Source organism: Lutibacter sp. HS1-25 (assembly GCF_004121075.1).
GTDB lineage: Bacteria > Bacteroidota > Bacteroidia > Flavobacteriales > Flavobacteriaceae > Lutibacter.
In genome coordinates this window covers 57,672-288,357 of sequence record NZ_RHLN01000001.1, presented here as the reverse complement: position 1 = coordinate 288,357, position 230,686 = coordinate 57,672, and the positions used below count along the sequence as shown (strand labels likewise).

The 230,686-nt window shown below is 30.8% G+C and carries 193 protein-coding genes, 4 tRNA genes and 1 pseudogene (1 of these 198 running past the window's edge); 67 read left to right on the top strand and 131 right to left on the bottom strand.

The window, feature by feature from the left end; genetic code table 11:
- Positions 1-13, top strand: partial view of a response regulator gene (locus tag EC396_RS01225; RefSeq protein WP_129364870.1) — the 3' end only. 392 nt of this gene lie to the left of the window's left edge; 13 of the gene's 405 nt are visible here — the last part of the coding sequence; the start codon falls outside the window, past its left edge; it ends in the stop codon at positions 11-13.
- Positions 14-179: 166 nt separating this feature from the next.
- Here the strand turns inward: EC396_RS01225 and EC396_RS01220 are convergent, their stop codons facing one another.
- The 7 genes from EC396_RS01220 to EC396_RS01190 all read right to left on the bottom strand — a co-directional run bounded on the left by EC396_RS01220 (position 180) and on the right by EC396_RS01190 (position 6,658).
- Positions 180-557, bottom strand: coding sequence for a Na(+)-translocating NADH-quinone reductase subunit F (locus tag EC396_RS01220; RefSeq protein ID WP_129364869.1), 378 nt, complete (start codon positions 555-557; stop codon positions 180-182).
- A gap of 71 nt (positions 558-628) precedes the next feature.
- Positions 629-1,939 carry an NADH:ubiquinone reductase (Na(+)-transporting) subunit F gene (gene nqrF, locus EC396_RS01215; protein WP_129364921.1) on the bottom strand — a complete coding sequence of 437 codons (1,311 nt, stop codon included), beginning with the start codon at positions 1,937-1,939 and terminating at the stop codon, positions 629-631.
- Positions 1,940-1,941: 2 nt separating this feature from the next.
- The gene (nqrE, locus tag EC396_RS01210; protein WP_129364868.1) at positions 1,942-2,700 is read right to left on the bottom strand and encodes an NADH:ubiquinone reductase (Na(+)-transporting) subunit E; all 759 of its coding nucleotides are present in this window, start codon (positions 2,698-2,700) and stop codon (positions 1,942-1,944) included.
- Positions 2,701-2,703: 3 nt separating this feature from the next.
- Positions 2,704-3,351, bottom strand: coding sequence for an NADH:ubiquinone reductase (Na(+)-transporting) subunit D (locus tag EC396_RS01205; RefSeq protein WP_129364867.1), 648 nt, complete (start codon positions 3,349-3,351; stop codon positions 2,704-2,706).
- Positions 3,352-3,354: 3 nt separating this feature from the next.
- A complete protein-coding gene (locus EC396_RS01200; RefSeq protein ID WP_129364866.1) occupies positions 3,355-4,101 on the bottom strand; it encodes a Na(+)-translocating NADH-quinone reductase subunit C in 747 nt (248 codons plus the stop codon).
- Between the two features lie 3 nt (positions 4,102-4,104).
- Entirely contained in the window at positions 4,105-5,304 is a 1,200-nt protein-coding gene (locus tag EC396_RS01195) for an NADH:ubiquinone reductase (Na(+)-transporting) subunit B (RefSeq protein ID WP_129364865.1), read from the bottom strand.
- 4 nt (positions 5,305-5,308) lie between these two features.
- Positions 5,309-6,658, bottom strand: coding sequence for a Na(+)-translocating NADH-quinone reductase subunit A (locus EC396_RS01190; protein ID WP_129364864.1), 1,350 nt, complete (start codon positions 6,656-6,658; stop codon positions 5,309-5,311).
- A 206-nt stretch (positions 6,659-6,864) separates the two neighbouring features.
- Between EC396_RS01190 and EC396_RS01185 the strand changes: the two genes are divergently transcribed.
- The 3 genes from EC396_RS01185 to EC396_RS01175 are packed head-to-tail and all read left to right on the top strand — an operon-like array spanning position 6,865 to position 9,704.
- Positions 6,865-8,109, top strand: coding sequence for a DUF5103 domain-containing protein (locus EC396_RS01185; RefSeq protein ID WP_164975176.1), 1,245 nt, complete (start codon positions 6,865-6,867; stop codon positions 8,107-8,109).
- A 54-nt stretch (positions 8,110-8,163) separates the two neighbouring features.
- Positions 8,164-8,550 carry a Co2+/Mg2+ efflux protein ApaG gene (gene apaG / locus EC396_RS01180; RefSeq protein ID WP_129364862.1) on the top strand — a complete coding sequence of 129 codons (387 nt, stop codon included), beginning with the start codon at positions 8,164-8,166 and terminating at the stop codon, positions 8,548-8,550.
- 2 nt (positions 8,551-8,552) lie between these two features.
- Positions 8,553-9,704: a DUF3667 domain-containing protein gene (locus EC396_RS01175; protein WP_129364861.1), complete on the top strand. Its 1,152-nt coding sequence runs from the start codon at positions 8,553-8,555 to the stop codon at positions 9,702-9,704.
- Here EC396_RS01175 and EC396_RS01170 read toward each other — a convergent pair.
- Positions 9,641-10,399 (bottom strand): NRDE family protein, encoded by a 759-nt coding sequence (locus tag EC396_RS01170; RefSeq protein WP_129364860.1) that lies wholly within the window; start codon positions 10,397-10,399, stop codon positions 9,641-9,643. The genes EC396_RS01175 and EC396_RS01170 overlap by 64 nt on opposite strands.
- 107 nt (positions 10,400-10,506) lie before the next feature.
- On the opposite strand from EC396_RS01170, the gene pruA reads away from it, so the two are divergent.
- Positions 10,507-12,228: an L-glutamate gamma-semialdehyde dehydrogenase gene (pruA, locus tag EC396_RS01165; protein ID WP_129364859.1), complete on the top strand. Its 1,722-nt coding sequence runs from the start codon at positions 10,507-10,509 to the stop codon at positions 12,226-12,228.
- 58 nt (positions 12,229-12,286) lie between these two features.
- On the opposite strand, the gene EC396_RS01160 is transcribed toward pruA, so the two are convergent.
- Positions 12,287-12,466: a hypothetical protein gene (locus tag EC396_RS01160; RefSeq protein ID WP_129364858.1), complete on the bottom strand. Its 180-nt coding sequence runs from the start codon at positions 12,464-12,466 to the stop codon at positions 12,287-12,289.
- 63 nt (positions 12,467-12,529) lie between these two features.
- On the bottom strand, positions 12,530-13,156 hold the full coding sequence (gene rsmG, locus EC396_RS01155) for a 16S rRNA (guanine(527)-N(7))-methyltransferase RsmG (protein WP_129364857.1): 627 nt from the start codon (positions 13,154-13,156) through the stop codon (positions 12,530-12,532).
- A gap of 148 nt (positions 13,157-13,304) precedes the next feature.
- Between rsmG and EC396_RS01150 the strand changes: the two genes are divergently transcribed.
- Positions 13,305-14,402, top strand: coding sequence for an acyl-CoA desaturase (locus EC396_RS01150; RefSeq protein WP_129364856.1), 1,098 nt, complete (start codon positions 13,305-13,307; stop codon positions 14,400-14,402).
- Positions 14,403-14,412: 10 nt separating this feature from the next.
- Positions 14,413-15,600 (top strand): pyridoxal phosphate-dependent aminotransferase, encoded by a 1,188-nt coding sequence (locus tag EC396_RS01145; protein ID WP_205757892.1) that lies wholly within the window; start codon positions 14,413-14,415, stop codon positions 15,598-15,600.
- Between the two features lie 74 nt (positions 15,601-15,674).
- Here EC396_RS01145 and EC396_RS01140 read toward each other — a convergent pair whose 3' ends face one another.
- Positions 15,675-16,400: a DUF2490 domain-containing protein gene (locus tag EC396_RS01140; RefSeq protein ID WP_129364855.1), complete on the bottom strand. Its 726-nt coding sequence runs from the start codon at positions 16,398-16,400 to the stop codon at positions 15,675-15,677.
- Positions 16,401-16,620: 220 nt separating this feature from the next.
- On the opposite strand from EC396_RS01140, the gene EC396_RS01135 reads away from it, so the two are divergent.
- The 3 genes from EC396_RS01135 to EC396_RS01125 all read left to right on the top strand — a co-directional run bounded on the left by EC396_RS01135 (position 16,621) and on the right by EC396_RS01125 (position 20,276).
- Complete coding sequence (locus tag EC396_RS01135; RefSeq protein WP_240665608.1) at positions 16,621-18,666, top strand: thioredoxin domain-containing protein; 2,046 nt, start codon at positions 16,621-16,623, stop codon at positions 18,664-18,666.
- 79 nt (positions 18,667-18,745) lie between these two features.
- Entirely contained in the window at positions 18,746-19,240 is a 495-nt protein-coding gene (locus tag EC396_RS01130) for a mechanosensitive ion channel domain-containing protein (RefSeq protein WP_129364853.1), read from the top strand.
- A 208-nt stretch (positions 19,241-19,448) separates the two neighbouring features.
- Positions 19,449-20,276, top strand: a complete 828-nt coding sequence (locus tag EC396_RS01125; protein ID WP_129364852.1) for a mechanosensitive ion channel family protein — start codon at positions 19,449-19,451, stop codon at positions 20,274-20,276.
- Here EC396_RS01125 and tsaB read toward each other — a convergent pair whose 3' ends face one another.
- The 10 genes from tsaB to cyoE form a co-directional block, all read right to left on the bottom strand.
- The gene (gene tsaB, locus EC396_RS01120; RefSeq protein ID WP_129364851.1) at positions 20,277-20,948 is read right to left on the bottom strand and encodes a tRNA (adenosine(37)-N6)-threonylcarbamoyltransferase complex dimerization subunit type 1 TsaB; all 672 of its coding nucleotides are present in this window, start codon (positions 20,946-20,948) and stop codon (positions 20,277-20,279) included.
- Positions 20,949-21,051: 103 nt separating this feature from the next.
- Positions 21,052-22,422: a TolC family protein gene (locus tag EC396_RS01115; protein WP_129364850.1), complete on the bottom strand. Its 1,371-nt coding sequence runs from the start codon at positions 22,420-22,422 to the stop codon at positions 21,052-21,054.
- Between the two features lie 149 nt (positions 22,423-22,571).
- Complete coding sequence (locus EC396_RS01110; protein ID WP_129364849.1) at positions 22,572-22,787, bottom strand: hypothetical protein; 216 nt, start codon at positions 22,785-22,787, stop codon at positions 22,572-22,574.
- 1 nt (position 22,788) lies between these two features.
- Entirely contained in the window at positions 22,789-23,304 is a 516-nt protein-coding gene (locus EC396_RS01105) for a DUF420 domain-containing protein (protein WP_129364848.1), read from the bottom strand.
- Positions 23,304-23,930, bottom strand: coding sequence for an SCO family protein (locus EC396_RS01100; RefSeq protein ID WP_370276385.1), 627 nt, complete (start codon positions 23,928-23,930; stop codon positions 23,304-23,306). Before EC396_RS01100 ends, EC396_RS01105 begins: the two co-directional genes overlap by 1 nt.
- 5 nt (positions 23,931-23,935) lie before the next feature.
- Positions 23,936-24,580: a hypothetical protein gene (locus EC396_RS01095; RefSeq protein ID WP_129364846.1), complete on the bottom strand. Its 645-nt coding sequence runs from the start codon at positions 24,578-24,580 to the stop codon at positions 23,936-23,938.
- Positions 24,581-24,645: 65 nt separating this feature from the next.
- A complete protein-coding gene (locus tag EC396_RS01090; RefSeq protein WP_129364845.1) occupies positions 24,646-25,002 on the bottom strand; it encodes a cytochrome C oxidase subunit IV family protein in 357 nt (118 codons plus the stop codon).
- 19 nt (positions 25,003-25,021) lie between these two features.
- Positions 25,022-26,002 carry a cytochrome c oxidase subunit 3 gene (locus EC396_RS01085; protein ID WP_129364844.1) on the bottom strand — a complete coding sequence of 327 codons (981 nt, stop codon included), beginning with the start codon at positions 26,000-26,002 and terminating at the stop codon, positions 25,022-25,024.
- A 57-nt stretch (positions 26,003-26,059) separates the two neighbouring features.
- The gene (locus EC396_RS01080) at positions 26,060-26,641 is read right to left on the bottom strand and encodes a cytochrome c oxidase subunit 3 (protein WP_205757891.1); all 582 of its coding nucleotides are present in this window, start codon (positions 26,639-26,641) and stop codon (positions 26,060-26,062) included.
- Between the two features lie 6 nt (positions 26,642-26,647).
- Positions 26,648-27,520 carry a heme o synthase gene (gene cyoE / locus EC396_RS01075; protein WP_240665607.1) on the bottom strand — a complete coding sequence of 291 codons (873 nt, stop codon included), beginning with the start codon at positions 27,518-27,520 and terminating at the stop codon, positions 26,648-26,650.
- Positions 27,521-27,730: 210 nt separating this feature from the next.
- Here cyoE and EC396_RS01070 point away from each other — a divergent pair.
- From EC396_RS01070 to EC396_RS01060, 3 genes are all read left to right on the top strand, one after another.
- Positions 27,731-27,802: transfer RNA gene (locus EC396_RS01070), tRNA-Gly, on the top strand.
- A gap of 21 nt (positions 27,803-27,823) precedes the next feature.
- Positions 27,824-27,909 (top strand) — tRNA-Leu (locus EC396_RS01065).
- Positions 27,910-28,060: 151 nt separating this feature from the next.
- The gene (locus EC396_RS01060) at positions 28,061-29,632 is read left to right on the top strand and encodes a murein L,D-transpeptidase (protein WP_129364841.1); all 1,572 of its coding nucleotides are present in this window, start codon (positions 28,061-28,063) and stop codon (positions 29,630-29,632) included.
- 1 nt (position 29,633) lies between these two features.
- On the opposite strand, the gene EC396_RS01055 is transcribed toward EC396_RS01060, so the two are convergent.
- The 6 genes from EC396_RS01055 to EC396_RS01030 all read right to left on the bottom strand — a co-directional run bounded on the left by EC396_RS01055 (position 29,634) and on the right by EC396_RS01030 (position 42,045).
- Positions 29,634-30,308 (bottom strand): murein L,D-transpeptidase catalytic domain family protein, encoded by a 675-nt coding sequence (locus EC396_RS01055; protein ID WP_129364840.1) that lies wholly within the window; start codon positions 30,306-30,308, stop codon positions 29,634-29,636.
- Positions 30,309-30,761: 453 nt separating this feature from the next.
- Positions 30,762-31,865, bottom strand: a complete 1,104-nt coding sequence (locus tag EC396_RS01050; protein ID WP_129364839.1) for an SGNH/GDSL hydrolase family protein — start codon at positions 31,863-31,865, stop codon at positions 30,762-30,764.
- Between the two features lie 2 nt (positions 31,866-31,867).
- On the bottom strand, positions 31,868-34,066 hold the full coding sequence (locus EC396_RS01045; protein WP_129364838.1) for a beta-glucosidase: 2,199 nt from the start codon (positions 34,064-34,066) through the stop codon (positions 31,868-31,870).
- A gap of 3 nt (positions 34,067-34,069) precedes the next feature.
- Positions 34,070-37,366, bottom strand: a complete 3,297-nt coding sequence (locus EC396_RS01040; RefSeq protein ID WP_129364837.1) for a VCBS repeat-containing protein — start codon at positions 37,364-37,366, stop codon at positions 34,070-34,072.
- A gap of 107 nt (positions 37,367-37,473) precedes the next feature.
- Entirely contained in the window at positions 37,474-39,018 is a 1,545-nt protein-coding gene (locus EC396_RS01035) for a RagB/SusD family nutrient uptake outer membrane protein (RefSeq protein WP_129364836.1), read from the bottom strand.
- Between the two features lie 21 nt (positions 39,019-39,039).
- Positions 39,040-42,045, bottom strand: a complete 3,006-nt coding sequence (locus EC396_RS01030; RefSeq protein WP_129364835.1) for a SusC/RagA family TonB-linked outer membrane protein — start codon at positions 42,043-42,045, stop codon at positions 39,040-39,042.
- A 175-nt stretch (positions 42,046-42,220) separates the two neighbouring features.
- On the opposite strand from EC396_RS01030, the gene EC396_RS01025 reads away from it, so the two are divergent.
- Positions 42,221-43,093 carry an AraC family transcriptional regulator gene (locus EC396_RS01025; RefSeq protein ID WP_129364834.1) on the top strand — a complete coding sequence of 291 codons (873 nt, stop codon included), beginning with the start codon at positions 42,221-42,223 and terminating at the stop codon, positions 43,091-43,093.
- A 70-nt stretch (positions 43,094-43,163) separates the two neighbouring features.
- Here the strand turns inward: EC396_RS01025 and EC396_RS01020 are convergent, their stop codons facing one another.
- Entirely contained in the window at positions 43,164-45,602 is a 2,439-nt protein-coding gene (locus EC396_RS01020; protein WP_129364833.1) for a GH36-type glycosyl hydrolase domain-containing protein, read from the bottom strand.
- A gap of 307 nt (positions 45,603-45,909) precedes the next feature.
- Here EC396_RS01020 and EC396_RS01015 point away from each other — a divergent pair, with 307 nt between their 5' ends.
- The 3 genes and pseudogenes from EC396_RS01015 (at position 45,910) to EC396_RS01005 (ending at position 50,234) form a co-directional block, all read left to right on the top strand.
- A complete protein-coding gene (locus EC396_RS01015; RefSeq protein ID WP_129364832.1) occupies positions 45,910-46,779 on the top strand; it encodes a prolyl oligopeptidase family serine peptidase in 870 nt (289 codons plus the stop codon).
- 14 nt (positions 46,780-46,793) lie between these two features.
- On the top strand, positions 46,794-49,052 hold the full coding sequence (locus tag EC396_RS01010; protein WP_129364831.1) for a glycoside hydrolase family 3 N-terminal domain-containing protein: 2,259 nt from the start codon (positions 46,794-46,796) through the stop codon (positions 49,050-49,052).
- A pseudogene (locus tag EC396_RS01005) lies at positions 49,049-50,234 on the top strand (GntP family permease). Before EC396_RS01010 ends, EC396_RS01005 begins: the two are co-directional and overlap by 4 nt.
- Before the next feature lie 67 nt (positions 50,235-50,301).
- Here the strand turns inward: EC396_RS01005 and EC396_RS01000 are convergent.
- Positions 50,302-51,720, bottom strand: coding sequence for a carbohydrate porin (locus EC396_RS01000; protein WP_240665606.1), 1,419 nt, complete (start codon positions 51,718-51,720; stop codon positions 50,302-50,304).
- Between the two features lie 190 nt (positions 51,721-51,910).
- On the opposite strand from EC396_RS01000, the gene EC396_RS00995 reads away from it, so the two are divergent.
- The gene (locus tag EC396_RS00995; RefSeq protein ID WP_129364829.1) at positions 51,911-52,624 is read left to right on the top strand and encodes a hypothetical protein; all 714 of its coding nucleotides are present in this window, start codon (positions 51,911-51,913) and stop codon (positions 52,622-52,624) included.
- Between the two features lie 196 nt (positions 52,625-52,820).
- Positions 52,821-53,507 (top strand): aquaporin Z, encoded by a 687-nt coding sequence (gene aqpZ, locus EC396_RS00990; protein WP_129364828.1) that lies wholly within the window; start codon positions 52,821-52,823, stop codon positions 53,505-53,507.
- A gap of 212 nt (positions 53,508-53,719) precedes the next feature.
- On the opposite strand, the gene EC396_RS00985 is transcribed toward aqpZ, so the two are convergent.
- The 12 genes from EC396_RS00985 to queG all read right to left on the bottom strand — a co-directional run bounded on the left by EC396_RS00985 (position 53,720) and on the right by queG (position 71,807).
- Positions 53,720-54,700 (bottom strand): aldose epimerase family protein, encoded by a 981-nt coding sequence (locus EC396_RS00985; protein ID WP_129364827.1) that lies wholly within the window; start codon positions 54,698-54,700, stop codon positions 53,720-53,722.
- 103 nt (positions 54,701-54,803) lie between these two features.
- Positions 54,804-56,861, bottom strand: coding sequence for a gliding motility protein RemB (locus EC396_RS00980; RefSeq protein ID WP_129364826.1), 2,058 nt, complete (start codon positions 56,859-56,861; stop codon positions 54,804-54,806).
- Between the two features lie 9 nt (positions 56,862-56,870).
- Positions 56,871-57,446, bottom strand: coding sequence for an acyltransferase (locus EC396_RS00975; protein ID WP_129364825.1), 576 nt, complete (start codon positions 57,444-57,446; stop codon positions 56,871-56,873).
- Position 57,447: 1 nt separating this feature from the next.
- On the bottom strand, positions 57,448-58,191 hold the full coding sequence (deoC, locus tag EC396_RS00970; RefSeq protein WP_129364824.1) for a deoxyribose-phosphate aldolase: 744 nt from the start codon (positions 58,189-58,191) through the stop codon (positions 57,448-57,450).
- Between the two features lie 105 nt (positions 58,192-58,296).
- On the bottom strand, positions 58,297-59,031 hold the full coding sequence (locus EC396_RS00965) for an energy transducer TonB (RefSeq protein ID WP_129364823.1): 735 nt from the start codon (positions 59,029-59,031) through the stop codon (positions 58,297-58,299).
- 219 nt (positions 59,032-59,250) lie between these two features.
- Positions 59,251-59,967, bottom strand: coding sequence for an energy transducer TonB (locus EC396_RS00960; RefSeq protein WP_129364822.1), 717 nt, complete (start codon positions 59,965-59,967; stop codon positions 59,251-59,253).
- Positions 59,968-60,035: 68 nt separating this feature from the next.
- The gene (locus tag EC396_RS00955) at positions 60,036-60,398 is read right to left on the bottom strand and encodes a VanZ family protein (RefSeq protein WP_129364821.1); all 363 of its coding nucleotides are present in this window, start codon (positions 60,396-60,398) and stop codon (positions 60,036-60,038) included.
- Positions 60,388-60,768, bottom strand: coding sequence for a glycine cleavage system protein GcvH (gene gcvH, locus EC396_RS00950; RefSeq protein ID WP_129364820.1), 381 nt, complete (start codon positions 60,766-60,768; stop codon positions 60,388-60,390). The genes EC396_RS00955 and gcvH overlap by 11 nt, the downstream gene beginning before the upstream one ends.
- 29 nt (positions 60,769-60,797) lie before the next feature.
- Complete coding sequence (gene sprA, locus EC396_RS00945; protein ID WP_240665605.1) at positions 60,798-67,856, bottom strand: cell surface protein SprA; 7,059 nt, start codon at positions 67,854-67,856, stop codon at positions 60,798-60,800.
- 4 nt (positions 67,857-67,860) lie between these two features.
- A complete protein-coding gene (ruvA, locus tag EC396_RS00940; protein ID WP_129364819.1) occupies positions 67,861-68,442 on the bottom strand; it encodes a Holliday junction branch migration protein RuvA in 582 nt (193 codons plus the stop codon).
- Positions 68,443-68,445: 3 nt separating this feature from the next.
- Complete coding sequence (locus EC396_RS00935) at positions 68,446-70,758, bottom strand: NADP-dependent malic enzyme (RefSeq protein WP_129364818.1); 2,313 nt, start codon at positions 70,756-70,758, stop codon at positions 68,446-68,448.
- A gap of 119 nt (positions 70,759-70,877) precedes the next feature.
- Positions 70,878-71,807, bottom strand: a complete 930-nt coding sequence (gene queG / locus EC396_RS00930) for a tRNA epoxyqueuosine(34) reductase QueG (RefSeq protein ID WP_129364817.1) — start codon at positions 71,805-71,807, stop codon at positions 70,878-70,880.
- 167 nt (positions 71,808-71,974) lie between these two features.
- Here queG and EC396_RS00925 point away from each other — a divergent pair, with 167 nt between their 5' ends.
- Positions 71,975-73,219: a hypothetical protein gene (locus tag EC396_RS00925; protein WP_129364816.1), complete on the top strand. Its 1,245-nt coding sequence runs from the start codon at positions 71,975-71,977 to the stop codon at positions 73,217-73,219.
- Between the two features lie 78 nt (positions 73,220-73,297).
- On the opposite strand, the gene EC396_RS00920 is transcribed toward EC396_RS00925, so the two are convergent.
- The 5 genes from EC396_RS00920 to EC396_RS00900 all read right to left on the bottom strand — a co-directional run bounded on the left by EC396_RS00920 (position 73,298) and on the right by EC396_RS00900 (position 78,630).
- Positions 73,298-73,795, bottom strand: a complete 498-nt coding sequence (locus tag EC396_RS00920) for a DUF4440 domain-containing protein (RefSeq protein WP_129364815.1) — start codon at positions 73,793-73,795, stop codon at positions 73,298-73,300.
- Between the two features lie 291 nt (positions 73,796-74,086).
- Complete coding sequence (locus tag EC396_RS00915; RefSeq protein WP_129364814.1) at positions 74,087-76,216, bottom strand: Tex family protein; 2,130 nt, start codon at positions 76,214-76,216, stop codon at positions 74,087-74,089.
- A 108-nt stretch (positions 76,217-76,324) separates the two neighbouring features.
- Entirely contained in the window at positions 76,325-77,386 is a 1,062-nt protein-coding gene (locus tag EC396_RS00910; protein WP_129364813.1) for a hypothetical protein, read from the bottom strand.
- 13 nt (positions 77,387-77,399) lie between these two features.
- On the bottom strand, positions 77,400-78,080 hold the full coding sequence (locus tag EC396_RS00905) for a hypothetical protein (RefSeq protein WP_129364812.1): 681 nt from the start codon (positions 78,078-78,080) through the stop codon (positions 77,400-77,402).
- Positions 78,064-78,630, bottom strand: coding sequence for an RNA polymerase sigma factor (locus EC396_RS00900; RefSeq protein WP_370276379.1), 567 nt, complete (start codon positions 78,628-78,630; stop codon positions 78,064-78,066). The genes EC396_RS00905 and EC396_RS00900 overlap by 17 nt, the downstream gene beginning before the upstream one ends.
- A gap of 220 nt (positions 78,631-78,850) precedes the next feature.
- On the opposite strand from EC396_RS00900, the gene EC396_RS00895 reads away from it, so the two are divergent.
- Positions 78,851-80,875, top strand: coding sequence for a sensor histidine kinase (locus EC396_RS00895; RefSeq protein ID WP_129364811.1), 2,025 nt, complete (start codon positions 78,851-78,853; stop codon positions 80,873-80,875).
- 4 nt (positions 80,876-80,879) lie between these two features.
- Positions 80,880-81,542, top strand: coding sequence for a response regulator (locus tag EC396_RS00890; RefSeq protein ID WP_129364810.1), 663 nt, complete (start codon positions 80,880-80,882; stop codon positions 81,540-81,542).
- A 153-nt stretch (positions 81,543-81,695) separates the two neighbouring features.
- Here EC396_RS00890 and EC396_RS00885 read toward each other — a convergent pair whose 3' ends face one another.
- Both EC396_RS00885 and EC396_RS00880 read right to left on the bottom strand, forming a co-directional pair.
- On the bottom strand, positions 81,696-82,118 hold the full coding sequence (locus EC396_RS00885) for a hypothetical protein (protein WP_129364809.1): 423 nt from the start codon (positions 82,116-82,118) through the stop codon (positions 81,696-81,698).
- 98 nt (positions 82,119-82,216) lie between these two features.
- Positions 82,217-82,630 carry a hypothetical protein gene (locus tag EC396_RS00880; protein WP_129364808.1) on the bottom strand — a complete coding sequence of 138 codons (414 nt, stop codon included), beginning with the start codon at positions 82,628-82,630 and terminating at the stop codon, positions 82,217-82,219.
- Between the two features lie 808 nt (positions 82,631-83,438).
- Here EC396_RS00880 and EC396_RS00875 point away from each other — a divergent pair.
- The gene (locus EC396_RS00875) at positions 83,439-83,897 is read left to right on the top strand and encodes a universal stress protein (protein WP_129364807.1); all 459 of its coding nucleotides are present in this window, start codon (positions 83,439-83,441) and stop codon (positions 83,895-83,897) included.
- A 34-nt stretch (positions 83,898-83,931) separates the two neighbouring features.
- A tRNA-Arg gene (locus EC396_RS00870) sits at positions 83,932-84,003 on the top strand.
- Positions 84,004-84,123: 120 nt separating this feature from the next.
- On the opposite strand, the gene EC396_RS00865 is transcribed toward EC396_RS00870, so the two are convergent.
- The 17 genes from EC396_RS00865 to EC396_RS00785 form a co-directional block, all read right to left on the bottom strand.
- Positions 84,124-85,449 (bottom strand): RelA/SpoT domain-containing protein, encoded by a 1,326-nt coding sequence (locus tag EC396_RS00865; protein ID WP_129364806.1) that lies wholly within the window; start codon positions 85,447-85,449, stop codon positions 84,124-84,126.
- A gap of 30 nt (positions 85,450-85,479) precedes the next feature.
- Entirely contained in the window at positions 85,480-85,854 is a 375-nt protein-coding gene (locus tag EC396_RS00860; protein WP_129364805.1) for a site-specific DNA-methyltransferase, read from the bottom strand.
- Between the two features lie 240 nt (positions 85,855-86,094).
- The gene (locus EC396_RS00855; RefSeq protein WP_129364804.1) at positions 86,095-86,508 is read right to left on the bottom strand and encodes an SHOCT domain-containing protein; all 414 of its coding nucleotides are present in this window, start codon (positions 86,506-86,508) and stop codon (positions 86,095-86,097) included.
- A 35-nt stretch (positions 86,509-86,543) separates the two neighbouring features.
- Positions 86,544-86,735: a hypothetical protein gene (locus tag EC396_RS00850; RefSeq protein ID WP_129364803.1), complete on the bottom strand. Its 192-nt coding sequence runs from the start codon at positions 86,733-86,735 to the stop codon at positions 86,544-86,546.
- A 236-nt stretch (positions 86,736-86,971) separates the two neighbouring features.
- Positions 86,972-88,189 (bottom strand): SHOCT domain-containing protein, encoded by a 1,218-nt coding sequence (locus tag EC396_RS00845; RefSeq protein ID WP_129364802.1) that lies wholly within the window; start codon positions 88,187-88,189, stop codon positions 86,972-86,974.
- Between the two features lie 74 nt (positions 88,190-88,263).
- Entirely contained in the window at positions 88,264-89,316 is a 1,053-nt protein-coding gene (locus EC396_RS00840; protein WP_129364917.1) for an SHOCT domain-containing protein, read from the bottom strand.
- Between the two features lie 81 nt (positions 89,317-89,397).
- Complete coding sequence (locus EC396_RS00835) at positions 89,398-89,736, bottom strand: hypothetical protein (protein WP_129364801.1); 339 nt, start codon at positions 89,734-89,736, stop codon at positions 89,398-89,400.
- A 215-nt stretch (positions 89,737-89,951) separates the two neighbouring features.
- Positions 89,952-90,206, bottom strand: a complete 255-nt coding sequence (locus tag EC396_RS00830) for a hypothetical protein (protein WP_129364800.1) — start codon at positions 90,204-90,206, stop codon at positions 89,952-89,954.
- Positions 90,207-90,219: 13 nt separating this feature from the next.
- Entirely contained in the window at positions 90,220-90,792 is a 573-nt protein-coding gene (locus EC396_RS00825; RefSeq protein ID WP_129364799.1) for a hypothetical protein, read from the bottom strand.
- Between the two features lie 199 nt (positions 90,793-90,991).
- Positions 90,992-93,163 carry a DUF3987 domain-containing protein gene (locus tag EC396_RS00820; protein ID WP_164975175.1) on the bottom strand — a complete coding sequence of 724 codons (2,172 nt, stop codon included), beginning with the start codon at positions 93,161-93,163 and terminating at the stop codon, positions 90,992-90,994.
- A 52-nt stretch (positions 93,164-93,215) separates the two neighbouring features.
- The gene (locus EC396_RS00815; RefSeq protein WP_129364797.1) at positions 93,216-93,488 is read right to left on the bottom strand and encodes a helix-turn-helix domain-containing protein; all 273 of its coding nucleotides are present in this window, start codon (positions 93,486-93,488) and stop codon (positions 93,216-93,218) included.
- A gap of 153 nt (positions 93,489-93,641) precedes the next feature.
- A complete protein-coding gene (locus EC396_RS00810) occupies positions 93,642-94,676 on the bottom strand; it encodes a hypothetical protein (protein WP_129364796.1) in 1,035 nt (344 codons plus the stop codon).
- A gap of 73 nt (positions 94,677-94,749) precedes the next feature.
- Positions 94,750-96,063: a tyrosine-type recombinase/integrase gene (locus EC396_RS00805; RefSeq protein WP_129364795.1), complete on the bottom strand. Its 1,314-nt coding sequence runs from the start codon at positions 96,061-96,063 to the stop codon at positions 94,750-94,752.
- Positions 96,064-96,324: 261 nt separating this feature from the next.
- Positions 96,325-96,726 carry a potassium channel family protein gene (locus tag EC396_RS00800; protein WP_129364794.1) on the bottom strand — a complete coding sequence of 134 codons (402 nt, stop codon included), beginning with the start codon at positions 96,724-96,726 and terminating at the stop codon, positions 96,325-96,327.
- 96 nt (positions 96,727-96,822) lie between these two features.
- Positions 96,823-98,268, bottom strand: coding sequence for a cardiolipin synthase (gene cls, locus EC396_RS00795; RefSeq protein ID WP_129364793.1), 1,446 nt, complete (start codon positions 98,266-98,268; stop codon positions 96,823-96,825).
- A gap of 19 nt (positions 98,269-98,287) precedes the next feature.
- Positions 98,288-99,367: a PCMD domain-containing protein gene (locus tag EC396_RS00790; protein WP_129364792.1), complete on the bottom strand. Its 1,080-nt coding sequence runs from the start codon at positions 99,365-99,367 to the stop codon at positions 98,288-98,290.
- 3 nt (positions 99,368-99,370) lie between these two features.
- Entirely contained in the window at positions 99,371-100,135 is a 765-nt protein-coding gene (locus EC396_RS00785) for an outer membrane beta-barrel protein (protein ID WP_129364791.1), read from the bottom strand.
- Between the two features lie 383 nt (positions 100,136-100,518).
- Between EC396_RS00785 and EC396_RS00780 the strand changes: the two genes are divergently transcribed.
- The 8 genes from EC396_RS00780 (at position 100,519) to EC396_RS00745 (ending at position 106,934) form a co-directional block, all read left to right on the top strand.
- Entirely contained in the window at positions 100,519-101,055 is a 537-nt protein-coding gene (locus EC396_RS00780) for an RNA polymerase sigma factor (RefSeq protein ID WP_240665604.1), read from the top strand.
- Positions 101,055-101,585 (top strand): hypothetical protein, encoded by a 531-nt coding sequence (locus EC396_RS00775; protein WP_129364790.1) that lies wholly within the window; start codon positions 101,055-101,057, stop codon positions 101,583-101,585. The genes EC396_RS00780 and EC396_RS00775 overlap by 1 nt, the downstream gene beginning before the upstream one ends.
- Entirely contained in the window at positions 101,569-102,663 is a 1,095-nt protein-coding gene (locus EC396_RS00770; RefSeq protein WP_129364789.1) for a hypothetical protein, read from the top strand. The genes EC396_RS00775 and EC396_RS00770 overlap by 17 nt, the downstream gene beginning before the upstream one ends.
- 22 nt (positions 102,664-102,685) lie before the next feature.
- A complete protein-coding gene (locus EC396_RS00765; protein WP_129364788.1) occupies positions 102,686-103,330 on the top strand; it encodes a hypothetical protein in 645 nt (214 codons plus the stop codon).
- A gap of 11 nt (positions 103,331-103,341) precedes the next feature.
- Positions 103,342-103,521, top strand: coding sequence for a hypothetical protein (locus tag EC396_RS00760; protein ID WP_129364787.1), 180 nt, complete (start codon positions 103,342-103,344; stop codon positions 103,519-103,521).
- Between the two features lie 4 nt (positions 103,522-103,525).
- Entirely contained in the window at positions 103,526-104,245 is a 720-nt protein-coding gene (locus tag EC396_RS00755; protein WP_129364786.1) for a GIN domain-containing protein, read from the top strand.
- Positions 104,246-104,345: 100 nt separating this feature from the next.
- Positions 104,346-106,208 carry an ABC-F family ATP-binding cassette domain-containing protein gene (locus EC396_RS00750; RefSeq protein WP_129364785.1) on the top strand — a complete coding sequence of 621 codons (1,863 nt, stop codon included), beginning with the start codon at positions 104,346-104,348 and terminating at the stop codon, positions 106,206-106,208.
- A gap of 54 nt (positions 106,209-106,262) precedes the next feature.
- The gene (locus tag EC396_RS00745) at positions 106,263-106,934 is read left to right on the top strand and encodes a DUF1080 domain-containing protein (RefSeq protein ID WP_129364784.1); all 672 of its coding nucleotides are present in this window, start codon (positions 106,263-106,265) and stop codon (positions 106,932-106,934) included.
- 28 nt (positions 106,935-106,962) lie between these two features.
- Here EC396_RS00745 and EC396_RS00740 read toward each other — a convergent pair whose 3' ends face one another.
- Positions 106,963-108,012, bottom strand: a complete 1,050-nt coding sequence (locus EC396_RS00740) for an endonuclease/exonuclease/phosphatase family protein (protein ID WP_205757890.1) — start codon at positions 108,010-108,012, stop codon at positions 106,963-106,965.
- 203 nt (positions 108,013-108,215) lie between these two features.
- On the opposite strand from EC396_RS00740, the gene EC396_RS00735 reads away from it, so the two are divergent.
- The 4 genes from EC396_RS00735 to EC396_RS00720 all read left to right on the top strand — a co-directional run bounded on the left by EC396_RS00735 (position 108,216) and on the right by EC396_RS00720 (position 116,484).
- Entirely contained in the window at positions 108,216-111,137 is a 2,922-nt protein-coding gene (locus EC396_RS00735; protein ID WP_164975174.1) for a lamin tail domain-containing protein, read from the top strand.
- 23 nt (positions 111,138-111,160) lie between these two features.
- Positions 111,161-113,908 (top strand): carboxypeptidase regulatory-like domain-containing protein, encoded by a 2,748-nt coding sequence (locus EC396_RS00730; RefSeq protein ID WP_129364781.1) that lies wholly within the window; start codon positions 111,161-111,163, stop codon positions 113,906-113,908.
- 10 nt (positions 113,909-113,918) lie between these two features.
- Entirely contained in the window at positions 113,919-115,970 is a 2,052-nt protein-coding gene (locus tag EC396_RS00725; RefSeq protein ID WP_164975173.1) for a DUF5689 domain-containing protein, read from the top strand.
- Between the two features lie 187 nt (positions 115,971-116,157).
- Positions 116,158-116,484, top strand: coding sequence for a hypothetical protein (locus EC396_RS00720; RefSeq protein WP_129364779.1), 327 nt, complete (start codon positions 116,158-116,160; stop codon positions 116,482-116,484).
- A gap of 41 nt (positions 116,485-116,525) precedes the next feature.
- On the opposite strand, the gene EC396_RS00715 is transcribed toward EC396_RS00720, so the two are convergent.
- Complete coding sequence (locus EC396_RS00715; RefSeq protein WP_129364778.1) at positions 116,526-117,515, bottom strand: endonuclease/exonuclease/phosphatase family protein; 990 nt, start codon at positions 117,513-117,515, stop codon at positions 116,526-116,528.
- 94 nt (positions 117,516-117,609) lie between these two features.
- Here EC396_RS00715 and hflX point away from each other — a divergent pair, with 94 nt between their 5' ends.
- From hflX to EC396_RS00680, 7 genes are all read left to right on the top strand, one after another.
- A complete protein-coding gene (gene hflX, locus EC396_RS00710) occupies positions 117,610-118,821 on the top strand; it encodes a GTPase HflX (protein WP_129364777.1) in 1,212 nt (403 codons plus the stop codon).
- A gap of 232 nt (positions 118,822-119,053) precedes the next feature.
- Positions 119,054-120,418, top strand: coding sequence for a C4-dicarboxylate transporter DcuC (gene dcuC / locus EC396_RS00705; RefSeq protein WP_129364776.1), 1,365 nt, complete (start codon positions 119,054-119,056; stop codon positions 120,416-120,418).
- 6 nt (positions 120,419-120,424) lie between these two features.
- Complete coding sequence (gene iadA, locus EC396_RS00700) at positions 120,425-121,579, top strand: beta-aspartyl-peptidase (RefSeq protein ID WP_129364775.1); 1,155 nt, start codon at positions 120,425-120,427, stop codon at positions 121,577-121,579.
- Positions 121,580-121,599: 20 nt separating this feature from the next.
- Entirely contained in the window at positions 121,600-122,967 is a 1,368-nt protein-coding gene (locus EC396_RS00695; RefSeq protein WP_129364774.1) for a porin, read from the top strand.
- Positions 122,968-122,969: 2 nt separating this feature from the next.
- Complete coding sequence (locus tag EC396_RS00690; RefSeq protein WP_129364773.1) at positions 122,970-124,505, top strand: M14 family zinc carboxypeptidase; 1,536 nt, start codon at positions 122,970-122,972, stop codon at positions 124,503-124,505.
- Between the two features lie 5 nt (positions 124,506-124,510).
- Complete coding sequence (locus tag EC396_RS00685) at positions 124,511-125,797, top strand: hypothetical protein (RefSeq protein ID WP_129364772.1); 1,287 nt, start codon at positions 124,511-124,513, stop codon at positions 125,795-125,797.
- A gap of 11 nt (positions 125,798-125,808) precedes the next feature.
- The gene (locus EC396_RS00680; RefSeq protein WP_164975172.1) at positions 125,809-126,573 is read left to right on the top strand and encodes a lamin tail domain-containing protein; all 765 of its coding nucleotides are present in this window, start codon (positions 125,809-125,811) and stop codon (positions 126,571-126,573) included.
- Between the two features lie 44 nt (positions 126,574-126,617).
- Here the strand turns inward: EC396_RS00680 and EC396_RS00675 are convergent, their stop codons facing one another.
- From EC396_RS00675 to EC396_RS00610, 14 genes are all read right to left on the bottom strand, one after another.
- On the bottom strand, positions 126,618-127,724 hold the full coding sequence (locus tag EC396_RS00675; RefSeq protein ID WP_129364770.1) for a CNNM domain-containing protein: 1,107 nt from the start codon (positions 127,722-127,724) through the stop codon (positions 126,618-126,620).
- Positions 127,725-127,903: 179 nt separating this feature from the next.
- Positions 127,904-128,617, bottom strand: coding sequence for a LytTR family DNA-binding domain-containing protein (locus EC396_RS00670; protein ID WP_129364769.1), 714 nt, complete (start codon positions 128,615-128,617; stop codon positions 127,904-127,906).
- Positions 128,614-129,726, bottom strand: a complete 1,113-nt coding sequence (locus EC396_RS00665) for a sensor histidine kinase (protein WP_129364768.1) — start codon at positions 129,724-129,726, stop codon at positions 128,614-128,616. The genes EC396_RS00670 and EC396_RS00665 overlap by 4 nt, the downstream gene beginning before the upstream one ends.
- Before the next feature lie 92 nt (positions 129,727-129,818).
- Entirely contained in the window at positions 129,819-131,279 is a 1,461-nt protein-coding gene (locus EC396_RS00660) for a CotH kinase family protein (protein WP_129364767.1), read from the bottom strand.
- 140 nt (positions 131,280-131,419) lie between these two features.
- A complete protein-coding gene (locus tag EC396_RS00655) occupies positions 131,420-132,124 on the bottom strand; it encodes a DUF2490 domain-containing protein (RefSeq protein WP_129364766.1) in 705 nt (234 codons plus the stop codon).
- Positions 132,125-132,135: 11 nt separating this feature from the next.
- Positions 132,136-132,732, bottom strand: a complete 597-nt coding sequence (locus tag EC396_RS00650) for a DUF4956 domain-containing protein (protein WP_129364765.1) — start codon at positions 132,730-132,732, stop codon at positions 132,136-132,138.
- Between the two features lie 12 nt (positions 132,733-132,744).
- Positions 132,745-133,494, bottom strand: coding sequence for a polyphosphate polymerase domain-containing protein (locus EC396_RS00645; RefSeq protein WP_129364764.1), 750 nt, complete (start codon positions 133,492-133,494; stop codon positions 132,745-132,747).
- Between the two features lie 161 nt (positions 133,495-133,655).
- Positions 133,656-134,066, bottom strand: a complete 411-nt coding sequence (locus EC396_RS00640; RefSeq protein ID WP_129364763.1) for a hypothetical protein — start codon at positions 134,064-134,066, stop codon at positions 133,656-133,658.
- Positions 134,067-134,282: 216 nt separating this feature from the next.
- Positions 134,283-134,795 (bottom strand): hypothetical protein, encoded by a 513-nt coding sequence (locus EC396_RS00635; protein ID WP_129364762.1) that lies wholly within the window; start codon positions 134,793-134,795, stop codon positions 134,283-134,285.
- Positions 134,796-134,808: 13 nt separating this feature from the next.
- Positions 134,809-135,702 (bottom strand): DUF3078 domain-containing protein, encoded by an 894-nt coding sequence (locus EC396_RS00630; protein WP_129364761.1) that lies wholly within the window; start codon positions 135,700-135,702, stop codon positions 134,809-134,811.
- A gap of 162 nt (positions 135,703-135,864) precedes the next feature.
- The gene (locus tag EC396_RS00625) at positions 135,865-136,734 is read right to left on the bottom strand and encodes a DUF3078 domain-containing protein (RefSeq protein WP_129364760.1); all 870 of its coding nucleotides are present in this window, start codon (positions 136,732-136,734) and stop codon (positions 135,865-135,867) included.
- Positions 136,735-136,808: 74 nt separating this feature from the next.
- Positions 136,809-137,318: a DUF2480 family protein gene (locus EC396_RS00620; protein ID WP_129364759.1), complete on the bottom strand. Its 510-nt coding sequence runs from the start codon at positions 137,316-137,318 to the stop codon at positions 136,809-136,811.
- Entirely contained in the window at positions 137,319-137,639 is a 321-nt protein-coding gene (locus EC396_RS00615) for an SUF system Fe-S cluster assembly protein (protein WP_129364758.1), read from the bottom strand.
- A 51-nt stretch (positions 137,640-137,690) separates the two neighbouring features.
- Positions 137,691-138,113, bottom strand: a complete 423-nt coding sequence (locus EC396_RS00610) for a SufE family protein (RefSeq protein ID WP_129364757.1) — start codon at positions 138,111-138,113, stop codon at positions 137,691-137,693.
- Between the two features lie 98 nt (positions 138,114-138,211).
- Between EC396_RS00610 and EC396_RS00605 the strand changes: the two genes are divergently transcribed.
- Together EC396_RS00605 and EC396_RS00600 are read left to right on the top strand one after the other, a co-directional pair.
- On the top strand, positions 138,212-139,138 hold the full coding sequence (locus tag EC396_RS00605; protein WP_129364756.1) for a PfkB family carbohydrate kinase: 927 nt from the start codon (positions 138,212-138,214) through the stop codon (positions 139,136-139,138).
- Positions 139,139-139,202: 64 nt separating this feature from the next.
- On the top strand, positions 139,203-141,104 hold the full coding sequence (locus tag EC396_RS00600) for an amidophosphoribosyltransferase (RefSeq protein ID WP_129364755.1): 1,902 nt from the start codon (positions 139,203-139,205) through the stop codon (positions 141,102-141,104).
- Positions 141,105-141,190: 86 nt separating this feature from the next.
- Here the strand turns inward: EC396_RS00600 and EC396_RS00595 are convergent, their stop codons facing one another.
- Complete coding sequence (locus EC396_RS00595) at positions 141,191-143,479, bottom strand: transglycosylase domain-containing protein (RefSeq protein ID WP_164975171.1); 2,289 nt, start codon at positions 143,477-143,479, stop codon at positions 141,191-141,193.
- A gap of 208 nt (positions 143,480-143,687) precedes the next feature.
- Between EC396_RS00595 and mtgA the strand changes: the two genes are divergently transcribed.
- Positions 143,688-144,380 carry a monofunctional biosynthetic peptidoglycan transglycosylase gene (gene mtgA / locus EC396_RS00590; protein WP_129364753.1) on the top strand — a complete coding sequence of 231 codons (693 nt, stop codon included), beginning with the start codon at positions 143,688-143,690 and terminating at the stop codon, positions 144,378-144,380.
- A gap of 68 nt (positions 144,381-144,448) precedes the next feature.
- On the opposite strand, the gene EC396_RS00585 is transcribed toward mtgA, so the two are convergent.
- Both EC396_RS00585 and fbp read right to left on the bottom strand, forming a co-directional pair.
- Positions 144,449-145,057, bottom strand: a complete 609-nt coding sequence (locus EC396_RS00585) for a superoxide dismutase (RefSeq protein ID WP_129364752.1) — start codon at positions 145,055-145,057, stop codon at positions 144,449-144,451.
- 242 nt (positions 145,058-145,299) lie between these two features.
- Positions 145,300-146,322 carry a class 1 fructose-bisphosphatase gene (gene fbp, locus EC396_RS00580; RefSeq protein WP_129364751.1) on the bottom strand — a complete coding sequence of 341 codons (1,023 nt, stop codon included), beginning with the start codon at positions 146,320-146,322 and terminating at the stop codon, positions 145,300-145,302.
- Between the two features lie 125 nt (positions 146,323-146,447).
- Here fbp and EC396_RS00575 point away from each other — a divergent pair, with 125 nt between their 5' ends.
- From EC396_RS00575 to EC396_RS00565, 3 genes are read left to right on the top strand one after another with little or no spacing between them, the layout of a single operon-like run.
- Positions 146,448-146,924: a GNAT family N-acetyltransferase gene (locus EC396_RS00575; protein WP_129364750.1), complete on the top strand. Its 477-nt coding sequence runs from the start codon at positions 146,448-146,450 to the stop codon at positions 146,922-146,924.
- Positions 146,921-148,168, top strand: coding sequence for an aspartate kinase (locus EC396_RS00570; RefSeq protein ID WP_129364749.1), 1,248 nt, complete (start codon positions 146,921-146,923; stop codon positions 148,166-148,168). The genes EC396_RS00575 and EC396_RS00570 overlap by 4 nt, the downstream gene beginning before the upstream one ends.
- A gap of 37 nt (positions 148,169-148,205) precedes the next feature.
- Complete coding sequence (locus tag EC396_RS00565; protein WP_129364748.1) at positions 148,206-150,032, top strand: lysophospholipid acyltransferase family protein; 1,827 nt, start codon at positions 148,206-148,208, stop codon at positions 150,030-150,032.
- A 29-nt stretch (positions 150,033-150,061) separates the two neighbouring features.
- Here EC396_RS00565 and EC396_RS00560 read toward each other — a convergent pair whose 3' ends face one another.
- Both EC396_RS00560 and panB read right to left on the bottom strand, forming a co-directional pair.
- Entirely contained in the window at positions 150,062-151,003 is a 942-nt protein-coding gene (locus EC396_RS00560) for a 2-hydroxyacid dehydrogenase (protein ID WP_129364747.1), read from the bottom strand.
- A 62-nt stretch (positions 151,004-151,065) separates the two neighbouring features.
- Positions 151,066-151,884, bottom strand: a complete 819-nt coding sequence (panB, locus tag EC396_RS00555; RefSeq protein ID WP_129364746.1) for a 3-methyl-2-oxobutanoate hydroxymethyltransferase — start codon at positions 151,882-151,884, stop codon at positions 151,066-151,068.
- Between the two features lie 168 nt (positions 151,885-152,052).
- Here panB and EC396_RS00550 point away from each other — a divergent pair, with 168 nt between their 5' ends.
- From EC396_RS00550 to EC396_RS00530, 5 genes are all read left to right on the top strand, one after another.
- Complete coding sequence (locus EC396_RS00550; protein WP_129364745.1) at positions 152,053-152,844, top strand: sensor histidine kinase KdpD; 792 nt, start codon at positions 152,053-152,055, stop codon at positions 152,842-152,844.
- Positions 152,845-152,957: 113 nt separating this feature from the next.
- Positions 152,958-156,998, top strand: a complete 4,041-nt coding sequence (locus tag EC396_RS00545; RefSeq protein WP_129364744.1) for a PAS domain S-box protein — start codon at positions 152,958-152,960, stop codon at positions 156,996-156,998.
- A gap of 34 nt (positions 156,999-157,032) precedes the next feature.
- On the top strand, positions 157,033-157,602 hold the full coding sequence (locus tag EC396_RS00540) for a sigma-70 family RNA polymerase sigma factor (protein WP_129364743.1): 570 nt from the start codon (positions 157,033-157,035) through the stop codon (positions 157,600-157,602).
- Positions 157,603-157,613: 11 nt separating this feature from the next.
- Positions 157,614-157,862, top strand: a complete 249-nt coding sequence (locus EC396_RS00535; protein WP_129364742.1) for a hypothetical protein — start codon at positions 157,614-157,616, stop codon at positions 157,860-157,862.
- Positions 157,863-157,878: 16 nt separating this feature from the next.
- Positions 157,879-158,520, top strand: a complete 642-nt coding sequence (locus tag EC396_RS00530; protein WP_129364741.1) for an O-methyltransferase — start codon at positions 157,879-157,881, stop codon at positions 158,518-158,520.
- Between the two features lie 126 nt (positions 158,521-158,646).
- Here EC396_RS00530 and EC396_RS00525 read toward each other — a convergent pair whose 3' ends face one another.
- The 16 genes from EC396_RS00525 to EC396_RS00450 form a co-directional block, all read right to left on the bottom strand.
- The gene (locus tag EC396_RS00525) at positions 158,647-159,399 is read right to left on the bottom strand and encodes a tetratricopeptide repeat protein (protein ID WP_129364740.1); all 753 of its coding nucleotides are present in this window, start codon (positions 159,397-159,399) and stop codon (positions 158,647-158,649) included.
- A gap of 1 nt (position 159,400) precedes the next feature.
- Positions 159,401-161,170 (bottom strand): BatD family protein, encoded by a 1,770-nt coding sequence (locus tag EC396_RS00520; RefSeq protein ID WP_129364739.1) that lies wholly within the window; start codon positions 161,168-161,170, stop codon positions 159,401-159,403.
- An 8-nt stretch (positions 161,171-161,178) separates the two neighbouring features.
- Positions 161,179-161,985 (bottom strand): tetratricopeptide repeat protein, encoded by an 807-nt coding sequence (locus EC396_RS00515; RefSeq protein WP_129364738.1) that lies wholly within the window; start codon positions 161,983-161,985, stop codon positions 161,179-161,181.
- The gene (locus EC396_RS00510; protein ID WP_205757889.1) at positions 161,972-163,009 is read right to left on the bottom strand and encodes a VWA domain-containing protein; all 1,038 of its coding nucleotides are present in this window, start codon (positions 163,007-163,009) and stop codon (positions 161,972-161,974) included. The genes EC396_RS00515 and EC396_RS00510 overlap by 14 nt, the downstream gene beginning before the upstream one ends.
- Before the next feature lie 75 nt (positions 163,010-163,084).
- The gene (locus EC396_RS00505; protein ID WP_129364737.1) at positions 163,085-164,092 is read right to left on the bottom strand and encodes a VWA domain-containing protein; all 1,008 of its coding nucleotides are present in this window, start codon (positions 164,090-164,092) and stop codon (positions 163,085-163,087) included.
- The gene (locus EC396_RS00500; protein WP_129364736.1) at positions 164,079-165,008 is read right to left on the bottom strand and encodes a hypothetical protein; all 930 of its coding nucleotides are present in this window, start codon (positions 165,006-165,008) and stop codon (positions 164,079-164,081) included. The genes EC396_RS00505 and EC396_RS00500 overlap by 14 nt, the downstream gene beginning before the upstream one ends.
- Positions 165,009-165,040: 32 nt before the next feature.
- A complete protein-coding gene (locus tag EC396_RS00495) occupies positions 165,041-165,913 on the bottom strand; it encodes a DUF58 domain-containing protein (protein WP_129364735.1) in 873 nt (290 codons plus the stop codon).
- A gap of 106 nt (positions 165,914-166,019) precedes the next feature.
- Positions 166,020-167,024, bottom strand: coding sequence for a MoxR family ATPase (locus EC396_RS00490; protein ID WP_129364734.1), 1,005 nt, complete (start codon positions 167,022-167,024; stop codon positions 166,020-166,022).
- Between the two features lie 115 nt (positions 167,025-167,139).
- Positions 167,140-167,886 (bottom strand): UDP-2,3-diacylglucosamine diphosphatase, encoded by a 747-nt coding sequence (locus tag EC396_RS00485; RefSeq protein ID WP_205757888.1) that lies wholly within the window; start codon positions 167,884-167,886, stop codon positions 167,140-167,142.
- A gap of 7 nt (positions 167,887-167,893) precedes the next feature.
- Positions 167,894-169,522: a S41 family peptidase gene (locus EC396_RS00480; RefSeq protein WP_129364732.1), complete on the bottom strand. Its 1,629-nt coding sequence runs from the start codon at positions 169,520-169,522 to the stop codon at positions 167,894-167,896.
- Entirely contained in the window at positions 169,519-169,944 is a 426-nt protein-coding gene (locus EC396_RS00475) for a dCMP deaminase family protein (protein ID WP_129364914.1), read from the bottom strand. Before EC396_RS00475 ends, EC396_RS00480 begins: the two co-directional genes overlap by 4 nt.
- Positions 169,945-169,999: 55 nt before the next feature.
- On the bottom strand, positions 170,000-170,584 hold the full coding sequence (locus EC396_RS00470; protein ID WP_129364731.1) for a HupE/UreJ family protein: 585 nt from the start codon (positions 170,582-170,584) through the stop codon (positions 170,000-170,002).
- Between the two features lie 51 nt (positions 170,585-170,635).
- A complete protein-coding gene (locus EC396_RS00465; protein ID WP_129364913.1) occupies positions 170,636-172,126 on the bottom strand; it encodes an aminotransferase class V-fold PLP-dependent enzyme in 1,491 nt (496 codons plus the stop codon).
- 117 nt (positions 172,127-172,243) lie between these two features.
- Complete coding sequence (locus EC396_RS00460; RefSeq protein WP_129364730.1) at positions 172,244-173,257, bottom strand: TlpA disulfide reductase family protein; 1,014 nt, start codon at positions 173,255-173,257, stop codon at positions 172,244-172,246.
- A gap of 5 nt (positions 173,258-173,262) precedes the next feature.
- Entirely contained in the window at positions 173,263-175,230 is a 1,968-nt protein-coding gene (locus tag EC396_RS00455) for a cytochrome c biogenesis protein CcdA (RefSeq protein ID WP_129364729.1), read from the bottom strand.
- A 298-nt stretch (positions 175,231-175,528) separates the two neighbouring features.
- Positions 175,529-175,610, bottom strand: a tRNA-Leu gene (locus EC396_RS00450).
- Positions 175,611-175,761: 151 nt separating this feature from the next.
- Here EC396_RS00450 and EC396_RS00445 point away from each other — a divergent pair.
- The 3 genes from EC396_RS00445 (at position 175,762) to pth (ending at position 178,068) form a co-directional block, all read left to right on the top strand.
- Complete coding sequence (locus EC396_RS00445; protein WP_129364728.1) at positions 175,762-176,703, top strand: ribose-phosphate pyrophosphokinase; 942 nt, start codon at positions 175,762-175,764, stop codon at positions 176,701-176,703.
- Positions 176,704-176,726: 23 nt separating this feature from the next.
- Positions 176,727-177,344 (top strand): 50S ribosomal protein L25/general stress protein Ctc, encoded by a 618-nt coding sequence (locus EC396_RS00440; protein ID WP_129364727.1) that lies wholly within the window; start codon positions 176,727-176,729, stop codon positions 177,342-177,344.
- 157 nt (positions 177,345-177,501) lie between these two features.
- The gene (gene pth, locus EC396_RS00435; RefSeq protein ID WP_129364912.1) at positions 177,502-178,068 is read left to right on the top strand and encodes an aminoacyl-tRNA hydrolase; all 567 of its coding nucleotides are present in this window, start codon (positions 177,502-177,504) and stop codon (positions 178,066-178,068) included.
- Positions 178,069-178,152: 84 nt separating this feature from the next.
- Here the strand turns inward: pth and EC396_RS00430 are convergent, their stop codons facing one another.
- From EC396_RS00430 to EC396_RS00375, 12 genes are all read right to left on the bottom strand, one after another.
- Positions 178,153-178,611, bottom strand: coding sequence for a 6-carboxytetrahydropterin synthase (locus EC396_RS00430; protein WP_129364726.1), 459 nt, complete (start codon positions 178,609-178,611; stop codon positions 178,153-178,155).
- Positions 178,612-178,620: 9 nt separating this feature from the next.
- Positions 178,621-178,800 (bottom strand): hypothetical protein, encoded by a 180-nt coding sequence (locus EC396_RS00425; protein WP_129364725.1) that lies wholly within the window; start codon positions 178,798-178,800, stop codon positions 178,621-178,623.
- Positions 178,801-178,803: 3 nt separating this feature from the next.
- Positions 178,804-179,559 (bottom strand): enoyl-CoA hydratase/isomerase family protein, encoded by a 756-nt coding sequence (locus EC396_RS00420; RefSeq protein WP_129364724.1) that lies wholly within the window; start codon positions 179,557-179,559, stop codon positions 178,804-178,806.
- 12 nt (positions 179,560-179,571) lie between these two features.
- Entirely contained in the window at positions 179,572-180,906 is a 1,335-nt protein-coding gene (locus EC396_RS00415) for an MATE family efflux transporter (protein WP_129364723.1), read from the bottom strand.
- A 33-nt stretch (positions 180,907-180,939) separates the two neighbouring features.
- Positions 180,940-181,791 carry a S9 family peptidase gene (locus EC396_RS00410; protein ID WP_129364722.1) on the bottom strand — a complete coding sequence of 284 codons (852 nt, stop codon included), beginning with the start codon at positions 181,789-181,791 and terminating at the stop codon, positions 180,940-180,942.
- Between the two features lie 9 nt (positions 181,792-181,800).
- Positions 181,801-184,542, bottom strand: coding sequence for a PD-(D/E)XK nuclease family protein (locus EC396_RS00405; RefSeq protein ID WP_129364721.1), 2,742 nt, complete (start codon positions 184,540-184,542; stop codon positions 181,801-181,803).
- Between the two features lie 121 nt (positions 184,543-184,663).
- Entirely contained in the window at positions 184,664-185,983 is a 1,320-nt protein-coding gene (locus EC396_RS00400) for an OmpA family protein (RefSeq protein WP_164975170.1), read from the bottom strand.
- A gap of 118 nt (positions 185,984-186,101) precedes the next feature.
- Positions 186,102-187,466 carry an OmpA family protein gene (locus EC396_RS00395; RefSeq protein WP_129364719.1) on the bottom strand — a complete coding sequence of 455 codons (1,365 nt, stop codon included), beginning with the start codon at positions 187,464-187,466 and terminating at the stop codon, positions 186,102-186,104.
- Positions 187,467-187,572: 106 nt separating this feature from the next.
- Entirely contained in the window at positions 187,573-188,775 is a 1,203-nt protein-coding gene (gene kbl / locus EC396_RS00390; RefSeq protein WP_129364718.1) for a glycine C-acetyltransferase, read from the bottom strand.
- A 19-nt stretch (positions 188,776-188,794) separates the two neighbouring features.
- Positions 188,795-191,950 carry an exodeoxyribonuclease V subunit beta gene (locus EC396_RS00385; RefSeq protein WP_129364717.1) on the bottom strand — a complete coding sequence of 1,052 codons (3,156 nt, stop codon included), beginning with the start codon at positions 191,948-191,950 and terminating at the stop codon, positions 188,795-188,797.
- A 52-nt stretch (positions 191,951-192,002) separates the two neighbouring features.
- Complete coding sequence (locus EC396_RS00380; protein WP_129364716.1) at positions 192,003-192,653, bottom strand: hypothetical protein; 651 nt, start codon at positions 192,651-192,653, stop codon at positions 192,003-192,005.
- A gap of 62 nt (positions 192,654-192,715) precedes the next feature.
- Entirely contained in the window at positions 192,716-193,153 is a 438-nt protein-coding gene (locus EC396_RS00375) for a TerB family tellurite resistance protein (protein ID WP_129364715.1), read from the bottom strand.
- Between the two features lie 162 nt (positions 193,154-193,315).
- Here EC396_RS00375 and mfd point away from each other — a divergent pair, with 162 nt between their 5' ends.
- Both mfd and EC396_RS00365 read left to right on the top strand, forming a co-directional pair.
- Positions 193,316-196,636: a transcription-repair coupling factor gene (gene mfd / locus EC396_RS00370; protein WP_240665611.1), complete on the top strand. Its 3,321-nt coding sequence runs from the start codon at positions 193,316-193,318 to the stop codon at positions 196,634-196,636.
- A complete protein-coding gene (locus EC396_RS00365; RefSeq protein WP_129364713.1) occupies positions 196,637-197,500 on the top strand; it encodes a DMT family transporter in 864 nt (287 codons plus the stop codon).
- 322 nt (positions 197,501-197,822) lie between these two features.
- Here the strand turns inward: EC396_RS00365 and EC396_RS00360 are convergent, their stop codons facing one another.
- Both EC396_RS00360 and dprA read right to left on the bottom strand, forming a co-directional pair.
- A complete protein-coding gene (locus EC396_RS00360; RefSeq protein ID WP_129364712.1) occupies positions 197,823-198,419 on the bottom strand; it encodes an HAD-IA family hydrolase in 597 nt (198 codons plus the stop codon).
- Positions 198,420-198,484: 65 nt separating this feature from the next.
- A complete protein-coding gene (dprA, locus tag EC396_RS00355; protein ID WP_129364711.1) occupies positions 198,485-199,588 on the bottom strand; it encodes a DNA-processing protein DprA in 1,104 nt (367 codons plus the stop codon).
- Between the two features lie 94 nt (positions 199,589-199,682).
- On the opposite strand from dprA, the gene EC396_RS00350 reads away from it, so the two are divergent.
- Positions 199,683-200,615, top strand: coding sequence for an SPOR domain-containing protein (locus EC396_RS00350; RefSeq protein WP_129364710.1), 933 nt, complete (start codon positions 199,683-199,685; stop codon positions 200,613-200,615).
- A gap of 183 nt (positions 200,616-200,798) precedes the next feature.
- On the opposite strand, the gene EC396_RS00345 is transcribed toward EC396_RS00350, so the two are convergent.
- The 3 genes from EC396_RS00345 to EC396_RS00335 form a co-directional block, all read right to left on the bottom strand.
- The gene (locus EC396_RS00345; RefSeq protein ID WP_129364709.1) at positions 200,799-202,070 is read right to left on the bottom strand and encodes a serine hydrolase; all 1,272 of its coding nucleotides are present in this window, start codon (positions 202,068-202,070) and stop codon (positions 200,799-200,801) included.
- A gap of 61 nt (positions 202,071-202,131) precedes the next feature.
- Positions 202,132-202,383, bottom strand: coding sequence for a hypothetical protein (locus tag EC396_RS00340; protein ID WP_129364708.1), 252 nt, complete (start codon positions 202,381-202,383; stop codon positions 202,132-202,134).
- A 114-nt stretch (positions 202,384-202,497) separates the two neighbouring features.
- Complete coding sequence (locus EC396_RS00335; RefSeq protein WP_129364707.1) at positions 202,498-205,128, bottom strand: LuxR C-terminal-related transcriptional regulator; 2,631 nt, start codon at positions 205,126-205,128, stop codon at positions 202,498-202,500.
- A gap of 217 nt (positions 205,129-205,345) precedes the next feature.
- Between EC396_RS00335 and EC396_RS00330 the strand changes: the two genes are divergently transcribed.
- The gene (locus EC396_RS00330; RefSeq protein WP_129364706.1) at positions 205,346-205,855 is read left to right on the top strand and encodes an acyl-CoA thioesterase; all 510 of its coding nucleotides are present in this window, start codon (positions 205,346-205,348) and stop codon (positions 205,853-205,855) included.
- Here the strand turns inward: EC396_RS00330 and EC396_RS00325 are convergent, their stop codons facing one another.
- The 8 genes from EC396_RS00325 to EC396_RS00290 all read right to left on the bottom strand — a co-directional run bounded on the left by EC396_RS00325 (position 205,856) and on the right by EC396_RS00290 (position 212,222).
- Complete coding sequence (locus EC396_RS00325) at positions 205,856-207,070, bottom strand: murein hydrolase activator EnvC (RefSeq protein WP_240665602.1); 1,215 nt, start codon at positions 207,068-207,070, stop codon at positions 205,856-205,858.
- 5 nt (positions 207,071-207,075) lie between these two features.
- Positions 207,076-207,852 carry a DUF4292 domain-containing protein gene (locus EC396_RS00320; RefSeq protein ID WP_129364704.1) on the bottom strand — a complete coding sequence of 259 codons (777 nt, stop codon included), beginning with the start codon at positions 207,850-207,852 and terminating at the stop codon, positions 207,076-207,078.
- 7 nt (positions 207,853-207,859) lie between these two features.
- Positions 207,860-208,846, bottom strand: a complete 987-nt coding sequence (locus EC396_RS00315) for a hypothetical protein (RefSeq protein ID WP_129364703.1) — start codon at positions 208,844-208,846, stop codon at positions 207,860-207,862.
- Positions 208,847-209,026: 180 nt separating this feature from the next.
- Positions 209,027-209,476, bottom strand: coding sequence for a nucleoside deaminase (locus EC396_RS00310; protein WP_129364702.1), 450 nt, complete (start codon positions 209,474-209,476; stop codon positions 209,027-209,029).
- 92 nt (positions 209,477-209,568) lie between these two features.
- A complete protein-coding gene (locus EC396_RS00305) occupies positions 209,569-210,414 on the bottom strand; it encodes a hypothetical protein (protein WP_129364701.1) in 846 nt (281 codons plus the stop codon).
- A gap of 104 nt (positions 210,415-210,518) precedes the next feature.
- Positions 210,519-211,076 (bottom strand): hypothetical protein, encoded by a 558-nt coding sequence (locus tag EC396_RS00300; protein ID WP_129364700.1) that lies wholly within the window; start codon positions 211,074-211,076, stop codon positions 210,519-210,521.
- Positions 211,077-211,170: 94 nt separating this feature from the next.
- On the bottom strand, positions 211,171-211,623 hold the full coding sequence (locus EC396_RS00295) for a hypothetical protein (protein ID WP_129364699.1): 453 nt from the start codon (positions 211,621-211,623) through the stop codon (positions 211,171-211,173).
- A gap of 38 nt (positions 211,624-211,661) precedes the next feature.
- Positions 211,662-212,222 carry an RNA polymerase sigma factor gene (locus tag EC396_RS00290; protein WP_129364698.1) on the bottom strand — a complete coding sequence of 187 codons (561 nt, stop codon included), beginning with the start codon at positions 212,220-212,222 and terminating at the stop codon, positions 211,662-211,664.
- A 154-nt stretch (positions 212,223-212,376) separates the two neighbouring features.
- On the opposite strand from EC396_RS00290, the gene dxs reads away from it, so the two are divergent.
- A complete protein-coding gene (gene dxs, locus EC396_RS00285; protein ID WP_129364697.1) occupies positions 212,377-214,152 on the top strand; it encodes a 1-deoxy-D-xylulose-5-phosphate synthase in 1,776 nt (591 codons plus the stop codon).
- A 40-nt stretch (positions 214,153-214,192) separates the two neighbouring features.
- Here dxs and EC396_RS00280 read toward each other — a convergent pair whose 3' ends face one another.
- From EC396_RS00280 to EC396_RS00270, 3 genes are read right to left on the bottom strand one after another with little or no spacing between them, the layout of a single operon-like run.
- Entirely contained in the window at positions 214,193-215,359 is a 1,167-nt protein-coding gene (locus EC396_RS00280) for an alpha/beta hydrolase-fold protein (RefSeq protein WP_129364696.1), read from the bottom strand.
- Positions 215,360-215,411: 52 nt separating this feature from the next.
- Complete coding sequence (locus EC396_RS00275) at positions 215,412-219,560, bottom strand: proprotein convertase P-domain-containing protein (protein WP_129364695.1); 4,149 nt, start codon at positions 219,558-219,560, stop codon at positions 215,412-215,414.
- 23 nt (positions 219,561-219,583) lie between these two features.
- Positions 219,584-220,915 carry a deoxyguanosinetriphosphate triphosphohydrolase gene (locus EC396_RS00270; RefSeq protein ID WP_129364911.1) on the bottom strand — a complete coding sequence of 444 codons (1,332 nt, stop codon included), beginning with the start codon at positions 220,913-220,915 and terminating at the stop codon, positions 219,584-219,586.
- A gap of 196 nt (positions 220,916-221,111) precedes the next feature.
- Here EC396_RS00270 and EC396_RS00265 point away from each other — a divergent pair, with 196 nt between their 5' ends.
- The 3 genes from EC396_RS00265 (at position 221,112) to EC396_RS00255 (ending at position 225,695) form a co-directional block, all read left to right on the top strand.
- Complete coding sequence (locus tag EC396_RS00265; protein WP_129364694.1) at positions 221,112-221,495, top strand: carboxypeptidase-like regulatory domain-containing protein; 384 nt, start codon at positions 221,112-221,114, stop codon at positions 221,493-221,495.
- 133 nt (positions 221,496-221,628) lie between these two features.
- Positions 221,629-224,457, top strand: coding sequence for a TonB-dependent receptor (locus EC396_RS00260; protein WP_129364693.1), 2,829 nt, complete (start codon positions 221,629-221,631; stop codon positions 224,455-224,457).
- Between the two features lie 38 nt (positions 224,458-224,495).
- Positions 224,496-225,695 carry a multidrug transporter gene (locus EC396_RS00255; protein WP_129364692.1) on the top strand — a complete coding sequence of 400 codons (1,200 nt, stop codon included), beginning with the start codon at positions 224,496-224,498 and terminating at the stop codon, positions 225,693-225,695.
- Between the two features lie 71 nt (positions 225,696-225,766).
- On the opposite strand, the gene EC396_RS00250 is transcribed toward EC396_RS00255, so the two are convergent.
- Positions 225,767-226,114 (bottom strand): membrane-binding protein, encoded by a 348-nt coding sequence (locus EC396_RS00250; RefSeq protein ID WP_129364691.1) that lies wholly within the window; start codon positions 226,112-226,114, stop codon positions 225,767-225,769.
- A 472-nt stretch (positions 226,115-226,586) separates the two neighbouring features.
- Here EC396_RS00250 and EC396_RS00245 point away from each other — a divergent pair, with 472 nt between their 5' ends.
- Together EC396_RS00245 and EC396_RS00240 are read left to right on the top strand one after the other, a co-directional pair.
- On the top strand, positions 226,587-227,777 hold the full coding sequence (locus tag EC396_RS00245) for a porin (RefSeq protein WP_129364690.1): 1,191 nt from the start codon (positions 226,587-226,589) through the stop codon (positions 227,775-227,777).
- Between the two features lie 151 nt (positions 227,778-227,928).
- Positions 227,929-230,493 carry a TonB-dependent receptor domain-containing protein gene (locus tag EC396_RS00240; protein ID WP_129364689.1) on the top strand — a complete coding sequence of 855 codons (2,565 nt, stop codon included), beginning with the start codon at positions 227,929-227,931 and terminating at the stop codon, positions 230,491-230,493.
- Positions 230,494-230,686 lie beyond the last annotated feature (193 nt).

Genomic DNA, 230,686 nt, shown 5'->3' with positions numbered 1-230,686 from the left:
AAAACAGCTTTAAATATAAACCTAATTACTTTTTTAGCTTAAATATTTATTTCCAAACTACCTTCAACAGCATACAAATTATTCGTAAAAAACATCAGTTTACAGCGTTTTTAAGTTGAGACAATTAACACACTTATTATAAACTTTTTACTCCAAATAAGGCTATCTGATTTAATATTTTAATTGTTCTCAATATCTAAGTATTCTAAACCTTCATATTGCAGCAAATAAGCTTCATTTAAATTTGGAGGTTGTGTTTTGTCTGCAACATTACCCAAACCTACACCAGCAAAAACAACTTTGGCTTGTTGATTACGTGCATGATGTTTGAATGTTTCCATCCAAATTACATCAAAAGTTATTGGAAAATCTGATATACTACCAACTTTTACAATTACAAAATAACGTTGGTTATTTTTATCTATACAAACAAATTGCGGATTTCTTTTTAATTGACTATTAACTGCTAAAAATTCATAGCCTTTAGCTTCTAAATCTTTACCAACAATGTTCATTGCTAAATTATGTAGTTCTTGTTTTGTAAGTGGTCTACTCATTTTAAAAAAGGGTATAAAAAAATCCGATACAAATATATCGGATTTTTATTAATTTATTTTCAAACAATGGACTATCCACCAAAGTCATCAAAACGAATGTTCTCATCGGCTAAACCAAAGTCTTCACCCATTTTTTGAACAGCTTTGTTCATTAAAGGAGGTCCACAGAAATACAATTCTAAATCTTCAGGAGACTCATGTTTAGATAAATATTCATCAATTACAGCTTGATGTACAAAACCTGTAAATCCATCTCCATTTGTATCGTTAGCATCTTTCTTATTCACCCAATTATCTTCAGGTGCAGGTTCAGATAACACCAAGTAAAATTTAAAGTTAGGGAAATCTTTTTCTAAATCGTAGAAATGTTTCAAGTAGAACAATTCGCGTTTAGAACGACCACCATACCAATAAGTTACTTTTCTACCCGTTTTTAAGGTTTTGAAAAGGTGATATAAGTGAGAACGCATTGGCGCCATACCAGCTCCACCACCAACATATAACATTTCTGCATCAGAATCATTGATAAAAAATTCTCCATAAGGACCAGAAATAGTTACTTTGTCACCTTTTTTACGAGAGAAAATATATGAAGAAGCAACACCAGGGTTTACACTCATCCAACCATTTTTAGCTCTATCCCAAGGTGGAGTAGCAATACGTACGTTTAACATAATTTCTCTTCCTTCAGCAGGGTAAGAAGCCATAGAATAAGCACGTTCAACCAATTCGGTATTTTTCATTTTTAAATCCCATAAACCGAATTTATCCCATTCCATTTGGAATTTATCAGGAGTTTCATGTTCTTCAGGATGTGCAGTAATGTCAATATCTTTAAAATCAATTTCGCAAGCTGGAATTTCAATTTGAATATATCCACCAGCTTTGTAGCCCATATCTTCAGGAATTTCAACTACAAATTCTTTAATAAAAGATGCAACGTTGTAATTACGTACAACTGTAGCTTCCCATTTTTTAATACCAAATACTTCTTCAGGAATGGTAATATCCATATCCTGTTTTACTTTTACCTGACAAGCCAAACGAGCTCCATGCTTTAATTCTTGACGTGTAAAGTGAGGTGTTTCTGTTGGTAAAGCTTCACCTCCACCAGAGTTTACATGACATTCACATTGAATACAAGTTCCACCACCACCACAAGCAGAAGGTAAAAATATTTTAGCATTTCCTAAAGTTGACAATAAAGAACCTCCAGAAGCTACTTCAATTTCACGTTCACCATTGATTCTGATTTTTACAGGACCAGAAGGTGATAATTTTTGTTTTACTACCAATAATAATGCAACCAACAATAGTGTTATCACTAAAAATGCGATTACAGTTGCTACAATAGTACCTAGGGTATTTGCTGCTAATATCATCATTATTCTTTAATTTCGTTTTCGTTAGTAGCTAATTCTTCAGCAGGTGCAATTACCTCCTCTTCTACTTTTACTTCTTCAAAAGTAGTATTTTCTTGTTCTGTAATACTTACAACTTGTTCTGTAGCTGCTTCTTCTTCACCACCACCAGTTAACATACCACCAAAACTCATAAATCCAATAGCCATTAAACCTGTAATAATAAAGGTAATTCCTAAACCTCTTAAAGGAGCAGGCACATTTGAATATCTAATTTTCTCACGAATAGCTGCAATAGCTAAAATAGCTAAAAACCATCCTATACCAGAGCTTACGCCATAGTTAAATGCCAAGCCAACAGTTGGAATTTCACGAGATTGCATAAATAAAGACCCTCCTAAAATTGCACAGTTTACGGCAATTAGTGGTAAAAATATACCCAATGAGTTATATAAAGAAGGTGAAAATTTTTCAACAATTATTTCTACCAATTGCACCATAGTTGCAATGGTAGCAATAAACATAATAAATGATAAAAAACTTAAATCGTATTGCGCATATTCTGGTCCTAACCAAACTAACGCACCGTCTTTTAAAATATAAGTATCTAATAACCAGTTTAAAGGAACTGTAATTGCCATTACAAATATAACAGCAGCACCTAAACCAACAGCGGTTGATACTTTTTTAGATACAGCAAGGTACGAACACATTCCAAGGAATGTTGCAAAGACCATGTTATCTATAAATATTGCTTTAAAAAATAATTCTAAATGCTCCATAGTTTAGTTATCTTCAATTAATGATGTGTTTCTTGAGCGTTGCACCCAAATTATAATTCCTAAAGTAATTAATGCCATTGGAGCCAACAACATAAAACCGTTGTTTTCATAACCAAATGCATAAACACCTGTTTTTTCGATTGGATCACCTAAAACCTTAAATCCTAGTAATGAACCAGAACCTAACAATTCTCTAAAAAATCCTACAATGATTAAAATTACAGCATAACCTAATGCATTTCCAATACCATCTAAGAAGGATCTCCAAGGTCCGTTAGCCAAAGCAAAAGCTTCAAAACGTCCCATAATAATACAGTTAGTAATAATTAATCCAACAAATACAGAAAGCGTTTTACTAAGCTCATAAGCATAAGCTTTTAAAACCTGGTCAACTATAATTACCAAAGCTGCAACAACAATAAGTTGTACGATAATTCTAATTTTTGAAGGAATAATATTTCTCATTAATGATATTACTACGTTTCCTGCACTTAATACAAATAACACTGCAATACCCATTACAATTGAAGCCTTTAAATCGGCAGTAATTGCCAAAGCAGAACAGATACCCAATACCTGAATGGTAATAGGGTTATTATCTGATAAAGGGTCTGTAATTAATTTAGTATCTTTTTTTGATAAAAGTCCCATAAATTATTGCTTTAAAGTTTTAAAATAAGGTAAATACAATTGCAAATCTTTTTTAAGCATTGCAGCCAAACCATTACCAGTAATAGTAGCTCCAGCAATTGCGTCTACCGCAAAATCATCTTTTCTCAAGTTTTTTGGATCAGCATTGCCTTTGGCAACATCAACACCTTTAAACTCATCTCCATCCATAATATGCTCACCTGCAAAATCGTCCATAAAAAAACGTTCTTTTATGTTTGATCCTAAACCTGGTGTTTCACCTGCGTGGTCAAAATACACACCTTGAATAACCAATTGGTTATCTAAAGCTACATAACCCCAAATGGCATCCCATAGACCTTTACCTCTTACAGGCACAATGTAAAATTCTTTGTTATCTTTTTCACCAATAAACAAAGGTAATCTTCTTTTATAACTAGGGTTTTTTGCTTTTTCAGCTTCAACTTTGATATCTATTAAATAAGCATTGCTATCTTCAACAAAATCAGCTCCTGTAATTACCAATTGTTTTACAATGTATTTAGAAAAATCACTTTCTACATTTGCTTTTGAAACAAATTCAACGCTGGTTTCGTCGTTATTATTAACACCCATTGCGTATAAAATATTCTGTTGCTTTTCAATACGTTTATTTTCGGCTATTTTTTCTTTTAAAGAAGAAGCCACAAATGCTAATAATGCACCAACAATAAGTACCATTGCTGTTGCAAAAGCCACTGTATATCCGTTACTTTCAGTATTTCTTGCCATTTGTTATACTGTTTTTGGTTTTAAACGTTTCAACCTTCTTTTTACATTTCCTTGAACCACATAATGGTCAATAGTAGGTGCAAAAACGTTCATTAATAAAATTGCTAACATTACGCCTTCTGGATACGCTGGATTGAATACACGAATCATAATTGAAATAAATCCAATTAAGAAACCATAAATCCATTTACCTTTATTAGTTTGTGAAGCTGTTACTGGATCTGTTGCCATAAATACAACTCCAAATGCAAAACCTCCAATTAATAAATGATGCCAAAAAACAGTATTCATTAAAGTATAAAAACCACTACTTGGTGTTATCCATCCAAAATTAACTACACTGTTAAATATTAGTCCCATTGTTAATGCCCCAAGTACTCCTGAAAGCATAATTCTCCAACTTCCAATTTTTGAAAAGATTAAAAACAATCCTGCCAATAAAATTAAGAAAGTAGAAGTTTCACCAACTGATCCAGGAATAAATCCCCAGAACATATCAGATACTGAATAAACCAACTCTTTTCCTTGTGCTAAGGCTCCTAAAATAGTTTCACCTGAAATAGCATCAAGATTGGCTCCTGCAGCAATTTCGTTAGCTCTTTCAACAGCTCCTTCAACCCAAACTTTATCTCCACTCATCCAAGTTGGATATGCAAAGAATAAAAATGCTCTAATTGTTAAAGCTGGATTTAGAATATTCATTCCTGTTCCACCAAAAACTTCTTTTCCAATAACTACTCCAAAAATAACAGCTACTGAAAGCATCCATAATGGAATATCAACAGGAACAATTAAAGGAACTAACATACCTGTTACCAAATAACCTTCCTCTACTTCGTGACCTTTAATAATTGCAAAAATAAATTCAACTCCCAATCCAACAACATAAGACACTATAACTAAAGGAATAATTTTCATTGCTCCTAAAGAAAATGCTGCCCAAGATAAAAAAGGCACATCTTCTACAAGTGCTTGATAATGTTGAAAACCTGTATTAAATATTCCAAAGATTAAACAAGGAATCAATGCCAATACAACGGTATTCATTGTTCTTTTTAAATCATCAGCTGCTCTAACGTGACCACCCGAGTGTGTAGTTTCATTAGGTGTAAATAAAAAAGTATGAAAAGCGCTAAAAGCAGGTAACCACTTTTTACCTTTTCCTTTTTCTTTTATATTATGTAATTTTTCTTTTAAACCCATAATCTTATCCTATTTCTTTTAACATTAAATCCAAACCTTTTCTAATAATTTCTTGATGTGGTTGTTTAGAAACACACACAAATTCAGTCAAGGCAAAATCTTCTGGCGCAACTTCGTACATTCCTAATTGTTCCATTTCGTCCAAATCTTTATACATACATGCTTTTAAAATTTGCATTGGATAAATATCTAACGGAAATACCTCTTCATAATTACCAGTTACCACAAAGGCTCTGTGCTCACCATTGGTATTTGTATTTAAATCGAATTTTTTATTTGGAAACAACCATGAAAAAGTCAAGGCTCTTGAAGTAGATATTTTATTAAAAACTGGCATTGTCCAACCAAATAATTCATAATCATCACCCTCAGGGATAACTGTAATCATATTGTCGTAATAACCTAAAGCGCTTTTTAACGTTTTAATTTTACCAGTTAAAACATTTCCACTTATAATTCTGTTGTTATCTCCTTTTAATTTACCTTCAACTATTGAAGAAATTGTTGAACCAATTTTAGTTGTATAATATTTTGGTGCTTCAACTGACGAACCTGCTAAAGCAACAATACGCTCTGCATTAAATTTACCAGTTAATAACAACTCACCAATAATTACCAAATCTTGTGGATTAACAGTCCAAACCACTTCACCTTTATTAACAGGATCTATTTTAGCAATTTGAGTACCAACATTACCAACAGGATGCGGACCTGAAACTTTGTGTAAAGTAATATCATTTAACCCTGAAAATGGAGAATTTGCACTTTTACCAATTGAAACATGCAATTGACCGCTTGTTAATTTACTTAAAGCTGTAACAGCTGCCTGCAACTCCTTTTGTTTACCAGCCAACACATAATCATAATCTGCGGCTAATGGAGCACTTGCATACGCTGAAACAAAAATAGCTTTTGGTGTTTTTGCAGGATCTGCAATTACATCATACGGTCTTTGTTTGATAAATGGCCAACAACCAGCAGTTAATAAATGGCTTTTAATCTCATTAGCATTTAATGCTTTTGGATCTTTTACACCAAAATCTACAAATTGTTGTTCATTATCTGCTTCAATTTTAAGAGCGATAATTTTTCTTTTCTCACCACGAATTATATCAACCAACTCACCACTTACTGGCGATGGAAATTTCATGTCTTCATTGGCTTTATTGTAAAAAACTGTTTCACCAGCCTTTAATTTAGCACCAACTTTAACCGATAATTTTGGGACAATACTGTGGAAATCTTCAGGTTTTAGAGTACAGATACTCGAAGACTTAGCTTTCTCGGTAACCTTCTCAGCCTCACCTACAAGCTTTATGTCTAAACCTTTTTTAATTTGAATGTCTTGTGACATATATTTTAGTTTATTTTTTAGTCCATAAAAACGAAGCAAAAATAACAAATTTCAAATTTAGTTTGATAGTTTTTGTCATTTTTTTACTAAAACGAAATAATTCAATAAATTTTAGATTACTTTAGTAGCTATCCTTACTAAAATATACGATTTTTGTTTTGGTATAATTTTTGAAAAGCACATACAATTATTTATTTTTAACTATTTTGAAATATTTATTTACCCTCATACTTTTTTTATTTGTTAGTCAATTTGGCTATTCGCAGTCTAATTTTGAAGATGCCGAAAACATTAAATCGGTTATTTTTAAAGCAAATACCACCAATTCATATGTACCAATTTTAAGACAAGGTGAAGAATTGATTCTTATTTTTGATGATTTAAATGCTGATGAAAGCAACTTTTATTATAAAATTGAACATTGCAATGCAAATTGGTCTCCTTCAAATTTATCAACTATTGAATATATCAATGGTTTTGCCGAAGAAAAAATAAGAACTTTTCAAAATTCATTCAACACTTATTTGCCTTACACAAATTATCAGGTAACACTTCCAAATAGAGATACCAAATTTAAAATTTCAGGCAATTACACAGTTTCAATTTTAAATGACAACGGTCAGGTGGTGTTAAAACGCCGTTTTATTATTTACGAAACCAATACAACAGTTGCAGTTACAATGCGTCAAAGTAGAGATATTGCAAACATAGACAAGCAACAAACTGTTCAATTTACCATTAACAACAATAGTTTAACCATTAACAATCCTAGCGAAGAAATAATGCCCGTTTTACTTCAAAATAACAATTGGCAAACGGCAATAAGTGGTTTAAAACCTCAATTTATTAGAGGCAATCAATTGCTTTATTTGTACGACAAAGAAACTACTTATTGGGGTGGAAATGAATTTTGGGGATTTGACACAAAAGACCTTAGATCTGGCACCAAAGACATTGGAAGAATTGAACTTGGCTCTGATATTTACCATACTTATTTATATACAAATGAAGAACAAATTGGAAAACCGTATACTTTAAACCCCGATATTAACGGCAATTTTGTTATTAGAACTTTAAACGGCGAATACAACAATGTTGAAGCAGATTATAGCTGGGTACACTTTTCTCTCGACTGTCTTGAAGATCTTAGAGGTAAAGAAATTTTTGTAAGCGGAAACTACAACAATTGGGCTTTAAACGATTTAAATAAAATGCAATACAACCAAGATACCAATTTGTATGAAGCGACTATTTTAATGAAACAAGGTTTTTACAATTATCAATTTGCCACCAAAGATTTACAAGGCAATATCAGTTTTCACGATATTGATGGCTCTCACTACCAAACTGAGAACGACTATACCATTATTGTGTATTACAAACCGTTTGGAGCAAGATACACAAGGGCAGTTGGAGTTGGCATGTTGGCATCTAAAATCTCTTCAAACTAAAATTAATTTACAAAAATTTAGTATCTTTGAAATTGAACAAAGAATTTAGTTGTTATGGTACAGCAAGTAACCAATGGAATTAAAATATCCGTATCCTCTAATTTCGAAGGCACTACTTATCGAAATCACAGGCTATATTATGCCTTTAGTTACCAAGTTACTATTGAAAATCAAAGCAATGAAACTGTTCAGTTGCTAGAACGTTTCTGGAAAATATACGATTCACTAAATAAAACCGAAATTGTTGAAGGTTCTGGTGTTATCGGCAAAAAACCCATCTTAAATCCTTCTGAAAAGTACACTTACCAGTCTAACTGCTTTTTATCGTCGCCAATTGGTGCTATGAACGGCCATTATAATATGGTAACCCTGGCAACCACAAAATCGTTCAAAGTTTATATTCCTACTTTTCAATTGATGGTTACAAATATGAGCAATTAGCCATGAAATTCGGTCTTCATCTTTTCAAGCATAAAAAAATAAAAATTGAAAATGAAGCCTGTTTAAATTGTGGACAACCATTTTGTGGTCATGAAAAATTTTGTTCGTATTGCGGTCAAAAAAATTGCTCCAAAAAATTATATTTTAGCATATTTATCAACAATCTTTTTTCAGGATTTTTATCTTACGACTCAAGGTTTTGGGCCACTTTTATACCCTTATTATCTAAACCTGGTAAAGTTTCAAAAGATTATATTGAAGGCAAAAGGGCGCGGTTTGTAAATCCGTTTCAACTGTATTTAAATGTGTCTATTATTTTCTTTCTGGTATTGGGAATTTCAAACAAAATAGATTCAAACAATTCTCTTTTAGGTGAAATAATGAATGAAAAAAAATTGGATTCAATTGCACAAGCAAATCAACAACCTATAGATTCAATTATTGCAAAAGCAAAAAAAGAAGCATTGCATAAATATCCAAAAGATTCTATAAATGAAAATATTGTTACAAATTTTGACAACATTGTTCAACTTGTAAAAAAAGATACTACCCATAAATATGTTTACAATATCAAAACAGATACCACCACAAAAGTTAACTTTTTTGGAAAAATAAATGATTTTCAAAATTACCATACCCAAAATCCAACATTAACAGCAAAACAAGCATTGGATAGTTTGGGTTACAAAAATACTTTTTGGAATCAATTTTATTACCAACAAACAATAAACGCATTAAAAAATTGGGAAAAATCTAAATCTGACGGAGGCAAAGCATATATAAACAAAGTTTTTTCATATATCTCAATTTCACTATTTGTGTTTTTGCCAATTTTTACATTTTTTTTAATGCTACTATATATACTACAAAACTTTACATATATGGAACATTTGGTTTTTGTTTTTAATACACAAACCGTGTTTTTTCTAATACTATTGATTTTTTATTTACTAGATTTTGCTTTTAATATGCAAAATACCGCTTGGGTATTTATCCTGCTATTTTTGTTTTATTTATACAAAGCATTGCGTAATTTTTACAAACAAAGCCGAATTAAAACAATGGTAAAATTTATAATTATGACTAACTTTTACCTGCTTTTGGCAGTTGTAGGTTTTGTAATAGTAGCTGCAATTTCGTTTGTTTCAAGTTGATTAACCAGTGCTACTTTACTTAAATTCACTATATCTTCATACAACATTTCAATGGTATTGTTTTCTTTTTTTACTGAAGTAATACTTACTGTTTCAACATAAGATCGCTTCATAAAAACAGCTTGTTCTTTATCTCCTATTTCTGAATGATGAAACGCTAAAATACCTTCAGAAGAAAATTTATTTTCAGCAAGCCATTGTTGAAACCATTGTTGTCTAATTGTCTTCATTTCATCTGAATACAAAGTTGAAGAAGACCAAATTTTAGGTTCATTTTTTAGCTTTGAAAAATGCTTTTCATTTTCATCCCAAACCAATTGGTACAAGTTTAAACCCTCATTCCAATCTACAATTACCATTGTAAAAGGTTCAACCTTGTTTAAATCTAATTTTTCAACATGTTTTAGCAGGTTTTCAGTTTTCATTATTTCTTTAACAAGCACTCCCCTACTTTTTAAATAATTCTCTTTTTTAACATGTTTTTTAAAAGCACCATTTAACAAACAAACCAATCTGTTTTTCGAACTAGTTCCAATCCAAGTTCCACCTGCAATTTTATCCTTCGGAAAAATCATTTCAACACCATCTTCAACATATTTTTTAGGTTGAATTGTCTCACGTTCTTTTTGTTCATCTCTATTAGAAGTCAAAATAAAGTTGTTATTAGGTAATGGAAGGAAAGTAACGGTACACATGTTATCGAAATTGGTTTATTGAGTATTAGTTTGAAGCTAAAAAAATAAAACGCTTTTTGTAATTTTGCATTACAAATTTATATTAAAAACCTTAAAAAATAAACACTATGGCTTCAGGATTTTACAAAGTACCAAAAGCAGTAAACGAACCTATTAATTCATACGCTCCAGGCACTCCACAACGTAGCGCTTTATTAGAAACTTATAAAAAAATGTACAACCAAAAAGTTGACATTCCTTTTTATATAGGTGGAAAAGAATTTAGAACAGGAAATACGGTTGATATTCATCCGCCACACGACCATCAACATTGTGTTGGACAATACCATACTGCCGAAAAAGAACATATAGAATTGGCAATAAAAAAAGCTGCTGAAGCACGTGTAAAATGGGCTGCAACAAGCTGGGAACACCGAGCTGCAATTTTTTTAAAAGCTGCCGATTTATTATCGGGACCTTTCCGTTATAAAATGAATGCTGCAACAATGATTGCACAATCTAAAAACGTTTACCAAGCCGAAATTGATTCGGCCTGTGAATTGATTGATTTTTTACGTTTCAACGTAGCATTTATGACAGAGATTTACACCAACCAACCACAATCTGCACCAGGTATTTGGAACCGTATGGAATATCGTCCGCTTGAAGGATTTATATATGCCATTACACCTTTTAACTTTACTGCTATTGCCGGAAATTTACCTTCAGCACCCGCTTTAATGGGTAATGTGGTAATTTGGAAACCTGCCAGTTCACAAGTATACTCAGCACAAGTAATTATGGAATTGTTTAAAGCTGCTGGTTTGCCTGATGGTGTTATCAATATGGTTACTGGAAATTCGGCTATGATTACTGATGTTTTACTAGATAGCAAAGATTTTTCTGGAGTTCACTTTACAGGGTCAACACCTGTATTTAATAGTTTTTGGGAAACCATTGGTAAAAATGTAGGTAAATACAAATCGTATCCAAGAATTGTTGGAGAAACAGGAGGAAAAGATTTTATTTGGGCACATTCATCGGCAAATCCACAAGAAGTTGCAACAGCCATTTCAAGAGGCGCTTTTGAATATCAAGGTCAAAAATGTTCTGCTGCTTCACGTGCTTATTTACCAAAAAGTTTGTGGCCTGCTATTAAGACTTCCGTTTTAAAAGATATGGCTTCATTTAAAATGGGAACACCTGAAGATCCTACAAATTTTATAAATGCTGTAATTGACAATAGAGCTTTCAAAAAATTATCAAGTTATATTGAAGAAGCAAAAACTGATGCCGATGCTGAAATTATTGCAGGTGGAAATTACGATGATAGCATTGGTTATTTTATAGAGCCAACAATTATTGTAACTACAAACCCACATTACAAAACTATGTGTACAGAATTGTTTGGTCCTATTATCACCATTTATGTTTATGAAGATGAAAAATGGGAAGAAATACTAGACGTTGTAGACAATACCAGCGAATTTGCACTAACAGGTGCCATTTTTAGTGGAGATCGCTATGTAATAGACATTGCAACTAACAAATTAGAAAATGCAGCTGGAAACTTTTACATTAACGACAAACCAACAGGAGCTGTTGTTGGACAACAACCTTTTGGAGGTGCCAGAGGATCTGGAACAAATGACAAAGCAGGATCTGTTTGGAATTTATTGCGTTGGGTAAGCAACCGTACCATTAAAGAAACTTTTGTAACTCCAACCGATTATAGATATCCGTTTTTACAAGAAAGTACTTTAGAAACTGTTGAAAAAGAAGTTGAAAATGCCGTAGAAAAATTAAAAGAATTTGGTAAAGATTTACAAAGTAAATTTAAAAAACACTAATGTTATTTTTATAAAAAAAGCGCCAAAAGGCGCTTTTTTTATGCTGTAGATTTTAATATTAAGCTCCTTCAAATTTATCAGCACCATCAATTAATCCAACCAACTCTTGTGGTTTATGGATAATAGTTGGCATATGAAGCGGACAAATATAAAATTCACTTTCTTGGTAATAAAATTTTGTTACTGGGATTTCTGCTGATGATTTTTTACACACCAAACATTCTTTTACGTCACTCATAATAATATGTTTTAAATTAAAAGACTAATTTACCTTTTTATATTAGATTAAAAATATGCTATATTATCTTTTTTTTAAAGGAATATGCACTACTTTTTTGGTTTCAAAAAACGCATCTTTAAAATAATCAGTTAAATTATATAAAGTTGCATTAGGAAAACTTGCCAATTCTTCAGTCAAATCCCCTCCTTTTAAATACAAAATACCATTTTTTAAATCGTGTTGTTGCTTTTTAGCAATTTTACCTCTGGTCCATTTTACAAAATCTTCCATTTTAGTAACTGCACGACTCACAATAAAATCAAATTCTTCTTTTACAATTTCAGCACGCTTAACTTCAGCTTTAACATTTTTAAGCTCAAGCGCCGTAACAACTTCATTAACCACTTTTATTTTTTTTCCAATAGAATCAACCAAATAAAAATGCGTTTCAGGAAATAATATTGCCAACGGAATTCCAGGAAAACCTCCACCTGTTCCAATATCCAAAACTTTTGATCCCGGTTTAAACTGCTGAACTTTTGCAATTCCTAAAGAATGAAGCACATGACGCGTATATAAATCGTCAATATCTTTTCTAGAAATTACATTTATTTGCGCATTCCAAAAGGCATATAATTCACCTAATTTTGAAAATTGTTCAATTTGAATTTCCGTTAAATCAGGAAAATGTTTTAAGATAATATCCATAGTTTTAAACTTCTAAGCGCAAAAATAATCTTTAAAAAATTAAATTAACAACTTTTTAAAAAATGTTATATTTATCTTAAATATATCGCCACATCATAAAATTGACTTAATTTTGACCTGTGATTTATTTAAATAGATCATTTTCAGTATGACAAACAACACAATAAGCTTTTCGAAAACCGATAAAGCGAAATTTTTTAGAACTCTAAACAAAAGAGTAAATACTTATTTTAAAGAAAATAAGATCAAGCGAACTGGTAATTGGAAATTATACAGTAAGGCCATTATTATGTTTAGCATTTTCTTAATTCCTGTAATTTTAATTTTAACCGTTTCAATGTCACAATGGATGTTACTTTTATTGGCGGTAATAAGCGGAGTTGGTATGGCTGGCGTTGGAATGAATGTGATGCACGACAGCAATCATGATTCTTTTTCGAGCAAAAAATGGGTAAATAAATTAATGGGAAGCAGTATTTATATTTTAGCAGGAAACGTATATAACTGGAAAGTTCAGCACAATGTTTTACACCATACTTTTACCAATATACAAGGTTATGATGAAGATATTGATGCAGGTAGAATTATCCGTTTTTCAAAACATTCAAAATGGTTACCAATTCACCACTTTCAAAAATACTATTCTATATTTTTATATGGATTGTTAACCATAAACTGGGCAATAACTACCGATTTTAAACAATCATATAGGTACTTAAAACGCAAATTATCATATGGCGAATTTCCAAATCCAGCAACACAATGGACAACTTTAGTAATTACTAAAATTGCTTATTATTTACTTTGGATTGTTTTGCCAATTTTGGTTTTAGACATTGCCTGGTGGAAAGTATTGATTGGCTTTTTTGTGATGCATTATACAGCTGGTATGATTTTAAGTGTCGTTTTTCAACTAGCACACGTAGTACCAAAAACAGCTATGCCTTTGCCTGATAAAGAAGGAAATTTAGAGCATACTTGGGCCATACATCAATTGTATACAACATCTAATTTTGCACCTACAAATAAATTTGTTTCGTATTATACAGGTGGTTTAAATCACCAGGTTGAGCATCATATTTTTCCTCATATTTCTCATATTCACTATGGAAAAATAGCAAAAATAGTGAAAGAAACTGCCAAAGAATTTGAATTGCCTTACAACGAATATAAGACAATGACAAAAGCAATTATTGAACATTTTAACCAATTAAAAACGCTTGGTTATAAGCCAGCACATATCTAATTAATTATTCATGAAAAATCAACTATCAAACAGGATTAATAATTTGCCAGAATCTGCAACTTTAGCTATGGCTGCTAAAGCAAGAGAATTAAAAGCGCAAGGTATAGACATTATTAGTTTAAGTTTAGGTGAACCAGATTTTAACACACCTGACTTTATTAAAGAGGCTGCAATACAAGCCATTAACGACAATTACAACTCATACAGTCCTGTAGATGGTTTCTTGGACGTAAAAGAAGCTGTTTGTAGAAAATTTAAACGTGATAACGGTTTAGATTACAAACCTAGCCAAGTTGTTGTTTCAACAGGTGCAAAACAATCTATTGCAAACGTGGCAATGGTTTTATTAAACCCTGGAGACGAAGTTTTATTACCAGCTCCATATTGGGTAAGTTACGCGGCTATTTCAGTATTAGGTGAAGCTACACCTATTGAAATTCCATCTTCAATTGATACAGATTTTAAAATTACACCTGAGCAATTAGAAGCGGCCATTACACCTAAAACAAAAATGATTTTCTTTAACTCACCAAACAATCCAAGTGGTGTTATTTATAGCGAAGCTGAATACAGAGCTTTGGCTAAAGTTTTAGAAAAATACCCAAATATCTACATTCTTTCTGATGAAATTTATGAGCATATTTGTTATGGTGAAAAAATATTTAGTTTTGCAGCTATAGAAAGCATGTACGACAGAACAATTACTGTAAACGGTTTGGCAAAAGCATATGCTATGACAGGTTGGAGAATTGGTTATATTGGTGCTCCTGAATGGATTGCAAAAGCTTGTAATAAATTACAAGGTCAAATAACATCTGGTACAAACTGTATTGCTCAAAGAGCTACAATTACAGCTTTAGATGCACCTATTTCTAAAATTCAATATATGGTAGATGAATTCCACAAACGTAGAGATATGATGTTGGAATTACTAGGTAAGATAGACGGATTTAAATTAAATAAACCAGGTGGTGCTTTTTATCTTTTCCCAGATGTTTCTGCATTTTTTGGAAGAGAAATCAAAGGTTATAAAATTGAAAACTCTGCAGATTTCTCATTGTTTTTATTAGGAGAAGCAGCTATTGCAACTGTAAGCGGAGAATCATTTGGAGCTCCAGATTGTATTAGAATTTCATATGCTACTTCTGAAGCACAATTGCGTGAAGCTGTTGCCAGAATTGAAAAAGCATTGAGCTAATAAAAATCTTATCATAGTTATATATAAAAAAGCCGAAACAAATTGTTTCGGCTTTTTTATATATGTAATCAATGTTATTTATAAAATTTCTTTTTAGTAAAATCAAAATTATAATTAAAAACAAGGTCAAATACGTGATCTCCCCAATAAATAGTATTACCTGCATTGTAATAGTCGTGTCTATATCCTAAATACAATTTCGAATTGTCTAATAACGGATATCCTATTGAAGCAACAAAATTACTTTGGTCAAAATTAGGATCACTAATCCCCTTACTAAAACGAATTCTAATTTCTTCAGATAATCTTCCTAATAAATATTTGTCGTTTTTAAATTTCAAAATATTAAAATCAAAATTCATTCGATATCTAAACCTATTTGCGTAAGACTCTTCACTGTTTAATTTAGTTTTATAACGCTCTTCAAACATAAAACGTTGATTCATTTTTACTTTTCCTAAATCAGAAGACAAAGTTACATGTTGCCAAATTCTATTTTCATAATCTAAAGATGAAGGATAAATTCCAACTGAACTATAATTTGAATAATTGTAACCTACACCAGCACTAATTTTATTGCTGAATTTATAATTTATAAAAGGCATTACTAAAAAAATCCTTGTATATTTCATTCTTTCAACAAATCGCCATTGAACAACACTTACTGCCGAAACCTTTTCTGAAAATTTAAAACTATTAATTGCAGTATACCACGAACCTCCTTCGTTATTTTGAACCTCTTGAGCTTGCATGCTAAAAAGCATTGCCACACATAGCAAACTCAACATATATTTTTTCATTTTAAATTATTTAAAAAATTGTATAACAAATTTAATTAAGCCATTTGTTTTAAATGAATATTAATTTTGAAAATTAAAAAAACGTTTTAGTAAACTTTTTAAAAATCAAGCAGGTATTTTATTTTACTATCTTTAGCAAAAAAAGATAGTAATGCGTCAACTAATTATAATCTTTTTGCTGCTTTTTTTTATAAGTTGCAAAAATAAATCTGATCAAAAAATGACAACACATAAATATACCAACAGCTTAATTAATGAAACAAGTCCGTATTTATTACAACATGCACACAACCCAGTAGATTGGCATGCTTGGAATAATGAAACTTTAGAACTTGCCAAAATAGAAAACAAACTTTTGCTGATTTCAGTGGGTTATTCGTCCTGTCATTGGTGTCATGTAATGGAACACGAAAGTTTTGAAAATGATTCGGTAGCTGCAATTATGAATAAATATTTTATAAATATTAAAGTTGACCGTGAAGAACGCCCAGATGTTGACCAAATTTATATGAATGCGGTACAATTAATGACAGGCAGTGGTGGCTGGCCTTTAAACTGTATTGCTTTACCCGACGGAAGACCTGTTTGGGGTGGTACTTATTTTCCAAAACAAAACTGGATGAATGCCTTACAACAATTAGGCACTATGTACCAGGAAAAACCTGAAGAAATGATTGCTTATGCTGAAAAACTAACTGCTGGTATTCAAAGTTCAGATTTGGTTACTTTAAATAGCGATGAAATCAACTTTACCGTAGCGCACTTAGATTCGGCAATTGCAAATTGGAAACAAATGATGGATTTTGATTTGGGTGGAAGAAATGGTGCTCCTAAATTTCCTATGCCAAGTAATTATCAGTTTTTGTTGAGATATGGCTATCAGGCAAATGATAATGAAATTAAAAACTTTGTAGACACAACGCTTACAAAAATGGCGTACGGTGGTATTTACGATCAAATTGGCGGTGGATTTTCACGTTATTCGGTTGATAAAAAATGGCATGTTCCTCATTTTGAAAAAATGCTATACGACAACGGACAGTTGGTAAGTTTATATGCCGAAGCTTATCAAGCAACTAAAAAAGAATTATATAAAGAAACCGTTTATCATACGCTCGAATTTATTGAGCGAGAATTAACTTCACCTGAAGGTGCTTTTTATTCATCATTAGATGCCGACAGTAACAATAAAGAAGGAAAACTTGAAGAAGGTGCTTTTTATGTTTGGAATTCGTTAGAATTACAAGCGCTTTTAAAAGAAGATTACAAACTGTTTTCAGATTATTACAATATCAACAATTATGGCTATTGGGAACACAATAATTATGTGCTTATTAGAAATTATGAAGATGAAGAAGTTGCCAATAAAAATGCAATAACTGTAACTGAACTTCAAACAAAAGTAGCTAAATGGCAAAATTTACTTTTAAAAGAACGTGCTAAAAGAGAAAGACCTCGCTTGGATGATAAATCGCTAACATCTTGGAATGCCTTAATGTTAAAAGGTTATGTTGATGCATACTCTGTTTTTAACGATCCTCACTTTTTAGATGTTGCATTAAAAAATGCCACTTTTATTTTAACCAAACAAATACAAGAAAACGGCAATTTAAATCACAGTTATAAAAACGGGAAAAGCACAATTAACGGTTATTTAGAAGATTATGCAACTGTAATTGATGCCTATATTGCATTGTACGAGGCTACTTTGAACGATAAATGGTTATTTACTGCAAAACAATTAACAGATTATGCTTTTGACCACTTTTTTGACAAAGATTTACATATGTTTTATTTTACTTCAAATGAAGATACCAATTTAATAACTCGTAAAATGGAAATTGAAGACAATGTGATTCCTGCATCAAATTCTATCATGGCAAAAAACCTGTTTAAATTAAGTCATTACTATTCTAACAATTATTATTTAACAGTAAGTAAGCAAATGTTACACAATGTAAATGACAGAACCAGTCAATATGGTTCGGGTTATTCAAACTGGTTAGAATTGATGTGTGATTTCTCAGGAAATTATTATGAAATTGCTGTTTCAGGAAAAAATTCACTAAAAAAATTGGTTGAAATAAATCAATATTACATTCCTAATAAATTAATCGCAGGAAGTATTTCTGAAAGTAAAATTCCTTTAATGGAAGGCCGTTTTAACGAAACAGATACTTATATTTATATTTGTGTTGATGGTGCTTGTAAACTTCCGGAGACCAATGTTCAAAAAGCCATTAACCAGTTAAAAGTTGCTTTTTAATTTTTAATCTCAAAGCCATTTCTTCTAGTTTTAAATATTTTACAAAGCAAAAGAATTACCGGTAACTAACACATACAAAATGACTGTAACAGAAATTAAAATACTTGAAACTGCAATAGCAATTGTAATATTTTTTTTAGCAAGAATTGTAATCATAAAATTAATTGACAGAACTGTAGACAAGAGTTTATTACAAAAAACTCGGGGAAAAATAATTAAGAAAGTTCTCAAAATACTATTGGCAACAATCACTATCATATTTATTTTAACCGTTTGGGGCGTAAATCAATCTGAATTATTTATGTTTATGGCTTCTGTGCTAACAGTTATAGGAATTGCATTATTTGCACAGTGGTCTCATTTATCAAATATTACATCAGGAATAATCATCTTTTTTAATCATTCAGTAAAATTAGATGATACCATTTTTATTATTGATAAAGATTTTGAGATTGAAGGAAGAATAAGTGATATTGGACTTTTTTTTGTTAAATTAAAAACAAAACAAGGTGAAGAAGTGTCTTTACCAAATAATATCTTTTTACAAAAAATGATAAAAAAGAAAATAGATTGACATTGTTAACTTTTGCAAATAAAAACAATAGGGTTTCTAACCTACAATAGACTACAAAAATCTTTGGAAATCGCTTAATTCTTTTTAATTTGCGCCACTATTACAGGAATGTATGAAAGTTTTACTACAAAAAAACTAAACTGTTTTATATCAATAAATTCCTAAAATCATAAAAAGAGTATTAACATTAATCATAAAATAAAAAACTATGGAAACCCAAGAGTACACAGAAACAATATTAAATTTTATCAAGGAGTATAAAATTATGGATTACGCATTTAAAGTTGTTGCGGCAATTCTTATCTTGATAATCGGATTGTGGTTGTCAAAAAAAATTGTAAAAATCACACAAAAATTAATGAATGCCAGAGGTATTGATATTACACTTCAAAAGTTTTTAGGTGATTTAATAGGCTGGGCGCTAAAAATTCTTGTTTTTATTACTGCAATTTCTCAGGTTGGCGTTGAAACCACTTCATTTATTGCTATTTTAGGAGCTGCAGGTTTGGCTGTTGGTTTGGCTTTACAAGGTTCGTTAGCTAATTTTGCTGGTGGTGCATTAATTATGATTTTTAAACCTTTTAAAGTAGGTGATTTAATTGAAGCTCAAGGTGAAATTGGTACTGTAAAAGAAATTCAAATTTTTGTAACAAAAATAATTTCTCCAGGTAACAAATTGTTAATTATACCTAATGGAACTTTATCTAACGGTAATATTAAAAATTATACAGAACTTGGATTGTTACGTGTAGATTTAACTTTTGGTGTTAGTTATGATGCTGATATTAAAAAAACAAAAGAAGTTTTAATGAAGGTTTTAACTGATAACGAAAAAGTATTAAAAGATCCAGCGCCAAGTGTAAACGTTTCTGAATTGGCAGATAGTTCAGTTAATTTTGCTGTTCGTCCGTGGGCTACACCTGCAGATTATTGGGATGTTTATTTTAGTACCGTAGAAGCTACTAAATACGCTTTAGATGCTGCTGGTATTGAAATTCCTTATCCACACCAAGTTGAAATTCAAAAGAAAGGATAATTACTTTGTTGATTTTGTAACAACAAAATCTTTTAAATAAAAAGGTTCAAAATAAGCGACATCTTCGATGTCGTTTTTTTTGTACTTCATATAAGATAAAATCCCCATTTCTTTTGCTGAAGGAAATTTATTATCTACAAAAACTGCATTTGTATTTGTTATTAGCTCTTTACATTTTTCGGCACCATCGCCTAAAAAATAAACTTTGTTTTTTTCTAAATAAGTTTCAAAAGAATTTTCAGTAATTATTTCTGCGCTTACATCTCTGCATTTTTCATGTTTTTCATTAAAAACACTGCTATAAACTTCCATTCTTCTGGCATCTAATAAAGGCACAATAAAACCTTCAGAAATTGAAATAGACTGAGCTAAAGATTGTAAAGTATTTATTGAAATTAATGGAATATTTAAAGCAAAGCACAATCCTTTTGCTGCAGAAACACCAATTCTTAAACCTGTATAAGAACCTGGACCTTTACTTACTGCTACTGCATTTAAATTTGACATTTCAATACCAGCTTCTAAAACAACTTCTTTTATAAACTGATGTAATTTTTCGGCATGAGAATAAGCGCCATCATTCAACTCTTTAAGAGCAATAATTTCACCATTTTTAGCAATACTTACAGAGCAGTTTTTAGTTGCTGTTTCTATATTTAATATATATTCCACTTTCTTCAATTTAAAAAAACAAAGATACTTAATTTGAAATCTATAAAACAAAACATCCAACGCAAAAGGTTGGATGTTTGTATTGTTATTTTATAAATTTATATTACATCACAATTGGAATGCCGTAATAATATTCTAATAATTTAGTTCTAAAAATAAAATTGTATTTGGCATTTACCATACTCGATTGTGCATTTACCAAACTATTTCTCACCTGATCAAAATCAAAAGTTGTCATTACACCCGAGTTGTATGATACTTGTGCGTTTCTAAACAATTCTTCTTGTGCAACTAGTGATGATTGTGAAGATACATATTGGTCTAAAGCTGCTTTTGCATCGGCATAAGCTTTTTCAATACTTTCTCTTAATTTAACTTCTTGATCTAACAAGTTTAATTCTGATTTCTTTTGATTGATAATAGCTCTTGACACATTAGATTGTGTTTGAAATCTATTAAAAATAGGAACACTTAGCCTAAACCCTAAAAAATAACCCATATTGTCTTTTAACTGCTGACCAAAGCCATTGTCTACCCAAGTAATATTTGTTGGATCATCTGGATCAACTATAGGTCTTTCATCCGGAAAACCTTTATTGTGTTGGTAAGAAGTTCCAAGTCCTGCTCCAAATGTAAGTGTTGGTATGTATGCTCCTTTTGCAATTTCAACCGCTAATTCTGAACTTTCAACTGCTATTTCAGCACTTTTAATCTCTGGTAATGTACTCAAAGCTTTTTCGTAAATAGCATCGGTATCGTTGTAAATTAATGAAGCTGAACTTATATTTAAACTTACATCTTCAATATCAAATCCTTTATGAGAAATTTGCAATAATTGCGCTAAACTTAAAAGTGAAAGATCTAAGGTATTTTGTGCAGCTGTTAACCTTTGATTATTGGTAGCTAATGTTGCCTGAGCTTCTAATAAAATAGCTTTAGCTTTTGACCCAGATTCTACCAAACCTCTTGCTTTTTCAACCTGATTTTCGCTAATTACAATTTGATCTTTAGCAATTATCAAGCTTTCTTTATTTAACAATACCTCCAAATAAGAGTTAACAATAAATAACATAATCATATTTTTGTTCTCCTCTAAATTGTATCCTGCAGCTTCTAAATCTTTCTTGGCTTGCAATAAACTATTTCTATTTCTATTTCCGTTGTATAAATTAACACCCGAGTTTAATCCAAAACTATTGCTTCTTGAACTACGGGATATTCTAATACCTTCCTGACCTATATACGAACCAAAATTCCAGTCTTGAGAAGCAGAACCATTTAAATTAGGGTAAAAATTTCCTCTTGCAACAAGAATATTTTCTTCAGCCAATTCATTGTTAAGTTCTTGCTGTTTAATTGAAATATTATTATCTAATGCATATTGTACACATTCTTGTAATGACCACTTTTTATCTTGAGCATTTGTGATGGTAAACAATACCAACGCCAAAATAGTAACAATTTTTGTTCTCATGTATAGAGTTTGAGTTTGATTAGTTATTTCATTAAATAATCAGTCATTTGTGCTTTTAACAACACAGAAATTTACGTTTAAGTTTAACTGATGTGTTATATGACGAATAAATTTATTATTTGTTACACATTTAACCTCTTATAGAAACGTTAAATTTTGTTTTTCTTTCTGTTTCTTATAATAAAATACAATAATGTACCTACCAACAGATAGGGAAACACCATTAAATATAAAATACCAGAATTTAATCCCTCTGCTTCAGATACATTACCTCCACTTTCAACAACAGCCTTACACATGGCACATTGCGCATTTGAAAATTGCGTAGCAAGTAAAAACAACAGGATTAAAACTAATTTTTTCATTTTAATAATAAGGTGAAATCATTAAATAAACTACAACTCCAGAAATAGTTACATACAACCAAAGCGGAAATGTAATTTTTGCTATTTTTTTATGAAGCTCAAAATTGTTTGTTATGGCCCTAACAAAAGTGATTAATACAAACGGAATTACTACAATTGACAGTATAATATGCGAAATTAATACCGCAAAATAAACTGTTTTTATAGTGCCTTCACCTTCAAATTTTGTTGAAGTTGAAGTCATATGATACGCAACGTACAACACTAAAAACACCGTTGAAAACACAATGGCTGTTTTCATTAATTTTTCGTGTAATTGCACTTTTTTATTTTTAATAGCCCAAACTGCAACCAATAATAAAACAGCCGTTAAACCATTGATAGTTGCATAAATTGGCGGTAAAAAAACAGGCAATGTTACATCTATTTTAACACCAAATAAAATGGCGACAACCAATGGTATTGCAACAGACAATACTACAATCCATTTATTATATTTTTTAGCGTTTTGTTCCATTATTCTTTTAATAAAATTGCAATATCTTCTTTGGCCATTTGCACTGTTTTTGGATCTAAACCATCATAAAAAGCGATAGGATTTCCATATGCATCCAAACGTGAGCGAATATTTCCTTCTTTGTCTATTAAAGCAAACATGCCTGAATGTTCAAAACCACCAGCAGCATCGCTGTTTTCACCTGCAAAAAGTGTAAAACCAGTATTTGCCAACTCATAAATTTTTTCTTGATCACCTGTTAAAAAATTCCAGTTTTTTAAAGTTGCTCCGTGATCTTTAGCATAGGCTTTTAAAATATCAGGCGTATCGTGTTTTGGATTGATACTGAATGACGCGATTCCAAAATCCAAATTCCCGTAAAACTCATCTTGAATCTTCACCATATTTTCATTCATTTTTGGACAAATGGTTGGACAAGTTGTAAAAAAGAATTCGACCACCCAAACTTTACCTTCGTAAAACGAATTTGAAATCAATTCACCATTTTGATTGGTAAATTCAAAATTTGGCACCTCGGCTATTTTAACCAAAGTTGGTGTTTTAAATTTACCCACAATTTTTGGAACTGCATAAATTCCAAAAATCAAAATAATAAAGGCAACTCCTATGTATGAATATTTTTTCATAATTGTTAAATTTCTCTTTTTCTTCTTGCTTCTTTTTCTGCAGATTTTTTCAACTGGTAATAAATAATAGAAATATCGTCTATCATTTTATTTTTTAAAACCGCTACTGATTTCATATTGTAACCGTATAATTTACCATTTACCGAGTCTTCATCATCTTTTCTACCTCTTAAACGCAGCTCTTCATCAATAATAAAAGCGTTTTCAGAATATAAGTTGTTACTCAATTTAAAAGGTGTTTTAAAACTGTTAAAAAGGGTTTGTGTTTGTTGATTATCTAAATATACAAAATGCCAGTTACTAATATCTGTATAAGCTGAAAGTTCTTCAATTACAGCACTATATTGGCTTTTTGATGCTTCAGGAATAATTGCAACCACTTGAAAAAATGGTTTTAAATAAAACCGCTTGTAAATGGTTTGATTTAAGTTAAACAAACTTCCTTTAGCAGTATTTAAATCACTTCCTAAAAAACAAACTATTGAAAGGTGATTGTTAAACGAAATTTCTTCATTAGTAAAATTACCTACATTGATAACTTCTTCAGTTAAAATAGGCAAATTAGCATATTTATAAATTCCTTTTGAAAGAAATATATAAAACACCAACGGTAAAATAAATAAGCTTCCTAATACCCAAATTTTTTTCATAATGCAAAGTTAAAACAAAAAAGGTGGTTAAAAAACCACCTTCATTATTTAAAATATTTTAATTTTTAGTAATTCCATTTTACCAACGGACCTAAAACATCATTTACATAACTAGCCTCTATCAACAATAAAGTTGCTAAGTAAATAATTAAGAAAACGGCAGTCCAAACAACTGATCTTCTTAAGCTTTTGGTTTCATCGGCCATATGCATAAAAAACCAAGTAATATAATATGCTTTAACCAATGTTAAAACAAGGAAAATAATATTTAAGATACTTGTACCAGCAATTTTAGTATAAAAAAGTGCTTCTGGTTTTACAATACCCAAAACAACTTCAACAATTGTTATTATTGAAAGTATCCCAAATACTTTCCAAATTAATTTTTTGTGCGATTTATGTTCTTGTGCGTGTGCTCCCATTTTAAAATCTTTTTATGAATTAAACTAAGTAGAAGAATGTGAATACAAATACCCAAACTAAATCTACAAAGTGCCAGTAAAGTCCAACTTTCTCAACCATTTCGTAACTACCTCTACGGTCATAAGTTCCAATAATTACATTGAAAAATATGATGATGTTTAACACGATTCCTGATAAAACGTGAAAACCGTGAAAACCTGTTATAAAGAAAAAGAAATCAGCAAATAAAGGCATTCCATATTCATTTACCTGTAAATTTGCCCCCATAACAACTGTTCTTGCTTCTTTTAAGTAAGACATTGCCTGATCACGAGGTACAATGGTTTTTTCTTTGGTTTCTAAATTTACCTTTTCAGTTCTAATACTCAACTCTGGATGCGCTTCAAAACCTTCAATTACATCATTTACAGTAAATGGTGGAATTGCACTTTCGCTCATAAACCACATACCTTTATCACGCGTTAACTGGGTTCTTTCTGAATGATTTGCTTTTGCAAAACTTTCTAAAGCAACTTGTTTACCATCTTTATTAACAAACTGAATGATTTTACCATCATTTAATTCAACAGCTCCATAAGTACCATTGATAAAATTTTTCCATTCCCAAGCTTGAGAACCAATAAATATGATACCTCCAATAATTGTTAAAAGCATGTAAAAAGTAACTTTCTTTTTATCTAATGCTTTACCTGCATCAACAGCTAACACCATTGTGACAGATGAAAATATTAAAACAAAGGTCATAAATGCCACATAATACATTGGAGCAGGTACTCCGTGTAAAAATGGGAAATGGGTAAAAACTTCTTCGGCAATTGGCCAAGAGTCGTTAAATTTAAAACGCATAAAACCATATGCACCCAAGAAACCTGAAAAGGTAAGTGCGTCTGATAAAATGAAGAACCACATCATCATTTTACCATAACTAGCGCCTAAGGGATTGTTGTCTCCTCCACCCCAAGTTTGGGCATTGGTTTTAGTAGCAATATTTGCTTCCATAAAGTTCGATTTTTGATTTTTTTAGTTATAGTTGAGCCAAAAATACATTATTTTTTATTATCTAACCAAATAGAAGAAGAAAAACAAGTAAATCCACAGAATATCAACAAAATGCCAAAAGATTGCACCCAACTCCAAACCTAAAGAATCTGACTCTGAATATTTATTATTTAAATGATTGTATAGTACTACAACCAACACAATAAGTCCTGCAAAAATATGCACTAAATGGGCTAAAGTAATCCCATAGATAAACGAAGATTTTACAGTACTTTCAGCGCCTGCAAACACAAAACCCTCATTAAATAATTCTGAAAATCCTTCAAACTGAAAAAAGACAAAACACAAACCAAACAATAGTGTTGACACTAAGTTTAAAGTGGTTAATTTTCTATTTCCTTTTTTTATAAAATGTTTTGCAAGCAAAAAAGTTATACTACTTAAAATAATAACAACTGTACTTCCGTAAAATGCCATTGGCAAATCAAATGACACCCAATCGTTTCTTTTTCTACTAACAACATACGCACTTGTTAAACCAGCAAACATCATTGTCATACTTATCATTGAAACCCACAACATAGGTTTTGCCGATTTTCTTTTTGCAATTTTATACTCTTCTTCTAGGGGTTTTTTCATGATATTTTAATGTAAAAATTTATCAATAACGTATATTATCTGAATAAGGGTTATATACAATACACTTGAAAGCATTAATTGTCGTGCTTCTTTATTTGTTTGAAATTTATACAATTTTACTGCATAATACAACATAACACTTCCTAATGCAACTAAAATAATTGCAGTTATTGGGTAAATATAGAAATTTCCCGTTAATTTAAATACAGGAATTATAGAAACAATAATTAAACAACAGGTATAAATAATAATTTGAACAACCGCTCTTTTATTTTTTTGCCCCATAGGCATTAGGTTAAAACCTGCTTTTTTATATTCATCAAACTGCAACCAAGCAATGGCCCAAAAATGAGGAAATTGCCAAAAAAACTGAATTAAAAACAATGTACCTGGTTCTATACCAAAATCGTTGGTAGCTGCTACCCAACCAAGCATAAAAGGAATTGCACCCGGAATTGCACCCACAAAAACAGACAAAGGTGTTATTGCTTTTAATGGTGTATAAACACTTGTGTATAAAAAAATGGAGATTGCGCCAAATAAAGCACTTTTTGGATTGATACTATATAAAATTGCCAAACCCAAAATTGTAAATGAAATGGCAATAACCAACGCCATTGAAACATGCATTCTACCTGTAGGCAAAGGTCTGTTCATAGTTCGTTTCATTAAAGCATCGGTATCTTTTTCAATAATTTGATTGAAAGCATTTGAAGCGCCTACCATTAAATAACCTCCTATAGCCAACATAACTAAAACAACGTAATTGACTTGATCTACAGCCAATAAATAACCTGCTAATGAAGAAAACACAACACTTAAAGATAAACCAACCTTTGTTAATTGTTTAAAGTCATCAAATACTATTGAAAAATTCATTTTTTTGGGAACAAAATTTGAAGATGTACTCATTAATTTATATTGAATTGTTGCAAAGATATTTTAATATTAGACATTTACAACCTAAAAATAAGGAGATTAAAAAATAATTTAAAATTATTTTAAAAAAAGTCTTTGCCATTAATATAATTATATTAAATTTGCACTCGCATTTGAGACATAGTGCAACGTTCATTAAAAAATACGACTGCGAAAGTAGCTCAGGGGTAGAGCATCACCTTGCCAAGGTGAGGGTCGCGGGTTCAAATCCCGTCTTTCGCTCTACAATATAAAAATACCAATGCAGGAGTGGTGGAATTGGTAGACACGCTGGACTTAAAATCCAGTGGGCAGTAATGCTCGTGCGGGTTCAAGTCCCGCCTTCTGTACAAAGACAATCCGTAACAAACTTTTAATTAAGTAGTTACGGATTTCTTTTTTTAACAACATTTCTTTTTTAAATCAACTAAAATTAAAACCTTAATACTTCTTTAAATTTTTTTAAAGCATTATCTTTATTTTCAAAATTGCAAAGTCATCATGAAAATATTTATCAGGCTTTTAATTATACTCGTTTTTGTTGCTTGTGAAAAAAAACAAGCACCAAAAGTTGTGGTTGTTCCAAAACCCATTATCACCAAAGAAGGTCGCATTATACCTATAGACTCCTCTAAAATTGCGAGCTTTAAAGATTCGAGTATGATTGCTTTTTACCAAGCTATAAAAAATAAAACTTTTTGGCTAGCAAATACAGATCGTAAAAAATTGATTTCATTATTAAAAAATGCGGATGATGAAGGTCTTTTTTTGAAGGATTTTGACATTAAACACATACAATCTTCAGAAGAAAACATCCAACAATTAGCAGACTCATTGCTTATAAATTACGATATTTTACTAACCGAAAACCTAAATCGCTATATAAAAAGAGCAAGTAAAGGTTATTTAAATCCTGACAGTCTTTATACAAATTGGGATTTGAATCCTAATAACATTAATTTTAAAAAACTGTTATTAAATTTTCAAAAAAAAGACTCATTTAACTATGCTGTAAAAGCAGTTTTACCAAATCATATTGTATATAAAAAACTAAAAGAAGCCCTTCAAATTATAAATAAATTGCCAAAATACGATTTAAACAAAATTGAAATTGAACAAAAACTTGTATTAAATGATACCAATGAAGTTTTAATCGACATAAAAAAACATTTGATTTTTTGGAAAGATTTACACTCGCTAGATACAATTACACCAATTTACAATGAAGAAACTGAACTTGCTGTTAAAAAATTTCAAATGCGTCACGGACTCGCCACCGATGGTGTAATTGGCATTGGAACGGTTCAAGCATTGAACTTTACCAAAGAAGAAAGAAAAAAAGAAATCATCATAAATATGGAACGCTGGAGATGGTTTCCTAGAAATTTTGAAGCAGAATACCTTATAATCAATATTCCTGATTATACTTTACATGTTGTAAAAAATGCTGATACCATTAAAACAAATAAAGTAATTACAGGCAAAGCAGCCCGAAAAACACCCGTATTATCTTCAAAATTGAGTTATCTTGTATTTAACCCAACTTGGACAATTCCGCCAACAATTTTAAAAAACGATGTTATACCTGCTGCCCGTAGAGACATTTCTTACTTTAAAAACAAAAATATTACAGTTTACAACGCAAGTAATCAAATTGTAAATGCCAATAACTGGAGTGCCGAAAAAGCAAAAAGTTACCGCTACGTTCAAAGTCCGGGAAAATCAAATGCACTTGGCTTGGTTAAATTTATGTTTCCAAATAGGTTTTCGGTGTATTTGCATGATACCAATAGCCGAGGTTACTTTGACAAAGATATTAGAGCCCTAAGCTCTGGATGTATAAGGGTTCAATATCCTTTTGAATTGGCTGAGTATCTTTTAGATGATGCTGAAAAATGGAATTTAGATGCAATTAATAAAGTAGTTGACAACTATAAAACAGTAAATGTTTCCTTTAAAAAAGACATCTACATTCATGTTTTATATTGGACAGCATGGAGTGAAAATGGTGTTTTACAATTTAGAGACGATTTATACAATTACGATTTGGAGCTCTATAAAAACTTATATTAAACTAAGCAGGACAATAGGCAAACAAGCAAGACTTGTCTTTAATAATATCTATAACTTCCTTTTTAAGCTCCTGAGGCAATGCAAAACACCCCAAACTTCTACCCAATCTACCATTTTGATTGATAAACGTTTTTGAAACATAATCGGCTCCATGAACCACAATAGCCCTGTCTCGCGCATTTGAATTTACACCTTTATCCAATCCATCTAATCTCAAGGAATAACCATGTTTTCCAAAATAAGTTTCTCCGGTAACATAAAACCCTAAACTACTTTTATAAGACTCTGGTGTGTTTGAAAATTTTCCAGCAAATTCTTCTCCCGAATTTCTGCCATGTGCTACCAACGATTGAAATAAAATACAGTTGTTTTTTAAATCTATTACCCATAACCTATTTTGGTTAGAAGACAAAGTATAATCTACAAGCGTTAAAATTTCCTTTTTAATAACCCCACTTTCTTTTAACTCAAAATAACCTTTTAAAGCCTTGGTAAAAGTTTCTTTTTTAGGCAAATTAAAATTATTGGTTATTAAATTATTATAGATATTTTCAACGTTAACTTCAATGGTATTGCTAGCTGAAAACACCATGTTTTTCGATTTTTCAGAAATAGGGAGATCTATAGAGGTGGTATAAAAACCGATTAAAAGCAGTGAAATTATTTTATAAAACATTGTAAATCAAAGGGGTTAAAAATAAACTTTGGCAAATTAGAAATTATTTATCATTAAACCAACAACGTAGTAACTCTTTTTAAAACATTTAACATTTTTAATTGTTGAATTCATTTTAACGACTCAAATGAACAAGATTTACGATTGCTTTGAAGATTTTAAAAATAAAAAACCCACCTCAAAAAAATGAAGTGGGGAATTATTGCTATGAAAAAGAAAGATTAATTAAAAACCAAGTTGGGGTTGTGTTTTAATTAACTTTTCAAATTTATCGATGTTTCACCTGTTTTTTACTGACATTTATCATTTTTAGTAAAAAAAATTGATTTTTTTTAAACAGGCCAATATTTTCAAGAAAACAGTTTCCTCAATTTATTAAGAGTATCTCAATCTAAAAATAATCATCTCCTGAAAACTACAAAAAAACAGATAATGAATTAAAACACCAAACTTTTATATTTTTTCAAAAAATGAAATCAATTTCTCAGCTATTTGTTGATGCTCTTCAACACTTGGATGCCCCAAACAACCTGCATTGTAATTGTTATCAAATTCAAATAACAAAATTGATTTATCGTTGTTTTCTTTAAAATATTTTTGAACTTCTTTTAAACAAGGTACCAATATTCTATTTCCTTCTTCACCAGACATTGGACTGCTTAAAAGTACTATTTGCGTAGTTGGATAATGACTGTATACTTTTTTTACAAATTCTATATAATTAGCTATATATTTTTCTTTATTAAAAGGCAAACGTGGCTTAACACCATCACCTTCAGACAGGTCGTTGGTTCCCAAACAAATACTCACAATATCTGGTATTTGTTTAAAACTATATTTTATTGAATCATTTGTATTTAAATATAAATTTTCGTAAACCTGAAGCATGATAGGTTCTTCAATATTTTCATCATTCCAATTTCTATAAATTCCAATTCCAGATACGGAACTCAACATAAAACTAACATTTAAAGCTCTTGAAACTCTTGGTCCGTAAGCATTATAAACATTTTGATGATCAAAATACAAGCCAGTTTCACAAGGCGTAATACTTCCGTCTGAAGCTGCTCCACACGTAATTGAATTGCCAATAAACTCAATATATTTAGCTGATGTTAATTTATAAGGCAATACTTTTTCAGCCTTTAAACCCCTAAACAAAACTGTTCCATTTGAAGCTTCCGACTCTTTAAAAATTTTAAGCTTATGCTCTTTATTCGTTTTAGGAACATCAATCAAATAAGGTTTTATCGAATCACTTTCAATTTTAATTCTTCCCAAATACTGCCCATCTAATTCAAACGATACATAGTTATAAGGTGACAATTCTCCTTTTAAAAAAACCTCACAATAATTACCAGAAAAATTACTTACAACATAAGCTCCAGGTGAAATTAAAGCTACAGTACTATCATTTAAAACATCTGTTCTTCCTTGATAATAAAACAAATTACTTCCAGCTTTTGTAGTGCTTAAAACCACCTCTTGTTTGTTATTACAACCTATAAAACAAATTAAGGACAGTACACACAAAAATCCAACAGTTTTAATGTTCATTTTTATTGGATTGAAATTTTAATTTCTTTTGAAATATTATTTGAGGCATTACCAACATAAATAACGTAACCCCCTTTTTCTAAATTCCAATCTGAAATAGTTTCATCATAAAAAGCCAAATCATTTACATTAATTGAAATTTCCACAGTTTCAGACTCGCCTTTTTTAACCATTATCTTTTTAAAACCTTTCAACTCTTTTAACGCTCTTTCAACTTTTGATTTTGATTTTCCAACATATATTTGTACAACTTCTAAACCATCAAAATTACCTGTATTTGAAACTGTTGCTGAAACTACAATCTCTTCATCTTTTGAATACGTTTTTTTGGCTGTACCAATGTTTGAAATTTCAAAATTAGTATACGACAAGCCTTCACCAAAAGCGAATAAAGGTTTTATTTTTTTTGTTTCGTGCCAACGGTAACCAACTAAAATACCTTCTTTATAATATTGTGTAATACTATCGCCAGGATATGACATTTCTCCAAAAGAATGTGCAGCATTGTCTGTTAATTTTTTAGGAAATGAAAAAGGTAATTTCCCTGAAGGATTTACATCTCCGCTAATTACATCGGCCATTGCATTTCCGGCTTCACTTCCTAAATACCAAGTTTGCATTACCGCACTTACATTGTCAACCCAAGGCATTTCAACGGCATTGCCACTCACTAAAATTACACCTGTATTTGCGTTCACTTTTAATATCTCATCAATCAATTCGTCTTGTCCAAAAGGTAAGCCAAACGATTGTCTGTCGCCACCTTCACAATCTTGAAGATGGTTTTTATTTAAACCTCCAAAAAACAATACTACATCTGCTTTTGAAGCTACTTCAATAGCTTCTTTTTTAAGATTTTCTAAATCATCCGTAGGTTCAACAACTCTATCGTATTGTGATGGACCAGAAGCATATCCTTTTGCATGAATAATTGTAGCATTTTTATATCTATTTTTCAATCCTTCCAAAGGTGAAATTTCATTTTTTGCTTTTAATTCCGAAGAACCTCCACCAACTGTTAATGATTTTGTAGCATTTTCACCAATAATAGCAATTGTAATTTCTTTGTTTGGATTTATTGGGAAAAACGAATTTTTGTTTTTCAACAAAACAATTCCTTCTCCTGCAATTTTTCGAGCAACATCTAAATGTTCCTGATTGTTGATACGACCAAAAGAACTGTTATTGCTCATATTTGTGCGATACATTAAACGTAAAATTCTACGAACTTTATCATCTACAACAGCTTCTTCAATAGTTCCTTCTTTCAACATTTTTAAAAATGGATTTGCCAAATAATAAAAATCGTATGCATTTTGGGTTGAAGTAGTTAAACCATCAGTACCTGTTCCCATTTCCATATCTAAACCATAAAGCGCAGCTTCTTTTGTGTTGTGTGTTGAACCCCAATCTGAAATAACAACACCGTCAAATGCCCAATCTTCTTTTAAAATTTTGTTCATCAACATTTCATTGTGCGTTGTATGCTGCCCTCTAAACTGATTGTAAGCACCCATAATTGACCAAACATGACCTTGTTGAACAGCTGCTTTAAAAGCTGGTAAATAAATTTCATACAAAGCACGTTCACTCACCTCAACACTGATATGATCTCTCCATAATTCCTGATTGTTTAACGCGTAGTGTTTTACACAAGCCGCAACACCATTTTGCTGCACACCTTTAATATATGGAACCACCATTGTTGAAGCTAAAAAAGGATCTTCGCCCATATACTCAAAATTTCTACCATTTAAAGGTGTACGGTAAATATTTACACCCGGACCTAACAACACATCTTTTTCTCTGTATTTGGCTTCCTCTCCAACACTAATTCCATATGCTTTGGCTATACTAGGATTAAACGTAGCAGCCAAACAAGTTAATGCCGGAAATGCAGTAATATAATCATTTGTCCAACCGGCGTAACCCCAATCATCCCAGTTAATTTCACCACGAACTCCGTGAGGACCATCAGACATCCAAACTTCAGGAATACCCAATCTTCCAACTCCTGGAGTTGAAAATTTAGACTGTGCGTGGCACATTGCAACTTTTTCTTCCAAAGTTAATAGCGATAAAACACTGTCAATTTTAGCATTTATTTGAATTTCTGAAAATTGTTGCGCTTGAATATTATTCTTAAAAAAGAATAAAACACAACAAACAACCACTAAGCATATCTTTTTACTATTTTTCATATATTACTTTTTATTTACTTTTATAAATTGAAGATAATCATTATTTTTTGCTGAAATTATGTACTCATTATTTTGAATATTGATTTTAGCCATATCCTTTACATCTCCTGAAACATAAAACCCGCTTTTTGTTGGTGGTATTGGATTGAAAGTTCCATTGCCATTTCCTTGTAAATAATACCCAAAACCTGCATCGTTTCTAGGTGTTTCAATTTCAGATTCGTATAAATTACCAGCAATAACAAAATCTAAATTGCCATCATTATTATAATCTTCAACCAAAATTTGATTGACACTAGACAATTGTGCTTGTACTGGTAATTGATGAATTTCAAATTTTTCACCTTTATTTTCAAGATAAATACTTGCAAAAGATTTTACTTGATAATGTAATGAATTTTCCAATTTTTCTTCAGTATAAACATCAACCAAAGTTGCTTCAGAAAAAGTTTCATAATTTTTAAACTTCTGTTTAATGGTTGGTATTTGCTGCGACGAACATGAGCGTCCACGAACAGGATATTGCTTACCATCATTGTAATAACTTAACACAATATCATCGTGATTGTTATTGTCAAAATCGTTGACATAAATATCAAATGTTTCATTTTCGGTAGCTTTGTATTTATAATTTAAACCGTTATTACCAACAATATAATCTAAATCACCATCATTATCAAAATCGCCTTGCTGTATACTCCACCACCAACCTGTAGTATTTGCTGTTAAGCCTAAATCTTCCGATATTTCTTTAAAACCTGTTTTTAAATTTTTAAATACTTTAATTGGCATCCATTCTCCAACAACAATTACATCTAACCAATCATCATTATCAATATCCGTTATTACAGCACTTGTTGCCATCCCTAAATTTAAAAATTCGTTTGCCATTTGCTGGGTTGCATCTTCAAATTTAACTTCGTTTTTGTTGCTTTTATTTAACAACAAATACGTATTAGCAGGCAAAGGATAACGCCCAGGTATTTGACGACCCAATACTAATAAATCTTGTTTTCCATCTTTATCAAAATCGGCAGTATACACTTTTGAACCACTCGTTTTCATCACAGGCAATCCATTTTTTGATTTCGAAAATTCCCCTTTTCCGTTGTTTATGTACAACCTATCTTGTAACATATTAGACTCTGGAGCAAATTCGTAACCACCACTTACAACATAAATATCGTTGTCTCCATCTGCATCTGCATCAAAAATTAAACATCCAACATCTTCACTTAGCTTATCAAGTTCAAAAGCTGAAACCGTTTGCAATTCAAAACCGTTTGCAGTTTGAAAATACAAACTAGAAGTATTTCCAAAAGAACCACCCACAAAAAAATCGTCTAAACCATCGTTATTTAAATCTCCAACGGCCAAAGCTGGTCCAAAAGCAGACATTTTATGAGGTAATAAAACTTGATTAAAAAAATCGTCGTACTCATTTTCTATGTGTTTGTGTTTTGGTAACAATTCATTTTCAACAGTTGCAAACAAAGCCGGTTCTTCTTTTACAGTTTTTGTATAAACAATGGCATCATTTTGTTTTAAAACCAAATGTTTATTTACATCAACATTGTTTAAAATCTGCACAGTTCCGTTTGTCCAAACAACTTTTATTTCATCTATTTTTTCAAATTTATTTAAGCCAAAATGTAATTTTGGTGCTACTGACGATTGAAAACCACGAGTTAAAGTTAATTCTTGCATTTGAGTAACCGCTCCTGTTTTTACATAAACCCTGTTTCCCAATCCAAATTTATTTGCTGTATTTCCTTCAAACTGAATGCTGATATAATTGTTGATTTCTGAACTTTTATTTTCATAAACAGAAGCAACCTCATCAACATTATTGGTAATAATTTCCAAATCTCCATCATTGTCTAAATCGGCATACGAAACACCGTTAGAAAAACCTTCGTGTTCAATTCCCCAAATTTTATTTACTTTTTCAAAATTGAGATTTCCATTGTTTTTAAACATAAAATTGTCAATTTTTTCTGAAGGAATTTTCAAACTTTTTTCTAAATCAGACAAATTCGTAGTATCGTTTTTTGAATAAGTATTGAAAAAATCACGATTGTTAACTTCTCTTCTAATTCCGTTGGTAATAAACAAATCCTTATTTCCATCGTTGTCAAAATCGGCAAAAACTGGTCCCCAACTCCAATCTGTTGAAGAAGTTCCTGTTAGCCTTGAAATATTTGAAAATTGCGGCACACCATTTAATTGAATACCTGTATTTAACTGCATACAATTGTGCATATATTGGTAATGAAAACCAGACAATACCGTTTCCCAAAATAATTTTGGGTTCATACTTGCCATATTTGCCTTTTGGCGACGGTTGTTATTGGCATCCATATCTGCCTGAAAAATATCTAAATTTTCGTCGTTGTTAAAATCGGCTATATCCAATCCCATTCCGTAAAAAGCAGTTTGCGAAGTAGCTTCTTTTATAACTTCTTTAAAAGTACCATCACCATTATTCAAATAAAAATAATCGGGAATGCTATAATCGCTAGACACATAAATATCTTGCCAACCATCATTGTTAATATCTCCAACAGTTACTCCGTAAGAAAAACCATAAGACTTAACACCTGCTACTTCAGATACATCTGTAAAAGTATCGCCATCATTTCTATATAATTTATCGCATTCAGCATCTGTTACTGTTTGCATTTTATTTTTATAGCTAAAAGGCGAAGTATTTACATTTGCCTTTGGATAATTTGCAACATACAAGTCTAAATCGCCATCATTATCATAATCAAAAAAAGTTCCTTGTGTTGAATTTGCACTATCAGCTACACCATATTGTTGCGCCATTTCGGTAAAAGTACCATTACCATTATTTATAAAAAGTTGATTTTCAGTAGGCTGAAACATTCCTGAAACAGCACAATAAATATCTAAAAAACCATCTCCATTAACATCGGCCATTGTAGTACCTGTGTACCAACGACCATCACCACCAACACCTGCTTTTTCAGTAACATCTTCAAATTGAAGATTGCCTTTATTAAGATATAATTTATTTTGAGCTTGGTTTCCTGTAAAAAAGATATCAACCAAACCATCGTTATTAATATCACCTGTTGAAACACCTCCACCAGAATATATTGATGAGTAATTAAAATAGTTTAATGAATCGTTTTCAATAATTGTATTGCTGAATTGAATTCCTGTTGAAGCAGCTTCCAATTTTTTAAAAATAGGACCTTCAGCTTGTTGTGTTTTCTTAGTACAACTTATTAAAGCAATTAAGAAAAAAAGAAAGATTATGTTTTTGTAAGACATAATTAGTGTGTTTTTTGTTGAAATAAGATACAAAGCTATTAATTTAAACAAAAAGCAACGTGCGAAAACACGTTGCTTTTTACTTTATTTATTCCATTTTATAAATATTAATAACCTGGATTTTGATCAGCTTGTGATAAAGCTGCATTTAAATCTAACTCAGTAATAGGAATTGGAAATAAGTTGTTTTTTGAAGTATATCCTGTTCCTGAAAGTTCAGAAGCAGCTTTACCCCAACGAACCAAATCCCAGAAACGTTGACCTTCGTGTGCAAATTCTAAAAATTTATCTTTCATTAAAGCGTCAAATACAGCTGTTCCAGTTAAAGAAGGATCTAAATCTGCTAAGCCAGCTCTTTTTCTTACTTTATTTAATTCGATAATAGCTTTATCATCTGCTCCTGTTTTATTGTAAGCCTCAGCAGCTAAGAATAGTACTTCAGCATATCTAAGTAATCTCCAGTTAACAGAGTAGTTCAATTCTTTTACACCACTTGGACTAGTATCAGAAGCTCTTGTAGCATATTTAATTCTAATAGCACCATCATAACCATAAATAGCTATTGGGTTTCCATCATCATCTTTACTTTTAACAGAACCACCTGCATCAATCAACTCTTGTTCAGTCATTATTGTAGCAGTTCTACGTGCATTTACACCAGAAGCTTCAAAAGCTGCAATAGATTTTGCTGATGGATAATTGAATCCCCAACCATTTAACAAACCAACTGGCTCAATATCAAACTCACCACGAGGCCCCATTAACTGTATGTGTAAATTACTTTCCATTCTTCCTCCCCAGGCAACATTACCCCAGTCGTATCCATTTGTAGAGATGTATCCAATTTCAAATAAAGATTCTTTTCCAAATTCACCTTCAACAGACCAAACATCAGCGCTTGTAGCTGCTAAATCGTAATCTGGATTAGAGATTACTGGCTCTAAATAAGTAAGTGCTTGTGGGTATTTTTCTTGAAAAACCAATACTTTTCCCATTAAAGCTTGAGCAGCACCTTTAGAAACTCTAAAGTTTTGAGCCAATCCCGCTTTAGTTGGAAGCCCTGCAATTGCATCAGTTAAATCTGCTTCAACTTGCGCATATACATCAGCTCTTGAACTTTTTGGAATAGCGAAAGCTTGAGAACTTAACTCTGTTGGGTTTACCAAACGTAAAGGTACATCTCCCCACATAGTAGTTAATTCAAAATAACACCAAGCTCTCATAAATTTTGCTTCAGCCAAAACAAATTCTTTGTTTGACAGTTCGCTTTTTTCTACGTTTTCAATAATTGTATTGGCTAGTGCAATTGTACGGTAATGTAAATTCCACACACTTGTTACAGCAGGATTAGATACCGACAAATTGGTATAATCGCTAATTTCAACTAATGGCACTTGGTCTGTAGCAGATCCACCACCACAATTAACATCATCACCTGGTAGCATTTTTACAAAATAAGCACTTGACCAGTCTTTAGCATAGTTGTACTGCATTAAATCATACAAACCAATTAAGGCTTGTTCCGCATTTTCTTCATTGTTGAAGAAGGTTGCGGCATCTAAAACTCCTACTGGTGGAATTTCAACAAAATCTTTACTACACGAAACACTTATTAAAAGTATAACTATAGTACTATAAATTAATTTTTTCATATTTATATAAATGTTTTTTTATTAAAAATCTACTGACAATCCAAACATAACTTCTCTAGGAATTGGATAAAAACCTCTATCTACACCAACACTATTATCTGAAAAACTACCTGCTTCAGGATCTAATCCAGAGAATTTAGTAAATGTAAAATAGTTGTCCATAGAAATATACAATCTCAATTTTTTCAAATGTGCTTTTTCTAATATATCATTATCAAAAGTATATCCTAATTGTAATTGTTTTACTCTCATATAAGCACCATCTTCAACAACTAAATCTGATTGATATGCATCAATTGCATGAGCTGCTCCAGGCATAGAAGCGTTGTCTCCTACTTGAGTCCATCTATCAGTATACCAATTTACTGGTTTATTTGTTAAAGGACGAGAAGGTTGATGGTATGCTGCAATAATTTCATTTCCAGCAACACCTTGTAACATTACATTAAAGTCGAAATTTTTATACCCTAAGGCAATATTACCACCGTAAATTAAATCTGGTTGTGGTGATCCAATCATCGTTTTATCGTTCGCAGTAATACCAGGGTTTCCATCTGTTTCAACATAAATAGGGGCTCCTGTTGCAGGATCTATTCCAGCTGTTTTGTATCCATAAAAATACCATACTGGATATCCTTCTTCAAATCTTGTAATACCATCACCGTTTGAAGGTGAGCCAGCACCAATTAATGGAGCAGGTACAATAACTTCAGTAACTTCATTTTTCAAAGTTGAAATATTGAAATTAATGTCGTAAGAAAAATCGCCACTTGTTGTGTCTCCCCAACCAATTTCAAATTCAAGTCCTGTATTTTTAATTGTTCCACCATTAATTGCTCCAACAGTTTGTCCTAATGAAGGTGGTGCAATAATATTACCATTTGGAATAATCAAATCGCGTGTAGTTTTATTATACCAATCTGCTCCAAAATTTAATCTACCATTTAAAGCTCTTAAATCAACACCAATATTGGTTTGCTCAGAACGTTCCCATGTTAAACTAGGGTTTGCTAAATCTCCTGGAGTAACTCCGGTAATACCTTGGTAAACAACTGGAGTAGACCCATCAACTGTTCTAAACACCTGAATATCACCATTTCCTGCTAAGTTTGCATCCGAACCATTTTGCCCCCAACTTGCACGTAATTTTAAATAATCAACTGCGCCATCATAATTCCAAAAATCTTCTTTTGAAATTACCCAACCAGCTGAAACAGCAGGGAAAGTTCCTCCTTTATTAGATTTAGGGAAAACACTTGAAGAATCGTATCTTAAAGAACCTTCTAAAAGATATTTTCCAGCATAATCATAAGAAATTCTACCAAAAACAGAATTCATATTTTTTTGATAAATACTTCCTCCAATTCTATCATTATCTCTATTTGTAAAATCAAAGTATGCAAACTCTTCTGATTCTTGAGCTACTTCACTTCCTTGTAAAGAATAGTAAGGATTTTTAATTTTTTCAGCTGAATAACCTAACAATGCAGTAACATTATGTTCTCCTATTTGTTTTGTGTAATCAACAAAGTTTTCCCATAACCATCTTGAGTTTCTACTAAGATTGTCTCTTAATGTTACTTGAGAATTTTGCTCTTCAGAAGTTACAAAATAAATAGGTGTCCATCTAGCATCAAATGTATTAGATCTTTCATAACCTAATCTAGATGTAAAATGTAATCCTTCGTATAATTTTAATTTAGCATATACTGAAATTAATATTTTATCAGTATCAATTCCACCTCTATATAAATAATTAGATGAAGCTACTGGATTTATTACCTCTCCATTTGAATAAGTTGGGTAACCATATACGTTACCGTTGCTGTCTGTCATAGCAGTGCCATTTGCAACACCCTCAACTGCTCTTGGAGGCAAAGCTCCTGTGTAAATAACCGGAGTTAATGGATCTATTAACAACATACTATTAATAGGACTTCTAAATGAATCGTCTTCTGAAATTGGAGAATTTCCAATATTAGTATACGTTACATTTGTACCTACTTCTAACCATTCTTTTACATCACTTTTTAAGTTTAAACGTGTTGTATATCTTTTATAATTATTATCATTTCCAACAGTACCATCTTGGTTTAAATAAGAACCTGATAAATAATAAGACATTTTTTCAGTTGCGCCAGAGAAACTGATATCATATCTTTGAACAAATGCATTGTTAAAAGTTTCATCAATCCAATCTGTATCAATTCCATTGTCTACAACTGTAGCTTCACCAGCTTCATTCATGTATTTAACAAATTGACCTGCATTCATTAATTCCATTTTGGTATTAACCGATTGAGAACCTAAGCTAGTACTAAAACTAACTACTTGCTCACCGATTTTACCTTGTTTTGTAGTAATAATTACAACACCATTTGCACCTTCAGTACCATAAATAGCAGAAGAAGCAGCATCTTTTAAAACTTCAATATTGGCAATATCGCTTGGTGCAATGTTATCCATTGAATTTACTTTCATTCCATCTACAATATATAAAGGATCTGAATTTCCATTAGAACCAGCACCTCTAATTCTTACTTTTGCACCAGAACCTGGAGAACCAGAAGAAGAAACAACTGTTACACCTGAAACTCTACCTTGTAGTACCTGTTCAACGCGTGGACTAGATGAATTTTCAATTTCTTTGGAATCTAAACTTCCAATTGCACCTGTTACTAAACTTTTCTTTTTAACCCCGTATCCAACAACAACTACTTGTTCTAAAACGTCAGATTCTTCAATAAGCACTACATCAACAACTGATTTACCAGCAACACTGACCTCTTTTGAGCCATAACCCACAAAGGTCACTTGTAATACAGCATTTGCTGCTACATTCTCTAATGTGTACTGCCCATCAAAATTGGTTGTTGTACCATTAGTTGTGCCTTTCACAATAATACTTGCACCTGGCATAGGACCATTAGCATCTGACACTGTACCTGAAACTCTCTGGGCCTGTGCGCAAACACCGAACAGCAGAAGTCCAAGAATAAAGATGTTTTTTAAAATTTGAATTTTCATAAATTATTTGGTTTAATTATTTATTTGTTTTGTATCTAGTTTTCTTGAAAAAACTCCAATACATCAAGTAAAATTAGTTTAAGTGTTAAAGAATTGTTAATAGGATTTTGTCAAATTTTTATATATTTACGACAATATTGAACAATAATTCATCAATTTTGTATATAAAAAAATTATGATAAACAATGCGCACCGAGAAATCACAAGATTAATACCTGAAGATAGCTTTTTGGTTGAAGAACGGGTTAAAGACGATTTTGATTTTCCAATCCACTTTCACCCAGAATATGAACTTAATTTTATTTACAGAGGAAAAGGGGTGCGTCGCATTATTGGTGACCATACTAGTGAGATTGAAGAATTGGAATTGGTTTTAGTAGGTCCAAATGTGGTTCACGGTTGGGAATTACACAATTGTAAATGCAAAGAGATTTTTGAAATTACCGTTCATATTCACGATGATTTATTGAACGAAAAAACTTTATCTAGAAGAATCTTTAAACCTATTAAAGATATGTTTAACCGTGCAAAACACGGCATCCTTTTTTCAAAGGAAACTACCATACAAATGATGCCTAGATTGATGGCGCTACCTAGAATAACGGGTATTAAATATTATTTAGAGTTTATTTCAATTTTAGATGATTTGGCTAAATCTGAAAATCAAAGAATGCTTTCAAATTCGAGTGTTGAAAAAACTGACTTTCAAAATAGTGATCAAATAAAAAAAGTATACGACTATATTCAAGCCAATTTCAAAAGAACAATTACTTTAAATGAAATCTCCGAATTGGTAAATATGAGTCCTGTTTCATTCAACAGATTTATAAAAAAACGAACTGGAAAAACATTTGTAACCTATATCAATCATACCCGAATTAGTTTTGCTTCGCGTTGGTTATTAGAAACCGACTTAAGTATTGGTGAAATTAGTTTTATGTGCGGTTTTAATAATATTGCAAATTTTAACAGGCTTTTTAAAAAGGAAAAAAAATGTACGCCAAAAGAATTTAGACATGAATTTGTAGGCACAAAAAGAATTTTATAAAACTAAAAAAATCCTGAAGATAGCCGCTTCAGGATTTTTTACTTAAATCAAAAAAACAAAACAAAATTAATTATTTTCCCATTACCACTTTTACAGTGTGGGTTTTTCCTTTTTCTAAAATTGGTATTACAGTTCCATTCACTATTTCACCATTTACAATAAGTTGTTTTACGCCTTTACTAATATGATCTGGATTTAAAACTTCAATACTATATGTAGCTCCTCTAAATTCTCTGGTCATTTTAAAGCCATCCCATTTTGATGGAATACAAGGATTTATTGAAAGCCCATCATAATCTGGTTTTACTCCTAAAATATATTGCGTAATAGCGTAAAAATTCCAAGAAGCTGTACCTGATAACCAAGAGTTTTTAGCTTCACCAGGTTTAAAAGCTTCTTTACCTGCAATCATTTGGCAATACACATATGGCTCTACTTTGTGTAATTCAGAAATCTCTTCTAAAAAGCTTGGTGCAATCTTCGTATAATAATCATAAGCTGCATCTCCACGACCAATCATTGTTTCACCAATCATAATCCAAGGATTGTTGTGACAAAAAATACCACCATTTTCCTTATAACCTGCTGGATATGTTGAAATTTCACCGTATTCTATATAGTATTTTGTAAAAGCAGGGCTGTTTAACACAATTCCATATTCACAATCTAAATGCTCTTTTACTGAATTCAAAGATTTTTCAACCAAGCCTTCTTCTTTTCCAATTTCGGCCATAGTACACCAACCTTGAGATTCAATAAAAATTTTCCCTTCTTCATTTTCATTAGATCCTATTTTTTTACCATAATAATCATAAGCTCTTAAATACCAATCTCCATCCCAACCATGACTTTTTACAGCCTCAATCATATTATTTACATGAACTTCTGCTTCAGCAGCTTCTTCATTTTTACCAATTCTATTGCATAATTTCACATATTCTTTTCCATAAACTACAAAAAGACCAGCAATCATTAAAGACTCTGCAGTATCGCCTTTTTTATTTCCTGTAGTTTGAAAAGACTCATTTGGATCGTTTGAAAAACAGTTTAAATTTAAACAGTCATTCCAGTCTGCACGTCCAATTAATGGTAATTTATGTGGCCCTAAATTGTTTACCACATGATAAAACGACGCTTTTAAATGGTCGAAATGAGGTTTTGCTCTAGAAGCATCATTGTCAAAAGGAACCATTTCGTCTAATAACGAAAAATCACCTGTTTCTTTAATATATTCTGAAGTTGATAAAATTAACCAAAGTGGATCATCGTTAAAATCACCGCCAATGGCAGCGTTTCCTTTTTTGGTTAAAGGTTGATATTGATGGTAACACGATCCATCTTCAAACTGCGTTGAAGCAATGTCAAAAATACGTTCACGTGCTCTTTCAGGAATTTGATGTACAAAACCAATTAAATCTTGATTTGAATCACGGAATCCCATGCCACGACCAATTCCAGACTCAAAAAATGAAGCAGAACGAGACATATTAAAAGTAACCATACATTGGTATTGGTTCCATATATTTACCATTCTATCTAGTTTTTCTTCACCAGATTGTATATTTATTTTACCCAGTAAATTATCCCAATAAGCTTTTAAATCGTTATAAGCTGCATCTACTTTTTCAACAGTATCAAACTTGGCAATCATAGCCTTTGCAGGCTTTTTATTAATTACAGATTTGCTTTCCCATTTATTATCAGCATCAACTTCAACATAACCCAGCATATAAATAAATTCTTTTGATTCGCCTGGTTGCAACTCGACTTCAATATAATGCGAAGCTATTGGAGACCATCCGTGCGCTTCAGTATTTTTTGGTTTTCCTGCATTTACAACATCTGGGTTGTCAAAACCATTGTACAAACCTAAAAACGATTCTCTATCTGTATCAAAACCTTGAATAGGCTGATTTACCGAATAAAATGAATAATGATTTCTTCGCTCTTTGAACTCTGTTTTATGATAAATAACCGAGTCTTGAATTTCAACTTCACCTGTATTAAAGTTACGTTGAAAGTTGGTCATATCATCTTCGGCATTCCAAAGTGCAAACTCAATAAAAGAAAATAATTTTAACTTTTTTACTTCAGAAGAAGTATTTTTCAAACTCACTTTTTGAATTTCACCCCAAAATCCTAGTGGAATAAATTGTAATATTTGAGCCTGAACACCATTTTTAGCACTTTTAAACTTGGTATAGCTCATACCATGACGGCATTCATAACTATCCAAATCTGTTTTCATTGGTTTCCATCCTGGAGACCAAACAGTATCGCCATCTTTAATATAAAAGTATTTTCCACCATCATCAACAGGTACATTATTGTATCTGTAACGCGTTAATCTTCTAAATTTAGCATCTTTATAAAAAGTATATCCTCCACCAGTATTTGAAGTTAATGAGAAAAAATCTTCATTCCCCAAATAATTAATCCAAGGATAAGGTGTTTTAGGGTTTGTTATTACATACTCCCTATTTGCATCGTCAAAATGTCCGTATTTCATTTATTATAAGTTAATCTCTCTCAAATTTTAAAAAGCAATAGTTTGCTTTTTTTTTAAAAGAATCGTTGATTTTTTATTTAACTACTTTGTTTGTATATCTATGGTAACTTGTGTTCTATTTTACAAATCAAAATTAACCAAGACAATAAATAAAAGTTGATACTATTTTGTCTTTTGCGCATTGTTTTTTATAAAAAAATTCAATTTAAACTGTTCTAATGGTTGATAAAATTGTTCTTCAAATTGTAATTTTAGTATTAAAAATTATAAAACCTAAACTATATTTTTACCAAAAGCAAAGCTACAAATGTCTACACATTTTTTAAAAATAACACTAATAACATTCTTATTTATAACAAGTTGCAGTTTTAAAAATAAAAAACACAACAGTAATATTTTTAAAAATAAAATAGATCATCTATTGGTGAAAAATAGTTATAATTCAAAAAATGGTTTAAAATTACCATACAGATTATTCAGTCCAAAAAATGCAAATCAAACATATTTACCTTTGGTAATTTTCTTGCATGGTAGAGGTGACAGAGGAACAGATAATGGAGCTCGCATTTATCATGAAGCAGGATTTATTACAAACCAAAATTCGCTTTTAAGTTCAAAAATGCAAACTTCTTTTCCCTGTTATATTTTAATTCCGCAGTGTTCTGATAAAACTGAAAATGAAGAATGGGCTAAATGGATTGGCAATACACCTAAAACTCCTTTTAACGGACTCACTAAAAATGGTTCTTATCAAATGAACCCCATTCCCTCTGAATCTGGAGCTGCAACTTTAGAATTAATTGAAAAAATTTCGGATAGTTTACTTATAGATAAAAACAGAATTTATTTAATTGGTGTTTCAATGGGCGGATTTGGCACCTGGGAATTTACATCCCGAAAACCACATTTATTTGCTGCTGCAATTCCAATGGCTGGTTATTCAGACCCATCTCAAATTGAAAACATCAAACACATTCCCTTTTGGATATTTCACGGAAATAAAGATGAATGGAATCCCGTTGAAGGCTCTAGAACAATGTATAAACTATTAAAAGAACAAAATGCCGACGTAAATTACACCGAATATAAAGGAATAAATCATGGCGAAACTTTTGTGAAAGCATTTAACGAACCCGATTTAATTCCTTGGCTATTTTCAAAAACTAAAACTAACTAAACTATCAATTAAAAATGAAAAAATTACTACTCATACTTTTTACTTTTCTGGTGATTAGCTGTACTAAAAATGAAAGTTCTTCAATAAATAATAATGATTTAGAAGAAAAAATTGAAAACCTTGTTTCAAAAATGACCTTAGAAGAAAAAATTGGTCAAACTAATTTAAGAGGAACTTCAAGTAGGGTAAAAGGACCGCTGCCAGAAGCATTAAAAGAAGGTGTTAGAAAAGGCGAAATTGGAGCCTTTTTAAATGTTATGAATACCGATTATGTAGACGAATTACAAAAAATTGCTATTGAAGAAAGCCCGAACGGAATTCCGTTGATTTTTGGAAGAGATGTTATTCACGGATTTAAAACAATTTTTCCTATTCCTCTTGGACTAGCTGCTTCTTGGGATGTCGAAACTGCTAAAACCTCCTCTGAAATTGCAGCTTTTGAAGCTTCTTCAGTAGGAATCCGTTGGACATTTGCACCTATGTTAGATATTGCTCGCGATAGTCGTTGGGGACGTATTGCTGAATCTCCTGGTGAAGACCCTTATTTAGCATCGGTTCTTGGAAAAGCCTATGTTGAAGGTTTTCAAGGAGACTTAAAAAACCCAACAACTATGGCTGCTTGCGCAAAACATTTTATTGGATATGGTGCTGCTATTGGTGGAAGAGATTACAATACTGTAGACATGTCTGAACAACTACTTAGAAACATTTATTTACCACCTTTTAAAGCTGCAATAGATGCAAATGCTGCAACAGTAATGACTGCTTTTAATGAAGTGAATGGAATCCCCGCAACTGGAAATGAATTTGTTTTGAAAACAATTTTAAGAGATCAGTTAAAATTTAATGGTTTTGTGGTAAGCGACTGGAATTCAGCAACAGAAATGATCACGCACGGATTTGCCAAAGATGAAAAACACGTAGCCGAATTAGCTGCAAATGCTGGTATGGATATGGAAATGACAAGCCAAGCATACGAACATCATTTAAAACAATTACTTAAAGAAGGTAAAGTAACCGAACAACAATTAAATGAATTTGTAAAAAACATTCTTCGCATTAAATTTAAAATGGATTTGTTTGAAAATCCCTACAGAGATAAAAATCATACAGGTAATTTTTATGCCGAAACACACTTAACAGCCGCTAAAAAAGCAGCTATTAAAAGTAGTGTACTTTTAAAAAACAAAAACAGTATTTTACCATTACAAAAAAACACTACAATTGCTGTAATTGGTCCGTTGGCAAATGCTAAAAGAGAACAATTAGGCACATGGTGTTTTGATGCAGAAAAAGAGCATACCGTTACTCCTATTGATGCTTTTAACCAATACCAAGTCAATTATAAATTTTCAGAGGGTTTAACCTATAGCAGAGATCAATCAACCAAAGGTTTTAATGAAGCCATTAATACTGCCAAATCATCGGATGTTATAGTGTTTTTTGGTGGTGAAGAAGCTATTTTATCGGGCGAAGCACATAGCAGAGCTCATATAAATTTACCTGGCGCTCAAGAACAACTACTAAAAGAATTGGCCAAAACAGGCAAACCAATTATTTTAATAATAATGGCAGGTAGAGCAATTACAATTACCAATATAATTGATGATATTGATGCTGTTTTAATGGCTTGGCATCCTGGAACTATGGGTGGACCGGCTATTTATGAAATGCTGTTTGGTATTAGTGAACCTTCAGGAAGACTACCAATTTCTTGGCCAAAAACGGCTGGGCAATTACCCTATTTTTACAATCATAAAAATACCGGAAGACCTGCAGATAGTACAAATTTTGTACATCTTAACGACATTCCTATTGAAGCTTGGCAAAGTTCTTTAGGAAATACTTCGCATTATTTAGATGCAGGTTTCACACCTCATTTTCCATTTGGTTATGGCTTAGGTTACACCTCATTTAAATATGAAGATATTCAGATTTCAAAAGACACCATAAATAGTAGTGAGCAACTAACTATAACTGCAAAAATTACAAATACAGGTAAAAATGAAGGTCATGAAACAGTACAATTATACATACAAGATATTTTTGGAAGCATTACCAGACCCGTTAAAGAATTAAAAGGTTTTGAACATATTCAATTAAAAAGTGGTGAGCAAAAAAAAGTCACTTTTACCGTAAATGCTAACGATTTAAAATTTGTAAATCATAAACTGATAAACGATTTTGAAGAAGGAGATTTTAATGTTTGGATTGGCTCAAATTCAGCAAGTGGCTTAAAAACTTCATTTTATCTAAAAAAAATTAGAATATGATTGATTTAACATTACTTTCTGCAGTATTTATTGGTGTTATCGTATTACTTTTTTTAATTCTAAAACTTAAAATACAAGCTTTTATAGCTTTCCTAATTGCAAGTATTATTGTTGGTATTGTTTCAGGAATGGATCCTTTAACCATTATTACTACTATGCAGCAAGGAATGGGTAACACTTTAGGTTTTGTTGCAATGGTAGTTGGTTTGGGAGCATTTTTTGGGGCAATTTTAGAACATTCGGGCGGAGCTGAAGCTTTGGCTAATTATTTACTTCAAAAATTTGGAGAAAAAAATGCAACTTGGGCATTGGTAATTACAGGTTTTTTTATTGCAATTCCTGTTTTTTTTGATGTTGCCTTTATAATTTTAGTACCACTCATTTATTCTCTTCAACGAAAAACAAAAAAATCTTTATTATTGTACGGGATACCACTATTAGCTGGTTTGGCGATAACCCATGCTTTTATTCCGCCAACGCCTGGACCCGTTGCTGTAGCCGATATTTTAAAAGCCGATTTAGGTTGGGTTATTTTATTAGGGTTTGTAGTTGGTATTCCAACAGCCATTGTTTCAGGTCCTTTATTTGCAAATTTTATTTCTAAAAAGATTTTTGTTGCAGCACCTAAAATTTTAGAAGGCGAAATAAAAACAGCTAATTATCCAGGTGTGGGCTTGGTATTTATTAGGAATTAAAAGAGGATTTAGCAAAGCATCTTTACTTACTATTTCAACCAAATCTATGGAACCTGCAGGTATCATAATTTTGTTAACAGGTGCTGGAGGTGTTTTTAAACAAATATTGGTAAATACAGGAACTGGTGAAATGGTCGCCAATTATTTTGCTAATGAAGGAGTTAGTGTTTTATTATTTGCTTTTTTAGCGGCTGTAATTATTAGAATCTTACAAGGTTCAGCCACTGTAGCAATGATTACAGCCGCAGGAATTACAGCTCCTTTATTGGGTGTAGATATCTCTGAGTTTAACAAAGCATTGTTAGTATTGGCAATTGCCTCTGGCGCATCTATTATGTCTCACGTAAACGATAGTGGCTTTTGGTTGGTAAGTAAATATTTAGGCTTAACTGAAAAACAAACATTTAAAAGCTGGACTGCCATGACAACGTTACTTTCAATTGTTAGTTTTGCAGTAGTTTTTTTACTTTCAATATTTAATTTATAAAAATTGCTCTTAAAATGAGTTCATTTTAAGAGCAATCCAATACCTCTTTTTTTAGATTTAAAACCTTTTAATTCCATACCCACCATTCTGCTTTTACACCAAAGTAGGATCCCCATCTTTTACTACCTGCAAACTGTAGGTAAGGTGAATAAAGTGTTTTCATGGCAAAGTCGTTGTAACGCGCAACTGAAGCCACAAATCTAATATGTGGTCTTGCCCAAATATCTTTTTTTCCGGTAGGAACATATACGGGTGCTACACTAAATTTAAGCATTGTTGCAAAAGGGTTTTCGCCATCCTTTCGTTGCGAATAATGTATTTCAGTCAACAAGTGAAAAAAGTCTGAGATATAAAACTCTTCTCTTGCTCCTACTGTAAAATCAACTTTTTTATTATAAACCTCTTTCCCAAAGTATGTTTCACTCATACCGTTGGTATCTGCACCTCCTTTGCTGGTGGTAAAAATTAGATAAGGGTTTAACGTATGCTTTTCTGATAAATTTAAAACGGAATGATTTACAATTGCCAAAGAATAAGCACCTCTAAAATTAAGTGCCAATGTATCGGCAGCTCCAAATGTGAGCCAGGTTCTAGACATTCCTCCATCTCCACCGTTTGCAATACCTGTTCCATATCTAATTGAAAAATCGTTAAAAGATCCTGCTTTCATTTTTTTAAAATTTATATGATGTCTGGCTCCAATAACAAAACCGTGATCAGATGGAAAATTAACAATCGTTTCAATAGAATCTATTTCAACTTCACTTTGACCGTTAGGCATACGATGGTATTCTCCTAAAATGGTTAATTTATTTTCTTCATTTAAATCAACATCCTGTTCAATATTTATAACATTTCTTTGTCTAAGTGCTGCGCTAGGTGTACCTGATTTGATATTTAAATAAAAATAAGGAGGAACAGTTGAAGTTGTATCTGTTGAAGCTATAAAAAGTGAACTAAATCTGGTTTTTTTGTATTCAATTCCAAAACCTTGCCCCGAATGATCGTTAAAATAAAAATGATCAGCAATATGCAAATCGGTTCCTCTATACAATCTAGCACCTACCCAAATATTTAAATCTTTGCCGCCAATATTACGTGCTTGCACAAACATTTCGGGTAAAGACATTGCCAAACCACCTGTACTAGAAGTTGAACTATTGGCAAAAGTTGTTAAACTGTTTGAATAAAACGACATTCTAACCTGTGCATGGATAACGGTTTCATCACCTTCTTTTGGGGTAAAATGAAACGATGGTGCAATTTCTAAATAATCTTGTTCTTCTAATCTACCACCAATACTACCCATATTGTTTAAATTTAAACGACGTCCAATAGACCTGTCATCATCAAAAGACCAATCAACGCCAACTCTTCCGTATGTACCTATAGAAATGTTTTTATTTGAAACGGCATCGTATGATATTTGGGCATTTATATTACTTACAAAAAAAACAATACAAAATAAAAATACCTGTTTTATCAAAAAAAGTTGGTTTAAAAAGTAAATTTTCATAGCTCTAGCGTAGTTTTTTAAATTGAATATAAAATTAAACAATGATCTTAAAAAAACAACTTTAATATTTTAAAATAACCAATTATTTAAAGTAAATGTTTAATTTTTAAAAAATCCTTAAGAATTTAGTATGTTTGTTTTTCAAAAAAATAAACTACTTATGAAAAACACATTTTATTCTATTATTCTTTTCGCAATTGCTATTACAATTTTAGGTTGTTCAAGCATTCACGTAGAAAATAAATGGGCGGCAGATAATATTGCAGCTATCAAAACAAAAAAAATATTGGTAATTGCCAGAACTGCTAATGAAAATGTACGAAAAGCATTTGAAAATGATATGGTAAAACAATTAAAAGCCAAAGGATTAAACGCTTACGCTAGTCATTCACAACATCCAGATTTAAAACCTGAAGACAAAATGACAGAAGAGAGAAAAGCTCAGGTTAAACAATTGTTTGAAACCGAAGGTTATAACGGCGTAGTTTTAACTGTTTTAAAAGATAAATTAACAAATGTAAAATCTACTGAAGAAGGTGGGTATTATGCTGGCGAATCTTTAAATGCATATTTCCCTCCATATATTCCTGTATATTCTTATGGCTTTTACGGAGGTTATTACAGTCCGTGGGCTTATCCATCAGGTTTTTTATACAACCCTAAAACTTTTGATTCCTACGGTACCTATGTCCCTAAATCATTAGAAACTCAAACTTCATATAGCTTTATTTTAGAAACAATGGTTTACAATTTAGATTTACCTGAAGACAAACAATTGGCAGCTTATGTTACAACCAGAATTGATGAGCCAGACAATATAAATGGTACTGCAAACAACTATACAAAAGCGGTTATAGCTAGTTTTAAAAAATAAAATCCTATCCCTAACTCTTTTCCTTTGGAAATGGAGTTCATATAAAAAGGCTGTTTAAATTTAATTTAAACAGCTTTTTTAATGTTTTAAAAACCACTAATTGAAAAATAATTTTCGATTTTCAATTTTTATCTGTTAAATTTGAATAACTAGACAACCTAAAAGGTTGTAATTAATAACTAACATTTAAAAAATTATGAAAAAATTAGTAGCAGAATTTATTGGTACTTTATGGTTGGTATTGGGCGGTTGCGGTAGCGCTGTTTTAGCCGCTGGTGTGCCAGATTTAGGAATTGGATTTGCAGGTGTTGCATTGGCTTTTGGATTAACAGTAGTTACAATGGCGTATGCAATTGGACATATTTCTGGTTGCCACTTAAATCCAGCAGTATCTATCGGCCTTTGGATTGGTGGTCGTTTTGATAAAAAAGAATTGATACCTTACATTATTGCACAAGTATTAGGCGGTATTGCTGGTGCTGGTATTTTATACCTTATTGTAACTGGTCAAAAAGATTTTACCTCTATAGGTGGTTTTGCCGCTAATGGTTACGGTGAACATTCGCCTGAAGGTTACAACTTAATGGCTGCTTTAATTACTGAAATTGTAATGACATTTATGTTTTTAATTGTTATTTTAGGCGCAACACATTCAAAAGCACCAAAAGGTTTTGCTGGCTTGGCAATTGGGCTTGCTTTAACGCTAATTCACTTAATCAGCATCCCTGTTACAAATACATCTGTAAATCCTGCACGTAGTACAAGTCAGGCTTTATTTGTTGGAGATTGGGCTATGGGTCAATTATGGTTGTTTTGGGTAGCTCCAATTATTGGCGCTATTTTAGCCGGATTGGTTTACAAATTCATCTCTCCCGAAGAATAATATTTCATTAAATCATATTAAAAAAGAGGCTATTGGCCTCTTTTTTTTGGTTTAATTATAATGGTATCGATTCACATTTAAGAATCATAAAACTTTATATTTTTATACTTTGGGCGTTCCCTTCGGTCAGGCTATCCGCTATATCTTTTTTGTAATTTCGCTAAGCTACATTACAAAAAAGGATGCCGCTGCTATCCTTAACGCAACGCAACCTACACAATTGAAAATTCAAATATAGATTCGTTTGAATATATTTCATTTGGATGTAAAATACTTGAAGGAAAATGAGCATTGTTTGGCGCATCCGGAAAATTTTGAGTTTCAAAACAAATCGCTGAAAATTTTGAGTAACTCACACCATTTTTAAAAGGCACACCTTCTAACAAAACAGGGGTATATATAACAGAAGCTGGCTGATTGGTATAAACTTTCATTTGAATACCTGTTTTTGGAGCCGTTAAAACCGCTTTTAAAAAACCTTCTTCCAAAACAAATGTATCGTCAAAACCTATAAAATCTGGTCTTCCTATAACCGATTCTTCATTAAAATCGAACCTGGTATTTTTTGAATTTATCAATTTCCCTGAAGGAATTAATTGCGAATCAACTTCTAAATATTGCTTGCTGTTTAATTTTAATTTATGGTCTAAAATTGAATCTTTTCCATTCAAATTAAAATAAGCATGATTGGTTAAGTTTACTGGTGTTGCTTCATCTGTAGTTGCTTTATAGGTAACTTTAACTTCGTTTTTTTCGGTTAATTGGTAAGTAACTGTTGCGTTTAAATTTCCTGGATAACCTTCTTCTAAATGTTCACTTTCACAAGAAAAAGTTACAAAAGGGTTTTTGCCTTTATCTAAATGTTCAACATTCCAATATTTTTTATCAAAACCTATTTTTCCACCGTGCAAATGCACCCCATTTTCATTATAAATTGGATACGATTTACCTTCAATTTTAAATTCACCTTTCGAAATTCTTCCTGCATATCTTCCAATTGAAGTTCCTAAATAAGTATAATTACTTAAATAAGGTTCTTTATTAAAATCTTCGGCTTCTAAACCAACCACAACATTTACAAGTTGCTTGTTTTTATCAGGGACATTTAAACTTATAATAGTTGCACCTAGATTGGATATTTCCAATACCAATCCGTTGGCATTTGAAAGTGTAGTTACTTCAATTTTTGACATGTTTTAGGCATATTTAATTTGATTTCAAATTTAAACTTTTAGCTTTAAAACTTGCCAATTTCAACAAATTACTTTGAAATAATTTTTATTATTCAACCAAATCCTAAAAATCAAAATACCAGTTAAACAAGTCTGTTTTTAAACCTACTGAAATCCAAGTGTTGTTTGCGGTTTTTAAAATAGCAGTATCTGTAGTTGGTTTAAAACTTCTAAAAGCAACTCTGGTAAAAAATTTCAAATTTGTAGCCGGATTTACCAAATAACCCAACTGTAAATCGCCAATAAAAACATTGGTTGTATTACCTTGACCTATACTATTTCCATAATCAGATTTTCTATCGTCGTTATCTCTGTATATATCACCACCATAACTATAAGAATCAGCAACAGTATTAAAATCAAATCCTTTTTTACCTACAACCACTTTTGCTTCTGCATACAAGCGTTTGTAATTATAACTGGCAATACCAATAGCTTCTCTAAAATTGGCGCCCCATAAGTGCGCTAAAGGCTGATTGTTGTGTCCAAAATTATAATTTAGCTCATCGTGAGAATACGTATATGGTTTAATGGCATTAAATTCAACCTGAAAATATAAATTATCAACTTTAAACGCATTAAAAAACTTTGCACCCAATTGATAACCAAATTTATTTGCCCACCAACCGCTATTGCTTGTCATTTCTGAAGCTCTAAATTCATCTAAAACTAATTGCCCGTACAGTGAAACTTTATCGAACTTGTATTTTAAATTTGCACCAAGCAACACATTACCCGCTCTGGAACCTGTTGCAAATTCAACCGCTGTATAAAAAATAATTGGATTGAGATAACTTACATCAAAACCTCTACCGTTTGTATCATCCCAAATTACAGATTCATACAATCCCAAATTTAACTTTTTTGTAATGTTCCAACTTAAGTAATGTACTGCAATAAACTTTTGCTTGTAAGCCCCGTCTACTGTTAACTCTGGTCTAATATCTTGCGCCCACATCCAAAGATTGGTATATTGAATTTTCCAAAAATTGGTATTTATTTTAAAATATGGCAAAGGCGAAGCTACATCAGACAGCAACAAAGAACGATACCCGTCACCAATAAAATTTTTACCATTTCCAAACTGAAAATTAAAATATTTATTAGGTGTAAAAGACAAATAAGCCTCCGCAACAGGATAATCATACGCATCTGTTATATATTCTTTTGCAATACCGCGACCAGGAATGGTTGCCGGATTTCCACCATCGGGTTTAATCAACTCCGCATATTCATTAAAATAAGTAGCAAATCTTCCCTGACTTTCGTAAAAGGTCGTTGAAAAACTGAATTTTTTAGTAATCCCTCCGTTTATTTGAAGTGCTCTTGTGTTGTTAAATGTAGTAACTCCCTGACTGTCTTTACCTAATTGTAAATCAATTGGCAAATCCAATGTTATCCAAAAATCTTTACCTTGCACATCAACCAAATGCTCATTCCATAATTTTCTACCAAACCACGTTTTTCTATCTTGTAATAGCTCGGTTTTTTGTGCTTCAATATTTACATAAGGCAATACTTCACTATAAACATAAGGTTTCATAGCTGTGTGCGTATTTTCACCTTTATTGATGTAATAGTCGTACGAATTGTAAGCTGAATGCACAAAAGGTATATTTAACTGACTTTTAAGCTCAGGAAATAGCGATTTTTTAAGGGTGTCTAAAGGTTCTTTTTTAGGTTCAACCAAAACAACATTGGTTGGTTTTTCAACAACCTCTTCAGGAATATTTTCGTTTAAAGGAATTTTTAAAGGAAAACCAAATTGCATTTCAACAGAATGGTTGTTGTATTTAGCTGGTGTAATTTTAGGTAAATTTTTAAACACACGCTTTACTTCTTCTTCAATTTCTTTGTATGGAGAATTTACATAAATCAATTTAAAATTTCCTTCAGAAGTTACTACAAAAACAATATTTACCGTTCCCTTGTAATTATCTTGAACTACGTTTGTTGGAGTCACAAATTGTTTTAAAATGGTATTTTCAAGTTCATTTTTAAAACATGTTTTTAATTGCGCTATTTGAAGTGTGTCACAATTTTTAAAAACTGGATATTTTTCGATTTGAGAAAAAACGCTTGTTGAAACTAATAATAAAAATAGGAATCGTAATTTTTTCATTGTAGCTAATTAGGAAATTTTCACAACTTTATTGCTTGTTAATTGATATTTCTCACCGCTTTCTATACAAACTGCCAATCCGTTTTCATCAAAATTCAATCGTTGTCCGTACTCACTAATCCAACCTATTTGTTTTGAAGGATTTCCAACTACCAAAGCATAAGGTAAAACAGGTTTTGTTACAACGGCACCAGCACCAATCATGGCATATTCACCAATTTCATTACCACAAATAATGGTTGCATTTGCACCAATACTTGCACCTTTTTTTACCAAAGTTTGTTTGTATTCATCTTTTCGTATAATTGCACTTCGGGGGTTTATAACATTGGTAAAAACCATTGATGGCCCTAAAAAAACATCGTCTTGGCAAATAACACCTGAATAAATAGACACATTGTTTTGAACTTTTACATTTGTACCTAAAACAACCCCAGGAGAAACAACTACATTTTGCCCAATATTACATTTTTCACCCATTTTTGAATTAGACATTATATGACTAAAATGCCAGATTTTAGTACCTGAACCTATTTCACAATTTTCGTCGATTACAGCTGTTTCGTGTGCAAAATAATTTTTCATATTAATAAGCCTCTTTTGCATTTCCGCCATCGGCAATTTCTTTAGCCGATGAAGTTCCAATTCGTGTAACTCCTAAGTTAACCATTTTTACAGCATCTTCATAATTTCTAACGCCACCTGCTGCTTTGGCTGGTAATGGTTTTGCATTTTCAACAATTAATTCCATTGCTTCAAAAGTAGCTCCATTTGGCTTACCTTCTTCTGTTACAAAAAAACCGGTTGAAGATTTTACAAAAACCTTTGAAGCATTTTCTTCACCAAAATTATCTAAAACAACAGCTCTTATTAATTGTGTTAAGCCAACAATTTCATCATTGGTTAAAGCCGCAATTTCAATAATCCACTTGGCTGTTTTATTAGCTTCTAAAACAAGTTTTGTACATTTAAAAACTTCAGCTTTTACCAAGTTAATTTTACCTTCTTTAAAAGCAGTATAATTCACTACAAAATCCAATTCATCAGCGTTATCATCAATTGCTTTTTGAGCTTCCTCTAATTTTTCAGCTGTTGAATAAGTCCCTTCATGAAATCCAATAACGGTACCTATCAATAAAGTTGAAGCTGCATTTTTTACCATTTGATTTGCCATACTCACATATTCAGGACGAATCATTGCTAATTTGAAATTATTCTCAATAGCCTCATTTACCAAATCAATTACTTTTTGTTTGGTTTGGTCTTCAGAAATATTGGCTTGCTTTGCAGTTTTTAAATAGGTAGCGTCTAAATATTGATTGATATCCATATAGGTAGTTTTTATAAATGCTAATTAATTAGGCAAATATAAGGTAATAATAAGCAATATAAAGTAAAAAAAATCCTGCGAATGCAGGATTTAAATTTTAAATAATTATTCGATTTTAAAAACAATTGGAAGAGAATATTTAACACCTACAGCTTTACCGCGTTGTTTTCCGGGTGTCATTTTAGGTAATTTTTGAATAACTCTTACCGCTTCACTTTCCAATCGTTTGTCTGGAGCTCTTACCTGAATATCTACAATATCACCATTTTTATCTATTTTGAAAAGCACAAAAATTCGTTGTATAGTTCCGGGAGTTAAACCAATATCCTGTGCAAGATCACTATTGAAATTTTGTGATACAAATTTTGTAATTTCACTTGAAAAACAATTTCTAAGCTCTATGTTATCTCCTTTACAACCAGGAAAAATAGGAACATTTTCAATAATCATAAAAGGAACATCTTCAACAACTTCTTCCTCTTCTTCTTCAACTGCAACAATATCTTTAACAGGATTTACAACAACTGCATCAAATTGATCGGTTTCTGTAGATTCAATAATTGTTTCTTCTACTTCAACTTCATCATCAACTTTTAAAATTTTATCAGGCAAAACAGATTGTATGACTTGTTTTTGTTCAATTTCAATAGGAATAAATTCAATTATTTGTTCGTTTTTATCAAGTTCAATAAAAGGTCCTGAAAGTTCCTTTACATCTCTAGTATATGTTTTTATTTGAATAAACTCATAAACAACAAAGAGTGATAAAACCAAACCTAATTGCACTAAAATTGTACTGTAATTTTCTAAAACTGCGTGGGGATATTTTTTGACTTGCATGGCTTCCTATTTTAATTGGAACAAAACAACTCTTATACTGTGAAGTACAGCTTACACCATTGTAAAGGTTTAAAGGAAATATGATTAACCTTACATTATTTTCATATTAAATTTACAAAAAAAAATTAAAAAATTATACATTTTAATGCTATTATTTAGCACAAAAAAAAAGGCTCAACTTATATGTTGAACCTTTTTTTAAATATAAAAATCCGTCTATTATTCTACTTTAAATGCAATTGGCAAACTGTATTTAACACCAACTGGTCTACCACGTTGTTTACCTGGAGTCATTTTTGGTAATTTATTAATTACTCTAATTGCTTCTTCTTGCAATCTAACGTGTGGTGCTCTAGCTTGAACGTCAGTTATACTACCATCTTTGTCAATTTTAAACATCACGAAGATACGTTTAACGCCTGGTGCCAATCCTAAATCAGAAGCTAACTCTGAATTGAAATTTTTATTTACGTGTTTTGTAATCTCTGTTTGTAAACATTCTCTTAATTGATCTTTATTTCCTTTACAACCTGGGTAAACTGGAACATCTTCAATAATAGCGAATGGTACATCTTCCATTACTTCCTCTTCTTCTTCAACCTCAACGATTTTTACAACAACTGCTTCTTTTTCGTTTGTTTCAGTAGATTCAATAACTGTTTCTTCAATTTCTTCTTCATCTTCTACAACTTCAATTTTATCTGGAGTTGGAGGTGGAGGTGTTTTGATTTCTGGCGGTTTTACTTGCTCAATATCGATTGTTTGTTCTTCATCAGCCATATTTAAAACAACTGGCCCAAGATCTGCAATAACTCTATCGTAAGTCTTTTTTTCAATTGCTAAATAAACTATTAAAAGAGCTAATACAAGCCCTAACTGCATAAATATTCTAGTATAGTTTTCTAGATTAGCTTTTGGATTTTTTTTGATCTGCATTTGTAAAAATTTTTATAGTGTGCTAATTTAATAATTTTATAATAACTTTTGCAAGTATATTATTTATTTCATTTGATTTTTTTTATAATAATAGAAAAAAAGACTAAAGCGCCCATTATTCCCACTAAATTGGCGATTACATCAAACAAATCACCTTCTCTTTCGGTTGTAAATAGCATTTGACAGCCTTCTATTAAAATTCCATATATAAATATGAATAGTGATATTAATAAAAAATATTTTACCCTTTTTAATGTATTGCTAAAAACCAACAACCAACTTACCGTTAACAAAAAATATGCCGAAGTATGTATAATTTTATCAGAAATATGAATTTGAGTTGTATTATTTCCTTTAAATGATATTAAACTTCCAACCGTAATTAAAACAGTAAGACTGAGTGCTACTAATAAATATAATTTACGCGCCAATTAATTCTTGATATGCTTCAGCTGTTAATAATTCATCAATTTGAGATGGGTCAGCAATTGTAATTTTAATCATCCAACCTGCTCCGTATGGATCTTTATTTACTTGTTCTGGTTCATCTTCTAAAGCCTCATTAAATTCAGTAACTTCACCTGTAAGTGGCATAAATAAATCTGAAACTGTTTTTACAGCCTCAACCGATCCAAATACATCGTCTTTTTCAACAGTATCATCAACTGTATCAACATCTACATAAACGATATCGCCCAATTCGCTTTGTGCAAAATGTGTAATACCTATGGTTGCTGTATCTCCTTCTATTCGAATCCACTCGTGGTCTTTCGTGTATTTTAATTCTGATGGAATATTCATTTCTTATATTTATTAATTGTTTTTATTGTTTAATTTCCTAAAATGTATCTTATACTTACACCTGAACTTACTGATTGTCGCGGATAAGTAGTAGATACGGCATATTTTGAAGAACTTTGATCAAAATAAAATGACGCCGTTAAGTTTCTATTTAAAGCGTAATCTGCAAATAATTTAAACGACAATAGACGTTGCCCTCCTGTTACTTGGCTATTGTCATTATCAATAGACTTAACAGTTGTTTGATTGTCTCTAAGCGCAAAATCTGCTCTAATATTTATATCTCCTTTAACGCTTGTTTTATTGCCTCCAAAATTAAATTTCATAGCAACATCTCTTATTCTATAACCAACACCAAAAACATATTCAACACCTTCAATTTCGGTAATACTATTGTTGTTAAAGTTTAATGTAAGTCCTCTGTCTTTATTTATTACACCTACTAACGATACAGAATTTTTCATTTTCATATCTACTTTCACAAGTGGTGCAAATGCTTCAATTAAATTAACATTGTTAAAAAGCAACTCGTTAAAGTAATTTCCAGAAATATCTGTTTTTCCGTATGGATCATTTGCGTTGTACTCTAAATTGCCTGTATAGTTTACAACAGAATACAATGAGTTATAAGAATTTGATAAAGAAAAACTTCTGAAATTTTCTTTAAAAAACGGTAGTTTCATCAATCCTTTATAAGTAATATTCCAGCTTGGAATTGGTATATTTCTAAATGCAGACAATGAAATTTTTGAAGCACTTTTTCCAGAATATGCAGACAAGAATGCTGGTAACATTACTTCCTGACTGGTAAGTCCAAAACCACTAATATCTGCGCCTGTTTTATCTGAAAGTCGTTGTGCAATTTCAGCTCTATTAATTTTAAAATTTTCAAAATTTTCATCGGTGCTTTTAAAATAAGAACCTAACATGTTGTAGTTAACACTAAAATTACCAAATTGTGAGATTGGAGAATTATTGTTTAATACATTGTTTACTACATCTATTTGTTGTGATGAATTTTCAGTATAGGTTTTTATACCTCTAAAATCAATGTCAAGATTTTTTGTAGGTCTAACAGCTATCGACCCTTCAAGTTTATTTAAATGTGTTTGGGTATAGGTTCTACCATAATAAGGATCGTTAATATCTCTTGAGATCAACCAGCCATTTTCTACAGCACGTTGTGTAATATCAACCTGACTACCAAATACAAATCCAAAAGAAGGTGCCAACCCTCCATTAAAATTGTCTCTTCCTAAAAACCCAACAGTTGGTATATAACCTGGTAAAAAAGTACCATTATTTTCAGTATAGTTTAAACGTGCATTTTTTACCATTGTTATTAAATCATACACACCTTTGCTAACTTTAGGTCCTTTACGTTTCTTCCTTTTTTTAGCTTTACCATTTATACTATCTTTAGCTGCAACATTTTGCATAACTGGCGGTTTGCTATTCATTAAACTTTCTAAGCCTACTGATCTGTAAAGTTTTTCAAAGTCCACATCAACACCTAAAGCTTGTGTATTTGCATTTTGAACCACATTTCCAATTTGTTCAACATACGATTGAGAAGAAGCTTGCCAATCAAAATTAGCGGTATAAGCATAATTAGCATTTACAAACCCTAAAAATGGAATTTTATCTATTGGTAATTGATAAGTTCCACTTAACGATTGAGAATAATGATCTGGTCTTCCTAAATCAAAAAAGTTATTAAAAAGTTGAATATCTTCATTTGAATTAAACTGATCATAAATATGGTTATTTGCAGCTCTAAAATCTAATTTTATAGATTTAGTTAAATCAAAACTCACACCATAATTCCAATCAAACATATACCTTCTTTGGGTTAAAGTAGGTAACTCAGGCAATCCTTCAATTAAACTTCTAGATAACTGTTGATTGTAATTTCTAATAATATTTGAATTAACACTTAATGCTGTTGGAACAATATTTAAATTGAAATCTTTTAATAATTTTAAATATTGACTACTAAAAGCATTGCTGTATTTAAACGGCTCTAACTGCCAAGGTTTAAAGTTGAAATTATATCCTGCTGAAGCTCGAACGTTTTGATCCTGGAATTTTTGAACATTGTAATCTCTATGAAACAATTCATTATAAGAAAAAGAAACGTTTAAATTTTCAACATTGTAAAATCGTCTTGGTTTTACTTGACTTGGATTAAAATCTTTTCTAACATTGATTAAACTTATGCTTTTTCGTTTTGTAAAATCCTGAGCATATTCACTATCAGCATTTATATCTTTAGCGTCACTATACAAAACATCTTGGTATTTTGGATCGTATTTAGGCTCACTAATTTCTTTTGAAAAACTATAATTAAATGGTAATTGAATGCCCCAATCTTTAGGTAAAAGCTGACCAACATTTACGTTAGTTACCAAATCTATTTGTTTGGTATCATTTTGAGTTCGCTCATTTAAAGTTTGTTCAACACCGCCAAAACCAATAGTCTCAATTCTACCAGTAACCGCAACATTAGCAAAATCTGCTAAGTTTAAATCGGCACTAACAACGGTAGACCATCCACCTTTATTGTCAAACTCAGACACTCTTAATTCGTCGAACCAAATTTCACCACTTTGATTGCTGTTTGAGATATTTTGAACTCCCAACATAATGGTTTTAATGTTTCCTAAGTTTGGATTTCCTTTGATGCGAATTTGATATCCTTCAAGACCTGGTATAGGATCTGCCCCTGGAATAGGGTATAAAATATTTGGAGCAATACCTTCATTATACCTATACACTTTTAATTTGGTTAAATAATCTAACACTACATTTATATTGTTGTCTTCGGGCCAAATTTCAAGAGGTGTTGTAGCATCATAATTTGAAACATTCAGCTCTTTTTCTATCTGATAAAAGTTATCGGTTAAATCGCTACCCAAACGTACAATTGCCTGTAAATCTCCATTTTGAACCTGAGGTTTTGTTTGAATACCCTCTAAGTGTAAAAACATTTGAAGCTGCTTGTACATTCTTAAATCTACACTTACATTTTTAAATATCGCACGTGCTTCATTTGGCTCTAAATCTGTTATTTTAACAGATAACGATTGTTCGTTTTGTTGTTGTAATGAAGTTGTTCCGTTTAAAATTTCTCTTTCAATTCCTGGAGGTATTACATACGGAATTGGTGTTCTATCATCATTTTCAATAATATTTACTACACCAACTTGAAATTTTTCTAACTGATCAATTGGTAAATCTTGAGGTGGTTTTATAGCTTCATCAATTGTTTTGGTGTAACGTCTCCAATCGCCTCTTACCAATTCTAATTCAGCAAAACGCAATACAACTGGCATTTTAAACTTGGTTAAAAACATTCTCATAAATCGAATTGAATTAAAACCAGTAATATCATTTATAACTTCATCTGGCGCTGCAACCGGAATTCTAAATTGATACCAAGTAAACTCTCTTTCGCTTCCATCATCAAGGGTTACTTTTACCTTTTTTTCATCAACAATACGGTTTCTACCAACTACAAAATCATTTTGATTTAAAGAGATTTTATACTGATAATAACTCTCAACAGAATTCATTGTTTGATCTTTATCAATATCTTCAGCATCTGGATAAGGCGTAGCTGCAGTTGGATAATTCTCAGGCGATAAATTATTGGTAGGTGAATTTCCTTGTGTATTGTTAAACTTTTTATAACGTGTTAAAACCGATGCATCTTCACTATCATATTTTGAACTTCTATAATATTGATAGTTATCGTTTGATGGGTCATTACCATAACTTGTTCCAAATTTCAACAATTCTTCATCATCATTTAAACCATCAAGACCAACATCTTGATTTAAACGTTCCGTATCACTGTCTAAAAAGGTATATAATAACGATTGGTTTATTGGCACTTTTCCCCAAATTGTTGGCGATGTATTGCTTGTGTTTGAAGGGTCTTTAGGAAGTCCATTTTCAAACATTTTTCTACCATCTTTTAAAATGTCTTCTGAAATGTTTCCTAAGTTGAAATACATTTCACCTACCTGATTATTAGGATTAGACGGATCTACATTTGCTGGTAAACCTTCTTGGTTTGAAATAGAATAATGGTCGTAAGGATTCATTAACCAAAACTGAATATACTCAACATTTGATTGCTCAAAATTGGTAATTGTTAACGGCCTTGTAATTCCACCCCATCTTTCTTCTGGATTTGTAAAATCGCCATTAGAACCCACATTGTTTAAATCGTAATTAAAACTACCTCTTTGATTTGGATAAAAGGCCAAATCTAAACTTCGTATAACATTAGACTGTGTTAAATCTAAATCTTCCGCAGGAAATAATTCGTCATATCTAATTCTTCTAACTTCTTGTCTTGAAAGTTCTTGATTGTTAATACCTGATGGTTGTAAAGACCCTCCATAAAAAAGTGGATCAATAGTATACCATGCTAATTTTGCTCTTTTATAATTGTATGGCAAACCTACATCATTACCACCCAAATCGATAGATTTTTGATATTGTGGTGTACTTGCCAAATACCATTGCTGCATACTTTTTAAATCTAGCGGAATTTGAGAACCTTCAAAATCGTCTATATATGAAGTTGCCGCACCATTAACATCAATTTGTTTTGATGATCCTGGTAATAAATAAGCAAAATCACCTCTTATAGAAAAATTAGATTCAACATCTGTATCAATATTAGGTAATTTATTTACCAGTCTTGTTAACAAAGGAACCTCTGTACCATAACTTGCATTAGCACCAAAAACAGTATTGTTAAATGGTTCGTACCCTAAAGAAACTTTTTGGGTTAATGGTTTTTCACTTAAATTTAAAATGGAAGCACCAACAATAAAATTGTCTGAAAAACGATGCTCAATATCTACACCTAAAAAACGTTTTGTTTGTAAATTGAATGTTGCATTGTTTTCAACCGAAACTTCAATAGGCACATTTGAAGCCTCTAAACTTGGATTCACAATTTGAACCCTACCCATTTGATAATCTACAACATAATCTACACCTTCTACCAATTCTCGTCCTCCGGTTGTAACTCTAACAGAACCTTGAGGTACATTAAATGCGCCTAGAGGAATTCCATTGGTACTTTCAGATTTATGATATCCTTTGATAAAATATTTATCTTTTTCTTGGTAGTTGTTTTTTGCTTGAGATTGTGTTACTTCATACAATTCATTAAAAACATAAATTGCATCTTCAGGTGAAGTTAATATTTTTTGTAAATCCTCTCCAAAAGGCTCTACCTTGGTAAACATTACATACCCTTTTTCTGAATTTACGGTATTATTTTCAACATAATCAAAATAACCATCTCCTTCTGGTTTGTAGTTTAAAGTAATATCTAGTTGATCGACATCTAATAAATTTAAAAGTGTTTTATCTGCAACACCTGGTGTTTTTGCATTTTGAAGCACATTTATAGGTACTCCTGTTGCATCATCGGCATAAATAACATCCAATCTAAAACCGTCTTGTTGCATTTTAAAAGTTTGCAAAGAGTATACGTTTTTCATCATTAAGTCCCACATTGGTATATTGGTACTAATAATTTCACTTCTTAACAATTTAACCAACAGATTATTTGGTGGTGTTATTCCATCACTTGTAAATTCACCTACCCTATACACTTGCGAATCTCCATTTACAGTATACTCAAAAGCAACCCCAAGCACATCTGACTCAGCCAAACGTCTGTTTAATGAGATATAACCCAATTGTGGATTTATGGTATAATCTATATTTTGTTCTAATTTAAGTGCATTTACCAATACAGAATAATCACGACCTTCTTGCATTTGATATGGAGCCAAACCTACTGGGATTGTTGCAATATCTCGAACAGGATTTGAAGCAGTAAAAATATTTGAAAGGTTATTAGAATTATTTATAGGCCAAAGAACACCTGGTGTAGGTATTATATTTGCAGGCCCAATATTTGCTGGATCACCTTCAGCCAAATCGGCCAAAGCAACAATGCTTCGAACGTTGGTAGTTGTACTGTTTCTATTTGTAACCCAAACCTCAATTTTTGTAATATTTATAGGACTACTAACCAACGGATTTTGTTCAAGATACTCGTTGTAATGATCTCTAAAATAATGCGATAAGAAAAAGTGACGGTTGGCATCATAATCGGTAGTTTGCAATTCAAATTCTTGAATTGTAGAACCACCTTGCGATGTAACCGAACGTGTTTCAGATTTTTGTTCAGCAATAGCACCTGTAATTCTGGTATTACCAAATTGCAATTCTGTTTTAAAACCAAATAAACTTTGAGCACCTACAATTAGTGAGTTTTTAACAGGCATGCTAATATTTCCAACTTCAATTTTTTGAATAATATCATCTTCGGTTGGTGTATATTCTAATTTTACCTGATTTTGAAAATTGAAAGTAGATTGTGTATCAAACTGAGCGCTAAACTTTAATCGAGTACCTACTTTTGCTACGATACTTGCACTTATTTGCTGGTCAAAATCAAAAGTAAAACTACTTCTGTTTTTTTCGGAAAGCTGAGGATTATCTACCTTTTGATACAAACCACCTAACTGAATTAATACCGATCCTTGTGGATTTACTTCAACAGTATTTCCTCCAAATATAGACTCAAAAAAATCGGAATTTACGTAGTAAGTAGGCAGTAAATCTTTTTGAGCTTCAGCACTTCCTTTCTTTTTACTATTGGTGGCACTAATTTTTTCTTTATAGTACTCGGCCATATCTTTTTTAAGCCTATATTCTTTATACTCATCTTGAGTCATATAGACAGGCTGATCTACAAAATAATTTCCAACTTTTTCAACAACAATGTACTTTTTTAATTCCTCATCATACACAATTTCAACTGAAGGATCTCCTAAAAACAAACTTCCTGATTCGTTGTTTTTAAAAGGATATTGCAGTTTAAGGGTATCTAAACTCTTTGATAATTTTGTAGTATCTGCAGCTGTTACAGCTGGCAATGATTTAACAGCATTTGGCGCAGGAGGTAATTGTGCTTTTACAGTTGATGTAAAAAACAACAATAAAAATAATATAAATACTGTTTTATATATAGATTTTATAAGCTTCAAGTTTTTATAAATTTTTAAGGGCTTTTTTAATCAATCCTTCAACACTCATTGTAAAATCTTCTTTCAAAATTTGATCGATAACTTTTTCAGATTGTTTTTTATTAAATCCAAGGACTTCTAATGCTGATAACGCTTCGTTTTTATTCGTATTGTATTCATTGGCCGAAACTTCATCAACCGCATAGGTTTTAGCAATTTTATCTCTTAAATCTACCAATACTCTTTGCGCTGTTTTAGCTCCAATTCCTTTTACAGATTGAATTAAACTAACATTTCCTGAAGCAATTGCAGTTTGAATTTCATCGGTTGTCATAGATGAAATCATGGTTCTTGCAATGCTTGGTCCAACACCCGAAACTGAGATTAACAATTTAAAAATTTCTCGCTCAATTTTTGTTGAAAATCCATATAGGGTATGAGAATCTTCTTTTACCAACAAATACGTGTACAAAAACACTGTTTCTGAATCAGGTATTTGAGCATAAGTATTTAATGAAATATTTAACCAATAACCAAGCCCATTAACCTCTACTATTGCATTTGTTGGATTTTTTTCAACTAATTTACCCTTAATATGAGTTATCATATTTTACTTTTTTGTATGCTGGTCAAATGTAGTAAAATATTCTTGTTTTTTGCTATTTTCTTGTGCATCAACAACTGCAACACACGCCATGTTTACAATCTCATCTACACTTGCCCCTAATTGCAAAATATGAACTGGTTTTCTTAAGCCCATAATTATTGGACCAATAGTATCAATATTATTTAATTTACTAATTAATTTGTAACTAATATTTGCCGAATTTAGATTTGGAAATATCAAACCATTTACATTTTTATCAAGCAATTTTGAAAAAGGAAACTTTTCATCTCTCCAAACCCTACTCATTGCAAAATCACCCTGAATTTCACCATCAATACTAATTTCTGGAAAATGTTTGTGTAAATATTCTACAGCCATTGCACCTTTATTTGTTGATTTTGAAATTGCTGAACCAAAATTTGAGTACGATAACATGGCTAAATGAGGTTCAATTCCAAAAATTCGCATCACTTTATCTGTCATTCTAGCAATTTGCACCAATTCATTTTCATCTGGATTGATATTAAAAGCAGTATCTGAGAAAAATATTGGCCCCATTTCTGTCATCATAATATTAGTTGCAGCAACCCTAAGTATACCGTCAGCTCTACCAATTAATTCAATCATTGGCTTTGCTACTTTTGGATAACTTCTAGAATATCCTGTAACTAATGCATCTGCTTCACCTTCATTTATCATCATTGCAGCAAAATAATTGCGTTCACGCATCCATTTTTGAGCATCTAACAAGGTAATACCTTTGCGTTTTCTTTTTTCCCAAAATATTTGAGCAAAACGGTTTCTTCGTTCTCTTTCTTCTTCAGATTTAGGATCAATAATTTGAACATCACCTTCAAAATTTATTTCCTGCATCAACTCTTCAATCAATTCTCTATTACCTAATAATATTGGTCTTCCAATTCCATCTTCCAATACAATTTGAGCAGCTTTTAACACGTTTAAATGATCGGCTTCAGCAAAAACAACACTTTTTGGATTTGATTTTGCACGTGAAGTAAGCATACGCATTAGTTTGCTTCCTGTTCCTAACCTAACTGCTAAGTCTTCTTTATAAGCATCCCAATCGGTTATAGGCACTTTTGCAACACCCGAAGCTATTGCTGCTTTTGCTACTGCAGGAGGCACTTCAACAATTAAACGATGATCAAAAGGCTTTGGAATAATGTATTCTCTACCAAATTGCATGTGTTTTTCGCCATAAGTAATATTTACTTGTTCAGGTACAGGTTCTTTGGCTAAATCGGCTAATGCATGTACGGCTGCCATTTTCATTTCTTCATTAATTTTGGTTGCTCTAACATCTAAAGCACCTCTAAAAATAAACGGAAAACCTAGTACATTGTTAACTTGGTTAGGATGGTCTGAACGACCTGTAGCCATAATAACATCTTTTCGAGTTGCAACAGCAACATCATATTCAATCTCTGGATCAGGATTTGCCATTGCAAAAACAATAGGATCATTTGCCATTGTTAATAACATTTTTGGTGTAAAAACATCAGCAATTGACAATCCTATAAAAACATCGGCGCCAACAACAGCCTCTTCAAGAGTACGTAAATCTTTATCGGTTGCAAACTCTGCTTTTTGTTCACTTAAATTTTCGTTATCTTTTCTAATAACACCTTTGCTATCGCACATGACCATGTTTTCTTTTGAAGCTCCTAAAGCAACATATAAACGTGAGCATGAAACAGCTGCAGCACCTGCACCATTGATAACAATTTTTACTTTTGAAATGTCTTTTCCTGCTATTTCAACTGCATTTTTTAATGCTGCAGTAGAAATAATTGCTGTACCGTGCTGATCATCGTGCATTACAGGAATATCCAATTCTTCTTTCAATCTTCGTTCAATTTCAAAAGCTTCAGGCGCTTTGATATCTTCTAAATTTATACCTCCAAAAGTTGGTGCAATATTTTTTACTGTCTCAATAAATTTTTCAACATCTGTAGTATCTACCTCAATATCAAACACATCAATATCAGCAAAAATTTTAAACAGCAATCCTTTACCTTCCATCACTGGTTTTCCTGCCAAGGCTCCAATATTTCCCAAGCCCAAAACAGCTGTTCCGTTTGAAATAACTGCAACTAAATTTCCTTTTGAAGTATATTTATAAGCATCATCTGGATTTTTTTCAATAGCCAAACAAGGCTCGGCAACTCCCGGAGAATATGCTAAAGATAAGTCTTTTTGTGTTGCATATTTTTTGGTAGGAACTACCTGAATTTTACCGGGTTTTGGAAACTGGTGGTAATCTAAGGCTTCACTCTTTTTCTTTAAATTGCTCATATATTTTTAGATTAGAAAAATCAAATTTATTAATTTAATAGCACAAGAAACTGTTTTAAGTCATACTTTCAAAATTTTACCGTAAATAATTACAGTAAACACCCATAGTTTAAAAACCATTATTTTTTTAGAAATGAGATATTTCTAACCAAACCCGCATATTTAGTGCGCTTTACAGCCGATTTTTTAAATATTGTATTGAAAATTTCACTTGTTATTTCTTCCCATTCTGGTTTACCAAAAGACAACAAACTTTGATGTGGCTTAAATTTATCTTCAAAATTTGGCTTTGAAAAACGATTCCAAGGACACACATCCTGACAAATATCGCAACCAAACATCCAATCTTCAAATTTATTTTTAAAGGCTGAAGGAATTTCATCTTTTAATTCTATGGTAAAATATGAAATACACTTACTTCCGTTAACTGTATTATTTGGTAAAATGGCTTTTGTAGGGCAAGCATCTACACATTTTGTACAAGTGCCACAATGATTGGTTGTAAAAGGAGCATCATAAGCCAAATCAACATCTAAAATTAATTGCGCCAAAAAGAAAAATGAACCCTTATTTTTTTGAATTAACAACGAGTGTTTTCCTCGCCAACCCAAACCACTTTTTTGAGCCCAAGCACGTTCTAAAACTGGTGCAGAATCTACAAAAGCACGTCCATTTACCTGACCAATAGTATTTTGAATAAAAAAAGTGAGTGCTGTTAATTTTGATTTTAATACATGGTGATAATCTTCACCATAGGCATATTTTGCAACTTTGTAAGTTTTGTTATTTTGAATTTCTTTGGGGAAATAATTAAATGACAAGCTAATTACAGATTTTGCACCATCAACCAACAATCTGGGATCCAAACGCTTATCAAAATAATTTTCCATGTACTGCATATTTCCATGAAAACCATTTTTTAACCATTGCTCTAAATTAGAGGCTTCTTCTTGTAAAAAATCGGCTTTAGCAATTCCACAACTTTCAAAACCCAAGCGTTTGGCTTCTTGCTTGATTAAATTGGCATATCTTTGAAGGTTTTTCACAATAACAAATCTAAAAAAAATGCTTCATTATTAAGGATATCTCTTAAAATTTTCATTAAAAACACTTTTAATAGTATGATTTATAATAAGTTTAAGCACAAATTACTTATTATTTATTAATTTGGCATAATAATTTCATACTACATTAAACACAAAAATAATATCAGAATATGAAAAATATATGTTTAACATTTTTAATAGTCACCATAAGTTTAGTGAATTTTTCAGCCTTTTCACAAACTGAAGATGAAGTAGCGTTGTTGGGTTTACCAGGTGACAATTTAGATTTATTTGCTGTTTTAGACTTGTTTCAAAAATCAAAAACTATTGAAGATTTTGAAAAATCGTTGAACGATAAAGATACAGGAATCAACAACTTAGATTTAAATAATGATGAAAAGGTAGATTTTATTAAAGTTGAAACCAACAGAGATGGTGATGATTTTTTATTTGTACTGCAAGACGCTATAAGTGAAACTGAAACACAGGATGTTGCGGTTATCTCTGTTGCAAAAGATAAAGATGGTAAAGTGACTATGCAAATTATTGGAGATGAAGAATTGTATGGCAAAGATTATGTTATAGAACCAGCTACAAAAGCAACACCAAGTGTAACAGCCAATCCGGCATATACAGGTGATGACCCAGTTACAGTAAATGTTCCAGCAACAACTAAAGTTGTTGTTGTAGAATCTACTCCTATAGTAAGATATGTGTATTCTCCAGTATATGTGCCATATTATCCACCATACTATTGGGGATTTTACCCACCATATTTTAGACCATTTCCTATACTAGCAATTAGCTTATACCGTCATCATACTTGGCATCGCCATTATGGTTATTATGGTGGTTACCGTGGAAATACTACAATTATTATCAATAGAAATACGCAAATAAATCATTACCACAAAAATAAAAGAAACACCTCTACTACTGTAAGAAACAATATCAACAACGGTAGATACAATACTGCTGGATTAGGAAATAGAGCAAAACCAGGATCAAGACCTACAACAAGTCCTGGCACAAAACCTGCTACACGACCAACAACAAATCCTAGTACTAGACCAACTACGAGACCAACAACTAGTCCTACTACAAAACCTGTAACAAGACCAACTACTAGGCCAACAACTAGTCCTACTACAAAACCTGCAACAAGACCAACTACTAGGCCAACAACAAGTCCTACTACTAGACCTGCCACCAGACCAACAACAAGTCCAAGTGCAAGACCTGTAACAAGACCTACTACAAGCCCAAGTGCAAGACCTGCTGCTCGCCCGTCAACAAATTATTCTGGGTCAAGATCTAGAGCAAGTGGTTCATCTTATTCAAGACCATCATCAATGGGAAGTATGAATAGAAGTTCTAGTGGTGCAAGCCATTCAGTAGGTTCAAGAAGAAGATAATTATTTTCATATAAAACTTCATAAAAAAAAGGATACTCTAAATTTTAGGGCATCCTTTTTTTATGGAAATATCAAATTTTATTCTTCTTCAACAAGCATATCAGAAACACTCATTTCTCTTACACTCACATAATTACCATCTCTTTTTTCGAATAAAGTCATATAATTACCTGAGCTAATAATTGCATTTATTGAGTCAACTACAGTATAATGACCAATTTCAAGAACTTGAGCGCCATCATTTGATGGAAAAACATCTTGAGTTTTAAATGAAATTTTATTTTTTAACGCAAGACTATCAATACCTTCCGCCAAAAAGTCAATAATTGCTTGCTTACCAACAAGTGGCTCTCTATTATGAGAATAAGAAACTGCATCATCAGCATAATAACCAATATCTTCCATTTTTGCATCGTTGTAAGTCGCTGCAAATAAATCTTCTTTGGCTTGAATTTCTTTTTTAATTTGTTCTTTATCGATTACAACAGCTGCTGGTTCTTCATTTTTTGTAGTGCAAGCCCCAAACAATCCCATTGTTACTATAACAAGTGTTAATTTTAATATTGTGCTTTTCATTATTATATAATTTAGATTTGAGCATTAAAAGTACTATAAAAAAATAAAATAGTAGATTTTTATAATTGTATATTTTTTTGATGTGCGTTTTATACTAAATATTTATTGTAAATAGTTTGTGACTTTTTATTTAAAAATAATTTAATTACAAATAATTGCTTTAGCGATAAAACACTTCAACTGTGCTCAGTACAGGCTATTTGTTTGAGCCCTTTTTTTGTTACTTTTCACTACTAAAAAAAGCGAGTAGTGATAGCGGGACCTAAAAGGAAAAGCCTTGATTTTAGTATTTTATTTGATGTTTTTCATAGATAATTGAATGCGCTTACGAGCAACATCAACCTCCAAAACTTTTACAATTACCTGCTGATGCAAACTCACAATTTCGGTTACATCACTCACAAATTTATCGGCCAAATTTGAAACGTGTACCAAGCCACTTTCTTTGATTCCTATGTCTACAAAACAGCCAAAATTGGTAATATTATTTACAATTCCGGGTAATAATTGCCCTTCGTGTAAATCGTTTATGGTTCTAATATTTTGATTGAATGTAAAAACTTTAGCTGTTTGACGCGGATCTAAACCTGGTTTTTCTAACTCTTTTACAATGTCTTTTAACGTTGGAAGACCAATATTTTGGTTACAATAATTTTCTAATTTTATTTGCTGAAGTTTTTCTTTATTTCCAATTAAATCTGCAACATTCAAATTTACATCTTTCGCCATTTTAGAAATTAGCGCATAACTTTCTGGATGAACTGCCGAATCGTCTAAAGGATTTTTAGCATTTTTTAAACGTAAAAACCCAGCACCTTGCTCAAAGGCTTTATCACCTAAACGCGGCACTTTTTTAATCTCATTTCTTGAGCTAAAAGCACCGTTTTCATCTCTGTAATTCACAATATTTTCGGCCAATTTTGGACCAATACCTGAGACATAACTCAACAATGAAACACTTGCCGTGTTGATGTTTACACCTACGGAATTTACACAACTTTCAACAACGGTATCTAACGACGTTTTTAGCTTGGTTTGATCAACATCGTGCTGATATTGTCCAACGCCAATAGATTTTGCATCAATCTTAACCAACTCTGCCAAAGGATCGGCCAAACGGCGACCAATTGAAACCGAACCACGTACTGTAACATCGTAATTAGGAAATTCGTCTCGTGCAATTTTTGATGCAGAATAAATACTTGCACCAGCCTCACTTACCACAAAAACGTCCACATCTTTGTTAAATCGCATTTTACGAATAAGCTGTTCTGTTTCACGAGAAGCGGTTCCGTTACCAATGGCAATGGCTTCAATTTTATAAGCATCGACCAACGAATTTATTTTTTTCATAGCGCCAATGGAATCGTTTTTTGGCGCGTGCGGATAAATGGTTTCATTATACTCTAAACCACCTTGTGCATTTAAACAAACCACTTTACAACCGGTTCTAAAACCAGGGTCAATGGCTAAAATATTTTTTTCGCCCAATGGTGCTCCCAACAACAATTGTTGTAGATTTTTGGCAAAAACCTGTATGGCATTTTCATCGGCTTTTTCTTTTGAAATGTTTAAAATTTCGTTTGATAAGGCTGGAAACAACAAACGCTTATAAGCATCTTGAATGGCTAATTTTATTTGTTTTGAACAACTATTATTGGAGTTGATAATTCTGTCTTCAATTTTAGAAATAGCTCGTTCATCATCAATTTCAACTTTTAAACGAATAAAACCTTCTTTTTCGGCTCTTAAAATGGCTAAAAATCGGTGAGACGGACAGCGGTTTAAACTCTCGGACCATTCAAAATAATCTCTAAATTTTTGAGCTTTTTCATCATCAATTTTGGTTTTAACAACTTTTGTATTGATGGTTGCAAATTTTTCTAACTGATAACGCAGGTTATTTCTAACATCAGTTCGCTCATTAATCCATTCAGCAATTATAAAACGAGCACCTTCTAATGCAGCATCTTCATTTTCAACTTCGTTATTTAAATATTTTAGCGCAATAGATTCTATATCTGTTGCACGCTGACTCATGATGATTTTTGCCAAAGGCTCCAATCCGTTTTTACGAGCAGTTTCTGCTTTGGTATTGCGCTTTTTCTTAAAAGGCAAGTAAATATCTTCTAAAGTGGTTAAGTCGGTTGTAGTTTCAATTTTTTGTTTTAATTCAAAAGTTAAAACATCTTGTTCTTCTAAAGCTTTTAAAATAGTTATTTTTCGTTTTTCCAGCTCTTCAAACTGCGCTTTAAATTTTACAATATCACCTATTTGAACTTCGTCTAAATTGCCTGTACGCTCTTTTCTATAACGCGAAATAAACGGAATGGTACAATCTTCGTTTAACAATTCAATAGTGTTTTCTATGCCTTTTGATGGAAGATTTGTTTGTGATTTTATAAAATTAAGTAGTTGCATGGTTAAATTTTGAATGTCGCAAAGATATTATTTAACAAAGTAATAAAGTCAAAAAAACCAATGAAATTAATTGCATTGGTTTTTAAAAATATTGACTAAAAACAATCGTTACAAATCAAAACGCACGCCAAAAGAAATGTTATTTTCTTTGGTATTTGGGTCGTTAAAAATGGTATTTAAATCGTATTTTACATAAAAAGAATAATCATCTGCGCCAATATAACTGCTTAATCCATAAATAAAATTGGCCGTATTATAACTTTGTTTGAATTTATCTTTTTGTTTGTCGCCATTTTCTGAATATTTTAATTTTTGACGTGTTCCCATATTAAAACCAGCATAAGCTCCAACACCAAATTTAAATTTTTGCTCTGTTGAATATCTAAAATAACTATCTCTTTCAATCTTTTTTGAAGGTCCAAATTCGAAGTGAATTGGCACTACCAAATTATCCATACGCAATTTTGATTTGCTTAAATTTATTGGATAATCTTCTAAATAAGTAGCATCTTCATTTTGAACAAAGTACTGATTATCGGTAGGATTTAAGCCATTAAACGTAAATGAAAATCCATATCTAAATCGTACCGCATTTGAATTTTCAAGCAATCGAGTACTCCACGCCCAACCCATTTCAAAAAATTTACTTTTACCAATTTTATAAGGCGAATTATCAAAAGACTCCCCCTCAATAATGGCATTGTTTAAACCAAAAGCAACTACCAAGTTTGAAAAAGTTTTTTTATCGAATTTCTTAGGTTTATTGTAATCTTTTAATGCAACAATTGAGCCCTCGTTAGGAAAATCGAAAAAGATAAGTTTATAATTTACACCATCTTCTTCTTCAATTGGACTGGTTCCTCCCCGCTCTAACAAGGCAATTGAATTGTCAATAATTGCCGTTTTGTTTTCAATATTTAAAGCACGATTATCTGCCGCTTTTAATTTTAATTTTTCAGCTTGTTCAGCAGTAATTTCGCCTTTATTTAACTTAACATTAATATTAATAACATCTTGTTTTAAAGCTTCTTTTTCCTGATTTATAACCTGTTCTTTATTTCTTTTTAATTCGGTTATTTTTTCGATATTGATTTCATTTTCTTGTGCAAACATTTGTTGATTTACAAATACAATGCTCAATAACAATCCAATAAATAATATTTTTTTCATAAAATTCATGTTTTTAGTTAATTCCCCTATCCGAAATCGTAATTTCTCTTGGTGTTTTTAGGGTAGTAACAATAGTTTGTAATAATTTATCTTTTAAATCTTTGTCTAAATCGTCTTCAACTTCAACTAAAAGGCTTTGTGCACTTATGGTCTTTTTGTTTAAATTTTGATGATTTTTACTTACTTTTATTTTAGCATTCTTTAACAATTGTTCAATTTCAGTATCTGAAACAGCTATGGAAGTTTCAGCAATGGCAGTAGAATCTATTTCAAAATGGCTTGAAATATTGGTGTTTTCGGCAAATTCCTCTTCTAAAACAACAACTTCTTCAATAGGCCTATTTTTAGGTTTTTCGTTTTCATTTTTCGACTTAACTGGCTCTAAAAATTCTTCAACTTCAGCAATAAATGTTTCCTTTTTTGAATTTATAATAGGCTCACTTTTTAATTCTTTATTTGAAACAGGAGTTTGTATTTTTTCTTCAGAAATTATTTCAGGTTTTGGTTTCAAAAAGTAAAAGCCAACAGAAGCAATTGCTAAAATTACAGCAGCATATTTTAAAAAGCTCCATTTATTATTTTTTTGCAGGTTTTGCTGAGCATCCAATTTTTTACTTAATGTATCCCAAGAACCCGCAGAAGGTTGAATACTTCTGTTTTGAAGTAATTCTCTGTATTTATCTTGTTTTTTCATGGTATGTTTTCCGATTTATGGAAATCATTTTTTGCAATGCTTTCCGTGCTCTTGACAATTGTGTTTTTGAAGTACCTTCAGTAATTTTTAACATTTCTGCTATTTCAGCATGTTTATAACCCTCAATTACATACAAGTTAAAAACCACTTTACAACCTTCGGGTAACTGATTTATAAATTGCTGTAAATCTTCAATAGCAATGTTTAATTCAACTTGTTCTTCAATAAGTTTTTCGTAGCTTTCAATTTCATCAGTAAAAAATAGCACTTCCTTTTTACGTAAATACGTTATACTTTCCCAAACCATTATTTTTCTAATCCAACCTTCAAAACTGCCATTATTTTCAAAAGTTGACAACTTTGTAAATACTTTAAAAAAACCACTCAACATTACAGCTTCAGATTGTTGAATATCTTTAATATAATAAACACATAAACTCAACATTTTAGGTGCATATTTATCGTACAACAACTTTTGCGCCTTGCGGTTGTTTTTAAGTGATTGCTCAATTAATTGATGGTCGGTATTTAGTTTTACAACTTTCAGCATGCGTTTTTAAAGCCTTACATTTATAAAGACGATTTAAAATTGAAAATGGTTGACAAAGAAGCTACTTTTTTTAAAATTTTTAAACTAAGGTAGCTATTTAGACTGTTTATAAAAAGTTTAAAAAACAGATTTTATGTTTAAAAATTCTGATTTTTTAAAAATTGATACGTACATTTATAGTATTAAAAATTGAACAAAAAATTGCTGCTGAATACCCCCTATGAAACAATACCCCATTTTAATTATCACCCTATTTTTTATTATTGGCTGTAATTACAACTATAAAAATAAAGTTGAAAAAGATTTTGTATTTAAAGAAATTGATAGTTTAATTGAAATTTCAAAAAACACAGACAAATCAGATTCTTTAAGAACAAATTATATACTTAAAGCTACAACTCTTATTGAACAAATTGACAATGATTCTTTAAAAATAATGCTTTTAAACAGTGTTGCAAAAAGCAATTTTGAATTGGGTAATTTAAAAGAATTTGCCAAAATATCTAGAACAAATTTAGAACTTTCAGAATGGTATAAAGACACCCTAAATATTGGTAATTCAAATGTAAATTTGGGGAACTACTATAGGTTAAACAACAAAAGCGACATGGCTTTTTATCATTTTAACAAAGCCTTAAATAATTATAAATCTGTTAATAACAAATATTTATATGCCAGAACTCTTTTAGAAATAGCAAGAATTCAAACCAACGAAAGTGATTTTATGGGTAGTGAAATAAATGTTATTAAAGCGCTTGCTATTTTTAATGAAATTAAAAGCGATAAAGGTTTATTTGCTAGCTATGATATTTTAGGTGTAAACTCTTTTTGTCTTAAAAAATACGATCAAGCAATTGAGTATAATAAGAAAGCCCTAATTTATACAGATAAATTAGAATCGTCAATAAGTTATAGATTAGACATATTAAATAGCATAGGACTTTCATATCAATATTTAGGCAACTTTAGTGAAGCTTTAAAATATTATAAGGAGGCTTTAGCCACCTCAAATTTTGAAAATAAATACCCAAAAGTTTATGCACGTATTTTAAGCAATTATGCTTACACGTTATTTAAAAATAAAGCATTAGAACATTTACCTGCACTGTTTTATAAATCTTTAACTATACAGACCAATAATTATGATGAAGCCGACGAAGCCATTACTTATCTTTACTTGTCTGAATTTGAATTTAACAAAAAAGACACCCTAAAAGCACAAAATTTTGCACTAAAAGCCATTACACCATTAAAGGCTGCTAATGAATATTTTGAATTGCTAGAAGCATATCAATTACTTTCAAAAATTTTACCAGCAAAAGAGGGTATAAAATATCTTGAAAAACATATTTCGTTATCAGATAGTTTATTGCAAAATGAAAGAGCCATTAGAGAAAAATTTATGCGAATTGTTTATGAAACAAATGAAATTAGAAAAGAAAAAGAAAAAGAGACTCAAAACAAATGGTTAATTGCAATTTTTTCTGCAATTGGCTTTATTATTAGTTCGCTTATAATTATTACATTAATTCAGCTTTCAAAAAATAAGACATTGTTATTTAATCAACAGCAAGAAGAAGTAAATATTGAAATTTACAATTTAATGATTGACAAGCGACTAAAATATGAAGAAGGAATTAATGAAGAAAAAAAACGTATTTCAGAAGAACTTCATGATGGCGTTTTAGGGCGATTATTTGGAACCAGACTTAGTTTAGACAGCTTAAATAATAGTAAATCTAAAACAGATATTAAGGTAAGAGCGGCTTATATTAACGAATTACAATCTATAGAAGAAGAAATACGTAAAATAGCTCATAATTTACAATCTCAAATTAAAAGTGGCAATACCAGTTTTAAAAAAATGATTGAAGAACTATTGATGAAGCAAAGCGAAGTTGGTAAATTTGAATGGAATCTAAATTTTAATAGCACTACAAACAGCGAGAAAATTTCAAATAAAATAAAAATCCATTGCTATAGAACGATACAAGAAGCAGTTCAAAATATTATAAAATATGCAAATGCAACCTTTGTAGAAATAGATATTAAAGAATATAAAAATAATTGGCTAATAGAAATTAAAGACAATGGCGTTGGCTTTGATGTATCAAAAAATTACAAAGGAATTGGATTGAGGAACATAAAATCAAGAGTAAAATCCCTAAATGGTAATGTCAAATTTATTTCAAAACCTGAAGAAGGTACAATCATAAAAATGACAATTCCGTTACAAAATTTATAACCTTATGATAGATAAATTAAATATTTTAATGGTTGATGATCATCCCATGATTATTGAAGGGTACATAAGAGTATTAACTTCAAACAAAAAGTACGATTTAAATATAAAAGTTGCTATTAACTGTGATGAAGCCTTTGATGCTATTTGTAAATCAAAAGAAACACAACCTTTTGATATGGTTTTTATTGATATACAACTTCCTGCATCAAAAAACAAATTAATTACTTCAGGAGAAGATATTGCGGTAATAGTTAAACGTGAACTGCCAAAAGCAAAAATTGTTATATTAACAATGGTTAACAACCCTATAAGAATAAATAATATTTTAAAAACTACACCTCATAACGGTGTATTAATTAAAAGTGACATTACCTCAAAAATTCTATTAAGCGCCTTTGATAAAATTCAAAAAAACAACACCTACTACAGCGAAGAAGTTAAAAAATTAACTAGTAAAAACGTTACTAGTGAAGATGTATTAGACGAACATAATAAAAAGATTATTTACTATTTGTCTAAAGGTGTAAAAACAAAAAAATTAACTGAATACATTCCACTGTCTTTAAGTGCTATTGAAAAACGAAAAAATTTCATTAAACAAAAATTTAGTGTAACTGGTGAAGATGAAGAACTATTGTTAGAAGCAAAAAAAAGAGGGTTTATATAAACCCTCTTTTTTGTAGTATTTAAAGAACTTAGATTCATAGCAAATTCCCCGACAACAAGGCAAAAGTACGGATCCTTTTTAAATAAGAATTACGGTTTTACCGTAATATTTAAAAAAAATTCACATCTATATTATACAAAACTACAGCTCAAATTATAAGACCAAATTATTACGCATTGGTGTTGTAAATTTTTCAGATTCATAAACAACAATATAATCTTTAAGGCTGTTAATACCGTTTTTATGGATGGTTTTAATTATCGAATCAACTGCAGTGGCATGCAACACTCTAACACATTCTAATCCAATATTTTTTGTGTTATCTTGAATAGAATTTAGGGGTTTATCAATAGAAAAAATTACAGTTCTTGAGAAATAGGTAAAAATAAAGTATTCCTTTTTATCTCTTTTTGAAGTAAAATTTTGAAAAGTACCCGAATAAGTTGAGTTTTCTATGTATAACTTTATTTTCTTTTTTTTAAGATCCATAAAATTTCCATTCTCAGCTGTAAAAACTTGCGCAAAAAGGTTGTTAAAACAACACAGCAAAATTAATGTTAATAATAATTTATTCATTTTTTATTTTATCTAAGCAATTCACCCATTAAAACAATAATTTACAAAACTTATTGTGTTTACAAAATGAACCGTTAATTGAGAAAATTACAATTACCCTAAAACATTTCGTGTTTTGAAGATTTTTGTAAATCATTCCAGATTTCAAGAATTGATAAATATTTTTTATACCTTAAATCGTATTCTTTTTCATCTTCTTTTATTGCAAGTTTTAATAAATAATTTAAATAATGAATTTCATTTTTATTGAAACCAAATATTCTAACAAACCTTGATGGTTTATAATTATCTATATTAGCTTGAGCCAATCTTTGATTAATATTAAATTTTTTGGGCTTTAAAGGTTTGTTTGGGTATGTTTTATACACCAAATTAATTTTGGTATCAAAATCATTTCTAACAAATTTACCTTTGTTTCTAACTGATGAAAAATTGTTTAAAGTATCTTTACTTTTTTTAGCACGTTTATTTGTTAGACTTATGAAATCTTGATTTCTCTTTGGGGTTTTCATGTCTTTTAAATTTGGGGACAAATTTCTAATTTCCAATATTTTACAATAGCAACTGTAAAATTAAACACTTTAATACATATAATATTACGGTTTTCCCGTAAAATATTATTGAATTTCAATATACCACATAATAAAAATACATATACCACTGTATTACAGCATATTAATAAATTTACAAAGTCTTATTTTTATGTTTTATGATTTAAATCACAAATAATTATTAAATAATTGGCTAGTTTTGTCGCATAACTTGCAAAGTGAATATCATTTTAATCCTCCTGCGGCATTATTCCTAATCTTCCAAAGGCATTAAAAACATTAACTCACAGTTCACTAGCAGTTTTACCACCCCATTTTGGGGTGGTTTTTTTTAATTATCTATTTAAAAAAGGGGGAAATCACCTTATCAGAAAAGACAATTAAACCCGCTGTTTTTGCTCAATACTGTACTACTTTTACAGCACCCAAAATCAAATAAAGTTTAATACTAAAAAAATGATTATGACTAAATTTGTTTTAAGAACCAGCTGTTTATTATTAGGGTTTTCAATTTTTGTAACATTATTGTTAATTGCAATTGATATGATTAATAATTAAAGTATTACAAACAACCATACATCCTACAAATAAATTTTTCACTTACTTTTCCTCTTTTTTTTAATAAACTACTTAATGATTCTAAAAAAATTGGGTTTTTCCTTGTTTTTTAGGTATATTTAATAGGTATTTAAAACTTGCCTGTTTCATTGTATTTGGTTGGCATTATTTAAATACTTAAAATTTTTAATTAATCTAACATGAAATTATTATGAAAAAAGTCTGTATTGCTCTAGACACAAGTCCTTCTGCTGAAAAAATAGCTGAATTAGGCTATAGTTATGCCAAGGCACTAAATGCTGAAGTAACATTAGTACATGTTATTAATGACATATCTTATTACAAAATGAATTACGATCCAATTATGGGATATGCCGGATTTTTAACAAATGATGCCATTGAGTTGGTTGAAGATTTAAGAAAAGAATCTGAAAAATTTTTAACAGCTTCTGTTAAGCATTTAAAAAATGACACTATTAAAACAGCTGTATTAGAAGGAGATCCAGCCGATGCCATTTTAGAATTTGCCACAAGTTGGGAAGCCGATTTAATTGTAATGGGAACACATAGTAGAAGTGCTTTGGCTAATTTATTAATGGGAAGCAATGCTATTGAAGTTATTAAACACTCTAAAATTCCAACTTTAATTATCCCTACAAAAGAAAACTAAAATCCATTTTTAATATAGCATTAGCTATTTTGTTGGCTCTATAGTTCAAGGGATAGAATAAAAGTTTCCTAAACTTTAGATTCAGGTTCGAGTCCTGGTGGAGCTACGAAAATAAAATCTATGTATTTGATTAACAAATATTTATGATATATAAAAATTGTAATGCGTCACTTTTAGTGTCACTAATATTTCTTTTAGTAGCGGTCTCCGAAATAATGAAGCTTTATTATGAATGAATTAGTTTTTTAATTTTTTTATTATATTTCCAAGTAATAAAATTAATACCTTTCTGAATTACAAATCTGGTTATTTTATTTTTTGGAATATTTTCTCTAAACCTTCTTTGAAACCTTTCAAGGTTCTTTACACCGTAATTTAAATCCTTATTAATCTCTTTTCTCCATTCCTTAGCCTTTTTAGTATTTTTCCAGTTTTTGCCTCCATTAGGAATTGTTTGAGTTAATCCTTCATTATAATTGGCTTCCTTAATTGAATTTCCAAGGCTATTTACTGTAATGTTCAAGTGTAAATCAAATGACTTAATAAACTTAATATAATTTCCATTTTCTAAAGAATCAATTATTAAACTTTCTAGAATTTGAGAAAGCTCCCCTAACATACTATGCATTGTCAAAATATAATTTGAATATGCTATACTTATTTGGTTGTAATTTGGCTTAGGCAGATGAGTTAAAACAACATTTGCATTTTTATTACTTATGAACTTAGTAAAATAATTTTCTTCAGCACTATTGAAGTTTTCAAATGATTCTATTTTTGGGATTTTATCTTTCCAACTTTCTATTAAATAAAATTTGTCACGTGGTTTTGATTCTATAAATGTCCATTGTTCTCTTACTTTTAAATAGTTCCTACTGAAAACTTTACTTAATTCATCAATATAATTGTATTTGTATATTATCCGAGCAATTTCAGATTTCTCATAAATTGTAAGGTTATTTTTTTTTGATAGAAGAAAATGGAACCTTAAAAGAGTTTTATCATAGCTATATTCTTTTAATTTTGACTCGAATATTAAATCACTAATTTCAACCAACGTAGCCCAATTGTGGTCTTCTTGATTTCTAATCTGAATTTCTGTTACCCTTCCGCAGTCTGGAGAATCAACGTATAGGTGAAGTGATTTGTAGCCTTCTTTTTGAGGTTCTTTTATGTAATCATATTCTTTTCTTATGTTTAGAACTTTACTTAATTCATTTCTAAATCTATAGACTTCTTTATTGTTTTTCACAATTACACGACACCCACCAATATCCCACATTCTGCTTAGGTTCATTTTAGGGTATCTATTTAATTTTTCAATAATTGACTCGAATCTTTTAATTCTGTAGGTAACAATTGTTTGAGTAGATGGTGGCCTTCTTAAGTCTAATAAAATATGAAAAGTTTTAGCTAAAGAATCTTTGTGTGATGTTCTAAATAGTTGTAATTTTTCTAAAGTTGCAGTACTAGGGTTTTTCCCTTCGATTCTAATTTCATTGCCAATTCTATTTATGGCTTCATTAGATAATATTTGATTTTGATTTTTCAATTTTTTTGGATTAAATAATTCGAAAAATTATTATTTGATTTTAATATCTAATGTCTCCTCCAAAGTTTCCTTAAATGGCCAAACTAGGGCAATTTCATTACTTTGTTTTAGATATTTACCATCAATGGTTAATCCTACTTTATTTTTGTATTGAGTATAACTATCATTTAAATAGTTCTTTTGCTCCAAAAACTGTATAAAAAGAGATTGGTTAAAAACTAAAACGGTTTTAATCTCAATAAAAAACTTTGCTTTTAGCTCTTTGTCATCAAGCAATAATTCAATAAGGTCAGCATCATAATTTTGCGCTTTTGTAATTACTACCCACTTTTTTAATTCTCCATTGTCGGTTACAAAATTTGGTTCTTTTTTGAGTTGCTTTTCAAGTGTTTGATATAATTTCATTTAGGATAATTATTGAGAATATGATTAATAATCTTTTAGAAATTTCTAGGAAACCCAAATTTAGCATTTTATGTTTAATAGCTTGTTTTTAATTGTGCAATTTTTTTCTTGAAATATATAATCATTTATACTTAGTTGACATTTGCCTAAACCAATTTTTAACATCAAACTGAGCTTCTATAATTTTTCGAGCTTGTGACGCTGAGGTTGAGTCACAATACACTTTTACGGACTTAAATTTCAATTGTAATTTCTCAATGTCAACCACAAAACCAAAGGAATGATTAAAACCAAAATTAATTCTAGCCATTTGGGAAAATTAGTCATCTCTCTTTTTGATGATTCTTTTAGTTCTTCTATACCAGTATCTTCTTTGGGTGGTTTTTTATTTATAGATGGTTTTTGTTCATTATTATTAGAATCGTTCTCCTGTTTACTCTCTTTGTTTTTTTTAGATTCTAGCTTTGGTTTTAAAGGAATTTCATCAATATTGTTAGTCTCCGTTTCATTGGAATCATCAATAGTTTCAATTATGTTTGACTTTGGCTCTTTTATTCCTAAAATCTCATTTTTTAAAACTTGGAATTCTTCTTTATTTATAAATCCATCATCTAGTAATGTCTTTATTTTTCTTAATTCATCTAACTTTTTCATATACAATTATTTCTTAACTTATTGATAACTATAAATTAATTATATTTATTTGGGCGCTTTTTTCTATCATTTTCCTCCATAGCTTTTATTGCCTTTTTTGTTGTTCTTTCTTGAATTCCATCCCAATACTTCAAAAGCTCTCTAACTTGATTATATTCTAGATTAGCCCTAGTTTCTAATCCTTCACGAAATTTTACATATTGATTTCTAAAATTTAGAGGCTTCAACTAATTGATTTTAGATATTTGATTCATTTTTATCCACCCATAGCTTATTATTCCCTTTGCATTAGTAAATTCTACGTAGCCAAAATCATTTTCAATTTTTTGAACATATACATTTTCTCCTTTTACAAAATATGCTTTTCTTTGCGTAGATTGTTCTGATTTATTATGAAAATACGCTCTTCCATTTTCATCTCCTTTTACAATATAATTCCCTAATTCATAATAATCTTTATTATTTATTTCTCTATCATTATTCCTGTTGATTCATTCGTTTGAAATTCATTAATATTTGAATTAAAATTCAAATATTGTATTTCTTCATTATTATCATTTACTTTTTCTATTATTTTTAAAGTATAATATTCTTTACCAGTATCAATAAATTCATATTTTCTATTTACTACCGAAACTCCACTCTCTTCATAAGTCATTCCACTTTCAGTATTTTCTGATATAATTATCCTTGCTATTTCATATAGCACATTATAGTTCAAGCCAAATATTATTCTTGTACTATAATCTCTGCCCATTCCCATGTCAAAAGCACTAAATACAATACATAATTTATTTTTACCAAAAAACTTAAATTCATTAAAAGTTGGAAATGAACCATAACTGGCACTTGAAGCATTCTTGAGATGGTTAATTTTTTTCCATTTACCATTTAAAAATTCAAAAAAACCAATATCTAATCTCCCACGACATCCATGGCAATCATTTGGGTTTTTGATACCTAAGGAGGTTAATAGTAATTCTCTATCACCTATATTAAAAAACTGTTTGGAAGTAATTTTAAATTGTGGTTTGTTAGAATTATCATAACCAATAAAACTATCTCCTAAATCCTCTATATTAACATTAAAAAGACTTATTAACTCTTGATTAGAAATAAAATGATTTGAAGTGTTCGTAATATTTAAACTTGCATCTTCAGTCAGCTCTTTTTTCTGTGTTGAGTTAGGTACGACTGTCTCATTTAATTCTTTAATTTCTACTTCTTGAAGTTTTTCTTCAGTAGGAGTATCTTTGAAAACCCACCAAACTAATGGAATTAATAACAAAAGAAATAAATATCCCCATTTGGGAAAATTAACCTTCTCTCCCTTTGATGTTTCTTTTAAGTCTTTTATATCAGTATCTTCTTTGGTTGGTTTTTTATTTATAGATGGTTTTTGTTCATTATTATTAGAATCGTTCTCCTGTTTAATCTCGTTGGATTTTTCTGATTCTTGTTTAGTTTTTAAATCAACTTCATCAATATTGTTAGCTTCAGTTTCACAGGAATTATCAATAGTTTTATTGATAGTTGACTTTGGTTCTTTTTTTTGTGAATTTTCTTTAGAAGGCTTCTTTATTCCTAAAATTTCATTTTTTAAAACTTGAAATTCTACTTCATTTATAAATCCATCATCTAATAATTTTTTTATTTTTTTTAATTCTTGTATTTTATCCATTTGAATTATTCTATCGAATAGTTAATAAATTATTATTTTGATTTTTCAAGTGAAAAAACATTAAAATAGTAAAATCAGTTCAAATTATCTTCGTATTTACCCCAGCCTCTTTTCAGAGTTCTAACCTCTCCTTCATAAACTATTCCTCTCTTACCATAAAGTCTAAAAATTGTCAAATTAATATTGTCATTCTTAAAATTAAAAGTTCTTCCAAAGTCACTTCCCAGTCCCTTATTTTGTGCTGATTTAGACCATTTGTTTTTATAAGATATATCAAAATAATCAATATCTGGTGACACGTTATTCACAATTCCATTATGCCATTCAGTATCTTCAGGACTTCTATATAATGTAAACTTATTTCCTTCAATGAGTATATAGATATCTTCTCTCTTCCTAAAATAATTCACATATGTACCATGCCACTTACCTTGAACATATTCAATACACTCTTGTTCATTATCTATATTTAAAGTTTCAGGTTTAACTGCATAATAGATTTTAATAACTGAAAATGCTAAAATCAAACCCAAAATTGAGGCTGCGATTCCAAGAGTTTTAATGAAACCATTACTTCGAGTTTTGTTATTGCCTAATATTTTTTTTTCATTCTCAGAAAGAGGTCTATCGATACCCTTAATTCTTTTTTCATTAAGCGGAATCTTCCTATTTATTAAAGTATTTGTTTCAACTTTTTTTATTTTATTGTTTTGTCCTAGCTTACTTTTTCTTATGCGGTATTCAGCAAAATCAATTCCTCCTAATTCGTGAAGTTTTTTTAATTCTTTAAGATTAATTTTTTCAGATAAGTACAATTCTTTAAGCTTAGAAATTTTTTCAGCTGATTTTTTCTTTTTCTTTGGTTTTGTTTTTTCTAAATTTTCATTTAGTTGGTTCTTTTTTGAATCTGCATTAGAAGTTATTACTTCTTTTTTTAAACTATCAAACTCCTCTTTTGTAATGGCTTCAGAATCTAATAACTCCTCTAATTCAATTAATTTAGGATTTTTAGGTATGGTTTTTTCAGGAAATAATATTTCATTCTTTAATTTCTCAAATTCTTTTTTTGTTATAGTATTTGATTTTAGAAGTTCTCCAAGTTCTTGGAGTCGATTTACTTTATCCATGCAATTTTTTTTAAAGTTGGTTAAATTTATAAAAAAACAACTAAAATAGGGTGATATATATCAACTTGATATACTTTTTTATTATTTATTGCTTGTCGCCATTTGTTTAAACCAGTTTTTAACATCAAATTGAGCTTCTATAATTTTTCGAGCTGATGAGGTTGTTGTTGCATCACAATAAACTTTAACTGGGTGTCCTCCAGATTTCAACCGAATGGCTCCAGAATATTTTTTTAAGTTTGTTTGAGATTGGTTTCTTTCCGTTAATTTTTCCCTAGCTACTTCCATTTCCTTTCTAACATTTAGCATTTTTATCTGATGCATTATTTCGTTTCTCTTTTCTTGGGATTTTTCATCATTAAGCTCCAATTGTTTGGTTGCTAATTTTGAGTTGATAATTTCTGTTTTATTTTCTTCCATAATTTTTTATAGTTTGTTTACGTGTGCGTTTGCTTTTTATGCTATCAGCTTTTTCAGCTAAGAAACCTCAACTTTTATTTTATATCGTTATAGTGTTGAGGTGTCGTAACTGTTAAAAAAAGTACCAATTTTTTTTTGTAATTTTTTTTAAAGGTGGGATAGGTACTTTTTTTAATTCAATTTTCACCTTTATCTAAGGCGGTAAACGTGGAAGCCTAATATCCTCCTTCCTCCACAAATAGTAGGTTTAACTCGTTGTTTTCTTTTAATAGGTTAAACTCTTTTAATAAGTCTTTATCCTTAAAACTTGCATCACCTTGGTACTTGTTTAAAACATGAATTTTAAGCCTTCTTTTTAAGTCAGGTTGCTCATTAAAATTTTCGATTTCTAATTGATATAATTCGTCTAAGTTTCTTAAACTAAATTTCACTTCTTTTCTTAATTTTTTTAACTGTTCTGATTCGTTCATAATTATAATAATTTTATTGCGGATTTTTTAATAGGTAATCAACGCTAGACCCTGTGTTATATACTGGTTCGCAGTATAATCGATAATTCTTATCGCTATCTAAATAAAAATCTAATAGACTTTCTATAATTGGTTCTATGTCCTCTGGTTGGCTATCAGCTAATAAATGCACGTGGTAACGCTGACTTTTATCTTGTTCTATTGTTTCGATAATGTTAGTGTTAGGAATTAATAGTTTTAATTGAGCTATTAAATATTGGTGATACGCTTTATCATAATAATCTTTTGTAGCCCAAGAGATATTTGACAACCAAAAATGACTGTAAAAAGTCGTTTCTCGTGGACGTTTTAATTTAAAAGCATCTAATATGCTATAATGTATACAATACCTTCTACCTTCTTTTCTTATTGTTCCTTGTGGGCTATAAACTTCATAAACTTCTTTAACCATGTTTTTTAATGATTTGTAACTAATATTTTTAATGGTTACTAAATCTTTTAAGGTGTACCACTTATTATATTTTTTAGAGTTAATCTGTTTAATTATTTCATTGAACTCTGTTCTTATCTTATCTTTTTTATTCATCTTTTATTTGTTTTAAACTTGACGTACCTAGGACAAGTGTCTATTATTAAATATCAAACCATTAGGGTAAAAGACCCCTTTTTAGAAAAATAAATATGTAAAATGCTATTTATCAAGAGTGAAGAGGGTGAAAATAATTTAAGAATAATTTTTTTATTGGTAAATTGTCAAATAGTTTTTACCCCTATTGAATTAGGTTTTATTCACATTTTTTATAGCTCCCAACTTTTGGTTGCTCTAAATATTTACCTACACATTTTTTTAAAAGTGTATCAATACTTCTTGTTGAAAGTCCAAATTTTAAACCGATTGAAACAGCTTCTTTTCGAGTAAATTCTATTGGTAACGCTTGGAAAAATAGTTCATTATTTGAGCCTGTTTTAAATATTCCTTGGTCTGCTTGTTTGGGTAGATTATTATACATGATGATACTGTGTTTCAAGTATACATTAATTAATAACAAAGCAGATTCAAAATCCTCATCTAAACATTCAATATCTTTGGCTGTGTTTTTATTTTCAAATTTTCTTATTGCTGAAAAGACCATACAGAAGCGGTATAAGATTAAACTTTGCCTTTTAACGACACTTGTAGCGTCATCACCAACAAATGTATTTATTTGTTCTAGATGGCCTGAAAAAGCTTTATTTAACTTGTCCCATTGCTCTCTTGATAAATGTACAACTGTTTCGTTATTTTCAAAAAACATGGTCATTTCATAAACTTTATCAGATAGCATACTAAAATGCTCTGTTAAATTTATATGGTTACCATATGGTGATGGGTCTATCCATTTATTTTCTGTTTTAAAAGTGTAAAACAAGAATCTGCTGAATAGGCCATCTTCAGCTGAAGAAATAATGTTATAAACTTGTTTTGGTGTTCCAGATAGCGCAACTGATAATTTTGGTTTTTCAATTTCAAAATATTCATTGTTGGTTTTTCTTGAAACAGATATTTTTTCATGGTGGAAGGCTTTTCTAAGTAAATCAGAATATGAACCCCAATCATTTTTAAAGGCTTGCCCTAATGTATCGGCTTCAGTTTCGCAAATAATTCCTTTACCATCATTATCCTCTAGATGCTGAATCATTTTTGAGTTACTTGTATTGGCTGGAATATAAACAACTTCAAAAGGTGGTTCTTTAGGCGATTCTTCATCAGGTGATTCATTATCCTTGAAATCTTCTAAGCCCATCTTAAATTGCCTTATTGAATCCTCAGAGTTTTTAATAGTTTCTCTGTGATACCTGTCTGCTAACTCCTTTGCGGATTGTAAAGACCCTTTTCCAGAAGCAGCTGGAGCAAGAATAAACGAATATAAATTTGGAAAAACTTCACGCCCACTATATTCACCAGAAACATTTGGTAAGCATCCAGAAAGTATTGATAAAGCTCCAGTTAGAAATGTGTCTTTTGAGCGTTGTTCTTCGAAGGATTTTGCTCCTTCACTAATCAATGAAGGTAAATTATCATATACAAGTTGAGGTATTTTTGGTGTATTTAATAAGAAATTTTGATTTTCTTCAATATTAGATTCTCCTTTTGCAACGTTTGCAAACTTTGCAAAGTCTGCAATATTATTATGAAACGCACTTTTGATTATGTTTTTTATTTCATTTTCCTCTAAGTCAAAATTCGAATTGCAAAATTCAAATGCACTTTCTTCATTTATTCCAGTTCTATTTGCATTACAAGCAAATAGATAAATAAAATTATTTCTATTACCTTCTAAATACTTCTCTTTCTTCTCTGTAAATTCTAAACATTTTTCTAATTGCTCTAATGATGAATATTGCTCTGTCTCAATCTTAAAAGTATCTACTTCATTTTTTACTTTATATATTGTTGAGGTTTCATTCAAAAAAGTATTTTCATCAAAGGAAACAAAGCATAAACGAGATATGTCTTTACATTTTGGGTCATAATCTATATAAGTTAATGAAGAGTAATATGCTCCAACTTGTTTATACGCTTCTATATGTTGCTCCTTATTTGAATCAACTCGCACAAAAACTTTCACTCCTTCACCGCTAGGACTGATGTATGAAGCATAAGTAAATTCACAACTATTTACTATTTCAATAAATGTTTCCATTTCATCTGCTGGTATATGGTCAAAATCTAAGTGTATTATTTTTGAATAAGAATTGACGAATTCTTCTTTTCTTTGTTGACCAAAAGTTCCTGATGGGGTAAATGCCAAAAGTTTTTTCTTAAAATCATCAGCTCTAGAATTCTCCCTATTTTGCTTTGCAATCCTTATTGGGTTAATTTCATTTTTATATTTACCTGATTTAATTTCTTGAAGAATATTTACAATATTTTTATCCTCTATTTTTGTTCCGAAATTTATATATGTTGAGTTCATAGGTTTCATTTTAATTATTAAACAGTTTTGATTTTTTCGCTATAATTATTTATTAACAAGCTTTTGGTGTTAAAGCATTATTTACCTCATCTCGTTTGTAGTAAACTAGATTACCAATACTGTAAGCGATAAGAATTTTTTTCTTGTTCCAACTGTATAATGTCGTAAATGAAACTCCAAGCATTTTAGCCACTTCATTGCGACTAATCCACTCAGCTGGTTGCTTTGGTTGGAATTGTTTTTTGAATTGTTCTAGCTCCTTTTTAACACCTTCTAAGATTGTTTCAGTAAGCTTTTCTTCTGTAATTTGGATTAATTGCACCATAATAAATTTGTTTTTAAATTTCTATGGTGCAAATGTGATTGGGGTCAAAAAAAGGGTCGCGTATTTGCGACCCTTTTATAAAACTATTTTATTATAAACGCTGTATATCAACGTCTTACACTATTCTTAGCGTTTTGAGATATATTAATATTTTTACTTTATTGAATCTATATCTATTTTATTTCTAAACAGAAACTCATCAATTTTTTCTTCAATTAGAGTCTCACGGACTTTGTTTTTTTCTTTATCTTTTAGCTTATATGTATTATCCAATAATTTTCTAGCATTATCAATACTACAGTCCATAATTAATGCTAATAGTTTATTTTTTTCTTTTTTAAGAGTTTTAGAATCTGTCACCAATTTATTAATTCCAAATCTTTTTATTAGAGCATATCTTTCTAAAAGACTAAAAGAGGGTAAGTTTGATTTATCTATAACTTCTTCATCAAGTTTATCAAAATCACTTTTCTCATTTTTAACAGGAATGAGGTTTAAATAGACTTCCTTTTTTTCTTTTGAAAATTGAATGTAATAACCAAGTTCTAATATTTTACTAGATATAAAATCTAACTTTTTACTTGTGTTAATGTTGAAGAATTCTTTTTCGTCTTGGTTTAAAAACTGGAAATAGCCTATAAATAACATATCATCTCTATCTATTCCTGATGAATAAATAGTGTTATTTTTTCGGTTCTTAGTATTTATTTTTAAATAATATTCATATTCAAATTTTAGAAAATCTAACTCTTCAGAGTTCTTGAATTTTTCTAAATAAGCTTCGAGTAAATTGGGGTAATATAATTCGTATACTTTTAGAGAAGAGTTATGCCAAAATCTATTTGTTTTCTCACAATATTCGTAAATACTAATTACATCTTCAGTTAATGAATCCGTACATTTACCATTTTTATAAACTAACTCTTCAAATTCTTTCTTTAAGCTAGTATTATTTATATGCTCTGGCTGGCATATTTTATCTGCTAAAAAATAAAATCTCTTTTCCATTTTACTAGACAAAACAACAGCTCCGTTAATTAAAGCAATATAGCCATCATAATGCTCCATTTCCTCCCCTTCTTCACCAGTCTTTTCATCAATAATTCTAAGATAATCTCTATCATTATCCGATAATAAACTAGTAAAACTTACGTCATTAATAAATTTCTTCTTTTTCTTCTTGCTCATAGCAATCTATTTTAATCAATTTGTGACTAAAATAGACTAAACAATATGAATGAGCAATTATTTATGTTAAGACTTATGAGAAAAACTTATGTTTTGATATTTTTTCAGCTCTTTCTAAATCATCAACTTTAATATATGAATAGAATACTTTTTCTGTACTATGACCACTTATAGCCATAATGTCAATTGTTGGCATACCACTTTTATAAGCATTTGTACAAAAAGACCTTCTACCAGTATGATTAGTTATTAGCTCATATTTTTTATATTCATTTTTGGTTTTTATACCGCCTTTAGTTATTCCTTTTTGAACAAACTCATCAATTTTAGCTAATTCACCAATTTCTTTTAAACAATAATTGATGTGTTGTTCTGGCATTGCTTGCGGAGGTTCACCATCATTTTTATTTAATATTGCCTTTAGCATTGTATTAATAGGTATAGTTAAACTCTTTGAGTTTTTTTGAGTTACTAATGAAATGTAGTTAATACCATTATCAGAAATAATGTTTTTTGATGTTAATTTATTGAAATCTGAAACTCTCAAACCAGTATTAGCTGATATTAAAAATAAATCTCTAGCATTATCTAATTTATTTGCAGTCAATAAAAATCCGCTTTCTGTTTTTTTAGGCTTAAATTCAGAAAAATTTAAATCAAAAATATTTTGAAGCTCATCTGTATTTAAATAGATATTATAAGTTTCTTCACTTGGTTTTATGAACCAACTTTTTTTAAAATCCATGTTGTTGTGAAAACCTTTTTCAAAACTAGCATTCATTATGGTTTTTAAAATCCTTATATGAGTTCCAATATAATTTAAGGAGTATTCATGGTCATTCATATATTTTATAAATAAGGTATAAAAATCATTATTTATGCTATTGTATTTTAACGTTAAAATAGTGTCATTAAATTTTTGAAATATATTTAAAGAATTTTTAAGTGTTTTAGTAGTGTTTTTATTCATTGGTTTTCTTGTGGTAGGTAAAGATGCTTTTTGATAATACTTAATATACCATTTGAAAAATGGTAGTAATTCCATTTTTTCTGATTTCACCTCATCGGTTGGTTTTGATTTATTTAAAAAAGTATCTAATTCATTTTTTAATATATCATTATCGATATTTTCACCACTTGTTAGTAATCCTGTATGCAATTTTTCTACAAAACCTCTAATTTCGTTCAGCCTATTGTTTACTTCATTTTTATATACCTCAGCTGTTACATTTTTTATTCGAAATTTTTCATCGTCCCAATTTTTTGCATCTAAAATTTGCAAACCAGTTGAATAACGCAACCTCTTGTTAGTGCCGTAATTGAAAAATAATTGAATTGAAGCTGATTTGCTTTTTCCTTTTCTTAAAACGTAAGTTAGCTTGGCCATTTTTATATATCTTTGATATAAAGATAATTAAAAAGTGACACATAAAATAATATTTGAGTCACTAAATGTGTCACTTTTTAATTTACTTAGGTTTATTTAAAGTTACTTAACATTGTGTATGTATTTACATAAACCTTATAAAATATGTAATCTAAACAATACATTACTATACAGATGAGGTTGTTTGGTGAAATGAGTGAATAGTTATTTGTAGCTCTGGTGGAGCTACTTTATGCTTAAACAAATTTATAAAGTATATTTTTAGGTATAAATTTTTTGAATAGCAGTTACAACTATAGCTGTTGACCATCCCAACATAATAACCCCATTGGCAGCTTCAAAAGCACCAAGCAACCTATCTGCATTACTTAAAATAATATCTCCATAACCAAGAGTTGTATAAGTAATTAATGAAAAGTAAAATGCTTCTTCAAAAGTTTTAAAAGCATCAATAATTAAATATGTAAATGCCCAAATAACACCTTCAATAATGGTTGCAAATATGGTTATTAATACAATTGAATTAATATATATAATTCTAAGAAAAGAGCCTTTAAATTTGTGTTTTTGATGAATAAATGACAACACAACCTTGGTAGTAGTTGCATGTACAAAACTTGTGCTAATTATTAAAATAAGACCAATTAAAATATTATTCCACATTATCCAAAAATAAGTATTTTATAATTTATTATGCATTTTTTTAATTTGTGATTTTTATAATTATTTTTTAGACTTAATTATAAAAAAATAAATAAACTATAAAAAAGATGAAATTAATCTTGAAACAGCATACTTCAATCTGTTAAAAACATTGATATTACCCCAATCTTCTTTTTTTATTTCACAACAATTTTCTAAATCTGAAATGTAACTTTGCTCTAAATTAGCTGCAAATAATTTTCCGTAAATTACAGACATAATCTCAAAATTAAGGTCAAAACTTCTAATATCCATATTGGCTGTTCCAACCACACTAACCAAACCATCAGCTACTACTGTTTTGGCATGAATAAAGCCTTTTTTATACAAATATATTTTAACACCTGCATTTAACAAATCGTTGAAATAAAATTTAGATGCGGCTCCAACAATTGCTGAATCGGACTTTTCTGGAACCATTAAACGCACATCAACACCCGAAATAGCCGCTTGTTTTAAAGCATCCATAATACTTTCATTTGGTATAAAATATGGATTTGTTATGTATAATTTTTCTTTAGCAAGCGAAAATATTCGAAAATAACTAAGCATAATATTAGACATTGGATAAATAGGTCCACCAGCTACAACCTGACCCAAAGCCCTAATATCTTCATTTTCTATTAATTCAATAGTAGGAAATAAAGCTTTAGAATAAGCCAATTTTTCCAATTGAGCGGTATTCCAACTCACTATAAAATGCCTTTGTAAATTATGTACCAATAAGCCCGTAAATTTTACATGGGTATCTCGCCAATAAAGTCCGGTATCAATTGAATTATCATACCTATCTGAAATATTGATACCACCTACAAAACCAATTTTTCCATCAACAATAATAATTTTTCGGTGGTCTCTGTGGTTGATGCGATTAGCAAATTTAGCCAGTTTAACTTTTATTTTTGGGTAAATTTCAACACCACCGTTTTTAAGTTCTTTTACAATATTTTTTTTAATTCCCTTACTTGCATAATCATCATAAAGCACCCTAACCTTCAAACCGCTAGCTGCTTTTTTTAATAAAAGATCTTTAATTTTATTTCCTACAATATCATTTTCCCAATCGTAGTATTCCATATGAATAAAATGTTGGGCAGTTGCTATGGATTTTAGTACTTCAGGAAATTTTTCTTCACCATTAATTAAAAGTTTGAAATTATTTTCGCTTAAATTCTCTTGAAAAAGACCTTTCAAAAAATGTACCAGTGGTTGAAAATGAAGAATTTCATCAACACTTTTTTCAATTAACTTTTCAGTATTATCAACATCTTTATTTTTGTATGATAAATCAAAATCAGTTTGTGAATTTACACCAATTGAAGTTGTACGTTTATGCCTGTAATTAATTCCAAATGAGTAATATAGCAAAATTCCTAAAAAAGGAACTAGCATAATAAGCATTAAATAAGCCAATGTTTTTGGCGTAGAATAAGTGTCTAATAAAACCTTGAAAATAGTGTATATTAAAATACATAAATATATAGTAATAAATGCTATTTCCATATTTTAGTATTGGGTTTAATTAATCCTCATCGTAAACCATTTCAACATCATCTACAATTAATTCACTTCCTATGGCGCCGGCAAAATTAGCACCATCGTAGCTAGATGATGCAACAAAGGTAATGTGTGTTGGCAAAACAAATTGTGCCGAATCTTGGCTTACATAAACACCATCAACAGGTTTCATGTAATCTGGAAATGAACTGTCTAATTCTCCATAATTAAAAGGTATTTCAACAGTATTAAACTCTGAAGTGTCATCACTGCTTCTTAACCAAGCTGTACCCAATCTTTGTATTTTTCCGCTAAATCTTACTTCTAACAAAGCATAAATATCCAACATATCTGGGTAAGGTAATACATCTCCTTGTTTATTTTTATTTACAGCACCTGGTGAAAATTTATATTTCAACCTTAATTTAGCAGGCCTTCCAACAAATGGAATTCCAAAATCAATAGCTGCCTGCGGATTTGAAGGATCAATTTTATCTGAATCAAATTTCCCTGTAAATATTGAACCTGCAGAAATTGGCGCGCCAAAAGTACCAGCTAATTTACCATTGTCTAAAGTTTCTAATTTAGCTCCATAATTTCCGTTTCCAAAATCAAAAGGAGTTGTAGCTAATTTATTTAAAATTTGAGTACCTGGATTTCCAGTACCCCAAACGGTAGTATTTGCATCTGCGCCTGGCTCATAATAACCCGAACCCGTTTTATACCATAAATTAAAATCGCTATTATCTATTTGTGGTGTTACTGAAGCCACAAATGACGTAACTGTCCAGTTGTAAACACTACCGTCTTCTGCAACAACTTGAATTTGCGCAGGCTCATTTAAATCTAAAACATCTCCTACTTTTTTATCTGATGTAGAAAATGATGATAGATTTATACTTTGAATGGTGATAGTTGATAGATCTACGCCACCCGGAATTTCAATTTCAACTGATAAATTTTTAGTATCTATCACGGCATTTTTTGCCTGATTACTTACAACAAGTTCTTTAATATTGCCATAGCTTGAGTAGCCAAAATAACTTTCTTTTACACAAGAAGACACTGTAATAACCAACAACAGAATTAGTATTCTTTTAATCATAATTTATTTTTTATGCATTTTTGAACCAAAATAATAACCCAACCCAAGATGTAGCGATAAAACATCAATACTTAAGTCTACTTGTTGCCTAACTTGCCTTGATGGAGGTTCGTTATTATCGGTCGACTTAGAGACCGATAATTCATAGCCCAAAACATCTAACTGAACTTCAAAACAAAAGTTTTCCATTACAAAAAAGGTAACACCCGGACTAAGACCCAGCCTTAAATTATAATCTGTGGCATACGTTTTATCAACTTCGTCAATATTTTTAATATTTCTAACCAACGTATTTCCTCTTCCGTAGGTTACGCCTAATTGAGCAAAAAAGCTAAATCTTTCGTTTTTTGTTAAAGGAATAGAAGAACGAAAATTTGGTGTAATTTCAAAACCTCTTGTAATGCTATTTGAATATAATGAGTCTGGTGATTTAAATATATTACCTTCAAATTTTTTCTCAAAATATTCTAAATCAAGGCCAACCATTGCATAATCTCCTAAATAGTAACCTCCTTTTAGTGAAACATTAAAATTTACACGATCACCATCAAGTACTTGTTGAACTAAATAATCTGTATTTTCAATATTTTTACTGTCGAGTGAAAATGCCAAACCGAGGTAAACATTTCTTTTAGCAAACGGACTAAAATCTTGATTGTAATAAGTTGATAAAAATTCGTAGGGCGAAGGTTTTTCTTCTTTTTGAGCAAATGAACTTATTGAGTATAAGCCAATAATTGAACAAATTAAAAATAATTGATATTTCATAAATTTTAATTTAAAAAATTACACCACTTATTTTTAAAGTGATTTAACCTTTTTCGTTTAACAAATTTGCCAACTAAAATTACGCTAATTGGTCAGTAAAAATATTCATTATAATTTAACTGACCAACAAATATTTAACAATCAAATTAAACACAGTAACTTTAAAACAACTATTGCAATTTAAATTAGACTTTTTTACTTCAACAATAAATTTTATGGTAATTTTTAAAATTCATAAAACACTGATAATCTTATAATTATTTTTATTTTTAATAAAATTTCAAAAATAATTTTTAAAAAATGCAACCTTTTAAAATTAATACTGTCTTTAGTTAAAATTGAAATTGGGAATTTTTAATAATCAATTAACGAATCCAAATTAATTGGAAACAAATTTATTAATACATAAAGAACTTGTTGAAAAAAGCAAGAAAGGCGATAGAAATGCACAGTTTCAATTGTATAAACTTTATGTAAATGCTATGTACAACGTATGCATGCGTTTGGTAGGTTCAAAAGAAGATGCTGAAGATATTTTGCAAGATAGTTTTGTAAAAGCATTTAAAAATTTACACAGTTTTAGATACGAAAGCACTTTTGGATCTTGGTTAAAAAAAATAGTGGTAAACAAGAGTATCAATTTTTTAAAATTGAAAAAAATCCCAATTACTGCAATTGAAAATCACGAATATTATTTAACCAACGAACCTACACAAAACTTTGAAGAACAGGATATTAAAAAAATAAAAAAAGGAATTGATTTACTGCCTAACGGATTTAAACAAATAATTACTTTGTATTTAATTGAAGGCTACGATCACGCTGAAATTGGAGAAATTTTAGAAATAACAACCTCCACATCAAAATCGCAGTATCACCGTGCAAAAAAGAAATTAATTGAAATTATAAACACACTATAATGGACAATTTTGAAAAACATATTATAAAAAACAAACAGCAGTTTGAGGATTATACTCCAGATGCTTCAAAAATGTGGGCGGCAATTTCAAACGAATTGGATAAAGAAAAACCAAAAGCTATACCTCTTTGGAAAAATTCAAAATTCAAAATTGCAGCAAGTATTGTACTTATTTTAGGCATTTTTAGCATTGTTGGTTTGGGCTTTAAAAACACACCAAACAAGTTTTCAAATCAAGAATTACAAGAAATAGACATGCATTACCAAAGCTTGGTTTCGTATCAGGTTCAATTGGTTAAAAACAACACACATTTATCTTCAACAGATAAAGAAGAATTTTTATCGTTTATGGTTGAACTAGATCAAGAATATGAGCTATTGAAATTAGAATTGGATGAAAATTTAGACAACGAACTTATTTTAGAAGCCATAATTACCAATTATAAAAAACGTATTGAATTGATTGAAAACTTATTACACCAAATTAACAATTCAAAAACTACAACCAATAAAGATGAATACATTTTATAAAAATACAGCAGCACTATTACTAATTTTATTAAGCAGCTTGGCTATTAAAGCCCAAGAAGCTGTTGCAAAAAAAATAGTAAAAAGTTATTCGCTAACCCAGCAAGGCGATTTAACAATTGACTCAAAATATGGTGATATTGTAGTTAATGGCTGGGATAAAGACAGTATTGTTATTACGGCCAATATTAAAGTAACCGACAAAAAATTGGAGAATGCAAAAGATTTATTAAAACGCATTCAGCCACAAATAAAAATTGTTGGTAATTTGGCTACAATCACTTCAGAAATTACAGCTAAAAATGAAAGTTTTATTGCTAATTATTTCAACAAAAACAATCCACTAGATTTTGATAAAACCAATGTTCAAATCAATTACACCATTTATTTACCTAAAACCTGTTCGCTAAATATTACCAATAAATTTGGAGATATTATTTTAGAAAATTTTAGCGGAAGATTGGTCACAAATTTACAGCACGGAGATATGTGGATAAATCAAGATTTAACCAATGCAAGTGTTGATTTAAAATATGGAAAATTAAAAACAAAATCAATTGCTTATGCGTATATCGACCTAAAAAATGCAGCACTTGATATGGAAACTTCACAAAATTTGATATTAAATAGTAGCGGATCTACTGTTGATATTTTAAAAATTATTTCGTTTGAAATTATTTCGAATAAAGACAAAATAAACATTTCATCAGTTGAAGAAATACGTGGAAAAATAGCATTTTCAGATGTAAAAATAAATTCACTTGACAATGAAATTAACCTAAATATGAAAATTACAGATTTTAAAGTTTCTAACATTAACAAACCTGAAGCTTTTGTACATATTGATCAGGAATCATCAGATATAAACATCAATATTACAGGACTCGCATTTAAGTTTAAAGCCAATTTAGAACAAGGTGTTTTGCGCATTCCAAAATCGTTTCAAAATATCAAAACAGTGATGATTAACAATGATTTAAAATTAAGAGAAATTAACGCTACCTATGGCAAAAAACCTACCGGAAAATTTTCAATAACAGGAAAAAAAGGAACCATTTTATTATTAGATAATACATTATAAAAAACATAAAAATTCAAAAAAAATGAAACAATTAAAATTTTTACTAACACTAAGTTTTATGGCCATTTTATCGAGCCAATTAAAAGCACAAGATAGTGCAGACAATTATATTGAATTTAACGACAGACAAAACGTGGTAAATGGCGTATACCTTGGATTAAATTTTGGTTATGGCGAAATGGATGGCAAAAGCACTTACTTTGGTGGCGCAAAAATAGCCTACGTTGCCAACAGACAATTTGAAGTCGGTTTTTCAGGTATAGGTTTTTATTCTGAACAAAACTCAAAAGGTTTGTTATCTAGCAACGATATTTTTGGAGGCTACGGAGGTTTGCATTTAGAACCTATCTTTTTTGGACCTTCAAAATGGAGTCTTTCTATTCCAATGTTAGTTGGTGGTGGCGCAGCTGCTTATGCAAATAAAGATTTGGATGAAATTATTGACAATGGATATGGTAAAATTGAAGACTGGAAACCGTTTTTTGTATTTGAACCAGGTATTAGTGTGCAATATAATATTTCACGCTATTTCCAATTTGAAATGGGTGTAAAATACCGCCTATCTAGTGAGTTTGAATTGTACCCAGAAAGCATCACCAACATTAACGGTTTTACAGGTGGTATAGGTATAAAAATGGGAATTTTTAATATGGGTAAAAATAGCTAAAAAAATTTATTATGAAAAAGAACACAATTGACACATTACATGTTTATTCAAAAGAAAATCAGGTTTTTATTAAAAACAAACAGCAACTTTCTTCAATAAAAAAAATCGAAAAAAACAATTTAGAAACGTGGAGTCCAATTAATTTTCAATGGATTCCTATTGTAAAACTTCAAGAAAAATTTAAACAATAAAATCATGAAAAAATTAATAATTTTTGGCTTTTTAAGTACAATAATATTCACTTCATGCCAAAATGATATTGTTGGAGAAGGCCCAATAATAACCGAAGAAATAACAATTGATAATTTTAATGGAATTGGAACTTACGGAGACGACCGGGTAATTATTTCATATGGTGAAACACAAAAAATAACCGTTACAGGTCACGCAAATATTATAGATAAACTTCAAAAAAATATATATGAAGGCACTTGGGATATTGTATTAAAAGATGGCAATTATAAAAACGCCCAACTAACTGTAAATATCATAACACCACTGTTAAATTCTGTTGAACTACAAGGCTCTGGAAGTGTGGATATTGCAAATTTTAAAAGTGATGAAAATGTAGCTATTTCAATTTACGGATCAGGATATATTGAATTAAATGGCAATACTGGGTGTAAAAATTTAGACATAACTATGGAAAGTTCTGGCGCAATTTACAGCACAAACAATTTTGAAGATTTAATCAATTTAAACATTGAAATTGAGGGTTCTGCACAATTTAATGGCTTCCCTATTACATCAACCAATAGCAAAATTGATATAAGTGGCAGCGGCACTTGCAATGTTACTGCTCAAACTTTATTAGATGTAAAAATTACCGAATCTGGCATTGTAAATTACAAAGGCAACCCTACTATAAAAACCAATATTACTGGATCAGGAAAAATCAATAATTTTAACGATTAACCTTTTTTGAAATTTTTAAAAATTTCACAGCTACACAATTAAACGATTAAACAATTATATAGTTTTTATTTTGCGTAATTTTGCGCAAAATTTAGAGTGAATGAACTACGTATCGGTTGAAAATATTTCAAAATCTTTTGGAGAATTAGAACTTTTTAGCAACATTTCTTTTGGAATTAACAAAGACCAAAAAATTGCATTAATTGCTAAAAACGGAACAGGAAAAACTTCCTTATTAAATATTATGGCTGGACATGACAGTCCAAATTCTGGTCAAATAATTTCTCGTAAAGGATTGAAAATAGAGTATTTATCTCAAGAAGATTCACTTGATGACGAATTAACCATTGAGCAATCAATTTTTAATTCGGACAACGAAACATTGAAAGTTATTGAGGAATATGAACACGCATTAAACAATCCAGAAGACGAAAAAGCCTATCAGGTTGCTTTTGAAAAAATGGAAAGATTCAATGCCTGGGATTTTGAAACGCAATACAAACAAATTTTATTTAAATTAAAGTTAGAAGATTTAACCCAAAAAGTAGGCTCCCTTTCTGGTGGGCAACGCAAGCGCTTAAGTTTGGCTGTAATTTTAATTCATAAACCCGATTTATTAATTTTAGACGAGCCTACCAACCACCTTGATTTAGAGATGATTGAATGGTTGGAAGACTATTTTAAAAAAGAAAAAATCACCTTATTTATGGTTACACATGACCGCTTTTTTTTAGAGCGTGTTTGTAATGAAATTGTAGAAATGGACAATGGTGGTTTTTATACCTATAAAGGAAATTATTCTAATTATTTAGAAAAAAAAGAAGCCAGAATTGAACAGGAACAAGCCAGTGTTGATAAAGCTAAAAACCTGTTTAATAAAGAATTAGAGTGGATGCGCCGCCAACCAAAAGCACGTACTACCAAATCTAAAAGTAGAATTGACGATTTTTATAAAATTAAAGAAGCTGCCCATAAACGCAGAAATGATCACCAAGTTCAGTTAGAAATTAACATGGAACGTATGGGTTCTAAAATTTTAGAATTGCATAAAATTTCAAAATCTTTTGGCGATTTAACAATTTTAGACAAGTTTGAATACAACTTTTTACGTGGTGAGCGCATTGGAATTATTGGAAAAAACGGAACAGGAAAATCTTCGTTTTTAAATATAATTACAGGAGGAATTCCGGTGGATTCTGGTAAAGTAGTGGTTGGTGAAACTATAAAATTTGGCTATTACACCCAAGATGGAATCAACCCAAAACCAGGGCAAAAAGTAATTGAAATTATCAAGGAATACGGTGAACAAATTCCGCTTACCAAAGGAAGAAGTATTTCTGCAGCACAACTATTAGAACGCTTTTTATTCAGCAGAAAAAGACAATACGATTTTGTTGAAAAATTAAGTGGTGGAGAGCGAAAAAGACTGTATTTATGTACCGTTTTAATTCAAAATCCTAACTTTTTAATTTTAGATGAACCTACCAACGATTTGGATATCATTACTTTAAATGTACTAGAAAGTTTCTTGTTAGATTTTCCGGGATGTTTATTGGTGGTTTCGCATGACCGTTACTTTATGGATAAAATTGTAGACCACTTATTTGTATTTAGAGGCGATGGTGAAGTCGAAGATTTTCCTGGTAATTATTCTGATTTTAGAGCTTATGAAGATTCTAAACCTAAAGAAGAACCTGTTGAAGTTAAAAAAATTGAAACTAAAACAGTTGCACCCACAAATAAAGCCGCTTTAACCTACAAAGAAAAGAAAGAACTTGAAGGAATTGATGGTGAAATAGAAGCGCTTGGAAATCAAAAATCAGCAATTGAAGCTCAGTTTTTAGATGCCTCTTTATCTGGTGAAGAAATCAATAATTTGTCTATAAAATTACAGGAAATTAGCAATCAAATCGAAAGTAAGGAAGAACGCTGGTTAGAATTATTGTCTAAATTAGAAGACTAGTTTTAAATACCTTTAGCTGCTTGTTAACTTAAATTTTAATACCTATTTACCAATATGAACCGTTTGTATAAATTTTTATTTGTTGCCTTATTACTTTCTCAATTTTCCAACGCACAATCTTCGGGTGTTTCACTTTTTAATGGAAATGATTTAAAAGGATGGTATGCTTTTGAACCAAAGAGCGGAAAACATACCGATGCTTCTGAACTTTTTTCAGTTGAAGACCAAATGATTAGATTGTATGGTAAAAAAACAGGATACTTAATGTCTGAAAAATCATACCGTAATTTTAAGTTAACTGTTGAATTTAAGTGGAATATAGACAGCACTTTTACCCGAAAAAGCGACAAACCAAATAGCGGTGTTATGTATTTAATTCCTGCTGATTCTCCTGATATGTTATGGCCTAAAGGAATTCAGTTTCAAATAAAAAAAGATGCAACAGGAGATTTTATTTTATTAAATGAAGTTACTCTTGAAATAAAAGGCGAAAAAACAGTTCCAGGAAAAAGCGTAGTTGCCAATAGATTTAAAGATGCCGCTAATTCAATAGGCGAATGGAATACAATTGTTATTACTTCAAAAAACGGAAAAATTAAACAACAACTTAACGGTAAACTGGTTAATAAAGGCAAAAAATCTTCTGTACAAGAAGGTAGAATTTTATTACAATACGAAGGTTTTCCTATCGATTTTAGAAAAGTTGAAATTAAAACCTTAAAATAAAAGCGTCAGTTACCAAAAAAAAATTGCCCTATTCGCTGTCTACTTCTCTAATTAAATACATGTAAACAGGGTAATGGTCACTGTAGCCACCAGTAAAATTTCCACCTGCAAAACTTCTAAAAGGATATCCTTTGTATTTGCCGGTTTGGGTTGTTAAATAAGGCGGATTAAATACTTTAACCTTGTATAATTTATACGAATCATACGTGTTATTTTGGGTTAAAAAAGTTGATGATACCATCATTTGATCAAAAAAATTGATATTATCTCTGTAGGCTAATGTGTTTTCGCCTCGTTTAAACATTTGTTCTGTTGGGTTGTAAATATCACCTTCAACAACATTATTTTTATCGCCTTTGGTTTTTAAAACCTCTTTTAAACTTTTGTTTATTGGGTCGTCATTTAAATCGCCCATAATTATAATTTTAGCGTTTGAATCGTTTTCGCGTATTTTTTTAATTATTTCAGTGTTTAAATAAGCCGCTTTTTCTCTTTTAGCACTGCTAACTTCCTCTCCACCTCTTCGTGATGGCCAGTGATTTACAATAATATGTATCAATTCTCCATTTAAATATCCCGAAACCAATAATTGATCTCTTGTGTAATTTCGCATACCATTTTCATCCCACAAACGCAATTCAAAAGTTTCATGACTTATAGGATTAAAAAAAGCGGGCTGATATAAAAAACCAACATCTATACCTCGTAAATCTGGAGAATCGTAATGAATAATCTCGTAATTTTTGTCCTTCAAAAAATCGGTATGCACCAAATCTTCCAATACTTTTCTGTTTTCAACTTCAGCAACACCTAAAATTACAGGGCTGTTATTTGCATCTTCAAAGCCAATTTCAGAAATTACTTTAGCCATATTGTTCAATTTTTGAAGATAAACTTCCTCTCTATTTTCAATAATTGCCATTATTGGACTCGCCTCATCATCGGTTAAAGTATCATTTTCCGTATCAAAAAGATTTTCTAAATTGTAAAAAGCAACTGTTCTAATTTCATATTTATTTTGAGAAAATGCAGTATTTACTCCTAAAAACAGTACAACAAGAATTATTATTTTTTTCATCAACCTTAATTTTTTAAAAGAAAAACTAAAGTACTAACAAAGTTTTAAATTAAACCAAATAAAATCTATTTATCCAAAACAAACCTTCATTTTTCATACACTATAATAAAAATTAAAAAAACATAAAGTGATAAAAATCAGTTTATTGCATTAAAATGTTTTTTAATATTGAACTGCCCAAAAAGTTTCTAATTCTAATTGCTATGAATAAAAAACAACTATTTTTTGTGGCATTCTTGCTATGCTCATTGTTTACGAGTTTCCATAATTACAGTCAAACTACATTGTCTGAAGGAGATATTGCCATTATTGGCATAGACACTTCTGCAGAAGATTTTATGTTTGTTACTTTTGTACCACTAAGTGCAGGTACTCAAATCTATTTTACCGATGAATCTGCTGTTGGCACTTATTTTATTGGAGAAGGTGAAGGCACTGTTTTGTATACTGCTCCTATGGGTGGTGTTGAAGCTGGATCGGTAATTTCGTATAAAACAAACGCCTTAGATTTTAGCATTACTACTGATGGTGCTATTGAATTAGCCGATGCTGGCGATGGTATTATAGCTTATCAAGGAACTTCAGTAGGGTCTGTTACTACTTTTTTACATGCTATTGGAAAATCATTGTCAGAAATAGGTACATTTCCTAATGGATTTTCTAATTATGTTGTAATTGGAGGTGTTAATGGCGAATATTACAACATCAGATCTGGAGCTACTGCTTCTACCTATTTAACCAATATAAATAACAGTGCAAATTGGTCTACAAGTGGCGAAAGTTCGTTACCATTTAATCTTTCACCTTTTAGTTTTGAAACACAAACCACAAACAATTGCGCCAACCCATTTATTTCTGAATATGTTGAAGGAAGCTCTTACAATAAATACATTGAAATTTTTAACCCAACCAATAGCCCTATTTTACTAACAGACAATTACTTTGTTCAAATCTACTCAAACGGAAGCAATTCATATACAAAGATTGCTTTAATAGGTACAATAGCACCTTTCGATACTTTTGTAATTGCGCATAATAAAGCTGTTTTATTGGGTTCAGTACAACAAAAAAGTAGCTCACTAGATTTTAATGGTAACGATGCTGTTGCCTTGGCAAATACTATAAATATTATTGATTTGATTGGCAGTATTGAAGATGATTCAAATTTTGCAAATGATATTGGATTAAAAAGAAAAAGCAACATCAACAATTCAACTGTAAATTATGATACTTCTGAATGGGATATTTTAATCAAAGATGACGTTTCAAACTTAAGAGAACACCTCAGCGATTGTGGGTTGGTTTGCCCTTTAGAAAATGCAACCACTTGGAATGGTTTTAGCTGGAGCAATGGCTCTCCAAACACAAATACAACGGCTATTTTAAATGCAGATTACAATACTTTTACAAATGGCAATTTTACAAGTTGTAGTCTTATTGTAAACGCAAATGTGCTGCTCACAATTGCCAATTCAACGTATCTTGAAATTGAAAACAATGTTTTTACAAATGGTACCATTTTGGTTGAAAATCAGGGTTCATTTGTCCAAAATACTTCATCACAAATTTTTAAGCTAAATTCTACCGGAAATGCCATTGTTCAAAAAACAACAGCACCTATAAACGCCTGGTACGAATATACGTATTGGAGCAGTCCTGTTGCTAATGAAACCATTGAAACTGCTTTGGCTGGTGCGCCTTCAAACCGAAGATTTTGGTTTAATGCACAAAATTATTTGGATAAAACTGCTGAAACTGGAAATAACAATGTCACAATTGCAGGACAAGATGATATTGATGATGACGGCAACGATTGGCAAACTTGTATCGCAACAGCTACAATGATTCCTGGTGTTGGCTATGCCGCAACACAATCTTCAGCTACATTTACAGGTTTGGGCTCGCAATACAATTATACTTTTACAGGTAAATTTAACAATGGCACCATTGCGGTTCCTGTTTATAGAAACGATTGCGAACTTTTAGACACCAACTGGAATTTTATTGGGAACCCCTACCCTTGCGCAATTGATGTTGATGCTTTTTTTAATGAAAACGTATATGATCTTAATGCCAATGGTACCCTTGAAGGTGCTATTTATTTATGGTCACAAAATACAGCGCCATCTTCTTCTGCAAACGGAAATGAACAATCCAATTTTTCACAATCAGATTATGCCATTATCAACGGAATTGGCGCAACCGCAGCGCAATATTCAGGAGGCAAAAGCGTAATTCCTAATCGGTTTATCCCATCATGTCAAGGATTTTTTGTGGCTTTAAACAACAATGCAAATGTTACTGAAGTTGCTGGAACAATTAAAAAAGGAGCAGTTATTTTTAACAATTCAATGAGGGTTGTTGCTAACAATGACCAGTTTTTTAAAACTACACAAAAATCGAAAAGCAATACAAATTACAATAAAATATGGTTAGACCTTACTGCAGGTAATGGCGTTTTTAGTCAAATTTTAGTAGGCTATGTAAATGGCGCTTCAAACAGATTGGACAATTCATTTTTTGATGCTGTTCGAAATATTTCTTCAGGAAATGCAATTAATTTTTACTCATTTGCTGAAGAAAATAGTAAGAAATTAGCCATTCAAGGAAAAGCAGCTTCAACATTAACTGTTGATGAAAAAATTCAATTAGGAATTGAAACTACATTACCTAATTCAACAAAATACAATATTGCAATTGCAAAAATTGAAGGTGATTTTTTAAGTAAAAACAACATTTATTTAGAAGACAATTTACTTGGAATTACACATAATTTATCCGAATCTAATTATGAATTTTGTTTAGAAACAGGAACTTTTAACAACAGATTCAACCTTGTTTTTTCACAAAAAACCTTATCAATTTCAAATGAAGAAATTAGCGACACCAACTTGTCAATTATTCAATTAGAAAATGGGACTTTCAAAATTTCAGTAAATCCAAATACAAGTATTTCAACCATTGAAATTATAGATACCGCTGGAAGAATTTTAACCACAAAACAGGGCTGTACCTCAAATGAAATTTATGAATTTTCAACTATAAATACACCTGTTTTTTTAGCACGAGTCACCACTTTAAACGGACAAAAATTGACGAAAAAAGCCATTGATAAAAGGTACTAATAATCTGAAAAAGTAAATTGTTAATGAAAAAAGTACTATTTATTGCGATCTTTTATTTGAGTTTTTTCCAAATAACTTTAGCACAATCAACACTTCAAGGAAAAATAGTTGATGCCTACACAGAAAATCCAATTGCAAATGTTTCTGTAAAAATCAATGGAACAAATCTTGAAATTAAAACCAATTCAGAAGGAATTTTTGAATTTCAAAACCTAACAACTGGTAGTTATTTATTAATTGCAACTATTAAAAATTATCAGCCTAAAAACATTCCTTTTGCAATTTTTGAAAATCAAAACACCGATTTAGGCATTGTTTACTTAGAAGCCACTATTCCTGAATTTGAAGATAAAAGTATTATTTTATTAACCGATGATGATTTATCTGATGACAACGATCAAAATTCGACATATGTTTCGGGTGTTTTTCAATCTTCAAAAGATATTTATTTAAAAGCTGCTGCCTATAATTTTAGTCAGGCTTGGTTTAAAGTTCGCGGTTACGATTCCAGTCAGGGAACCATTTCAATAAACGGTGTTGAAATGAATAAATTGTACGATGGGCGTCCGCAATGGAGCAATTGGGGCGGCTTAAATGATGCTTTTAGAAACCAGCAATTTACAACCGGAATTGCACCAGCTTCTTACACTTTTGGAGGTGTTTTAGGAACCACAAATTTTAGTGTTCGCGCATCCGACCATCAACCCGGAGCAAAGGCTTCTTTGGCTTCAACCAACAAAAGTTATAACGGCAGAATGATGATGACTTACGCAACAGGATTTACCAAAAACAACTGGGCTTTTGTAGGCTCGGGTTCATACAGAGCATCACAAAATGGTTACAATGATGGCACCACTTACAACGCTTGGTCGGGCTATTTTTCAGCTGAAAAAAAATTAAATCAGAAACATAGTTTCAATTTCACTGCTTTAACAGCTTACAATAAAAGAGGAAAATCTTCAGCAAATACCCAAGAAGTTTACGATTTAAAAGGCTACAAATACAACTCATATTGGGGCGAACAAAAAGGTGATAACCGAAACGCTCGAATGAAAGAAATTATGGAACCCATGGTTTTATTAAGTCATTATTATAACAACAATAAAACTTCAATAATTACCACTTTAGCATATCAATTTGGACATATTGGCAACAGTAGATTAGGCTATTTTAATGCGCCAAATCCAGACCCAACTTACTGGAAATATTTACCAAGTTATTACTTGCGTTTTAAAGACAATTTAGACTATTCAAACGCGTATTTATCTGAACAAAATTTTAAAAATAACGGTCAAATAAATTGGTCAAATTTATATCAGGTAAATGCAGACAAAGGCAACGCTTTGTATTATTTATATGAAGACAGGGTTGAAGATTCTCAATTATCATTTAATGCTATTTTAAACACCAACCTCAACAACAATTTTAATTTAAATGCAGGTATTTATTATCAAAATTTAAATTCAAAAAATTATGCAAATATGCTCGATTTACTGGGTGGAAACGGTTTTTTAGATTTAGACCAATACGCACTGGGAGATGCCAAACAAAACGACTTAAACAACCCCAATAAAATGGTAAATGTTGGTCAAGATTTTCAATACAATTACACCATAAAAGCATCGGTTTTTGAAGCTTTTGCACAGTTGCAACATGTTGGTAAAAAAGTAGATTATTTTGCTTCATTTAACATTAACAACACCAGCTATCAGCGTGAAGGATTGTATAAAAATGGTACTTACCCAACAAATTCTTTTGGCAAAAGTGAGCAAAAATATTTTTTAAATATCAGCGCAAAAGGTGGTTTGACTTATAAATTTTCGGGGCGACATTTGGCGAGTTTAAATGCAGGATATTTCTCAAATCCGCCTAACATTAGAAATACGTTTTCAAACTCACGAGTTAACAGTAATTACACACCAAATTTAACCAGTGAAAAAATTATAACAGGAGATTTGACTTATATGTACAGAGCTCCAAAATTTCAAGGAAGAATTACAGGTTATTACACAAAATTTTCAAATGCTATTGAAACTTCTTTTCTTTTTGCTGAAGGTTTGCAAGGTGATGAAGCCGATTTTGTAAACGAAATTGTTACAGGAATTGAAAAATTAAACCGCGGTGTTGAGCTAAGTGCTATGTACCAAATAAATTCGCTTATAAGTATTTTGGCTGCTGGATCGTTTGGACAATTTACCTACAATAACAATCCCAATTTGTATTTAGCATCTGATAATTTTGTGGATTCAAATGCTGATTTTGGCACCTCCTATTTAAAAAATTATCGAGTATCAGGAACACCTCAACAAGGTTATTCGTTGGGTTTTGAATACCGAGACCCAAAGTTTTGGTGGTTTCAAATAAATGGCAATTTACTAACCAACAATTATTTAGATATTTCGCCACTACTTAGAACCAATAATTTTTATTTAGATGCTGATGGGATTCCTTTTGTTGATGATGAAACAGGTGTTGAGATAACTCAAAATCAAGTAGATAATTTATTGCATCAAGAAAAATTTGATGCTGTTTTTTTACTGAATATCGTTGGCGGAAAATCGTGGTTAAAACAGCATAAATACTTTGGCTTTTTTATTGGAATTAACAATGTTTTAGGCGAAATATATAAAACTGGCGGTTTTGAGCAACCCAGAAATGCCAATTACTCAGAATTAAAACAAGACAAACAATTAAATACGCCACTTTTTGGACCAAAATATTGGTACGGCAATGGCGCATCCTATTATATTAATTTTTATGTCAGAATTTAAAATATTGAATATGAAAAAGTTTAAAATATTAAAAATATACCTGTGTTTGTTACTTTTTTCGGCTTGTGTAAAAGACACTGATTTTGCAAGTCCACAAATAACATGTAATGAACCCGAAATTACAGTTACAAACACCCTTCAACAAGTAAAAGAAATGTACAAATACGGTGGTGCAACCGTTATTGAAACTGATGTAATTATTGAAGGTTATGTGGTTTCTAATGATGAAATGGGCAATATTTATAAAACCATTTCCATACAAGACAAACCCGAAAACCCAACTGCAGCCATAAAAATTGCTATTGACCAAAGCGATTTGTACACCAAATACAATGTGGGACGAAAAATATTTATAAAATTAAAAGGTCTTGCCATTGGCTATAGTTATGGAAGTTTACAAATTGGCAAAGCCGTTGGAACAGAAATGGATAGAATTCCTTCAACAGAAATCAATAATTACATTGTTCGCTCTTGTGAAGTCGCAAAAATTACACCCAAAATTGTAAACTTTAACGAATTAAATGATTCGCTATTAGAAATGCTCATTAGCATTGAAAATGTACAATTCAATGATATTGAACTGGGTAAAACATACGGAAATTTAAACAATACCCAAACTGTTGATCGGCTGCTAAATATTTTTTCGAACAATTGTGATTTAAGCGGAAATGTGATTTTAAGAAATAGTGGTTATGCCGATTTTAAAAATGAATTATTACCCGAAGGCAAAGGTACCATTACCGCTATTTTTAGCAATTATTACGACAATTTTCAATTGTATATTAGAGATCCTAAAGACCTGAATTTTACAGAACCACGTTGTGATTATTCAAATTTATTACCAACCATTTCATTGGTTGATGTGCGTAAAATGTATGAAGGTAATATGGTTGAATTTGGCGTTGACACCAATTATATAGTTGAAGGTTTTGTGATTTCAAGTGATGAACACCAAAATTTTGAGCACAAACTCGTTATTCAGGATGCCATTGAAAACCCAACAGCAGGTATACAACTATTAATAGATAAAGAAGCCATTTTTGAAACCTACCCAATTGGCTCCAAAGTTTTAATCAATTTAAATAAGTTATATATGACTGAAGATGACGGTGTTTTAACTATCGGTTTTCCGAAGAAAACAGCAATTACTGAAGTTACTTCAGAAAAAATACCCGAATTTATTTACAAAACAGATCAGTTTTATTCAATAATACCAAAAGAAATTTCGATTTCAGAAACTTCAAACAAAAACCTGGAAAGCACCTTGGTTAAAGTAGTAGATGTACAATTAACAGAAAATGAATTAAGCAAATCTTACACCTTTTTTAGTGGCGAAAATGACGGAATTAGAACATTGGAAACCTGTAACGAAGCTCTAAAATTAAGCGTTTTTACCAATGGAAAAGCAACATTTGCCAATGATTTATTTCCCAAAGGTCACGGTTCAATTACAGGCGTTTTAAGTTCTAATTTAGAAATTAGAAAAATTGATGATGTAGCATTTACCGATCCATTTGAAGTTTGCAAAGTTTTTGTTCCAAAAATAATGATTACTGAAATTGCCGATCCTAAAAACAATGTCTCTGCACGATTTGTTGAATTGTACAATGCCGGTGAAAGCAGTGTTAGTTTAAATGGTTGGAAATTGAACAAATATTTAAATGGTTCAACAAGCGTTTCGAGCAATCCGGTTGGTTTAGATGGAATTCATATTTCAGCTGGTGGTTTTGCCATTATTGCAAATACCGATTTTGAAACTGTTTTTAATATGGCGCCTAATATTGTAAGCACTTATATTTCGGGCAATGGTGATGATGTTTATGAATTAGTAGATAATACAGGAAAAACCATTGATATTTTTGGTATTATTGGCCAAGATGGCAATGCAACAAATTGGGAATATTTAGATGGTGGTGCAGTTAGAAATACATGGATAAACAATCCGTCTAATTTATTTAATAATAGCGAATGGATTATTTATTCGAGTGCAACAAATAATTTGATTTCGAACCCAAATTCGCCGAAAAATGCGCCTTTAGATTACAATCCAAATTATAGATAGTGTAATTTTTAGCATATAAATATTAAAATATTATATTTCAATATACGTATTTAACATATTTATTATCAAATGTGCAATATTTAAAAAATAGACTTGAATATTTTTCAAAAATTACGAAAACGTTTTTTCTATTTAAATTAGTCATAAATTTGACATAGTTAAACAACAGACTTAAAAGTTAAATATTATGAATAAATTTAAATTATTGGCAATTGCCTTCGTATTCGCAACTACAACTATATTCGCTAATTCAATTTCAAACCCTGGTATTTCTGGAGATGAAATAAGAAAACAAATTATAGAATTGGTTGATGCATCTAACAGCGATTTTAACGCTCCAATTTCAGCTAACATTACTTTTTCTTTTAGTTCAGAAGGAGAAATAATTGTTTTAAAAGTTGAATCAATAGACAAAGATGTTTTAACTTTTATACGTGAAAATGTAAACGGAAAAGTATTGGCTAACCCTGGAAAAGTTAAAAAAACCTACGAAATGAAAATCACCATTAAATAAAAAAAATGTCAAAAAGAGCTATTTGAAAAATTAATTATTTTTCAAATAGCTCTTTTTTTTATGTCATCTTTTTCCAAATAAATATACACTGGAAAATGATCGCTAAAACCACCTTGATACCATTTTCCCATATAGGTTCTATAAGGATTTCCTTTGTATTTTCCTTTCCAAATTTTTAAAAATGGCTTATCAAAAATTTCAGCATATTTAAACAAATGCTTATCCTCTTCTTTTTCTAAAAAGTTTTTCGAAAAAATAATTTGATCAAACAAATGCCAAGTTCCTTTGTAGTTTAATGTGCCATTTCCCGTACTAATTAAACTTTCCATCGGATTGTAAAAAGTATCATTTACCAAATATTCTTTAACACTAATATTTGTTGGGTCATCGTTAAAATCGCCCATAATAATTATTTTAGCATCTTCATCTTCAGCATTTATCAAATCAACAATTTCCAATACTTTTTCTGAAGCTGAAATTCGCTTATCAACAGTTTCTCCATTCCCGTTTCGTCTTGAAGGCCAATGATTTACAATAACATTTACAAATTCACCATTTAAATTACCCTGCACCAATAAAATGTCTCTTGTAAAATCTCTTTCACCATTAAAACCCGTTAAATACAGCGGAAAAGTTTGAGAACCAACCAATTCAAACAATTCTTTTTTATACAACAATGCCACATCAATACCGCGCTCGTCTGGAGAATCGTAGTGTACAAAATCATAATTTTCATTTTTCAAACCATCACTCTGCACCAAATCTCTTAGCACTTCAGCGTTTTCAACTTCAACAACACCAACTATAGCAGGTGCATAAACAGATTTATCCAAACCAATTTGCCCAATTACATTGCCTAACTTTCTAATTTTATTTTTATACCGTTTCGTATTCCACTTTTTAAATCCGGTTGGTGTAAAATCGGTATCCAACGTATTTTCATCGTGAACTGTATCATATAAATTTTCGAGGTTATAAAAAGCAACAGTATAAATGCTGTCGTTTTTTTCTTCAATAGTGTTAGAAAACATAAAGTATTTTTAAAAAGTCCAAAGTACAAAATTAGAATTAAACTAGGTATTTGTATCTTTGCTGAAATTAATTTTAGCTGAAGCTATTTGCAATATGATTGAAGAAAAAAAAGTAACCTCAGAAGAGGCTGTTTTAATAGGTGTTATTACCCAACATCAAAATGAAGAACAAGCAAATGAATATTTAGACGAGTTGGAGTTTTTAACTTTAACTGCGGGTGGTGTAGCTGTTAAACGCTTCACCCAAAATCTTGATATGCCAAATCCAAAAACTTTTCTGGGAACAGGAAAGTTAGAAGAAGTAAAGGCTTATATGGATTTGCATCATATTGAAACTGCTATTTTTGACGATGAACTTTCTTCTTCTCAATTAAGAAATATTGAAAAAGTTTTAAACTGCAAAGTACTTGACAGAACCAATTTAATACTTGATATTTTTGCAAGTAGAGCCCAAACAAGTTACGCGCGTACTCAGGTTGAATTGGCGCAATGCCAATATTTACTACCGCGATTAACCAGATTGTGGACACACTTAGAGCGTCAAAAAGGGGGAATTGGATTAAGAGGTCCTGGTGAAACTGAAATTGAAACAGACAGACGTATTATTAGAGATAAAATAGTTTTACTTAAAGAAAAACTAAAAGTAATAGACAAACAAATGGCTGTGCAACGCAAAAACCGTGGTAAAATGGTGCGTGTTGCTTTGGTTGGTTATACCAACGTTGGAAAATCTACTTTAATGAACGTTATTAGTAAAAGTGATGTTTTTGCCGAAAATAAATTATTTGCCACTTTAGATACCACTGTTAGAAAGGTTGTTATTAAAAACATTCCTTTTTTATTAACTGATACTGTTGGTTTTATTAGAAAATTACCAACCCAATTGGTAGAATCTTTTAAATCTACTTTAGACGAAGTTAGAGAAGCCGATTTATTATTGCACGTTGTAGATATTTCTCATCCTACTTTTGAAGACCACATTGCATCTGTAAACAAAATTTTAGCTGAAATTAAAAGTGCCGACAAACCAGTAATCATGGTTTTTAATAAAATTGATGCTTACAAACACGAAACCATTGATGAAGATGATTTGGTAACCGAAAAAACCAAAGAACACTACACCTTAGAAGAATGGAAAAAAACCTGGATGAACAAATTAGACAACAATTGTTTGTTTATCTCGGCTTTAAATAAAGAAAATTTGGAAGAATTTAAAGAAAAGGTTTTTGAAGAAGTTAAAAAAATTCACATTTCACGCTTTCCTTATAACGACTTTTTATATGAAGAATATACTGAAGAAGGTTAGAAATAGTTAAAAGACAGAAACCCAAAGCTGGAAGTTTATTTTTGATTCTGAATCCTACTCTTTTAAGAGAAAGATTATTTTTGCCGAAGCTAGAAATAGCCTAAACAAATTTAATTGCTTTCGTTATTTTTAGTGCTTTTTATAATTGAAGTTGTATTTATTCAACTAAAAATACTATTTTTATAAAAAAAGAGCACCATTTTATAACTTCATTTTCTGATCCTGAAAGCCTATGATTCTAACTGGTTCCATTATTTCAATCGTTTTTATTGTTATTGTTGCCAGGCTTTTATTAAAAAAAGTCTATCCACATGCCGTTTTGCTATTTAGTGGCCTTTTAATGCTCTCAATAGCTTATATGCTTGGCTTTGAAATGCCTTTTATACAAGAATCTACAAATAGTGGCTTTTTTGATTTGTTTGAATATATCAAATTTGCTTTTAGCGAAACCAATGCAGGTGTAGGATTAATGATTATGGCTATTGGTGGTTTTGTAGCATTTATTGACAAAATTGGAGCGTCAGATGCTTTGGTATATTTGGCTTTAAAACCTTTGTCGTTTTTTAAAAAATATCCTTATGTTTTGGCTTCATTGGTAATTCCTATTGGGCAATTTTTATTTATTTGTATTCCTTCAGCAGCAGGTTTGGGATTGTTATTAATGGCCTCAGTTTTTCCAATTATGGTAAATTTAGGCGTAAGTCGTTTGTCGGCAGTTTCAGTAATTACAGCTTGTACTGCTTTTGGAGTGGGGCCAGCGTCAGTAATTACAGCAAGTTCTGTTAAAATTATTGAAACCGATTCTGTTTCACATTTTTTCCAATCTCAAATACCATTAATGCTACCCTTAACTTTTACATTAATGATTGTATATTTTTTAGTTAATAAATACTTCGATAAAAAAAGTAAAAATGCTGAAGAAACTGCTCTTGAAGAAAAAGAAATTGAGTTAAAAGTGCCTCTTATTTACGCAATAATTCCAATTTTACCATTGATTATATTGTTGTTATTTTCTGATATTTTTGCATTTTTTGATCCTCCAATTAATTTAGGAACAACCACAGTTATGATATTTTGTGTTATTGTAGGATTGATTTTTGAATTGATTCGCACACGAGATGTTAAGGTTGTTTTTCAAAATTTACAATTGTTTTTTAACGGTATGGGCAATATTTTTAAATCGGTTGTAACCTTAATTATTGCTGCTGATATTTTTGCAAAAGGATTGATTAGTTTGATGTTTATTGATGGTTTGATTGATTCTTCGCAAATGTTGGGTTTAGGTTCTATAGGCATTAGTATTGTAATGACATTGATGATTTTTATGGCTTCTATTTTAATGGGAAGTGGAAACGCAGCTTTCTTTGCATTTGGCTCTTTGGTGCCTAAAATCACAACCAGCTTAGGTGTTTCAACAACTTCAATGATTTTACCAATGGAATATGCAGCTTCAATGGGACGTACTGTTTCTCCAATATCGGGCGTACTACTCGCCACATCAGAAATTGCCAAAGTCTCTCCTTTTGATATTGCCAAAAGAAATGCAATTCCTTTTATTTGTGCAATGATTGTTATGCTAATTACTCACTTTATATAAAAACCTATGCTTAAAATATTACAAAATGCGAATATTTATTCAACAAGTTTTATTGGCAAAAAAGATATATTGTTTGCTGGCGAAAAAATTGTAGCTATTGAAAATCATATTGAAATTACTGATGTTATTTCTGAAGTTATAGATTTAAAAGGTAGCATAGTAACGTCGGGGCTAATAGATCAACACGTACATATTATTGGGGCTGGTGGCAAACATGGTTTTGGCTCTATGACTCCTGAAATTATGCTCAGCGAATTTATTAACTGCGGCACAACTACCGTAGTTGGTTTGTTAGGTACCGATGGTAGCGCAAGAAGTATTAAAACACTGTATGCAAAAGCAAAATCATTAGAATCTGAAGGTTTATCAGCATACATTTATACCAGCTATTTTGGATTAGATGCGGTTACTTTTACAGAATCAATTCAAGAGGATATGATTTTTATCGATAAGGTTTTAGGTTGTAAAGTTGCCATTAGCGATGAACGATCTTCTTATCCGCTAGAAACAGATTTACTTCGACAATTAAAACAAGTAAGAGTTGGCGGATTGATTGCTGGAAAAAAAGGTATTTTACACATTCATCTTGGTGCATTAAAAAGTAAAATGGAAATTTTACTAAAAATTGTAAAAGAGCACCAGTTTCCAATTGAACATATTAGCCCAACACACGTAGGCCGTACGCTTCCTTTATTTGAGCAAGCCATAGAATTTGCCAAATTAGGCGGAATGATTGATATTACTTCGGGTGGCACAAAATATACCGATCCTTACAAATCTATTTTATATGCTTTAGAAAAAGGCGTTTCAATAGACAATATGACTTTTAGCAGCGATGGAAATGCAGGTATAGGCATTATGGATGCCAATGGCAATACCATTGGGTTTAAAAAAGCGCCAATTCATTTAAATTTAGAACAAGTAAAATTGTTGATTAAAGAAGGGAAATTACCTGTAGAAGAAGCGTTTAAACTAATTACTTCAAATCCTGCAAAAAACTTGGCTTTAAAACACAAAGGACATGTAAAAGTTGGTTTTGATGCTGATATTTGTGTTTTTGATGCAGATTTAAATTTAACCGATGTTTTTTCAAGAGGGAAGCAACTCATGAAAAATTCGGAAGTTATTGTATTTGGAAACTTTGAAAAAAATGTAAATTAGACGATTAACTATTATTCAACATGAAAATATTTCAAACAAAAATAATTGTCTTTATTTTATTTAGCACGCTCTTTTGCGCAAATGCAATTGCTCAAGAAGATGACTATGTAGAATCTGAAGAGGGCGAATATGTAGAAGTTGATGAAGACGGTAACATTTCAAACAAAACTGATGGCTTAAGATTAAAGAAAAACTATAATTTGGGAGATGGGCTGACTTTAATATCAAAAAGCACAAAAATTAATTTTGCACAATCGCTGCAACTACTTTATGTGTTTAATACTGCAGATGATTTTGAAACTACCAATTCACAATTTAGAGTTAGACGTGCAAGATTTAAAATGACCGGAACTTTATTTGACAACCTTGTTTATTTTAGAATTCGTTTGAATTTAGTAAGTAATTTTCAAAGCGCCACAAGTGGAACAAGGTCATTTAACAATGTATTGCAAGATGCCTATGCAGAATATCGCTCACCCAATGGAAACCATCGTTTAAATTTTGGCTTAAGAGCAGATTATATAGACTCTAGAGAAGTACGGTTTGAAGGTGAAGTTTTGGGCTTAATAGAAAGAAGTTTGATTTCAAGCGCATACGATGCTATTTTTGATTATGGAATTCGCTATCAAGGAGAAATTACCATAAAAAACAACCATTTAATTAAGCCTTATCTTTCAATTACTTCAGGTGATGGAAATGCGAGTTTACAAAAAAATTATGGTGGTTTTAAATATGGTGCGCGTTTAGATTATTTTCCTTTTGGAAAATTTGCCGGTGGTGGTGAATTTTATATGGAAGATATTTATAGAGAAAAAAGACCAAAATTAATTATTGGTGGAGTTTATAGCTACAATGATGGTACAACTTCAGCAAAAGGAACCAATGGAGGAAGATATCTTTACGGCGATAGCAATCAAAAGGAACTACTGCCCGATTATGGAAAATTCACCCTAGAATACCTATTTAAATACCAAGGGTTTTATTCAATGGGAAGCTATGTAAAAGCACAAGCTTATATTCCTGATGGAATTGCAGGAGAATTTAAATTAAATGGCGATTGGTCTCCATACACAGGCACTTCAGAAGAAATTAAAAATACGGTCATGAGCCGTTTAAATACAGGTAGTGGTTTTAACGTACAAGCCGGATATGTATTACCATCTAACTGGTCTTTTGCTGCAAGGTACACAAGTTTAGATCCTGAAAAAAATGCTGCTGATTTTGCAAGTCAAGACAAAGCATATTCTGTAATTACTACCAAATATTTCAATAAGAATAATTTAAAAATTCAGGCTGAAATAGATTATGAAGAAAACCGCTTGGTTCAACAACCAAATGGTTCAAAAGGTATTTTTTATGGTCAACTAATGTTAACATTACAATTATAATTATGAAAAAATATAGTTTAATAATCGTATGTTTTATATCGCTAACTGTTTTTTCTCAGGAAGAGAAAACATACTATGATACTTTTTTTTCGGAACCTGAAAAAGAAATGCCTGTTCCATATTTATCAGAACAAAAAGCTCAAAAATACTATACAAGCTACAAAAACGCGAACAATTTTTTAGCCTTACTTGCTGATAAACATCCTGATATTATTCAAATATCTGATATTGGAAAAACACAAAGAGGTCACAAAATACCAATGGTTATGGTGTCTTTAAAAAATGACATTCCAGATACTGAAAAAGTAAAAGTGACTTTTATTGGAGGAATTCACGGAAATGAACCGATTAGTTCAGATGGATTGCTTTATTTAATTCACGAATTGACTGAAAAAAGCGAATATCAATATTTATTAGAAAAGGTAATTTTACAAGTTTTACCAATTGTGAATGTTGATGGTCGACATATTGATAACAGAGCTTCAAACAATGGTATAGATCTTAATAGAAATTTAAACTTATTGAGTGTTCCTGAAACTGCAAACCTAAGAAAGGCAATTAATTTATTTGACCCTCAGGTGGTGGTTGATTTTCACGAATTCAATCCCAACAGAAACGACTTTAAAGAAATAAGTGATTGCTTAACTTCTGGCATTGATGCCCAGTTTTTATATACGGGAAATTTAAATGTAAATCCTGCGATTCGTGAAATGATTAAAACCGATTTTGTTGAACCTACTAAATTGGTTTTACAAAACAACAATAGAACTGTTGCTAATTATTCATCAACATTTTGGAACGGACAAAGTTTACATCTAAATTTAGGCGCAATTTCATCAAGATCAAGTGCTTCAAACTACGCATTACAAAATAGAATTTCTATTTTAATGGAGTTACGCGGAGTAACTGAGAGAGAAAAAACAATAAAAAGAAGAATTGAAACTTCATTTTTAACAGCAACATCTTATTTGTCAATTGTAAATAAAAAAGCTGATGAGATTAAAAAAACTGTTTTAGAAGCAAATGAAGCTACCGTAAATGAGCTGCGACCTATTGTAGTTTTATCGGAAGCTGAAATTATTAAAGAGCCTTATCGATTTATAAATACTTGTACCAATAAAACTGAAATTATTTATTTTGAAACAAAAAATAACATAAATCATACCGCTGTAAAAACAAGACCAAGAGCTGATGGTTATGTTGTTGTTACAAAAAATAAACATGTCATTGAAATATTAAAAAACTCTGGAATTGAAATAAGTAAGTTAAAAAATCCTACACTTTTAGAATTACAAGCGTATAAATTAGACAATATAAATGTACCATATTTAATCTCCATTCCATACAAACTACCTGCGGGAGCCATTATAATTAATGCAAAACAAAAAATGGGGAATTTATTGGTAGATCTTTTAGAGCCAGAACTTAGCAACTCTTTGGTGACAAATAAAACATTGAAAAAAATAAAAGGAACAGAATTATTAGGAATATTTAGAATTAACAAAAATCAATTGTTGCAATTACAAAACATAAAATAATTATTATGCAAAAGCTACTCATACTTACAATAGCAACCTTTTTTGTTTTCTCAACAAATTTAAAGGCGCAATTATATGATCAAAATGTCAAAAAAATAGATTCAACATTTATTTATGTTAATGGCGAAGGAACTTTTATCAATTTTGGAAACAAACAACCTTCATCTTTAAATATATTAGCCGCAGTTCAGTCTGGTTTACAATTCAGCAGTATTGATGACGGAAATAACACTGAAACCTCTTCAAGAATATCTATGAATTTAGTTAGACTAGGTGTAACAGGATCTTTTTATAATGACAATCTTACCATGGGAATTGTAAGTGATTTTACAGGCACCGTTGGAATTTTAGAAGCTTATGTTGGCTTATCTTTTTGGGAAAAAAGAATGAAAATTATTTTAGGAGAACGTCAAACACATACCAACAACCGCTTGGCTATGGCCGATGAACGGTTTTCTCAATTTCTTAGTCAAAGTATTTCAGGAAGTGCTACTGACGGAATTGTTTACGGTGGATTGATGCAAAATTTTGTAGGCACTACGCGTGAAGGTGGTATTTATTTAGAAACAAACTTTTCTATAAATAATTTCCGAATTTATCCAATGCTATCAGTAACAACAGGTAACGGTCAAGGCTTTTTTGATGAGCAAAACAATACAGATTTTAAATATGGTGGCCGTTTAGATTTAATGCCTTTAGGTGATTTTAAAAAAAACAATGCTTATATAGCGCACGATTTATACCGTGAAGAAAAACTGAAATTAGCTATTGGTGTAGCTGGTAGTTACAATGTAAAAGCCAACAATGCTATGGGTAACGGAACTGAAAATGTAACTGGAATTTATGACAAAGAAGGGAATGCTACTTTTGCCGATTACAGAAAATTTATTGTTGATTTTATGTTGAAAAGGGACGGTTTTTCATTGGTTGGTGAATATATGAACGGAACTATTAAAGGTGAAAATTTATATACAAATAACCTGGCTACCGTAGAATTAACACCTGAGGAAGCAAGTACAAAATACAATGTTGGTGAAGCTTACAATGTACAGGCTTCATATATATTTAAAAAAGGTTTTGCAATTGATTTTCGCTACTCTAATATTTCACCAGAATTTGATATTGAAGACTCTATCATTCAAAATCAAAATTGGTACACATTTGGAGTAAATCAATTTATTAAAAACAATGCCTTAAAAGTTGGTGTTAATACTTCTTACATAGATTATAAATATGAAACTGGAAATACAACTAAATGGTCAACCAACTTAGCTGTACAACTAATATTTTAAAAATTACTATTATGAAAAATAAATTATATATAGGATTATTTGCAATTGTATTTGTTATGGGTTGCTCATCTAGCATTAGCTTTGACGAACCCGTTGTACCGCCTGAAGTGGGCATCTCAGATTTAATAATTTCAGAAATTTCAACAGGTGTAAACACCGATGATGGTGACAGAAACCACTATGTTGAATTGTACAACGGAACATCTGCAGCGGTAGATTTATCGGATTACGCCATTGGCTACCATGCTGTTTTTGATGAAAACACCTTAACAGACTGGGATTTCTCTAATGAAGATCATTTTTTAATATTAAATGCTTTATTAGACGTAAATACAGCATATGTAATTGCTTCACCAATAGCCAATGCTACAAAAGTACCAAGTGATATTGAATGGGGAACCACAAGCACGTCTAATGCAAATGCAAGCATTCCGCTTCAATTAAGTGGAAATAGTGCCATTGCTTTGTTAAAAAAAGATGCTGACGGAACCTATACCTTAAAAGGTACAAAATATGCTATAATTGATGTTTTTGGAGATCCAAATGTAGCCAGAATAACAGCTTCAGGTTCAAGCAGTTCTAGAAACAATTTTAACTGGACAGTAGCGGGTGAAACAAATGTTAGAAACAGAACTTTTTGGAGAAAGTCAGATGTTATGAAACCTTCAACAGATTGGGTAACGTCAAAAGGTGAAGATCCAATAAGTTCTGAATGGATATTAACTGAAGACAGAGCTTGGGATTACTCAAACGTAGGTAAGTTTACTGGTTTTTAATTAAAAACTTTTTTAAGTGGGAAATCCTAATTGGAAATCCCACTTTATTCTAAATTTTGGTGATCTTCATTTTTTTTTGCATCTCGAATTAAACCAATTTTTTTAGCCCTATTTTCCCAATTTTTACGTGCTAATTGCTGTAAATCCGCCACATTATCACTTTCGTCCATTATTTCGAGTCCCAATAAAGTTTCTATCACATCTTCCATAGTAACAATACCACTTGTTGTTCCATATTCATCAACCACCAAAGCAATATGATCGCGTTGCGCAACAAATTTTTCGAATAAATCTGGTATTGGTAAATTGCGATTGGTTACAATTATTTCGCGTTTTATAGATGAAAGTGGATGATTTCCGTTACCGTTAATTATTTCTTCCATCATATCATCTTTTAAAATTACACCAGTAATATTGTCAGAATTGTCTTTGTAAATTGGAATTCTTGAGAAACGTAATTTAGGATGTTCATTAAAAAAATGTTGAATTGTACTATCTTCTGAAGCTGTAGTAATAACCGTTCTTGGTGTCATAATATCTTTAGCTTCAACTTCTTTAAAAGTCAATAAATTTTTTATAATAGCACTTTCATTTTTTTCAAAAACACCTTCTTCTTGAGCAATATCAGCCATTGCATGAAAATCTTCTCTGCTTAAAATTGAACCGTGAACTTTTTTGCCCCCAATTAATTTAGTGGTTAATTGCAACAACCATAAAATACCTGTCCATTTTAATGGAAAAATCAATGCAGCCAATGCAATTGAAGTGAAATTGGCCAATTGTTTCCAATAGGTAGCTCCTATTGTTTTTGGAATAATTTCTGAAACAACCAATATTAAGATTGTCATAATTGAAGAAACAATTCCAACGGTGTTTACACCAAAAACATTTATTTCAAAATCTAAATGCTCTGCCTGTACCCCAACCAAAATTGCACCAACAGTATGCGCAATGGTATTAATTGTTAAAATTGCAATTAAAGGTTTGTCAATGTCGTTTTTTAAACTTTCCAGTACAATGGCAAACTTTTTGCCTTCTTGCTTTTTAATATTGATAAAAGTGGGTGTTATGCTTAACAAAACAGCCTCTAAAATAGAACATAAAAATGAAAAAAAGATGGAAATTGCAGCGTATAAAAGCAGTAACGACATTGAAAAAATTGTTTAATTTAGATGGTAAATTTAGTTAATATTTGGCTCAATTAACAATTACAAATTAACAATTACTAATTTTCAACTTTCTATTGTTTGCAACCACAGCTTACTGAAAGTTGATTATCTTTTTTTGTTCCTTAGATTTTTTGAACCTTTGAAACTTCAAAATCTACTTTTTACGACAAAAAATTACCTTCAATAAACTGCTGAAATTTATCTTTATATTGGTCGCTTACAGGAATGTAAACTTTGTCAAAAACAATTCTGTTACGTTCAATCGTTGTAATTTTATCTAAATTTACAATATAAGATCGGTGTACGCGCATAAACTTTTTATTGGTCAATTGCGCTTCCATTGCCTTCATACTTAACAGTGTCATAATTGGTTTTTCATTGGTTAAGTGAATGCGAATATATTCGCGCATACCTTCAATATACTTAATGTCGTTTAGTTTTATACGCACAATTTTGTATTCAGATTTAATGAATAAAAAATCTTCATTGCTTTGGATTTGTTCAGGTTTTTTTTGATGAAGGTCGAACCAAGATTTTGCTTTGTTTGAAGCTTTCAAAAAAGTAACGTAATCAATTGGTTTTAATAAATAATCTAAGGCATCAACTCTAAACCCTTCAACAGCATATTGACTATAAGCGGTAGTGAAAATAATTTTAGGCGAATTTTCTAACGATTTTACAAAATCTAACCCATTTAAATCGGGCATATTGATATCAACAAACATAAGCGCCACATTGGTTTCTTGCAAATATGAAATTGCTTCAAGCGGACTTTCAAAACTTTTTAAAAGTTCTAAAAAAGGTGTTTTAAGTATGTAGCTTTCAATTTGTTTTAAAGCTAAAGGCTCGTCGTCTATGGCTATGCATTTAATCATATTGGTAAATTTAAATGAACTTTAAATGTTTGTTCGTTTTCAAAAACATCAAAAGAATAGGAATCTTTAAATAATAAATCCAATCTTTTTTTGGTGTTTTCTATGCCAATTCCTGAGGCTTCTTCAGTAACTTTTGGATGATTACTATTTTCAATTTCAAAACTCAAATTGTTTTCAGTAAAAGAAAGAGAAACATGTATAAAAGATTCCGATTTATAGCTAATTCCGTGTTTAAACGCATTTTCTAACAAGGACGTAAACAGTAACGGCGGAATTGATTTATCGGGTATTGTTGAAGGAATTTCAACCTTAATTTTAACCTTATTGCTAAAACGAAGGCGCATTAATTCAATATAACTTTCAATAAATTCAATTTCTTTTTTAATAGGAGTTATTTTCCCTTCAGAATCATACAATAAATGACGCATTAAATTTGATAATTTTATAATGGCCTTTTTGGCTTCTTCAGTATCTATATCAACTAGCGCATGAATGTTATTTAAAGTGTTCATAAAAAAATGCGGACTCACCTGATTTTTTAAAAAAGCGAGCTGATTTTCAACATTTTCTTTTTGAAGTTTGAATTTTTCTTGTTCCAAATTTGCCCAACGCATGGATATTTGTAAGCCAGTATCAAAACCAACCAGTAAAAATGCAAGAATTAAAAAATTTGCATACCCAGGTATTGGCTTAGGCCCTTTAAATCCTTGCCTGTTAGGTGGTGGTCTATTCTCTAAAAATCTTGGTGAAGGTTCTGGAACATCAAAACGCTCAACTCTTTCGGGTCTGTTATTTTGTTGTAATTGCCCAGAATTGTTATCGAAAGTATAAAAGGCTAAGGTTGTTAATACAATAAGCAAACCTGTAGCAATAAAGTAAATACCTCTTTTTTCAGCAAAAAATAGTTTTGGTAATAAAACAAATCGATTTATAAAAAAAACAGCCAATAGTGGTACATATTTTAGCCAAACTATTGTAATATGATCCCAATCAATTTGTTCTTCAAAGCGACCAAATAACAATGGAGAAGCAAATAACAATGCCCAAAAAGCAATAATTATAAAAGGCTCAAAAGAAGTATAATTGTAATGTTTTTTTATAAGTTTCATTTTTGTGAGTGAATAGCATATTTGTTTTTTAACAAAAAAATCTTTGTTTATACCAAAAAATAAGCAGTATAAACAAAGATATTAAAACTTAACTAATCTAAATAGTTTTGTGCAGCCGTTGAACGACTTGTTGCGTGTGATTTAAGTGTTGAAATAGCAGAATAAAAATCGCCATTGCTATTTAAAAATGTATAACCAGGTATTTCGGTTGTTGCGTAAGGTTCAACTAAATTGGAGTACGTATCGTAAACACCTTGTATGTAACTTGTTTTAAAAGGCCCATCAATTGTTGCTTTAACATAGGCATCGTACTTAGCTTTGTAAACCTCATCATCGTATAAATATTCAATTAATGGCCAATCGCCACTGCTAAGGTCAGAGAAGTTTAGATTTAACGAACCGCCTTGTTTACCATCTTGTAATGCTTCATTGTTATCCCAAGGAATCCAAGTTAGCAGGTTGTTATCTGGATTGTTGTATAAATAATAATTGTGTTCCATTCTTCCGTAGGTATCCCAGTTTTGTACAACCGTGTTTACAGCTAAATAATTTAAAAACGTATCTACATCTAAAACAGCTTCTAAGTTGGTTCTCCAAGTTGCTGGGTCGCTTGTTCGTGTGGTTGCATGCAATGCTGTAAATAAGCTTTTAATATCTGTCCAATCTGCTTCATCTTCATTGGTTTTTTTCTCAAAACCATCTTCATTAAAAGTTCCGTAGGCAAAACTTGATCCGTAATCTTCGGGCTTGTATAAGTTACCATTGTCACTAGAAAATTGAGTTTTAATAACAGTATTATCAACTTCTTCAACCAAGGTGTACAACCCAAAATATTCTGGTCCATTTCCGTGATCAACATACAAAGTATAAAATGCCGTATTTGAAACTGCTAAACCCGCATTTTTAAATATTTCAGCAGTTACTTTTTCTCTTAGCATAGATTTATCACCATAATTATTTTTTAAGCTAAACTTTTTAAAGCCATAAAAACGTTGATTTTTTATTTGTGGATAATCATCTTCATATTCATCAAAATCTAATTTAAAAGCTAATTTTAAGACTCCTGCTTCCCAAGAACTTTTTAAACTAGAGTTTCCTTTAAAGCGTAAACCCACTTTATACCATTCTTTGCCATTGTAAAAAACAGATCCTGGAACAAAAACTGGATCTTCATCAGTAAAACTTGTTCCACCTCCTGCACCAGGACCGCCACCTGGTCCACCACCAGGACCACCACTTGATGCTCCAAAAGTTCCGTATAAATTGGTCATATCATTTAACATTACATTCCAGTTTGCTGCTGAAATCACAAAATCTAATCGTTTCACTTCAGTGTTGCTAAAAACTTCGGCAAAATTTGGGTCGGCATCTTTACTATGCGTTTCTGTAGTCCAATCGGTTGGCACAAAATCGGTATCTTCAAGAACCGGAGTGACTCCTGTTTCAGGCGTTGTGTCTTCATTTTCACTAGCTTCATCATTTGAGCAATTTATTAACAAAAATGCAGATGCTATAAACAGAAAGATTGAAATTTTAATACGTGGGTTTTTCATAAGATTCTTAATTTAATAGGTGTTTTATATTGGTAAAATAATCGGTTTTCAGTCTTTTTTGAAAAAGCAATCAATGAATTGGTGAATTTTATCTACCAACTGGTTTTATTGGCAGCTATTGTTTGTTGTGAAAACTAGGTTTAATTATTTTTAATGGTATAGGTATATTTTAGCCCTACAATATTTTTGGTTTCAGGAAAGGTCTCATTTAGCTGTTTTTTGTATCGATAGTACAATTTAACTTTTCCGTATTTTTTCATATTGTATTCAGTTCCAATGGTAATTCTATACCTGTCAAAACCATTAGTTTCTCCTTTTTCAAAATGATTAAATAGTTCTGCAGAAACTTCAGGATCTAATTTCCAGTTTTTAATATTATAACCAACACTTGCTTTAAATCGAAGGTGTTGGTTGGCGTAATCTCCTTCCGAAGAACTTACACCTAATTCATTTTTATTTTGATAACGCAACCTGTATTCTAAAATAAAATCTTGGATTTTATGTTTATACATAGCGTCTAAATGAAACCTAAAATAATCATCGTATCCTTGAATTTTACCTGTATTATCATTTTTACTAATGTACCTAGCACCAGCACCAACTTTAAAATGTTTTGTAATATGATATTCAGCTCCCAGTTGTGTAAAATAATTATCTATTTCCGAAATATTTTCTTTAAATCTTATATTTTGATCCAATTCAAAAGACCATTTTTTGTTTAATTTGTATTGAATTCCTATTGAATTCCAGCTTTCCCAATCGTTTAAACCTTCGTCTTGCGCATAGTTTTTATGAAAAGACAAAAGAGCAAAAACCAATACTATAAGTGCTATTTTTTTATTCATTATTAAAGGGGTTAATTAAAATAGTAGATGGTTACCTTTGCGGTATCTTTCAAAAAATCTACATCGCCAATGGTTACTTTATTTATTTGCAATCCTGTTCTTTTCTCTAGATCAGATTTTAAAGATTCATAATTTTCAGGTTTGATATTTTCAATATTTTCATACACAATAGATTTAGAAACCACCTGTTTTAAAGCCCAATATTTTTCGATAAGAATAAGTACTAAAATTATAATTGCATTTGCTGAAATAACTTCAGCATAACTCATTTTTTTGTTAACCAAAGAATTCATTATTGAAATACCTATAACAACAAATAAATAAGTCATTTCTTTAATATCAATAGGATTTGTTCTGTAGCGAATAATTCCAAAAACAGCAAAAAGACCCAATGCCATTCCAATATCCATTTCATATTTTTTTAGTGTGAAGCATAAGAAAAATACAATGGTGCTAATTAAATAATAGGTAAAAACGTAATCTTTTCTTTTTGAATCGGGGTAATAGATAAACCGAATAATAACGGTTAAGAATATAAAATTAAGTGCAAATCTAAAGATCATTTTAAAAAAATCATCGTCAAAAAAAGGGATGTCTAAGAATTCCATTGGGTATTGGTTTTAAGCTGTTATTTTGTTAAGTTTTAATATTTTACATTTAAAGCTATTGTATTTTAAATTTGGGTATATGTTGGTCATTCCAATACAATATTTACTAATGCTATAAGGGTTTATACCTTTTTCTTTTAGGGATTTTACTACTGGTGAAGTACGATCCAAACGTTGCTGTTTAACTTCAATAATTGCCAAGTTGTTAAATGTTTTTGAGTTAGCATTCATTTCAAACTCAAGATTTAAATCTATGGTAAGTCGTTCCAGTGCATATTTATTCACCAGTGTAATTCGGTTAAATTTGTTCCATATAATTGGTTTTAAGTTCATTTTTTTATTGATTTTACTGTTAATAAAATCTATTAAATCTTGAGGTAAATCTGTTTCAAAATCATTGATTTGTATTCTCGATTTTGTGGTTTTACCTTTTCCGTCTTTCTGTTTAATTTCAAGAAAGCAACTATTGGATTCCATATACTTACGCATTCTTACTTTTGTTCTGTTTATTTTACCATTATGGTGGTCGTGGTAAAATTTTTTATTTTCAGTATCAAAGTATAGTGATGAATAGGTTAAAAGCCTATTTCCATTAATTTCAAGAACTTTGTATTGGTTTTTAATACTTTCTAACACATCAATTAATTGTTTTTGATGTATTACAAATTTTGTATCTGTTCTTTTCATTAAAGAAACTGCCTCCATTTCGCTTAAAGAAATAAGATCTAAATTATTTACAATATGTGCTATTTGTTGTTTCATAATGAAGTAAAGAAACTAGTATTAAGGCTTGAGAAAAAAGAAAATCAATGAACTGGCTTATTTTATCAATGAATTAACCTTTAAAAAAGGTTGAAAAAAAATTCGCTTATCAAAACTGTATGTTTATGATAAGCGGATAGTAACCAAACAAACCACTTTAATTAATTTTTTCTTTGAGGTCTTTCCTTTTTACTCTTTTTCTTTTGGTATTCTGCAAATAATTTTTGCTGATCTTCAGTTAAAACAGCTTTTACATTATTTTCAAAATCTTTTTTCAATGCTTCCATTTCACTTCTATCAGGTCTTCCAGATTTTGTTTTACTTTCAACTTGTTCAAAATGTGAAGTGTACAGTTTTAATACTTTTTTTTGTTGTTCGTCTGATAATAAAATCTCGCTTGATAAGTCACTTACCATTGTTTTAATTTCCTTAGCTGTTGGCAATGCAGGTGGACCTTGTTGACCGCCACCTTGTTTACCACCTTGCTGTCCTCTTTGTTGTGCAAATGCACTTGTAGTAATTACCAATGCTACAAGCATTAATTTCCATATTTTGTTCATTTTAAATTTCATAATGTGAAGTTTTTAATATTATTATATTGATTTTTAAATATTTACTCAAAGAAATACAAGTTTACAGTAGCTAAAAATAAGAATCAACAAACTGCCTTTTTTTATCTATGAATACAGCTTTTAAGCAAAAAAAAGAACCGACTTTTTAAGGAGTCGATTCTTTTTGATAAAATGAAAAAGGGTATTAAAAATTTTTAAGAAATAATACTACAGTAACTAAATGAATAGAATGATAATTGTAAAGACAATTCCTACAATTCCAATGTAAATACCTTCTTTAAATATTTTATTTTTTGGCTTAAACATTAAAAGTGAAGATATTACAAAAAATAACAACGATACACCAAAGAAAATGTTTAGAAAATACAAAGGAGATTTGGAGGTAGCTTTGTGTAAATCGATAAATTTTTTGATTACAAAAGGCAACTCTTTTGAAGTATATTTTACATCTCCGGTTTCAAGATTGTATGTTCCTTTGTTAAAATAAACAATATTATTTTCTTCTTTATCCGTTTTAAAATTTCTTATTTTAAGTGCACTTCCTAATTCGGTTGTGTTTAGATTTGGCTTCAAATTTTTTTCAACAATTTTTTCAGTTTTCAAAAAATCGGTATCTCTAAAAATAAGTATTACGCCACTAAATGCATAAACTGCCATAATTCCGGCTAAGAAAAAGCCTAAATAACGGTGAAAAATTCTCATATAATTTTGAAAAGATTTATTTTTCATTTGTATTTACGATTTAGATTTTTTGACTCGAATGTTCAAAATTATAATTAATACCAATTCCTATAACTTCGCGCATTTGAAAACCGCCATACGCATTGTTGTCGTATACTGTTTGAAAAAGAAAATTGGCTGTAAAATACTTATTAACTTTCATATCTATATCCATTAAATAATTGACATCTACATTTTGTGGATTGTCTATGTAATTAGAGAAAAAAGCCAAAGCATTATCCATAGTTATGTTATCCATAATTTTAAACTTATAAATTAAAGATGCACTAAAACCTATCTCATAACGCAATCTTTCTCCTTCCTCAACCCCAAAATAGCCTTCGTTTGGCAAAGTAAGATCTGGATTTACATACACAAATTTAGATGTTGCAGGTGCTAAGTTAATTTTTAAATCTTTACTTTTTTCCCAAAGCATACCAGGTCCAACCAAAACATAACCTGGAGACATAAATTCTGTATACAAAGTACGGGTTTCAACACCATCAACTTTTTTATATTTATACCCTTTGGTAAATTGTGTTTTAAAATTTATAAAAAACGAGTAAAACCAATTATTTTCTGCATCATAACCAATCATTGTATTGATCATAACACCATCATTTGTTTTTTTAGGAAAATCAGTGTTTTCACTTTTGGTTAAACCATAATTAGCAATTAATTTATTGTTCCAAATAAATTTTTCCTTTTTAAAGTTTAAAGTATAATTTACAGTTGCATTACCAGCTATGGTATTATCACCTCCAGAAGCCCAATTTGAAAAAGCAGATTGATTAAATAAAAAGGTGAATTTCCCAATATTCGTCCATCCTTCCTTATTTATATAATCTTTTTTTTGCGCAAAAGTTGTTAAAATAGCACTAGAGATAAATAGTAAGGTTAAAAGTTTGGTCTTCATTAATAATTTGTTAAATAAAATGCTAAAATTAACAAATATTATACCAAACAATAGAAATATTGATTATAAATGTAACATAAATGAGTAAATCTCAAAAAAAAATCATTATTTAATACAATAATGTTTAAATAATGATTTTTTGATATTGGTAAAAAACTTGACTTAATATATGTAATTAATTCCTAAACCAAATACTTCTCTAATTTGAAAACCAGCATAAGCATTGTCATCATAAATAGTTTGAAAAGTTAAATTTGTAGATAAAAAACTGTTGATTTTCATATTTATATTCATGGTATAATCTATATCAACATTTTGCGGTTTGTTTAAATAATTTGAATACAAAGCAATGGCGTTTTCCATAACAACATTTTCAAATAATGTAAATTTAGCATAACCAGATGCTCTAGCACCTAGTTCAAAAAGAGAGCTTTTACCTTCATCTACCCCAAAATAAGCGTTATTAGGTAAGGTGAAATTTTTGTCAACAAAAGTAAAACGCGCTGCTACTGGTGATAAGTTAAATTTAAAGTTTTCACTTTTTTCCCAAAGAAAACCTGGACCAAAAGCCAAATATCCTGGCGACATAAAATTAGTGTACTTTTCTCTAGTTTCAATACCAAGATCATCTTTACTGTATTTATAACCTTTTGCAAATTGTGTTTTAAAATTCAAAAAGAATGAATAACTCCAATATCCTTTTAATTTATTACCGATTAATGAATTTAATTGAATGTTGTCATCGGTTTTACGTGTATAATCTGCATCTCCAGTTTTTGACAAACCATAAGCTGCATCAATTCTATTGTTCCAAGTAAGATTGTTTTTTTTGTAATTAAATTCGTAATTACCTGTAATATTTCCAGCAATACTATTGTCGCCACCAGCTACCCAATTTGAAAAAGCAGATTGGTTGAATAAAAATGTTATTTTTCCTGACTTAGACCAATAAGTGGTGTCTTTTTCTTTTTCTTGTGCAAAAACAAATGTAAAGCACAATAGTGTTAAAACTAATAGAATTCTTTTTTTCATAATATTTAAGTGTTTAATTGTAAGCTACAAATATACTATTTGAGACTTTTTTATAAATAAAAAAGGATAAGAAGTTACTTTTTTTGTTTAAATAAAGGTACTGATGAACAGGCTTCACCAAACATAATTGATTTTACTACTGGCTGTAATTTTTCAATTAATTGAATGTAGGCTGTTTCAGGAATTGGTTTATTTGCACACCCTTTAATAATAACAGGTTTTCCAATAAATTCTTCAACAGAAAAAGTATTAATAATATCTTGAAAAATAGAAGTTTCTAGATTTACAAGGTCTCCAACTACTACTTTTTTGGCATATAAATTAAGATAGGTTGAAATAAGCATAAATGCCCAAGAAGGTATAATAGCATCTGCCGAGCAGGTTAATGCTACATATTTATTTTGATACTGGCTCCAGTCGTGATTTTTTAAATATTCACGAAAATCATTTTCTTTTAAAATGAGTTCATGAAACAACCAGCCTTTAATATCCAAAATGGTTCTTTCGCCTTTTGGATAAAAATCTTCAAGATCAATTGTTTTTAGTACGCTATTCGCTACTCTATTTACAATTTCGTTATTCATTTATAAAAAACCCAATTCTAATTTAGCTTCTTCACTCATCATATCTTGCGTCCAAGTTGGGTCAAAAGTAATTTCAACTTCGGCATCGTTTACCTCTTCAATTGTTTTTATTTTTTCTTCAACTTCAATAGGTAAAGTTTCTGCAACCGGACAATTAGGTGAAGTTAAGGTCATTAATATTTTAACATCGTTGTTTTCATTGATAAAAACATCATAAATTAATCCCAATTCAAAAATATCAACCGGAATCTCTGGATCGTAAATAGACTTTAATTTTTCTACGATTTTATCTCCTAATTCTTCTACTCGTGTGCTATTCATAGTATAATCCTTTCTTTATATTCATTCTAAATAAGAGCAAATATACAAATATTAACTTAATTTTGACTGAAAAGCTAAGGCATACAATTTAAGTTGTTTTATCATAGAAACCAATCCGTTAGCACGTGTTGGAGATAAGTGTTCTTTCAAACCAATTTCATCAACAAAAAACAATTCGCAATCTAAAATATCTTTAGGTTTTTGATTGTTTAAAACACGCAATAAAAGTGCTACAATTCCTTTTGTTAAAATCGCATCACTATCAGCGGTAAAACTTAAGGTATCTCCTTCAATTTCAGAATGTAACCACACTTTACTTTGGCATCCTACAATTAAATTATCGTCTGTTTTATACTGATCATCAATAAGCGGAAGTGATTTTCCTAACTCTATAATATATTCGTAGCGTTCCATCCAATCTTCAAACATGGAAAACTCATCTATAATTTCTTCTTGTATTTCTTTGATAGTCATTTTTTAAACTTATTTTTGCAAAAATAATCACATAGGCGGTTTAAAAAAAATTAAAACACAATTAAAACCTGTCTAAAGTAGTTAAAACACTGTAAAATATGAGTAAATTACTAATTGTTGGCACAGTTGCCTTTGATGCTATTGAAACTCCTTTTGGAAAAACAGATAAAATTTTAGGTGGTGCTGCTACTTATATTGCACTTTCTGCATCTCAATTTGATGTAAAAACAGGAATTGTATCGGTTGTTGGAGGTGATTTCCCTAAAGAATATTTGAAAAATTTAAATTCTAAAAATATAAATACTGATGGTATTGAAATTGTTGAAGACGGAAAAACTTTCTTTTGGAGTGGAAAATACCACAACGATTTAAATACCAGAGATACTTTAATTACCGATTTAAATGTTTTGGCAGATTTTAACCCTGTGGTTCCTGCCGAATTTTTAGATACCGAGTTTTTAATGTTGGGTAATTTACATCCTGCCGTTCAAATGTCTGTAATTAAACAAATTCCAAACAGACCAAAGTTAGTTGTACTTGATACTATGAACTTTTGGATGGACAACGCTTTAGATCAATTACTTGAAGTAATTTCAAAAATTGATGTAATTACTATTAATGATGAAGAAGCTCGTCAATTATCTGGAGAATATTCGTTGGTAAAAGCAGCTCAAAAAATTCACAAAATGGGACCAAAATATGTGGTGATTAAAAAAGGTGAACATGGTGCATTGTTATTTAATGATGATAATGTGTTTTTTGCACCTGCACTTCCATTAGAAGAAGTTTTTGATCCAACTGGCGCAGGAGATACTTTTGCAGGTGGTTTTATAGGACATTTAACAAAATCTGAAGATATTTCATTCGAAAATATGAAAAGAGCTGTGATTTCAGGATCAAATTTAGCTTCGTTTTCTGTCGAAAAATTTGGAACAGAACGTATGGAAAACTTAACAAAAGAAGATGTTCAAAAACGTTTATTGCAATTTAAATTATTAACTCAATTTGACATTGAATTAGCTTAAAAACAGCTACTGCATACGTGCAGTATTTTTTATTTATATTAACTCGTTTACTAAAATAACTATTATGAGTGATGCTCTAAAGCACGAATGTGGAATTGCAATGGTAAGATTGCTAAAACCTTTGCAATATTATAAAGACAAATATGGTTCTGCATTTTACGGTTTAAATAAAATGTACTTGCTAATGGAAAAGCAACACAATCGCGGACAAGATGGTGCAGGTTTGGCAAGTATTAAATTTAATGTAGACCCAGGTACTCGATATATTAGCCGTATCCGTTCAAATGCCGACCAACCAATTCAAGATATTTTTGCGCAAATTAACGGTCGTTTAAACGCTTTAAACGAAGAACACCCTGAAAAAGTAGACGATGTACAATGGCAATTAAACAACGCTCCTTATATAGGTAACTTGTATTTAGGCCACGTTCGTTATGGTACTTTTGGTAAAAACAGTATAGAAAGTGTACACCCATTTTTACGCCAAAGTAACTGGATGCATAAAAGCTTAATTGTTGCAGGAAACTTCAACATGACCAATTCTAAAAAAATGTTCGACGATTTGGTTAATCTTGGTCAACATCCAAAGGAAATGACTGATACTGTAACAGTTATGGAGAAAATAGGTCATTTTATTGATGATGAAGTTGCCAAATTATACAAAAAAATAAAACACGAAACTGGTGTAAATAAAAAAGATGCTTCTCCTTTAATTGAAGAGCGAATCAACATTAAAAAAATTCTGAAACGCTCTGCTAAAATATGGGATGGCGGCTACGCAATGGCTGGTTTATTAGGTCATGGTGATTCATTTGTATTACGTGATCCTGCCGGAATTAGACCTGCGTTTTATTATAAAGATGATGAAGTTGTTGTTGTTGCTTCTGAACGACCAGTAATTCAAACTGTTTTTAATGTAAATATTAAAGATGTAAAAGAAATTGATCCAGGTTGTGCTTTAATCATTAAAAGAAATGGTAAAATTACCATGAACCGTATTAAAGACGAGCTACCTAAAAAATCTTGTTCTTTTGAGCGTATTTATTTTTCACGCGGTAGTGATGCCAGTATTTATAAAGAAAGAAAAGATTTAGGAAGATTGGTTTTTCCTCAAATTTTGAAAAAAATTAACAATGATATGAAAAACACCGTGTTTTCATACATTCCAAATACTGCTGAAACTTCTTTTTACGGTATGCGTGAAGCTGCTGAAGATTTCTTAAACCTTCAGAAAACAAAGGCAATTTTATCAGGAAAAAAAGAAATTTCTGCTGAAAAAGTTACACAAATACTTTCCCAAAGACCTCGTATTGAAAAATTAGCAATTAAAGATGCTAAACTTAGAACTTTTATTGCTGATGATAATAGTCGCGACGATTTAGTTGCTCACGTTTACGATGTAACTTATGGCATTGTAAAACCAAACGACAATTTGGTAATTATAGACGATAGTATTGTACGCGGTACTACTTTGAAAAAAAGTATTATTAAAATTTTAGATCGTTTACATCCTAAAAAAATAATTATTGTTTCATCGGCACCACAAATTCGTTATCCAGATTGCTACGGAATTGATATGGCAAAAATGGGTGATTTTATTGCTTTTAGAGCTGCTTTAGACTTGTTAAAAGAGCAAAATATGTATCATATTGTTGAAGAAGTTTACAAAAACTGTAAAACGCAACAACCATTAGAAGATACCGAAATTACCAATGCAGTTACAGCCATTTACGAACCTTTTACCAATGAGCAAATCTCAGATAAGATTGCTGAAATGCTAAAAACTGAAGAAATAAATGCTGAAGTGGAAATTATTTACCAATCTGTTGAAAATTTACATTTAGCCTGTCCTAATCATTTAGGAGACTGGTATTTTACAGGAAATTATCCAACACCTGGAGGAAACCGTGTTGTAAATGATTCATTCATTAATTTTTATGAAGGAAACAACCAAAGAGGGTATTAATATTGTATTTTAAATTATATAAAAACCCCATTTAATACAAGCTATTAAATGGGGTTTTAATTTTAAAAAATATTGAACTTTTAAAATTACTTTTGAAGTTTAATTGAATCTAAAACAATATTTGAAGGAACAACAATTGCCAAAGAATCAATAGCCAGTGAATCTATTGCTACAACTATGGTATCCTTTTTAGGTGAAGGCACACCTTTTCTAGACAAGCAATCGTACATATTAAGCACCTCTTTTGAAGGTTTTTTAAACTTACCCGTTAAATAATATTTAAACGAAGGATTGTTGTTTAACGACTTTAAAAAATTACCATTTACAGGCAATGCGGTATGCGAAGCTTGTCCGTTGTTCATTGTTTTAAAATGAATTGCAGGATTTTCAGCACCAACCCAGGTTCCTGTAACTAAATTTGATGTAAGCCCAAAAAACCAGCCATCAGCTTGAGATTGAGACGTACCTGTTTTTCCTCCCAAATCACAGTTATACAAACCATAATCGTATTGCAAAGACGCTGCCGTACCGTTTCTAATTACTTTACCAAGCATTTCAACCATAATTTCAGCCGTTTGTTCAGAGTATACAGGCTTTTTAACCTCTTCATTAAAAATTGGTAAACTCTCCCCTTCTCTACTAACTATTTTGGTTACAAAAACTTCGTGCATGGGTTTACCATAATTAGGAAAAGTAGTATAGGCACGTGCCATTTCTAACAACGATAACTCTGCAGTACCCAAAGACAATGAAGCAATTTCAGGCAATGCTGTTTCTATACCCATTTTTTGAGCCAAATTGATAATGTTTTTCAACCCAGCTCTTTCCATCAACTGCACAGTTACGGTATTTGTTGAAGCTGCCAAAGCTCCCCAAACACTAAATTCACCCCCATAAATCCAGTCCGAATTTTTTGGTTCCCAATCTTCATACTGAGGATATTTAATCAAAATATTTGGAAACATTTCACAAGGAGAAACCCCTTTTTCAATAGCGGTAGTGTACACAAATGGCTTAAAAGTACTACCAACCTGACGTTTTGTTTTTACATGGTCATACTGAAAATGTTGCTCGTTTATACCTCCAACATACGCTTTTATATGTCCAGTTTGTGGCTCAATAGCAATAAAACCAGCGTGTAAATGTTTTAAATAATGTTTTATAGAATCTAAAGGCGACATTGTTACTTGTTGATCGCCATTCCAAGTAAATATTTTCATAGGAATTGCAGTATTAAAATTTGCTACAATGTTGTTTTCTGAAATTCCTTTTGCCTTTAAACGCTTATATCTACTTGAATTTTTAATTGCATTTTCTAACACTACTGGTGTTTTACTCCAAGGTTCTTCATTGCGCCATTCCGAATCAAATTCTTGTTGTAATTTTTTCAGTTGCTTTTTCAATGCCTCTTCAGCATATTGCTGCATTTCATAATTTAGAGTGGTATAAATTTTTAAACCATCTTTATACAAATCATAATCCTTTCCACTTGGTTTTTTATTTTCTTTTAACCAATTATTCATTTCTTTGCGCACAAATTCAGTAAAGTATTTTGCTTTTCCAACATGACGAACTAATTTTTTCTCATTTGTAATAATTGGCAAATCTGATAGTGAATCTTCTTCCTTTTTTGTAATAAACTTATTTTCCTGCATTAAATTTAGCACAATATTTCGTCGTTTTTTTGAAGCTTCAGGAAATTTTATAGGGTTGTAAGTATAACTTGCCTTTAGCATACCAATTAAAACAGCACTTTGTTCAATAGTTAATTTTGAAGCCGTTGTACCAAAAAAACGTTGTGCTGCACTTTCTAATCCGTAAGCCGATTGCCCAAAAGGAACGGTATTAAAATAAAATTCGATCAACTGTTCTTTGGTAAATTGCTGTTCTAATTTATAGGCAGCAACCATTTCTTCTAATTTATTAATTGGCGTTGAAAAAAATCGATGGTTTTTACGTGGAAAATAATTTTTAACCAATTGCTGGGTAATGGTACTACCTCCTCCAGCACTTTTATCACCCATTATAATTGTTTTAACCAACACCCTAAATAAACTTTTAATATCTACACCGCTATGCTCAAAAAAACGTGCGTCTTCTGTAGCAATTAAACCATTTACAAGGTATTTTGGAATGGAATCAAAAGGAATGTTAATTCTATTTTCTTTATCAAACCGATACAACAAAACATTGTCTGCCGAATAAACTTCTGAAGCTTCCATGTTTTGAAAAAAAGACACTTCCTGATAAGTAGGAACGCGACCAAAATAACCACGATATATAGCTGTAAAAAAGGCTATAGTTGCTAAAACACCCAAAATAAAGAAATATTTTAAGCCTTTTCTAAAGGTGAAATTTTTAAAATTAAATTTCAATAAAAATTGTTTGACACTATTTAAAATACTATTCATTTATATAGAAATAAAAACGCGCAAAAGTCTTCTATTTTTTTGAAATAGAGACCAATACCTTATATTATTTTTAAAAAAATATTTCTTGGTATTTTTATACTTTACAATATTAAAACATTAAAATATTTTAATTCTTTTAAAAATAATACTTTTGTTAAAATTATTGTCTTAAATGAAAGGATTTCTTCAAAAGCTTAAAAAGTTTGTTATAAAATTAACAATCGCTTTTTTAACAATTTCAGTAGCATTTGTAATAGTATACAAATGGGTTCCTGTGCCATTTACACCTTTAATGCTTATTAGAAATATTGAACACTGGTCTAAAGGTGAATCTGCCCATTTTAGTCATAATTGGGTTTCAATGGATCAAATTTCACCAAATTTGGCAAAAGCCGTTATTGTAAGTGAAGATCAAAAATTTACAACACATTTTGGATTTGATATGGAAGCTATGGAAAAAGCTTACGAAGGCAATAAAAAAGGTAAAAAAATAAAAGGTGGTAGCACTATTACCCAACAAACTGCTAAAAATGTTTTTTTGTGGCCAAAACGCAGCTATATTAGAAAAGGATTTGAAATGTATTTTACTTTTTTAATTGAAGTTTTTTGGAGCAAAGAGCGCATTTTAGAAGTGTATTTAAACAGTATTGAAATGGGCGATGGCGTTTATGGAGCCGAAGCAGCGTCTAAGCATTGGTTTAGAAAACCCGCTTCAAAATTAACAGCTTATCAGGCTGCATCAATTGCTGCAATATTGCCAAATCCCAGAAAATACAAAGCAAGCAATTCATCGACCTATATTGAAAAAAGAAAAAGTTGGATTGTAAAACAAATGGGATATTATGGCCCGCTAAAATTTGAATAAAAAAAGCCCGCAAATTGCGAGCTTTTTTTAGTTAGTAGTAGTAACTTATTTAGTAGTAGTAAATAATGTTATTTATTTTCAGCGTATAATTTTTCTACGTGATTCCAGTTAATTACATTAAAAAATGCATTGATGTAATCTGGTCTTCTATTTTGATAGTTCAAATAATAAGCATGTTCCCAAACGTCTAAAGCTAAAATTGGGAAACCTCCGCAACTTACACCTGGCATTAATGGATTGTCTTGATTTGGTGTAGAACAAATTTCTACTTTTCCACCTTTATGAACACATAACCAAGCCCATCCTGAACCAAAACGTGTTGCAGCTGCTTTTGCAAATGCATCTTTAAAAGCATCAACTGAACCATATGCTGCTTCAATAGCGTCTCTTAGCTCACCTGTTAAATACCCTTTACCTTCTGGATTCATTACATCCCAAAACAAACAATGGTTGTAAAAACCACCACCGTTATTTCTAACAGCCGCATTGTTCATATCCAATCCTCCTAATATTTCTTCAATAGACTTTCCTTCTAAGTCAGTTCCAGCAATTGCATTATTTAAATTGTTGGTATATCCTGCGTGGTGCTTAGAGTGGTGTATTTCCATTGTTCTAGCATCAATATGTGGTTCTAACGCATCATAAGCGTACGGTAATTTTGGTAATTCAAAAGCCATAATAGTATTTTTTTAATTTAACTTATCTATTGTAAAGGTAAACAACGGTTTCCATAAAGAAAAGTTAAAAAAATCGAAACTTTTTATAGTATCATTGTTTTATATTATAATGCTTGCTTTATAGTCTAAGATTTAAGCTAATAAGTAGCTAAAAAACAATAAAAAAAATGCATCCGAATGGATGCATTTTAAAAACTTAAAATTTGAAATTGAAATTGAAATTAGTAATTAGTAATTAGTAATTAGTAATTTGCATCATTTGGATACTTAGCCATAAATTCTTCAGCCTTGGTAACCATATTTTTACTTCCACAGAAAAAAGGAACACGTTGGTGTAATTCTGAAGGTTCAATATCTAAAATTCGTCTATAACCGTCGGTTGCTTTTCCATTTGCTTGCTCTGCTAAAAAAGCCATTGGATTACATTCGTACAACAAACGTAATTTACCTTTTGGTCCAATAGAACTTGTTGGATACAAATAAATACCTCCTTTGATCATATTTCTATGAAAATCTGAAACCAACGATCCAATGTAACGCGATGTATATGGTCTGTCCTCTTTTTCTTCCTGACAATATTTTAAATAATCTTTAACACCTTGTGGAAAATGAACATAATTTCCTTCGTTTATAGAGTAAATTTTACCGTTTTCAGGAAAACTAAAATTTGGGTGCGATAAGTAAAAAGTACCCAAAGCCGGATTTAAAGTAAACCCATTAACACCGTAACCAGATGTGTAAACCAACATAGTAGATGTACCATAAACAACATAACCTGCAGCTACTTGCTGATTGCCTGGTTGTAAAAAATCTTTCAATTCTACAGGAGTTCCAACAGGTGTTATTCTTTTATAAATAGAAAAAATAGTACCCACCGATACGTTTACATCAATGTTTGAAGAACCATCAAGTGGATCAATTAAAACAACATATTTATTTTGATTGCTACCGTCTTTACCACAAATAGTCACAAAATCATCCTCTTCTTCACTGGCAACCCCACAAACAATCTCTCTGTTTATCAATGTTTTCATAAAAACATTGTTGGCATACACATCTAATTTTTGCTGATCTTCTCCTTGAATATTTGTTGCTCCTGCAGCGCCCATAATATCAACCAAACCTGCTTTGTTTACTTCGTGGTTTACAATTTTAGCTGCTAATTTAATAGATGATAGTAGTCTAGAAAATTCACCTGTGGTTGATTTATAATGCTTTTGATTTTCAATAATGAATTCTCCTAAAGTTGAGTTGTTATTTTCCATATAAAAAAATTAAGTTGTAGTTTATACAAATATCGTTAAATATATTTTAAAAACTGTCCTTTACAATACTGTATAAATAAAGAATTTTTTACTTTTACCAATATAAAAACCTCAAAAAATAGGTAATGAGTTTTACAATTAGAGACGGAAAAAAAGAAGATTTACCTTCAGTTTTAAAATTAATTAAAGAATTGGCACATTTTGAAAATGAATCTGATGCTGTTGAAGTTACTTTAACCGATTTAGAAAAAGATGGTTTTGGCAAAAATCCATTATTTCAATTTTTTGTTGCCGAAATAAATGAAGAAATTGTTGGAATGGCATTGTTTTACCCACGTTATTCAACTTGGAAAGGACCAACCATACATTTAGAGGATTTAATTGTAACTGAAGACAAAAGAAGACTTAAAATTGGAAGTGCCTTGTATAAAAAAGTAATAGAATACGGTTTTAACAAAGGTATAAAACGAATTGAATGGGCTGTTTTAGATTGGAACGAAGCTGCAATAGCTTTTTATGAAAGTACTGGCGCTAAGGTTTTAAGAGATTGGGATACTGCTCAGTTTCATTATGAAGAAATGAAAAACTATTTAAATAAGTGAAAGTATACAAATTTGGAGGTGCCTCAGTAAAAGATGCTGAAGGAGTTAAAAATGTGGTGAACGTATTAAAAAACGAAGGTTTTAAAAATACACTCATTGTAATTTCTGCTATGGGAAAAATGACCAATGCCTTTGAAGAAATTGTAAATGCTTATTATCATAATTCGCCTAATTTAACTGAGAAAATTGACTTTGCTAGAAATTATCACGTCAATATTTATAATCAATTGTTTTCAACAAAAAATGAAAATACTTTATTTGAAATTGATTTGTTATTTGGGCAATTAAGTGGATTTTTTATAAACAACAAATCTAAAGACTACAGTTATATTTACGACCAAATTGTTGGTTTTGGCGAGCTACTTTCAACCAAAATTGTAAGTGCTTATTTAAATGAAATTGGCATAAACAACCAATTTATTGATGTACGCAATTTTATTAAAACCGATGCTAATTATAGAGATGCATCTGTAAATTGGACTGAAACTTTAAAAAATATTGAAAATTTAGATACCAGTAAACTTTGCATTACACAAGGTTTTTTAGGTGGTACAGCTAAAAATATAACTACAACGCTAGGTCGAGAAGGATCAGACTATACAGCTGCAATTTTTGCACATTGTTTAAATGCTGAAAGTGTTACTATTTGGAAAGATGTTGATGGTGTTTTAAATGCAGATCCTCGTTTTTTTGAAAATCCTATATTATTGGAGCAGATTTCGTACACCGAAGCTATTGAAATGGCATTTTATGGCGCTTCTGTAATTCATCCAAAAACATTAAAACCTCTCGAAAACAAAAATATTCCATTGTTTGTGCGCTCTTTTTTAAACTTAAATTCAAAAGGAACACAAGTTAGAAAAGGTTTAAATCTAGTACCAGAAACTTCATGTTTTATTTTAAAACAGCAACAAATTTTAGTTTCAATATCGGCGCTTGATTTTTCATTTATGGTTGAACACAATTTAAGTGATATTTTTAAACTGTTACATCATTACAAACTCAAAGTAAATTTAATTCAAAATTCAGCTTTAAGTTTTTCGGTTTGTGTGGAAGATAAATTCAATAATTTTGAGCAGTTTATAGCCGAAATAAAATTAAAATATAAAGTCAATTTTACTGAAAATGTTTCACTATATACCGTTAGACATGCCAGTGAAAATGCGATATTAGAAATTGAACAAAAAGGCAAATTATTGTTAAAACAACTCACCCAAGAAACTGTACAGTTTGTGATGCAATAAAATTGCTTATGTTTGTATTTTAATTAATTTTTTTTTAATGAGTTTAGTTACGGCAAAGGAGGTTGCAAAAGCTATAAACCTTAGTAAATATGGGTTTATTGGCACTTTTTTTGGTTGGATAATCATGAAATTTCTCAGATTATCTAAAATCAACCGAATTTACAACAAACACAAGCATTTAGAAGGACTTGATTTTTTTTCTGAACTGTTGGATGATCTTCAAATAAAATTTGAAATCCCAGAAGAAGATCTAAATCGCATTCCAAAAACAGGTGCATTTATTACCGTTTCTAACCATCCGTTAGGTGGTATAGATGGTATTTTATTACAAAAATTATTAATTGAAAAACGACCTGATTTTAAAATTATAGGTAATTTTTTATTACAAAGAATTGAACCCATAAAACCTTATGTTTTACCTGTAAATCCGTTTGAAGACAGAAAAGACGCACAATCGAGCGTTTCTGGCTTGCGATATTCTTTAAAACATTTACAAGATGGAAACCCTCTTGGAATTTTTCCTGCAGGAGAAGTTTCGACTTATAAAGACGGTAAATTAATTGTAGACAAACCTTGGGAAGAAAGTGCTGTAAAATTTATTAAAAAAGCAAAAGTACCTGTTATTCCCATTTATTTTCATGCGCGTAACAGCCGCTTGTTTTATTTCTTATCAAAAATAACTCCAACCTTACGTACCGCAAAATTACCTTCAGAATTGCTTTCGCAAAAAGGCAGGGTTATTAAAGTTAGAATTGGCAAACCTATCTCAGTTCTAGATCAAGAATCTTATTCAAATACGCAGGATTACGGTGATTTTATTCGTAAAAAAACTTATATGTTGGCAAAACCATTTGAAAAAACTGCCAAAACATTAAGTCAAACATCTCTAAAATTATCAAAACAGCAACCTAAAGAAATTGTAGCACAAAAAAACAATCATAAAATAATAGCTGAGGTTGAAAAATTGAGAATAGACAATCGCAGGTTATTAGTAAGTAAAAATTACGAAGTGTTTTTTACATCTAGCAAAGCCATTCCTAATTTGATGTTTGAGATTGGTCGTTTGCGCGAAATTACTTTTAGAGAAGTTGGTGAAGGCACTAATGAGTCTATTGATTTAGATGCTTTTGATGGCTACTATCATCATTTATTTTTATGGGATAATGAAGCTGAAAAAATGGTAGGTGCTTACCGTATGGGCTTGGGTAAAAATATTTATAAACGCTACGGAATTGAAGGTTTTTATATCCATACTTTATTTAGATTTGAACCTGAATTACACTCTATGATGGAAGGTTCTATAGAAATGGGAAGAGCCTTTATTATTACCGAATATCAGCAAAAACCAATGCCTTTATTTTTACTTTGGAAAGGCATTGTACACGTTACCTTGCGTTATCCAGAATACAAATATTTAATTGGCGGCGTAAGTATTAGCAATAAATTTTCAAATTTCTCAAAATCGTTGATGATTGAGTTTATGAAATCTCATTACTACGATCCATATATTGCGCAATACATTCACCCAAAAAAGGAATACAAAGTTAAGTTAAAAGATGCCGATAAAGATTTTGTTTTTGATGCTACACAAGCTGACATGAACAAATTTGACAAAATTATAGATGAGCTAGAACCTGGAGCTTTGCGTATGCCTGTATTGATTAAAAAATACGTAAAACAAAACGCTCGATTGGTTGCTTTTAATGTGGATCCTAAGTTTAACAATGCCATTGACGGATTGATGTATATAAGAGTTTCAGACATTCCTGAAAGCACCGTTAAACCCGTAATGGAAGAATTTCAGGCCGAATTGGAAAAGAGCTTAGAAAACGGAAACAATTCAACACCTAAAATAGAAGAATAGATTTAAGTTTATGATAGCTCTAAGCTATTTTAAGCAAAAAAAATGGCTTCAACTTTATCCACAATGGTTTGTGCTAACTTTACGTTAGATTCAACTGTCCAACCTGCAATATGTGGCGAAAGCAATACATTTTCAGCTTTAATTAAATAGCCAAAAGCTTCAGGTAAATTGTTGTTTTCAAATAAATTTTCGAACGATAATTTCTCGTATTCAAGCACGTCTAAACAAGCGCCTAGTACTTTTTTACTTTTTAAAGCTTCAACCAAATCTTTAGTTACAACAGCAGAACCTCTTGCAGTATTAATTAAATAAAATGGTTTTTTAAATTTTTTGATAAAATCAGCATTAAACATATTGTGAGACAATGCATTAAATGGCGTGTGCAAACTCAAAACATCTGCTTTTTCTTGTAATTCTGATAACGAAACCTGCTTACAATTTTGATCACCTACACCTTCTTTTATATCGTAACAAATTACTTCAACATCAAAACCTTTTAATTTTTTAGCAAAGGCTTTTCCCATATTTCCATAACCAATTATACCAACGGTTTTACCATCAAGTTCAACACCCCTGTTGGCTTCACGCAACCATTTACCTTCACGTATTTCTAAATCGGCTTTTTTTAGGTTATTGAAAAGTGCAAGTAACATACCCAATGCATGTTCTCCAACAGCATTTCTATTGCCTTCTGGCGCAGCAATTAAATGAATTCCTTTTTTTTCAGCATAAGAAACATCAATACTTTCTAAACCCGCACCTACTCTGGCAATAAACTTTAATTTACTGGCTTTGTCTATAAATTGTTGATCAATTTTAAACCGACTTCTAATAACTATACCATCATAATTGTTTATTTTTTCTTCAATTTGAAGTTTGCTTGAAGTATAATCACTATCACAAATACAACCTAGTTTTTCTAGGCCATTTTGAAGAATTTCATGATTGGTATCTATAAGAAGAACTTTCATTTATTTCTATAATTGGCTGAAATTATGAATTTAAAAAAATACGAAGATTTTAAACGTAAATTTTAATATTGTTCCTTTTCATTAGGAAAATCTTTGCTTTTTACATCGGTAATATAACTCTCAAAAGCATTTGTCATATCAGTATACAAGTCTAAATAGCGACGTAAAAAACGTGGTTCAAACTCGTGTGTCATTCCCAACATATCGTGCGTAACTAAAACTTGTCCGTCTACTCCATTTCCTGCTCCAATTCCAATAACAGGTATCGATAAACTTTCAGCAACTTCTTGAGCTAATTTGGCAGGTATTTTTTCTAATACAATTGCAAAACAACCTAAATCTTCTAATAATTTAGCATCAGATTTTAACTTTTCAGCCTCTTCTTCTTCTTTTGCTCTCACAGTAAAAGTTCCAAATTTATAAATAGATTGTGGCGTTAAACCTAAATGTCCCATTACAGGAATTCCGGCAGTTAAAATTCGTGAAATTGATTCTGCAATTTCGCTTCCACCTTCTAATTTAACTGAATGACCACCAGATTCTTTCATAATTCGAATGGCTGAATCTAAAGCGCTTTTAGAATTTCCTTGATAACTACCAAAAGGCAAATCTACCACCACTAAAGAACGACTTGTTGCTCTAACAACCGAGCTTGCGTGGTAAATCATTTGATCTAAAGTAATAGGCAAAGTAGTTTCATGACCAGCCATAACATTTGATGCCGAATCTCCAACTAAAATAATATCTATACCAGCATTATCTACTATTTTTGCCATTGTATAATCGTAGGCAGTTAACATGGCAATTTTTTCGCCATTATTTTTCATGTCAGTTAATGACTTGGTAGTGATTTTTTTGTAACTCTTTTTTGCAGTTGACATCTTATGCTTTTTTAAAACTGATGCAAAAGTAATGAAAAAACACTTTGTATGAAACTAGTTTACAAGATGCTTTTAAAAGCACTAAAAACACTTCAAAAGTAAAATTGAATATAAAAATTTGACTATGCTATTAATTACTTTTATATTTACCCTTTAAGCACAATTATTTTGAAAGATATTGATAATAATACAACCGCATACATTCAAGAATTAGAAGATAAAATTGTTGATCTTAGTTTAAATTTAAAAAGCTGTAACAACAAATTAACAACTTTTAAAAAAGACAATTATCAACGCACTAGAACCCTTGTTCACAACCTAAAAAATCCGATTGGAGTTGCATATTCTTTTGCTGAAATGATTGCCGATTCTAGTGAAAATATTTCAAAAGAAAAATTAGACAAATACATTGATGTTATTAAAAAATCGACGAGTTTTTCTATAGAATTACTAAGCTCCTTGTCTGTTATTAATAGCCTCAATGCGCCTGACTTTACAATTAACTTACAAAAAACAAATTATTGTAACTTTTTAAATGGCATTGTTGCTAAATTTAACCAAGATAAAATTTCTAAAAACCGCATAACAACCAATTTTCCTAATGGAGAAATAAATTTACGCATTGATACGCATAAAATTGAAATAGCCATTAAAAACCTACTTAGCAATGCTTTAAGATTTTCAAAAAACAATACAAAAATTAACATCACTGTTGTTGAAAATGAAAATACAATTGAAACTACAATTACAGACCAAGGCATTGGAATTGCAGAAGATAATTTAGCCAATTTATTTGACGAATTTTACACAATTAACACTTACTGTGAATACAACAATAAATGTGTAGGGTTAGGATTAACTATTGTTAAACAAATTGTTAATTACCATCATGGAGAAATAACCGTAAAAAGCGCTTTAGAAAATGGATCTAGTTTTGTAATTTCTATTCCAAAAAGCTAAATATACAACCTCTATTTTTGCATTTATCAAATTAAAAACTGCAAATATTGGCCTACCATAAATAGTAAATATTGCTTATCTTTATACGCTATTTAACCCCTTAACAAGTTGTAATGAAAGAAATCGAAAATTCAAAATCTAGTTTTTATGATTCTGAACAAACCAATCAACAAGTAAATAACAAAAAATACTTCGAATTTTTTGAACATGCACCTGTTGCTTTGTATATCGAAGATTTTTCAAAATTAAAAGCATTTGTTGAAGAAAAAGCCAAAGAAAACAACCTTGATTTAAATACCTACTTAATTAACAATGCTCAAATTGTTAAACAACTTCACTACCTGGTAATTATAAAAGAGGTAAATGAAACTGCCGTAAAATTATACAAAGCAAAAAATAAAAGTGAATTATTAGACAATATAGAAAAAGTATTTACACCTGCTTCTTCTGAAGGTTTTTACAAGTTGGTATTTGATATTTTATCGGGTAAAACAGAAACAGCTGTAGAAACTATTAATAAAACGCTAGAAGGTGATGAAATACAAATTTTAATAAAGTACAAACTTCAAGACGACAACGATCAAGCATTAAAAAATGTAATTGTTTCTATTGAAGACATTACCCAAAGAGTTAAAATTAACAACGCATTAACGCTCAGTGAAAAGCGCTACAAAGAATCTCAAGAATTGGCCAAAATAGCAAGCTGGTTTTACGATTTTAACACCAAACAATTATCTTGGTCTGATGAAGTTTATAAAATACTTGATTTACCCAAAGATAGTGTCGAACTAAATTTAGCATTGTATTTATCATCTATTTATAAAGATGACCTTGAAATTGTTAATGATTTTTCGTTCGAAAATTTGTTAAAAAACCCCATACAAAATTTAAATTATAGAATTGTAACCAAAAATGGCGAAATAAAATATTTGTATGAAAAAAGAAGCGTTACTGTAAAAAATGGAAAAATAGAACGAATTGTAGGTATTTGCCAAGATATTACTGAGCGAATACTCTCTGGTCAAAGTTTAACCGTTACCAAACAATTATTATCAAATACGCTATCTAATATTCAAGATGGGTTTGTAATATTAGATGAAAATTCTAACTACCTATATATTAACAATGTTGCTGCGGATTTATTGGGTAAAAGTATTGAAGACCTTTTAGGTAAAAATATTTGGAAAGAATTTCCTGAAAATGAAGGTGATGAATTTTACGACAACTATCAATGGGCTTTCCAAACCAGAAAACCCATTAGTTTTGAAAACTATTTTGCGCCTTGGAACAGGTGGTTTGAAAACAGAATTATTCCATCAAACAACACTATGTTGATATTTTTTCATGAAACAACTGAAAAAAAAGAATCTGAACATCAAATAAAAGCTGCCTATAATATTATTAATAAAAGTTCTTCAGTAGCTATTTTATGCGAAAACAAGTGGGATTTTCCAGTAATTTTTGCTTCTGAAAATACCGAAAAATTATTTGGTTACACAAGTAGTGAATTGCTATCAAACCAAGTTAAAATATTTGAGCTTATTTATCCAAAAGACTTAGAACATGTAAGAGCTGAGTTTTTTACGCAATTAAAAAGTGAAACCGAAATAGAATCCAAACCAAAAGCATTTAGAATTGTTACTAAAAATAATGAAATTAAATGGATTGAAGCCCGTACTGAAACTATACGAAATAGAAACAACATAATAACACACATTCAAGGTATTCTTGAGGATATTACAGAACGAAAAAAAGCAGAAGATCTTATTTTTAAAAGTAACCAACGCCTACAAGATCAATTTAACAATACACCTTTAGCATCAATTATTTGGGATTTAGATTTTAGAGTTACCGATTGGAATAATTCTGCACAACGTATATTTGGATTTACACCTGAAGAAGCCATAGGAAAAAAAGGCTCGGAATTAATTGTAAAACCAGATCAAACTGATGATCTTAAAACAGTATGGGAAAACCTATTAAATCAAACAGGTGGTTTTAGAAACAAAAACGAAAATATTACTAAAAATGGCAATGTAATAATTTGCGACTGGTACAATGTAACCTTAAAAGATCTTGATGGAAATGTAATTGGTGTTGCTTCACTTGCTGATGATATTACAGATAAAAACACTTCAAAAATACTACTCGAAAAATCTGAAAAAAAATACCGTGATATTTTTGAAAAATCATTTGATGCCGTTTTAATTTTAAAAGACAATTTAATAGTAGATTGTAATGAATCTACTTTAAAAATGTTTGGTCATACAAACAAAGAATCACTTTTAAAAATACATCCTTCTATCATTTCGCCTAAAACACAACCCGATGGAAGTGATTCTGCTTTAAAAGCTGAAAAAATGATTCAAATTGCTGTAGATGAAGGAAGTAATAGATTTAGATGGTATCATCAAACTAAAAATGAGACAATTTTCCCAGCTGAAGTTACACTTACTAAAATTGAAGAAGAAGACCACATTACCACAATTCATGCCGTTGTAAAAGACATTTCAGCAAGGGTAAAAAAAGAACAAATTGAAACCATTTTATACAACATATCAAAAGCCGCTTTAAGCATTGAAGATTTTAATGAATTTGGCTATTTTGTTAAAGATGAATTGCATAAAATTATTGATACCAATAACTTTTTTATTGCCTTATACAATGAAGAAAAAGACAACTATTACACGCCTGTTTTAGTTGACGAAATGGAAAGTGGTGATGAATTTCCTGCAGAAGGAACACTCACAAACTATGTAGTTAAAAATAAAAAATCATTATTATTTAATAAAGAAATTCACGACCAATTAATCCAAAAAGGAGAAGTAAAATTAGTAGGCGTTGATTCTAAAATTTGGGTGGGTGTACCATTAATTTCAAAAAATAAAGTGTTTGGAGCCATTGTTGTTCAAAGTTATACCAATGAAAATGCATATACTGAAGAAGATGTACAATTATTAGAATTTGTTGCTGATCAAATTAGCAGTGCTATTTTGCGTAAAAACACCGACTTTGAACTAAAAAAAGCTTTAAGTAAAGCCCAAGAATCAGACCGCCTAAAATCTGCTTTCTTGGCCAATATGAGTCACGAAATAAGAACACCTATGAACGGTATTATTGGGTTCTCCGAATTGTTTTTAGACAAAGACTTATCATACAACGAACGTAAAGAATACGCTAAAATAGTAATTGATAGCAGCAAACAACTACTTTCTATTGTAAATGATATTTTAGACATTTCAAAAATTGAAGCAGGTGTTGTGCAATTAAATTACGAAACTGTTGATTTAAACGCATTACTAAATAATTTAAACGCTTTTTATATGCCAATCGCATCAGAAAAAAAGCTAGAATTAATTTGTAATAAAGGATTAAAAAATCAAGAATGCTCTATTAAAATAGATAAAACAAAATTAAATCAAATACTTACAAACTTATTATCTAACGCTTTTAAGTTTACAGATAATGGAAGTATACAATTTGGATATGAACTTGTAGATACCATGCTTCGTTTTTACGTAAAAGATACAGGTGTTGGTATTGACGAAAAATTGCATCATAAAATATTTGACAGATTTGTACAAGCCGATGTTGATTTTGAAAAACAAAATAAAGGTACGGGGCTAGGATTGGCTATTTCAAAGAAATTTATCGAATTATTTGGTGGTGATATTTGGCTAACCTCAAACTCTAACGGAACTACTGTGTCTTTTACAATTCCTTACGTAAAAGTAGCGCCCCAAGTAATTACATCGGTAGTTGAAAAAACTAAACACACAAAAGTGGAAAACAAAACAATTACAATTTTAGTTGCTGAAGATGAAATTTACAACTTAATGTATATCAACGAATTATTTTCAAAAACATCTTACAAAATTGTTGAAGCAAATAATGGTAAAGAAGCGGTAGATATTGCTTTAAACAATAATGATATTGATTTGATTTTAATGGACATTAAAATGCCAATAATGAATGGGAAAGATGCTATGAAAGAAATTAAAAAAGTAAAACCTCATTTACCTATCATAGCACTTTCAGCTTTTGCTATGGAATCAGACAAAGAAAGTGCCTTGTCTCATGGGTTTGACTCATACCTTTCAAAACCAATTGATAAAAATGTATTATTTGAAAAAATTGAAAAATTTTCGAAATAGTTCGTAAAATCTAAATTAGAACGCAACATTTGCTATGACTCAACAAGTAAAACATACTTTAAATCCAGATAATTGGGTAAAATTACACGCAGATTTTCTGTTTAATTACACTATAAGCAGAATAAGCGATAGAGATCTTGCTAAAGATTTGGTACAAGATACTTTTTTTGCAGGCCTAAAAGCAATGGATAATTTTCAAGGATTGGCAAGTGAACGCACTTGGTTAATTTCAATTTTAAAAAGAAAAATTATTGACCATTATCGCAAAATAAATTCTGCCAAAGGAAAGGCTGAAATAAAAATGAATTTTTATACTGAAGGTGATAAAGAAGGCGAATGGATTGAAGAAAGGGTACCCGCTAACTGGAACAATGAAACCGATAAAAATATTGAAAATAGCGAACTAAATATTGTTTTAGAAAAATGCATCAATAACCTTCCTGAAAAATATGCTATAGTGTTTAGAATGAAAACCATTTTAGAAATTGAAACTGAAGATATTTGTAAGGAACTGGAAATTACATCGTCCAATTTATGGGTGATAATTCATAGAGCTAGAACACAGCTAAGAAAATGTATGGAAGATAATTGGTTTAAAAATTAAATAAGTTTAGTATGAAATTAAGCTGCGACAAAGCAACAACATTATGCGACAAAAGCCAATACGGTGAGATATCTTTATGGGAAAAAATTCAATTAAATATACATCTTTTTATATGTAAAAATTGTGGTTTATACTCAAAACAAAACAGTGTATTGACCAAATGTTATAAAAAACAACAAGCTTTTGAAAAACAAAAAAGTTGTTGTTTAAATAACAATGAAAAAGACGCTATGGAAGCCAATTTAAAAGCACAGAAATAAAAATATTTTACAAAAAATGAATTTTTTACCAGAAGCTATAGATCAATATGCTGTTGATCATTCTCAACAAGAACCTCAACTATTACAACAATTAAATAAAGAAACCTGGCAAAAAGTATTGAATCCACGAATGTTAAGTGGTGCTTTTCAAGGTAGAATTTTAGCAATGATTTCTAAATTAATTCAACCTTTAACTATTTTAGAAATAGGCACTTACACAGGGTACTCTGCACTTTGTTTGGCTGAAGGTATTCAAAAAGATGGTACTTTATATACCATTGATAAAAATGAAGAATTAGAAGCTTTTTCAAAAGTATATTTTGACAAATCTAACTACAAAAATCAAATTAAACCTATAATAGGCAATGCTTTGGAAATTATCCCAACCATTGAAGCCAAATTTGACCTGGTTTTTATTGATGCAGATAAAACTAACTACACCAATTATTTTAATTTAATAATTGATAAAATGAATAAAAACGGTGTGATTTTATCAGACAATGTTTTATGGAGTGGAAAAGTAGTTGAAGCGTTAGATCCAAAAGATGCAGATACTAAAGCATTGTTAGAATATAATAAACTACTAAACAACGACCCAAGAATTGAAACTGTGTTACTTCCTATTAGAGATGGCTTAACAATTAGTAGGGTGATTTAAATGCTATTGGACTTCAAATTAATTATAATGGTTTCGGCTACGCTCAACAATCAGCCAAGTTATTAAAGTTGTTGACTAATTGGTCTCAACTTTAGACTTTAGACTTTTTGACTTAAAACTCCCTTCCTATATCTCTTTCAACTCATTTTGTGGTATCCACCCCACTTTACCGTCGGCGATTTTAATTTTTTTCCAGTCGTCCAATTCATCTAAAATAAGCACTTTGGTTCCTTCGTGTAATTCAAAAGCATCGTCACTATTGTTAGTAGGTGCATTTTTAATTTCAGCCTTGGTTGCAAAAATAATAGCAGTTCTATCTTTTTGAACGGTATCGTAATTATCATAGGCAAAATACACGGTTACCAACAGTATAAAAACCATTAAAATAGTGGTATTAAAGTACAATAATTTTAGTTTTGAAGAACCAGAAAAATAGTACAACAAAAACAACAAAGAAGCTAAAAATGAGGTAATTACAGCTATCAATGCCCAAGTATCAAATGAGAATTTTTGAATTACATTTTCAGAAAAACGCTGTAAAAACGTTTTTGGCAAATCTTCAATAACATCCAAAGTCATACGTTTGGCAAAAACCAAATTATGTTGCGCATCTTCATTTGTAGGATCAACCTTTAAAGCCTTTTCATAATAATAAATAGCAGGTGCTACTTTGTTTAATTTGTAGTAGCAATTTGCTAAATTATAATACAAATCGGTAGAAACATACCCTTTTTCCTCAATAGCCAAATAAACGCCCAAGGCTCTATTATAATCTTCAACCTTGTAAAATGTATTTGCCTCTTGAAATAGCTTTTCTGGGGTTTCAGCATGGCTTACAAAACCCAAAAACATCAATAGTATAGTAACAAATTTTTTCATCTTATAAATATTTGTCTACTTTGGTTATTACTTCTTTTGCTTTTTCATACTCCTGCTTCATCATTACATTTGTGGTTGGTGTATAACGCGCAAAATCACAATCTTTTAAAACAGCTATAAACTCATTTATTGTTGCTGCATCAACACCTTTTTTCTCTAACATTTCAGCTATTTTTTCTTTTGAAATATCAGATGTTTCAACAAACAATTTTGCTTTTAAAAAATTGTGTAATGCTTTTTCCAAAGCCACATAAAATGCCTCGTGATTGCCCAATTGCTTTTTAGCTGCAAACAAATATTTTCTTGCCAATCTATCAGCCAGTCTAATTTTATTTCCAAAAATATCGCCTGCTCTTTTAGCGCGTTTTTTACCAATAAATATCCCTATTGGAATGGCTAAAAATGGCAGTAATAACAGTAAATAAAACTGAGTAGTATGTAAAAATTCTTTTTTCTGTTTGGTATGAAACTCGGTTCTTAAAGCTATAAACCTAAAATTATTATCGTTTGCAACCACTTGCTGCTTAACAACACTTGTATCGGTAGTATTTCCTGCTGAAGGCAATTCTTTTCCTTCTAAAACATCAACAATAATTGGTTCAATAGTAATTGTTTTATACTTTTCTTCGGAAGGATTAAAATATGAAAAACTAACTGCTGGAATTTTATATTTTCCTTTGTACTGCGGCACAATTGTATAAGTATCTGAAACACTTCCTCTTAAACCACTTAAACTTGTTGCAACATCTTCTTTATGCTCTGGCGTATAAACCTCTAACTCTGCTGGTGTTACAATTTTAGGTATATCAAAAAGTTTTAAGTTTCCACTTCCCGAAACTTTTACATCAATTTGAGCTGCATCATTTGCTTTTAACTCGTTTTTATTAGCTGCTACTGTAAAATCAAAATCACCAACTGCGCCGGTAAAATCAGCAGGTTTCCCAACTTCAGGAAGCGCTTTTACATTTACATCTTTGGTTGGAGATTCGGCTGAATAACTAATATTTCGGGTAATCATGTTCCCAAAGAAATCTCCGTTTCCAGTTGGAATTCCAACCGAAAAATTCATTTTCATAGGTTCAATAGTTAGCTTTCCATCTCTCTGCGGAATTAAGACGGCTTTTTTAAGTACAATATATCTGTAATCTTCGCCATTGTATTTTCCTTTTTTAACTTCAATTTCTCTAACTTCAATATCCTGATTCCAAAAACCATTGTATTGAGGAGATTCACTTACACGCCAATCGTTTACACTAATATTTTCACTAACAAATAACTTGTAAACAACATAAATTCCTTCACCAACATAAGGTGATAAATTTGAAACCTCAGCTACTAAATGAATATTTTGCTGCGCTATATATTCAGGGTTATTAGGGTCTTTTGGTACCTCAACCTCTTTTGTAACGGTGATTTTAACTGGATTTGAACTTATTATTTTGCCTTCATATTCAATTTTTGCAGAACCAATAGTGTACTCGCCTTCTCTAGTAGGTTCTACAATATAAATATAGGCTTGAGAAAAGCTAGATTTTCCGTTTATCCACGACTGGTTTATAGATGAACTTGGACCTGCAACGACTCTAAAATTTTCAAACGAAGGTGGTTCAAAATTGTCTGCACCTTGTTTATTTACAGCAAATTCGACTCTAAAACGCTGATTTACACCTAATTTATTTTTACTCACAGATGCTTTAAACTCTATTTGAGCAAACAGTAATTGCGATGCAAATACTAAAATACCGAGTATGTAAAACTTCTTTAATCTCATAATTTTAATTACCAGTCTTTTTCTTGATTAATTTTTACGCCTTGTGTTTGTTGTTCGTTTAATTTTTGCTGTGTTTTATTTTCTTCGTTATTCATAGCCTCTAGTAATTGTTTCATTTGCTCTGGAGACAATTGATTAGGTCTAGGCTGTTGTTGCTGTTCTTCTTTATCTTTTTGATCTTGATTTTTTTGCTGATCACTTTTATCATCTTGCTTATCTTCATTCTTATCCTGATCATCTTTTTTATCTTCATTTTTGTCTTTATCACCACCATCTTTATCTTTCTGATCTTTGTTTTGATCGTCTTTATTGTCTTTGTTATCTTTATTATCCTTATCGTCTTTGTTATCTTGATTTTGTTGATCTTGTAATAACTTTTGAGCCAAGGCTAAATTATAACGTGTTTCATCGTCTTTAGAATTGTTACGCATCGAATTTTTATAGGCTGCAACTGCTTTATCGTATTGCTTTTCTTTCATAAAAGAATTACCCATATTGTGATACGCTTCTGCTTTGCTCATTTTATCTGAAGCCATTTTCTCAATTAATTCAAATTGCGCAACGGCTTCTTTATTTCTATCTTGCATATAAATTGCATTTCCTAAATTGTACGATGCTTTTGCATAATTAGGATTTTTAGACAATGCTTTTTTATATTCAACCTCAGCTTCAGCAAATTTTAACTGATTGTAAAATTCGTTTCCTGATCTTACATCTTCCCTAGCTTCACGATTCAATTTTTCCTGATCTTTTTCCTGAGAAAAAAGCAACAAGGTAAAACTTAAAAATAATATGATTAAACTATTTCTTTTCATTGAATAAATTTAATTTTTGAACCCATTTTGTTTTCTTTTCTAACAACAAAGTATCTATAATTAAAAACAACAAAGCAAAACCTATAAACCATTGAAACTGATCTTTATAATCTGAAAATTGTTTTGTTTCAAATTCGCTTTTTTCCGCTTTCAACAATAAATCGTTAACGGTATCAATGGCTTCCTGTGTTTTATTTCCGTTGATGTATTTTCCTTTACCTTCATCGGCAATATCTTGTAAAACCTGCTGATTCATTGTAGTAATTACAACTTCGCCCTGATTGTCTTTTTTATAACTAATTACTTTTCCGTTTTCTTTGATAGGAATAACGCCTCCTTTTTCTGTACCAACTCCAATGGTAAAAATTTTAATACCTTTTGAAACTGCATCTTTGGCCAATGTTTCTGGACTTTCGTTATGATCTTCGCCATCTGAAACAACAAATAAAAATCGGTTTGTTTGCTCTTGATCATCAAAATAAGTAATACCTCTATCAATGGCGCCACCAATTGCAGTTCCTTGACTTGAAACCATATCGGGATCTGCATTTTGTAAAAACATTTTTGCCGCAGCGTGGTCTGTTGTTATTGGCAATAACGGATAAGAGTTGCCTGCGTAAATTATAATTCCAACCCTGTCGCTACCCAAATTATCTATAATTTTAGTAATAATTTGCTTTGCTTTGTCTAACCTGCTTGGTGCAATATCCTCAGCCAACATACTTTTAGAAACGTCTAAAGCAAAAACAATATCTACACCTTCACGTTTGATAGTTTCTAATTTTGTGCCCATTTTTGGGTTTGTTAATGAAACTATTAAAAAAGCCAGTCCTAAACTAAGCACTGAGATTTTTAAAAATGATTTAAACGTAGATTTTTCTGGACTTAATCTGTTAATTAAATCACTGTCTGCAAATTGTTTTTGTGTTCGCTTTTTCCACCAAAGCACCAACAAAAACAGTACAAATATTACTGGAATAATTGCTAAGTAAATAAAATATGTTGGTTCTTCTATTTGATACATTTCCTTCTGTTTATAAGTTTAAAGGTTGAATGGTTTAATTGCTAATTTGTGCTTTTCGTAAAGCATTTAATTTCTTTAAATAAAACTTTTAAATATGGTATTTTTTAACAACACCTCAATTAAAATTAAAAATCCTGCTAAAATAACCAGCAGTCTGTATTTTTCTTCGTAATTGTAATATTTAAACTCTTCTATTTCTGTTTTTTCTAGCTTGTTAATTTCTTCGTAAATGGCCTTTAATTTGGTATTGTCAGTTGCTCTAAAATATTTTCCTTCGGTTTCATTGGCAATGTACTTTAACAAATCCTCATCAATTTCAACAGGTGCATTTCTAAATAACAATTCGCCCGTTCTAGGATCTTTTGCATAAGGTGATGGCGCATTACCATTGGTTCCTAAGCCAATTGTATAGACTTTTATACCCAAGCCAACAGCCAATTCGGTTGCTGTTTTTGGATCTACAAAACCGGTATTATTTACACCATCGGTTAATAAAATAATTACTTTACTTTTTGCTTTACTTCCTTTTAACCTGTTTACGGCCGATCCTAAGCCCATGCCAATAGCTGTACCACCATCTAATTCGCCCCATTTTATATCAGAAATGGTATTTCTAACAATGCGTTTATCGCTTGTAATGGGTGTTTTTGTAAAACTTTCTCCAGCGTAAACTACAATTCCTATTCTATCATTTGGACGCTGAGATATAAACTCACCTGCTACACTTTTTAGCGCTTCTAACCTATTTGGTTTTAAATCGCGAGACAACATACTTGCCGAAACATCTATTGCCATTACAATGTCAATACCTTTATTGGTTTTAGAATGCGAACTAACTTCAACAATTCTTGGTCTTGCCAAAGCAATTATCAACAACGTAAGTGCTGCCAGTCTTAAAACTGCTAATATTGGTTTTAACTTTGCAACTTTTGAAGGTTTTACTTTAAAACCAGTTGTGCTTGTAATGGTTAAGCTTGCAGTATCTCTATTGCGTACCAAAAAATACCAGATTACCAATGCCGGAATAATTGTTAAAAACCAAAAGAACTCCGGATTTAGAAACTCAAAATTATTCCACCTCATTTTCTTTCTCTTTTAAGGGTTCTTCAACTTTTACAGGTTTTAGACTTTGCAAAATGCGTTCGGCTAAATTTCTATGACCTTTAATTTCTTCAACAATAGGCGCTGATTTTGCAAATTTCACCAAATCGGCACTTTGTAACACTTCTTTTAATTGTTGAATTGTTTCTTTTGAAATACCCAATTTACTAGATGCATTAAAATCTTGTATGGTTTCAATCAACTCATTTGTTGTTGATTCCAAAGCTGGTATATTGATATCTTTTTCAATATACGTTCTTACAATATCTGTTAATTCCGAATAGTAAATTTTAATTTCGTTACGTTTTAACAACTCTTTTTCATCAAGTTCTTTTAAACGTTGTAATGCTTCTACAATTGGTGCCACATATACTTTTGGAGCTTCAATTTGTTTTTTCTTTCTGAAGACGAAATACAAAATAATGGCAATTAGCACAAAAATTGGAATCAACCACCAAAATAAATGCTTGTAATCGTCGAAGGTTTTTGGTTCTCTTTGTATGGCTTTAATCCCAAACATTTTTTGTTTGGTAGTATCTACTTTTACTGTAGCCACACTAACCATTAAAGAATCTGTTAGAAATTTTTTATTATTAATCAATACTGTTTGCTGCGGAATTACATAAACACCACTATCAAAACTGGTTAATAAATATTTTTTTTCTACATATTCTTTTAAAGTGTCTGTTGGAAGTGCTTCAACAACTTCAACCTTTTTTAAACTGTCTAATTGCAACGTAGGAAAAACAACATTTGCTTTTTCATTTACAATTATTTTAAATTGAATTTGTTCACCAATTCTAATAGAAGTGGTGTCTACCTGTATCGAAACCGGATTTTCTTGAGAAAACCCAACAAATCCAACTACAAAAAATATACAAACTATAAGTTTCTTCATTTTTAATTTCTTCACTGCATTCAAATTAAAAGCTATCGAGCGCCTTTACGTTTAAAATATCCTAATAATTTTTTCACATAACTTTCATCAATTCTAGAACTGATGGTTCCTGCACCACTGTGGCTAAAAGATTTTTCAAAATAATCTACCGATTTTAAATAATGCTCTGTATAGCCATTTCTTACACTTTTTGAAGCCGTATTAACCAACATTGTTTTTCCTGTTTCGGCATCTAGCATACTTACCATTCCTAAATTTGGAATAGAAACATCGTGCTTATCATACACTCTAATACCTGTAACATCGTGTTTTCTTCCAACAATTTTTAAGGTATGTTCGTAATGTGTATCCATAAAATCAGAAAGCACAAAAACAATGGCTTTCTTTTTCATAACCTGCGATAAAAACTTTAACGCCCCGTTGATGCTTGTTTTTGAACTTTTAGGATGAAATTCAATCAATTCTCTAATAATTCTAAGCACGTGGCTTTTTCCTTTTTTAGGCGGAATAAACAATTCTATTTCATCAGAAAAAAGTAACAATCCAACTTTATCATTATTTTGAATTGCCGAAAATGCCAATGTAGCAGCAATTTCAGTAATGGTATCGCGTTTAAATTGCTGGGTTGTACCAAACAACTCTGAGCCCGAAATATCAACCATTAACATCATGGTTAACTCGCGTTCTTCTTCAAAAACTTTTACATAAGGCTCGTTATAACGTGCGGTTACATTCCAGTCAATTGCTCTAACATCATCTCCATACTGGTATTGTCGCACTTCAGAAAAAGTCATACCACGTCCTTTAAACGAACTGTGGTATTCGCCTGAAAAGATGTGATCAGACAAACGGCGTGTCTTGATCTCAATTTTACGAACTTTTTTAAGTATTTCTTTAGTATCCATTTTCCTCTCTCCCAACCCTCTCTTCAAAGGAAAGAGGGCTTTTTATTTTAATTACATTATCTAATAATCTATCTTAAAATTTCCCCTTTGGGGAATTAAAAGGGTGTTATGGAACTTCTACTTGATTTACAATTTGGTTTATAATGTCTTCTGAAGTTACGTTTTCAGCTTCTGCTTCGTATGTAATTCCAATACGGTGACGCAATACATCGTGTACAACAGCACGAACATCTTCAGGAATTACATAACCTCTTCTTTTGATAAATGCATAACATTTAGCTGCCATTGCTAAATTGATACTACCACGAGGCGAAGATCCAAAACTAATTAAACCTTTTAAATCTGGTAGGTTGTATTTTTCTGGATAACGTGTTGCAAAAATAATATCTAAAATATATTTTTCAATTTTCTCGTCCATATAAACTTCTTTCGCTGCAGCTCTAGCTCTTAAAATTTGCTCTATTGAAGCCACTGCATTGACCTTACCAAAACTGCCATTTAAATTGGCACGCATAATTTGCTGTTCATCTTCTAATTTTGGATAATCAATAACCGTTTTTAACATAAAACGATCGACCTGTGCTTCAGGTAACGGATAAGTACCTTCTTGCTCAACAGGGTTTTGAGTTGCCATTACTAAAAATGGTTCGTCTAATTTAAATGTGGTATCACCAATTGTAATTTGACGCTCCTGCATAGCTTCTAACAAAGCAGATTGAACTTTTGCAGGTGCACGGTTAATCTCATCGGCCAATACAAAGTTTGCAAAAATTGGTCCTTTTTTTATGGTAAAATCGTTGTCTTTTACGCTGTAAATCATAGTACCTACAACATCGGCAGGTAATAAATCTGGTGTAAATTGAATTCGGCTAAACTTACCTTGTACTGCTTTTGCCAAAGTATTAATTGCCAATGTTTTTGCCAAACCAGGAACCCCTTCTAACAAAATATGACCATTTCCTAACAAACCAATTAGCAAACGCTCAACCATGTGCTTTTGACCAACAATCACTTTGTTCATTTCCATTACCAACAAATCAACAAATGCACTCTCTTTTTCTATTTTTTCATTAATAGCTCTAATGTCTACTGAACTGTTATTTTCAATCATTTTTCTTGTTTTTAAATCACTTGAATTAAATACGCTTTATTGTCACTGCAAATAGCAGAAATATTTTCTAAAATCTTGTTAAAAATTGGTTAAAAAATAAGGAAAAATTGGATGTTTAATATGATTTTAACAGCATTTCATCTCCATTAAAAACAGCATAGGTAAAATAGCGAATCCAATCGCCTGTGTTGATATATTTTGAAGTGTCTGACAATACAATTTCAAGTGGTAAATGACGGTGACCAAACACAAAATAATCGTATTTTTTTTGGGTTAATTTTTTCTTACAATAAAGTATCAACCACTCATTTTCTTCTCCTAAAAAAGTAACATCATCTTCACCTGAAATCAATTTATTTTTTACTGATAAATATTGAGCTAACCCAATTCCAATATCGGGATGTAACCATCTGTAAAGCCATTTAGAAATTGGGTTTGTAAACACCTTTTTCATGCGTTTATAACCTTTATCTCCTGGACCCAATCCATCTCCGTGACCAACCAAAAATGTTTTATTGTTGAAGGTAAACTCTTTTGGTTTGTTGTAAACCGGAATATTTAATTCTGTTTCAAAATAATCGCGCATCCACAAATCGTGATTACCAACAAAAAAATGGATTTGCACACCATTGTCTTTTAATTCGGCCAATTTACCCAAAACACGCACAAATCCTTTTGGGACTGCTTTTTTATATTCGAACCAAAAGTCGAATAAATCGCCTAATAAAAACAATACTTCTGCATCGTTTTTTATTTCATCTAGCCATTTTACAAACTTTTGTTCTCGAATTTTACTTTTTTCAAAAGTTGGTGCTCCAAAATGTTGGTCGGAGGCAAAGTATATTTTTTTTTGAACAATCAAAATACTGCTAGTTTTTATTTTTATCTAATTCAAGCACTTTTAAAATCATAGAATCAGTACTTTGAGTTACCATAAAGTAACCAACATCATCAAATAAAGTACGTGCAATTAAAGCATTTAAATAGAGTTTTAGATTTTTTTTAGACTCAGGTGAAATTGGCTCATTTAAATCTAACTGAGCGATATACTGATTTAAAATAGCATTATTTTTATCAAAATTCTTCACAAAATCATCTAATTTCCATGCTTCCATTTCAATTCTATGATTGTCTACATACTCAAAAACAAACTCATTTAAATTTCCAAATAACCTGTTACTATAGGTATTTAATGTATCAACAGCCACAAAAACATCAGGAATAATTCCGCCGCCGCCATATACAATTTTACCTTTAGGTGTTACATATTTTAACACACTATCTACTTTTATACTGTCTTTTGAAATTAGTTCACCGTTATGAATTCTTTCTAAATAATCATTTTCATAATCTGTAGAATTGGTGTGGCTATATGGTTTTTGAATAGATCTACCTGTAGGCGTATAATAACGTGAAGTTGTTAAACGCACCGCTGAACCATCGCCTAAATCCATTTCCTGTTGTACAAGACCTTTTCCAAAAGAACGACGCCCAACAATGGTTCCTTTGTCGTTATCTTGAAGCGCACCTGCAACAATTTCACTTGCTGAAGCCGAATTTTGATCGATCAATACATATACATTTCCATCTTCAAAATCTCCTTTAGCAGTTGCAAAAGATTGATCAACATCTCCATTTTTATTTTTGGTAAAAACTATGAGTTTTCCGTCTTCTAAAAATTCATCAATAATGGCATTGGCTACATCCATAAAACCACCAGGATTACCTCTTAAATCCAACACCAAAGAAGTCATTCCCTTAGCAATTAAAGCATCTAAGTCAGTTTTAAATTCGTTGTAAGTAGTTCGTGCAAATCGTTCTATTTTTATATAACCCAATGTTGGTGTTATCATATTTGAAGCTGAAACACTTTTAATTGCCACTTCACCTCTAGAAATAGGAAATTTTAAAACTTCGTTGGTAGAACGTCTGTAAACAGTAACGTCTACAAGTGTTCCAGGTTCACCTTTTAAAGTTTTTAAAATAGCATCACTAATTTTTCTATTGGCAATATAACTTCCTTCTTCATCTCTTAAAACTCCAGCCAATTTTAGCATATTATTACCTGTAAGGGTATCATTATTTGCTAAAATAATTCTATCTCCTGCTTTGATTCCTATTTTTTCACTTGGACCTCCTTCAATAACACCTGTTATGGCAATAGAATCTTTGTGCATTAAAAAAGACACACCAATTCCAACAAACGAACCTTGCATATTTTCGGTAACACGCTCTAATTCTTCTTTTGGAATGTACACAGAATGCGGATCTAATTTCACAAGCATATCTGTAATTACATTGTCTAACAAGCTATCTGTATCTACTTCATCAACATAATCATATTGAATGTAGTTCATCAGTTTTTTTAATTTTGCTTCATTACTGTTTGAGCTAAACAAAACTTTATTGTTACTAAAATTTAAATGGCTGCCAATAAATACGCCTATTGCGGTAGCTATACCAATAAACAGAGGCAGATATATATTTCTTTTTGTCATTCTATACTTTTCAAATAAGTTAATTCAACACCTGCTTTTTCTAAAAAATCAATTCCTGTGGTGTCTTTGTATTCATTTAAATACACAACTCGCTTAATACCAGACTGATGTATTAATTTACTACATTCTCTGCAGGGTGATAAGGTAATATAAAGCGTGGCATTTTTACAAGATTGTGTAGACGCTGCAACTTTTAAAATTGCATTGGCTTCGGCATGTAAAACATACCATTTTGTATAGCCTTCTTCTTCGCAGCAGTTTTCAAAATTAGTAGGAGTACCATTAAAACCATCTGAAATAATCATACGGTCTTTTACAATTAATGCTCCAACTTTTTTGCGTTCACAATACGACAATTTTGCCCATTCTAACGCCATTCGCATGTATGCCTGGTCGTATTTTAGTTGTTTTTTCTCTTTCATCATTTTTAATTGCTTACGAAAATACTAAGAATATCATACACAGAACGTTAAATTTTTACCAAAAATAGGCATTTACAATCATAGGAATTACCATTCCAATTACTATTGATGAAATAATAAGAACCCAGTCTCTTTTTGAAAAACGAAATATTTTTTGAAAAATAAATCCAAGCAATAGAATAATAATTACAATTGCAATTTGCGCCAGCTCAATACCAAGTGCAAACTCTAACAACGATAAAAATTTATTGCTTTTTGTACCTACAATACCTCTAAAACCACTTGCAAAACCAAGTCCGTGAATCAATCCAAAAAACAAAGCAAAAAACAAATTGGTATTGGTTTTGGCTTGTTTGGCTGTATTACCTGCGTAAAAAATATTGACCAAAGCTGTAACCAATATGGTAACAGGTATTAAAAATTCAATCCATAAAGAACTAACAGAAACAACTTTATAAGCTGATAGAATAAGAGATAGTGTATGTCCAATTGTAAATAATGAAACTAACCACAGGATACTTTTCCAATTTTTAAAATCGTATACAACTACCAGTGCAATTAAAAATAAAATATGATCGTAGGCTTTCCAATCCATTACGTGAAAAAAACCTGCTTTCAAAAAAAACAAAAAACTATCCATGGGGTTCAAAATTTTGGTTGTCCAAATATAGAAAAAAATGTTTCCTATAAATTAGTACTTAAACCAATTATTTACAATATCTATTTCAACTGGTTGAGCTGACTTATGCACAAACTCGTTTTTAGCAGCCTTGTAATAATAATCTTCTGCCCATTTTTTATGATTTTCAGCAACTTGTTTAATGCTATCGCATACATAAAGCACTTCAGCATTGGTTATAGTTGGATGAATAGACATACGAATCCATCCTGGGCGGTCGGTTAAACAACCTTCAATAATTTGCTTTTCTATATTTTTTGAAGTCTGTTGATCTACATGCAATAAAAAATGCCCGTAAGTACCAGCACAAGAACAACCTCCACGAGTTTGCACTCCAAAACGATCGTTTAACAATTTTACAATTAAATTATAATGCGCTTGGTGTATGTAAAATGAAAAAATGCCCAACCTATCTGTATGTTGATTTGCAAGTATTGTAAGATTTGAGATTTTTGACAATTTTTCAAAAACTATTTCATTAATTTCATGCTCTCGCTTCAGGATATTTTCAATACCCATTTTTTCTTTTAACTGAATTGCCAAAGCAATTCTAATAGTTTGTAAAAATCCAGGCGTACCACCATCTTCACGTGTTTCAATATCATCAATATAATCGTGATCTCCCCAAGGATTTGTGTAATTTACAGTACCACCACCTGGGTTATCGGGTACAATATTTTTATATAATTTTTTGTTGAAGACAAGGACACCTGAAGTTCCGGGACCACCTAAAAATTTATGTGGAGAAAAGAAAATAGCATCTAAATAAGCCTCTTCATCTTGAGGATGCATATTTATTTCCACATAAGGTGCCGAGCAGGCAAAATCAACAAAACAAAGTCCGCCATGTTGATGAATTATTTTAGCTATTTTATGATAATCAGTTCTAATACCAGTAACATTAGAACAGGCTGTTACCGAAGCAATTTTTATTGGTCGGTCTTTGTATTTTTCTAATAAATTTTGAAAACTATCAAAACAAATTAAACCTGCTTCATCGCAAGGAATTATCTCAACTTTTGCAATGGTTTCAAGCCAAGAAGTTTGATTAGAATGATGCTCCATATGTGTTATAAAAACAACAGGTTTTAAAGCTTCTGGAACAGTGGTAAATGTTTTTAAACTTTCATTTACCTTTAAACCTAAAATACGCTGAAATTTATTTACAACCCCAGTCATACCAGTACCATCGGTAATTAAAACATCATCTACACCAGCGTTTACATGTTGCTTTATAATGCTACGTGCTTTGTGATATGCCAAAGTCATTGCCGAACCAGTAATAGCAGTTTCAGTATGTGTGTTGGCAACAAAAGGGCCAAAATCATTCAACATTTTTTCTTCAATAGGTCGGTACAATCTACCACTTGCTGTCCAATCGGTATAAATAATTTTTTGCGTTCCGTTTAACCCTTCAAATGTTTGATTAACACCTACAATATTTTCTCTAAATTGTTGAAAATATTGTTCCAATTCAGACTGTTTTTCAATATAAAAATTCATTGATATTGTTTCTTTATTTTTAAAAAGCAAGGCTTCGTATATATTCATTTTTTAGGTAAAGATTCACTCTAATAAAACAATTAAAGTGAATCTTTTTGAATAAAAAACAACTTGATTTTATAAACTTAATTCTTCTAATAACACTTTTAATTCATCTGAAGATGGTCTTGGAGCATCTGATGAAACAATATTTCCGGCAGGATCAATTAAAATAAAACGAGGAATTCCATTAATTTTATAAGCTTGCACAAAATCTGAATTCCAATCGTTATCAGCAAAAAGCTGAATACCACCTAATTCTTTTTCCTCAATCATTTGTTTCCAAGTATCGTGATCTTTTGCTCTATCTACAGATATACTTAAAAACTGAATGTTTTTACCTTGATAAGCTTCTTCTACTTCTTTTAAAAATGGTATTTCAGCCTTACAAGGGCCGCACCATGTTGCCCAAACATCAATATAAACATATTTACCTTTAAGATCATCTAATGATGTTGTGCCACCTTTATAGTTTTCATAATTAACAAATTTTGGAGATGCTACACCTTTTCCTAAAACTGTATTTAAATACATTTTTTCACTATAAGCTTGTGTTAAATATTGGCTAAAACTTTCTAATTGCTGATTTTGTTGTGCAATAAACGTTGAGTCTAGATTTTGCGTATTTTTTAACAAGTCATCAAATTTGGCAATTATAGTCGCTGTTTTTAATTTGTATGCTGCTGAATCTAAATTAAACATAGATTCGTTGCTTAATTCTGCTTCTTGCATTAATGCTTTTTTTGCCAAATAATTACTTGCTTCAGCACCAATACCTGTGTAGGCCACAGACTCATCAAATTCTTTTGTATCAATAGTCATATGGATTTCAAATCCATTTTTTAAATAAATTGTTGTTCCTTCTGTACCGTCGTATACGTTGTAATTACCTGTTTCAACTTTTAAAGTATCTGAAAAAGTTCCATCAGGATTTACCATTATTTTTTTACTAAATGTTCTTGAACGAACAATTAAAGAGTCTGAATTTTGATTGGTAATTTTTCCTGAAAAAGTTACATAATCTTTAGGAGCATTTTCACTACAAGCTGCTATTGCTAAGGCAACACTTAAAACATAAATTAATTTTTTCATTGTTGTTATTTATTAAAATTTGAGATTCCTTCTTTTAACCAAGCATGGTATTCATCAACATTAGGTGTATAAGCGGTAGGTTCGTTTAAATTTTCTTCATTTAAATTCATTAACACATAAAAAGGTTGCGCATTTGCACCAAACTTTATGGTTTGTAATTCGCTCCATTTTTGCCCAATATAACGTAATTTTTTACCTGGTCTTAATTTTGATTCGATTTCTTCACCTTCAGGAAGTGCACGTTTATCATCAACATACAAAGAAATTAAAACAACATCGTTTTTAAGAATCTCAAGTATGTTATCATTTGGCCAAACATGTTGTTCCATTTTACGACAATTTACACAAGCGTGCCCGGTAAAATCGAGCATTATGGGTTTATTTACTTTTTTAGCATAAGCAACCCCTAAATCGTAATCGTTAAAAGCCAAAATATTATGAGGCGCCATTAAGTGAGCTCCTTCAGGAATTTTAGTTTGAGTACCATTAATCACTAAGTCGTTACTCAATTTTGTAAATCCAACGCCATACGGTGTTTCACTATAATGCTGTGCTGGCGGAAATGCGCTGATTAAATTTAGCGGTGCTCCCCAAAGACCAGGAATCATATAAATTGTAAAAGTTAGCGATAACAACCCTAAACTTAACCTACCAACAGAAATATGTTTTAAAGGCGAGTCGTGTGGTAATTGTATTTTTCCGAATAAATACAAAGCCAAAACTCCAAAAATAGCAATCCAAATAGCTAAAAATACTTCGCGTTCTAACCAGTGTAATTGCAATACCAAATCTGCATTTGATAAAAATTTAAACGCCAAAGCAAGTTCTAAAAATCCTAAAACTACTTTTACCGTATTTAACCATCCGCCAGATTTTGGCAAAGAATTTAACCAACCCGGAAAAGCGGCAAACAAGGCAAAAGGAATTGCCAAAGCCAATGAGAAACCTAACATTCCAACAATAGGCCCTACTTGATTACCACCTGCTGCAGCTTGAACCAATAACGTTCCAACAATTGGACCTGTACAAGAAAACGAAACAATTGCCAATGCCAATGCCATAAAAAAGATACCAACAAAACCACCTCTATCTGCTTGCGCATCAACTTTTGTTCCCCACGAACTAGGTAAAACAATTTCAAAAGCTCCTAAAAAGGAAACTGCAAATACAATTAATAAGAAAAAGAAAATAACATTAAACCAAACGTTTGTAGACAAGGCATTTAAAGCATCAGCACCAAAAAAGGCACTTACCAATGAGCCTAGTAAAACGTAAATAATAACGATTGAAAGTCCATAAATAATGGCATTTTTTATTCCGGCAGCTTTACTTTTACTCTGTTTGGTAAAAAAACTAACTGTCATTGGAATCATTGGAAACACACAAGGCGTTAACAATGCAGCAAAACCAGAGAAAAATGCAATAATAAAAATACTTAATAAGCTTTTACTACCTGAATTGGATTGTTTTTTTTTTTCAACCACCGTCTTTTTGTCGGTTAAAATAGTGCCAGCTGTTTTTGTTGAAGAAATTGAAAATTCTAAATCAACAAAAGTTGGTGGCAAACAATTAGAATCGTCGCACACCATAAATTCAACTTCGCCAACAATTGAAGAAGCATTTTTATTGATAATTTTAATACGTTGTTTAAATGTAGCGCTGGTTTCAAAATATTTTATTTTCATACCAAAAACAGGATCGTCAATAATATGTCCATCTTCTTCAGAAGGAGTTCCAACTAACTGAAAATCTTCACCAACTTCAAAAGTAAAATTTGTTGGAATTGGCCCATCTTCTGGCACATTTTGAGAATATAAATGCCAGTTTTCTTCAATTTGGGCTTTTATAATTAAATCGTACTCAGTGTCTGAAACCTTATTAACAGCTGTAGACCATTTAACCGGATTGTGAATTTGAGCGTAATTGGAAATACTTATTCCTATTAAAAAAAGTACTAAAAATAATTTTTTCATTTTAAAAGGGTTTCTTTTATTTAGAATTGTCAAAATTAAGCAATAATACTAATTAAGTCGTTTGAAAGCTCCTTTTCCTTCTTTTAAAATGTTAAATTTTTCTTAATGTAGCTGGTCAGCTGTTAATTTATGATTTATAATGATTTGATATTTTTTTAATTTCTCAATTAGCATATAATTATGCATTCAATCAAATTTAAACCTTAAAACACAAAAATTATCTTTCTTTAAGTTAAAAAGCAGAATTATTATAAAAAATAAAACCTGATAATCGTCTTATTATCAGGTTTTTATTAAGTACCTCGAGTGGGAATCGAACCCACACTCCCGAAAGAACTGGATTTTGAATCCAGCGCGTCTACCAATTCCGCCATCGAGGCTTTTCGTAATGGTGTGCAAATTTATAAATTTTTTTCATCTAAAACACAAAAACTTTACATAGTTGCATAATTACTGTTTAAATAATTTTAAATTTGCACCCAACAAACAACAACACGCAAAAATATCTAATAATAAACACAACTAAAAACAATGGGAAATAATCAATTATCACCTAAAATATTTGCTTGCAGACAAAGTAAAGATTTAGCCGAAAAAATAGCTGAATGTTACGGAATAGAGCTTGGAAATGTTGAAATTTCTAATTTTAGCGACGGAGAATTTCAACCAGCATTAGTTGACTCAGTTAGAGGAAGACGTATATTTATTATTGGATCTACTTTTCCAAATGCAGACAATTTAATGGAAATGCTTTTGATGCTTGATGCAGCAAAAAGAGCTTCTGCAAGACATATTACAGCTGTAATTCCTTATTTTGGTTACGCACGACAAGATAGAAAAGACCGTCCACGTGTTGCTATTGGCGCAAAATTAGTTGCAAACTTATTACAAGCTGCTGGTGCTACAAGAATAATGACTATGGATTTACACGCTGATCAAATTCAAGGATTTTTTGAAAAACCTGTAGATCATTTGTATGCTTCAACAATTTTTTTACCATATTTAAGAGACCTTAATTTAAGCAACGTTACTGTTGCCTCACCTGATATGGGAGGTTCAAAACGCGCTTATGCCTATTCTAAATACTTAGAAAGTGATGTGGTAATTTGTTACAAACAACGCTTAAAAGCCAATGTTATTGATACTATGGAGTTGATTGGTGAAGTTGAAGGTCGCCATGTAATTTTGGTTGACGATATGATTGATACCGGAGGAACACTTACAAAAGCAGCAGATTTAATGATTGAAAAGGGAGCTTTAAGTGTACGTGCAGTATGTACACATCCTATATTATCGGGTGATGCTTATGAGCGTATTGAAAATTCAAAATTATTAGAATTGATAGTTTCTGATACAATTCCTTTAAAAAGAGCAAGTTCTAAAATAAAAGTTGTAACTTGCGCCCCTTTGTTCGCAGATGTTATGCATAAAGTACAGGATAACAAATCTATAAGTGGACAATTTTTAATGTAAATAATTAATAAATAGATAAATAAATGAAATCAATTACAATCACAGGATCTAAAAGAGAAAGCGTGGGCAAAGTAAATTCTAAAGCCTTACGTAATGCTGGAAAGGTACCTTGCGTATTATACGGAGGGGATAAACCATTACACTTTTCAGCTGACGAAACTTCGTTCAAACAATTAGTGTATACTGGTAACGTATATACTGCAACGATTGAATTAGAAGGAACTTCATACCATGCAATTTTGCAAGATATTCAGTTTCATCCAGTATCTGACAAAATTTTACACATTGATTTTTACCAATTATTTGATGATAAAATGGTAACAATGAATATTCCTGTAAAATTAGTTGGTACTGCTCCAGGTGTTATCAATGGTGGTTCTTTACGTTTTGCAATGCGTAAATTAAGCGTTAGAGCTTTCCCTGCAGATTTACCTGACTTTATCAATGCTGACATTTCAAAATTAAAAATTGGAATGAAGTTATTTGTAACAGCTTTAGCTAATGAAAGCTACACAATATTACACCCAGAAAACACTGTTGTTGTACAGGTTAGAACTTCAAGATCTGCTGTTGCTTCAAATGACGATGAAGATGAAGAAGAAGGTGAAGAAACTGCTGCTGAAGAAACTGCTGCTGAATAATAATTCACATCAAATTATATCTAAAAAGCGTTGCAATTTGCAGCGCTTTTTCTTTTAAAACAAACTTCATACTTTTTATTATTTTTGCAGAATGCAAATATTCAGATTGATAAAATTAGCATTTGGTTCAAGAAAAAAAGAATCTAAAGAAGATATTATGAAAAAATTCTTAATTGTTGGCTTAGGAAATATTGGTGAAAAATATGAAAACACCCGCCACAACATTGGTTTTAAAATTTTAGACAACATTGCTGCTAAAGAAGATATTACTTTTGAAAGTCAGAAATTGGGTAGTGTAGCTACTTTTAGATTTAAAGGAAGAACTTTTATTTTGCTAAAACCGTCAACTTATATGAATTTAAGCGGAAAAGCTGTAAGCTACTGGTTACAAAAAGAAAATATTCCTGTTGAAAATTTATTGGTTATTTGCGACGATTTAAACCTTGATTTTGGTGCAATTAGGGTAAAAGCAAAAGGTAGTGATGGTGGCCATAATGGCTTAAAAGATATCAACGCTACTTTAAACACCCAACAATATGCACGTTATAGATTTGGCGTAGGATCTCAATTTTCAAAAGGTCGCCAAGTTGATTATGTATTGGGCGAATGGGATACCGATGAAGAAAAACTTTTACCAGAACGCTTAGAAAAAGGTTACGAACTTGTAAAATCTTTTGGAACTGCAGGTTTAAATAACACCATGAATACTTTTAACGGTAAGTAAATTCCCATCCTTAATCCTTCCCTAAGGGAAGGAAACTATTTGTTTTCAGGTTTAACTGTAAAAAAGTCTTCCCTTAGGGAAGATTTAGATGGGATTATTATCAGAAGCAAACCACTCTGCGTGTGAAGTTCCTGTTTCCTGTAGTTTTAAAGAATGTAATTGAATTGTTTTGGGTAAACGATTTTTAATTTTTTCAGCAAAATCTATCAACATCATTTCGCTGGTTGGCTGATAATCGACTAAAATAACGTTATGACCGCGTTTTTCCAATTCTTTTGCCAATTCAACATGTGGTGTATTTTTATTAAAAACAGTAGCGTGATCAAACTTATCTACAATTTCAGATAAAACAATTTTTTTTAAATCTCCAAAATCAATCACCATTCCAAATTTTACATTTGAAGTGTCACTAATTGGTGTTCCAATTACTGTAACAGATAATTTATAACTATGTCCGTGTACATTTTTACATTTTCCATCGTAGCCATATAATGCATGACCAGTTTCAAAATCAAACTGTTTTGTTATTCTAATATTACTCATACTTATAAATTAATCGTCTAAATCTTTTCTGTTTTTCGCTTTATTGTACATAAAATAAGCTAGAATTACAAATAAAACAAAAGGAAGATAGCTTGTTATATAATACGTTATTTGGTAATCTAAAGGAGCGTCTTTTAACTTCTCCTCTATATCAATTTGCTGTAATAATGCTATAAAACCTGCTAACATGACTTATTTTTTAAATTTTTGAAGTGCATTTTTAGTAAACTCTGAAAGCACCAGTTTTCCGCTAATTTCAGCACGTTCTTCTAACAATACATTCCAGTTTTCTGTACCTTTCCACAGTACTTTTTTCAATTCAAAAAGTGCTTCTGGATTGTATTTTGAAAGTTTCAAAACAAAATTATCAACTTCAACATCCAATTCGTTAATAGTTTCAAAAACTTTGGCATACAAACCTTTTTCTTTTGCCCAATATGCATTTTTCCAACTAGTTGCATCTAAGGTTAATTCGGCAAAAGCAGCAATTCCTATTTTACGAGTTACTGCAGGCTCAATAACAAATGGGCCAATACCAATGCTTAATTCAGACAATTTAATTGCGGCTTGTTCTGTTGCAAAACAATAATCACAAGCTGCAGCCAAACCAACGCCACCGCCAACTGCTTTTCCTTGAATTCGTCCAATAATTATTTTTGAACAATTTCGCATGGCATTAATTACGTTTGCAAAACCTAAAAAAAACTGTTTTCCTTGTGTTAAATTGGTAATTGCTACCAATTCATCAAAAGAAGCGCCAGCACAAAACGTGGTGTCTTTCTCGCTTTTTAAAACAATTACTTTTACCTCGTTGTTTTTATGCAACTCGTTAAATGCATTTGCCAAACGTTCTAACAATTCTGCAGGAAAAGAATTACTCGCCTGGTGAAAAAATTGAACTGTAGCAATATTATTTTCAATATTTATATATAAACTTCCGTTGCTCATAAGAACACAAAGTTACGTGTTTTTATGCAAATAATTTTTTCTAAATTTTCCAACCAAAACACTTCCTCTAATTATCATCCAAACAAAAAAGGCAAGCCAAATTCCGTTTAGTTTTAAATCAAAATAATCACTTACTAATAAAACAGGTAAAAAGCCAAAAAACGTTGCAAATATGAGCAGATTTCGCAAAGTTGCAGCCTCAGCCAACCCTTTAAAAATACCATCAAAAACAAAAGCTATGGCATTGATGGGTTGCATTAATAACACAATCCAAAAAATACCGTAAAACGATTGTAAAACCAACTGGTTTTTAGAAAACAATCTTCCTATTGGAAAATAAAACAGCACACAAATAAGCACTAAAATAATTGCAACACTTACTGCGTACTTGCATAATTTTATACTTAATTTCCAAAGTTTTTTATAATTCTGTTCGCCTAATAATTTACCCGAAACAATATTACCTACACTGGCATATCCATCAATAAAAAAAGCAAAAAACAACCATATTTGAAATGCTATGGTTTGTGCTGCTATGTAATTATCGCCATATTTTGTAGCAAAAGAATTGGCCAAATACAAGGCAACATTTAGTGATGCTGCTCTTATAGCCAAATTAAGACTTATGGTTAATAATTTTTTAAATTCTTTATTAAAAGGCAACGAAAATTTTAAACTAAAAGGTGTTTTTTTCAACAATAAAATAAATGCCAAAACAGCCATTACCATTTGCGCAATAACACTTGCCCAGGCTGCACCAACAATATTCATAGGTGCTAAATAACCATCAATACCAAAAACCAATACAAAGTCCAAAGCAATATTTAATCCTGCTCCAACCATACTAATTACCATTGGCCAAAACGTATTTTGAAGTCCGCCAAAAACTCCAAAAACAGAAAATACAAAAAGTGTTAACGGAAAACCTATAGCTCTAATTTTAAAATATTCGACCGAGTAGTTTAAAATCAAACCATTGGCATTGTACAATTGAAAAATTTCTTCAGCAAAAAATAAAGTAACAAAATAAATAAGCACACTTGCAACAATATTAAAGCCAATAATTTGTGCAGGCAATGAATCTATTTCATTGAGTTTTTTAGCACCCAAATACTTACCAACAGTTGCTGAAATTGCAGAGCGCGTTTGGGCTAAAATCCAAACCAAAGCAGATATAAATGAACCTGCAATACCAACTGCTGCCAAAGCCTCAGTAGGATGTTGTTGAATATTTCCAACAATTGCAGTATCTGTTATAGAAAGTAGCGGCTCTGCAATACCCGAAATAATAGCGGGTATGGCTAATTTATTAATGGCCTTAAATGATATATTTGATGTTTTATGCACTTATTTTAATTTGAAGTAATACAACACAAACGCTTAGTTTTTTTGAATAAAACCAATACTGTATTTTACTACTTCTGCTAAATGAATTGGCATTTTAGGTTCTTTCCAAGGTTGCGTACAACCCAATGGGTGGTTCATATTTTCAATTACAATCAATTTACTTTTTGGATTCCAACTGTGTAAATTTTCAGCTTCTTTTGGCAAGACAACAACATCATCTTTACCATGAATAATTAAATGAGGAATTGTTAATTTTGAAACAGCATTTTTAATAGTCAGCCTTTCTTCATTTTCTTTAAATGAAGTATAAAACTGATAATAATGTGGCATTTGCTGTTTGGTTCTGGCGTTTTCTATATACGAAACACCCATTTTTTTCCAATATTGAAGAATGTTCTCATCTTTAGGAAAACGTGTTCCAAAATCTGAAACTCCAGACCAAGAAATTACTTTTGAAATTTTGTTATTCTCTGAAGCTTTGAGCGTTACAATACCTCCACCACGAGAGTGACCAATTAAGGTAATATTTTTAATATCCACTTCATTTTTAAAATCGGGATTGGTAATTATCCAATTTATAACAGTGTCCAAATCGTTTAATTCTAGTATAAAATTATTGTGACCAAATGCTTCTAAATCTGGAAAATCTATTGGATTTTCGACAGTTCCACCATTGTGCGAAAAATTAAATTTTACAAAAAACAAATTGTTATTTACAAATTCAGGAACCATTAAATTCCAAGCGCCCCAATCTTTATAACCTTTGTAACCGTGACAAAAAATAACAATCGGTTTTTTTAGGGTGTTTTTATTAAAAAAAACATCGGTTAAAATTGGTTTTTTATGGTGTTTACTTTCAATAAGTATATTTTTATTGGCAATCATATTTTAATTTTAAAATGGTAAATTTTCGTTTTGTTTAAATGGTATTGTTGGATTTAAAATTTCTAAAATTAGCTGATCAATAACAGTCATAAATGCTTCAATTCTTTCTGGTGAAACCTGAAAGTCTTTACCTCTAAATTCTTCAGAAAAATTCATTTTTAAAAACCCTTCTTTTAAATTTTTAAATGAAATAATGCCACTTTGAAATTCGTTTAAATTATTTGAAGAAGTCACTGAAAACATATACGAATAGAGCATTACCTGCATTGCCTTGGTGTATTTATAATCACCAAGCATCATTTCAAAATCACTTAATTTTAATTGTTTACCTTCAACTTTTCCGGTTTTATAATCTATAATTCTAATAACACCATCCAATTCATCAATTCTATCAACAGTTCCTTTTAGTTTTATAGGAAAATCAACTCCTTCAACCGTTAAAATTGTTTCTAATTTTTTTTCTAAAGCAATAATTTTTAACTGTTTATTATTATTTATTTCATTCAATTCGGCTTTTAAAAAATTTTGAATGTATTTTTTACTTACTTCAAAAATTAATTTGTTTTTACCTGTTTCAATGTTTCCTTTTAAATAATGCTTTTCAAAAAATTTATAAAGCAATGTATCAATGCTTTTTTGCATTTCAACAATGGCAGATTTAGTTATAAATTTATTGATATGTGGTTTATACATATGCTCCAAAACATCATGAATTACAGTTCCCATAGTATTGGCTGCAATGGTCTCCTCTACTTCATCAACTTCCTTAATTTTTAAAACCCTTTGCTCGTAAAATTGAATTGGATTGTAAATGTAAGTAGCCAATGCAGATGGTGAAATTCCGTTTGTAAAAACTTGTTTTAGTGTTTCTGTAACAGCTGCTGTTTTTTCAATTTCGAGAAGCGTATTTTTATTTTGCTGCAATTTTGGACTGATAACTGTTTTTGAAATTGCTGGGTTTTTAATTTCGAGCTGGGTTAAAAAACGACTTTTCTCTCCCGATCCATAGCCATCTGTTTCTGTATTATAAATCAAATAAACTGTTTTGGCTCTTTGTAATAAACGCTGAAAATGATAGGAAAAAATCGCATCTTTTTCTTGATAAGTAGGCAAACCAAAGTATTTTTTTACATCAAAAGGAATGAAGGAAAAATCATTTTTTCCTCCAGGTAAAATACCTTCATTTACAGATGTGATTATAACCGTTTCAAAATCCAAAGCGCGTGTTTCTAACATTCCCATTAATTGTAAACCGTGCAAAGGCTCACCTTGAAAAGATAGTTTTTCGTTTTTTAAAAGCTGATTGTAAAATAAAGTCAGTGTTTTTAAATCGCCAATATGATTGTATTTGGCATTTAAAGTTGCTAATTGCTGAAAAACATTGTAAAACCGAAACAAATATTCTTTTTCAACACCTTCAACAAATTGTTTTAACGCATCAATTAAAAAAATACATTGCTTAATTATGACATTGATATTTGTTGAAAAATTAAACAATGAAAATAAGACGTCTAATTGTTCAACTTCGTTAACATTACAATGCTTTTTAATTTCCTGAACAGTTAAAAATATGCTGTTTTCTTTTTTAATTTTTAAAATAATTGGTTGAAGCTGGTTGTTAAATAATTTATTTAAAAAAGAATCATTTAACAAGCTTAAAACATCTTTATAATAAAATTGTTGTTGGGTTTCTTTATTAAATTTTTGCTGATTTAAATGCATTTTAAACAACTTATCAAACAAACTTGCTAAGGGAATGTCTTTTAAAGGATACCCCATTGTAATATTGATATTTTGGACATTATTTGGCAACGAATTTAAACTTAAACTTAGTAAATTTTCATCGGCCAACACCAAGGCAGTTTCATTAAAGTTTTCAAATCCCGATAATAACTCGCCCACATATTTTATTTGCGTATTGTTTTTTGGAGCTCCAACAATATGAATTTTTTGGACCGGTGGCAGTAAAGTTTCGCTCCACAAAAATGGGTTATTTTTATAATAAGCCCAGTTGTTTTTATACTTTCTTAAAAAAACACCTGCTTCGTTTGACTTGTTAAAAAAGGATTCGTTTGCGTCCCAATAAATACTTGCTAAACCATTATTTAACAATTCTTGAATAATGTATTCCTCAGCTTTATTTAATGCGTTAAAACCAATAAATACAATTTTACTTTCTGTTGAATTGTTGATATAATATTCTAAATTTTCAGTTGCTTCACGGTAAATTAAACCTTGATAACCAAATTTGTTGTTTTTTAAACTTGTATAAAGTTGGGTGTATAAAATATTTAAATATTCGAAAAACTCTAAATAATTTAATGCTAACTGACTAGGTTTTTTATCTTGAAACCAGGTCTCCAGTTTTTTAATATCTTTTAAATTTGAAAAAAAATCTTCGGTATTTACTAAATAATTATCAATCTCATTAAAATCGTGTAAAGCAATAGTTGCCCATTGCGAAAAAATTTCAAAAGATTCGATATTTTTTTTTGGAAGGTGATTTTTATAAATACTATAAAACTCAAAAAGCAGTTGGGTATTGTCAATTAAATGAATATCAGCCAACTCCTGAATATAATTTTCAATACTTTCTATTTTAGGAAAAAAAGAAGATGACGGAATTTTATTTAACAATTCTTCCTTTAAAAACACGCAAGCACGCTGGCTTGGTAGTACAAATGTTAAATTGGTGTAATTTGTATGTTTGATTAAAATGTCATCAACAACGGTTGAAATAAATGATTTCATAAAATTGAATATAGCTATAAAAATAAAAAAGCCATTTCAAACGAAGTGACTTTTTTATGAGTATTTTTAAATAAAAGCAACAGTTTAATAAATTGCCTTTATTTACTAAAAATTTTTAAATTTATTGAACCAATTTAATTTCTACACGTCTATTAACTGCTCTACCAGCTTCAGTTGCATTAGATTCTAAAGGAATTGAACTTCCAAATCCTTTAGCAGTTAAATTTTGCTCATTGATACCTTTTGAAACGAAATATTTTTTAACCGCATTGGCTCTGTCTTCAGACAAAATTTGATTAAAATATTCAGAACCATCATCATCTGTGTGTCCTTCAACAATAAACTTGGCAGTTGGATATTGCTTTAAAATAGCTAGCATTAAGTCTAAACGCCCTATTGCTTCATTTGTAAAAACAGCTTTATCTGTCTCAAAATAAACCGACCTAGCCAATTCTTTCAAGGTATTCATTGATTCAGCTGAAACCGCTTCTGGACAACCTTTTTTAGCTACAGAACCAAATAACTCTGGACATTCATCATCTTTATCTAAAATACCATCTCCATCTGTATCAGGCCAAGGACAACCATTATTTTCAACTGCTCCTGCAATATATTTACATTTATCAAGACTGTCTACAACTCCATCACCATCATTATCTCTTTCTGGACAACCTTTTTCAGCCAAAATACCAGCAACGGTAGGACAAGCATCTTGGTCGTCAATTATTCCATCACCATCAGTATCTGGGCAACCATTAAATTCAGCCAATCCAAATATCTCAGGACAATTATCCAATCTATTTGGAACACCATCATTGTCAAAATCTTGATCACTTCCAAATTTATAAACTAAACCAATTGAATGTTGAAAATGACGATAAGACCCATCATTTGTAAAATATTTTAATGCTACCTGAAGTCTTGCGCCAAAATTCTCAGTAATCCAAAACTTAGCACCTAAACCACCATTTAAATTCATAGCGCTATTAAATGGATATTTATCATTAGAACTATTTTGAGAAGTATAACCAAAACCTGCTAAAATATAAGGTTCAAAAAAACCAGTTGGACCAAACAACTTATTTAAATTGTAATTTGCATTTAAATCTATTACAAAAAGAGGCACTTTAGAATCTAAAGTTATACTTCCAAATTCTTTAATTTTATTAAATGAAAAAGACAATTCAGCATTAAAACTATCAGAAATATACCTTTCTACTGAAAACTGCAAACCAAAATTATAATGAGAGAAATTATAATATTGATCGAACCAATCTAAAGTTTCTCCATCATCAGTTGGCATACCACTAATATTTGTTGGGTAATAATCAATAGCGTTTGTACCCAAAGTCACCATCCACTGATGGTCTTTATCTTGAGCCTTTATATTTGCACTAATTAAAACGGTAATAATTAAGGTGAGTTTTATTAAATTTTTCATTTTCATCAATTAAATTTAGTCTAATTTAAGGTGTATATTTTTATTCACAAAATAATTCTATACAAAAAAAGCCATTCGCTATGCGAACGGCTTTTAAATTGTTTATATGTTGAATAAATTATTTTACTAATTTAATTTCCACACGTCTATTCATTGCTCTTCCTGAAGCAGTTTTGTTAGAATCTACTGGTTGAGAAGAACCATAACCTTCTGAAGTTAAATGATCAGCTGGGAAACCTTTAGAAATTAAATATTCTTTTACAGCGTTAGCTCTAGCAGTAGATAATTTAGCATTAATTGCATTACTACCAGTACTATCTGTGTGACCTTCAATATGGAATTTAGAAACTGGGTATTCATTGATAATACCAAAAGCAGTATCTAAACGACCAATAGTTTCAGCTTTGAATGTAGCTTTTCCAGTTTCAAAATATACTGTTCTTGCTAATTGTTTTAAAGCCTCAGAATGCTCAACAGTTAATTCGTCTGGACAACCTTGATTAGAAGCTGGACCTGCAACTGTAGGACATTTATCGTCTTTATCAGCTACACCGTCACCATCTTGATCTGGCCAAGGACAACCGTTATTTTCAACTGGACCAGCAACTGTAGGACATTGGTCTTTTGGTTCTGGAGTACCATCACCGTCAGCATCTGGACAACCATCAAATTGAACTAAACCAGCAACATCTGGACAAGCATCTTTTGCATCTGGAACACCATCACCATCAGTATCAGGACAACCATTGAATTCAGCTAAACCAGCAACATCTGGACAAGCATCTAATGAATCAATAATTCCGTCACCATCAGTATCAGGACAACCATCAAATTCAGCTAAACCGAATACTTCTGGACAAGCGTCAAATTTGTCATAAACACCATCACCATCAGTATCTGTACCACCCATTTTAAAGATAATACCTAAACTGTGTTGAAAATGAGCATCAAGATCACTTTTGAAAGTTTCTCTTAATTTAGATTCAAGATTAATACCAACTTTATCATTGATCCAGAAATTCATACCTACACCACCATTTAATGCACCAGTATTTAAATCATCTAACCAAGTATAACCACCACCTACTAATAAGTATGGTTCCCAAAAACCTAATTCAGCTACACTAGCAATAGACCATTTTACAACACCATCAACAGTCCAGAAAGATAAATCACTTACTGGCATATCTCCCATATTCTTGATTATATTAAAACTACCATCAACTTCTACGGTAAATCCATCAGAAATATATCTTCCAACAGTTAATCGGCTAATTGCTGGAACAATATTCCAGTGATCTTTAGCATTCATAAACTCGTTCATCCAGTTTCCTCCCCATTCAGTTTGAGGGTTTGCAGGATAAAAATCTACTGCGTTTACACCAAAGCCAACTGCCCAAGGATTGTTTTGGTCCTGTGCGTTTACATTGCTGAAACCTGTAACTAATAACAAAGCCAATAAGGCTACCTTTAAATGTTTCATTTTCAAAATTTTAAATTAAATGTTCTTTTGTTAATAAATATCGAGCCAATTATAGCTGCAAATATTAAACAAAAATACAAAATAATATGAAACATGGTATTTTTTTTTAATTTTTCTCAATTACCTTTAAGTTTAACCCAACTTTAACAAAAGCATTTATAGCTTTATCTAAATTTTCTTTTGAATGTGCTGCTGATAATTGAACTCTAATTCGTGCTTTTCCTTTTGGAACGACAGGAAAAAAGAAGCCAACTACATAAATTCCTTCTTCTAAAAGTTGGTTTGCCATTTGCTGCGAAAGTTTTGCATCATATAACATAACTGGAACAATGGCCGAGTCTCCCTTAACAATATCAAAACCAGCCTGAATCATTTTTTCTTTAAAATAATTTGTATTCCATTCTAGTTTATCTCTTAAATCAGTACTATTTGAAAGCATTTCAAATACTTTTAATGAAGCCCCTACTATTGCTGGGGCTAAAGAATTTGAAAATAAGTATGGTCTTGATCTTTGACGCAACAATTCGATAATTTCTTTTTTACCCGTTGTATAGCCCCCCATTGCACCTCCAAGTGCCTTGCCTAAAGTACCTGTAACAATATCTACTCTACCCATAACATTTTTCAGTTCTAAGGTACCTCTACCTGTTTTGCCTATAAATCCGGCAGCATGACATTCATCAACCATGACCAACGCATCATATTTATCGGCTAAATCACAAATTTTATCAAGACTTGCCACTACACCGTCCATTGAAAAAACACCATCGGTTACAATAATTTTAAATCTGTGTTGTTGTTTGTTGGCTTCAATCAATTGCTCTTCAAGAGAAACCATATCATTGTTATTGTATCTATATCTATCAGCTTTACACAAACGAACACCGTCAATTATTGAAGCATGGTTTAAAGCATCGGAAATAATCGCATCTTCATCTGAAAATAACGGTTCAAAAACACCGCCATTGGCATCAAAAGCAGCTGCATACAAAATGGTATCTTCAGTTTGATAAAATTCAGCAATTTTTGTTTCAAGTTCTTTATGAATATCTTGTGTTCCACAAATAAATCTAACTGAGGACATACCGTAACCATGCGTATCCATAGCAACTTTTGCTGCTTGAATAACTTCGGGATTGTTAGACAAACCCAAATAATTATTTGCACAAAAATTAACCACCTCTTGCCCTGTGTTAATTTTAATAACTGCATCTTGCGAGGTTGTAATAATACGTTCAGATTTATACAAACCTGCATCTTTAATTTCTTGTAGCTCTTTTTGTAAATACTGTTTAATATTGCCGTACATAATAATAGTTTTTTATATTTTAAATTTCTTCAATTGTAATTTCTGAATCTATATAAACCAATAATTTTTTTTCAACAAAAAACCCCAACCCTTTTAAAACATAGGCATATCCATTAATTTGACGCGCATATTTATCATCGGGTTTTCCTGTTTTATAATCTATAATAGTTACCTTATTATTGTTAACAACCAATCTGTCTGGAATTATAATCGTATTTTCTGAAGTTAAAATTTCACGTTCATTATAAACAACATTGTTTTGACTAAAATACGCTTCTAATTTTGGATGTTTTACTACCTTATATATAAGAGCCTCAATTTCACTTTTATTTTCATTGGTAATAATTCCTTTAAATAAATATTGATTGATGACTTCAGAAATATCATTTTCGGTTTTAATATTTGCCAACATCTCATGAATTAAATTTCCGTAAATAATGGCATTTCCTTGTTCAGTATCCCACAACAATGAAGAATTTGCAACAATTGATATTTGATGATTTTTCCAAGAATTACTAATAAAATTGGTTTGTGAAATGGTATCGCTTTTAGCTTTCGGCTCAAAATCTCCGCGCTCTTTATTACCAAAACCATAATCTGGCTGTGCAGGATCCCACAAATGTTGTTCTTTTAAATAATTGATAAAAAGTCCCGAAGTATGTTTTAAATTTTCTTCACCACTTTTCAATATATTTTTATCGGTAATTATATACAATTGCTCTACTGCTCTGGTTAAAGCAACATATAAAATATTAAAATTATCTAATTCTAACTCTTCTTTTCGTTCACTAAACAACGTTTCTCCAACTGTACCAATGGCATTTAATTTTTCGCTATAGTTGATTAAAACCGAATTTAAAACTGCTGATTGCTGATAAGGATACCAAACTTTGGGTTGAATTTGATGATAAATATCTATTGAATACGGAAAAATTACTACTGGAAACTCTAAACCTTTTGCCTTATGAATGGTCATAATTCGCACTGCATTTTCAGCTTCAGGTGCAACAATACTTAGCTTGTCTTTTTTTAATTCCCAATGCTCTAAAAATCCACCCACAGAGACTTGCTTTTTTTGCTGATATTCAAAAATAATATCTAAAAAAAACTGAATATTTGAGTCGGATTCTGGCGCTAAATGAAAGCTTCTAATAATGTATTCTATACTTTCGTAAAAAGGAATCTGAATAAATTCATCATAATTAAAATGCGTACTAAATTGTTTTAATTCTTCAAAAAAGGCATTGGTTGGCAAATTGATATGCGCACTTAAAAAAGCGTGTTTATCTGTCTCTATTTTCAAAAATTCATATAAAAAATACAAGAGTTTTACTTTGTACTCTTTATCTGCTGGGTTTTGAATTACATTTAATAAATTGATTATAAAATCGACCTTTTTACTGTTTTTTAGCAGCAAAGTTTCTGATGAAATGATTTCAATATTATTATCGGCTAAATAATTGGCAACTTCAATTCCTTGTTTTTTAGTTCGCACCAAAACACAAACTTCATTTTTTTGAAATTTTGCATCTAAATTTTCAATTATTTCGAGTACTTTTTTAGCGTAAACCAAGTCTTTTTCATCATCATCTTTTTCTTTTTCAACAAAAGACAATTGCACATAACCACCTTGTTTTGAATTTAATTTTTGACAATTGCCTTCAACATATAAATTACTAAAATTTGGATTGGTTAAAAATTTTGAAATATGTGTAAAAAACGAATTGTTGAAATTAATTACTTCGCTAAAACTTCTAAAATTAGTCTCTAAATTTTCAACTTTCTCATGAACTAAAAACGGATTTGCATTGTTTTCTTTTGCTGAAAGTCCAATAAATTGTTCGGCTTTTCCACCTCGCCAACGATAAATAGATTGTTTTGCATCACCTACCAACAACAATTTACCCGATTCACCCATTTCGTTTTCAGAAGTAATGGCATTTTCAATTAAAGGAATTAAATTTTGCCACTGCAATACCGATGTATCTTGCATTTCATCAATAAAATAATAACGGAATTTTTCCCCTATTCGCTCATAAATAAACGGTGCTGGTTCATCTTTAATGGTATCGCTAATTAGCTGATTAAACTCCGCATTTAACAAAATGTTATTTTCTTTTTTTAACTCTTGAAGTGCATTGTTGATGTAATTTAAAACTGCCAACGGAATGATACTATCTACAATTAATTGATTTAAAATATATTGACTATAAAACTCGTTGTAAACATTTTTAGATTGGTAATACAAAGCAGTCAATTCCTGCCCGATACCCTCAATAATTTGTTTTGATGAAGCGCTACATTTAGCCGCATAAAAATTTTTATTTTGAGCAATGGTTTTATCCAATCTACCTTCAAAATTTAAGTCAGCAATTTTTAAATCTTTGAGTTTTATAAAATGATTGGGCATTTCGCCTGTATAAGCAAATTCGTTTTTTTCTACACCGCTATTATCAATAATTTCAAGCCCTTTATTGCCTATTTCTTTAAAAGCAGCTTCTATATTTTTATTTTCTTTTTGAAGGTTTTCTTTGAGCGTTTTAAAAGCTTCAATAGAAACTTTATTGAGTGATTTTAAATGATTGGCATCGGTTTCATTTAAAATAATTTTGGCAAAGTTTTTTAAATCTAAGGTAATGTCCCAAGATTTATCATCGTCTAATTTTTGAATCACAAAATTTACCAGCAAATCTGTTAACTTTTGATCATCGCCAATTTTAGAAATTACAATATCAACGGCTTCATTTAACAAACTTTCGGTATCCATTTCTACATCCGAATTTAGCGGAAGATCCAAATCGTATGCAAAAGTTCTAATTAATTTATGCGTAAAACTATCAATAGTTGTAATGTTAAATGCTGAATAATTTTGCAAAATGGCATTTAAAACATTTTGAGATCGGTTAAAAATTATTGATGGTTGTAAATTGGTTTCAGCACAAATTAGCGAAAGCATTGGCGTTTCTTCTTTGGTTGAAAACGCATACAAACTTTCAATAACACGTTCTTTCATTTCTCCGGCAGCTTTATTTGTAAAAGTTACCGCTAAAATTTGATGAAATTTAAACGCATTGTCACTTGATAAAAGAATTTTTAAATACTCTTTAACCAATGTAAACGTTTTTCCACTACCTGCGGAAGCATTGTATATTTGAAATGAATTTGTGTTTTGCATTCAAAAGAAATTAGAATGCAAGTTAGCAAAATATTAAATTTAAATAGAAATATTAGAAGCAATCTCTCCAGCTATTTTTTCCAGGAGGATTTAATCTATAAACCAAACTCAAACCATAATAAAAATGCGATGGAAGTTTCTCTGACACACTAGATTTATATAAAGCTTCAACATTTAAACCAAGCGTATTAGAAAACCAATAATTAGCACCACCACCAATATTAATTGTTCCTCCGCTACCAAATTTAATAGGTGTTCCACCAATCCAAACGGTTTCTGGATTGAAAGACGTATAACCTGTACCTGCCAAAACAAAAATGGTAAAGTCTTTGGTAGTGTCTATAAAACTATATCTTAAGTTAAGGTCTAATCCAAAATAAGTAGATTTATCTAACTGTACATCTCCATATTTTGTAACCTGATTTATTGCCAACAAGCCTTCAATAGAAAGGTTTTGTACTAAATGTCTTGTTACTAAAAACTGAGGACCTCCAATGTTCCAATGATCTCTAATATTAAATAATTCATTAAAAAAACCATCTTCATTACCTGTGTTAGGAGCATTTGTAGGATAAAAATCAATTGCATTAATTCCAATTCCAAATGACCATAAATTATTTTTATCCTGAGCGTAACTATTTTGTATTAAAATAAAATTTAATACAATAACAAGCAGTAAATATTTTATTAGAGAGTTCCCCATAGCGAATGCAAATTTACATGATTAATTTCAAATCAAAAATAAAAATGCAAACCTACTATTTATTACGCTAATTTATTAACTTTTTTAATCGCCTTTTTAAAATCTTCTATATCAGGTTCTTTCATAAAAAAATTAATTGCTTCTTTTACCACTATTCTGGCATTTTCTGGCGGAAAACCAAGACCAACCGCAACTCTATCCATAGTTGATGTTTTGTCTATAGTAGGATTTTTATCTAAAAAAAGGATTCGGGTTAAGTCGTACAAATGCTCTAAACGATCGTCGTAGCTAATTGGCGAACTTATTGGATACTTTGAAGGATCTTTTAAAATTTCTTCAAATTCAGCATTGGAAATATCCAATCTAATCGCAAGTCTTTCTAACAAAAGCTTTTCTTTTGAATCAATTTTATTGTCAAAAAGGGCTAATTTTACAATTGAGGCAAAGTGCGCCAAATTTTGTTGATGAAAGCCTGTTGGGTATAAATCTGAAATAGACATTGTTATAATTTTTTTAGTTATTAGTTAGTAAACATAAATTTAAGGAAATAATTAAGAAATACTTTTCTTTTTTTTATAAAATACTACCTTTGGCAAAATTTATATTTTTTGAGTAAGCAAGCTATTCTAAAAAATTACGAACAAGTTGTTTTAAAAAAGCAGTTGGTTCCATTACTTTCAAAAGAAAAAAACCATTTTCAAATTTCGAATTTGGTTGGCTCGTCATTGTCTTTTGTGATTTCTGAAAGTTTTAAAAGCGCAGAAAAACCTTTCCTTTTAATTTTTAATGATAAAGAAGAAGCTGCCTATTATTTAAATGATTTAGAGCAGTTGCTAAACGGTAAAGACGTGCTTTTTTATCCGGGGTCTTATAGAAGACCTTACCAAATTGAAGAAGTAGACAATGCCAATATATTGTTGCGATCTGAAGTTTTAAACCGCATTAATTCGCAAAAAAAACCTGCTTTAATTGTTACCTATCCCGATGCGCTTTTTGAACAAGTTGTTACCAAAGCCGAATTAAACAGAAACACTTTAAAAATAAGTTTAAACGACAATTTAAGCTTGGATTTTGTAAACGAAGTGTTGTTTGAATATCATTTTAACAGGGTAGATTTTGTAAGTGAACCGGGCGAATTTTCGGTTAGAGGTGGTATTATTGATGTTTTTTCGTTTTCACATGACGAACCGTATCGTATAGAATTTTTTGGTGATGAAGTAGACAGTATCAGAACTTTTGATATTGAAACCCAACTTTCGACTGAAAAACTGACTAAAGTTAGCATCATGCCCAATGTTGAAAACAAAACATTGAACGAAAAAAGAGAAAGTTTTTTAAAGTATATTTCGGCAAAAACGGTTGTTTTTACTAAAAATACCGACTTACTTTTTAACGCTTTAGACAAACTTTTTACAAAGGCCGAAGACGAATTTAAAAAATTATCAACCGCTATTAATCACGCTGAACCTATTGAGTTGTTTTGCAATGGCGCATTGATTGAAAAACAATTAAAAGACTTTACTTCGGTTGAAATTGTTAATTCTCGTACTGCTGAACTAGATGCCGCTGCAGGTAAAAAAATTTCAAATTCATCTGAAACAAAAGTTGTACAATTTAACACAAAACCACAACCTTCTTTCAACAAACAATTTGATTTATTGATTGAAAATTTTCTTCAAAATACAGAAGAAGGTTACACCAATTACCTGTTTTGTGATTCTGAAAAACAAGCTGAGCGTTTTCACGATATTTTTAACGATGTTGACACCAAAATTCAGTATACAACCATTGTTTTTCCGTTATACCAAGGTTTTATAGATGTAGACAATAAGCTGGTTTGCTATACAGACCACCAAATTTTTGAACGCTACCATAAGTTTAGACTTAAAAATGGCTATTCAAAAAAGCAATCTATAAAATTACAAGAACTTACAAATCTTGAAATTGGCGATTATGTAACACATATAGACCACGGTATTGGTCAGTTTGGTGGTTTACAAAAAATTGATGTTGACGGTAAAAAACAAGAAGCTATAAAGCTAATTTATGGCGATCGCGATATTTTATACATTAGCATACATTCGCTTCATAAAATTTCAAAATATACGGGCAAAGATGGCAAACCGCCAAAATTATACAAATTGGGTTCGCCTGCTTGGAAAACCCTCAAACAAAAAACAAAAACTCGTATTCGTCATATTGCCTTCAATTTAATTGAATTGTATGCAAAACGAAAAATACAAAAAGGCTTTCAATTTCAGCCAGATAGTTATTTGCAACACGAACTAGAAGCTAGCTTTTTATACGAAGATACGCCAGACCAATCAACAGCTACACAAGATGTAAAAAACGATATGGAAAAAGAACAACCAATGGATCGTTTGGTTTGTGGCGATGTTGGTTTTGGTAAAACCGAAGTTGCAATTAGAGCTGCTTTTAAAGCTGTTGACAATGGCAAACAAGTGGCTGTTTTAGTGCCAACTACCATTTTGGCTTTTCAGCATTTTAAAACTTTTAGTGAGCGGTTAAAAGACTTACCTGTTACTGTTGAATATTTAAACCGATTTAGAACTGCCAACCAACGAAAAGCCGTTTTAGAAGGATTAGAAAAAGGAACCGTTGATATTGTTATTGGTACACACCAACTAACAAATGCAACTATAAAATACAAAGATTTAGGACTTTTAATTGTTGATGAAGAGCAAAAATTTGGAGTTGCCGTAAAAGACAAATTAAAAACCATTAAAGAAAATATTGACACATTAACCTTAACTGCAACACCAATTCCAAGAACTTTGCAGTTTAGCTTAATGGCTGCCCGAGATTTATCGGTAATAAGTACACCTCCACCAAATAGGGTGCCAATTGAAAGTAATGTGATTCGTTTTTCTGAAGAAACCATTCGCGATGCTATTCGATATGAAATTCAACGTGGAGGACAAGTATTTTTTATTCATAACAGAATTGAAAATATTAAAGATGTTGCTGGTTTGTTGCAACGCTTGGTCCCTGATGCTCGTATTGGCATTGGTCACGGACAAATGGATGGTAAAAAACTAGAGAATTTAATGCTGGCTTTTATCAACAACGAATTTGATGTTTTGGTGGCAACTACTATTATTGAAAGTGGTTTAGATGTGCCAAATGCAAATACCATTTTTATTAACAATGCCAACAATTTTGGACTGTCTGATTTACACCAAATGCGAGGTAGAGTTGGTCGTTCAAACAAAAAAGCATTCTGTTATTTTATCACACCGCCTTATCATATGATGACTGATGATGCTAGAAAAAGAATTCAGGCTATAGAGCTGTTTACCGATTTAGGAAGTGGTATTAACATTGCCATGAAAGATTTAGAAATTCGTGGCGCAGGTGATTTATTAGGTGGTGAGCAAAGTGGTTTTATTAATGATATTGGTTTTGATACTTATCAGAAAATTTTGAGTGAAACCATTGAAGAACTGAAGGAAAATGAGTTTAAAGACTTGTACAAAGAAGAAAACGAGAAACCAAAAGAGTATGTAAAAGACATTCAAATTGATACAGATTTTGAAATTTTATTTCCTGATGATTATGTAAATGTTATTTCAGAACGGTTGAATTTATACAACAAACTGGGAGAACTTAAAACAGAAGCTGAATTGCTAAAATTTGAATCGGAAATTATTGACCGTTTTGGTGATTTTCCTACTCAAGTTGAAGATTTACTTAATAGTGTTCGTATCAAATGGATTGCCAAACATTTAGGAATCGAAAAATTAATTATCAAAAACAAAAGAATGGTCTGCTATTTTCTTTCAGACCAACAAAGTTCATTTTACAATTCATCTGCATTTACACAAGTGCTTCAGTTTGTTAAACAAAACCCAAAAACTTGTGTTATGAAAGAAAAAGAAACCAAGAGTGGATTGCGTTTATTATTAACTTTTATTCACATTACTTCGGTTAAAAAAGCTTTGACTGAACTTCAAAAAATATAAATGAAAAACCAACATTTAAAGTATCTTATTGAGTTAAATATTGCCATGATGTTTATAAGCACATCGGGCGTTTTGGGTCGTTATATTTCAATGCCACCACCAGTTACTATTTGGTGGCGTAGTGCATTGGCAGCTGTTTTTTTAGGAATTTTTGTTTGGCGAAAAAAAATAAATTTGAAGGTAAACTCCAAAAGAGATTTGTCAACTATTTTATTAAGTGGACTTTTTATGGGCGCCCACTGGGTAACTTATTTTTACGCATTAAAACTGTCAAATGTAGCGATTGGAATGTTATCAATGTTTACCTACCCAATAATTACCGTTTTTTTAGAACCACTTTTTTTTAAAACCAAACTAAATCTAAAACATGTATTTTTAGGTTTGTTGGTTTTAGTTGGTATATACTTTTTAACACCAGAGTTAACCATTGAAAACAATGTTTCATTAGGCGTTTTATCGGGTATTATTTCAGCAGTTTTTTATTCTTTAAGAAATATTTTAATGAAGAAAAAAACCACAAATTATCACGGTTCTATGTTAATGCTCTATCAAATGGCTGTTATAACATTGTTTTTATGGCCTGTACTTTTTATTTTTAACGCAACTCCAACCTCAAACGATTGGTATGCTTTAGGTGCTTTAGCCCTTTTTACTACTGCTGTTGGACATACGCTTTTTGTATTAAGTATGAAATATTTTTCGATTGGAACAGCCAGTATTATTAGTAGCATACAACCCATTTACGGTATCCTCTTCGGAATGCTTTTTTTAGGTGAAATCCCTGCTTCAAAAACCATTATTGGCGGTGTGTTGATCCTTTCAACAGTTATTATTGAAAGTTATAGTTCGCATAAGAATAGGTAATCTCCCAAAAGGTGGAATTTGCTTTTAAGCTTTTTTTACTGAAACGCTATAGTGAGCCTGCTATTGGGCAGACAGGGAGTTTTTCACAACGAAGCTATCTGCACATTGCAATTATTCCTCCTTTATTTAATTTGTCATTCCGACAACGGAGGAATCCCAACGCTTCAGTCAATCTGATTTACCCTACAACCTGCCTTGAGCGTGTAGCCGAAAGATTTGAAAGGACAATTACATTTTTTATTCAAAAACTGAAAGATTTAAAAATTAGTAATTGCACATTGCTAATAGTAGGCTTGGGCTACGCTCATCCGCCAAAAATTCCCTAAAATGTAAACTCCATTTTAAAATAGTTGTTAACATCAATTACCATCATTCCTGCGGTTTCTGCTGCTTGAATACCCAAAATACCATCTTCAAAAACCACACAATCTTTTGGTTCAACACCCATTAATTGGGCGCATTTTAAAAAAGTATCAGGTGATGGTTTAAAATTTAAAACATCATCGGCAGTAATAATAGGGTTAAAATAATGCTCTAAACCTAAAATTGATAAAGTTCTACGTGCACCAATTTGCGTACTTCCTGTACCGATTGACATTGGCAGTATATTGTGATATTTTCTAACAACATCTGTAACTACTTTAATTTCCTGTGTTTCAGCAACCAATTTTTTATAAAAATCTGCTTTGGCTTTTCCCACTTCATCAGTATTCATATTTGTACCAAACATTTCATTCAGTTTAATAATGGTTGCTGCCTTTGGCATACCTGTTAATTGCAAAAATACTTCGCCTGTAAAATCAACTCCAAATGGTGTAACTGCAGCTCTCCAAGCTTCAAAATGATTTTGCATAGTGTTTGCTACTGTTCCATCTAAATCAAAAATCAATCCTTTTGCATTTTTTGGTATTTCTATCATCTTTATTTTTTATTAAGATGCAAAAGTACTGATAATCTGTTTTTTTTGAAGGATTTTAACAAACTTTATATGGCTTCAAACAATTTACCGGGCAAAGGTTTTACCACGCCTTTCATTTCTAAATTAAATAAAATTGTAGTGGTTTTATGGATTGGAATATCACAACTCATTGCAATAATATCTAATAATTCTTTGCCATTTTGAAACAAAAAATCATAAACCTGTTGTTCAGTCTCATTAAATTCTACAAACAATTGCTTTTGAATTGGTTTAGCAACTTTTTGTTTAACATCCCAATTCAACATTTCAATTAAATCAATTGCTGAAGTTAAAACAGCCGCTTTATTTCTTTTAATTAAGTCGTTACAGCCTTTACTATAATTGTCTGTTGTTCTTCCGGGCACCGCAAACACATCTCTATTATAAGAGTTGGCAATATCTGCAGTAACCAACGACCCGCCTTTATCGGCAGATTCAATAATAATTGTGGCTTCAGAAATACCAGCCACAACCCTGTTTCTTTTTAAAAAGTTTTCACGAATAATAATTTCATCATGCCAAAAATCGGTTAAAAAACCACCATTTTTATGAATTTCAGCGACATACTTTTTATGCGATTTTGGATAAATTTCTTCAAAGCCATGAGCCAAAACACCAATAGTTTGCAGGCCGTTTTTTACAGCAGCCTTGTGAGCACAAATATCAACCCCATAAGCAAAACCACTAACTATAGTTGGATGGTATTCTTTTAAATCGGAAATAAATTTTTCACAAAAATCACGACCATAAGTTGTAATGTTTCTGGTACCAACAACACTTATAATAGGTCCTTTTTTTAAATCAAAATTACCTTCTTTAAACAATAAAATGGGCGCATCAATGCAATGTTTTAATTTTTCGGGATAATTTTCAGCTTCAAAATAAAGTGTTTCAATATTGTTTTGCTGAAGGTATTTTAATTCTTTTTCAGCAGCTTTTAAATTTTCAACATCCAATAACGATTGAATGGTTGATTTACCAAATCCATATATTTTTTCGAGCCTAAAATGTTTCTCTTTTAGCACATTTTTTGCACTTCCACAGTGCGAAATCAACTTTTTGGCGTTGATATCTCCAACGCCTTTGGCACGCTGTAACGCCAAAACGTACAACAAATCTTCTTCTAGCATATTTAACAATTTGAGGTTCAATATATAAAATTATGTTAATAAAATTTATGAAAACTCTTTATTTTTAGCTTGTATTTCTGCTATATTTGTTCTGATGACATTAGCAAAATACATAGGAGATTTATTATACCGATACGAGTGTGTAATTGTACCAAATTTTGGCGGCTTTGTAACCAACGAAATTTCGGCAAAAATAAACAGCACAACGCATACTTTTTACGCACCAACTAAACAGTTAACTTTTAATGCTCATTTGCAAAGCAATGATGGTTTGTTGGTTAATTATGTAGCTTCAGCAAAAAATATTTCGTATGCAAACGCTGCTGAATTTATTGAAAATGAAGTTGCTTCTTGGAAAGCTTCAATAAAAAATGAAACTATTGAATTAGAAAATATTGGCTGTTTTCATTTAAATAATGAAGGTAAGTATATTTTTGAACCAAGTAATTCGGTTAATTATTTAACTTCTTCATTTGGATTGAGTTCTTATGTTTCACCAGCTGTGAAACGTGAAGTTTATAAAGAAAATGTTAGAAAACTTGAAACCATTGCGCCTATAATTCCTTCGGAAGAAAACAAACGCAAAGCTCCTGCTTTTCTTAAATATGCGGCTACTGCTGCAATTGTTTTTGCTTTGGGTTCTGTTGGATGGAATCAATATCAAAATTACCAATACAATACTTTAGTTGCTAAAGCAGCTATAGAACAACAAAAAATTGAGAAAAAAATACAAGAAGCTACTTTTGTTATTAGCAATCCGCTTCCTGCAATTACTTTGAATGTTGCTAAAGAAACCTTTAATTACCATATTATTGCTGGTGCTTTTAGAGAACCTGAAAACGCTGAAAAAAAGCTACAAGAATTGGTTGAAAAAGGCTATAAAGCAAAAATATTGGGTGTTAATAAATGGAATTTAACGCAAGTTGCTTACGAAAGTTTTCATTCTGAAAATGATGCCATTAACACTTTAAATGCCATTCATAAAACAGAGTCTAAAGACGCTTGGTTATTGGTTCAGGAGTTTTAGTAAAGCCATTTCACACTGTTTTTGACTTATTACCTTAATATTAAAATCTTAGCAAAAACAAAAAATATCTTGTTGATTTGTTTCAACAAAATATTTTTATAAAATTTAAAAAAGGATACTGCACTTCACTTACAGTATCCTTTTTATTTTACATTCATTTACACATATATTTATTTATTTTAATTATTCTCCATTTAACATTTTAGCTGCTGCTCTTAAATAACCTGGTGAATGATCCACGCCTGAAATAGATTCATCGTTGGTAGCTAAACCAAAATAACAACCACAAAAATCACGAGCAGGATCTACATAAATACCTTGCCCCATGTTACCGTGCTTAAACATAGCGCCATCTTTAAATGAATGATCCCATTGTGCTGTATTGGTATAAGGTGTTTCACCAAACCATCTTTTACCCATAGCTTCTTCACCACAACCTACATAGGCATCTGGATTTCCAAAATTTTGGATGAATTTCAACATCTTGTCTGAAATTACTTGTTCTTTAGCAACTTTATTCCAGCTAGGTGTATACAATAAAGCATAACGAAGCATATCTTCAATAGTAGTGATGTTAAGTCCTGCAGCCCCAGGTGTACCATCTGGAGCAAGCGCAACGCTAAACGGAGATCTTGCACCTATTTTAGACCATACGCGTTGTCCCCAGTATTCGTGCCAAGGCATTTGGGTAATATTCTCTACCATTACCACTAAAATCAACGTGATACAAGTAGAATAACGGAATCTATCACCTGGCTTTTCTCCTGGTATTGGTTGCGCTGATTTAGCCCAATCACGCCAACTGCTATGACTACTTTCAAATGATCGTGTCATAAAACCTGCAATAAATGATTCTGGATTGGTCAAACTTTCAAATGTTTCTTCCACATCTAAACCTGATGACATGTTCATCGCATTTTTTACAGAAACTGCATCCCAAGCGGTTCCTTTAAGATCTGGCACATAGTGTGTGATTGGCTTTTCAATATCTAATTTTCCTTCTTCCCAAAGCATAGTAGCTGTTAAACTTACCGTTGTTTTAGAAGCCGACATCCATACGTGTGGTGCGCCTTCTCTCATTCCAGGAGAGGTTTCAAACACTATTTTCCCTTTGTGTGCCATTATCATAGCTTGCACCTGTTTTGGGCCTTTGATATATTCCTCTAAAGTTGGGTTTTTAGTTCCATCTAAATTATCAAAGCTCAAGTCCAATAATTCTGGATGATAGTCTCTTTCCAAAATGCTTGTTTCTGCTGGAGGCATCACTACCTGTGTTTTAAAAAATGCTGGAAGATTTAAGTTGTAGTAAATTGAATCATCATTTCCTGTTTGCCAGTTTACAAAGCTATAACGACTAGTTGCGCCATATACAAAGTCTAAAGGTTGTGGTTTTTTCCATTTTGACATGCCCGTTTCCATGTTTAACATATCGTTGATTCTTTCTTGATTTTTCATGATGTTGAAATTTAAATGTTTATATAATGAATTAATATTATTTGCTTTTTTTTAAAAAAACTTATTGAATTTTGTTTATTGAAATTATGGTAAAATGATCTTCATTTAATTTATCTATAAAACCTAAAAGATGCGTTTGATCTTTAAATGTTTCTTTTAATGAATAAATAGTACCATTTTCTTCCTTACCAAAAATTTGTAAATTTTCAGTAACTAACCATTCAGATTGCGCTAACGGTAATTCACGAAAAACCATTAATGCATAAGATGCTGGTGAAGAAAAACTATTGCTATGTTGTGTTGTATTTTTCATATTGCTAAATTACAGCAGCATGAAAAAATAGACAATCCACTAAAGTTGACACTTTTAAAAAAATGATTTTTAAAGTGTTATTGTAAAGATTGTTCTATTAAAAAAGATAAGTAATTAATGTATTAAACCAAGACGCCTTGCTTCTAAAACAGCATTCATTCTACTTTTAACATCTAAATCCTGAAAAATATGATACAAATATTTTTTCACAGATTCTGGCGATAAAAACATTTCATCTGCTATTTGACCATTTGTATGTCCTTTTGCAACCAATTCTAATATTTTTATATCTCGTTCTTTAAAAACAATTCCATTTACTTTTTTATCGTTTAGCATTTCAAAAAAAGACAATACATCTTTTAAATGATGCGCCAACGATTTATCTACTGTTATAGTCGACAATATTTCGTAAACGTGTTGAGAAAACTCAACATATACCGTTAAATCACCTGTATCTTCAGAAATAGTTAATGCAGCATTCATATAGTTAAATGCTTCTTCTTTTTTATGCTGCATAAAAGCTGCAACTGAAGTTATAATATTTAACTTCAACAATAAGTTAACTTGCGATTGACTATTTACATAATCCCATAATTTTTTTGAAGCTGTATAAAATTCATCAAAATTATGAGTCTCATTTACGTACAATAGTACTTTTAACTGGGTTACCTGAGGTAAAAAATGAAATAAAATAGGTGGGTTTATATGGTAATTGGTTTGCTCATGAAGTTGAAGTACTTCCTTATAGTTTTTGTTTTTTAATGCAATTTCTATTAAAAGTATATTTTGAAGTTGAAAAATATTTTCTGCATTTTCTTCTCTCGAAAAAGCTTCAAATTCATTTAAACTCTCCTGAAGTTTTTCTTTGTTTGAATACAAATCACAATAAACTTGGGCACACATTAAATAGCCATACCATCCCGGACGCATTAAATAACGTAATTTACGACCTTCTTCAAATAAAACATCACATTGCTTGTATTTTCCTGTTCTGTAATTTAGTTCTATTTGATAATACAATGCCATTCCATGTGTTTCATGAAAACCATGTTTTTCACTTTTTTTAATAATCTCAGGAATAATTCCTTGCATATTTCTTAAATCACTTCTAAAACCATAAATCAACATTTTTGAAGTAAGAATCCTTACAATACTTTGATGTTGATTTTTATTAAGAGCATTTAAACGTGTTGTTAAAAAACTTAAAGATTGGTTGTATTTATTTAACGAATTTAGCACCAAGGCCTTTTGACCACAAGCAAAAGTTATAATAGATTCGGCATTTGGTTTTAGCAGTTCTAAAGCTTCATTAAATTGTGTTAGCGCTTTTTTATAGTTTCCTGAAAAGTTATTTAAAAGTCCGTCTAAAACTTTGTACTCACCTAATTGCTGCTTGGTTAATGAATTTTTAGCAACCACAGGATTTAATTTGGTTAATAAAATCTCTAAAACATCGTTTTTACCCTGATTTTCTAAAACAAATGCTTTAATAAGCAGTAGCTCTGTATCACTATCCTGAATATCTAGCGGAAATAACGATAATATATTTGCCAATCGCCCGTATTGGTCTGTATTTAAAAGTTTGTATCTTAACTTATGTAACTGTTTTACAGCTAGTTTTATTTTACCCGATTCTATGGTTTTTATAATTCCATCCTCGTATAAATGGTGTTTTATCAACCACTCACCTCCTATTTGTAGACATTCTGAACGAAAAATGTTAAACGGATGATTTTTAAAATTAAGATTTAATGCCTCATGAAACTGATGATGAAATCTATACCATTGATTTACAGAATCTAACCCAATAATAAAATTATTTTTATTAACTAAGGTATTGTTAATAGTAGTTTGAGATATTTCTGGCGCAATGGTATTTAAAATACAATCAACAAGTTCTTTATTAAACTGACTAAATAACGAACATATAAACAACACCTTTTGGCTATCTTCAGATTGCAATGTAATTACCTCATCTCTAAAATAATCACTAAACTGGTGCTGACTTAAAACATCATTTTTATTTGCCAATGGTGCATTTAATTCTTTATAAGCATATAATATTTGATTTACGCCTAAAAACCAACCTTCAGTTTTACGTAAAATTAAATTTAGCTGCTCTTTGCTTAATGCTAAATCAAAACAGGTTTTAGCATACATTTTAAGTTCGTCTAATGTCAAATTTAAATCTTTCATCCGTATATCTAATATGGCATTGTTTAATCGATACCTTGGAAATGAAAAAATTAAATCGTGCCTAGAAAGAATAATTACATGAATATTTTGAGGCGGAAAAGTTAAATACGTCTCTACTAACTTAATTATATAAGGATTTTTTAATAAATGAAAATCGTCAAAAACAACAAATACTTTTTTGGTTGTGTTATTGGTTTCAGAAATAAATGTATTGATTAACAAATCGTCTGAAATGGTATTTTGAGAAGCTAGTAATTTTGAAGTTTCGGCAAATGGATTTACCTTTTCTTTTGCAAATCCGTGAACAACATAACTTAAAAAAACTGGCAATTCATTCATATCAGCATCACAACTCAGCCAAATTGCTTCCTTATTTTTAACCCATTGGCTCACAAGTGTACTTTTACCATAACCTGCACCTGCACAAATAATTGTAGCTACTTTATGACTGCCTTGTTCTAAAAGATGATCTAATCGTTCTCTTTTAAAGTACTGGTGAAAACATGTTGGTCGGTTTAATTTTGTAGAAAGAATTTGATAGTTTGCCATTTGTAAAAAGTCAATGTCTCTAATTATTTATTAAAATTAGTGTTATTTGTGAAGGTCTTCAAACTTATTGGAACATTTAATTAGTTAATCCTTCAAATTTAATTTATTTGTTAATTTTCTAAAATAAATACCCGCATTTTAACATGAAACAATGGCCTGTTTTTATAATTTTACTTTTTTCAAATAATAGCATTATATTTACAAAAAACGCATTTTTATGTTGGTAAAATCACCCAAAGAATCTTTAACTATTTTAACAGATGTTGTTTTACCTGGTGAAACAAATCCGCTAGGAAACTTGTTTGGTGGCGAATTGTTGGCAAGAATGGACAGAGCTTGCAGCATTGCTGCCCGAAGACACTCACGCCAAATAGCAGTTACAGCCACCGTAAATCATGTAGCGTTTACCAAAGCCATTAAACTTGGAAGTGTTGTAACTATTGAAGCCAAAGTATCTCGCGCCTTTAAATCGTCTATGGAAGTTTATGCTGATGTTTGGGTTGAAGACCGAGAAACTCAAGAAATTACAAAAGTAAATGAAGGTATTTACACTTTTGTAGCTGTTGACAAATCTGGAACTCCCGTTGAAATTCCGCAAATAAAACCCGAAACCGATTTAGAAATAGCACGTTATGATGGTGCATTACGCAGAAAACAATTAAGTTTGATACTTTCGGGAAAAATGAATCCGCAAGATGCTACTGAACTAAAAGCGTTGTTTACCTAATTACATTTTATATATCCACAAAGCTGGATCTTCAGTTGTTGTATTTTTAGATAGCACAAAACCTAAAATTGTTTTTCCGGTTACTTTATCGGTAAAAATAGTACCTATTTCTTGTTTTGTATCGACATTATCGCCAGTACTTACAGTAACATTTTCTAAATTTTTATACACTGTAATAAAATTACCATGCTGAATTAAAACAGCCTTTTTATTACCCGACATTACCTGAACAGCCAAAACGGTTCCTTTAAAAACAGCTCTTGCTTTACTACCTGCACTGGTTTCAATTCGCACTCCATTACTTTCAATAGTTGCCGTTTTTACAATTGGATGCGGCTGTTTACCGTAATATAAAAAAACATAACCTTTTTCAACAGGCCAAGGTAGCTTTCCTTTATTAGACACAAATTGCGAAGCCAATTCTTTAGCTTCTGCAGTCAGCGCAAAAGTGCCAGATGCCGTTGTAGTTGTTCCACTTTTTTTGTTAGAAGCGGCAATTGCATCTCTAATTATCTTATCAATTTGAGCATCAATACGCGCTTCTTCTTTAAAAAACTCTTTTAACTGTCTTTCGTACTTATTTTCTTTCTTTTTAACCTGATTTAAAACAATTTGTTGCTCTTTTTTCTCCTTTTCAACAATTGCCTGCTCTCCTTTTTTATCGTTTAAAAGTGCTTCTTTTTGTTTCTTTTTAATTGTTAAAGAATCGGTTAAGGATTGTAATTCTTGTGTTTTTAATTGAATTTCTTCGCCTTGCATTTTTCTAAAAGACGTGTATTGTTTCATATATTGAAATCGTTTATACGCCTGAAAAAAGTTTTCAGAAGACAACAAAAACATGATTCTGCTATTTTGAGATTTGCTTTTGTACGATTTATAAATCATATCAGCATAATCCTTTTTTAAAGCTTCTAAATCACGTTTATTTTGATTTATTGTTAGTTGATTTGTGTAAATTTCATTGCGTAACATTTTAGATTCTTTATCTATAACTGCAATAATTTTCTCGCTAGTGGCAATTTTTTTATTAATATCTATTAACTCTAACAATAAATTTTTCTCATCTCTTTTTGTATTAGATAACAAAGCATTGATATATACTTTGTCTTTTTGAAGTTGAATTCTACGGGCTTCCAATGCCTCTCTAGATGTTTGTCCAAACAGATTTGCACTAAAAACAACTGCTAAAAAAAGAATGACACACTTAAATTTCAACTGCATTATTTTAAACTAATTTTTTTATATCCTGAAGGAATTTCAAAAGGAAAAGTTAATTTATTATTAAACTCAACCGACTTATACTCTATGTTTACCAAGGTTTTTTTATCAATGTCAATTACCTCAATATCAATGTTTTTTGGAAATTGTTCCCCTTCAATTTCAGTATATGATGGATACGAAATATCAAGCATTTGGGCTTTTTTAGGGTTTCTAATTTCTTGCTTGTCTAATTTATAATTTTCTCGGTTCATAAAAAATAAAATAGCAAATAAATCATTGGCGTGTCTTGGTCTTAATTCGTAAGAATTATTGCTAATTTTAACATCATATTTTTCGTCTTTTAAATTTAAAACAGCTTGCCCAACCAATAAATCCTGAACCTTTTTAAAATCCAACTCGGTTCCTAACCATTTACTTAACAACGAAAAATCTCCATCAAAATAAGTTCTTTCTAATTTTTCATAATATTGAACACTTTTTGGTGTAATCAAAATTTTAGCAATTGGAAAACCCATTTTTGTAGCGCTCATCCAAATGGTTTTGTCTTTTTCCAAACGCAATTTAATATTTATGGAAACCGAAGCTTTTGTATCGGCATATTTAGCATTTATATTTGCTGAAAGGGTTTTTTTATCAAAAGCATGTGCATAATGATCGTTTATCAGTTTTTTTGCTGAAACCACTTCAATAGCATTAGTATCAGTGGCATTTTTTTTAGATTTACACCCCGTAATTGCTAAAAAAACAACTATTAATATTAGTAATTTATATCTCATTTTATTTTTAACGTCTTAATTCTGCAGCTTTTTGTTGGTATTTTAAAGCTTCATTTTTATTGTTTAAACCTTGGTAACTAATTGCAAGCTGCTCATAAAAATCGGCTTCCAACACATTGTTATCTATTACAAAATCAATGCCAATAGTTAAAACGGCAATTGCCTCATTATATTTTGCTAACTTATTTAAGGCCAAACCATTCATTTTATACAAAAAAGGCTGAGAAGGATAAAATTCTAAACCATTTGCACTATCGGTTACTAACATTTCAAACAAGTTGTTTTCGGCTTCATAATTTAAAATATTGACCAAAACTTTATAATCTTTTTTAAGGTTGAATTGCTTTTTTAATGTTGCCAAATCTACATTATTTTCTGTTTCATTTTGCGCCACATTTAAGGTATCTGCCCCAATTAATTTTCGGTCTAAATATTTTTTATATCCTATAATTTTGGTGCTTCCCAAGGCTTTTTTTTCAACTTCAACAATCATTTTTTCAGCATTTTCGTACTCTTGATTTTGCAAATACAACAATATCAAATCTTCTGAATATTTTGGATTTATTTTAATCAATTTTTTTTGAACAACAATTGCGTCAGTAAAATTACGTTGTCTTTTAAAAATAAGCACTTTATAATTTAATAAATAAACGTTTTCAGGCTCGTTTTTTAAAGCATTATCAATAAATATTTGAGCTTCATTGTATTTTTTTAAGCCAAAATAATTTTTTGAAAATTCAAAGTGAACTGCTGTATTGTTATTGTCAATTGCCATACATTGCTCCAAACTTTCAATGGCTTTGCTATGATTATTAATGGCATTTTGTTTTAAAGCCTCAAAAAAATAAGTCTGAAATTTTAAAGAATTATCTTCCTTTTTTGATGATTTATTTTGAGAAAAAGCCATTATTGAATCTAATTCTTGCGCATAAGAAACCTTAGAAATTACTAAAATTCCCAAACACAATAAACCATATAAAAACCTATTCTTCATATTTTGCGCAATATACAAATATAATAGCCTGAAAAATAATTTGATTTTTGCTATTTGGTTGTTAGTGGCTGAGCATTTGTTTTTTAACTGAATTGCAATTTATTGATTGTAGCTACTGCTAAATGTAACTATTTAGCAATAAAAATGGACTTTTAAAACATCTTAAAATTTAACCTAAAATCAATTTAAATTTCGTTTTTCAATAAAGAAACGAGTTAACAACTCACTACATTCTTTTTGCAAAACACCACCTAAAACAATTGTTTTTGGATGTAACGTGGTTTTTAGGTTTATAAAACCTCTTTTTTCTTCAGAAGCACCGTATACAATTTTGCCAATCTGTGTCCAGTAGCTTGCTCCGGCACACATTTGACAAGGTTCTAAAGTAACATATAAGGTACATTCTTTTAAATATTTACCTCCTAAAAAGTCGGCTGCAGCGGTAAAAGCCTGCATTTCGGCATGTGCTGTAACATCATTCAAAGTTTCGGTTAAATTGTGGGCGCGTGCAATTATTTGATTGTTAATTACAATAACAGCCCCAACCGGAACTTCATTTTTATCAAAAGCCATTTGCGCTTCTTGCAAAGCACGCTTCATAAAATAAATATCATCAAAAGGATTCATCATACTTCAAAAGTAATTTTTTTTATTTCAATGAACAATCATAAAAATAAAACTTGTACTTAAAAAGTAAGAAGCTTAAAAAAATAAGTTATCTGCTATAAATCAATTAAATAGCCAATGGCAATATTAAAAAAACCAGTATTTTTTAAATCTGTTTCGTTTTCTAATGCGTTTGGAATATTTAAATTATAACCAACTTCAAAGTCTAGCGACTTGTAATTGTATTGCAACGGAAAATTTAATTGTGTGTAAATTAAGGCATATACATTGCTTGTTAAATTTACATCGTTGGCCTGAGTTTCCTTTATTAAAGCTTCCTTTTGAAGTGGTAAACTACCAATATCAACCAATTGCGTACCGGTTATAAAGCTTAATTGCGGCCTAAATTTTAAACTGTGTTTGGGTGTTTTAAGTAATTTTAAACTGGCATAACTGCGAGATACAATTTGAAAGGTTGATTCTCCGCCAAAATAATATGAACCTGAAATTTGGGTACCCAACGTTCTCTTTTTATTTTGAATTCCAATTCCTGCATTTGCAGTGCCGTTGTACAAGCCTTCAACATCATTATTTGAATATAAATAACCCGATAAAGAACCGTAAAATCTAAATATTTTATCTTTTCCAACATTTTTTCCATAACCCACAGTTGCGTTGGTAACATCCCAATGTGGTATAAATTCGCTGTAAATAATGCTTGAAATACTGGCGTAAAAACCTTTGGAATTCATATACGTAATTTGAGGTGTAAGATTGAATTGATCTACATCAATAGCGCGCCCCGAAAAATAAGTATCACTGCTGTAGTTTAATGAAAAATATAAAAAATGAAAATTTGTTAAAGAAATCAACAAATCGTTGAATGAATCTTCAATTAAAAGGTCATCTACAATTTCATCAACTTCATTTTTTTCAAAAGGAATTTCTTGAGAATTCGCCAAAAAAATGCTTGAAAAAAAACAGAGAAAAACAAGTAACCTTTTCATTTAAAAAAATTTAAAGTGGCTAAGAAATCTTAACCACTTATTATAAATATTATTCTTTATTAGCGAGAACCATTTCCGTTTCCAGCTCCATTTCCAGCTCCGCTACCACTGCCACCGTTTCCTGCACCACTACCAGTACCAGTACCTCCGCCATTGCCACCACTTTTTGTTTGGCGTTGTTCTCTTACTCTTTGTCTTAATTCGTTACCAGTTTCAGAACCATTATTTGCACGCATATTCATACGTAATTGTTGGCGTTGCTCTGAAGTAATTGAGTTTCTAAACTGTTCTTTTAAAACTTGTGTTCTTTCTCTGTTTTGAGTCATCAACTCTCTTTGAGCATCGGTAAAAGTACTTCTTAAAGCTTGTGTTCTTTCTTCTTTTGAAAGTTCCTGATTTTCTAAAATCGCCAATTGCTCAGCCGATAAAGTTGCTTTAAAAGCCTCTCTTTGTTCTTTCATTAAATTTTGTTGTTCTTGTAAAAGTGTTTTTTGCTGCTCAGTCAAATTTTTCATTAAAGGCTGCATATCTGCTCTGTTATCTTCTTGAGCTTCAACAGTAAAAATTCCTGTTAGTAAAACAACTACTATAACTGCTATTAATTTTAAAGTTTTCATTTTATATTATTTTAATTGTTAATTTTAATTATTTTGAACGTTCTATTGTTTAGACCCTATTGGTTTTAAAAAGTTTTAGTTGAAGTATTTAATTTCAAAATAAATCCTCATTCATTAGTTCTTCAACTATAAATTCGTCTAAATATTCATCGGTCACAACATCTTCAATAAAAGCATTGCTTACAAAAATTTCAACATTGTTATCACTTACAAAAAGTGAAGCAATTAAAACGTCTTCTTCAAAAAAAGAATAGTTAGCCATATTCAAATTTTTATCAGTATTTAAAGTATCTAAAACTAATACTGGCATATTTTTTATTGAAGGAATTGCTTGTTGTTTATAAACTGCTATAGCAAAAATCAATGCAATACCAGCTGCAGCAAACCAAACCATTTTATGCTTTAATAAAGCAATTATTTTGGTCTCTTTATTTGTTGAAACTTTAGATAAAATTTGGTTTTTAGACTTTAAAAAATAGTCTTCGGGCAAATCAAAGCCAAGCTCTTTTTTGTGTATTTTATCTATATTTTTTTCTTTTGAATCCATTTTTTTGATTTTTTAAATTGTTTAGCTACTATTTAGACCTAATTTTTAACTAAAAGTTCTGCATCTAGCATTTGTTTTTCAATAAAACCAACCGACTTATAATAAAGTGTTTTTATGGTTCCTTCTGCTATTTCTGTAATTTCGGCAATTTCCCTAAATTTTAAATCATCGTAATATTTCATTTGAAAAATCTGTCGTTCTTTTTCAGGTAATTGAGCCAATACACGATGCAATTTTAATTGCACCTCATCTCCTTCAAAATAAGAATCTGACACTAAATTATTCAAATATTTTTGCTGAACTTCTTCAACAGAATCGTAATATTTATTTTTATTTTGCTCTAAAAAACGCAGTGATTCGTTATAAGCAATTCTAAACATCCAGGTAGATAAAGTGCTTTTTTGCTGAAAATTTGGCAAGCTTTTATAAACTCTTAAAAAAGTATTTTGAAGCACATCATCGGCATTTTCATGGGTAATTACTATTTTTCTAATATGCCAATACAAACGCTTTTGATACAAGTCTAATAATTTTTTAAATGCCTCATCCCTTTGATTGGCACTTAATAATTTTCCAATAAATTCAGATTCGTTTTTCATAAATTAAACCTATTTCCAAACTTAACCGCTTGTAATAATTTTAGACCCTTTAAAAGTTTGATAGTTTAAAATTACACCAATATTTTTTTTAAAGCCATATAAGTTTTATAAACTAAGTGACATTTAAATTCAAAAAAATGTAGTTTTGCATGAAATGAAAACCAATTTATTAGCACAAATCAACAATCCGAAAGATCTTAGGAAACTTTCTAAAAACCAGCTTAAGCAAGTTGCTAAAGAGTTGCGCGATTTTATTATTGATATTGTGGCTACTAAAGAAGGTCATTTAGGCGCTAGTTTAGGCGTAGTTGAATTAACAATTGCACTGCATTATGTGTTTGACACACCCAATGATTTGTTAATTTGGGATGTTGGTCACCAAGCTTACGGACATAAAATTTTAACCGAACGCAAAGATTTATTTCATACCAACAGACAATTGGGTGGTATTTCTGGTTTTCCTAAAAGAACCGAAAGTGTATATGATGCTTTTGGAACAGGACATTCTTCAACATCCATTTCGGCTGCTTTAGGAATGGCAATTGCTTCAAAAATTAATGGAGATTTAGAAAAACAACATATTGCTGTAATTGGAGATGCTTCAATTGCCAGCGGAATGGCTTTTGAAGGTTTAAATCATGCGGGTGTAACCGATGCCAATTTGCTGATTATTTTAAACGACAATGCTATGGGAATTGATCCAAGTGTTGGTGCTTTAAAAAATTATTTTACCAATGTTAAATTGGGTAAAAAAGTTAGAAAAAATAACATTATTGAAGCTTTAAATTTTAATTATTCTGGCCCAATTGACGGTCATAATATTGAAGCTGTATTGGCCGAATTAGAGCGTTTAAAAACCATAAAAGGTCCAAAGTTTTTACATATAATTACCACCAAAGGAAAAGGACTTAAAAAAGCCGAACAAGATCAGGTAAAATACCATGCGCCCGGAAAATTTGATAAAATTACAGGAGAACTAGCTGCTAAAAGCAATGAAATTTTACCGCCAAGATATCAAGATGTTTTTGGTAAAACCATTCTTGAACTGGCTTTAAAAAATAAAAAAATTGTGGGAATTACACCTGCAATGCCAACCGGATCATCGTTAAAATTAATGATAGATCAAATTCCTGAAAGAGCTTTTGATGTTGGTATTGCCGAGCAACATGCGGTTACTTTAGCTGCTGGTATGGCAACTCAAGGTTTGATGCCTTTTTGTACTATTTATTCTACTTTTTTACAACGTGCATACGACCAAATTATTCACGATGTGGCCATACAAAATTTACCTGTTATTTTTTGCATAGATCGCGCCGGAATTGTGGGTGAAGATGGCGCAACACATCACGGTGTTTTTGATATTGCTTATTTAAATTGCATTCCGAATTTGGTAATTTTTGCTCCTTTAAATGAAATTGAATTGCGAAATATGATGTACACCGCACAATTGGGTATTGATTTTCCGTTGGCAATTCGATATCCACGTGGTAGAGGAACTACAACTGATTGGAAACAACCTTTTTCTACCATTAAAATTGGAAAAGGAACTTGTATTTCTGAAGGTTCAAAAATTGCTGTTTTAAGTGTTGGAACTATAGGAAACACCATTATTGAACTTCAAAAAGAGTTACCAAAAAATGCAGTTGCACATTTCAATATGCGTTTTATAAAACCTTTAGATACTGAACTGTTACACCATATTTTCAAAAAATTTGACACCATTATAACTGTTGAAGATGGTAGTGTTATTGGCGGCTTTGGAAGCTCTATTGTGCGTTTTGCTTCAGAAAATAATTACCATAACAAAACCATTAGAAACCTTGGCATACCCGATAATTTTATAGAGCAAGGAACTGTAAATCAGCTATTTGAAAGTATTAACTTATCTAAAGAAGCTATTAAAAACTTACTTTTTGAGTTGATGAATTAAAATTTTTATAAACGATTCGTTGAGCTTTTCAACTTAGATTTTATTCCATTTGGTCAGCCCACTCTAAAATTTCAAATTCAAATTTATGTTGCTTTATTGGGTTAATATATAAATTAACGTAATCGTTTATGTTTTTAACCAAACCTTCTGTTTCCCAAGAACCTCTTGTAAATTTTAATTCTAACGGTGTCTTTACTTTTAAATTAATTTCTCGCTCAAATTCAGATTTATAATTCATTTTAATTGAATTTGGATTCCAATCTCCAAGGGCTTTTTGATTTCCTGTCACAAAAACTTCATCATCCTTATTAAGTACTTTAACCAATAAAGTAATTTCATAAGTTTCATCTGAATATTTAATTTTTTTATTTTCTAAATACTTAAAATATTCAGAAAAACCAGCTATAAAACTTGGAGCAAATGTAGACCAATGCGTTTCGTTTGGAAATTTTTTAATTACGACATTAATTTGATCTAAATCTTTAGTCTTTTCCAAAAAGGAATAAACCTTATTTCTGGCTGTAAGCCATTCTTTCCAATAATTTTCACCTTCATTTGCATTGCTTAAATACAAAAATGTTTGATTATTAATATTTTGAGAATTAAAGTCTAAAAACATAGTTGCCAAACTCTCTTTATCATAAGCCAAATTAGGTGAAATCGCAAAATAGTCATTGAATAAATTTGGTTCTTTAAACATTGAATACAAAATAAAAGAAGCGCTTAATGAATGCCCAATTGCTAAGTTATAAGGCCTTGTTCTAAAATTTGAATTAACAAATGGCATAACTTCATTTTTAATATAATTCAAAAAATTATCTGCATTCCCATTATATCCATTATAAAATTCTTTTTGATTTTCATGCTTTGGAAGTGGTAACATATCATTATTTCTAGCATAATCCAAATTTTCAATATAAGGAGACGTTATTCCAACTACAATATATTTTTTTGTTGCATTTGATATAAAACTTATTGCAGCGTGTGTAAAATCAAAAAACTCCCTGTTTTGAGCATCAAATACATAAATAACATCATAAAAAACCAAGGTGTTTTCAGTGTAACTCTGCGGTGTATAAATCAATATTTCTCTTTCTTGATTTAATATTTTTGAATTAATTTTTATTTTTTGAATAGTTGCTATTTCTTGCCCAAAAATAGTATTGCAAAATAAAAAAATCACAATAATTTTTAATTTAAAACCCATTTCAATTTTTTTATTAAAGGTACAATTGATATACATTGTGCCTGTATTTTATTTACTTTATTACAATTTTTTTAGTGCCCACAATTTCTTCCGAAGTTAATTTTAAAACATAAACTCCTGGCGCTAATTGGCTAGCGCCAATATGACTTACATTGCCAAATGAAAAATCCAATTTTTCTGAAAATACCTTTTGACCACTTACCGCAAATAATTCAACAGTTGTTTTACCTATTGCTTTTGTTGAAGCTATTGAAAAATAACCGTTAGACACTGTTGGATAAATTAAAATACCTGCTTTAGTTAAAAAATCATCGCTTAAGTTCAATGCAGAATCTATGGTAATATCAACTTGTTGATTTGGTAAAAATCCGCCAGTTGCATTGGTAATATCAACCTTAAAACTATCGGCAGTTGAAGTAAAACTGCTATTTACATATGATAATAAATTAGCATCAATATCGGCTTGAGAAAAAGTTTCACCAACTAAAAGAGCATTACCATTTAATTTTAAAATTCCAACTGCTGGTAATTGTGTAAGCATAAAAACTTGTTGGCTTGTTGTTGAACCAATACTTTCGGCTTTTAAATCGTTATTTGTAATAATATAACTACTATTTGTTCCAACGGTAATTGGATTATTTACAAGATTCGATGCTGTAACTGTTTTATTTTCACAAACTTCAATAGACCAATAATTTAAATTTCCAACATCACCATTGTAATTGTCAACTATTTTTAAAGTCCAGTTTCCTTGTGCATTTTCTCCAGCAAACCCAGACAATGCTTGTACAGGTTTAACTGTGGTTTGAATAAAACTTCCACAATTATAAGTTGTTGAACCAGCATCATCAAAATTTACAAGAATATTGTCTTCATCACCACAATTGTATTGATACAATATAATTTCAGTATTTGAAGGTGATTTTAACATAATTTTTAAATCTCCCGGATAAGTATGTGTAATATTTAAGGTAATATTTAAATCACTTATTAAAATATTTGAAGGAACATTAATTACCGAAATTGCTGGTAAACCATCTACATTTGCACCCAAACCATCGGGAATGGCAATTGCAGTATTGTTACTAAAAACATTACAATTAATAGCCGTTTGAAAACTTTGAACTTCAGAAAAAATACCTGTTACACAACTATTTACAGCATTCACTCTCCAATAATAAACTGTCCCTGGATTTAATACAGATTTTAATGTGTAATTGTTATTTTTAACATTAGCCGTTTCAACTGTTGAAGTAAATCCGGCATTTGTTGAAATTTCAAAATTATATGAAGTTGCCATAGCAATAGCATCCCAAGTAAAATCAACATTATCAATTTCAACAGCTGTAGCTTCGTTTAATGGCGCTGTTGGCATTACTGTATTTATTGTTGAAGGATCTACTACTTTTAAAATAATGTTTGCGGTATAAGTCCCCAATCCGCTACCTTCAATAGTAATAGGATATTCTCCAATTGGCAAACTAATATTACTTACTTCCATAGTAAAAGAACCTGCAGCATTTAATGATGTTGGGCTAAAATTAACGGTAACACCCGCAGGGAAATTAGTAGCAGTAAAAGTAGTTTTTGTATTATAACTTGGATATGTATTAAAATCTAAGTTAAATATAGCTGTTGAAGCGCAAGTTGTAACAACCTCATTTTCGGTCGAAATACTAAACTCAGCAGCTAAAAACTTACCTGTAAACACACCGCGACCATGTGTGGTTGCTAAAATACTGTTATCGGCAGTTCTTAAATCTAAATCCACTACTTTAACATCTCGCATTCCGTTATAAGAACTTACCCAAGTTGGCGAAGCATCGTTAAAATTTTTGGTAGACCAAACACCCAATTCTGTTCCAATAATAACCTCATTGGCAACCAACGGATTTGGCAAAATACATTTTACTGGCATATCGGGTAAATTGCCTTCTTTATTTTCCCAAGTTACACCACCATCAGCAGTATACCAAACACTTGTAACTCCGTAGTTATGCATGGTTACATAAATTTCGTTTTCAGTTGTACCAAATTCAATGTCAGAAACACTTCCAACAAAAGGAACCGTAAATTGCGTCCATCCAATGCTACCAACACCACTATTATTTGCATTTGTTATTTTAAACAATTTGCTACTGTCTGTTCCAACCAATAAAGTAGTACTTGTTGTTGTGTAAGGCGAAACCTTAAATGCTGTTGCAGAACCAGTAAATAATGGATCTGACAATTGTTTTTTAACTACCGCATCTATACCTAAAATATACCTGTTAATTTTTCCGCTCCCACCATTAGAATACATAATGTTCAGATTATGATCTAAACCTGCTTGATTGATAAAATCTCCTTGTTGCGGACTACCACTGTCTATTTCATATTCAAAAGTGCCATTATAAGGCAATTTATAATAGTAATGTTCATTGTAAATATAAGAGACAATCATATAGTCACCATCTTTATCAATAACACTATAAGCACCATCACCACCAGTTATATCAATACTTGAATTTGCCCCAGGTATGGCTGCTTTTATAAACGGAGTACCGTTGTCTTGTGCACCCGCTAATATTAGTTCGTTTAGCGGATCTTGACCATAACTACCGGCGTAAAACTGTGTAACATTGTAATTTTTATTTCTTACTGAAAAAACATCGTTATTTTTGGCATTTGCTAAATCTGAAGCATAATAAACACCCCCATCACAACCAATTACAGCTTCATTGTTTTTGTTTGGTCTAAAAGTAAAAACGTGCTGATCTGCATGTACTTTAGAACAGGTAAGTGTAGCCATATTGTTATTGTTAGACCATTTTGAAATTTGTTCCCAGTCAGTTGCTGAAGTTATATCTATACCTTGAGTTGTTCTAAACAAATCGATACCACCAACATAAAAAATTTGATCGTTTGTTGGATCAACTTCAATCATTAAATTGTAATGCGCTTGTCCACGTGTAAAATCAGATGAATTTATATCTGTATCGGCAGCATCGGGTTTTGCCAACTCAATTACAGTTGCAAAAGCATCGGTAGTTGCATAAATATGTGGCGGATCTGAAGATGTTGTACCTTGAGTTAAAGCATATAATTTATCTTTATTTGTTGAAGAAACTGCCAACTCTACCCTATTTGAACTTGCCAAAGTTGTTACCAAACTCCAATCAACTCCATTAGAAGATTTAAAAACCTTGCCTCTACCTTTACCTGTTCCGTAGGTTTCAATACTTCCCATCCACAATGTATTATCTGCTCCAATTTCAAAATCGTTTGGAATGGTAAAATAACTACTATTTGCGTCTAATTTTAAATCTTCGTTCTCTAATCTAATCCAGTTTTCACCATTATTGGTTGAAGTGTATAAACCTGCATTTTGATAACCTAACCAATTTGACGGACTTGAAGCGTCGTTATAAATATGAGAGCCAACACCTAAAAATAACACTGTTGAACCTGCATTGTCCCAAGCAATAATGTCGTTGATAAAATACAAACCTGCAAAATTACTACCAGAAGTAACCCCACCTGCCAATTGAACTGGTACATTTACCCAATTAGCACCACCATTGGTTGTTTTATAAACACCGTTTCCAACTGCAGCGCCAAAAGTATATTGTTCTCCAGTTCCTAAATACCAAATTTGAGAATTGTTAGGATCTACAGTAATGCATGAAATATTCATATTTCCAGGAACACCGTCAACCAAAGTCCACGAAGTGTTTTTAGTAATGTCTTCATTTACCCACAATCCGCCACTTACACCAGCTGCAAATACTCGGTTTTTATCGGCATCATTGGGATCAAATAAAATAACACGAGTTCTGCCACCAACATTGTTTGGACCTCTATCAACCCAATTATTGGTTACGTCTCCATCACCAGGTGCACGATTTTTAATACTATTTCGTTTATTTTGAATGTCTAAAACTTTGTTTGGCTCTGGAAAACCTGTTGCAGGATTCATAGTTAATTCCCACTCACGTTCGTAGTATTTGTTAGGGGGTATGCCCAATGCTTTTCTTTCAGCTTTTGAAAGTTGTAAAGTTTTTTTAAACGGACTATTATCCAAATAATTTTGATACTGCTGCCTTAGTTTGATTATTTCAGTTAAATTATTTGTGTTTTTTTCGTTTTGAAAATAAAAGAAAGTAGTTGTTAAAACTGCTATAAACAACACTAATAAAAATTGGGGAAATTTATTTTTCATAGTCTTTAAATTTGAGATCTTATTTATCCCTTTATCTTTTTATACAATTGCAATGCAAAACCATCGGTTAAACTTGCCACATAACCACACATTGTTAAAATTCTTAAGTACAAAGTTTCTTTTGGTTCTTGAAGACTTTCAGGCAATAAATTTAAAATTAACTTATCGTAGTTTGTTAAATTGTTTTCAAATTTTCGGTTGGTTGCTGAAACAAACACATCAAGTAAAGCGGCTATAATTGAGTAACCAACCAGCTCTTTTTCAACAACTTCACGACTTTGGTATATTTTTTCGACACTAATTTTAATGATGTCATTTATTTGCGCTTCATAATTACATTTATCTAATAATGAAAAAGAATAATTACCACTTAAAATTTCATCTTCATGAGCCAAAAACATAGCTGCAGCTTCATTAATAAGTGTTCCAATAGCCAAAGCCCTTAAATAACTTAACCTGTCTTTTTTAAATGCCAACTGATGGTATTTTTTAGAATCGATATTGTTTTTTACTAGTTTTATCAAATATTCCAGCGCAAATTCTTCATCAATCAAACCTAGATTAATACCATCTTCAAAATCGATAATGGTATAACAAATATCATCGGCAGCTTCAACCAAATACGCTAATGGATGCCTTTTAAACGCAGTATTTCCTTTGCTTCCTGTTGAAATCAATCCCAATTCTTGAGCTACTTCATTAAAAAAAGGCAAATCGGACTGAAAAACACCATATTTTTTGTCGGCAATATGAGTTGTTGGTTTTTTTGGCAACGATTCTTTTGGATATTTTATAAAAGCACCCAAAGTTGCGTACGACAAACGGATACCGCCTTCCATACCCTGCTTACTTTCATTTACAATTCTAAATCCGTTTGCATTGCCTTCAAAATCAATTAAATCCTGCCACTCTTTATCAGTAATTTGATTTTTATATTGTTGTCCGTTTCCATTTTTAAAATATTCTCCAATGGCTTTTTCTCCACTATGTCCAAATGGCGGATTTCCAATATCATGCGCCAAGGCTGCAGAAGCCACAATAGCACCAAAATCGTTAATTCCATAACCTTGTTCAACCAAATCGGGGTATTTTTGCAGTATTTTTTCACCTACAATTCTACCCAACGAGCGCGCCACCACACTTACCTCTAAACTATGCGTTAAACGGGTGTGCACAAAATCGGTTTTAGAAAGTGGTACCACCTGTGTTTTATCTTGCAAACTTCTAAACGAATCCGAAAAAATAATTCGGTCATAATCTACTTCAAAAGCAATTCTAGTTTCGTTTTGATTTTTTCTTAATCTTGGTTCAGTATCTCCAAATCTTTTAAGAGATAACAGTTGGCTCCAATTCATTTTCATTTTAAATAATTTGTCGCAAGATAATTCTTTTTCAGCAAAAATATTTTTAGCAATTTTATTTTTACACTTCAAAATACTTTTAATTAGATTTATAAAAATTAACCTTAAAAACACATTTTAATTACTTATAATTAACCTTCAGTTAACATACAATCTCGTGATTTGTAATATTAAAAATACAAGGTATATTATGAAACGAATTTTGGTAATTTTAGTGTTATTAGTTGGTTTAACAACTTACAGTCAAACATTTAAAGTAGGTTCTTTAATTGCTGAACAAACCAAAAACGGAACAATATCTGGAACAATAATAGATACCGAAGCCAATAATGAACCTTTGGCATTTGTTACTATTGAAATAAAAGACACCAATATCTCAACTACTTCAAACATAGACGGTTCGTATTCATTTAACCTAAAACCAGGTATTTATACATTGGTTTACAGTTTTATTGGTTATGAAACTATTGAAGTTAAAAACATTGAAGTACAACCAAATTCAATTGCAACTAACACACAATTTTTGAATGCTTTAACGCCTGAAATGCCTGTGTTAATTTCTCAATTAAAATAAGTTAACAAAGTCATTTTATTAAAGGTTTTAGTTGTTAACCTTTAATTAACACTATCATTAACTTTTTATAACCACTGCTTAACTTTTCATTTACGTTACTAACATTTCTTTGCTGCAAGAAATTAACGAACAAATGAAAAAAATTTATATAGCACTTTTACTACTGATAAATACAGTTGCTTTTAGCCAATCTAAAGGAACTATTTCGGGAACTATTTTAGATAAGGAATTTGACAATTCGCCTTTACCTTATGCCGATGTATACATTAAAGGAACAAGCATTGGAACTACAACAGAATTTGAAGGAAAATACACTTTACAAGTTGACCCAGGAACTTACACCGTTGTTTTTAGTTTTATTGGTTACAAAACTATTGAAGAAAAAAATGTTGTTGTAAAAGCAGGACAAAATATTGTATTAAATAAAACTTTAAGTGCAAGCGAAGGTGTTTCACTTAGTGAAATACAAATAACAGGTTCTACCAATAAAGAGTCTGTTAGCGCTTTATTAACTGAACAAAAAAAGGCGGTTGAAATTAAGCAAAGTATTGGTAGTGAAGAGTTAACTCGTAAAGGAATTAGCAACGCAGCAGCAGCTGTTACCAAAATTTCAGGAATTTCTAAAGAAGGAACAAGTAACGTATATGTTAGAGGTTTAGGCGATCGCTACATTAGTACATCGTTAAATGGTTTAACTATGCCTTCAAACGATATCAATAAAAAGAACATAGATTTAAATTTATTTACTTCAGACATTATTCAAAATATTGATGTAAGTAAAGCTTATTCAGCTAATTTTTATGCAGATTTTGCTGCAGGAAATGTAAATGTAAATTCAAAAGAATATACCGGAAACGGTTTTATTGAAGTCGCTCTAGAATCTGGCATAAACACAAATGCTGTTGATCAAAATTTTGTAAAAAATGGCGGTACAGGTTTCTTTGGTTTTTATGGCCGATATGACCACAATCCGTTTGCTATTGTAATAAGTCACGGTCCAGATCCTATTAAAGGATATGCTCCAATAAATACAGGTATTAGCGCTTCAGGCGGAAAATCATTTGATGTTGGTGAAAAAGGAAAGTTTAGCTTTTTTCTTACAGGTTCATTTCAAAACCAATATTCTTTTTTACAAGGTTCAGAAGCAGATTATACCAATGTGCTAAAAAAATCATTTCCAAATGTTGATAAATACAGTTATTCAACAATTTCAACAGTAATGGGAAACTTAATTTACAAAATAAACGACCAACATAAATTGTCATACAATTCGTTATTTATAAATAGTGGTAAAGATGAAGTTGGGTATTATGGCGTAAAAGGTTTAGGTACAAACCGAGATGCAATGATCAATTCTGATGCAGGTTTTTATCAAATGAATTCGCAATTTAACCAAAATATGGTTTTTGTAAATCAATTGATGGGAACACATAAAGTAAATAACGATCAGTTAATTATAGACTGGGGATTGGGTTATAACAATGTATTTTCTCACGAACCAGACAGAAAACGTTTGTCTTTAGAGCAATATTATAATTATTTAGACAACGACCCAAATACATCGCCATCGTTTTATTCAAACAATTCATTTGACAACCAACGTTATTTTGAACGAATTATAGATGAAGAATTTAACGGAAGGTTTAATGCTAAACTAATTGTTTCAGACGAATTTACGCTAAACTTAGGCGCTACAGACCGTTACAAAACACGTAATTTTGAAAACATTCGTTACGGATACAAAAATATAGATCCAAATTTCAATATCAATCCAAAAGACTTTAATGCCATTTTTAATGCTAAAAACTGGGCTGATGGTTTGTACGAAACAGATGTATTTAGACCAATATATCCAGAAGGTGAAGGCGTATTTTTTATAGGCCCAACAAACAATCCAGGGTTACTAGAAAACACTTACAATGCAGATTTAACAGTATTTTCTGGTTATGCTTCAGCCGAATTAAATTTTGGAAAATGGTTAATTGTACCAGCTGTTAGAACCGAATGGTTTAACCAAAGTATTTCATACGATGTAATTAACCTAATTGTAAATCCAGGATCTATTGAAGTTACCGAAAACCTGTATTTACCAAGTGTAAATGTTAGATATGCTTTAAACGATAAAATGAACTTGCGTTTTTCATATAGCAATACAGTTTCTTTTCCTGAATTTAAAGAAATGGCTCCTTATGTATATGAAGGTGTTACCCAAAGAGTTGGTGGAAATCCAGATATATTAGGTCACCAAACAGGTGTAAACTATGTAAACGTAAAAGATGTTTCATATTCTGATGTTTTAAACCTTGATTTAAAATACGAATGGTTTATAAGCTCTGATGAAATTATTTCATTAGGTGCTTTTGCAAAACAAATTAAAAATCCTGTAAACTTAGTAGTTGCCAATGATGCAACAGGTACTCAACGTTATTTTAGAACTGGTGACAAAGCCCAAATTGCTGGTTTAGAATTAGAGGTTAGAAAAAATATACTAGACAATAATTTAGGTAACAGCTTACTTTCAACAGGTTTTAATGTTTCTTATATGTATACTGAACAAGATTTATTTTCAACAGTTCAAGGAGTTTACAGTACGTCATTCAATCGTAAAACAGAACAATTACAAGGAGCTTCACCATTATTAATTAATGCCGATTTAAACTATAAACCAAATTTTGGAACAAAGGTTTCTCCAACTTTAAACTTAGTGTACAGTTACTTTTCAGATAGGATTTTTGCTTTAGGTTCTGGTCAGTTAGGTAATAAAATTGAAAAAGGATTTTCAACATTAGACTTTGTTTGGGAAAATCAAATAGGGGAACATTTTCAACTAAACTTTAGAGCAAAAAATTTACTAAATCCAAATGTCAAAATAATAAGAGAAATTACAAATAACCAAGAAGTAGTTTTAGAAAACTACAAACAAGGAATGAACTTAGGATTACAATTAAAATATAACTTTTAACAATTATGAACTCAATTAATTTAAATAATTTAAAAACAATGAAGAATACATTTTTAACTTTAGCAATAGCTTCAACGCTATTTATATCTTGCGGTGAAGATGATACTGCTGATATTATTATTAACAATACAGATAATTCTGTAACAAACATCGTTAACGGTGGCGGATCAACAGATCCAGGTGCAGAAACTATTTATATTTCTGGTACTTACACTTCAAATTTAGATTTATTAGCCAAAAACAATTACATTTTAAATGGCGCATTGGTAATGGCAAGTGGTACAACATTGTCTATTGAAGCAGGTACAACTATTAATGCATTGGCTTCAGGTTCTGATATTTATATTGCCATTGCTCAAGGTGCAAAAATTGAAGCTAACGGAACTGCAAGCGCACCTATTGTTATGACATCAAACTCAACTGCTCCAAAAGCTGGAGACTGGGGTGGATTGATTTTATTAGGTAAAGCACCAATCAACTCGGTTTCTTCAGGAACTTCAACTTCAGAAATTGGAGGTTTACCTTACGGTGGTACCAATGCTGCAGATAACTCAGGAACTATTCGTTATGTTCGTGTACAATATTCAGGAGGAAAAGCTGATGGACAATCTGAAAACAACGGTTTCTCTTTTTATGGAGTAGGAAATGGAACAACTGTTGAATACATTCAAATGTTTGAAGGTTTAGATGATGGTTTAGAGTTTTTTGGTGGAACTGTAAATGTAAATTACGTTTCTGTAATCAATGCACAAGATGATTCAATTGACTGGACAGAAGGTTTTAGTGGTAACGTAACAAACGCATACATTAAACAAGGTGTAGATCACGATAAAGCTTTTGAAGCTGATGGTTACAATACTGATATAGGTAACAATGCTAGTCCTAAATTTTGGTCGGCACCAACTATTACAAATGCAACAGTTTATGGTTTTGCAGCAGATATTGCTACTAGTGAAGCTATTAGATTAAGAGCAGGTACAAAAGGAATTTTTACAAATATTGTATTAAATGATTTTGGAAAAGGAACTGAATTAAAAGGTGATGGTGGAGACAATCCAACTGGTACTTGGGCTGTTGACAAAACATTACACTTAAACGACATTACTTTTAACAATGTAACTACAAAAGTAGTAAATCAAACTGCTGCTACTTTTACTGAAGCTGATTTGGTTTCAGGTATTGGTAATGGAACAGGAACTGATTATGCAACTTGGGGAGCTGGTTGGACAGTTAACTAACATTATTTACAAAACCAAAAAAGGGATGCTAACGTTGTTAGCATCCCTTTTTTTATTAAAGAATTTAGGGTTTAATTTACAACCAATGCTTTTTCTTCAACATTGGTAATTTTGTTATTATTGTATGTAACTACATTTACTTTATCTTCTTTAAAATACATCCAAACACCTTCTTTTACACCATTGTTATAATTTGCAATGGCTATTTTATTACCATCAACATCATAACTAATCCAGGTTCCTTGCAGTTTTCCATCAGCATTAAAAAAACCTTCTCTTTGTATTATATCACTATTATCAGCAAAATAATACGTTACCTGCGTTAAATTGTTATCCAATTTTTTGTACGCTACTTTTTGTTCTTGTGCAAATGCAGTTATACTAAACATTAAAACAACTGCTAAAATTAATTTTTTCATATCTAAGATTTTTAAATGAACATTCCTTTTATTTTGATAGTTTAAAATTACCTAATTTACATTCATTTTACGTTTTGTTAACGTTAAGTTTACATTAAGTTTTTTAAAAATACACTTATATTACTGTTTATCAACATATTACAATTGTATTATAATAGACCCAAAAATTTGGATATTATAAAACAATCTTTTTTCAAGCAACAATTCTTAATAATTACATAATATTTTGATTACTTTAAAATCAATTTTACGTATGATATTTGAACATTGAATTAATTTACTCCACAAAACATTTCATTTCAATAATATTTAGTTTTAGTCAACTTTTAAATTTGAAATGTAAGGCTATCCTTTGTTCTAAAGGGTAGCTTTTTTTAATTTTAAATATTACCTTTATAATAACACAGTCTTAACATTTAGTTAACATTGTAACAAGTTCTTTGCACTGACTAAAAACTAAATATATTTTATAATGAAATTAAAAAATACACTACTTGTATTATTTACATTTACAATGGTTATTGTAAGTGCTCAAGAAACAAACGCTCCAAAATTTGGAAAAGGAATCTTTAATTTAGTAGGAAAAGACAGTACCTGGTCTATGAATATAGGCGCCAGAGTACAATTTTTAGGAACTTCAATTTGGGAAGAAGGTGAGTCTAACCAAACCAATCTTTTAGTACGTAGAGCACGTTTAAAATTTGATGGTTTTGCTTTTTCTCCAAAACTTAAATACAAACTTGAATTAGGGTTAGCCAATAGAGATATTTCTGGAACTTCTGTATACACAGGAAATACACCTAGAATTATTATGGATGCCGTTATGAAATATAATTTTGCTAAAAATCTAGAGTTTTGGTTCGGTCAAACAAAACTTCCTGGAAACAGAGAACGTGTAATTTCTTCAGCAGATTTACAATTGGTAGACCGTTCTATATTAAATGCAAGATTTAACATTGACAGGGATATGGGTGTTCAATTAAGACATCATTTTACCATTGCTGATCAATTTGTAATTAGAGAAATTCTTTCAATTTCACAAGGAGAAGGTCGTAATGTAGTTACAGGAAACGAAGGTGGTTTTCAATATACAGGTCGTGTTGAATTGTTGCCATTTGGTAATTTTAGCAGTAAAGGAGATTATTCTGGTTCAGATTTAAAAAGAGAACCTAAACCTAAATTATCTATTGCTGCAACCTATAACTTAAACAACAACGCTGTAAGAGTTAGAGGAAACCAAGGATCTTATATGACAACCGATTATGGTTTATACGAAACAAATATTAATGATGTATTTGTAGATGCTATGTTTAAGTACAAAGGATTTAGTTTTATGGGTGAATATGCAAACAGAGATGCTAAAAACCCAATTGCAACAAATTCTGATGGAAGCGAAACAGGTGATATTGTTCAGGTTGGTCACGGTTACAACCTTCAAAGTGGTTATTTATTTAAAAACAACTGGGAAGTTACAGGTAGATACTCTAATGTAAAATTAGACCAAGCTATAACTGGTAAAGTTCCTGAAAATCAATATACTTTAGGTGTTTCAAAATTTATTGTTGGACATAAATTAAAAGTTCAAACAGACGTAAGTGTATTAGATATCAATCCTGCAAATGATATAATTATGTGGAGATTGCAATTTGATATCCATTTCTAAAAACTACAAAAAGAAAACAAAAAAGGGAAACACGCTGTGTTTCCCTTTTTTTATGCTCAAAACAGCATTTATTTATATTTTTAAAAAAATGCAATTTACAATTATGTAATTTATATTACATTCGCAAATTGTTTTAAAAAATTCATAAAAAATGACAGCTAAGTTCAAAATATTTACATTATTTATTTTTATTGCAACAAACACACTTTTTGCACAACAAGGAAGTATAAATGGCCAAGTATTAGATAACGAATCTAAAGAAGGAATTCCTTACGCAACAATTGTTATCACTGATGCTTTATCTTCAAAAACAATTGATGGTATTGTTTCAAATGAAAATGGAAAATTCAAGGCTACCGCAATTCCATATGGAACTTATACTATTGAAGTTTCATTTATGGGGTACAATCCAAAAACCATAAATAACATTGTTGTAAATAAACAACATTCAAAAATAACTGTAAATAATGTTTATTTAAATACTTCAACAGAAGCTTTAAATGAAATAGCTATAACAGCAACAAACAAAATTCAATCTACAAAAATTGACAGAAAAACTTACAATCCTAGCGATTTTGAAACTGCTAAAGGAGGAACTGCTGCTGATGTTTTAAATAAATTACCTTCGGTTTCTGTAGATCCTAGTGGTGAAGTTTCAGTAAGAGGAACTTCCAATTTTCAGGTCTATTTAAACGGAAAACCAACACAAATAGACGCAGCTGTTTTGTTGTCTCAAATTGCTGGAAACAATGTAAACAAAGTAGATGTTATTACCGTGCCAACTGCAAGTTTTGATTCTCAAGGAAAAGGTGGAATTATAAATATTACCACTAAAACAAATGGTGTTGAAGGTTTATCATTAAGCGCAAATGGTTTAATTGGAGGTTCTCCTTGGTCTAATCTTAACGATAAATACAGCGATTATAAAATGAACAACGACCGATATGGTGGTGGTTTAAATTTAATGTACAACACTAAAAATATTTCGTTTTATGGTGGTTTTAATTACAATAAAAGAAATATAAACGGAAAAAGATATGGTGAAGCACGTGTTTTGGTAAAAGCTCCTGAAGGCGAATATTTTCATATGGATGCCACTGGTGAACGCCCTGAATGGTACGAATATTACACTGCAAATGCAGGAGTAGATTTTAATTTAAGTGAAAAAGAAAAACTTTCGCTTACGTATTCTTACGGAAACAGAACTGAAGGAAGAGCTGCTTACTATATTTACAACAACTATTATGCAGATGCTGATGGCTCTAATAAAGACTTGGCTTCTGAAGATTGGATTTACAACCCTAATACAGACAATAGATACGGACAATACAACACATTTAATGCCGATTATTCAATAGATTTTACTGAAAATAAAAATTTAAAAATTGCAGGTTCTTATGAAAATTCTCAATTAAGCAGAGAACTTACAAATCAAAATTACGATTACAATCCTACTACTGATACTGCTGGTTCAATTGTTGAACAACAATATTCTATGGCTGATGATACACCGCTTCACGGATTTATTTTTTCTGCAGATTATGCTATCAAATACAACGATTTTAATGCATTAAAAATAGGTGTTAGAAGCAATAATGTAGCTATTGCTGGAGACTTTACTTTTGATAATGATTTAGTTACAAAAGACTTAAATAACGCTATTGATATGCGTAGAGGTGTTTATGCTGGTTATGCCGATTTTACAGGTAAAACTGGAAAATTAGACTATATAGTTGGTTTAAGAATAGAGTTAGAAGATCAAAAAATGCACGTAACAAATACCGATTATTTGAACTTATTTAACAACTCTGGGACATCAGATTTTGACCATACAAAACTAGATTTCTTTCCATCTGTACATTTAAGTTATCCTGTTTCTAATGAAAATAGTTTGATATTGGCTGCAAGCCGACGCATTAACCGTCCGTCAGCAACTACCTTATCACCATTTTTATACCGTCGTCACTACGAAGTTTATGTACTTGGAGATCCTGAATTAGAATCAGAATACACCAACAATGTAGAATTAACTTACAATACTAAAGTTAAAAAAACAACTTTAGACATTACTGGTTTTTACCGTGGTGTTAACAATGCTGTTTTTAGAGTAAATACAACTACAACAGCTATTGAAAATCCAGATTTATATGATATTTTACAAGAAAATGTATTAATTAGAAGTTATACAAATGCTGGTAACTCAACATCACTTGGTGGTGAAATAAATGCCGATGTTTATTTAGGTAAATATGTAGATTTATTTTTAGGCGGATCTTTATATTATTACACCATAAAAGGGGAAGTTTTTGGTTATGATATTGACAATAACAGCACAAACTGGTCATTAAAAGCCAACCTTAATTTAAACCTAACAGAAGAAGTAAAGTTTAATATGGATTACAACTTAAAATCGGCAACCATTACCTCACAAGGTCAAAACGATTTCTATCAAATAGCAAATGCTGCATTTAGTTACAAACCAAAAAAATTAAAAGACTGGAGCTTTTCATTAAGAGGTTTAGACATATTTGGTTCAAATATTGAAGGTTTAGACACCAACGCATTTAATAGCAATAACGATCAAATTTTTTACCAAGAAACAACTTATGTTCGCAACGGTCCAATTGTAGAATTAGGAGTTACCTACGCTCTTAATATGACTGGTAAAAAAGCGAAAAAAGCGAAAGATTTTGAAGCCGAAAAACACTTCAAATAAATAATTTTCAACCCTTAAAAGGGCTGTCTAAAAAGTAAACTTTTCGTCAACCTGAACTTGATTTAGGCTCTCACAATGGCTGATTTCCAATGTGATGAGATTCTGAAATTGTAGATTTACAAATTCCTAAAGGATGTGAGTAAATAAATTCAGAATAACGCGTTTTGATGCTTTTTAAACAGCCCCTTTTTTT

What these genes read in the sequence shown, in the direction of transcription:
- EC396_RS00730 (WP_129364781.1), top strand. Translation starts at nt 111,161, where the DNA reads ATGAAAAAAGTACTATTTATTGCGATCTTTTATTTGAGTTTTTTCCAA.
- EC396_RS00625 (WP_129364760.1), bottom strand. Translation starts at nt 136,734, where the DNA reads ATGAAAAAAAGAATTCTATTAGTTTTAACACTATTGTGCTTTACATTT.
- panB (WP_129364746.1), bottom strand. Translation starts at nt 151,884, where the DNA reads ATGTCAACTGCAAAAAAGAGTTACAAAAAAATCACTACCAAGTCATTA.
- EC396_RS00745 (WP_129364784.1), top strand. Translation starts at nt 106,263, where the DNA reads ATGAACCGTTTGTATAAATTTTTATTTGTTGCCTTATTACTTTCTCAA.
- EC396_RS00375 (WP_129364715.1), bottom strand. Translation starts at nt 193,153, where the DNA reads ATGTCTATTTCAGATTTATACCCAACAGGCTTTCATCAACAAAATTTG.
- EC396_RS00900 (WP_370276379.1), bottom strand. Translation starts at nt 78,630, where the DNA reads ATGCTGAAAGTTGTAAAACTAAATACCGACCATCAATTAATTGAGCAA.
- dcuC (WP_129364776.1), top strand. Translation starts at nt 119,054, where the DNA reads ATGATTCTAACTGGTTCCATTATTTCAATCGTTTTTATTGTTATTGTT.
- EC396_RS00830 (WP_129364800.1), bottom strand. Translation starts at nt 90,206, where the DNA reads ATGAACGAATCAGAACAGTTAAAAAAATTAAGAAAAGAAGTGAAATTT.
- EC396_RS00610 (WP_129364757.1), bottom strand. Translation starts at nt 138,113, where the DNA reads ATGACTATCAAAGAAATACAAGAAGAAATTATAGATGAGTTTTCCATG.
- EC396_RS00910 (WP_129364813.1), bottom strand. Translation starts at nt 77,386, where the DNA reads ATGAAAAAAATATTATTTATTGGATTGTTATTGAGCATTGTATTTGTA.
- aqpZ (WP_129364828.1), top strand. Translation starts at nt 52,821, where the DNA reads ATGAAAAAATTAGTAGCAGAATTTATTGGTACTTTATGGTTGGTATTG.
- EC396_RS01105 (WP_129364848.1), bottom strand. Translation starts at nt 23,304, where the DNA reads ATGGAACAAAACGCTAAAAAATATAATAAATGGATTGTAGTATTGTCT.
- EC396_RS00275 (WP_129364695.1), bottom strand. Translation starts at nt 219,560, where the DNA reads ATGAAAAATAAATTTCCCCAATTTTTATTAGTGTTGTTTATAGCAGTT.
- EC396_RS00430 (WP_129364726.1), bottom strand. Translation starts at nt 178,611, where the DNA reads ATGAGTAATATTAGAATAACAAAACAGTTTGATTTTGAAACTGGTCAT.
- EC396_RS00530 (WP_129364741.1), top strand. Translation starts at nt 157,879, where the DNA reads ATGAATTTTTTACCAGAAGCTATAGATCAATATGCTGTTGATCATTCT.
- EC396_RS00360 (WP_129364712.1), bottom strand. Translation starts at nt 198,419, where the DNA reads ATGATAGAAATACCAAAAAATGCAAAAGGATTGATTTTTGATTTAGAT.
- nqrE (WP_129364868.1), bottom strand. Translation starts at nt 2,700, where the DNA reads ATGGAGCATTTAGAATTATTTTTTAAAGCAATATTTATAGATAACATG.
- EC396_RS01175 (WP_129364861.1), top strand. Translation starts at nt 8,553, where the DNA reads ATGAAATTCGGTCTTCATCTTTTCAAGCATAAAAAAATAAAAATTGAA.
- EC396_RS00615 (WP_129364758.1), bottom strand. Translation starts at nt 137,639, where the DNA reads ATGAATAGCACACGAGTAGAAGAATTAGGAGATAAAATCGTAGAAAAA.
- ruvA (WP_129364819.1), bottom strand. Translation starts at nt 68,442, where the DNA reads ATGATAACTCATATTAAGGGTAAATTAGTTGAAAAAAATCCAACAAAT.
- EC396_RS00825 (WP_129364799.1), bottom strand. Translation starts at nt 90,792, where the DNA reads ATGAATAAAAAAGATAAGATAAGAACAGAGTTCAATGAAATAATTAAA.
- EC396_RS00760 (WP_129364787.1), top strand. Translation starts at nt 103,342, where the DNA reads ATGAAAAAGAACACAATTGACACATTACATGTTTATTCAAAAGAAAAT.
- EC396_RS00635 (WP_129364762.1), bottom strand. Translation starts at nt 134,795, where the DNA reads ATGAAAAATAAATCTTTTCAAAATTATATGAGAATTTTTCACCGTTAT.
- hflX (WP_129364777.1), top strand. Translation starts at nt 117,610, where the DNA reads ATGATTGAAGAAAAAAAAGTAACCTCAGAAGAGGCTGTTTTAATAGGT.
- EC396_RS00845 (WP_129364802.1), bottom strand. Translation starts at nt 88,189, where the DNA reads ATGGATAAAATACAAGAATTAAAAAAAATAAAAAAATTATTAGATGAT.
- EC396_RS00875 (WP_129364807.1), top strand. Translation starts at nt 83,439, where the DNA reads ATGAAAAAAGTCTGTATTGCTCTAGACACAAGTCCTTCTGCTGAAAAA.
- EC396_RS00410 (WP_129364722.1), bottom strand. Translation starts at nt 181,791, where the DNA reads ATGATTGCCAATAAAAATATACTTATTGAAAGTAAACACCATAAAAAA.
- EC396_RS00960 (WP_129364822.1), bottom strand. Translation starts at nt 59,967, where the DNA reads ATGCAGATCAAAAAAAATCCAAAAGCTAATCTAGAAAACTATACTAGA.
- EC396_RS00800 (WP_129364794.1), bottom strand. Translation starts at nt 96,726, where the DNA reads ATGTGGAATAATATTTTAATTGGTCTTATTTTAATAATTAGCACAAGT.
- EC396_RS00365 (WP_129364713.1), top strand. Translation starts at nt 196,637, where the DNA reads ATGAAAAACCAACATTTAAAGTATCTTATTGAGTTAAATATTGCCATG.
- EC396_RS00540 (WP_129364743.1), top strand. Translation starts at nt 157,033, where the DNA reads ATGACTCAACAAGTAAAACATACTTTAAATCCAGATAATTGGGTAAAA.
- EC396_RS00455 (WP_129364729.1), bottom strand. Translation starts at nt 175,230, where the DNA reads ATGAAAAAATTATTTTTAGTACTTTTTTTAATAGGAATAAGTATTTCC.
- EC396_RS00320 (WP_129364704.1), bottom strand. Translation starts at nt 207,852, where the DNA reads ATGAGATATAAATTACTAATATTAATAGTTGTTTTTTTAGCAATTACG.
- EC396_RS00645 (WP_129364764.1), bottom strand. Translation starts at nt 133,494, where the DNA reads ATGAAACAACAAATAGCACATATTGTAAATAATTTAGATCTTATTTCT.
- EC396_RS00935 (WP_129364818.1), bottom strand. Translation starts at nt 70,758, where the DNA reads ATGAGCAATTTAAAGAAAAAGAGTGAAGCCTTAGATTACCACCAGTTT.
- EC396_RS00560 (WP_129364747.1), bottom strand. Translation starts at nt 151,003, where the DNA reads ATGAAAGTTCTTCTTATAGATACCAATCATGAAATTCTTCAAAATGGC.
- EC396_RS01115 (WP_129364850.1), bottom strand. Translation starts at nt 22,422, where the DNA reads ATGAGAACAAAAATTGTTACTATTTTGGCGTTGGTATTGTTTACCATC.
- pth (WP_129364912.1), top strand. Translation starts at nt 177,502, where the DNA reads ATGAAAAAATTCTTAATTGTTGGCTTAGGAAATATTGGTGAAAAATAT.
- EC396_RS00505 (WP_129364737.1), bottom strand. Translation starts at nt 164,092, where the DNA reads ATGAGGTGGAATAATTTTGAGTTTCTAAATCCGGAGTTCTTTTGGTTT.
- EC396_RS01150 (WP_129364856.1), top strand. Translation starts at nt 13,305, where the DNA reads ATGACAAACAACACAATAAGCTTTTCGAAAACCGATAAAGCGAAATTT.
- gcvH (WP_129364820.1), bottom strand. Translation starts at nt 60,768, where the DNA reads ATGAATATTCCATCAGAATTAAAATACACGAAAGACCACGAGTGGATT.
- EC396_RS00725 (WP_164975173.1), top strand. Translation starts at nt 113,919, where the DNA reads ATGAAAAAGTTTAAAATATTAAAAATATACCTGTGTTTGTTACTTTTT.
- deoC (WP_129364824.1), bottom strand. Translation starts at nt 58,191, where the DNA reads ATGGATATCAATCAATATTTAGACGCTACCTATTTAAAAACTGCAAAG.
- EC396_RS00335 (WP_129364707.1), bottom strand. Translation starts at nt 205,128, where the DNA reads ATGGCAAACTATCAAATTCTTTCTACAAAATTAAACCGACCAACATGT.
- EC396_RS00885 (WP_129364809.1), bottom strand. Translation starts at nt 82,118, where the DNA reads ATGAATAAATTATTATTAACATTAATTTTGCTGTGTTGTTTTAACAAC.
- EC396_RS00345 (WP_129364709.1), bottom strand. Translation starts at nt 202,070, where the DNA reads ATGAAAAATCAAGAAAGAATCAACGATATGTTAAACATGGAAACGGGC.
- EC396_RS01020 (WP_129364833.1), bottom strand. Translation starts at nt 45,602, where the DNA reads ATGAAATACGGACATTTTGACGATGCAAATAGGGAGTATGTAATAACA.
- EC396_RS00855 (WP_129364804.1), bottom strand. Translation starts at nt 86,508, where the DNA reads ATGAAAAAGTTAGATGAATTAAGAAAAATAAAGACATTACTAGATGAT.
- EC396_RS00420 (WP_129364724.1), bottom strand. Translation starts at nt 179,559, where the DNA reads ATGAGCAACGGAAGTTTATATATAAATATTGAAAATAATATTGCTACA.
- EC396_RS00685 (WP_129364772.1), top strand. Translation starts at nt 124,511, where the DNA reads ATGCAAAAGCTACTCATACTTACAATAGCAACCTTTTTTGTTTTCTCA.
- EC396_RS00995 (WP_129364829.1), top strand. Translation starts at nt 51,911, where the DNA reads ATGAAAAACACATTTTATTCTATTATTCTTTTCGCAATTGCTATTACA.
- EC396_RS00565 (WP_129364748.1), top strand. Translation starts at nt 148,206, where the DNA reads ATGAGTTTAGTTACGGCAAAGGAGGTTGCAAAAGCTATAAACCTTAGT.
- nqrF (WP_129364921.1), bottom strand. Translation starts at nt 1,939, where the DNA reads ATGATATTAGCAGCAAATACCCTAGGTACTATTGTAGCAACTGTAATC.
- EC396_RS00810 (WP_129364796.1), bottom strand. Translation starts at nt 94,676, where the DNA reads ATGAGCAAGAAGAAAAAGAAGAAATTTATTAATGACGTAAGTTTTACT.
- EC396_RS00295 (WP_129364699.1), bottom strand. Translation starts at nt 211,623, where the DNA reads ATGGATTCAAAAGAAAAAAATATAGATAAAATACACAAAAAAGAGCTT.
- EC396_RS01055 (WP_129364840.1), bottom strand. Translation starts at nt 30,308, where the DNA reads ATGTTTTATAAAATAATTTCACTGCTTTTAATCGGTTTTTATACCACC.
- EC396_RS00400 (WP_164975170.1), bottom strand. Translation starts at nt 185,983, where the DNA reads ATGAAAAATTTAATAAAACTCACCTTAATTATTACCGTTTTAATTAGT.
- EC396_RS00290 (WP_129364698.1), bottom strand. Translation starts at nt 212,222, where the DNA reads ATGAAAAACGAATCTGAATTTATTGGAAAATTATTAAGTGCCAATCAA.
- cls (WP_129364793.1), bottom strand. Translation starts at nt 98,268, where the DNA reads ATGGAAATAGCATTTATTACTATATATTTATGTATTTTAATATACACT.
- iadA (WP_129364775.1), top strand. Translation starts at nt 120,425, where the DNA reads ATGCTTAAAATATTACAAAATGCGAATATTTATTCAACAAGTTTTATT.
- EC396_RS00490 (WP_129364734.1), bottom strand. Translation starts at nt 167,024, where the DNA reads ATGATTGAAAATAACAGTTCAGTAGACATTAGAGCTATTAATGAAAAA.
- fbp (WP_129364751.1), bottom strand. Translation starts at nt 146,322, where the DNA reads ATGGAAAATAACAACTCAACTTTAGGAGAATTCATTATTGAAAATCAA.
- EC396_RS00835 (WP_129364801.1), bottom strand. Translation starts at nt 89,736, where the DNA reads ATGGAAGAAAATAAAACAGAAATTATCAACTCAAAATTAGCAACCAAA.
- EC396_RS01100 (WP_370276385.1), bottom strand. Translation starts at nt 23,930, where the DNA reads ATGAAAAAATATTCATACATAGGAGTTGCCTTTATTATTTTGATTTTT.
- EC396_RS00775 (WP_129364790.1), top strand. Translation starts at nt 101,055, where the DNA reads ATGGACAATTTTGAAAAACATATTATAAAAAACAAACAGCAGTTTGAG.
- EC396_RS00820 (WP_164975175.1), bottom strand. Translation starts at nt 93,163, where the DNA reads ATGAACTCAACATATATAAATTTCGGAACAAAAATAGAGGATAAAAAT.
- EC396_RS00980 (WP_129364826.1), bottom strand. Translation starts at nt 56,861, where the DNA reads ATGAAAAAATTACGATTCCTATTTTTATTATTAGTTTCAACAAGCGTT.
- EC396_RS00250 (WP_129364691.1), bottom strand. Translation starts at nt 226,114, where the DNA reads ATGAAAAAATTAATTTTAGCAGTTGTTTTAATGTTTAGTATAACTGCA.
- EC396_RS00695 (WP_129364774.1), top strand. Translation starts at nt 121,600, where the DNA reads ATGAAAATATTTCAAACAAAAATAATTGTCTTTATTTTATTTAGCACG.
- EC396_RS00915 (WP_129364814.1), bottom strand. Translation starts at nt 76,216, where the DNA reads ATGCAACTACTTAATTTTATAAAATCACAAACAAATCTTCCATCAAAA.
- EC396_RS01130 (WP_129364853.1), top strand. Translation starts at nt 18,746, where the DNA reads ATGACTGTAACAGAAATTAAAATACTTGAAACTGCAATAGCAATTGTA.
- EC396_RS00965 (WP_129364823.1), bottom strand. Translation starts at nt 59,031, where the DNA reads ATGCAAGTCAAAAAATATCCCCACGCAGTTTTAGAAAATTACAGTACA.
- EC396_RS01205 (WP_129364867.1), bottom strand. Translation starts at nt 3,351, where the DNA reads ATGGGACTTTTATCAAAAAAAGATACTAAATTAATTACAGACCCTTTA.
- EC396_RS01060 (WP_129364841.1), top strand. Translation starts at nt 28,061, where the DNA reads ATGAAAATATTTATCAGGCTTTTAATTATACTCGTTTTTGTTGCTTGT.
- EC396_RS00675 (WP_129364770.1), bottom strand. Translation starts at nt 127,724, where the DNA reads ATGTCGTTACTGCTTTTATACGCTGCAATTTCCATCTTTTTTTCATTT.
- EC396_RS00715 (WP_129364778.1), bottom strand. Translation starts at nt 117,515, where the DNA reads ATGTTTTCTAACACTATTGAAGAAAAAAACGACAGCATTTATACTGTT.
- EC396_RS01195 (WP_129364865.1), bottom strand. Translation starts at nt 5,304, where the DNA reads ATGGGTTTAAAAGAAAAATTACATAATATAAAAGAAAAAGGAAAAGGT.
- EC396_RS00260 (WP_129364693.1), top strand. Translation starts at nt 221,629, where the DNA reads ATGAAAAAAATTTATATAGCACTTTTACTACTGATAAATACAGTTGCT.
- EC396_RS00905 (WP_129364812.1), bottom strand. Translation starts at nt 78,080, where the DNA reads ATGAAAAAACAAGATAAATACAGAGAATTACTTCAAAACAGAAGTATT.
- EC396_RS01125 (WP_129364852.1), top strand. Translation starts at nt 19,449, where the DNA reads ATGGAAACCCAAGAGTACACAGAAACAATATTAAATTTTATCAAGGAG.
- EC396_RS01035 (WP_129364836.1), bottom strand. Translation starts at nt 39,018, where the DNA reads ATGAAAAAATTAATTTATAGTACTATAGTTATACTTTTAATAAGTGTT.
- EC396_RS00350 (WP_129364710.1), top strand. Translation starts at nt 199,683, where the DNA reads ATGACATTAGCAAAATACATAGGAGATTTATTATACCGATACGAGTGT.
- EC396_RS01170 (WP_129364860.1), bottom strand. Translation starts at nt 10,399, where the DNA reads ATGTGTACCGTTACTTTCCTTCCATTACCTAATAACAACTTTATTTTG.
- EC396_RS00475 (WP_129364914.1), bottom strand. Translation starts at nt 169,944, where the DNA reads ATGAAAGAGAAAAAACAACTAAAATACGACCAGGCATACATGCGAATG.
- EC396_RS00270 (WP_129364911.1), bottom strand. Translation starts at nt 220,915, where the DNA reads ATGAATTGGAGCCAACTGTTATCTCTTAAAAGATTTGGAGATACTGAA.
- EC396_RS00925 (WP_129364816.1), top strand. Translation starts at nt 71,975, where the DNA reads ATGAAAAATATATGTTTAACATTTTTAATAGTCACCATAAGTTTAGTG.
- EC396_RS00300 (WP_129364700.1), bottom strand. Translation starts at nt 211,076, where the DNA reads ATGAAAACTTTAAAATTAATAGCAGTTATAGTAGTTGTTTTACTAACA.
- EC396_RS01045 (WP_129364838.1), bottom strand. Translation starts at nt 34,066, where the DNA reads ATGAAAAATAGTAAAAAGATATGCTTAGTGGTTGTTTGTTGTGTTTTA.
- EC396_RS01025 (WP_129364834.1), top strand. Translation starts at nt 42,221, where the DNA reads ATGATAAACAATGCGCACCGAGAAATCACAAGATTAATACCTGAAGAT.
- EC396_RS00265 (WP_129364694.1), top strand. Translation starts at nt 221,112, where the DNA reads ATGAAACGAATTTTGGTAATTTTAGTGTTATTAGTTGGTTTAACAACT.
- rsmG (WP_129364857.1), bottom strand. Translation starts at nt 13,156, where the DNA reads ATGGATATTATCTTAAAACATTTTCCTGATTTAACGGAAATTCAAATT.
- EC396_RS01110 (WP_129364849.1), bottom strand. Translation starts at nt 22,787, where the DNA reads ATGAAAAAATTAGTTTTAATCCTGTTGTTTTTACTTGCTACGCAATTT.
- EC396_RS01220 (WP_129364869.1), bottom strand. Translation starts at nt 557, where the DNA reads ATGAGTAGACCACTTACAAAACAAGAACTACATAATTTAGCAATGAAC.
- EC396_RS01090 (WP_129364845.1), bottom strand. Translation starts at nt 25,002, where the DNA reads ATGGGAGCACACGCACAAGAACATAAATCGCACAAAAAATTAATTTGG.
- EC396_RS00890 (WP_129364810.1), top strand. Translation starts at nt 80,880, where the DNA reads ATGATAGATAAATTAAATATTTTAATGGTTGATGATCATCCCATGATT.
- EC396_RS00385 (WP_129364717.1), bottom strand. Translation starts at nt 191,950, where the DNA reads ATGCAAAACACAAATTCATTTCAAATATACAATGCTTCCGCAGGTAGT.
- mtgA (WP_129364753.1), top strand. Translation starts at nt 143,688, where the DNA reads ATGAAAGGATTTCTTCAAAAGCTTAAAAAGTTTGTTATAAAATTAACA.
- EC396_RS00245 (WP_129364690.1), top strand. Translation starts at nt 226,587, where the DNA reads ATGAAATTAAAAAATACACTACTTGTATTATTTACATTTACAATGGTT.
- EC396_RS00500 (WP_129364736.1), bottom strand. Translation starts at nt 165,008, where the DNA reads ATGAAGAAACTTATAGTTTGTATATTTTTTGTAGTTGGATTTGTTGGG.
- EC396_RS00670 (WP_129364769.1), bottom strand. Translation starts at nt 128,617, where the DNA reads ATGATTAAATGCATAGCCATAGACGACGAGCCTTTAGCTTTAAAACAA.
- EC396_RS00975 (WP_129364825.1), bottom strand. Translation starts at nt 57,446, where the DNA reads ATGAAAAATTATTTTGCACACGAAACAGCTGTAATCGACGAAAATTGT.
- EC396_RS00765 (WP_129364788.1), top strand. Translation starts at nt 102,686, where the DNA reads ATGAAACAATTAAAATTTTTACTAACACTAAGTTTTATGGCCATTTTA.
- EC396_RS00720 (WP_129364779.1), top strand. Translation starts at nt 116,158, where the DNA reads ATGAATAAATTTAAATTATTGGCAATTGCCTTCGTATTCGCAACTACA.
- EC396_RS00480 (WP_129364732.1), bottom strand. Translation starts at nt 169,522, where the DNA reads ATGACAAAAAGAAATATATATCTGCCTCTGTTTATTGGTATAGCTACC.
- EC396_RS00395 (WP_129364719.1), bottom strand. Translation starts at nt 187,466, where the DNA reads ATGAAACATTTAAAGGTAGCCTTATTGGCTTTGTTATTAGTTACAGGT.
- EC396_RS00525 (WP_129364740.1), bottom strand. Translation starts at nt 159,399, where the DNA reads ATGAAAAAATTTGTTACTATACTATTGATGTTTTTGGGTTTTGTAAGC.
- EC396_RS01095 (WP_129364846.1), bottom strand. Translation starts at nt 24,580, where the DNA reads ATGAAAAAAATTTGGGTATTAGGAAGCTTATTTATTTTACCGTTGGTG.
- cyoE (WP_240665607.1), bottom strand. Translation starts at nt 27,520, where the DNA reads ATGAATTTTTCAATAGTATTTGATGACTTTAAACAATTAACAAAGGTT.
- EC396_RS01190 (WP_129364864.1), bottom strand. Translation starts at nt 6,658, where the DNA reads ATGTCACAAGACATTCAAATTAAAAAAGGTTTAGACATAAAGCTTGTA.
- EC396_RS00425 (WP_129364725.1), bottom strand. Translation starts at nt 178,800, where the DNA reads ATGTTAGCAGGTTTTATAGCATTATTACAGCAAATTGATATAGAGGAG.
- EC396_RS00535 (WP_129364742.1), top strand. Translation starts at nt 157,614, where the DNA reads ATGAAATTAAGCTGCGACAAAGCAACAACATTATGCGACAAAAGCCAA.
- EC396_RS01080 (WP_205757891.1), bottom strand. Translation starts at nt 26,641, where the DNA reads ATGAAAAAACCCCTAGAAGAAGAGTATAAAATTGCAAAAAGAAAATCG.
- EC396_RS01200 (WP_129364866.1), bottom strand. Translation starts at nt 4,101, where the DNA reads ATGGCAAGAAATACTGAAAGTAACGGATATACAGTGGCTTTTGCAACA.
- EC396_RS00575 (WP_129364750.1), top strand. Translation starts at nt 146,448, where the DNA reads ATGAGTTTTACAATTAGAGACGGAAAAAAAGAAGATTTACCTTCAGTT.
- apaG (WP_129364862.1), top strand. Translation starts at nt 8,164, where the DNA reads ATGGTACAGCAAGTAACCAATGGAATTAAAATATCCGTATCCTCTAAT.
- EC396_RS00405 (WP_129364721.1), bottom strand. Translation starts at nt 184,542, where the DNA reads ATGAAATCATTTATTTCAACCGTTGTTGATGACATTTTAATCAAACAT.
- EC396_RS01135 (WP_240665608.1), top strand. Translation starts at nt 16,621, where the DNA reads ATGACAACACATAAATATACCAACAGCTTAATTAATGAAACAAGTCCG.
- EC396_RS00640 (WP_129364763.1), bottom strand. Translation starts at nt 134,066, where the DNA reads ATGAAATTTAAAATGAACAAAATATGGAAATTAATGCTTGTAGCATTG.
- EC396_RS00515 (WP_129364738.1), bottom strand. Translation starts at nt 161,985, where the DNA reads ATGAAAAGAAATAGTTTAATCATATTATTTTTAAGTTTTACCTTGTTG.
- EC396_RS00620 (WP_129364759.1), bottom strand. Translation starts at nt 137,318, where the DNA reads ATGAATAACGAAATTGTAAATAGAGTAGCGAATAGCGTACTAAAAACA.
- EC396_RS00655 (WP_129364766.1), bottom strand. Translation starts at nt 132,124, where the DNA reads ATGAATAAAAAAATAGCACTTATAGTATTGGTTTTTGCTCTTTTGTCT.
- EC396_RS00690 (WP_129364773.1), top strand. Translation starts at nt 122,970, where the DNA reads ATGAAAAAATATAGTTTAATAATCGTATGTTTTATATCGCTAACTGTT.
- EC396_RS00585 (WP_129364752.1), bottom strand. Translation starts at nt 145,057, where the DNA reads ATGGCTTTTGAATTACCAAAATTACCGTACGCTTATGATGCGTTAGAA.
- EC396_RS00520 (WP_129364739.1), bottom strand. Translation starts at nt 161,170, where the DNA reads ATGAGATTAAAGAAGTTTTACATACTCGGTATTTTAGTATTTGCATCG.
- EC396_RS01050 (WP_129364839.1), bottom strand. Translation starts at nt 31,865, where the DNA reads ATGAACATTAAAACTGTTGGATTTTTGTGTGTACTGTCCTTAATTTGT.
- EC396_RS01030 (WP_129364835.1), bottom strand. Translation starts at nt 42,045, where the DNA reads ATGAAAATTCAAATTTTAAAAAACATCTTTATTCTTGGACTTCTGCTG.
- EC396_RS00985 (WP_129364827.1), bottom strand. Translation starts at nt 54,700, where the DNA reads ATGTCAAAAATTGAAGTAACTACACTTTCAAATGCCAACGGATTGGTA.
- EC396_RS00445 (WP_129364728.1), top strand. Translation starts at nt 175,762, where the DNA reads ATGGGAAATAATCAATTATCACCTAAAATATTTGCTTGCAGACAAAGT.
- EC396_RS00805 (WP_129364795.1), bottom strand. Translation starts at nt 96,063, where the DNA reads ATGGCCAAGCTAACTTACGTTTTAAGAAAAGGAAAAAGCAAATCAGCT.
- EC396_RS00340 (WP_129364708.1), bottom strand. Translation starts at nt 202,383, where the DNA reads ATGAAAAATACAACACAACATAGCAATAGTTTTTCTTCACCAGCATCT.
- EC396_RS01145 (WP_205757892.1), top strand. Translation starts at nt 14,413, where the DNA reads ATGAAAAATCAACTATCAAACAGGATTAATAATTTGCCAGAATCTGCA.
- dprA (WP_129364711.1), bottom strand. Translation starts at nt 199,588, where the DNA reads ATGCTAGAAGAAGATTTGTTGTACGTTTTGGCGTTACAGCGTGCCAAA.
- EC396_RS00495 (WP_129364735.1), bottom strand. Translation starts at nt 165,913, where the DNA reads ATGGATACTAAAGAAATACTTAAAAAAGTTCGTAAAATTGAGATCAAG.
- EC396_RS00815 (WP_129364797.1), bottom strand. Translation starts at nt 93,488, where the DNA reads ATGGTGCAATTAATCCAAATTACAGAAGAAAAGCTTACTGAAACAATC.
- EC396_RS00880 (WP_129364808.1), bottom strand. Translation starts at nt 82,630, where the DNA reads ATGAAAACCCCAAAGAGAAATCAAGATTTCATAAGTCTAACAAATAAA.
- EC396_RS00770 (WP_129364789.1), top strand. Translation starts at nt 101,569, where the DNA reads ATGAATACATTTTATAAAAATACAGCAGCACTATTACTAATTTTATTA.
- EC396_RS00660 (WP_129364767.1), bottom strand. Translation starts at nt 131,279, where the DNA reads ATGAAAAACCCACGTATTAAAATTTCAATCTTTCTGTTTATAGCATCT.
- EC396_RS01085 (WP_129364844.1), bottom strand. Translation starts at nt 26,002, where the DNA reads ATGGAAGCAAATATTGCTACTAAAACCAATGCCCAAACTTGGGGTGGA.
- EC396_RS01010 (WP_129364831.1), top strand. Translation starts at nt 46,794, where the DNA reads ATGAAAAAATTACTACTCATACTTTTTACTTTTCTGGTGATTAGCTGT.
- EC396_RS00665 (WP_129364768.1), bottom strand. Translation starts at nt 129,726, where the DNA reads ATGAAACTTATAAAAAAACATTACAATTATACTTCTTTTGAGCCTTTT.
- EC396_RS00440 (WP_129364727.1), top strand. Translation starts at nt 176,727, where the DNA reads ATGAAATCAATTACAATCACAGGATCTAAAAGAGAAAGCGTGGGCAAA.
- EC396_RS00735 (WP_164975174.1), top strand. Translation starts at nt 108,216, where the DNA reads ATGAATAAAAAACAACTATTTTTTGTGGCATTCTTGCTATGCTCATTG.
- EC396_RS00790 (WP_129364792.1), bottom strand. Translation starts at nt 99,367, where the DNA reads ATGATTAAAAGAATACTAATTCTGTTGTTGGTTATTACAGTGTCTTCT.
- EC396_RS00545 (WP_129364744.1), top strand. Translation starts at nt 152,958, where the DNA reads ATGAAAGAAATCGAAAATTCAAAATCTAGTTTTTATGATTCTGAACAA.
- EC396_RS00920 (WP_129364815.1), bottom strand. Translation starts at nt 73,795, where the DNA reads ATGAAAAGCACAATATTAAAATTAACACTTGTTATAGTAACAATGGGA.
- EC396_RS00755 (WP_129364786.1), top strand. Translation starts at nt 103,526, where the DNA reads ATGAAAAAATTAATAATTTTTGGCTTTTTAAGTACAATAATATTCACT.
- EC396_RS00860 (WP_129364805.1), bottom strand. Translation starts at nt 85,854, where the DNA reads ATGAAATTATATCAAACACTTGAAAAGCAACTCAAAAAAGAACCAAAT.
- EC396_RS00680 (WP_164975172.1), top strand. Translation starts at nt 125,809, where the DNA reads ATGAAAAATAAATTATATATAGGATTATTTGCAATTGTATTTGTTATG.
- EC396_RS00630 (WP_129364761.1), bottom strand. Translation starts at nt 135,702, where the DNA reads ATGAAGACCAAACTTTTAACCTTACTATTTATCTCTAGTGCTATTTTA.
- kbl (WP_129364718.1), bottom strand. Translation starts at nt 188,775, where the DNA reads ATGTACGGCAATATTAAACAGTATTTACAAAAAGAGCTACAAGAAATT.
- EC396_RS00750 (WP_129364785.1), top strand. Translation starts at nt 104,346, where the DNA reads ATGAACTACGTATCGGTTGAAAATATTTCAAAATCTTTTGGAGAATTA.
- EC396_RS00605 (WP_129364756.1), top strand. Translation starts at nt 138,212, where the DNA reads ATGAGTAAATTACTAATTGTTGGCACAGTTGCCTTTGATGCTATTGAA.
- EC396_RS00510 (WP_205757889.1), bottom strand. Translation starts at nt 163,009, where the DNA reads ATGTATCAAATAGAAGAACCAACATATTTTATTTACTTAGCAATTATT.
- EC396_RS00315 (WP_129364703.1), bottom strand. Translation starts at nt 208,846, where the DNA reads ATGAAGAATAGGTTTTTATATGGTTTATTGTGTTTGGGAATTTTAGTA.
- EC396_RS00255 (WP_129364692.1), top strand. Translation starts at nt 224,496, where the DNA reads ATGAAGAATACATTTTTAACTTTAGCAATAGCTTCAACGCTATTTATA.
- EC396_RS00240 (WP_129364689.1), top strand. Translation starts at nt 227,929, where the DNA reads ATGACAGCTAAGTTCAAAATATTTACATTATTTATTTTTATTGCAACA.
- EC396_RS01160 (WP_129364858.1), bottom strand. Translation starts at nt 12,466, where the DNA reads ATGAGTGACGTAAAAGAATGTTTGGTGTGTAAAAAATCATCAGCAGAA.
- EC396_RS00650 (WP_129364765.1), bottom strand. Translation starts at nt 132,732, where the DNA reads ATGGAATTCTTAGACATCCCTTTTTTTGACGATGATTTTTTTAAAATG.
- dxs (WP_129364697.1), top strand. Translation starts at nt 212,377, where the DNA reads ATGAAAACCAATTTATTAGCACAAATCAACAATCCGAAAGATCTTAGG.
- EC396_RS00330 (WP_129364706.1), top strand. Translation starts at nt 205,346, where the DNA reads ATGTTGGTAAAATCACCCAAAGAATCTTTAACTATTTTAACAGATGTT.
- EC396_RS01140 (WP_129364855.1), bottom strand. Translation starts at nt 16,400, where the DNA reads ATGAAAAAATATATGTTGAGTTTGCTATGTGTGGCAATGCTTTTTAGC.
- EC396_RS00460 (WP_129364730.1), bottom strand. Translation starts at nt 173,257, where the DNA reads ATGAAAAAATTAATTTATGTTTTAAGTGTTGCCTTAGCAATAGCAGCT.
- EC396_RS00785 (WP_129364791.1), bottom strand. Translation starts at nt 100,135, where the DNA reads ATGAAATATCAATTATTTTTAATTTGTTCAATTATTGGCTTATACTCA.
- EC396_RS00280 (WP_129364696.1), bottom strand. Translation starts at nt 215,359, where the DNA reads ATGGGTTTTAAATTAAAAATTATTGTGATTTTTTTATTTTGCAATACT.
- EC396_RS00840 (WP_129364917.1), bottom strand. Translation starts at nt 89,316, where the DNA reads ATGGATAAAGTAAATCGACTCCAAGAACTTGGAGAACTTCTAAAATCA.
- EC396_RS00895 (WP_129364811.1), top strand. Translation starts at nt 78,851, where the DNA reads ATGAAACAATACCCCATTTTAATTATCACCCTATTTTTTATTATTGGC.
- EC396_RS01015 (WP_129364832.1), top strand. Translation starts at nt 45,910, where the DNA reads ATGTCTACACATTTTTTAAAAATAACACTAATAACATTCTTATTTATA.
- EC396_RS00470 (WP_129364731.1), bottom strand. Translation starts at nt 170,584, where the DNA reads ATGGATAGTTTTTTGTTTTTTTTGAAAGCAGGTTTTTTTCACGTAATG.
- EC396_RS01040 (WP_129364837.1), bottom strand. Translation starts at nt 37,366, where the DNA reads ATGTCTTACAAAAACATAATCTTTCTTTTTTTCTTAATTGCTTTAATA.
- EC396_RS00465 (WP_129364913.1), bottom strand. Translation starts at nt 172,126, where the DNA reads ATGAATTTTTATATTGAAAAACAGTCTGAATTGGAACAATATTTTCAA.
- pruA (WP_129364859.1), top strand. Translation starts at nt 10,507, where the DNA reads ATGGCTTCAGGATTTTACAAAGTACCAAAAGCAGTAAACGAACCTATT.
- EC396_RS00380 (WP_129364716.1), bottom strand. Translation starts at nt 192,653, where the DNA reads ATGGGGAACTCTCTAATAAAATATTTACTGCTTGTTATTGTATTAAAT.
- EC396_RS00600 (WP_129364755.1), top strand. Translation starts at nt 139,203, where the DNA reads ATGAGTGATGCTCTAAAGCACGAATGTGGAATTGCAATGGTAAGATTG.
- EC396_RS00310 (WP_129364702.1), bottom strand. Translation starts at nt 209,476, where the DNA reads ATGATGAATCCTTTTGATGATATTTATTTTATGAAGCGTGCTTTGCAA.
- EC396_RS00740 (WP_205757890.1), bottom strand. Translation starts at nt 108,012, where the DNA reads ATGAAAAAAATAATAATTCTTGTTGTACTGTTTTTAGGAGTAAATACT.